Raw genomic sequence first — 164,189 nt, 5'->3', positions numbered from 1 at the left:
TCCTGGTCATCAGACACCTCGCTTATGGTGGCAATATTACCACCTACGTTGGTGTCCGGTTTTATTGAACCACTACAATTCTCGCTGATCACTGTGGTAGACAACACTCCATCATGGCAAATTACTAAAGACCGCTACTTCAAACGGTAAGCAACGGCTTTCAGAAGAGGGGGAAATATGATTTGCTTAATCTTCCGTCTCTTTTGTAAACGTTTTTACACGTCTTTCTGTCCACCACATCCAGATAATCGAAATAAGTGTTACCGCGAAGCACAGCATCCATACGGTGGTGGCGATGCCTGTCAGGTCGACGAGGGCGCCAAACATGATAGGCAGTAGAAAACCTCCCAGGCCGCCTGCAAGGCCGACAATGCCGGACACCAAACCAAGGTTTTCCTGGTAGTCATTGGCAAGATACTTAAAGACGGAGGCTTTACCAATTCCCCACGCAATGCCCACTACAAATAGCGCGGTAGTGAAAAGCCACACGGGAATGCCAAACCCAAACTCCACGCGAGCCCCATTGGCAGCGCCTTGAACGCTATAGTAGGTCTCTGGATAGGACATGATAAAGAGCGCAATTAAACTCGCCCATAAGCATGTCCAGGTTACAGTGTGGGCGCCGAAACGATCCGATAACCAACCGCCGAATGCGCGAATAATGCCGGAAGGCAACACGAAAATAGTGGCAATCACGGCAGCTAATTGAATGCCAAAGCCATATTCATTCATGTAGTAACGGGTAAGCCATAGTGAGACGCCGACATAGCCGCCGAACACTACCGAGTAGTATTGACAATACTTCCAGACTTTTGGGTCGTTGATAACGTTGAGCTGCTCACGCAAGGAGCTACGTTGTGTATTGCGATGGCTCGGGTCAGTAAACGAGAAGAACCAAAAGAAAGCGGCAGTTGCGAGCATGATAATCGCATACAGATTGGGTACCGCTTGCCAGCCAAGCATAACGATAACGGTAGGGGCTATGTATTTGGTAACCGCGGCACCCGCATTGCCCGCTCCAAATACCCCCATTGCCAAGCCTTGGCGATCTTTTTCAAACCACTTTGCCGTATAAGTGATACCAACCGAAAAAGCCCCCCCGGATAGGCCAATAAAAGCGCCTAGTATTAATAACTGCCAATAAGCGGTGGCGAACTGCACCAGCCAGATAGCGGGCACAATAACCAAAAGCACAATAAAGAAAACCGGACGCCCGCCGTAACGGTCTGTCATTGAGCCCAAGGGCAAGCGGGCGAGAGCACCGGTAAGAATGGGAATGGCCGTTAAAATGCCAAACTGCGTTCCGTTAAGTGCTAACTCCTCGGCAATAGGAACGCCAATTTCACCAAACATGGTCCAGACCATAAAGCACATGGTGAACGCAAAGGTGTTGGCAATGAGTACCGCATTCTGCTTAAAACGATGGGTAGCCATGGCGCCCCCTGAGTTTTCGCGTCAATAGGATAGATAGCATTGATATCCAGGTCCTCAATTTAATTGGCATCAAATCACTATGGATTACGCACATAGGCATTTTTGCGCAGGTAGAACCACCAGTTGATCAGTAGGCAAACCAGGTAAAAAACGGCAAAACCATACATGGCTACTTCAGGCGAGCCTGCACGAATTTGATCCCCCAGCACAACGGGAGCAATAAACGAGCCGTAACCAGCAATAGCCGCTGTCCAACCCAGTACCGGACCTTTTTTCTGCCGTCAAAAATAAAGCCAATACTGCGAAATGTAGAGCCGTTGCCGATGCCGCTGGCGGTGAAAAGCACCATAAACAGCAGCATGAATAACCAGAAGTATTGGTTAGGATCGGTGGCGTTGTACGCCAGCATCATGACGTAACCTGCCCCGGCTGATGCAAAGACCATTACCACCGTGATGATTTGTGTGACCAGTGAGCCACCGAATTTATCGGCTACCCAGCCACCGATAGGGCGTACCAGCGCACCTATAAAAGGGCCTATCCATGACCACGTAAGCGCGCTGGGCGCATCCGGGTTGGCGATTCGATTAATGCTTCCATCGGCAGCTATTTCGGCCATATTGCCGAATATAATCGTGATTGAAAGGGGAAGAGCCGCTGAAAAGCCAATAAATGAGCCAAAGGTGACGATGTAAAGTAGCGTCATTGCCCACGTGTGTTTATCACGGAAAATCGTAAACTGTTTTTGGATGTTAGGTTTGATTTGTTCGCCAGGTATAAGGCGCAGCATGATCAGAGTGACAATGACGGTGCAGGGTAGAGCCAGCCACATATTTAGCCAAGACAGCGCCACAAGGCCAAGGAATGTCGCAATAATACCGACACCATAAAGCCCCAGTATCTTGCCAAATGCCTGTAGCGGAGTGCCTGGGTCGGGGCTAATAGGGCGCAAGTTGTTCATACCAAACCAGCCAGCAAAGGCCAAAGGGATGAGAAAGAGCACCCAGATAAACGCCGCATTCTGTATCCAGGTAAGGGTGCCCGCCTCAATGCGGCCAATCAAGGTTCCGCTTGTGTTTTGAAGCTCCATGGGGCCGCCCGCAAGAACACCAAAAAGGCCGACAGTCATCACCAGAGGAACAAGGATTTGCATGGTGGTGACACCAAAATTGCCAAGCCCTGCGTTCATTCCCAGTGCGTAGCCTTGCTGTTTTTTGGGATAGAAGCTGGAAATATTACTCATGGAACAGGCAAAGTTTCCTCCGCCAATACCTGATAACAGGGCCAGTGCCTGAAAAATCCAGAAAGGCGTGTTTGGATTCATAAGCGCGAACCCAGTGCCTGCTGCGGGTATGATCAGCAATGCTGTGGTGAGAAAAACCGTATTACGTCCCCCCGCTAAACTAAGCATAAATGCCGCAGGGATACGTAATGTTGCGCCCGCCAGCCCCGCAGTAGCGGTAAGGGTAAAGAGCTGGTCAGTAGTGAAAGGAAAGCCCAGGTTTTGCATCTGGGTGGCGATCATGCCCCACATCATCCATACCGCAAAGCCTACCAGAAGGCTCGGAATAGAAATCCATAAATTGCGGTTTGCAATGTGCTTTCCTTCGTTTTCCCAGAAGCCGGAGTCTTCGACATCCCAGCGTTCAATGTCAGCATTTTTTCTGGCCATCATGTACCCCCTTGTAGAAAAGTGCCGCATAGCACTGCTTATACGAAAGATACGCGCTAGCAAGCAGAGGGGGAATGAGGCAGGTCAATGGATGGGAACTCTCAAGTACCTCTTACGAGGTATGTATGCTGAGTATCTAATATATTGTTTTTAAAAGTTTTAATGATGCGTTTGGTGGTGTAATAAATGGCAATAAGTGGAAGTTGGATTTTAAGGGGTATCCACTCATGGCAGGCTTTCAGCTACTTATTGAGGCCTTCTTGTACGGCCCAAACAGCCGCTTCAACGCGCGAGCGCAGGCTCAGCTTTTTGAGCAGGTGCTTAACATGTACCTTGACGGTGCCTTCGGTAATATCAAGCTTGCGAGCAATGAGCTTGTTCGACATGCCTGCGGCTAATTCGGCAAGAATCTCTTTTTCGCGCTGAGTAAGCGCATTAATAGACGGTTTCGCAGGGAGTGAACGCTGGTTGCGCAATGCTTGGGCAAGTAGCGCTGTTAAATTTTCGCTAATGGCCATGCGGCCTTTGGCCGCCTGGCGCAGTTGATGAATCATATCCTCTGGCTCCATGTCCTTTAACAAGTAGCCATCGGCCCCACCACGTAGCGCATCGACCACGTCGTCTTCCTGATCTGACACGGTATACATAATGACGCGGCCTGCATAACCTTCTTCGCGCAAATGTTTAAGTGTTTCCAGGCCATCCATTTCGGGCATATTGAGATCCAGCAGTACCATGTCTGGGTCAAGCGTAATGGCTTGATGGATGCCTTCACGGGGGCTTCCTGTTTCAAATACCAATGCCAGATCATCTTCCATTTCCAGTAATTGACGTACGCCTCGTCGTAGCAATGGATGATCATCAATTACGATAAGTGTGGCGGGCTCGTCGTAAATTTCGCTAGCCATATTCAAGTACTTCCTTCCTTGATAAGACGTTCGGTCAACGGGGTAAAGCACAGATAAACGCCTGTGCCTCCTTCCGGTCGATTATTGAAATGAAGGTCGGCATTAATGTTATTGGCTCGATCACGCATGATCACTAGCCCGTAGTGCATGGGGGGGGACTGATCATCCTGTAGGCCTATACCGTCATCTTCAATCGCCAAGTGCAGTGTTGCCTGATCAAATACCAGGCTAACGTGTGCCCAGTGAGCTTTGGCATGCTTATGTGTATTGGCGAGTGCTTCACGCGTGATTTGCAGCAGGTGTATTTCTTCACTTGCGCTAAGTAAGTGGGGCGGCAGACGGTAGGTTAGCTCGACCGGGAACCCAAGCCGCTGGCTAAACTCTTTGATGGTTTGCTGTAGCGCGGGCTGAAGGCCTGGCTTATCCAAACTAAGCCGGAACGTGCTTAATAGCTCACGGAGCTGGCGATAGGCACTATTCAGCCCTTCACGTAAATCGCTGGTCACGCCACGTTGTTGCTCGGCGGAAAATTGCTTCGCCTGCATGCGTTCCAGGCGGGTTACCTGCATCTTTAAATAAGACAGCGACTGCGCGAGTGAATCGTGAAGCTCACGGGCAATAATCGTGCGCTCGTTGACAAGAGAAAGTTGTTGCTCTTCTTCAATACGCTTCTGCAAAAAGATAGCTGTGGCCAGGTTGTCGGTAAGCGTATTGAGTAGCTGCTGCTTCGATGCGTTGATGGGCGCAGAGTAGCCCACGGTAAGCGAGCCAAGAATCTCCTCGCCAACCGCAACGGGCAGCACGATCGCTTCGGCATTGCGAGCAACTGCATTACCCCGTTGCGGCTCCAGGCAGGCAAGGCAGTTTAAGTCTCGACAATAGAGAGGCCGCTCGGATGAGTGGGTTGCCAAAATTGCCATATCAGTATCGTCATGCTCGCTGCGCAGCGAAAGCACGATAGGGCCGATATCCAGTAAGTCTTCAAGCTCGCGTAAGATAGGTGCCGTGCTGACGCAAAGGTCATTGCCGCCCCCATAAAGCGTACGGCTTCCATTGTGAATGATCTGGAGGGCGCGATTGTGGCGTTTAAGCTCTGCCTGCTTGTGAGATACACGCGCTTCCAACGCCTGGTAACGCGTATCCAGCCTTGCTGCCATCTGATCAAAAGCGCGCCCAAGCTGGCCTAGCTCATCGTGGCTGGAAAAATTAGAGTGATACTGGAAGTTGCCATGGCCCGCTTCGCGGCTCAGAACTCTAAGCTGGCGAAGCGGCGTCACCAGATTATGCCGAATATCGTAGAGCGCAATGAAAAGCAGCACACCAATCAAAAGGAAAAAAAGCAGCTGCAGAGAACCCAGTAAATGCATCTTGGATTTAGTGCTGCTTTCAAGTGTCGAGACATACTGGTCAATATGATGAATAAGATTATTCAGCGCTACTCTGGCTTGTGCTATATCGTTGCTACTACCGTGAATAGCATCATCAAGCAGGGGGATTAAGGTGTTATGCCACAGCGCTTTTAGCCCAGCAAGCTGCTCTTGAAGCACCTCATCATGGGTGTAGTGATACCCAACGGCGAGTACTGGGCCTTCCAGTTTCCCGGTAAGCTGATCAGTCAGTCGGTTAACGTTTTGTTGAGACCCGTTTTGCGTTTGGGTCAATGGGCCTAAGGCTTCAGAAAGCTGCGCGCTGTTCAAGCGTAATGAGCCCGCGACATTAATCGCCGCTGCATCGCCTTGGCTATTTTGGGCAATCATCATGGTGAAGCCGATGCTGAGAACGGTCATCCCCGTGATGGCCAGGAGGTAAGCAGTAATACGAGCTACAAGAGAGTGGCGTAAGAGATTCATGCGACTCCCATGGATTTAAAAAAGGAGAGGTCTTAAAAGGATAAGTAAAAGCTGCTGAAGCCGACGGCATGGCTAACGATAAATGACTATATTACTTATCGAAAGATATGAGAAGCAGATACACCGTATCTTGGTGAATCATGTAATCTTCTTTGTCTCTCGTCAATATAATGGTTGGTTAAGAGGCCTATCACGTAAAACCTAAACAAATGTGAGGCCGTGTGATTTTTTAGATTCGAGTATTTCTGATGAGCGTTATTTTTAGTGCTCACAAGCGACGTCTTCGCACATTGAAAATGCGCTAGAACTACCATGGTGTTCAACGGCGTTTAGTAAGCCCAAACAACCGCGAGCAAAACACCCCATCCAAGAATACCGGCTGACATAATAGTATAAGTAGCTGATATAGTGGCAACATCCAGCTCGTTACGAGTGCAGAGCGCTTGCAAGCCGTGATAAATCAGACTGCATGAAACGCCTAGAGCCGCCAATCCGACGATCACATTGAAAAATAACGAGGGCACCCATAGCGCAAGGGCTGATATCCATAAGGGAAGAGGAGCGAGTGTGGCAAGTAAATAGGCATTTTTATAGCTAATTGAAAGCTGCTCGACACCATTGACGACTGCGTGAATAACCCAGCCCATTATAAAAAAAGTCAGTAGCTCGGCCAAAAAAAGAATTGTCGTAATAAATCGCCACTCCCTTTCAGCAAAACCGGTCATAAAGGTATCGCCATAATGCGTTCCTGCATAATAGAGCATTAAAGGGGGCAATAACGACATGGGAAGAACCACACACTACGCTAACGTCGGAATGGAAGGCGAGTTCGATTTAAGCGCTTGCCAACCAGCGCGATGACTAAAGGGCATTTTGAAAAATGTAAGTACATTCATCTCAACTACCTCTTGGTGTCTTAGAATTAAACGGCTATATATCATATAATGATATTTTATTTTTAGAGGACGTCTTCGGTATTGTCAAGCGGGGGAAAGTCGTCACGAGCACGTTAAGGAGCATCCATGGCAGAAAAAACAGCAGTGCAAAAAGGTGAGCTTGATAAGGAAGATTTCGAGCGTCTATCTCAGTTTCGCTATCAGTTACGCTGTTTTTTACGTCGCAGCGAAGATATCTGTCGCAAGCATGGGCTCACCGCGTTGCAATACCAGCTGTTGCTGCACTTACGCGGTTTTGCTGAGCGTGATTGGGCAACGGTAGGTGAGCTTGCCGAGCGGCTGCAAGCCAAGCATCACGGCACTGTGGCATTGGTCGATCGCTGTGAGCAGCTATCACTCGTTGAGCGCCGTCAAGGACGTGAAGACCGCCGCCAAATAGAAGTGCACTTGTTGGAGGAGGGAATCGAACGCGTCACCCGAATTGCTGAAGCGCATCAGCCAGAACTCTACCAACTTCACGCCGGTATGTTATTCCCGCCTGGTGAGTAATGCGCGCTAATGGCGTCACTTTTTATGGGTAACGTCATCAGCTTAGCCATGAAAGCGGAGTCCGATGCATCGCAACGCCCAGTATATAGATAAATACCAGCACCGCCGCCGCGGCGGTACCGGCCCGAATGGCTGGTGTTTTACCGCGTTTAATCGCCATTGTACCGAGTAGTATATAAACAATCAGCGCGGTGATTTTGGCGCTGATCCATGGCGGAAGTGGCCAGAAGCTCAGCATGATGGCTAATAGCACGCCGAAGGTTAGAAGCGCCGTATCGATGATATGGGGGTGTATCTTGACCCAGCGCGCCTTAAGAATCGGTCGCTCAGTGACTGACCAATAAGCACGTACTATAAAGAAGGCGAGGCTCGCATAGGCGGCCGCCATATGAAGATGCTTAACCGCAAAATAGTGCTCAATCATACGTTTATCTCTGGATTAAAATAGCTTCTTGTGAACAAAAAACACCTCTTTTCGCTGAGGGGTTATACGGAGTTTCATCGCTATCTTGTCTGATTTACTGCCATGAATGAAACGTCGTCGCCTGTGGTCTTTAGCCGCGTATCCCTTAAGAGGTAGGGTGGGGTTATATGGAGGTAACCTGGCAGATATTGCCGTTTTAATCGCTCAGAATCGATTTCCAAGACGTCTGTTTAGGCATTGCTTTCTTTTTGGCGCCAGGGAGATCGACCATGAGTCATTTCATTGACCGGCTAAATTTTTTCCGCAAAACGCGCGAGCCTTTTGCCAATGACCACGGCGAAGTTCGCCAGGAAGACCGCCAGTGGGAAGACAGTTACCGCCGCCGATGGCAACACGACAAGGTCGTCCGCTCTACCCACGGAGTTAACTGTACCGGCTCGTGTAGCTGGAAAATTTACGTCAAAAACGGCCTGGTGACATGGGAAACTCAGCAGACCGATTACCCGCGTACACGCCCCGACCTGCCTAATCATGAGCCTCGCGGCTGCCCTCGAGGGGCGAGCTACTCGTGGTACCTTTACAGTGCTAACCGTCTCAAGTATCCCCTTGTCCGTAAACCGCTGTTGGCGCTTTGGCGTGCAGCGTTAAGTGAAAAAGGCGACCCGGTAGAGGCCTGGGCCTCGATTGTTGAAGATCCGGCCAAAACCAAAGAGTACAAACGCGCCCGCGGCATGGGTGGCTTTGTTCGTGGCAACTGGGATGAGCTTAATGAGTTAATCGCGGCTTCCAACGTTTATACCGCCAAACAGTACGGGCCTGACCGCATCATTGGCTTTTCACCTATCCCTGCCATGTCGATGGTCAGTTACGCCGCCGGTAGCCGCTACCTGTCGTTAATCGGCGGCGTATGCATGAGCTTTTACGACTGGTACTGCGATTTGCCACCCGCCTCGCCGATGACGTGGGGCGAACAAACCGATGTTCCCGAATCTGCCGACTGGTACAACTCAGGCTATATCATTGCCTGGGGGTCGAATGTGCCTCAGACCCGCACGCCAGACGCCCACTTCTTCACCGAGGTTCGCTATAAGGGCACCAAAACCGTTTCCATTACCCCCGATTACGCCGAGGTTTCCAAACTCACAGATGAGTGGCTCTCTGCCAAACAGGGCACCGACGCAGCGCTCGCCATGGCCATGGGCCACGTCATTCTCAAAGAGTTTCACCTTGAAAATCCCAGCGCCTACTTTACCGATTACGTGCGCCGGTATACCGATATGCCCTGCCTGGTCGAGCTGGAGCCACGCGATGATGGCTCTCTTGTGCCCGGGCGCCAACTGCGCGCCAGTGATATTGCTGATCACTTGGGGCAGGACAATAATCCTGAGTGGAAAACACTGGTTTGGGATGACGCACGTGATCAGCTGGTAGTCCCGCAGGGCTCTATTGGTTTCCGATGGGGGGAAGAAGAAGCTCACCAGGGTAAATGGAACCTGGAGCCTTTGGATGCCGACGGCGTTGAGATTTCACCTCTCCTGAGCCTTGCCGAGCGCCATGACGACGTCGCGCGCGTGGCTTTTCCCTATTTCGGCGGTATCGAGCATAAGCACTTTGCGCATGTAGAAGGCGAAAGTGGCGACCGCTTGTTCCACAGCCTGCCCGCTAAACGGCTGCAAAAAGCCGATGGCAGCAGCGTGCTGGTGGTGACGGTCTTTGACCTGATGTGTGCCAACTACGGTATTGACCGTGGGTTTGGTCAAGCGGGTGAGGACGATGGCGCTACCGACTATGCCCAGATAAAACCTTACACCCCCGCTTGGCAGGAAAAAATTACCGGCGTCTCGGCAGAGCAGTGTACTCGTATCGCGCGGGAATTTGCCGATAATGCCCACAAGACACGTGGGCGCTCCATGATTATCGTGGGTGCCGGTATGAACCACTGGTACCACATGGACATGAACTATCGCGGCTTGATCAATATGCTGATCATGTGCGGGTGTATTGGCCAGAGCGGCGGCGGCTGGGCACACTATGTCGGCCAGGAAAAATTGCGCCCCCAAACGGGCTGGCTGCCCTTGGCATTTGGGCTTGATTGGACGCGCCCACCGCGTCATATGAACTCTACGTCATTCTTCTATAACCACTCTTCGCAGTGGCGCTATGAGAAGCTTGAGATCAAAGAGATTCTTTCACCACTGGCTGACCCTCGCCGTCACACCGGCAGCCTGATCGACTACAACGTACGCGCCGAGCGTATGGGCTGGCTGCCGTCTGCCCCTCAGCTAACCACGAATCCGCTGCATTTGGCGGGCAAGGCCAAAGACGCCGGCATGGCCACCAAGGATTATGTCGTTCAGCAATTAAAAGCCGGTGAGCTTTCCTTTGCTGCCGAAGACCCGGATAACCCCCAACTTCCCGCGTAACATGTTTATCTGGCGTTCTAACCTGCTGGGTAGCTCCGGTAAAGGGCATGAATACATGCTCAAGTACCTGCTGGGGACTCGGCATGGCATTCAGGGTAAAGACCTGGGCGATTTTGGCGGGCAGAAGCCAGAAGAGGTTAAATGGCACGACGAGGCGCCTGAAGGCAAGCTTGATCTATTAGTCACGCTCGATTTTCGTATGTCGACGACTTGCCTCTATTCGGACATCGTGCTACCCACGGCGACCTGGTATGAAAAGAACGACCTTAATACCTCTGACATGCACCCGTTTATCCATCCGCTAACGGCTGCCACTGATCCTGCCTGGGAGTCGCGCAGCGATTGGGATATTTATAAAGGCATCGCCAAGGCATTCTCCAAAGCGTGTGTGGGCCACTTGGGTGAAGAGACGGATTTAGTCACGCTACCCATGCAGCACGACTCCCCGGGCGAGCTCGCGCAGATAGATGTAAAGGATTGGAAGAAGGGAGAGTGCGCGCCCATCCCCGGCAAAACCATGCCTGCATTGATAGAAGTACAGCGCGATTACCCCGCCACGTACGAGCGTTTTACCTCACTTGGCCCGGCGCTTGAAAAGCTCGGTAATGGTGGCAAAGGCATCAGTTGGAACACGGATAGCGAAATAGAACTGATCGGCAAACTGAATCACGTTAAGCATGAAGGCCCGGCAAAAGGGCGCCCGAACATCGAAAGCGCTATTGACGCGGCTGAAACCGTACTGACGCTGGCGCCAGAAACCAATGGTCAGGTAGCGCTCAAGGCGTGGGAGGCGCTCTCCAAAATTACCGGACGCGATCACTCGCATCTGGCACGACCTAAAGAGGATGAAAAAATCCGCTTTAGCGATATCGTGGCGCAACCGCGCAAGATCATTTCCAGCCCCACGTGGTCGGGCCTGGAGGATGAACACGTCTCCTATACCGCCGGGTATACCAACGTTCATGAGCTGATTCCGTGGCGCACGGTCAGTGGCCGTCAGCAGTTCTATCAGGATCATGCCTGGATGCGTGACTTTGGCGAAAGCCTGTTGGTGTATCGCCCACCGATCAATACCCGCGCCGCGGAAAATTTCAAGCTGCCCGAGGATAACGGTTTCAAAAGCAAGGCGCTGAATTTCCTGACACCGCACCAAAAGTGGGGGATTCACTCCACCTACTCCGACAACCTGCTGATGTTGACGCTGAACCGCGGTGGCCCCGTGGTGTGGCTTTCCGAAGGTGACGCCGCCGATATCGATATTCAGGACAACGACTGGATAGAGGTTTATAACGCCAATGGCTCGATTGCTGCCCGCGCCGTGGTCAGCCAGCGCGTTAAGGATGGCATGGTGATGATGTACCACGCCCAGGAGCGTCAGGTGAACGTACCCGGTTCGGAAATTACCGGCACGCGTGGTGGTATTCATAACTCTGTGACGCGTGTTTGCCCTAAACCCACTCATATGATCGGCGGCTACGCCCAGCTCGCTTACAGCTTCAACTACTACGGCACCGTAGGCTCGAACCGCGATGAGTTCGTGCTGGTACGCAAGATGAAGCATATCGAATGGCTGGATGGTGAAGGCCAGGATGACGTTCAGGAGGCCGTGAAATGAAAATTCGCTCTCAGGTAGGCATGGTCCTCAACCTTGATAAGTGCATTGGTTGTCACACCTGCTCAGTAACGTGCAAAAACGTCTGGACTAGCCGCGAAGGTGTCGAGTATGCCTGGTTCAACAACGTTGAGACCAAGCCGGGTATCGGCTATCCCAAGGAGTGGGAAAACCAGGCCAAGTGGAAGGGCGGTTGGATGCGCAGCCGTGATGGCAAGATAGAGCCACGCATTGGCGGTAAATGGCGTGTATTGGCCAATATCTTCGCCAACCCCGACTTACCCGCTATTGATGACTACTACGAACCCTACACCTTCGATTACCAGCATCTGCACACTGCCAAGCCCGGCCAGCACCAGCCGGTAGCCCGCCCGCGTTCACTGATCTCTGGCGAGCGTATGAAGAAAATTGAATGGGGCCCTAACTGGGAGGAAATTCTAGGCACCGAGTTTGCCAAGCGCCGCAAGGACATCAACTTCGAACAGGTGCAGGCAGATATCTATGGCCAGTTCGAAAACACCTTCATGATGTATCTGCCGCGCTTGTGTGAGCACTGCCTTAATCCTACCTGCGTGGCAAGCTGCCCCAGTGGCGCCATTTATAAACGTGAAGAAGACGGCATCGTACTGATTGACCAGGATAAATGCCGCGGCTGGCGGATGTGTATTTCCGGTTGCCCCTACAAGAAGATCTACTACAACTGGAAAAGCGGCAAATCCGAGAAGTGCATTTTCTGTTACCCGCGTATTGAGTCGGGCCAGCCAACTATCTGCTCAGAAACCTGCGTGGGGCGCATTCGCTATTTGGGTGTTCTGCTTTATGACGCTGACCGCATTGAGGAAGTCGCAAGTTCCGCCGACGAGCAGGACTTGTACCACCGCCAGCGCGACATTTTCCTGGACCCTCATGACCCCGAGGTTATTGCCCAAGCCAAGAAAGACGGTATTCCCGACAACGTCATTCAGGCCGCTCAGGCATCGCCCGTCTACAAACTGGCCATTGATTGGGAGCTGGCGCTTCCGCTGCACCCTGAATACCGCACGTTGCCCATGGTCTGGTACGTACCGCCGCTGTCGCCCATTCAGTCTGCGGCCGAAGCGGGTAAGGTCGAGTTCGATGGCGTGATGCCAAAAATTGAGTCGCTGCGCATCCCGGTGAAGTACTTGGCCAATATGCTGACCGCCGGGGAAGAAGCCCCCGTTGTGCTCGCGCTTAAGCGTTTAATGGCGATGCGCCTTTATATGCGCGGTAAGCATGTTGAAGGAGAAGCGGATATCAGCGTGCTGGAAGATGTGGGTCTAAGCGTTGCTCAGGTGGAGGATATGTACCGCTATCTGGCAATCGCCAACTATGAAGATCGGTTCGTGATTCCAACCAGCCACCGCGAGATGGCGCGCGACGCCTTCCCAGAACGGGGTGGGTGCGGATTCACCTTTGGTGACGGGTGCAACGGCGAGAGCACAGCGAACCTGTTCAACGGTCGGCCTGTTGAAAGCACGATGGTGAAGCCGGTCAATGTTTTTGATCCGCAGGCGCAATCCGAGGAGGCGCGTCATGAGTAATCTGGCAGAACCGCTCTTGACCCCAGAGCAACAGACCATGCGAAGCCTGCGCGTATTGTCGCGGTTGCTTGACTACCCAACAGCTGAATTGCAGCAGGCCGTAGGGGAGCTTGTCGAGATCGTGGCCGCGGAGAATCGCTGGCCCGCTTCGTTACGCCAACGTTTGATGAGTTGGTGTCAGCAAATTGCCGATAGCGAGCTTTTAAGCCTTCAAGCCGAGTATGTCGCGCTTTTCGAACAGGGCCGGGCTACATCGATGCTGCTGTTTGAACACGTACACGGAGAATCACGAGAGCGTGGCCAGGCCATGGTGGATCTCATGGATGAGTACCGAAAGGCGGGTTTTGAGCTAGACGCCCGGGAGCTGCCTGACTATTTACCGCTGTTCTTGGAGTATCTCTCCACGCGAAGCGATGTGGAAATGGCCCGCTGGATTGGCAATATTCGCCATATTCTGGCGCTACTTGCCGCTCGCCTGGAAGAGCGTGATAGCGACTATGCCCTGGTGACCCATGCGCTGCTGGCGCTCATCGGCGCCGAAGCAGACATAAACGCGCATCGCCCCGTTGTGAAGGCGGAAAAGCCTGACAATACCCCCGAAGCGCTGGATGCCGTATGGGAAGAGGAAGCTGTACGTTTTTCTGCGGCATCCGACGAGGACTGTGCGTTGCAATCTGCCGAAGGGCGTCGCTTGGCTGAACGCAAGCAGGGTGTTCAACACGATGCCGTTCGCATTCTCTCTCCCGGAGCCCAGCCTCCGGCAATGGGTCGTTAACAGGAGAATCTCAATGTCCGCTATTACGACTTACCTCGAGTATTTTATCTACGGCTACTATCCCTATCTCGCCGGTACCGTATTTCTGTTTGGGAGCCTGGTGCGTTTTGACTACGGGCAGTACACCTGGAAGACCGGCTCCAGCCAGATGCTGTCGACCAAAAACATGCGCCTGGCCAGCAATCTCTTCCATATCGGCATCATTACCATCTTTTTTGGCCACTTGGTTGGTCTGCTTACCCCACACTGGATGTATGAGCACTTTCTTCTCCCTAGCACTAAGCAACTGCTTGCCGTGGTGATTGGTGGTATTGCCGGTGTGTTGTGTGTGATCGGCGGGGCGATGCTGCTTTATCGGCGGATGTTCAATCCACGTGTGCGCGCCTCATCGAGTAAAATGGATACGCTGATTCTGGCTATTTTGCTTATTCAGGCATGCCTTGGACTGACGACCATTTTCTTCACGCTGGGCCATATGGATGGCGAAATGATGCTGACATTGGCAAGCTGGGCACAGGCCATTGTGTTCTTTAACGGCGGCGCAGCGAACTATCTGCAAGATGTTTCCTGGATATTCAAGCTGCATATCTTTTTGGGGCTAACCATTATCCTGTTGTTCCCTTTCACTCGGCTAGTGCATGTATGGAGCGCGCCTTTCGGTTATCTGACCCGGCGCTATCAATTAGTGCGTAAACGCGGCTAAGCGCTAATTTATCAGGAGAGTTGTTATGCAAATGATTGATATCGAAGCGCTGCCAAGTGAAGCCACGCTACCATTGATACAGGTGGGCAGCCGCGCTATTGAAGAAAGCGACATTGCCCATGAAATGCAGTATCACCCGTCAGACAGTGCGGGGAGTGCCCAGCTTAAGGCTGCGCGGGCGTTGGTTGTCCGTGAGCTGCTGTGTCAGCAGGCCCAAGCGCAAGGGTTATTGGCTGATAATGAAACAGCCGATGACAAGGTGATTGCACAGCTTCTAGAGCAGGCGCTGAACGTGCCGGAACCCAGCACCGAGGATTGCCAACGCTTTTATGCGCACCACCCCGAGCGTTTTAGTGAGCCCACACGCTTAAAGGTGCGTCATATTTTGCTGGCTGCGGCGCCTGAAGATGCTGTGGCTCGGGATGCACACTATCAGCAAGGCGTAACACTGCTGGAAACATTGAAGGACGATCCTGCGCGCTTTACGGAGTTTGCCCAGCGCCACTCAGCGTGTCCTTCCAACACCCAAGGTGGGGAACTCGGCTGGTTGGCCCAAGGGCAAACGGTTGCTGAACTTGACCGAGTGCTACACCACTTACCCAACGGCCTTCATGAGCGGCCCATTGCCTCCCGCTATGGTTGGCACTTGGTGGTGGTTGATGCCCGCGAGGAAGGGCAGTTGCTGCCTTACGAAGCCGTTACCGAACGTGTTCGCCATCACCTGGAGGAACAGGCAACGCGGCGCGCATTGCGCCACTACCTGTTGTCATTAGAGGCGGAGATAGGCGTCCAGGGAGTCGCGCTTGACGACGACGCGGGCGGTAGTCTGATGCAATAGGACCGCTCTACGTGGTTATCGGCTTGCCCGGACTTTATGGAACCATTTCTTTCTTCTAAGGTTGAAGTGATATAGGAAAAAGGAGAACGGCCATGGAACATGTCGATAAGTGTCAGAAATGTGGTAAGGAATATATCGCCGACGCAAACGATACGGAAAATGCCCTCCCAACGTGTGGCACTTGTGGTGCAGAAATATACAGCGGGGGGGCGAACTCAGAGTTTAGCGTGACAGGTGATAATGATGATGAGCATCCGATTGAAAGGGGATTGCGAAAAGTCACCGATGAAATTACCGGAGATAAAAAGAAAGTTTGATTGAACCGCTTGTGGCTGAAAACTCTCATAGACTCCGCCACCCTTGGCCTAGACGTCGTTACGGCTAGCCAAGGGTCGCAGAACTAAATATCACGCTACATCGTTATGTTGCTCTGCTAATGCCCTGCGTAGCTTGGCGTTTTCAGTAGCCAATATCTTGTTTTCGGCGATAAGCCCATATTTTTCAGATTCAAGGCTGTCGACACGGTTAATAAGCTGGTTGATAACCAAACGCCGGTAAATAGCTGAAAACGCAATTTTGGTACCCTGATGAACAGCGATCATCACTTTCTCCTCCATGAGTTATGTATCAACCCGAATACGGGTGATGAAAGACTATAGGCCTTTTTTCATCTAATGTTACATACTATTTTTAAATCAAAAGAACGTTTCTTATTGTTAATTTGTATTAGAGTGCATGGCGTCCTCAATAAGTATGATAAATAAGATTATAGTTATAACTACTTATGGCTAAGTTTCTACTACTTAACCCGAAGTGGATTAGCAGGTGGCCTCATTGTTTGGCTAGTTGGCTAACTAACAGAGTTACTGCAGGTTAATAAATAAGTGCGTTTTTACTATCAATTATACTATGTTACTTACAGGCCATTTTTAGTGTGGCAATCTCAACCCACTGGACAAGGATGTTCAGCAAGGAGTAGTGAGTCAGGAAGACTCCCTAAGGATGGGCAGGCAGGAAGCTTGCGGAGTGTACAAGGATGCAACGTTAAAGCCCGGCCTCTGGTCGGGCTTCTTGCTTTAAGCGTAAAAGTAAATAACGTATATCTAGATTATATCGTCGGTTACGCTGGGTTCGCCTTGCCCAAGTGTAAAATAGTTGGCATCGAAATCACTAAATTCTTCTCAGGTGCGAGGCATACATTTCGTTATGGTGGGTAATCCATGAGAATTAAAAAAATGAACATGACCGTTTAGCAACCAAACTAGCCTACTCTACAGGTTGTTGTTTAATAATAATTAACAAGAAGCCCTGCCAAGTTGACCTTTGCTGATACCCGTATCTATACCTATAGGCCTAGTGAACATTTATATGAAAGTGACGAGCTAAGGCGTAGCTTTGCCATGGAGGCTTAAATGAGTAAGCAGCTGGTAGGTGATTTTCTGGTTCAACGTTTGGGTGAGTGGGGTGTTAAACGTATTTTCGGGTATTCGGGGGATGGCAGCAACGGCATCATGGGGGCATTACAACGAGCGGGTGACCAGTTCGAGTTCGTGCAAGCCCGTCATGAGGAGATGGCGGCATTCATGGCGTGTGCTCATGCCAAGTTTACGGGGGAAGTGGGTGTGTGTACCGCGACTTCCGGGCCTGGTGCCATTCATCTGCTTAATGGCTTGTACGATGCCAAAAAAGATCATCAGCCAGTCGTCGCCATTGTTGGCCAGCAAGCACGTGCGGCCTTGGGCGGTGAATATCAGCAAGAAGTCGACCTGGTGTCGCTTTTCAAAGACGTCGCCCATGAATTCGTGCATATGGCGACCAGCCCAGCTCAGATACGCCACCTTATTGACCGCGCTATCCGTATAGCCCTCGCCGAGCGGACCGTGACGGTTATCATCGTTCCCAATGACCTTCAGTCCCAGCCTGCGGTTGAAACACCTGCGCATGCTCACGGTACTGTGCATTCGGGCGTGGGCTACTCAAGCCCCATTACCGTGCCTCATGACAATGATTTGCGCCAAGCCGCCCAAGTGTTAAATGAAGGAAAGAGAGTGGCGATGCTAGTGGGTGCTGGGGCTCTGAATGCGACCGATGAGATTATTCAGGTGGCTGACAGGCTAGGCGCTGGTGTCGCTAAGGCGCTACTGGGGCGTGCAGTGCTTCCTGACGACTTGCCTTTCGTTACCGGATCTATCGGGTTACTGGGTACTAACCCAAGCTGGGAGTTAATGGCCAACTGCGACACGCTATTGATGATTGGCTCAAGCTTCCCCTATTCGGAATTCTTACCGGAGGAGGGGCAGGCCCGGGGTGTACAAATCGATATTGATGGGCGCCAGGTGAGTATGCGTTACCCAATGGAGGTGAACCTTGTGGGTGATAGCGCGACTACCTTACAAGCGCTGTTGCCCTATTTAGAGCAGAAAACAGATCGTGGTTGGCGTCAAGATATTGAGAAAAGTGTTGCCCAATGGTGGGAAGTGCTTGAAGAGCGTGCCATGGCGGAGGCTGACCCGGTTAATCCGCAGCGTGTTTTTTGGGAGCTGTCGCCGCGCCTGCCTGATAACTGCATTCTGACCAGCGATTCCGGTTCCGCTGCTAACTGGTACGCACGTGATCTCAAATTACGCCGTGGCATGATGGCATCGGTTTCTGGTGGACTTGCCACGATGGGAAATGGCGTTCCCTATGCGATAGCCGCCAAGTTCGCTTATCCCGAACGGGTGGCCATTGCATTGGTTGGAGACGGGGCCATGCAGATGAACGGTAATTCGGAGTTAATTACCATTGCCAAGTATTGGCAGCAGTGGGCGGACCCACGCTTGATCGTTATGGTGCTTAATAACCAGGACCTTAATCAAGTCACGTGGGAAATGCGGGTAATAGAAGGCGACCCGAAGTATGAAGCCTCGCAGGATCTCCCTGACTTTCCCTATGCCGAATATGCCGAGCTTATTGGGCTCAAGGGCATTAAGGTCAGCGATCCTGAGATGCTTGCCACTGCCTGGGAGCAGGCCTTAAGTGCTGACCGCCCTGTTGTGCTGGAAGTTATAACTGACCCTGATGTTCCGCCGATCCCACCGCATATAAAGCCCGAGCAGGCGAAAGCCTATATGTCAGCGCTTTTGCATGGCGGTCCGGACGCGCTGGGTACGGTTAAAGCCTCGTTTCGGCAGTTCGCCCGGCAGATAACCCCCAAGCTTCGCAAGCACTGACACCCCAAGCCGCGTAAAAGGAGAGACCCATGTCGTTAAAAGCCTTGGCTATCAACTGTACGCTTAAAGCGTCACCCGCAGCGTCTTCTTGTGATCGACTTATATCCGAAACCTTGGCAGCGCTTGAGCGCCATGGCGTCACTGGCGAGAAAATCCGTGCTGTGGATTTTAATATTAAGCCCGGTGTGACATCGGATGAAGGTGAGGGTGATGATTGGCCGCAAATACGAAAGCAGATTCTGGATGCCGATATCTTCATCCTGGGTAGCCCTATCTGGTTAGGCCATCACTCCAGTATCTGTCAACGTGTATTAGAGCGACTGGATGCGTTTCTTGGCGAAACCGATGAGCAGGGACGAATGGTCTCGTATGGTCGGGTCGCTGGTGTCGTGGTGGTAGGTAATGAAGATGGCGCTCATCATATTGTTGCCGAGCTGTTTCAGGGGCTAAACGACGTTGGTTTTACCCTTCCTGCCAACGCATGCACCTATTGGGTAGGTGAAGCCATGCAGGGAGTCGACCTCAAGGATTTTGAGAAGACACCAGAAGCGACTCAGAGCGCTACGGCAGGCCTGGCGCTTAATTGTGTTCACTTGGCCACGTTATTAAAGCAGAACCCGTATCCACCACAAGAGAGCTAGGCGCTGAATGTGCTATAGGTGCACATACGCAGTTAATTCACTTTCGGCTAAGCTGTAAAGGTATGTCGCACACAACACAAGGAGTAAGTTTAAATGGCATTTCCGAAACGATGTGCCCAATGTGGCAGCGAAGACTACCGTTTCCCTGAAAACACAGACGAAGATGACAATATCTACTGCAGTGCCTGCAATGCCGTCGTGGGAAATAAAAAAGAGCTGGCGAAAGAGGAGTTGGATAATGAAGGCGAGGGCGACCACCAGGTTGAGACGCTGCTTAGATCGTTAACGGGTAAAAAATAGCGGCCTCCTTCTGCTTGCTACATTATTATCGTCCACCAGCCTGTCAGCTGTCAGGCTGGTGGATGTTCAGCCGTCGTACTGTTATCGATACTACTAAGTCGTTGCATATTTTTTGTTAAGTTCATTAACGGCTTCATCTGCTTCAGGCTTGGTCGCACAACGTTTGCGCACCAAATCGCCATCTCTTTCTTCCTCCTCACGCAAGTCTACGACCCACCACTCAGGCTGGGCATCAATTTCAGCGCCTTCCTGAACCGCTCGATACACCATAAACGTCGTCATCATCCGCTCCCTGGTTTGAAATCCTTTTATAACGTAGCTGATGGCGTGCGGCTTGAATATGACGTCAGCCACCTGCCAATCAGTTTTAAAAACCTTCTTAACATGTATTAGGTCACGGGCTGTGAGCTTGGAAATACCGATCAGGCGAGCTAGCTTGAAATGGAGCTGGCGGCTCATGGATTCTGAATAAGAGGGAGAGAAGGGTATGGATAACCACACGCAAGGCCAGACAGGAAACGGGTTGGACGTCATCAATATTTTAACGACTGACCACCAGGAAATGCTGGAGCTACTCGCCCAAGTAGAAAGCAGTAACGACCCCGAGCAGCGTCGAGACTTGATAGACGCCGCTATTGCCGAAGTGATGCGCCATGCCGTTGCTGAGGAAATGTATGTTTACCCTGCTATGGAGAAATATATTCCTAATGGGCGTGATGAAGTTGAGCACGATAAGAGAGAGCATGATGAATTGGTCAAGGTGATGAAGAAGCTAGAGGATGTCGACGCCTCAGCCCCCTCGTTTATGCCGTTGATTAAAGAGATGGAAAAGCAGCTTCGCCATCACATTGATGATGAAGAGTCCGACCAATTTCCCAAACTACGTAATCATATACCCGTTGATGAACTTATCGACTTGGGGAATAAAGTCGACGCTGCCAAAAAGCTAGCGCCGACACGGCCGCACCCTAGCGCACCTCATTCTGAGCTATTTCATAAGAGCGTCGGGCCGGGCGTCGGCATGGTTGATCGGCTACTGGATAAGCTTCAAGGCCGTCATACCGGTTAATAGGCTTTTTAAAACCTGCCGTCTGAAATTTATGGTTCGTTGCCGAAAGCCCCATGGTATGCCGTGGGGCTTTCGTTCGTTGAGTTGTTAACTATTATACGGCATAACGGTACTGCAGAAATTTTCTTTCAGGGAATGCCTATGTCGATGTTTTTCCAGCGTCTTAAAGAAGTGTCTTCGCCTGCTGTTGGCCTTGGTTGTATGAACTTGTCTCATGGTTATGGTCAGCAGATGTCTGAAAAAGACGCCCTGCGAGCATTGCATGAAGCGTTTGAAATGGGGTATCGGCACTTTGACACCGCGACACTGTATGGGGCCACGGCGAATGAGCGCTTGCTGGGCAATGCCTTAAAAGACAAGCGCCAAGCGCTGTTGTTGGCCAGTAAATGCGGTATGGCGATTGATGCTGAGACGGGAAAGCGGGTTATCAATGGTCGACCAGACATACTACGCCAACAGTGTGAGGCAAGCCTGACACGTTTAAAGACTGATCATATCGATATCTATTACCTGCACCGGCTTGATCCCGGCGTACCCGTCGAGGAGAGTGTCGGCGAACTGGGTAAGTTGGTCGATGAAGGCAAGATAGGCGGTGTGGGGCTGTCGGAGGTTTCAGCGAAAACGCTTTCCAAAGCGCATAAGGAGTATCCCATAGCAGCAGTGCAGTCAGAGTATTCCCTCTGGACACGCAACCCCGAAATTGCGCTCATCAAAGCCTGCCAAACACTTGATGTGGCGATGGTTGCATTTAGCCCCTTGGGTCGTGGGTTTTTGGCAGGTGCGATTCAGGTCGATACAGTGTTTGGTGAGGGTGATATGCGGGCTAACATGCCACGTTTTAACGCTGACAATCTGCCTAAAAATCTAGCGGTGCTTTCACGCTTTCAGGCGCTAGCCCAAGCGCTTGACGTGACTACCGCCCAATTGGCACTGGCCTGGGTAAAAGCACAAGGTAGCCATATAGTGCCCATTCCTGGGACTTGCTCAATCGCTCATATGCGTGAAAACCTGGCAGCCGATAGTTGGGTGCTCGATAAAAACTATCTCAGTGACCTCAACTCAATGATGACACCTGATCAGGTAGCCGGTGAACGGTATAGTCCAGCGCAGCAAGCGGACATTGATACGGAAGAGTTTACTCAGTAGACAAGGGATAGGGCGCTATTATTCATGGCAGGTTTTTATCGAATGCCGCTATTGCTTTCAGCCTGCTTTAAGCTAGCATTCAGCAAAAGGTTGGCTATCGCCAGCCTGGTTCAGGAAAGCCGCCATGATCAAAGCTTTAATCATCTGTTTTGCAGTGCTTTTCGTACAACTTGCAGTGCTGCATGTGGTTGATGCCCGGTTATATGCCTCGCAGGATATTCGCCAAACCGCCAGCAGCGCGGTGACTCCGCCGAAAAAAGATGAAGAAATAGAGCGTTAAAAACCACGACTGGCGATGACAATATCGTCAGTCGTGGTTTTTTCTGCAAGATGCTGCTATTCAAATCCGTCAATTCTTTCGTTAGAAAAAAGTTGAGTACTTTACATGAACGAAGCGATAAGGACTTGCGTCTGGAACTTGGTAACGGCATGCTGGTCTATTGTTAGCACTATTATTTGGGGAGCATACGTAGATGGCTTATAACGATCTAAACACGGCACAAACACGATCCAGTGGTGTTGCCAACAGCGTGAGCACCAATAAGGTACTGCGCAATACCTACGCATTATTGGCAATGACGCTGCTTTTCTCAGCAGTGGCCGCTGGCGCATCAGTGGCTATGGGTATCCAACAAATGAACATCTTTGTGTTCTTTATTGGGGCCTACGGCTTGATGTTCTTGGTACATAAAACGGCAAATTCTGCGGCTGGTTTGCTGGCCACCTTCGCTTTTACCGGTTTTATGGGATTCACACTGGGACCCATCATTTCAGCCTATTTAACGCTCCCTAACGGTGGCGCGCTGATTATGAATGCGCTGGCAATGACGGGCCTTACCTTCTTTGGCCTTTCAGCGGTTGCGTTAACGACCAAGAAGGATTTCAGCTTCTTAAGCAACTTCCTGCTGGCTGGCGCTATTGTGCTAGTGCTTGCGATGGTTGCTGGCTTGATCTTCAACATTCCTGCCCTGTCACTGATGGTATCAGCAGGCTTTGTTCTGTTCGCCTCAGCGGCCATCCTGTATCAAACCAGTGAGATCATTCATCGCGCTGGTGAAACGAACTATATTCTGGCAACCGTTACGCTGTATGTTTCTATCTACAATCTGTTTATCAGCCTGCTTTCAATTTTAGGTATCATGAGCAACGACTAACCGATAGCGTTGTCAGCTGGTAACCGGACAGACCCTACTTGTAGGGTCTGTCTTTTTTTGGCTATCCGATTCGAGAGACGATAATGGAGTATGGTTTATTGGTGATGGGTGCGCCGTATACCAGCCCCGCACCACACTCTGCTTTAAGGTTTGCTCGTACGCTGTTGGCACAGGGGCACCACTTGTCAGGCGTATTCTTTTATCATGAAGGGGTGCACAACGCGTCTTCACTCATGGCCCCGCCCCAGGATGAACTTAACCTGCACGATGCCTGGGTCGAATTACACCGCGCGCATAACGTTCCCCTGGACGTATGCATAGCGGCGGCACTAAGGCGTGGCTTGGCAAGTGAAGCGGAAGCGCTGCGTCATGGTAAAGCATCGTTTAATATAGATGCGCCCTTTGAGTTAACCGGGCTAGGGCAGTTGTTAACCTTACAGCAGCGCTGTGATCGTTTTATTACGTTTGCCTAACAGGAGAGCTAATGGCTGAGTCAAACAGCTTGCTGGTTATCATTCGTCATGCTCCTTACGGCTCCAACCTGCTGCGAGAAGGGCTGGATACAGCGCTGGTAGCGGCCGCATTTGGACAGCCTGTAGACCTGCTGTTCCTTGGGCAGGGCGCTATGGCGTTATTAAAAGAGCAGGGCAGCGGGGCGCCAGGGCAGAAAGCCAGCCTCCCCACCATCGATATGCTGGAGATGTACGATGTCGAGCAGCTTTGGACCACCGAAGAGACCTTGGCCACTCTAGGAGTGCCCGCATCCACGTTGCGAGACGATGTACAGTTTTTGAAAGCTAAAACAATGCCTGGATTTCTTCAGCAGTACGCGCAAATACTTAATTTTTAGTGGGATGCTCAGTATGTTGCATATTTTAACCAAGGCGCTAAATAGCGATGCTGCGCAACAGATGCAGCAAGCCGTTGGTGAAGAGGATATCGTAGTACTGACGGAAGAAGGTGTACAAGCGGCGCTGAAAACGCACTGGGAAGGTTGGCAGGCGTATCAGTCACGCATCTTTCTGTTAGCAGAAGATGTCGCGGCGTGGGGCCTAAATGCTGCCGTTACAGCGAATGGCTTACCTATGGTTGATATGAACGGATTCGTTACGTTAACTGAGCACCACCCTCAAATCGTTACGTGGTATTAATATGTCGGATTCAAAAATATACCGTTATCTTGATTCAGATAAAGAAATTGGATTAGACTCTGAGGGATACTTGGTAGAGCAGTCGAAATGGTCAAAAGCTGTAGCTGAAATGCTGGCCAGTGATGAAGGGCTCGTATTAACTGAAGCACATTGGGAATTAATTGGTGTAATGCGTGATTTTTATAACCGCTATGAAATGGCGCCGGCTATGCGTCCCTTGGTAAAAGCCACGAAGAATGCGCTGGGAGAAGAGAAGGGCAAGTCGATGTATTTAATGTCGCTTTTCCCCGGCAGCCCTGCGAAACGTATAGCGCGGCTTGCCGGGTTGCCTAAACCCACCAACTGTCTGTAGAAGCGGTAAGTTGAAGATAGGCTGGATGTTAAGCCAAATCGCCTCGGGTACAAACGGACAGAACAACCGCATCATCAGCACTGGTAGACACCAGTGCATGCCCCATATCACTATCAAAATAGATGCTGTCGCCTTCAACAAGCAGTAGCGGAGCATAAAACTCGCTGTACAGCATGATATCGCCATGAAGCACCATCAAAAACTCTTCACCATCATGACGCACCCATTGGTGGTATTCGTCAAAGTTGCGTGCGCGCACAATGGTTTTAAAGGGAATCATGCGCTTTTGAGCCAGCTGGTGCCCCAGTAACTCATGCTCGTAAGTAGGCGTTGGATGTAGCTGCCCTTTGTCTTTACGCGTTAAGTCGCGTCGCCCCATGGTATAGCGTTCACGTTTGGGCGGCGTAAAGAGCTGGGGTAGATCGATATTAAGCCCAGTGGTGAGTTTTTGAACGACGCTAAACGTAGGCGAGACTTGATCATTTTCAATCTTTGAAAGGGTAGAGCGCGCTAGCCCGGTACGCTGGCTGACATCTTCCAGCGTCCATTGGTTAGCCAAGCGAATCTGCTTGAGCCGCGCACCCAAGAGAAGCGGTTCTACAAACGGTTTGCTGCCGGAGGCAATACGCAGTGCGGCATGTTCTTCAGAAGTGGCGGTCATAATGGTCACATAAGAGACAGCAATAGGGACCATAGTAACATAGCGTTAGCGTCTGCCAGGGTATTCGCGAGTACAGAATATTTAACCTTCTTCTGAAAATGGTAGCCCCAGCAAGGCTCTAATATGCGCCTCCACACCTCTTCCTAATGATTTAGGGTCGTAGCCACCTTCCAGTACAGAGACAACGCGGTTATCCGCATAAAGTGCCGCGATCTCCATTGCTAGGTGCGTTATCCAATAATAGTCTTCATCATCCAGGCAGATATCGGCCATCGTATCGTCGCGATGAGCATCAAACCCTGCCGATATCATCACCAGGTCCGGTTTAAACGCATGAAGGGCGGGTAGCCACTGATGCTCAATGAGGCGTCGAAATTCAGCGCTGTCAGTGCCTGATTCTAGCGGCGTATTAACAACGTTGTGCCACTCACTACGCAGATAACGCCACGGGTAAAACGGGTACTGAAAGCTTGTACAGATCAGGACATCTGATCTGCCCTTAAAAATATCGATAGTTCCATTACACTGGTGGACATCAAAATCGAGGATAGCGATACGCTTGGCACCATATACGTCACGCGCATGGGCGGCACCTACGGCGATATTGTTATAAAAGCAAAAGCCCATCGCCTCGCTTGCTTCGGCATGATGGCCGGGAGGCCTAACGGCACAAAAAACATTATCAGCGTGACCCTTAAACACCTGATCGACTGCTTTTATAGTGGCCCCGGCAGCAACCCGGGCAGCTTTTAAGCTATCCGGATTCATGAGTGTTTCGCTGTCCAGCGCGACAATGTCTTCAGTAGGCACACATTTCTCTAAAGCATTAAGGTGCCGGGGCGGGTGTACTTTTGCCAACGCCTCAAAACTGGCTTCTTTGGCATCAGACTGCATGGTCTGCTGTAATAAACCGGCAAGTGAAAGGCGAGCACGAATTGCTTCCAGACGCTGTGGACTTTCAGGATGTTCTGGTCCCATATGATGCAATGAGCAGTCTGGATGGGTAAGGTAAGAGGTGATCATTCAAGCGCTCCATTGTATTGAGGCCACCTTAATCGCCTCTGGGGCTTGCGCGACAGTGTCAATAAGTCGTACACCGTCGTTATTTACTTCAGGGGAGGCTCAATTTTGAGTACGCGCTTTTTGCATCATTTTTTTGAACCTCGCACGCTAGCCGTGTTTGGCGCCTCTGAAAAACCGGCCTCGCTGGGTGGGTTAGTGCTGAATAACCTGCAAGAGGGGGGCTTTAAAGGCACCCTGTGGGCGGTCAATCCAAAAGGTTATGACCAGGTATTCGGCGTGCCCTGTTTCAGCAGTGTAGCGGACTTGCCCGAAGCGCCGGACCTGGCGGTTGTTTGCTCGCCGATTAAAGGCGTTCCCAAATTAATTAAACGCTTGGGCGAGTCTGGAGTGAAAGCCGCGTTGGTGCTTTCCGGAGGCGCCTACCTGGACCGCGATAGCGACAATACCGGCTCTATTCGTGAGCGGATGTTAAAAGCCGCCATCGCCTCAGGTATTCGAGTGTTGGGCCCAGAGTGCATGGGTGTCATCGTCCCAAGCAAGCGTTTGAATGCCTCTTACGCCAGCCAGCCTGTCAAAGCGGGCCGTGTTGCGTACCTGGGCCAATCGGGCATGCTTGCCAACGCCATGATTGATTGGGCCGCTGGACGCGATGTGGGGTTCTCTCACTTGATTACGGTGGGGGATAGTGTCGATGTTTTGCTGCCGGATTTAATCGACTACGTGAACCAGTTTTCACCCGCTCAGGCCATCTTATTACACCTGGAAAGGGTGAATGACGCACAACATTTTATGACCTCTGTACGCGATGCTTCGCGTAACCGCTTGGTACTTGCCATTAAAAGCGGCCGTACGCCGCAATCCGATATTTCGGGGATGGCACCTACGCCGGGTATTGCTAATCGTGATGTTGTTTTCGATGCGGCGTTTGCACGCGCTGGGGTGGTAAGGGTCGACGATTCTGATGAGCTATTGGATGCTCTGGAAACGCTCTCGCGCATGAAGCCACTACGCGGTGATCGGTTAGCCATTGTTTCTAATGGCTTGGGTCCAGCCATGCTGGCGATTGATAAGCTGGTTAGCGCAGGTGGTAAGCTTGCCGTGTTTAGCGAGGAAACCCAAGCGGCGCTACATAAAAGCCAAGTCGATATAAGTAAGCCCGGCGAAAACCCGGTTGACTTGGGTGGCAACGCAACCCCCGCGCGTTTTGTTGAGGCGCTGGAAATTGTGGCCGCCGATGCCAATGTCGATGCGGTGCTGGTGGTCCATGCCCCAACACGGTTGGCACCTTCAGCGATGACGGCTCAAGCACTAATTGATAATCGCAAAAAATTTCGGCGTAACTTGCTGACCAGTTGGATGGGCCTGAAGGAAGCCCTGAATGCACGCCATCTCTGCAACATCGCGGGTATACCGACCTACATTTCCCCGGAAAAAGCCGTTAAGGCCTTCATGCACATGGTAATTTACCAGCGTGTTCAAGCCTTGCTGCATGAAATTCCACCTAGCCTGCCATTTTCAACCAGCCCGGAAATACGTGCCCAGTGTCGGTCGCTGATCACCCAGGCAAAAGAGCAGGGGAGAAAGACACTCAGCCATTCAGAAACAGCCCAGGTACTTAAAGCGTATGGTATTCCTACGGCGCCAAGTGTGTATATGAGCAACCCTGAAGAGGCCGAGTCCGCAGCCCAAAAAATCCAAGGGCCGATGGCTCTGAAAGTGGTTCATGAAGGTAATTGTCGGCCTTACCGATACCGTAAACACCCCCATAAAATGTCTGCCGGGCTGCTACAAGACCTGGAAACGCCTGCTGAAGTGGCGCAAGGGATACATCAGTTGGGTGATAAAGTACGTGAGAAGTTTCCCCAGTACACTATTCGCGAGTTCTGCTTACAGCCTATGCAGCGGGGTAAGCACTCCATGCAGATTTGTGCCGGAATTACCCGCGACCCGGTTTTCGGCCCGCTGATTGTGTTTGGTATTGGCGGCTATAAAGTCAATATTTTGGCAGACCGCCAGGTCGCTCTGCCGCCGTTGAACATGAGCCTGGCGGCCGACGTCGTCGGCAGGACGCACGCAGCCTCTTTAATTCGTGAGCACTCCGCTGAACCTGAGCGCGACATTCAGCGGCTATGTCAGCTGTTAGTCAAGCTTTCGCAAATGGCATCTGATTTGGGGGATCTGCGAGGGTTGGAGATCAACCCGTTACTGCTTAATCGTGATGGCATGCTGGCGGTGGATTTTGCGATGGATTTAGGCACGCCTGCGCGCTTTGCCATCATGCCATACCCGGAAGAGTTGCGAGAGTGGGTAACACTGAAAAACGGCTGGCAGGTAGAGGTACGCCCCATCAGGGCCGAAGATGCGCCTTTAATCACCGCCTTTCACCGTCAGCTATCGGAAGAGAGTATTCGTTTCCGATACTTCCACAATAAGTCCAACCTTACTCAACGTGATTTATCGGTTTTGTCACATATTAATTATGATCGACAAATGGCATTTATCGCCGAGCACCAGCACGCAGATGGGCGTAAAGAGATGTTAGGCGTTGTGCGTGTGTGGAACGACCCTGACAATATACGCACCGAGTTTTCGGTGATCATCCGCGATGATTTACAAGGGCTTGGGATTGGCAGCCTGCTGATGAAGAAGATGGTCAATTACTGCACGCATATCGGTACGCTCGAAATGATAGGCAAAATCATGGTCGATAACCACCCAATGCGGGCGTTAATGAAACACTTGGGGTTCACGTGCCGCTATAACATGGAAGAACAGGTGATTGATGCTGTCCTGCGCTTAAATGAGCCCGAAAGCGAGTGGCAGCGCCTTCGCCTGGAAAGTCTGCCCGATTAACTCGGCCAAGTGCACCACCTCTACATCACCACTACAGCAGGCCTGCCTAATTAACGTATCACCGAAACAGACCTGCGCTGAACAATAATGAGCGATCTTTATAGGGGTTATGGGGCCAAGCGGAACTGGCTCCACTCTCCACCATCGCGACGCTCGAAACGTATACGGTCATGTAGTCGGCTGGGCTGGCCCTGCCAAAATTCAATCATGTCAGGTTGCAGGCGGTAGCCGCCCCAATGGATGGGCCGCGGGATTTCTTGCCCCTCATAGGCCTGTTCAAAGCGCTTCTGACGCTCCTCAATCCAGTTACGATCAGGAATGACAACGCTTTGCGTTGCAATCCAGGCGCCTAACTGGCTACCGCGAGGGCGGCTGGCAAAGTACTCATCCGATTCATCCGGCGCAACCTGTTCGACGGAACCTTCAATACGCACTTGGCGAGCAAGTGATGGCCACCAAAACGTCATTGCCGCAAACGGCACATTGCTCAGCTCACTACCTTTATGGCTATGATAATTGGTGTAAAACACCATACCTTGCTCATCAAATCCTTTCAGCAATACAACGCGTGCATGCGGCCGCCCTTGGCTATCCACTGTTGCCAGCGTCATGGCATTGGCGTCTTTGGCCTCCTTCTCCATGGCCAGGCTAAACCACTCATCAAACAGCACGAAAGGCCCTTGAGTGACATGGGTTTCATCAAGCCTGCCACCTTCGTAATCACGCCGAATGTCGGCTATGTTGCGAGTCATTAGCGGAACTCCCTAAGTTTTAATAATACCCTGAATTTTAATAACGTTCGTCACTCTTTAGATAACGCCCAAAACGTTCACTTACCTGTTTGGCGCTGTTGTTGGCTACGAAAACGTGCGTACCCCATGCAACCTACAAAAAGCGCCAGCGATACGAGCGCTTCCACAATGCCATGCACCGTTTGCCCGGGTACAGCGGCTAGCATGACACCTTGTGTAACGTAGAGAAGGCTGACAAAGGCGAGCCAGGCATGGCCACGTGCACGCTGGCCAAGAATGGAAGGTAAAAAAAGCACCAGCGGTAAAATAAAGGCCACTATAGGCCGCCAATCAAACGTATCGCTTTGCAATGTAAAGCCACGATAAATAACCAGCAGCAAGAGCAGCGTAAAACTGATCAATACACACTGCCGAGCACGCAGTGTTAACGTATTTATGCCGTGGCGCTGCTCCAGGCTAGTTAGCCACTGCTTCATGATGTCCCCTGGCGCATGGCATTAAGCGCTACTGCTAGTTTAGCCAGTCGTTTGCCTTGTGCCACGCATAGTGCTCGTTCATGTTCATCTACCGAACGGTCGCTACGCGGGCCTGCCAAATGGCTGGCACCGTAAGGCGTGCCTCCGCCTTGGGTGCTTAACAGGGCCGTTTCACTATAGGGAATACCTGCATAGACCATTCCGTGGTGCAACAAAGGCACTAACATGGTCAGCAGCGTACTTTCCTGGCCGCCGTGTAGACTGGAGGTCGATGTAAATGCACAAGCTGGTTTATCGACCAAAGCACCGTTCATCCATAAGCTGCTTGTGCTATCCAGGAAATACTTTAAGGGAGCGGCCATATTGCCAAAGCGCGTGGGGCTACCCAAGGCAAGCGCGCTGCAGTTACGCAGATCATCAAGTTCAACATACACCGCTCCCTCCTCAGGGATTTCCGGCGCGACGGCCTCGCAAGTTGTTGAAACTGGAGGCACCGTGCGTAAACGCGCTTCAATACCCGCAATGCTTTCAATACCTGCAGCCAATTGACGGGCCATGTCGGCCGTCGCCCCTGAGCGAGAGTAATAAAGAACCAATACGTAAGGGGTGGTGTTACTCATAAATTTTCCTTGGTCCTGGAAGAACGCCGATAAAAGCCCTGCCTGATGCCTTATGGTATCAGAGCTATGTACTTGGCAGGAGATGGCTTTAAAAGATGGTAGCTGGTTTCGGGTAATCTGACGTAAACCCAGACGTCGCTTCCATCGGCTAACCGTTTATTAACGCGCTCGTACCGAACGCCCAAGCGTTCATAGCGATCAAGCCGCCTTAACGCTTCCGGCGTCACGGTTAATTTTAGGCCTTCGACGTGGCTACCTGGCTGGGGAGCGACGTCCAGATCGTGACGCTGATACCCTGGAAGGACCGCCGGTTCTGGACTGCCTAAACTGCCAGCGACTAACCAGCGAATCAGTGGATAACGTAGCGTTCCATACACAAACAACTGATGTGTGCGTTGCTCTACCGTTTGCACCTCATCAGGCGGGGAATAGAGCCAGGGACTTAACAGGGTTAGCCATAGCCATGTGGCCGTTGACAGCAGTAATAAACCTGCCAGAGCGACTGTTTTTTTAACCCAGCCCATCCGTTGCCCTTTTAAAAACGTGAGTGGGATAGCCTGGCGTGCCGTTCTACCTTAAGCAAGTGTTGAGTAATCTGCTTAAGCAATACGATATGGTTTGCTAGGATAGGGATAGACCTTATCGGAGGAGCCTGCAATGAACCAGCCACTTCGTGATGATATGGATTTCCGAGCCTCTGTGGGTGATGTAACGCCGTTGGCACGTAGTAATCAGGCCGACGCAGGTAATCACCGGAGGAAGCCTTCTGCTGCACAGCTTGCACGCAGAGAAAGCGCTCAAGAAGAGCTTAGTGAACGTAATTTTCTATCCGATGACTTTGTTGATTTACTGCCCCCTTTTGATCCTATCGAATACCGTCGAGAAGGCATTCAGCAGGGCGTTGTCGATAAATTAAGGCATGGAGGATATAGCGTACAGGCACAACTTCATTTATTGCGTCGGCCGTTGGCTGAATGTCGCCGCATGCTGTTCCCGTATATTCAGGAAGCCTATGCGCATGATCTGCGTTCGGTCATGATTGTGCATGGAAGAGGGCGCGAACTGGACAGCCCAGCCAACGTGCTGCGCTCTTACCTAGCCAAGTGGCTTGGCCAGTTTGAAGAGGTCCAGGCGTATGTCTCTGCCCAGCCTTCCGAAGGCGGGCTTGGCGCTACGTGGGTGATGCTGCGCAAAAGCCAGCGGGCGAAAGCCAATAACCGTGAGCGCCAGCAAAAAAGGCGCGGTTAATCAGGATTTAGTTATCTCTCTTCTATTTTCTTACTTCCTTCACCTATCATCTCATTAAGTGCCCAAAAGGGCACTTAATGCTTCTTTGCAGACCTTAAGGTCCACATAATAGCACTTTGAAAATTGCTTGCGTTAATGTGCTATTATAAGGACACAAAGAGATTTTTACGCTTTTAAGTGCTTATTAGAGGACTTTATGAGCATTAACGACATGTCGCCTGCAGCTCTTGCGGAAGAGCTGGGGCAGCGCTTGAAGCAGGCACGCCTTAACCAGGATATGACGCAATTGGAAGTGGCCAAGCGTGCGGGGCTGTCCAGAAAGGTGGTGCTGAATGCGGAAAAAGGCAAAGTTCAGCTGGAGGCGCTCGTCGCTATTATGATAGCCCTGAATGTGACCTCACAGCTGGATTATTTCTTGCCACCCCCGATGATTTCGCCCTTACAGCTCTCCAAGCTCCAGGGGAGGCAACGCCAGCGTGCTTCGGGGCAGAGTACTTCTGGACAGAGTACTTCAGGGCAGAGTAGCGCGGATGAAGAGGGGACGTTTGAATGGTAATGGAAGCTGTCGATGTTCACTGCATGGAGCACTACGTAGGCGCTGTTAGTTTCGATACGCGTACCGGACAAGGCGCGTTTGAGTACAATACGTCGTTTGTGAAAAAGGGGATTGAACTTTCTCCTCTGAAGATGCCATTAGCCAACAGAATATATGCGTTCCCTGAACTTGATTTTAAAACCTTTAAAGGGCTGCCTGGATTAATTGCCGACTCGTTACCCGATGATTTTGGCAACGCGGTATTAAACGCCTGGATTGCCAGCAAAGGGGGACAGGCCAGCGATATTACGCCGCTTCAGCGACTTCAATATACCGGCAAGCGGGGCATGGGCGCCCTTGAGTATACGCCCGCTACGCGGCTAAAAAGCCTGAATGCCTCAAGCCAAGTAGAAATAGCCTCACTGGTAGGCATTGCTCAGGAAATTCTGGATAACCGTGCGAATTTTTCCGTTGAACTTGCGAAAGAGGGCCAGGACGATCGCGAAGCGATGATGGCACTGCTTTCGGTGGGAATGAGTGCTGGCGGCGCTCGGCCCAAAGCCGTGCTGGCATTTAACCAGGATTTCTCCGAGGTGCGTTCAGGCCAGGCGGATGTGCCTAAAGGGTTTACGCACTACTTAATGAAATTTGATGGCGTAAGTGAGCATAACCAAAACCGTGAGGTTTTTGGTGACCCGCTGGGTTATGGTGCCATGGAGTATGTGTATTATCGGCTGGCAAAATCCTGCGGTATCGAGATGATGCCTAGCCAATTGCTGCAAGAAGGTAAACGCCGACACTTTATAACCCAGCGCTTTGACCGTATCGAGAATCAAAAGCGGCATGTGCAGACGCTAAATGGCATCGCCCACGTGGATTACAACAAACCTGGTTCTTTCTCTTACGCAGAGCTATTTGGCATCGCAAGGCAGCTGCGCCTTTCTGCCGAAGAGGCCGACCAGCTTTTTAGACGTATGGTGTTTAACATCGTGGCGCGAAACCATGATGATCATGCCAAAAATTTTGCTTTTATCCTGAAAAAAGAGCGATGGGCACTCGCGCCAGCTTATGACCTTGCGTATAGCTATAAACCGGGAAGTCGGTGGATTAACAATCACTGGATGAGCTTAAACGGTAAGCGCGATCACTTTACGCGAGACGATTTTTACTCACTTGAAAAGCTTAGCCCACGTTTTACCCGGTCAAAAATCAACGCCATGATCGACGAAACCGTTGAGCACGTTGCACAGTGGAATGTATTAGCGAACGAGCATGGAGTGCCCGCTTCGCTGATAGATGAAGTAGCTTCCCATCTTCGTCTGAAGCTGTAGGCGACGCCGCGTTTAAACGTTTTAAAAGCCCCTTTCAGAATAAAAACCGGCCAGGGTATTCCTCCCTGGCCGGTTCTTTTCAGCGGCTTACTGGCTGGTTGCCAAGCGGCGTTCAAAGAGCGCGTGGCGCTCTTCTACATCGGGCTGATAACGAACGCTAAATGAATTGAGTAGGCGTAGCGCATCGTCAGGGTGCTGATCATCGCGCAGCGCCATGGCATTAAAGCCACAGCGGCGCATGTAGTCGAGCTGATCAACCAGCACATCACCGACGGCGCGTACTTCACCAGCGTACCCAAAGCGTTCGCGCAGCAGGCGAGCGGTTGAGTAGCCACGGCCATCGGTAAAGCTTGGGAAGTCGATCGCCACGGCAGGCAGCGGATTCAGTTCAGCTGCCAGCTCAGCGTTAAGCTCGGTGTCACTCAACAGTAACGGAGCAAGCTCTGCATCCTGCTTGTTCGCCTGCCATAACGTTAACGGCACAAATGCCGGACGCTGTTCAGGAAGATGGGTGTCGTCGTAAGAAACACACCAAGCGTTTTCAGCGGCCAGTTCTCCGTTAAGCAGAAGGTGATCAACGTGCACCGGGTTCAGCGTTTCTTCAGTCGGGGTATCCACGTTATTTGGCATACACACGCTCTTTAAAAGGTTTCAGGCCAATCCGGCGATAGGTGTCCAGGAAATGCTCATCTTCATGACGCTCGGCAACATAAACCTGCAACACCTTATCAACCACGTCCGGAACGTCCTGGCGGAAGAAAGAGGGGCCCAGGATTTTGCCGAGTGATGCATCGTCGGTGGCATTGCCACCAATCGATATTTGGTAAAACTCTTCACCTTTCTTGTCGACACCGAGGATGCCGATATGGCCCACATGATGGTGACCACATGCGTTCATGCAGCCCGAAATATTAAGATCCAGCGGCCCCAGGTCATACAGGAAATCCAGATCTTCGAAACGTTCCTGCAGCGCCTGGGCAATAGGAATAGAAACGGCATTGGCCAAACTGCAATAGTCACCGCCAGGGCAGCAGATAATGTCGTTCAGCGTACCCACGGTAGGGTTGGCCATGCCCAGCGCTTCAAGCTCGTTCCACAGCGCTTCGATTTCATCGACAGGAACATCGGAAAGCACCAGATTCTGCTCGTGGGTCACGCGCATTTCGCTAAAGCTATAGCGATCAGCTAAATCTGCCACGGTATCCATCTGATCGGCAGTGACATCGCCTGGGGCGTGTTCACGACGCTTGAGCGACAGTGTCACCGCCTTATAGCCAGGCACTTTGTGATCGGTAACGTTATTGGTCACAAAGCGTGCGAAGCTGCGGTTTTCACTGCGCAAGCGTTCAAAATCAACCACAGCACTTTCGGCTACCGGGCGACGTTCCGGCTCAGGGAAGTGGCCTTTAGCGGCATCAACCGCTGCCTGATTAAGCGTCTGCGGGCCATCTTTTAAATGTGCCCACTCTTCTTCAACGCGGCGGCGATACTCTTCAATGCCTAGCGCTTTGACCAGAATCTTGATACGTGCCTTGAACTTGTTGTCCCGACGACCAAACTGGTTATAAACGCGTACGCAGGCTTCAAGGTAGGTCAGCAGATGCTGCCAGGGTAGGTCTTCACGCACTACCTCAGCAATCATCGGCGTACGACCGAGACCACCACCAGCGAGCACCTTGATGCGCAGTTCGCCTTTTTCATTGCGCCACAGGCGTAGGCCGATATCGTGAACCTGGATAGCCGCACGATCCTTGGCCGCTCCGGTTACCGCAATCTTGAACTTGCGCGGCAGATAGGCAAATTCAGGGTGTAGCGTCGACCACTGGCGGATTAGCTCGCACCAAGGGCGCGGATCTTCCACTTCGTCGTTAGCAATACCGGCGAACTGGTCACTGGTCGTGTTGCGGATACAGTTACCGCTGGTTTGGATGGCGTGCATTTGCACTTTAGCAAGCTCGGCCAGGATATCCGGCACATCTTCCTGCGCAGGCCAGTTCAACTGAAGATTCTGCCGGGTCGTAAAGTGCCCATAACCCCGGTCATAACGACGGGTAATATCGGCAAGCGAGCGTAACTGGTAGCTTGCGAGCATGCCGTAGGGAATGGCGATCCGGAGCATCGGTGCATGCCGCTGGATATACAGGCCATTTTGCAGCCGCAGCGGACGAAACTCTTCTTCTCCCAAGCGTCCTGCCAGGTAGCGATCCATCTGGTCACGAAACTGGACGACACGCTCATCAACCAGCGTCTGGTCATGAATATCATAACGGTACATGTGGCACGATCCTGCTAAAAGCGAAATGGTCACGTCAAAGCGGACATTAATGTAGTGTTACCTTAACGCGTGTTTCATATTCTACAAAAGAATATATAATTATCTTTTTATCGTTAAACGCTATTTAAAACATTGGGAGCTAGCCAGCGCTTACGCTGCCAAATCCATAAAAAACCCGCCGAGTTGGCAAGTCGATAAACTATCTGTACCAGCCAAACCCCAAGCAGGCCTTGTTGTAAACCAATCCCAACCCACCAGGCAAGGGGCAGAAACAAAAGCCACTGCATGCTTAAGGTCAGCAGCATCACCGTACGCTGTGCGCCAGCGCCCATCAATGCCTGAGCCAGCACCAGCGCCGCCGCATCCAGCACAATCATTGCACCGGTAATTTGTAAGGGCAGCGTGCCCAGGGCGATAAGCTCGGGGCTGGAAAAGAAAATGCTGAGTACCTGCATCGGGAATACGAGCATTGGCAGTGCCAAGAGGGTGAGCAGCACACCGGCAACGCCCAGCGCATCCAGCCCCCACCGATGGGCCGCCCTTTGGTCATCCTGGCCTAATGCTTCGCCTACCAGGCTCATGGCAGCAACACCCACACCCACGCCCGGCAGGATTAGCAATAATGACAAGTTAACCAACACATGCCCAACCGCAACGCTTGCGGTCCCCATACGACTTAACAACCAAAAAAGCACCACATAGCCCGCCGCAAAACATATCTGCTGTAGGGAATGAGGCAGAGCAAGTGCTAGCGTTGTGCGCAGCGTATCGAACGTCGGTAGGCTGAACAAAAATCCATTCTGGTCGCGCTGTCTTACAGTGACCCAAAGCCAGATAAAAAATCCTAAAAACATCGAGAGAGTTGTGCCTACGCCTGCGCCGCTTGCCCCCATACGAGGTAGCCCAAACAGGCCATAGATCAGCCCGCTACTGGCCGCTACGTTAAACAGCTGAACAACCATAATGATGCGCAGATAAAGGTGTGTCTGTTGGCGGCCATTCCAATAACCACGAAAACATAGTGTTAACGCAATGGCTGTTAGGGCGATAACCCGCCAGCGAAAGTAATCAACCGCCACGTGATGCACCTCAGGCACCTGCGTTATCAAATACAGCAGGGCAGGCGCTTGCCACCAGGCCAGCAGCGATAGCGGCAGCCCAACTACCAGGCCAACCGCAACGCCTGCTTGTAAAGGCTGAGCCGAATACTCACAGCCCGCTCCAAGGCGCTGGGACGTTTGCGATTGAACGCTTGAAGAGAGACCAAACACCAGGGCGGTGAGCATAAACATGGCGTAACCACCCACACCCACACCCGCCAGCGCGACCTGGCCTAAATGCCCCACCAGTGCGGCATCAATGATGTTGAGCATGCTCTGAGAAAGCATGCCCAACATGATCGGTAGCGCCAAGCGAACGACCTTGCCGTGACGCCGAGTTGCTAACGCCATATCAACTGGGGTCGTAAGAGAGTACCGGCGATAGCCAGCGCTCCATTTCCTCAAACGGCATCTGTTTACGCTCAGCGATTGCTTCTACCTGGTCACGAGTGATTTTGCCCGTCGAGAAATACTTTGACTGCGGATGAGCAAAATACCAACCCGCAACGGCAGCGGCTGGCCACATGGCGTAGCTTTCGGTTAGCGCAAGGCCAGTATTTTCTGTGGCGTTAAGCAGCTTGAACAAGGTGCCTTTCTCGGTGTGGTCCGGGCAGGCAGGATAGCCGGGGGCGGGGCGAATACCCTGGTATTTTTCTGCTATCAGCGCGTCGTTATCCAGAGTTTCTTCTGGCACGTAACCCCAGAACTCTTTACGTACCCGCTCGTGAATGCGCTCTGCAAAGGCCTCTGCCAAACGGTCGGTAAGTGCTTGAACCAAAATCGCATTGTAGTCATCGCCTGCCGCTTCATACGCTTTGGTAAGTTCGTCAACGCCATGGCCGGCGGTGACCGCAAACCCGCCGATCCAGTCGGCTTTACCGCTCTCTTTAGGCGCAATAAAGTCCGCCAGGCTGTAGCAGATACCGTCACGACCCTTAGTGGTTTGCTGGCGAATATGGTGAAGGCGCTCGATGACCTCACTGCGCGATTCATCGGCATACACTTCAACGACGTCATCATCCACACTGTTGGCCGGCCACAGGCCGATGACGCCCCGAGCCTGAACGCGCTTTTCATCGACAAGCTTGCGCAACATGACTTGCGCATCGGCAAACAGGTTGCGCGCCGCTTCGCCCACGACCTCATCGTTAAGGATTTTTGGGTACTTACCCGCTAACTGCCAGCTCATGAAGAAGGGCGTCCAATCGATACGCTCGATCAGCTCTTCAAGGTCATAGTTATCGAACGTTTTGAGGCCCAGGAACTTGGGTTCAACCGGCGTCTGGGTGCTCCAGTCGGTGCGGAAACGACGTTTGCGCGCCTGCGTATAATCCAGGTCCGCCGCTTTAGGGCGCCGCTTGGCGTTACGTTCGCGCACCTTGACATATTCTTCACGAATTTCCGCGACATACGCCGTTTTTAGATTGGGGGCGAGTAATCGGCCGGCGACACCTACCGCGCGAGAAGCATCGGTCACATAAATGACCGGTTGCTCGTACTGTGGCTCAATTTTAACGGCCGTATGCGCTTTGGAGGTCGTCGCGCCACCAATCAGCAGCGGCAGGTTCATGCCTCGGCGCTGCATTTCCTTGGCTACATGTACCATTTCATCAAGCGACGGAGTAATCAGCCCCGAGAGGCCAATAATATCGGCGTTGTGGTCAATCGCGGCTTGAAGAATTTTCTCGGCAGGCACCATTACGCCAAGATCAATAACTTCGTAGTTATTACACTGCAGCACCACGCCGACAATATTTTTGCCGATATCGTGAACGTCGCCTTTAACCGTGGCCATGACAATTTTGCCCTTGGCCTGGGTACCTTCGCTTTTTTCCGCCTCGATATAGGGGATCAGATAGGCAACCGCCTGCTTCATGACCCGCGCGGACTTCACTACCTGGGGCAGAAACATTTTACCGGCGCCAAACAAGTCGCCGACTACGTTCATGCCATCCATCAGTGGCCCTTCAATGACCTCGATAGGGCGCTCGGCCTGAACGCGAGCTTCTTCGGTGTCGTCTTCGATATAGGCCGTGATGCCTTTCACCAGCGCGTGTTCGATGCGCTTATTAACGGGCCAATCACGCCACTCAAGGTCCTCTTTCTTGGCCGGGCCGCTACCGTCACCCTTGTACTTGTCTGCCAGCTCCAGCAAGCGCTCGGTGCCGTCGCTGCGCTTATTCAGCACAACGTCTTCCACGGCATCGCGAAGCTCGGCGGGTAAGTCGTCGTATAGCGCAAGTTGCCCGGCGTTAACGATCCCCATGCTCAAACCCGCACGGATAGCGTGATACAGGAACACCGAGTGGATCGCTTCACGTACCGGGTTATTGCCCCGGAACGAGAAGGAGACGTTGGAAACGCCGCCTGAAATCATCGCATGGGGCAGGTTTTCGCGAATCCACTGAGACGCCTCGATAAAGTCGACGGCGTAGTTGTTGTGCTCTTCGATGCCCGTGGCAATGGCGAAGATGTTGGGGTCGAAAATGATATCTTCGGCCGGAAAGCCGATGTCATCGACCAGTAGGCGGTAGGCACGCTCACAGATTTCCGTCTTGCGTGCGAACGTATCGGCCTGACCATCCTCGTCGAAGGCCATGACCACGATCGCCGCGCCAAAGCGACGACATTTGGTGGCCTGCTCACGAAACGCCGCTTCGCCTTCTTTTAAAGAGATCGAGTTAACAATGGCCTTGCCCTGAACGCATTTTAGGCCTGCTTCGATAATGTCCCATTTGGACGAGTCGATCATGATCGGCACGCGGGCAATATCCGGCTCGCCAGCAATCAGATTCAGAAAGCGTACCATGGCTTCCTGCGACTCCAGCATGCCCTCATCCATATTGATATCGATGATTTGCGCGCCGTTCTCGACTTGCTCAAGCGCTACTTCCAGGGCAGTGGTGAAATCTTCTTCAACGATAAGCCGTTTGAAACGCGCCGAACCCGTTACGTTAGTACGCTCACCCACGTTGACGAATAACGAGTCTGCATCAATGTTGAAAGGCTCAAGTCCGGACAAACGGCAAGCGGAGCTACGCTCAGGAATCTGACGCGGTGCCATGGGACGCACCGCATCTGCAATTGCACGAATATGTTCAGGCGTTGAGCCACAGCAGCCACCAATGATATTAACCAGCCCGCTCTCGGCAAACTCGCTAACAATCGCCGCCATCTCCTCCGGCGTTTGGTCATACTCACCAAATTCGTTAGGCAAGCCAGCGTTAGGGTGTGCAGAGACAAACGTATCGGCTTTGGTGGATAGCTCTTCAAGGTAAGGACGTAGCTCTTCAGCCCCTAGCGCACAGTTAAGGCCTACTGACAGCGGCTGGGCATGGCGAACCGAGTTCCAAAACGCCTCAGTGGTTTGCCCGGAAAGCGTCCGGCCCGAGGCATCGGTGATCGTGCCTGAAATCATGACCGGCAGACGCTTGCCAAGGTCTTCAAACAGCACTTCAAGTGCATAGATCGCGGCTTTGGCGTTAAGCGTATCGAAAATGGTTTCGATCATGATCAGGTCAGCGCCGCCCTCGATCAGCGCCTGAGCAGCTTCATAATAGTTTTCACGCAGCTCATCGAAGGTCACGTTACGCTTGGACGGGTCGTTCACATCCGGCGATAACGAAGCAGTGCGTGAAGTGGGTCCCAATACGCCTGCAACGAAACGCGGCACGCCGGTTTCAGCCGCGACCGCATCGCACACTTCCCGAGCCAGGCGCGCAGACTCACGGTTAAGCTCGACAACAATGTCTTCCATGCCGTAGTCGGCTTGAGAAAGGCGCGTACTGTTAAAGGTATTGGTTTCAATAATGTCCGCACCCGCTTCCAGGTAGCCCCGGTGAATACGCGACACTACGTCGGGGCAGGTGAGCGCCAGCAAGTCATTATTGCCTTTTAAATCTGACGGCCAATCGCTGAAGCGTTCGCTACGAAAGTCTTCCTCGCTCAGCTGGGCATTTTGCAGCATGGTCCCCATACCGCCATCCAGAATTAGAATGCGTTGGGTAAGGCGTTGGGTAAGCGAGGCGTTCAAATCACTAGCGGCCATAACAGGGAATCTTCTCCAGCGTCTTGATCGAAAATATTTTATTAAAATACGTTTTCGAAAAGGGGTATGAGCGGCGTTTTACAACATATCAATAAACAAACGGACATTATGATACCAAAGGCCGCCAAGCAGGGCAGCTATACAATGCAGCTGTTAAAAAATCATTAGCCCGTTAGCCATTTAAATAGCCTACTAAAACAGTCGGGATTGTGTCGACGCGCTGTTTTGCTTACCATAGCAATAAAATGACATGTGAAGTGGTATTGCCACTGTTCACGGGAGGGAAAATAGCCTCATGACCACGACTACCGAAGCACCAGGTATCGACATTACCGATAGCGCCCAAGAGTACCTTGCGGAATTGCTTGAAAAGCAAAACGTTGAAGGTATCGCTGTGCGTATTTTCATTACCCAACCGGGCACGCCGTATGCAGAGACATGCCTTGCATACTGCCGTCCGGGCGAAGAAGAACCCGCTGACGTTACGCTTGAACTTGAAAAGATCAACGTATTTCTTGATAAAAACAGCTTGGCGTTTTTAGAAGAAGCCGTGGTCGATTTCAATGCTGATCGTATGGGGGGGCAGCTGACCATCAAGGCACCCAACGCCAAGATGCCCAAGGTAAATGCTGACAGCCCGCTTGAGGACCGTATTAATTACGTGCTGTATAGCGAGATTAACCCTGGCTTGGCAGCGCATGGCGGTGAGATCAAGCTGATTGAGTTAACCGAGCAAAAAATGGCTATTCTGGCGTTTGGCGGCGGTTGCCAAGGGTGTGCAGCGGTAGATTTAACGCTTAAAGACGGCGTCGAAAAAACGCTGATGGAGCGCATTCCTGAACTTGCCGGTATTCGTGATGTGACAGACCATACCGATAACACCAACGCTTATTACCGCTAGGTAAAGCCGTGTTTTGATTCGAGCCCAGCCTTATGGCTGGGTTTTTGCGTTTTATCCAAACGTATACGGGACACGTGTTGTACAAGGATAAGGAGTCTTTAAGATTCGTTACGCGGAATGCTTTATTCGTTGGCGTACCTTGGGCAACATGCGCGATATGGCCGGAATGCGCAGGCACATCAGCAGTGCGCCTGCCATCGCGTATAAAAACCACTCCTGCATGTCGGCGCGTACTATCCACAAGAAATGCAGCAACACCAGCACCAAAATAACGTAGCTAAACTTATGGAGCGTTTTCCAGCGCTTGCCCAGTTTACGCATGGCCCAACGGTTAGACGTAGCGCCTAACGTTACCAAACCCAGCAGGGCAAGCATGCCCACAATAATATACGGCCGTTTAACGATCTCACTGCCTAGCTGAGTCCAATTAAGTCCCAGAATAAATAACGCGTAACAAACGAAATGCAAAAATGCATAGGCCAGCGTCCACAGGCCCAACTGGCGACGAATAACGCTAAAACCTTTCCAGCGTGTCAGCCGGGTCAGAGGCGTAAGACTTAAGGTAAGCAACAATAGCCATAGTGCGCCTTGGCCAATATTTAACAGCAAATAGCGCCCAGGCTCTGGGCCCGCCAGGTTGTTAGCTACTTGCAAACTCCACCAGCCCAAGGGCGCCAAGGCGAAAATGAAAACGCCTATACGCCATAGCGTCATAAAATAAGCCGGCATCAGTAGTGAACCCGAAGATCCATGCCTGCATATAAGTCAGCGACTTCATCGGCATAACCATTAAACATACGCGTGTCGATGATATTGGTATTGAAGAGGCTGTTCGGTAAACGGCGTTCGGTGGCCTGGCTCCAACGAGGATGATCGACTTCAGGGTTCACGTTGGCGTAAAAGCCATATTCATTGGCGGCGATTTGCTGCCAGGAATTGAGCGGCTCTTCTTCAACCAGTGAAATGCGCACAATCGATTTAATGCTTTTAAAGCCATACTTCCATGGCACCACTAGGCGAAGCGGTGCGCCGTTTTGATTAGGTAGCTCTCGTCCATACATGCCCATCGCTAGAAAGCTTAGCGGATGCATTGCCTCATCAAGGCGTAGCCCTTCTACATAGGGCCAGTCGATTAGGGCAAAAGCGGAGCCTTGCCCAGGCATTTGCTCAGGATCTACTAGCGTTTCAAAGCGCACGTAATTGGCTTTTGATGTTGGCTCTGCACGTTGAATAACCTCGGCAAGCGAAATGCCTAGCCAAGGAATAACCATCGACCAGGCTTCAACACAGCGTAGCCGGTAAATGCGTTCTTCAAACTGGGAAGGGTTGACGAGATCTTCAAGGGCGAAGCGCCCACCCTTATTGACCTCGCCATCAATCACTACGCTCCAAGGCTTAGTCACCAGCGAGCCCGCTTTGCGTGAGGGGTCGCTTTTACCGGTACCAAATTCAAAAAAATTGTTGTAGCTGCTGGCATCCGCATAAGGGGTCATTTTGTCCTGGCTCGGGTCAGTAGGCACAACTGCCCGCCACTCGGCCGTATCGCGTTTGGCCTTAAACCATTCAGGCGCATCGCCTTCGGGAACATCGTTGTAGTCAGGCATTTGCTCACTGGCTGAGGCGTGGCCTGCTAATGCCAGCCCTGCTCCGAGGCCCGCGAGTCCGCCCATAAAACGTCGGCGTGATAAGTAAATCGACTCAGGGGTGATCTCTGATTCATGTAAGTCGCCAGGTTTGGCAATTTTAATCAGCATGGTGATGCTCCTGCCGGTCAACAACCATCGGCTGGTTAAATGATGTCGGCAGACTAGCCGGTGTCGACGTCATTCAATCATTCTCGTTCAACTGCCTTTCTCTGACGTTTATCGAAGCAGGTAGTTCAGAAAGTTGCTGCTGTAACGCCGTCATTTGTTGACCCATTGTGGTTTGCCATTCGCGCTCACGTTTCATCTGCTCTCGCTGCTGTTTGTTGTTTTCCTGAGCATCTTCCAATTGCTGAGTGAGCGATGCAATGCGCTCTTCCTGGGTGGCGATGTGCTGCTCCTGTTCTTTTGCCTGCTGGGCATGTTGGTTTGCCTGAGTCTGCTGTTTTAGTAGATCGCCGCGATTTTGCTTTAGCTCCTCCGTTAACGCCTCGATGCGTTGCTGCTTCTGCTGGAGCCGCTTTTGCGAGGCTTTTTCTTCCTGAGCACGCTCCTGGCGAGCCTCATCCAGCATCGCCATCAATCTTCCCTCGGCATTTTCATTGCGCTGCTCTTCTTGGGCCAGGCGTTTTTCCCATGCGCTCTGCTGCTCTTTTAACGCAGCGGTATGTTGCTGGCCAAGGGCCTCATTATGCTGGTGTAAGGCTTCATTCGCTTTTTTTAACTGCTGGTTTTCCTCATGCGCCTCAGTGGCAGCCTGCTGCCAATACTGCTCTTTGGCCTGGCTTGCGGCCAGCTCACGGTTAAGCGCTTCAAGACGCTGCTCGGTATGGCGGAAGTGTTCCGCTAGGGCGCTTTCTCGCTGTTCGGCGTTCGCGGCTAACTGTTCGGCATTCTCAGCCAGCTGTTGGGCTTCTTCGACTTGTCGATTCGCCTCTTCGCGGTAGTGCAGCAGCGCCTGATTGGCGACTTCTTGCGCTTCACGCCATAGCTCACTGGCGACATTAACAACTACCTCAGGGACACCTTTAGGTGGAGGAACGTCGCGATTCTGTTCGCGCTCGGTGCGCCAATAGCGGAAGTGCTCGCTAATCGTCGTAAAGCTGCCGGTACCCAACACCTCGCGGATTCGTTGCACGCTGGGTGTATCGCCACGGGCAAGAAGCGTATCGATTGCGTGCTGTACGTCACTGTACTGAATGCCACTGCGCGCCATGCTGTCTCTTCCTGATATTGCCTATTGAATCGTTCTATTTTCCGCGTAATGGCTTATAAATACAATAATTACGTTATATGTATTACGTAATTTTATTTATTATTAAGCATATAAATTCAAGATTACTCTTATAATCTTGAATTTATATACGCTTGGCATCATACTTATCCCTTAGCAAACAGCGGCATAGCGATGCAGGCTAAAACAGAGCCAGGTAGCGTTATCGAGATAGGTTTCAGTATGTTTATGATCAAATGGACGTAATTGCCGGACAGAAGGGCGGCATGCAGGCGTCAAGCGCTGTAGTGGAGCTGCCGTTTCAGTCATCGCGCATTAATGCGCATACAGACGCTCAGGCCGTTGCTGCATGGCTTGCCGAGTATCAGGACAGCCCGCAAACCTGGAAAAGCTACCGGCGTGAAACCGAGCGGTTGTTGCTTTGGCTTGACCACCAGCACTTAACGCTGGAAGCGATGAACCGGGAAACGCTGCGCCAATTTGAAGCATTCCTGGCAGACCCGCAGCCCGCCCAGCACTGGGTTGGGCCTTCAAAACCTCGTTACCACCCGGAGTGGAGGCCATTTCGTGGGGCGTTATCACCCGCCAGCCGCCGACAAAGTTTGATTATTTTGCAGGGGCTGTTTAGCTGGCTGGTAGAAGCAGGGTGGGTCAGCCATAATCCGTTTCGGTTGATGCGCGATAAATCTCGCCGCCTAAACAATCAGACACCTCGCATTGAGCGCTATCTGGAACGTGAGCTATGGGAGTGGTTTTGGTGCTGGCTTAATCAGCCAATGAGTGACGGGAAGGGAAGTCGTGCCGAGTATGAACAGGCCCGACGCCGGTTTATTTTCGGCTTTGCCTACTTATTGGCACCGCGTATTAGCGAAATGGCGGGCACCCGCATGGGTGATTTTTCCCAATCAGAAGGGCGCTGGTGGTGGTCCGTGGTGGGCAAAGGCAGCAAGCTTGCTCGCGTCCCAGTGCCTGATGATATGCAGGCATGTTTGACTGGTTGGCGACAAGCGCTTGGGCTTGATGGATTGCCCATGCAGTTTGACGAGACGCCTGCTATCCGAGCGCTGGATGGAAAGCGGGGTATTGGTGACAATCAGCTTTACCGGCTGATCCGTGAAACCTTTGCAGAAGCGGCCGACGTGCTTGAAGCTGAAGAGGGGGCGCCCGCCTATGTGGCTGCGCTGCGCAAGGCAACACCGCACTGGCTGCGACACACCTCGATCACCCACCAGGCTCAAGCGGGCATTAGCTTGCGTCACTTGGCAGAAAGCGCCCGCCATGCGCGGTTGGACACCACATCGCGCTACCTGCACACCGAAGATAATGAGTGGCACAGTGAACAGCAACGTCACCGGCTTACGCCATAAGGCACGTCAGGCTGAAAAGCTATCCACGCAAGCCACCTTGAACCCGTATAATGGTCTGACGCTTTTAAATCGAATATGAAAAGGAACGAGTATGAGCACTTCCGGCGCCGAGCAGGCCCAGCAAGAGCTAATCGAAGAGTTTGAAATGTTTGATAACTGGATGGACCGATATCAATACATTATCGATATGGGCAAGCAGCTTCCTGATTTTCCAGAGGCGTGCAAAACTGCGGAGTATAAAATTCAGGGCTGCCAATCCAATGTATGGATGCGCCATGAACAGCAGGGCGACACGCTGGTTTTTAGCGCTACCTCTGATGCGGCAATTGTTTCTGGGCTGATTGCAGTGCTGCTACGCATCTATAGCGAGCGCACAGCGGCTGAAATTCGCACTACCGAACCGCACTTTTTAGCGGATCTTGGGCTGGATAAACATCTTTCCCCCACGCGCAGCAATGGCCTCCACGCCATGCTTGAGCGTATTTACCAAGTGGCGCAGCAAGCCTAATGGCATTAACGTTGATGTTGATGACAGCATGAAGGAGAGGGCGGCGACTCGTCGTCCTCTTTACAAAGTTGCTCACTACGCCCACCGGGAACAGGGTCCATGCCACCAGAGTTGCCAGGATGGCATTTTAGGATTCGCTTGATAGCCATCCAGCCACCTTTGGCAGGGCCATGCACCTGAAGGGCTTCAATGGTGTAGGAGGAGCAACTTGGCCAAAATCGGCAGCGTGGCCCGAGCAGGGGGCTAATAAGGTATTGATAGGCACGCACCGTGCCAACCATTACTAAAACCGCCAGCTTGCGTAAAGCACGTAATATGTAATGCACCCAGCGCATGACTAACGGTTACCGTAAAGCTCATCCGGGTGAATAAGCGGTTCACTATTAATGGTGGCATCGGCGCTGGTTAGCGAAAGATAAAAGCAGCTTCGGCGACCGGTATGGCAAGCAGGACCTGCCTGGTCTACCTGTAGCAGCAATGTATCGCCATCACAATCCAGAGCCGCCGACTTAAGATGCTGCTGTTGTCCGGATGACTCGCCTTTACGCCAGAGCTTGTTGCGTGAACGCGAATAGTAGCAAACGCGATGCGTGCTCAGCGTTTCCTCTAGTGCTTCACGCGTCATCCAGGCCATCATTAACACTTCTTTGGTGTCATACTGTTGAGCGATAGCAGGCAATAAACCTTCCGCGTTAAATCTAACAGCATCCAATAACGTCGTGGTGGCGGGTAATGTATCTTGTGGCGTTGCCGCCTCAAGTGCCTTGAATAACGTATCAGCCGGTAGTTGATCAAAACGAGACATATCTATTATTCACTCTTGGCTCGACAGTTTTGACAAAGGCCTTGCAGCTCAATCGTCTGTCGTTCAACACTAAAGCCTTGCCGGCTGGCAAAGGCTGACAGCTGATCGCTAACTTCATCCAAATGCAATTCTTCGACGTAACCACATTGACGGCAAATCAGCAGTTGGAACCCATGAATATGTTCAGGACAGGCGCATGCCACATAGGCGTTTAGCGACTCGATACGATGCACCAATCCTTGGTCAATCAAGAATTCCAGCGCTCGATAAACCGTAGGAGGGCGGGCAGCCGCATGCTCGGTTGAAAGTTTATCCAACAGGTCATAGGCTTTTAAACCACCGCCATTGTGAGCAATCAATTCAAGCACGCGGCGTCGAATGGGGGTAAATCGAACGCCGCGGCTGTGACACTGTGATTCCGCTTGTTGAAGTAGCGTATTCGCTTCAGTCATTGGTGCACTCAGTAAACGTCATCAGCTTAGTCTACGCGCTTGCGATAGTTGTGTCAGGGCTTTCTGTTAGCTCACTCTTGCGAGCAAAGTGGTGCTGAGCAAACGCTACACGCTCGGCAACTGGCACCCCTTCTGGTTGACGCTCGATGAGATCAAGCCGGCGACGCAAACCCTCTCCGTTGGTCATTTGAATAGCAAGGCCCGGGCGTGCATTCAGCTCAAGCAGCATGGGCCCATGTTGCCTGTCCAACACCATATCGGTTCCCAAATAGCCTAATCCGGTCATTTCATAGCAACCCGCCGCCAGATTTAGCAGGGTGTCCCACTGGGGGACCGCCAGGCTTGCCAGGTCATGCCCGGTATCCGGGTGGTTGAAGCAAGGGCGGTCAAACTGCACGCCGCGAAGCGCTTCTCCGGTGGCAATATTCAATCCAACACCGACCGCTCCCTGGTGCAGGTTGGCTTTGCCATCGGAAGCCGCCGTTGATAAGCGCATCATCGCCATGACGGGGTAGCCCTTGAAAACGATGACCCGAATATCCGGCACACCTTCGTAGGTATATGCCATCAGGCTTTCTTCAAAATTAATCAGCGTTTCAATGACAGCTACATCCGGAGAGCCGCCCAGGGAGTAAAGCCCTGAAAGAATATTAGAGACATGACGCTCTACAGCCTCAAGCGTTAAATGCGCTCCGCTGGGTTTAACAAACTGATTATCAACTACCTTTTCGATAACCAGAATACCCTTGCCGCCACTGCCTTTGGCAGGTTTGATAACAAAACCATCATGACCTGTCAGCATATCGCCAATATGCTGAACGCCAAACTGCGTGGTTACCGTACCAATAAGCTCTGGTGTGGTAATGCCATACTCTTGCGCCAAAAGTTTAGTCTTGAGCTTGTCATCCACCAACGGGTAAAGGCGCCGTGAATTATACCGGCCAATATAGCGAATATTGCGCCGGTTCATGCCGATAATGCCTTTGTCGCGCAGGCGGCTAGGCCATGTCCAGTTGTTGAGCCAACTCATGACGGCTTCTCGTCATCAGTAATCGGCTTGAAGCGGCGTAACTCAAGCAAACGATAGCCGGTGTAGTTACCCAAAATCAGAATGAGCGCCATCAAAATCAGCTGAACACCCAGGAAGTTGAAGGTGATGTGACGCACCCAAGGGTTGTTCATGGCAAGGTATGCGAGCACGGCTGTCAACAAGCTGCCGCCCCCCTGAATAATGACCTGTTTTGGGCCTTCTTCTTCCCAGAGGATCGACATCCGCTCAATCGTCCAGGCCAGGATAATCATGGGGAAGAAGGTGACAGTGAGCCCCGCGCTTAGACCCATACGGTAAGCCAATACGGTAAAGATCGAGATAATCGCGATGACCGTTATGATGACCGCCGATACTCTCGCCACCAACAATAAGTTCAAATAAGACAGATAGTTACGAATAACCAAGCCAACAGCCACGATCAGCAGGAAGCCAATCAAACCCGTCAGCAGGGTGGTTTGTATAAAGGCGAGGGCGATCAGAACAGGCATAAAGGTGCCTGATGTTTTCACCCCGACCAATACACGCAAAAACACAACGACCAAAGCGCCAATGGGAATCAGCAGAATCGTTTGGAAAAGAGCTTGTTCTTCAAGTGGTAAGCTATGGATTGAGAAATTCAGCAGAGTATCATCAGAAAAGTGGTTGCGCACAGCAGCAGACGCTGGCTGATGGTGCGTTAGCATAGAGAAGCTAACCCGCGAGTTTGTACCGCCTTGAACTTCAAGCACCGCCCGACCACTTGTTTCCCAGAGCAGCAGGTTCTCGGGCTGGCCTTCCTCGCCCGTTGCGGGGTCGAATATATTCCAGCTTTCTGCAGGCTCATCAAATACCTGAATCCAACTGCTTAATAGTTGACGCCGGCGCCCATCTTCCAGTAGTAGTCCGCTGACTTCTCGTGCTTGTACACCCGCTTGATTTAGCAAGCGCACGATGAGAGCTGACGGCGTTTCCTGGGTAAGCAGTAAGCGGGCATTTTCGCCCTGACGCTCGCCATTTACATCAAGAATTAGCTCACGCGCAAAGGTCGCATTATTTGCACTTCTGGCCCACGCTCTATCAATTAGCTGGGTAGCTGCTGAATCATAAGGACTTTCCCAGGGCGTGCTCGACACCAGCCCTGGCGGTGCTTGTACCGGCGGGCGGGAACCAGGTGATACCAGCATTTGCACCGAATAATAGAGCTGCTGGCTGCCAGCAGCATTCCGAATGGTCCATTCGGCTTGGCGCCCGAAATCATCCGTCTGGTAGGCTAAACCATAGCCAGAAGAAGCGGTATTTTCGGTCAGTACACGAAAGCCTGCCTGCTGGGTGGGCAGCGCTAAGTCCACTTTTACGGGGCCATTCTGGGCATTGAAATTGATAACGGCCTCAATTTCCCATACCTGACGCTGCTCGCCTGGTACCCAAGGAATTTCAAAATGAAGATGTCTATGCACACTGGTGGCAATACCTGCCACAAGAAGTAGACCTACAATGATATAAAACGGAAGGCGTGACATTAAAATTCCTTTCAGCGAAAAGCGGCAGGGGAGCTTTTACTCTTCGATATCGTCTTGGTCGACCGCTTCATCTTCAGCGGCTTGTTCAGCAGGGTCACCGCCGGGGAATTCTGGACGCTCATGTAAGTAGGTTTGCGCCACATCAACAATAGCAATATCCATTAAGAAACGGCGGCCTAGCAATACGGGAAAATCGAGGTGGGTACGATCATTCAGCGTAAATTCGACGTTTTCACGAATAGGACCGAGCGTCATTAATAGAGAGACAACGGGGCGAGACTCTTCACCAGACGCTTGAACAATGCGTACACGCCGTTGAACAGGTGCCTCGATCCACTCGTTACGCAATGACTCCACGACACTATCATCCTCAGTCAGTGCCAGCTTGAAGCGCACCCAATCTTCGCCATCGCGCTCAAAGCGCGTAATGTCGGAGGCCGATAATGATGACGTCTCTGCACCGGAGTCCACGCGTGCTTTTAAATAGGTACCTACACTCGGCAGGCCAACCCATTCGCTACGTCCCAGCATGGTTTTCATATCTAGCGTGGTGTCCACTTCACACTCTTCGCGGATAATGATGGGCTCGTCACCCCGAGCTTCAAGCTCCTTTATATCACCGCGTAAAAGGCGTAGCAGGCTACCCACTTCACGAACATCAGCGGTAAGCACCTGCTGCTGGCTGAGTTGTTGCGCCTGATGCTGAGCATTGGCACTGCATTGTTGCCCTAATGCATCCTGTAGCTCGAGCATTCGAGTATTGAATGATACCTCGTTCAATAACGGTGGCTCATTAGAATCTGGTTGCTGAAGGGCGCAGCCAGAAAATAGAAGTGATAAACCAGCCATCAGCCACAAAACACCTGGGCGCATAACGAGAGACATCCTTGAAAATTAAAAAGGAATAATAAGGAGAAGCTAGACCGGTTGTCCAACGCCGTATTAACTTTTTAGAAGCTACCTAATCTACCATTTAACATAATATATGTTATGCGAACATCTAAATTGTTAATTTCCACATAAAACACTTAAGGTGGCATATATCCGTCTAACATTTTGATTTTTGGACCCCAATGGCTTTAACGTGCACATTCTTACATAACCAGATGCCGATTGCTTCCTCCTGGACCGGTTCCGACCGCGAAGATGACATTTATGCTGCTGACAAGCCCAGATTATCGTTTCAGCTTTTTAACGTGGTCCCCCCCCGATAATGCCGAGCGTTAATGTCGGTTTCATCTGTCATCTCCTGTTGAGCCGCCATCTCTTCGGGCGTAAACCGCGCTCTATGCCGCGCAGCAAACCGCTCAAGATCAGCATGGGTGCACATCTGCCCAGTAAAAATATTGATGTACTGAGCCACTCGGGCGATCCGCGTATCTTGGGTCTCCTGGGTATGCATCGAGATATAGCCGATCTGAATCAAATACACCGTGCGTGCACGGGTATCAGCTTCCAGTACGTCATAGCCATAGCGAATAAACATGTCTTGCAGCGCTTGTAGCCGCACGCTATCGGCTTGGCTAACGCGCTCAGCAACCGCTTGATCTTGCAGGCTCCAGCTTCTAACGGCGTACTCAAATTCAGAATCAAATACCGCTGGGTCAAACCAACAGTCAAAGATATTGAGCGTGGCTTCCACGATGGAAGACGCATATTTCTCCGATTGCTCAATTAAGGCCTGGGTATTTTGTCGCTCCCACCGCTCCAGTAGTGCAGCAAGCACTTCTTCACGGTCTTTAAATAGCCAGTAAAAACTGGTGCGTGATGTTTTTAACTTCTTTGCTAACGGTACGATTTTGACGGCACTGACTCCCGAGGCTGTCAGTAGCTCGTAAGCAGCATCAATCCAAGCAGTTTGGTTAATCGTGGCGCGTCCGTTTTTCACGTATTGCTCTCTTTGCCATGGCGATGTAATCGATCATACAGCAAGCTTGTTACCCTTATGTACACCAATGTCATATATATTGACAACTATGAACAGAGAAGACTAGCTTGTGATAATCATCAAAACAACAAGAGAAGACGACCGTGAAAAATGACCCTTTGCTACAGCCGCTACAACTAAAACATTTAACGCTGAAAAATCGGGTAATGCTGACTTCTCACGAACCCGCCTACCCCGAAGATGGCATGCCTAAAGAGCTATACCGGGCCTATCATGTTGAACGTGCCAAGGCAGGTATTGCCCTGACCATGACTGCTGGGTCAGCAGCGGTTTCCCGAGACAGCCCGCCGGTGTTTAACAATATTTTGGCTTATAAAGATGAGGTGGTGCCGTGGATGCGTGACCTCACCGAGGCGTGCCACGAACACGGTACGGCGGTAATGATTCAGCTAACACACTTGGGTCGCCGCACCCGGTGGGACAAAGGGGATTGGCTACCGGCGGTATCAGCCTCCAATCATCGAGAAGCATCTCACCGTGCTTATCCAAAAAAAGCCGAGCTTTGGGATATTGAGCGATTAGTCAAGGATTACACCGACGCCGCCGAACGCATGTACGCAGCAGGCCTGGACGGCATGGAGATTCAGGCGTACGGCCACCTGATGGATCAGTTCTGGTCGCCGTTAACCAACGAGCTTGATGCGCCTTATGGCGGCAGCCTGGATAACCGGCTACGGTTTACCTTTGAAGTGCTCCAAAGCATCCGTGAGCGTGTTGGTGAGAGGTTCTTACTTGGTGTGCGTTATACCGGTGACGAGTGCTTACCCGGGGGCTTCGATGCCCGTGATGGCATGACCATTTCGCACCGTTTGAAAGACAGCGGCTTGGTAGATTTTCTTAATGTCGTTAAAGGGCATATTGATACCGATCCGGGTCTGACGGACGTGATTCCTATCCAAGGCATGCCCAGCGCGCCACATCTGGATTTTGCGGGCGATATTAGGCGTGAAGTCGACTTCCCCACTTTCCATGGGGCTAAAATTCAGGATGTTGCGACGGCTCGTCATGCGATTGCCACCGGCAAGGTCGATATGATCGGCATGACTCGTGCTCATATGGCCGACCCACACCTAATGAAAAAAGTCATCGAAGGCCGTGAAGAAGAGATCCGTCCCTGCGTGGGCGCTAATTACTGTCTGGACCGCATTTACCAGGGCGGCGCGGCATACTGTATTCACAATGCCGCGACTGGACGTGAAACCACCATGCCCCATACCATCCCTCCCGCCGATACCAAACGTAAGGTGGTGGTCGTTGGCACAGGCCCCGGCGGGCTGGAAGCCGCCCGTGTGGCTGCCGAACGCGGTCACGAAGTCGTCGTATTTGAAGCAGCAGATACCCCCGGCGGGCAAATTCGTTTAACGGCACAGAGCGAGCGTCGTCGAGAAATGATGGGCATCATCGATTGGCGCTTTGAGCGCTGTCAGGCCATGGGTGTCACGTTTCACTTCAATGTCTTTGCCGAACAGGATGAAGTACTCGCCGAATCGCCGGATGTGGTCATTGTGGCAACGGGCGGGCAGCCTAACGAGGAGGCGCTTCAAGAGGGCAACGAGCTGGCCGTCACCGGTTGGGGTTTACTCTCAGGCCATGTGGCGCCAGGCAGCAACGTGCTGGTGTATGATGATGCAGGCGACCATACCGCCTTGCAAGCGGCTGAGATTATTGCCAAAGCAGGCGGTAAGGTCGAATACATGACAGCCGACCGTGCCTTGGCGCCGGAGGTCATGGCCATGAACCTGGTGCCTTACATGCGTACGTTACAAATGCTGGATACCACGTTCACCCCCACCTTCCGCCTGACTGGTATTAAGCGCGATGGCAGTGAACTCGTTGCCTTGGTCAGCAGCGATTACACAAACGTTGCTAAAGAGCGGCGCGTAGACCAAGTCGTCATCAATTTCGGCACCTTGCCTATGGCCGATCTATATGAAGAGCTGAAGCCGCTGTCGAGCAACCAAGGGGCCGTCAACTATGACAACCTCATTGTAGGCACACCGCAGCCTATCGCTACCGAAGGCAAGTTCCAGCTGTTCAGGATTGGGGATGCCATTTCGCACCGCAATACCCATGCCGCGATTTATGATGCCCTGCGCATCGTTAAAGACTTATAAGCTCCTGGCGCTTAAGTGAGCCGGTTTTCGACCCGGCTCACTATTTTTAGTTTAGTGCTTTTCTTGGTCGTCTAATCTCGCAGGCACTAAAAAGCAGCCTGCGTTAGCAAGGCTGCTTTAAAAGCGGTAAATAACTAAGGTTTACTCATCGGCCGGCGCATAGGATCCATCTTCGCGGTGCACCTCATTGCCACTCAGTGCCGGTGTAAAGACACAGGCCACGGTCATGCCTTTTTCTTTGCCGCGCAGGAGGTGCTCGTCATGCTTATCCAGTAGATAAATATCGCCCGCTTTGATTGGCCAGATTTTGCCATCCGCCAGGGTTTCGACTTCACCTTCGCCTTCATAGCAAAAAACGGCTTCGTAATGATGCTTATACTGAATGTGAGTCTCTGTGCCCGGGAAGATGCGTGTGATGTGGAAAGAGAAACCCGCATTATCCTCGGCAAGCACCAAACGGGTACTGTCCCAGTTACCATTTTCAGCAGTTACCAGTCGGCTTGTTTTACGCGCTTCTTCAAGACTACGGACGATCATAATATGCTCCATGCCTGAACGGCTGGCGATACCAGCCGTTGAGTTTATCGTTAAGGTTCGTTAACTACCCAAAGTAACGTCAGGTTATTCGTTGATAACTGTGTTGACAGCCGCTTCCAGAATATCCAGCGCTTCAAGCAGGTCTTCGTCGCTAATCGTTAATGGGCAGAGGCATTTAACGACTTCGCCGCCTTGGCCGCTTGTCTCAATAATCAAGCCGTTTGCAAACGCTTCGCTGGTAATCTTGTCGGCGATGTCACCCGAAACAACGTCGATACCACGCATCAGGCCGCGGCCGCGCTCGGTAGCCGGCATACCATTTTCAGTCAACAGCGCCGCTAGCTTCTGGAAACGCTCTTCAACAATACGGGCTTTGCTTTGTACGTCGCGCTCAAACGTATCGTTTGCCCAGTATTTTTTAAGCGCGGCAGTCGCCGTTACCATGGCTAGGTTAAAGCCACGGAAGGTGCCGTTATATTGGCCAGGTTTCCACACGTCCAGCTCTGGACGAATCAATACATGAGCAAAGGGCAAGCCAAAGCCAGACAGTGACTTCGAGTTAGTGACGATATCCGGCTTGATGCCGGCATGCTCAAAACTGAAAAACTTGCCGGTACGGCCACAGCCTGCCTGGATATCGTCCACGATGAGTAAAATATCGTGTTCACGGCAAATACTTTCAAGCCGTTTTAACCAGTCCAAGCCTGCTACGTTGATACCGCCCTCGCCTTGCACGGTTTCAACAATAACCCCTGCGGGAATATCCAAGCCGCCTGACTGGTCGCCCAGTAATTTTTCAAAGTAATCAAGCGTATCGGCATGCTCTCCCATATAGCCATCATAGGGTAAAAAGCTTGCCCCTTGCGTCGGAATGCCGCCGGTTGCTTCGCGGAATTTACGGTTGCCGGTGGTGGCCAACGCCCCCATAGTCACACCGTGGAAACCGTTAGTGAACGTCACAATATTGTGGCGACCTTTGGCTACGCGCGCCAAACGAATAGCCGCTTCAACTGCATTCGTCCCGGTCGGGCCAGGTAGATGAACTTTATAATCCAGCCCACGCGGTTTAAAGATGAGTTCTTCGAGTGTTTCGAGATATTCCCGTTTAGCTGCCGTCCACATATCCAGACCGTGGACAATACCGTCGCTAGACAGGTAGTCAATCATGGCTTGCTTGAGATGCGGGTTGTTATGACCGTAGTTAAGCGTTCCGGCACCCGCCAAAAAGTCGATATATTCGCGACCGTTTTCGTCGGTTAAACGAGCATTTTGCGCTTTGGTAAACACAACGGGAAATGAACGTGAATAGGTACGAACATTAGATTCCATACGTTCAAGCGATTGGGTCTTCATTGGCGACCTCCTTGTGTCATCGTTAAGCCGAGAGATGTCGAGAACATCGTGGCAATACGGATAGAAAAAGAAAAATCAGATGTGATCAGTTTGGAATGGGCCGATGCGAACCAGGTTCTCTGGGTCATGCTCCCCACCAAGCTGTTCGGTAGAGAAATATTCACGGCTATTTAACGGCGCATGCCAGCGAGTGGCTAAACGTCGAAACAGTCCCCAGGAAGCCAGGTTGTCAGGTGTAATAGTGGTTTCCAGGTGGTGAACATCGGCGAGTTCAGGGCGAGAAAGGATGGCTTCAACAAGGCGGCGGGCAAGCCCTGTACCGCGTGCTTTTTCACCTACGGCTACTTGCCATAAGAAATAGGTATCGGGGGCGTTGTCTTTTACATAGCCAGACACAAATCCGACTATTTCGCCCTCTTCGTTGGTGGCAACAGCGCAGGTATCACGAAATTGGGTGGCTAACAGCAAGTAAGCGTAAGCAGAGTTAACGTCCAGTGGAGGACACGCTTTTACCAGCTCGTATATTCCCCAACCGTCCTCTGCATTTGGCTTTCGGATATAGAGAGGCGCTTCTGAAAACCCAACGACCGCGTCGGCAACGGTGGGTCGTGCGAGCTCAGATGAAGGGGTAAAAGGTTGCATTGGCGTATTCATGGTTATGCTTCGCTGTAGCGAATTTGAGCATCATTATAACAGCTGATTATTAGCAATTCAAAAGCCATATTATCCACCACCCTGTTTTCCATAATTTACGGTTATATTAGGCTTGGTATTTTTAATACTGACATCGCCACTGGCGAAATGAAAATATGAGTTTAGTCCAACTTTTAAAAAACGGTGATATTAAAAAAGCGAGCCACTGGCTCGCTTGATGTACTGCACATTAGGAAGCTGCTGGCAGTTTATTGCCGAGTAACAGTCCGCATGGTGACAAACTCTTCAGCACCGGTTGGATGAATACCAACGGTGAGATCAAAATCCTGTTTGGTAAGACCAGCTCTAACGGCGATGGCAATGCCTTGAATAATTTCTCCGGCCTCTTCGCCTACCATGTGCGCTCCGACTACAATATCCGTTGCGTCATCAACAATAAGCTTCATCAACGTGCGCTCCTGGCTTCCCGACAAGGTGTGCTTCATCGCCCGGAACTCCGTGGAGTAAACCCGAATGTTGGTAAACTTTTGGCGGGCGCCCTCCTCGCTTAAGCCAACCGTGCCAATATTGGGCTGACAAAAAACGGCGGTAGGCACCGTGGTGTAATCAAGCCGTGTCGGCGTGGTGTCTTTGAAATGATAATCCACCAACTGCATGGCTTCAGCCAGCGCCACTGGGGTGAGCTCTGGACCAACCGTTAGATCTCCAAGCGCTAACACAGACGGGACCAGCGTTTCATAATGTGCGTCAACCGGAATTTTGCCGTTGCCATCCAACTGAATACCCAGCTCTTCAAGGCCCAGGCCCTGAATATTGGCTTTACGCCCTGTTGCTGCCAGTACAACGTCTACCTCTAACGTCTCGCCGGTCGTTAGATGAACGTTGTAACCGGATTCAATGGCTTCAATACGCTCTATATTGGCGTTGAAATGCAGATTGACACCTTTTTTATCCATTTCCTTACGAGTGAATTCACGCACTTCATGATCAAAGGGTTTCAAAAATAGATCGCCACGATAAATCAAATGCGTTTCGCTGCCCAGGCCATTAAAAATACTCGCAAACTCAACGGCGATGTACCCGCCGCCCAGGACCATAAAACGCTTGGGAAATTCGTCCAGGTCAAACACCTGGTTAGAGTCCAGCGCATGCTCATTACCCGGGAAATCAGGCACCCATGGCCAGCCACCTGTGGCCAATAGTATTTTTTTTGCGCTCACGTGAGTAACGCCGTTTTCATCTTCTAACGCCACCGTATGCGCATCGACCAGTCGACCGCGAGCGCTAAGCAGGGTGACGTCAGCCCCCTCCAGCATGCGTTGGTAAATATTGTTTAAACGCTTAATTTCACTTGTTTTATTGTCTCGCAATGTGGCCCAGTCAAAGGTGGCCGGCTCGGATAGCTGCCAGCCAAAACCTGCAGCGTCATCAAAACTGTCATGAAAATGTGCGGCATAGGCATAAAGTTTCTTGGGTACGCAGCCTACGTTGACACAAGTCCCCCCGAGATAGCGGTCTTCCACAATAGCGACGTTGGCACCCGTTGCTGCAGCCATGCGTGCAGCGCGAACGCCCCCTGAACCTGCGCCAATCACTAATAAGTCATATTGATACTCAGAATCGGCTACCATTATTTGCTCCTAAAAATTGGCATGCGCGTTAAGAAACCGACGGCACATGCTTATTGACCTTAGTCGCGATGAAGGTTAAAACCTTCATCGCTTGCTTGATTTCGCCTTAACCTGACGATGTAACGATACGGAGACTCAATGTCTGACCCTATTGCGACGCTCCTCGAAAATAATCGTGCCTGGGCTGAACGCATGTGCGAAGAGGATCCCGAGTATTTTAAGCGCCTGTCTAATCAGCAAAATCCTGATTATTTATGGATAGGCTGTTCTGATAGCCGGGTTCCCGCTAATCAGATTATTTCATTGCCACCAGGCGAAGTGTTTGTTCACCGCAATGTCGCCAACCTTTTACATCACACCGACATGAATGCGCTCTCTGTTGTGCAGTATGCGGTCGATGTCCTTAACGTGAGCCACATCATGATTGTGGGGCACTACGGCTGTGGCGGTATTAGAGCGGCAGTGACGGGGGGTGAGTGCGGTGTCGTTGATTACTGGCTGCACTCCGTCCGTGAGCAATATAACCACCACCGCCACTCGCTTGATCACCTTCCGTTGGATGAGCAAATTGACCGTATGTGTGAGCTTAATGTTAAAGCACAGGTTAAAAGCTTATGTCGCACTAAAATTTTGCAGCGCGCCTGGCAAAGCGGCCAGAATATTTCAGTACATGGCTGGGTCTACGGCTTAAGCGATGGTCGTGTTAAAGACCTTAAATGCACCGTCACTGGGCTGGATCAGGTAGAAACGCTTTACCGCATTGATCGAGTGCAGCCAACCGATTAAGCCCCAGGCGACGATTGCCCGAAGCAATAGTCGCCTTTGCCTGCTAATACCGCGTTACCTACCCGCCAATGGGGCATGTTACCCCTGTCCCTTTTAAGCCACAGTATCCGTTAGGGTTTTTGTCCAGATATTGCTGATGGTACGCTTCTGCAAAATAGAAAGTATCCAGCGGCTTTATCTCGGTGGTAACAGTACCTTTATCTGCCGCCTCTAACGCCTTTTGGTACGCTTTGGCACTCTGCTCAGCCGCCTGCTGCTGTTCATCGGTGGTTGTATAGATAACAGAACGATACTGCGAGCCTATGTCATTTCCCTGCCGATTGCCTTGGGTCGGGTCGTGTTGCTCCCAAAATATCTGGAGCAAGGCGTCAATATCGGTTTTGTTGGGGTCATACACCACGCGAACCACTTCAGCGTGCCCGGTCCGCCCCGAGCAGACTGCATCATAATCGGGATCAGGCGTTTGGCCACCCGCATAGCCTGCGGCAGTCACGTATACGCCTGGTTGCTGCCAAAAGAGCCGCTCGACACCCCAAAAGCACCCCATTCCCAGAACGATTTCCTGATAACCCTCAGGATACTGCGCTTGCAGGGAGTGTCCGCTAATAGTATGAACATAGTTCTCGGTTAATCGTGTCATATCACTCTCTATTCGTTTCGTGCTGAATCACCGGGTTGCCTCGGCGAGTAAAAGTATAAATCAAATCAATCGCCTGATTAGTACCCGATACAGCTTGCACGTATAAGTTACGCCATAGCGTATAGCGAACGGTTAGCTCTGCAATGGGCGAGAAAATTCCCACACCATAGCTAATTCTAATATCTTCGGTCAGCTGACCGCTAAGGGCAACCTGACTTTCATCCCCGGCGCCGGTTGTATCCAGCGCCAGGTCATCAATGCCAAATGATTGCCCAATAGAGCCGACAGCACCACCTACACGGCCTAGCGACATTCCGATCAACGCGGTTGTCAGTGCGCTGTCCATCCCACCACTTGAATCCTGGCTACGCCCGCGCAGTAAGTAGGAAAGCGCTTGCGTTTCCCCCATGGAAGGCTCAGAGAAAATCCTGACGTTAGGCTCTGCGGCACTTCCGGTAACGCGGACCCCAGCAATAACGTTATCTTCTGTTCTATCAGGATTACGTATTGCTTCAAAGTCCAGTGAGGGAAGCGATGGTGGACCACTAAACAGGAGTTGGCCACGGCGAATCAGCAAGTCCTGCCCAAAGGCCTGGAAACGCCCGTCAACCAAGTTTACATCCCCAAAAAGCTGAAGTCCACCGCTATCCTGGCGAACTTGAAGTGTCCCGCCCAAATCGGATTCCAGACCATAAGCGGAAATATGCATATCGCGACCTAGCGTCAGGTCAATCAATACATCAAGCATCATGCCCGTTTGGCCTAGCTCCTCCGAATTGCTAATCCCCCCATTTGCCGCGGCCCTGAGCGCGGCCTCTTCTGCCATGCGGTCGTCACGCTCAGTAATGATGACCTCATCAGGGCTTGGCTCAATAGCGGACGAGGATCTGGCACCAATAACAAGCCGGGACCACGGTAAATCAACATTACCGCGCACCTGTAAATGCTCGGGTGTAACACGTACCCGAATATCCGGGGCGACTTCTATACGACCAAATTGGGGCAGCACCAGAAGGACGGGCTCCTGAACTGCTTCAAGATCGACACCGATACGCCAATCATCTAGCGCTGGCCAATAGCTGTCGCCGGTAATGTTAAGCCGACCTTTTTCGGCTTCCACAAACCCATTGATATTCCCCTGCTCTCCATCAAATAAAAGCGTAAGTTCGCCATCACGGACGTCAACAGGGATACCTGGCCCATGAACATGCAGGTTGCGCAACGCTAACGCACCCTGTAAATCTGGCTGGCTTGTGGTTCCGCCAATGAGCACCCGCCCATCAAACTCGCCTTCAAGACGGTCTAAGCCGATGGCCATGGGTAGATAAGGTTCAAGCAACAGTTTATTCGCGCGTAGATCGCCATCTAGCGTGCCCCGCCCCATCGGATCATCGAGGGTAAGATCCAGGGTTAGCTCTCCCGCCTCAGAAAACGAGAGTACGATGTTGGCGTCCGCTTGTGCTTGATTCGCTTGCACCTGAACATTGAGGTCAATAGCAGGAAGCTGAACCGGCTGTCCATAATCGTTAACAGCGGTAATGGCGAGATTGCTTAGTAGCTCTACATCAGCCTGCCAGCGCGCTCCGCCTTGACGCCAGTCAACAACCATATCGGCCGTTGTATCACCCTCAAACGTCCACTCTTCGGGCAGGAAAGGCTCGAGCATTTCCATAGGTACTTCGCGTACGCTTACCACCGCACGGCCCTGGTTAGCCGAGGCGTTAATTGGCTCTTCAGAGCACACCAGCCCGCCTTCCTCACGGCGCAAACAAAACGCGGAGAGACGCGCTTGACCATTGGCGAGGTTGTAGCTTAGGTCCAAGGGTTCCTCCAGGCGAATAGTGCCCGCCTCGGAATCAATTTCCAGGGGTGTCAAACGGCCCTGGTAGACGTGGCGCTGTTGATCAAAGCGGCCATTCAACGCCACTACCGCACGGCTTAATGGACTCTCTGGTTGACCTTGCACAGTCGCTTCAAGCTGGTGCTGAGAAAGTCGACCGGTTAGGTTCAGGTCAACGGCCTCAAGATCCTGCCCGCCTGCAAAAATTTCTTTCAAGCCTAGCTGAACATCAAGTCTTGGATCCTCAAGCCCCCGCACATTAGCGTTAAGTGAGAGTTGCTGCACAAGGCTGTCGGTGAAGCGCAGATCACTGCCTGACAAGTCGGCAACAAGAGTAGGTTGCTCAAAACTACCTCCGGCCTGCAGGTTACCCGTCAATGTACCGCCCAACTCAGGCGAGAGCGTATTGAGTTCACGCAGGTCAATATCAGCCTTCAAGGACATTGCCCGCTCGCTTAGCTGGCCTGACGCATGAAGCCGGTTGTTGCCCTGAGCGAACTGAAGTTGATGAATATCGATTTCCAGATGGCTGTTAGCATCCAGCGCCGCCTGCAAGGTCAAGGGATAATCGCGAAGCTTGCCTTCAATATCGATGTTTGCCACGTTAACCGACCATACATCGTCTAGCTGGCGCACGTTGAGATCAATATCGCCGGTTAAGCTACCTTCCATTTGGTCAACAAAATTGCCGGGATTAAATTGATCCAACCAGACCTGTGCATCGACCGTTAGCGGCGCTAACCAGTGGATATGCCCTTCGCTGCGCAGCCTGCTTTCTTCTACCTGAAGAACCAGCGGCTCCCAACGGAAATGATTAGCATCGCCATCGCCTGTCAGTGTAACGCTGGCGCGAGGCAACTCAGGGCCATGCGCCTCAAGACTAACCTCCGCATGGTAAGCCTCCATGCTGCCTTCCACCGTCAGGTCGACCGCCTCAGCCACATACGGTTGAGTAGCGTGCACGCCGTCGGCCGCAGGTTCGTCTACCAAGGGCCATTGCAGTCGTTCACTTTGCACACGCGCCTGGAAGGATAAATCGGGTGTTGACCAATCGACATGCCCCTCGCTGCGCAGCGTGTTTTCCCCCAGTTGCAGAACTAAAGGCTGCCACTGGTAATGGCCAACGTCTCCATCACCAGTAAGCGTTACCTGAGTCGGTGGTAACTGAGGGCCCTGTGCGCGTAGGCTAACCTCGGTGCGGTAAGCCTCAAGACTGCCCTCTACCGTAAGGTCAACGGCTTCAATCACATAAGGCTCAAGAGCACTCTCGCCCTCTGGCGGCGTTTCCTCTACCAAAGGCCATTGCAACCGGTCGCTTTGTAGCCGCGCATGGAAAGGTACGTCGGGTGCTAATGCATCTACGCTTACTGCAAGGGATGCGGTTACCACCTCTGAGGCACTAAGCTCAGCCTGTAGATTGTTTAGCGGACCGGACAGCGTAAGAGCCAGTTTTTCCCCCCTTAATTCTGGATAAAGTTCGGGTAAAAACAGCTCGGCATTTAACTGCGCTTCCAGCGGATAACTACCGGTTAAGCCCACATTGCCTACAAGAGTGGCTTCAACATCCTTGGTCACCACATCAAAAGATGTGATATCTACCTTACTTTCCTTCGTGCTACCCGCTAACTGTAAGCGCTCGACAGTGTATTCAAAGGCACCTGTCAGTTGAACATCGGTTACTGTCAGGTCGCTTACGCTTATATCGACAGGTAAAGCGATCTCGGGCAGCTCAATACGCTCTCCGTCAGCCAAGCGTTGCTCGAGCGACGGGGCAGGTAAGGCATCCTCTTGAGGCTGAGGCGTGGCCACGGCAATGGCGCCGTCAATGCCCTCAGCCGCTAGCGAGGTTTGAGCACCCTGCGTAAGCTGAACACCCGCTGAGGGCGGTAAATAAATGGTCAACTGATCAAGATGTGTTGGCGCTAAATCAACGTTGCTCCACGCGGCACTAGCAGATGATTCAAATGATGCCCATTGGATACGCGTACCATCCGCAAGCTGCACATTGCTATTATTGACAACCACCGAGCGCAGCTCGATAGGAAATGGCAGATGTAGCCGGAAAGGCTCGCCCGACGCTTGTGTCTCTTCAGGCGTGTCATCTGCACTCAAGCGCACATTTAATCCATCAGCGTGCAATGTATCCAGGCAGAGTCGTCCAGAGAGGAGGCAACCATCGGCCCAGGCAATCTCAAGGTCAGCAATGCCGATCGTTAGGTTGCCTAGATCAAGATGAAAGCCTTTTAACGTAAATTGTTCCAGTAATGCGCCGTCTTGTTGCTCGTAAGAAAAGTATCCTCGCTTCTCCCCTTGTGAGAATAAAAAATCCGTCCCCCAAGGCGATAATGCCGTACCCAGTAGCAGTGCGACTAACCCAAATAACCAAAGTGGCAGAACAATAGCCAGCCGTATAAGGCTCCAGATCAATAACCACGCCCGGTGTCGGGATGAGTATGGTTGGCGCGTCGTAGAAGTAGAAGATTCAACCTGGGACAAAGCGTACTCCTAGAATTCCGGGCCGATGGAGAAATGCACACGATATGCATCGTCGTTATCGAAGGGGTGCGCTACATCAAAGCGAATTGGCCCTACCGGCGATACCCAGCGGACACCCACCCCGGCGCCGGTTTTTAAATCGTGTGGACCCCAGTTATCGAACGCATCACCGGTATCCACGAACGTCGCCGCCCACCAGTCGCCCCTAACACGACGCTGATATTCAAGCGTCGAGGTAATCATTTGACGCCCGCCCTGCAAGCGTCCCTCGTCGTTTCGTGGCGACAGGCTCTCATAGGAGTATCCGCGCACGCTGCGATCGCCCCCTGCGAAAAAACGCAGCGAGGGTGGAATTTTGGAAAAATCATCTGTTTCGATAGCGCCAATGCTTAGCCGTGCTAAAAAGCGATTATCGTTGTTAATAGTGCGGATAAATTCGGTATCACCGGTTAAACGCAAAAACTGGGCGTCTGATCCCCACACTGTGTCGGAATACTCAATCGAGAGCTGCTGACGGTCGCCCCAAAGAGGGAACCGCTGTGGCCGTGTCCGCGTTCGGGACCACTGGATGCCTGGATAAAAGAGCCAGACTTTGTCTGCCTCTCCCCCTTGAGTAAAGTCTTCATACGTTGTTCGAAAATACACCGACTGGATCCAGTCGTTGTCAAATTGCCAACGACGAGCCAGCTCAACAGAGCCTTGCATCGACCGGGTATCGCTATTATCAATATTGCGAACCCCGTACTGCAATCGATAGCTATCGCGGAGCGGGTCTTCAAGGGGAACGTTGTACACACCGGTAAAACGCTGTTCCGGCGCAGAAAGATAAAGGTCATGATTCAGGCTGTGACCTAAACTATTAATCCATGGCTGGTGCCAGCTAAAGCGTAAACGGGGGCCTACATCTGTCGCATAACCGATACCCACCTCAAACTGGTGACGGTTCGCAGGATCAACGTTCACATCAATGGGCAAACGAATATCGTCATTTTTATTGATAGTCAGTACGCTCGCCAGTGCCGCACTGCTAATCCGCGGGCGCTTCGGCTGGGAAGCTGTGGCTGACTCCCACCAAGGCGAGGCACCGCCCTCAGGAGGCGCAATCACCAGCTCTTGGGCCGTTGTCAAACGAGGGCGAATCGAAACGGATCGAAACCAACCGGTTTCAACCAAGCGCTGCGTATAAGTAGCAAGCGACTCCGCGAGATAGGGATCGTTATTCTCATACGTCTGCATATTATGCAGGCGATCAAGAACAATGTGGCTCCCTGTGATATTGGTTTCACCAAACCGAAAGCGTGGGCCGCTATCAAAATCCATATAGAGGCGCGCACTTCGTAAATAAGGGCGCACTTCCATACGCCGTTTGGTAAAAGCCCAATCAAAGTAGCCACGTTCGATAGCTAACCCCGAAAACTGCGAACGCAATTGATCCCAGGGCGGCTGAACTAACGGGTCGCCTACTTTTAAGGGAAAGCTATCCAGGGCGTCTTTAAACGTAGGATCATCTTTGGCATCGCCATCAACATTAATCGCAAGCTCCTGAATTTCGACTCGAGGACCAGAATCAATATTGAGTACAACGGCAGGGTCAATTTGAATCTCAACGGTGGGCTCATAATAACCATAGACACGCATTGCCACTTTTGTACGGCTACGTATCTCACCCTCTAAACGAGTTTGGGTATATTGTTTTTTATCAATGCCCTCTAAATAGGCGCTGATATTATCTTCAACGTCGCCGTCAACCCCGTTAATAGTAGCCGTTAACGCCAAAACTGATGGAACATAGGCAAAACTCAGAGGGAGCGCAATCAAACAAGCCATCCGAGTAGCTGAAAGCCAACGCCACTGTCTTCCCATACAATAAACTCCCTAACAAACTCTTTTGTTGGCGGTTATAGCCTGTTCCACTACTATCTAAGCATTTCTATTTGGGCGCTAAAAGCGAGTTGGGCCTGGCGAATTTGCCGTATATCACTTTCAAGGGTAGATAAACGCTGAGTCCACTGCTCTTCAAATGCCGCAATTTCATCACTTGGAGAGGATGAGTCTAACTGTAGCGTATTTAGCTGAGTGTCCAATTGATTAAAGCGCTCGCTCAAAGCAGCGATTTGCTCTTCCAACTGCCCTGTTACTGTTTGGTTTAACTGATTGACCTGCTCTTCCAGTGACGTGAGCTGCTGAGTGGTGGTTTGCTCCACATGATTAACCTCTTCAACAAGGTTTTGCCGACCGGATATGCCCGCCTGTTCCAGTGCATCCAGGGAGGTGCTAAACGCTGCCAAGCGGCGATCACGTAAGGCAGCCTGCTCTTGGTACTGGGAAAGGCGCTGATTAAACGACGTTATCATCTCATTGGATGGGCGCTCTTCGTCATCTGTCAGCGCACCATAAAGCTCTTCACGCGTATTGATTAAAGCAACAGACAGCTGCTCCTGCTCTTGGAACAGCGTTGTCATCTGAGCCTGCACAAGCGCAATTGTATCCTGCACATCAGTATCACCTGAGTCCAACCGAGCATGAACGTTAGAGACCTCGCCACTGACACGGTGGAGTTCGGTTAATAAACGCTCGCGCTCAAACCACAGCACGACAGCGGCGCCTGCGAGTAGCACACAGAACAAGAGCATTCCAAGCCATAAGGGCCATACGAGAGGCCCTTTTCGGTGGCGCAAATGCTGGGCCGTTAAGCTTTGGCCTACATCGGGAACAATACGTTGGGAAGGCGTCGGATTAGGCATGGCATTTTCTCAAAAAGACGTAGGGTCGGCACGACGACCAATACCACGGTACTTTAAGCCGCAGTTGGCAACAAATGTAGGGTCGTAAATATTTCGACCATCTAACACCAGCTTAGCGCTGAGTAGCCCTGCAAGTCGATGCCAGTCCGGGTTCCAGTATGACTTCCACTCCGTAACCAGCATTAGCACATCGGCACCTTCACACGCCTGATATGGGTCTTGATCAAATGTTTGAAGGTCATCGCGCTGCCCAACAAGCTGATGTAATGCGCTAGTAGCGGCGGGGTCATGAAGCTTTACCTTTACACCTTGTGCCCACAAAGCGTCTAAAAGCGTCAATACCGGCGCATGGTCGATACGTGCTGTGCCAGGTTTGAACGCGGCCCCCCAAATAGCGATCGTTTTACCCGCTAACTCGCCTTCAAAATGGGCCCAAAGTTTACGGAACAGCGTCTCTTTTTTCTGCTCATTAATATCCATGACCTGTTCAAGCAACGCGGAGTAACGGCCACTTTTTGACTGAACATCTGCCAGGCGCATTAAGTCCCGCGAAAAGTTGGGGCCACCAAAACCACAGCCGGGATACAAATACTCAAAACCGATACGTGTGTCGGCCCCCATACCTTGGCGAACATGCTCAACATCCACGCCTAGTGTATCGGCTAAACCGGCAATTTCATTCATATAGCTAATTCGTGTGGCCAGCATGCCATTGATGGCAAGCTTGGTAAGCTCTGCCGCCCTGCGCGGCATGGGCTGGAAAACTTCTTGTCGGCGATTGAACGCGCGTAAAAGCTCGCGTGCAACGTGCTCTCCGTGGGCATCATCACACCCAAGCAGCCAACGCGTGGGGCGAGTAAACGACGCCCAGGCACGCCCTTCTTCAAGCGTATCAGGCAAGGCCACGCTGCTATGTTGGCCTCTCATTAAATCATCCAAGCGCTCCGTTTCGCCGACCGGAAACGTAGAGTTATTAATTAACACGGCACCTTGCTGCAGACATAGTTCCGACTGTTGAAGCAGTGTGCTGGCGTCGTTACGCTGGCTTGGCGAAAGTGCAAGCCAGACAACATCAGCCGAAGACGCCTGTGATACATCATTAATCAGTACTAACGTGCCATCGGCCAGTCCCTGCTCGATATGCGGCATTAGCTCCGGCTCACTGCGCAGCCAATCCACCTGCGAAAGAACCGTCCAGGGCGCACTCTGATGAGGTAACCACTCTACTTGATGACCTACCCAGGCTAATGCGGACGCTGCTGTCACCGCACTTAGTTCACTGCCGTAAAGAAATACTCGCATTTACCGAACTCCTTGTACGGCGGAAAAGCGAGAAAATATAGCCATAAGATTCATACAATGGTCCTTTTCATGCGTTCTGACCTGGGAGTGGTTAGAATGTCCATAATACTGAATGATTGAGTGGATGCCACTCGCACTTGATGCTAATAACCAGGCTGGATAGGAAAACACTATCCATTGCTGACTGACGATGGGAGTCAACACATGCAAGCGACACCTCAGGATAGCACTGCTGATCGCTACCAAGGCAACGTCGATGCAGCGGAAGTTGCTAAATTTGAAGCACTTGCTAGCCGCTGGTGGGACCCAAAGAGTGAATTCAAGCCGCTACATGAGATAAACCCCCTGCGTCTGAATTTTATTGACGCACGCGCCGGTTTAGCCGGAAAACAGGTGCTGGATGTGGGCTGCGGAGGCGGTATCCTGAGTGAGTCCATGGCACATCGTGGTGCCAAGGTAACGGGCATTGATCTTGGCGAAGCGCCGCTTGGCGTTGCCAGGCTGCATGCAGAAGAGAGCGGCGTGTCCGTTGACTACCAAAATATTAGTGTTGAAGCGTTGGCTGCTCAAACCCCGGGACATTTTGATGTCGTTACCTGCATGGAAATGCTGGAGCACGTACCTGACCCCGCCTCAGTGATTCGGGCCTGCTGTGCGCTGGTACGCCCTGGCGGCTATGTGTTTTTTTCAACGCTCAACCGTACGCCAAAATCCTACGCATTTGCGATATTAGGCGCCGAATATGTCCTTAGGCTACTGCCCCGCGGCACCCACGACTATGCCAAATTTATTCGTCCGTCTGAAATGGCGGCATGGTCCCGCCAAGTGGGCCTGGAAGTACGTGAGCAAACAGGGCTGACCTACAACCCTCTTACTCGTCGCTACCGCTTAGTGGCTGACGATGTCTCTGTAAACTACATGATGTATTGCCGCAAAGTGAGTCAATAGATGCCAACGACGCCACCGCTTGCCATTCTGTTTGATCTTGACGGAACCCTGGTGGATACCGCGCCCGATCTTGCTCAAGCAACAAATGCCCTACGCGCCCACCACGGGCTGGCGCCCCTGGCCTACGAGCAGATACGTCGTCAGGTTTCCAATGGGGGGAGCGCGCTAGTCACCCTGGCGTTGGATCTTGATCACAAAGCCCCAGGCCATGATACCGCCCGCCAGTTTCTGCTCGATGCCTATGAACAAGCCGTAGCGGTGCATAGCCAAGTATTTATCCCGCTTAACCAATGGCTTATTGAATGGCACGGAAGTCAACGGCCCTGGGGGATTGTCACCAATAAGCCGCGCCGCTATACCGAGCCTTTACTCGCCGCATTAGCGCTGGAGCCCGGTGCGTTACTGTGTGCCGATGACCTGAGTGTCAAGAAGCCCGACCCGGAACCTTTGTGGGAAGCGGCCCGTCGTTTAGGCGTCGCGCCGGAACAGTGCTGGTATGTCGGCGACCACGTACGTGATATGCAAGCAGCGAAAGCCGCTGGCATGACAGCCGTTGCGGTAGGGTATGGCTATATCAGTGAAGAGGATGATTATCAGCAGTGGCCCGCCGACCTGTGGTTTGAAGAGTGCTCAATGCTGGTTGATGCATTAAACGCTTTTAATAATGCGGAGTAGTTAGCAGCTATCACTACAGCTGGCGTAATAACCACCGTTAGGGCCTTGCTTTAAGGCTTCTTTTTAAAGGCTCTTTTTTAAAGGCGCTGCATTCAAGCCCTAACGGTAGAATTAAGAATCAAACACGCGGCGGTTGCGCATCAAACTTTTGGCCGCTAACACCGGTACTATCGGGGCCCATTAGCCATAAATAGGTCGGCATAATGTCATTGGGCGTTCGAAGTGTGGCAGGGTCTTCACCAGGGTAGGCGCTTCGGCGCATTTGAGTGCGGGTAGCTCCCGGGTTAAGGGTATTCACCCGGATATTGGCTTGATGCTCAAGCTCGTCGGCCAGCACTTCAACAAACCCTTCGGTGGCAAATTTGGAAACCGAGTAGGCCCCCCAATACGCGCGTCCTTTTCGTCCCACACTGGATGAGGTGAAAATAATTGAGGCGTCGTCTGATTGTTTAAGCAACGGTAATAACGCTTGAGTCATCCATACTGGGCCATTGATATTCACCTGCATGACCTGCTCCCATAGTTCAGCATCGTACTGCTCGAAGGGAGTAATCCGGCCAAGCAATCCAGCATTATGCAAAAGCCCATCCAAACGACCAAACTCTTTATCGAGCGTTTTGGCCATATCATCGAAGTCACTAAGCGTTGCGCCTTCAAAATTAAGCGGAAAAATAGCGGGCTGTGGCCCACCTAACGCCTCAATTTCGTCGTAGATCCGCTCCAGCTTTTCGATAGTACGGCCTAGCAAGATAACGGTCGCACCGTGTTGCGCATACTGCAACGCTGCCGCACGACCAATCCCATCGCCGGCTCCAGTGACCAATACGACACGGTTTTCAAGCAATTGCGGCGATGCTTGATAGTCGATTTTGCAACTCATGATACTTCCTGCAAACAAACATTTAACGTGATATTACCCAGCCGACTGGCGAAGAAAATCATTGGCAAGCCCAGCCGCACTACTTTGCGGATAGTCGTCACGCACTTGCTCTAGCAGCTCACGGCTGCGCTCTGCATCGCCTTGACGTGCTTTAACCAAACCAAGTTTATAAAGGGCATCGGGCACTTTACTGCTGCTATCAAAGTCGGTAATAACCCGGCTAAAGGCCGCATCGGCATTATCAAGCTGGCCTTCAGCGGCATACAATTCACCTAACCAGTAATAGCCATTAGAGGTCAAGCTGGTATCAGGATGAGCAGTGACGAATTCATCAAACGCTTGAATTGCCTCTTCAAATTGGCGTGCCTGAACATGGGCAAAGGCAGCCTGATAGTCCGCCTGGGCATCATCACTCACGTTACGTGCTGAGGGTGCACTGATAACTTCTTGAGCGGCCTCAGGTTCAACCTGTGGCGTAGACTGCTCTATGGGCGTAGATCCACTGCTCATTAGGCGGTCTTCGATGTCCAGATACTGCTGCTGCGATTGGCGACGCAATTGTTCAAGCTGATGGCGCAACTCTTCAATTTGGCCACGCAACTGTTGGATTTCCTGCGTGTGCGCTTCCACCTGGTTGAACAGCACAAGGTTGCCACCGGATGCTTCCTGACGCTGAGTCTGCTGATAAAATCCGCTGGAATTACCGGAAGAAAGATCCTGGACCAGCGGCTGCTGGGCAATAGCTGCAAGGGGCAATACGGACAGCGGGAGCACTAAGGCTCCCGCACCGCACAGCCTCTCAAAACAGCGTTTGAGACTGTGATTCATGACGACTCCGTAGACAAAGTCGGCGTGCCGTTTACACGCCGTCAATATCAGTAATTAAATACAACGCGACGGTTTTGGGCATAAGCATTTTCGTTATGACCATTTACTGCCGGACGCTCTTCGCCATAGCTTACAACAGTCATTTGTGAAGGAGAAACGCCTTGGATATTCATGAAACGCTGAACAGCGCGTGCGCGACGCTCGCCCAGTGCCATGTTGTACTCCCGGGTACCACGCTCATCGGTATGTCCCTGTAACACAACCTGGGCACTCGGATTAGCGCGCAGGTAGCGTACATGAGCCATTACCGCAGATTCATACTCGCTCTTGATAGCATCGCGGTCATAATCGAAGTAAATCGTGCGTACCTCAGGAATGCGAGAGTCAGCTTGTTGACCAGCGCCTGTACCTGAGCCGGTAGTAGAGCCATATTGACCACCGGTACCCGCACCAGAAGTGCCAGCGCCCGTGCTGCTGCCATTCTGGCTTCCGTAAGAATCCCCATCCTGGGTTCCGCCGGTGCTGGAGCAACCAGCAATCGCTACGATAGATAACGCTACGGCCAATGAGCGAGCCAACGGCTTAAGTTGCATAATCAGACTCCTTGCCTGAAAAAATAACACGATAGATCATTAGTTTAAAAACGGTGACCATGCGGGGTCACGTACTTCGCCTTGAGCAGCAGGAAGCCGGAATGACGATCGCCCGTCGGCAGAAACGGCACTTAGCACCCCATTGTTACCCTCTTGGTTAGCGAAGATTACCATGGTCCCGTTCGGCGCAACACTAGGAGATTCATCTCTTATCGAATCGCTTATTACGACCAGCCGCCCTCCATCCAAATCCTGGCGTGCGACCTGGTATCCTCGGCTGGAACGGTGGATTAAAAAGATCTGATCGCCGTCCGGAGAGTAGCGCGCGCGGGCATTATAATTGCCGGTAAATGTCACGCGGTTTGTCTCGCCGCTACCTAACGAAAGCTGGTAAATCTGAGGGCCGCCGCTACGATCAGAGGTGAACAGCAGGCTACGACCATCCGGTGACCAAGCGGGCTCAGTGTCAATGCTATTGCTGTTGGTAACGCGTTCTACCGAGCGGTTAGCGATATCCATGATATAGATTTCAGGCTGCCCATCCTTGGATAACGACATAGCGATACGGCGACCATCGGGGGACCACGTAGGTGCACCATTGATACCGTCAAAGGATGTTGCCATGACACGCTGACCGGTGGCGATATCCTGGATATAAATCGCTGGGCGCTCCGTTTCAAAGGAAACATAAGCAAGCTTGCGTCCGTCCGGCGACCAAGTGGGCGACATAATCGGTTGATCAGACGTTAATACCTGCTGGCTATTGCGACCATCAGCATCGGCTATATAGAGACCGAACTGCATATTATCGCCAACCCCTTGGGCCGTTACGTAAGCAATGCTGGTTGAGAAAGCACCGCGTATATCAGTAATCGCCTCAAATATCTGGTCGCTGATGTAGTGTGCCGCACCACGCAGATCATCGGCATTCGCTATGACGGTTTCGCCAATCATCCGGCGCTGGCCACTGACATCCATCAGGTCAAACTGTAGCTGATAGCCGTTGTCCGTTTGCTCGGCACGCCCAACGACCAGATAACGCACGTCCAATAACCGCCAGGTCCCAAACTCAACATCATCCGCTTGGTTTGGTTGGTCAAACATGGCACTACGCTCTAGCGGTGAAAATAGACCACTACGCTCAAGATCATCCTGAATGATTTGAGCAACATCTTCCGACATGCCCTGATTGCCTGCGAAAGGCACCACCCCAATGGGTAATGCCTGGTCGCTGCCCCGTGTAATTTCGATGGTCAAGTTTGCATTCGCAGCTGCGAAACCACTTACTAGCAGTAGTACGCAAAATAACCACACTTTCCTTAGTTTTTGCATCAGCGAACATCCCCCGGGGTAAATCGCAGATTAAATTGACGTAAGTTCCGCTGCTGTTCCGCAGGTAAATCTCTTAATTCACCAAACGGTGCAGCATGTTCAACGGCTTGCATGGCAGACCGATCAAATGCACTGTCGCCACTAGATGTAGCAATTGACGTTGCAAGCAGCTCGCCCGAAGGGCCTAAACGTATTTGTAGCGTAGCACTCAATGAGTCGCTTGCTCCAGGTGGGATCAACCACGCCTGTTCAACCGCGCGACGCACAATATTGATAAAGCTATTGGCGGCCTGCTGCGCTTGCTGTGCATTGGCTGCTGCTTCCGCCTCACCTTCTAACTGGCGCTGCATGGCGGCTTCCGCTGCGGCAGCAGCTTGGCGTTCAGCTTCTTCACGAGCACGCTGCTCTTCAGCTTCACGTTGACGCTCTGCTTCGGCTTCTGCCTGAGCTTCTGCTTCGGCTGCTGCCTGAGCTTCTGCTTCGGCCGCTGCCTGGGCTTCTGCTTCAGCTGCTGCCTGAGCTTCTGCTTCGGCTTCTGCTTCGGCTTCTGCCTGAGCTTCTGCTTCAGCCGCTGCCTGAGCTTCTGCTTCGGCTGCTGCCTGAGCTTCTGCTTCGGCTGCTGCCTGAGCTTCTGCTTCGGCCGCTGCCTGGGCTTCTGCTTCCGCCGCAGCTTGGGCTTCTGCCTCACGGGCTTGAGCTTGCGCCGCCTGTTCTTGCGCTAGTCGTTCGGCTTCCTCAGCGCGGCGTTGCGCTTCGGCTTCTGCTGCGGCTTGGGCTTCTTCCAAAGCTTGTTCCTGCGCTTCAGCTTCAGCGGCAGCCTGCTGCTCGGCCTCTTGGTTATCCGGCTCTGGCTCAGCTACCTCAGGCTCACTCACTTCCGGCTCAGGAACAGGTTCAGTTGAGCTGTTCATTGCCGCCTGCTGTTCAGTTACCTGCTGGGCCTGATCTGTGAACGTCTCGGTACTCACAAACGTGGCCTGAACAATGGATGAAGAGTCAGGTTCCGGGGTTGAACTGGGCCAATTAATAAGGCTAAAAACAATAATAGCCAAATGCACAGCGACCGCGAGGATGATTGGCAATGTGTAGCCAACGTCTTGCGGGTCATGCGGCGCAGCAACGGTTACTTGCGGCTTGCCCTTACTCATCTTGCGGCGGCTCTGAAAGCAGTCCTACGTTTTCAACGCCCGAGCGCTGGAGCGTGCTCATGAGTAGAACAATTTGTCCATACTGTACGCCTCGGTCGCCACGCACCATGACGGGCGTGCCCGGGCGACGTTGCAATATGGCCGAAACGCGTTCTGATATTTGCTCAAGCGAAACGGCGGTTGAATCCTCACCCAGCGTAATAAAATATCCGCCTTCACGATCCACCGAAATAATGATCGGGTCACTGTCCTGAGTATCGATCGGTTCGGATGACACCTGAGGCAAATCCACCTGAACGCCTTGCGTTAGCATCGGAGCGGTAATCATAAAAATGACCAGCAGTACCAACATAACGTCGATAAAGGGGACAACGTTAATCTCCCCCATCGGCTTACTTTTGCCGCTGCGATTGAACGGACCTTGCATGGCTAACTCCCTTAACTGGCGCTAGGCTTGCCATCACGGCCTTGCAAATTACGATGCAAGATAGCGTGAAACTCTTCGGCAAAGTCTTCATATTTACCGAGTAAGCGAGACGCACTGTTAGATAAGCGGTTATAGAAGATAACAGCGGGAATAGCCGCGAAAAGCCCCATAGCGGTCGCAATGAGTGCCTCGGCGATCCAGGGTGCTACGGTTGCCAGTGTCGCTTGTTGGGTCATTGAAAGGGACTGGAAAGAGCCCATGATGCCCCAGACGGTACCAAACAAGCCGATATAGGGGCTGGCAGAGGCAACCGTTGCCAAAAACACCAGGTGTTGAGTCAGACGGTCTTCTTCGCGTGACCAGGCAACGCGCATGCTGCGCTGCACACCTTCAAGCACGGTGTCGGCATTGTGAGTTTTTGGCATTAGTCGGTTGAATTCACGAAACCCAGACTGAAAGATATGTTCGGCGCCATGGCGCGGGTCATCAGCTGGTATTTCTCGGTAAAGTTCGTTTAAGTCGACACCTGACCAAAACGACTCTTCGAATTGGTCGTATTCCCGCTTGGCGCGGCGCAGCGCAATACTGCGCTGAAAAATCACCACCCAAGAGAGGACTGACCCCACCACCAGGAGTAGCATTACCAGCTGTACAACCGTGCTGGCATTCATAATCAGGTGCGGGATGGACATGGTGTTATCGTTCACAGGTGCCCTCATCAATCAATGATTGCCGGTCAAGCCCGACAAGTAGTGGTCTCTAAATTACGAAACCGCAGTGTTAAGAAATCGACTGTTAAGAAATCGAATATTAAGAAATCGCTAACGTTTGTAGCTGGGACTGAAAAAAAGCGGGCCAGGCTTTGGGCCGCATCCGTTCAGCGCTCAAGCACGCTATCTCGACTGTCGCGCTGCATAGGAGTTCCTCACCGCGCATTACAAACTGCTCAAACGTTACTCGGCATCGCCCTATATCAATGACGCGTGCGGTTATCTCAAGCGCTTCGTCCAGGCGAGCCGGTTTCGCATAGTGACAAGCTAAGCGATATACCACTAGCTGCGTGCCTTCGTCTAGTAACGTTTGCTGGTTGAGTCCTTGCTCGCGCAGCCACTCACTGCGCGCTCGCTCCATAAACTTCAAGTAGTTAACGTAGTAGACAATGCCGCCAGCGTCAGTATCTTCCATATAAACACGTAGAGGCATTGAAAACGAAGTACTCATGGGCGACGCTCCCCTTCCATATCAACCGAGTGCTCGTTGGGAACGCGGTTAAAGTGCCGCCATGCCTGACGCGTAACGGTACGTCCGCGCGGCGTGCGCATCATCAACCCTTGTTGAATAAGATACGGCTCAATGACATCTTCTATCGTTGTGCGCTCCTCTCCAATGGCGGCCGAGAGAGAGTCGACGCCTACCGGGCCGCCTTCGAACTTATCGATCATCGCGAGCAGCAGCCGCCGGTCCATGTGGTCCAGACCATAGTGATCCACATTGAGCATATTAAGCGCCGCATCCGCCAATGCCACGTCTACGGTGCCATCCCCTTTAATTTCTGCGTAGTCACGCACTCGGCGCAGCAAGCGATTGGCAATACGTGGCGTCCCTCGGGAGCGCCGGGCAACCTCAACCGCGCCTTCATGGTTGGTTTTTACACCCAACAGGCGAGCTGAACGGGTCACAATTTCAGTGAGTTCTTCGAGATTATAAAACTCAAGCCGCTGAACGATCCCGAACCGATCACGTAGCGGTGCTGTTAAAAGACCTGCGCGGGTCGTCGCCCCCACCAGCGTAAAACGCGGCAAGTCCAGCTTGATGGATCGTGCAGCGGGTCCTTCACCAATCATGATATCCAGCTGAAAGTCTTCCATGGCGGGATAAAGGACTTCTTCAACGGCGGGCGATAACCGATGGATCTCATCGATAAACAAGACATCGCCTGGCTCAAGGTTGGTCAGCATGGCAGCCAAGTCGCCTGCACGCTCCAATACGGGACCAGACGTTGACTTAAGCCCTACGCCCATTTCCGTTGCAATGATGTTGGCCAGGGTGGTTTTACCTAGCCCTGGTGGGCCAAATACAAGGGTATGGTCAAGGCTCTCTTCGCGTAATCGGGCTGCGCCAATAAATATCTCAAGCTGCTCGCGAACCCGTGGCTGGCCGATGTAATCATCCAGCCGCTTGGGGCGAATGGCATAATCAATCCGCCCTTCTCCCTGTTCTGGTTCAGCCGCTATCAACCGATCATGTTCTAACATAGATGCTCTTTTTGAATATCTGGCGATCTGCTTGCACTGGGTGACGGCAAAACGGCGACCGCAATCAACCGCTCATTCGCCGTGTTAACGCTGCCTTGATCAAGGCCTCTGCCGATTGTTGTGGGTCAAGGTCTGAGAGCATTTTACTGGCTTCGGCTAGCTTGTAGCCCAGACTAACGAGCCCGGACTCGGCATCGGCCAGGTTATTACGGCTCGGTTGCCCATTGGCGCCTTCCAGGGCAAGCGGCGCGTCAGCACCTTGCTCCCATTCAGGAAAACGGTCACGCATTTCGATAATAAGTCGTTCGGCGGTTTTCTTGCCAACACCAGGCAGCTTGGTTAACGCCTTACTGTCATCATCACGAACACAGCGCATGAAGGCGTCTTCATCCATTCCTGACAAGATCGCCAACGCTAGCTTGGGACCTACACCGTTGACTTTAATCAGCGCCCGAAAAAGAGCGCGTTCGTGCTGTCGCGCAAACCCGTACAGCAGGTGGGCATCATCACGAATGGTTAAATGTGTATACAGAGATGTGCTTTCGCCTAATGCAGGAAGCGAGACAAGCGTATTCATTGAAGTCTCAAGCTCATAACCCACGCCATGAACGTCAATAACGATCCAGGGCGGTTGTTTTTCCAGCAAATAGCCACTTAGACGTCCAATCATAAATACGCTCGCGATAGTAAAAACAGACGGTTACTATAATGCTACTCTGTACAAGTGACCAGTGGTCGTTAAAGTCGCCAGCGCCCTGTAGAGGCGCGCCGCCCGCGCCCACGAGGCGTACTGGAAACTGCATTGTTGGTATAAGCGTGGGTTAATGCGATGGCCAAGGCGTCTGCCGCGTCCGCTTGAGGTGTGGCAGACAGCGTTAAAAGCGCGGTCACCATGTGCTGAACCTGTTCTTTATCTGCGCCTCCCTGCCCGGTTACTGCTTCCTTGATACGCCGTGCGGCATATTCGGCGACGCTTAGCCCGTGGTTTGCCATACATACCAACGCAGCACCACGCGCTTGCCCCAGCTTTAGCGCTGAATCGACGTTTTTAGCCATAAAAACGCGCTCTATCGCAGTATCTGTGGGTTTGTACAAACCCACTACTTCGCTTAGTCCTGCGTATATTTGCGCCAAACGCTGCTCCAGCGGCCCTTCTGAGGTGCGAATGCAGCCGCTAGCAACATAGCCGGGTTTAACACCGACAAGATCAATAACACCATAGCCAGTAATTCGAGACCCAGGGTCGATGCCTAATATACGCACGGGTAACGCAGCGCCTGCTTTATCCATTAACGTTTATCCGCTCAAGGTTACAAATTCCACACCACAAAAAGCACTGATACAAAAACACCGACGCCGGGGCGTCGGTGTTTTTAGCCATTGTGCAACTCATAGCCGTTACATCAAATAGCGCCAGGCTTACTCGCTGGCTGCTTCAGGCTTGGCTTTTTGACGCAAGCGGATATTAAGGTCTTTCAACTGGTCTGGGCTAACCTCACCAGGTGCATCCGTCATTAAGCAAGCGGCGCTTTGCGTTTTCGGGAAGGCAATAACTTCACGAATGGTGTTGGCACCGACCATTAACATCACCAAGCGGTCCAGGCCGAAGGCCAAACCACCATGAGGCGGTGCACCGTACTGAAGTGCGTCCAGCAGGAAGCCAAACTTCTCTTGGGCTTCTTCCTCGCCAATACCCAGAATCTCAAACACCGTGCTTTGCATGTCTTGATTATGGATACGGATAGAGCCGCCACCCAGCTCGGTACCGTTGAGCACCATATCATAGGCGCGTGAAAGCGCTTTTGCCGGGTCAGCCTTGAGCTCCTCCGGCGAGCAGGACGGCGCGGTGAACGGGTGGTGCAACGGGCTTAAGCGACCATTGTCATCCGCCTCGAACATCGGGAAGTCGACCACCCACAGCGGTGCCCACGCTTGGGTGTACAGATCAAGATCAGCACCCAGCTTAACGCGCAGCGCGCCAATGGCTTCGTTAACGATGCGCGTTTTGTCAGCACCGAAGAAGATGATATCGCCATCTTCTGCGCCAAGACGATCAAGCAGCTCTTCAACGATGTTTTCCATGAACTTGACGATAGGCGACTGAAGCCCTTCAAGTCCTTTGGCACGCTCATTGACCTTGATCCAGGCCAACCCTTTCGCGCCATAGATACCCACGAACTTGGTATATTCGTCGATTTCCTTACGCGAGAGCTTGGCACCGCCCGGTACTTTAAGCGCGGCTACTCGGCCATCATCGGCACTGGCGGGGCCAGAGAAAACCTTGAAATCGACCTGTTTCATCAGGTCGTCAACGTCGGTCAGTTCAAGCGGAATACGCAGATCCGGCTTGTCTGAACCAAAACGGTCCATAGCTTCTTGCCAGGTCATGCGCGGAAATTCTGACAGTTCAACGCTCAGCACTTCCTGGAAGAGCTGACGAATCATGTCTTCAGTGATGCTCATGATATCGTTTTCTTCGACAAACGACGCTTCGATATCAATCTGAGTAAACTCAGGCTGACGGTCGGCGCGCAGGTCTTCGTCACGGAAGCACTTGGCAATTTGATAGTAACGATCAAAGCCCGCCACCATCAGCAGCTGTTTAAAGAGCTGTGGCGACTGAGGCAGTGCAAAGAAGTTACCCGCATGCGTACGGCTAGGTACCAGGTAATCTCGGGCACCTTCGGGCGTCGCGCGCGTTAGGATCGGCGTTTCGATATCCAGAAAGCCCTGATTCTCCAGGAACGCACGGACGTTATGCGAAATGCGCGAGCGCAGACGCAGTTTTTCGATCATGTCAGGGCGACGCAGATCAATATAGCGGTGCTTCAGGCGAACTTCTTCACCCACCTTACCATGCTCATCAAGCTGGAACGGCGGTGTGGCCGCGGTGTTCAACACTTCAACGTCTTTGGCTAGCACCTCAATCATGCCGGTGGGCATATTGGGGTTTTGGGTACCTTCTGGGCGCAGCCTAACGCGGCCGGTAATACGCAGAACATACTCACCGCGCGCACGATCGGCATTGGCAAATGCATCAGCAGTATCCGGATCTACCACAAACTGAGCGATGCCATCACGGTCACGCATATCGAGGAAAATTACCCCGCCGTGGTCGCGACGACGGTGTACCCATCCGCAAACGGTGACCGTTTGATCTACCAATGTCTCGTTTAGCTGGCCGCAATAATGGCTGCGCATGTCAAATCCTGTTCTGTTTCGTGGCAAATAAGGTGTCTTGGGCCAACCAGGCCCCGACCGCTACAGTCAAACTGCAGAGTCTTTTGACGTGGAAGTAGTATCGCTTTTAGCACTGGTGTTAGCCGTTGTGCTTTTTGCATCAGCGACCAAGTTCTTTTTACTTCCCGTTTTAAAATCGGTTTCATACCAACCACCGCCCGCCAGGCGGAACCCTGCCGCGGATACAAGCCGCGCCAAGTCATTACGATTGCACGCAGGGCACTCTTTTAACGGATCTGCGCTGATTTTCTGTAATTTTTCCATGCGATGGCCGCAGGCCTTGCACTCATATTCATAGATAGGCATGTTGATAATTCCTGAAAGCTCAACGACGACAGAATATTGTCGAATATAAACGCAGTCAGCTGCGAATATGTAGCCTGTCGATATAAAATCCAAGGCTGCGGTTGATAAAGCGTCAATATTATACCCTTTTGTGCCCCCTGCCGAGCAAGGTTAACAAGCCCTGGCAGCAACTGGAGAGAATAAAATGCCTCATGCGGTCATGTTGGATGCGAAAAGTCTTGGGCCTCAAATAGATTTAAGCGCTATTCGCGGTGCGGTTACTCAACTGGATGTCTTCGATCAAAGTACAACGCAACAAGCTAAAGAGCGCTTGGCAAATGCTGACATCGCATTAGTAAACAAGGTGGTACTGGATGCGGAAACGTTAAAACAGCTGCCTTCGCTTCGCCTGATTTGTGTCATGGCTACTGGTCTAAATAATATCGACCTTGAGGCAGCAAAAGCACTTAATATCAGCGTTAAGAATGTCGCGGCATACGGCACGGCAAGCGTGTCGCAGCACACATTAATGCTGATACTTAACCTGGCAAACCGGCTACCTCTATACCAACAGGAAGTCGCCAAAGGTGTTTGGCAGCAAAGCGACTTTTTCTGCCTCCAGGACCACGTAACGCTACAGTTAGCGGGCAAGCGGCTGGTGATGGTGGGCCAGGGCGAACTGGGAACGGAAGTGGCGCGCTTGGCGGAGGCCTTTGGCCTTCAGGTGACCTTTACGGCACGCCCCGGTCATGAAGCTAACGACGCACGCCCTTCTCTCGATGACGTGCTGCCTGAAGCCGATATTATCAGCCTACACTGCCCGCTTAATGCTGATACGCAGCACCTTATTAACCAAGAGCGCTTGGCCAAGGCTAAACCGTCCCTTCTGCTCGTAAATTGCGCTCGCGGTGGCATTATTGATGAAGTAGCGGCGCTTGAGGCATTACGCCAAGGGCGTATCGGCGGGTTAGCCGTAGACGTGCTTCCTGTAGAGCCACCGAGGGAGGGGCATCCACTATTGGCAGCGCTGGATGAACCACTCAATCTGATTGTCACCCCGCACAATGCATGGGTAACGCCAGAAGCGCGCCAGAATATTATCGCCCTAACGGCGGATAATATTGCTCATTGGAAGCACACCAGGTAAGCCTAAAATAAATATTAGCCTAATGCGTCGTGAAAGCATCAGGAGCGTGGCATTGGGCTAATGCCTCATATTCAACATGGGTTACCTGCGCATTAGCAGGGCCTTGCCAAAGCCACTCCACCAGCATATTTACATGATGGCACTCGCCACACATAAGCACCTCAACCCGACCATCCGCCAGATTTTTGGCATGACCGGTTACTCCCGCCGGTAACGCCTGCTTTTGAACGGCGCGGCGATACCCTACGCCCTGCACTTTTCCGGTGACCAAGGCTTTTATGCAACACGCTGACACTATTCGTCTCCTGCTATCCTGGGCGTAAACGCCTCTGTTTCCAAGACTTCCTGCCTAACCTGAACGGCACTGTTTCGCGGAATAAGCTTTCTGCCTCGACGCAGTAAAAGCGAGCGTGTAAAGGCGGCACCAAACAATAAAATAAGTGACGAGTAATACACCCAGAGCAATACCATCACCACCGACCCGGCAGCGCCGTATGTCGATGCCGTTGCGGTATAGGTGAGATAAATCGCAATTACGGTGCGGCCGATAGTAAACAGTACGGCCGTGACAACAGCCCCGGTTAGGACATCCTGCCAACGTAGCACTACATCGGGCAACACTTTGAAAATAGCAGCAAATAGCAAGGTAACGACGCCAAGTGACACAAGAGAGTCCAATAGTGTCGTGGTATAGCCCGCGAGCGGGACAAGATCACCTGCCATTTGCAGGATGCTTCGCAAAGCAATACTTAATACCAACGAAATTAATAGAATAAAACCAATGAGAAAGACAACCATTAACGATAAAAAGCGCGTTTTTATAAATACAAACAAGCTGTTACTGGCCGGCTTGGCGATCACTCCCCATATGGTGTTCAGTGAAAGCTGCATTTGCGCAAAGACGGTTGTTGCACCGACTAACAGAGCACAAACGCCTAACACAGAAGGCAATACACCAGACTCTTCGAACCGAGAGTGGATAACGGCCTCTTCAATCGCGGAGGCCACATCGGTACCCAGTGAGTCCTGCAACTGGGCCACGATTTGCCCCTGAGCAGCGTTTTCACCAAAGACAATACCGATAACCGCAACGGCAATAATGACAGTAGGGGCTAATGAAAAAAGCGTATAAAACGCTAATGAGCCCGCGAAGCTAAACGCATGACGCTCTAACCATAGCTTCGTTGCATCCTGAACCACCTTCCACCAAAAAGTGAGGGTGTCTTTAGTCATATTCAGTCCCTTGCGTCATTGATGGATACCTTTATGTGCAATAGCTTAGCAGCATACCCAATACGGGTGCAGTACGTAGCCTTCGCCAGATTGCACCGCTGAACCGCTCTCTTCATAATGACGCTGTTATTTGACCAAATGTTAAAGGAAGCACCATGGCCCTTGATGCAACATGCTCTACGCCTGATTACACCTTTGATTGTTTGGTATTTATTGGGCGTTTTCAGCCTCCTCACTTAGGCCACTTGGCCGTTATCCGTGAAGCGCTTAATCAGGCACGTCAGGTCATTGTACTGGTAGGCTCTGCATGGCAGGCGCGCTCGCTGAGAAACCCATGGCGCTTTGATGAACGCCAGGCAATGATTCGTTCCGGGTTTGATGACGCTGATAACCAGCGGTTAGAAATCACGCCGCTGCTGGATGCTCTGTATAACGATGATGTTTGGGTAAGAGATGTACAGCGAAAGGTACGAGACTTGGCCGCACCGGCTAATATTCGTTTACCACGCATTGGTTTGATTGGTGCAAGCCGTGGCCAGTCAAGCTACTACTTGTCTCTGTTTCCGCAGTGGGAATCCGTCAGCGTTCCGCTGATTGAAGGCATTTCAGCCAGCCAGATTCGTGAACGACTATTTCGATCGCCAAGCGCTTCAGACGATTATTTGAGCACGGGGGCTTATCATGACCTGCCGCCCGGCGTGGTCAGTCGCGTTAGCGAATTTTGTCGCGAAAGCGCCTATCAACAATTACTGGAAGAGCAACGACTACTGGACCAGTACCATCAAGCCTGGTCACATGCTCCCTACCCACCTATTTTTGTTACCGTGAATGCGGTGGTTGTGCAATCCGGGCATGTACTTCTGGTGCGCCGTAATTCAGCACCCGGTAAAGGGTTGTTTGCGCTGCCTGGCGGATTCATTAACCCTCATGAGCGACTGCTGGATGCGTGCTTGCGGGAGCTCAGGGAACGGCTGCGCTTGAAAGTACCAGAACCCGTTCTAAAAGGATCATTACGTGGGCAGCGCCTTTTTGATGAGCCGCACCGAAGCTGGCGAGGACGCACGCTAGCGGAAGCTTTCTACTTTGCACTACGCCCAGACCAACAGCTGCCACGTTTAAAACCCGTTAAAGGCGGTGATCATGCACGGTGGGTGGCACTGGCTGATTTAGAGCCAGACAGCCTATTCGAAGATCATTTTTTTATTATTCAAAACTTTCTTGGCCTGCCTGCTGACTTCAGCACGTCAACTTAACCCATTACGCTTGTAAAAAATCACGTGGCAGCTTCATCATTTGACGCCAAAGCTTCTCAACGCCTGGTTTGTGTACCAACGAGCAGCGATAAAGGCGAATTTCGAGCGGTATGTCCCAACTTTCATCACCGGCTCTGACCAAGCGCCCACTTTTGAGCTCTTCACGAATACAAAAATCAGGGATCCATGCCGCTCCAATACCTTGAAGCACCATGCCTTTTAATCCTTCTGCCATGGCGGTTTCATAAACCGTACGTAATTTCATACGCAAAGGGTCATTCTTTAACAACATTCGCACACTACGCCCTAAAAAAGCGCCCTGGGTATAAGCCAGGTAGGGAATTGAGGCCTCTTGCTGCAGCGAAAAACAGGGCTTCCCCGTCTCGTCGGGTAGCGAGACGGGCAGCATATTGACCTTGCCTATCGAGAAGGACGGGAAAACCTCGGCATCCAACTGCATAGTGGCAAAGGGGTCATAATAGGCCAGCATGAGATCGCAATTACCTTCACGCAGCACGTGGATCGCTTCGCCTACATTCATGGCGACCAAACGCGTTGGCAGCTCCCCAAGGCCTTTCTGAAGGCGTGAAATCCAAGGGGGGAAAAAGCTTAATGCCAATGAGTGGGCGGCCACAATATCAAGTGCTTCATTGGCAATCGACAAGCCACGCAAATGACTTAATGACTCGTTAAGCTGTTCAACGAGGTTTCGCGCCGTCACCAGAAACAACTGCCCTTCTGATGTAAGCCCTACGGGGGTTGTTGAGCGGTCAACAAGGGTTACGCCAATGGCTTGTTCCAGTGCTCGAATGCGGCGGCTAAAAGCAGGTTGAGTAACATGACGCTGGCGGGCAGACGCTGAAAAGCTGCGTGTATTCGCAAGTGCGACAAAATCTTCTAGCCATTTTGTTTCAAGATTCACCCAACACTCCTTTGCCGATTATTGCTATTGGACAGGCGACATTAAATACGCCGCCCGTGATACTACTTTTTTCCATAATGGACGCTGTTGAATTTCATCAATTGTGATACGCCGACAATCATTAAAGTCTTTCACCAACATGGTGTGCACTTCGGCGGCAAATATGGTGTCAGGAATATACGCTGTAATTTCAAAATTTAAGCGAAATGAACGGTTATCCAAGTTTACCGTACCTACGGTGGCGGCATCATTATCAATCAGAATTACTTTTTGGTGTAGAAAGCCGGGTTGATAACGGTATATTTTAACGCCTGCTTTTAACATATCAGCCAAAAAAGCAAAGGCCGAGAGAAATACCAGCAGGTGGTCTGGCCGCTCGGGAATCATCACTCGTACGTCAATTCCCCGCATAGCAGCCAAGCGTAGCGCATCCTGAACGCCTTGGTCGGGTACAAAATAGGGGCTGGTGACCCATAGTCGATGCGTTGCACTATGAATCAATTGCTGAATCAACAGGCTGGCGGTGTCCTGTTTGTCCGCGGGGCCTGAAGGGACAATAACAACATTCTGATCAATATTAGGGTGGCTTTCCGCCTGCCAATTCAAGCTGGTGACCTCCCCCGTTGCCCAGTGCCAATCTTCCCAAAAAGCTTCTTGTAGCCCCAATACGCTGGGCCCTTCCAGTACCAGGTGCGTATCTCGCCAAGGCCCATGGCGTGGGTCCTGGCCCAGATATTCAACCCCCACATTAAAGCCCCCTAACCAACCCCGCTTACCATCGATAACAGCTACCTTGCGATGGTTACGAAAATTGAGCTGAAAGCGATGTTTAAAGCCTCTTGAGGAGCGAAACGGGCTGACTTCTACGCCTTCTGCGGCCAGTTCCCGAAGATAGCCCTCATTGAGTTTGCGACTACCAATTTCATCGTAAAGAAAATACACCCGCACCCCGCGGCGTACGGCACCCAGCAAGTGCTGTTGAAGACGGCGGCCCAGCGCATCATCTCGCACTATAAAAAACTGCAGCAGTAAATAGTGCTCTGCTTCATCAATACCGTTAAACAAGCTATTGAACGTGGCGTCACCATCAATAAGCAACTCAGCGCTATTGCCCCGAGTGAGAGGCATCATGGCCAACTGCTCTACTGCTTGTGTATCAGAATTAGAAAACGGAACTAAATAAGGTAAGGAGCTTTCCTGGTAGCGAGCAAGCACACGCCTTAACACGCTATCGCGCTCCCCACGGGCCATTACGTATCCATAAAAGCGCGGCCGACCAAAGAACCAATAGGCCGGTAAGGCGATATAAGGAAAGGTAAGAAGAGAGATAATCCACGCGACGGCACCTTGTGATGTCCGGCTAGACATTAGCGCCATGATCGCCGACATCACCCCTAACAGGTGTATCAGCATAATGCTTGTCCCTAGCAGCCAAGAGACCATACCTACATCTCCATTAAACGTATGGATATTTCAAACAGGGTATCGCTATGGTTCTCAATGCACAGAAGCCCCGTATGAACGGGGCTTCTGTAATTTAATCACTCCACAGCACAGACCGCCTTATGCCGTTTGAGCAATAATCTCCTTCCATTTGGCCGGTCCGGTTTGATGAACCGAAGTGCCTTGGCTATCAACCGCTACGGTGACCGGCATATCTTCTACTTCAAACTCATAGATGGCTTCCATCCCCAGGTCCTCAAAACCGACGACCCGGGATTTTTTAATTGCCTGAGCGACCAGGTAAGCCGAGCCACCCACCGCCATCAAGTAGACAGCCTCGTTATCGCGGATTGCATCTATGGCTACTTGACCACGTTCCGCTTTACCGACCATACCCAAAAGCCCGGTTTCTTCGAGCATGGTGCGCGTGAATTTATCCATCCGTGTCGCCGTTGTGGGCCCTGCTGGCCCCACCACTTCGTCACGTACCGGATCAACTGGGCCAACGTAATAGATAAACCGGCCTTTCATATCAACAGGCAGTGGCTCGCCTTTCGCCAGCATATCCACCATGCGCTTATGAGCAGCATCTCGACCGGTCAGTAGTTTGCCATTCAGTAACAGCGTATCACCGGGCTGCCAGGTTTTAACTTCTTCGGGTGTTACGGTATCCAGATTAACGCGCTTCACGTTATCACCCATTTCACGGGTAATTTCTGGCCAGTCTTCCAGCTTCGGCGGGTCAAGCGCTGCAGGGCCTGAGCCATCCAGCGTGAAATGCGCATGGCGAGTTGCCGCACAGTTAGGAATGATCGCAACCGGCTTATTCGCTGCGTGGGTCGGGTAATCTTTTACTTTAATATCCAGCACCGTGGTAAGGCCACCGAGACCCTGAGCGCCAATACCACTTTTATTGACCTTATCAAAAAGCTCTAACCGTAGTTCTTCAGCGCGGTTGCTCGGGCCACGTGCTTGCAGGTCCTGAATATCAATAGGGTCAAGCAGTGCCTCTTTTGCGATCTGCATCGCTTTTTCAGCCGTACCGCCAATCCCAATACCCAACATGCCCGGCGGGCACCACCCTGCCCCCATTTTGGGAAGCTGCTCCATGACCCAATCGACAACGCTGTCAGAGGGGTTGAGCATCGCGAACTTGGATTTCGCTTCACTACCGCCGCCTTTTGCCGCAACGTGAATGTCGACCTTATCACCAGGCACCAGCTTGTGGTGGATAATAGCAGGCGTATTATCCTTGGTGTTTTGGCGCTTCCCGTCCGGGTCTGCCAGTACGGATGCACGCAGCACGTTATCGGGCAGCTGGTAAGCGCGGCGAACACCTTCGTTGACCATGTCGTCCAGGCTCATATCCGCGTCCCAGGTAACGTTCATGCCTACATGAACGAAGACGGTAACAATACCCGTGTCCTGGCATATAGGCCGATGGCCAGTGGCGCACATTCTTGAGTTAATCAAAATCTGCGCGATAGCATCCTTTGCAGCCGGGTTTTGTTCCCGTTTATATGCTGCATCCATGGCATCAATAAAATCTTTAGGATGATAGTAAGAGATATACTGCAGAGCATCGGCAACGCTTTGTATCACGTCGTCCTGGCGAATCACGGTCATGGAGTAACAGCTCCTTGGTTTTCGTCTTGTCTACGGCTACTTTAACGAAGGTGGAAATAGCCGTTTAAGCGTGCAAGCAGTATACCGTATTGATCCCCAAGCGGCAGCTTCTACGATTTCTTAACTACCATTGAATGAGTTTGATAGTGATGTTTTGACAATCCAAACAAGATAACGGTATAAATTTTTTTATTATGCGCTCGGCTGCCCGGCGGATTTCGGGGCCTTCTGGCATATCTCTATCCTAGCGCCAGCTGTTTTTCTTTCATTTGATGCAGTTGATCGCGCAGGCGCGCTGCTTCTTCAAACTCCAGATTCTGCGCTGCCTCAAACATTGCGTCTTCCAGCTTGCTGATAGCGGCTAACAAATCATGCGCCCCCATGCTGGCGATATCGTAATCACCGGCACCTTCTGCCACCTTACGCTCGGACCCACGCTTGCGGCTGCTCTTTTTGCCGGGGGTTTGCGCAGCTTCCAGAATATCTGCCACGGAGCGCGTCACGGTGGTTGGCGTAATACCATGCTTTTCATTGTGCGCTTGCTGTTTGGCTCGACGACGCTCTGTCTCATCAATCGCTTTGCGCATGGAGTCGGTGATGCGATCACCGTACAAAATGGCTTTACCGTGGGCGTTACGTGCCGCGCGTCCAATGGTCTGAATTAGCGAGCGCTCTGCACGCAGGAAGCCTTCCTTGTCAGCATCTAGAATCGCCACCAACGAAACTTCTGGAATATCCAACCCCTCGCGCAGCAGGTTAATACCTACCAACACATCAAACTTGCCCAGGCGCAGATCACGAATAATTTCTACCCGCTCGACTGTATCGATATCGGAGTGCAAATAGCGAACACGTACCCCATGCTCATCAAAGTATTCTGTTAAATCTTCAGCCATACGCTTGGTAAGCGTTGTCACCAGTACGCGCTCACCGACAGCAGTACGCAAGCCGATCTCGGAAAGCAGATCGTCCACCTGGGTGCTGGCCGGGCGAACTTCAATTTCAGGATCCAGCAGCCCCGTAGGACGCACAACCTGTTCAACGACTTGACCGGCATGCTCGGCCTCGTATTTACCCGGGGTTGCCGAAACAAAAATAGCTTGAGGAACAATGGATTCCCACTCCTCGAATTTCATGGGACGGTTATCCAACGCCGAAGGCAAGCGGAAACCATACTCTACCAACGTCTCTTTACGTGAACGGTCACCCTTATACATACCGCCCACCTGAGGCACGCTGACGTGAGACTCATCAATAAACAGCAGCGCGTCGTCAGGCAGGTAGTCAAAAAACGTGGGCGGCGGCTCGCCAGGCGCACGCCCGGATAAGTAGCGTGAGTAGTTCTCGATACCGTTGCAGTAACCCAGCTCCAGCATCATCTCGATATCGTAAAGCGTACGCTGTTCAAGGCGCTGCGCTTCTACCAAGCGTTCATGCTTGCGCATCCATTCAAGGCGCTCTTTTAACTCATTTTTTATTGAGTCAATCGCGCCTAAAATGGTTTCACGCGGCGTCACATAGTGGGACTTGGGGTAAATTGTCATACGCGGGACCTGGCCCCGTATGTCCCCGGTTAGCGGATCAAAAATTCGAATAGAGTCAATTTCGTTATCAAACAGCTCAACCCTCACCGCATCTTCATCAGAATCAGCAGGAAAAATATCAATAACATCCCCGCGCACGCGGTACGTACCTCGGCGGAAGTCCATGTCATTACGGGTGTATTGAAGCTCCGCCAAACGACGCAAAAAGGCACGCTGATCAATCAACTCGCCGCGGGTAAAGTGCAGACGCATTTTTAAATACTGGTCGGGGTCACCCAACCCGTAAATAGCAGAAACGGAAACAACGATGAGCGCATCACGACGTTCAAGCAACGCCTTGGTTGCCGAGAGACGCATCTGTTCAATATGGTCATTGATAGAGGCATCTTTTTCGATAAACGTATCCGATGATGGTACGTAGGCTTCGGGCTGATAGTAGTCATAATACGAAACAAAGTACTCGACAGCATTATCCGGAAAGAAGGACTTAAACTCTCCATAAAGCTGAGCCGCGAGGGTTTTGTTAGGTGCCATCACAATGGTCGGGCGCTGAAGCTGCTCAACCACATTCGCCATGGTGAATGTTTTGCCCGACCCGGTTACACCCAGCAGCGTTTGATGGGCAAGTCCTGACTCCAGGCCACTTACCAAGTCTTTTATCGCATTTGGCTGGTCACCGGCAGGCTTAAATTTCGACTGTAACCGAAACTCTTTGCTCATCATTGCTCCTGAATGAAAAGTTAAATAACGTGCGTAGTGATATCGACAGTTGCCTGCGTCATCAGGCGCTGGATGGGGCAGCGATGGCTGATCTCTTCCAGGCGTGCCCGCTGTTCCGGGTCGCTGATCCCATGCAGTGTTAACGCTACATTCAATTTATAAGTTCCATGCGCCTCCTCACTGTCGTCCCGCTGCACCGTGACAGTAATCGCGGTAAGCGGCCACTTCTTGCGCTTGGCATACATCTGCACCGTAATGGCCTTACACGTTCCCAGAGAAATATCGAAATAGTCGTGAGGGTCGGGCGCACTGCCTTCGCCTCCAACCAGAGTGGGAACATCGGCATACAGGGCCTCCAGGCTATCGACCTCAATACGCTGGCGAAATACATGGTTACGCTGGCTGATTACCGTAATAGGCGGATGCATCAGGATACTTTCACTCCCAGTTTGAGCTTCTCTACAGCGTTGATCAGTGCCTCACGTTTAACACGGCCATCCACATCTGCGCCGTGGCGACCTACCTCTGCACTATCAACCCCCTCCAACATCATCAACGCCGTGGTAATCTTGTTAACTTGATCCGCGTTTTTTACGCCTTGAAACGTTAACGATTGCTGTGTCATTACGCTACCCTCCTCACTTAACCTTATGCAAAACTGATACAACAGAAAGATTCTAGCACGCTATTCCACCTTGCAATTAGTATCATTAGCCCACAGGTTGAGAAGCGCGGCGTCCTAATCCTACTTTCAGCGATCAGCTACTCATCAGGAGTCTATATGGCAACGGTTATCCCCTCTACTGCGATCACCGACAATGTGCGCCTTCATCACTTGGCAGCGCTGGATGTAACAGGGGCAGATGCTGAAAAATTTCTGCAGGGCCAAACAAGCGCTCAGGTAAGTTTAGCGGATGGCGAGTTTGCCCCTCTTACGTGTTTTTGCACGCCCAAAGGAAGAATGCTCGCCAATGGTCAGCTGCTGCGCCTTAACGCTGAACACTTTAGACTTATCCTTAGTGTTTCTCTTGCCGACTCGCTGGCAACCCATTTAAAAAAATTTGCCGCGTTTTATCGGGCTGAATTGATCCATAACACGAACATCACGTTTATTGGCGCCAGCAAAGCAGCAGACACCTTAGCTGAGTCACTGGGATTAACCCTTCCTGAACAGCCATACGCACAAAGCGTTAATGAACAATCAAGCGTTGTACGCGTGGCCGGGGAAATGCCTCGCTGGCTGTTTTGCACGACTGAGACAACGACAGTGGCATCCTCTCAACAGGTGGTGGACGACGAAGCCCAGCAGGCTGCCTGGCAACTTGCCGACATTCGCAGCGGAATTGCCTGGCTCTCAGAGGCTCAGCAGGATCAATTTCTGCCTCAAATGCTGAACTGGGAAGCACTAGGGGGCATTAGCTTTAAAAAGGGCTGCTACACAGGACAGGAAGTGGTAGCCCGAGCACACTTTCGTGGACAAGTTAAAAAACGCTTGGTTCACGCTGAACTGACATCGACAACGCTACCCGAGACAGGCGCCAGCATAAAAACCGAGCTGGATAAAGCCATGGGCGAGGTCGTTGCAAGCGTAAGGCGCGATAATGATAGTGTGGAGCTGTTGGCGGTGATGAATACCAAGGCGACAGAAGAAGCGATACCGCTTTACTGGGAGGGCAACGCAATCACCCTACTGCCGCTACCCTACGCTATTGAACGGCTTGACCCTGAACAGCTGGCGGCCACGTTAAAGGGCCAGGCTTACAAGGGCTAAGCTCACTCGTTTAAGAATCCTGAAAAGCCTGAAGCTTAAACAACCGGGCGGCATTGGCACTGCTATGTGCCGCCACCTCTTCTTCTGTTTGGTTGCGCAGCGTGGCCACGACGCGACATACGTGAGCAACACATTGGGGTTCGTTACGCTCACCCTGATGGCCGCTAAGGGGCATATCAGGGCTATCTGTTTCCAGTACAAAGCCATCATTGGGTAATGCCGCTACCGTTCGCCGCAGCCGCTGAGCACGCTCATACGTCACTCCGCCGCCAATCCCGAGTACAAACCCTACGTCTAAAAATTTTTGGGCTTGCTCTATAGAGCCTGAGAAGGCGTGAATCAGCCCCGCTTGGGGAAGCGCTAACTGGCGCAGTCGTTTACTGACCTTGTCATTGGCCTGCACACAGTGAACCACGACAGGGAGCTTGTATTGCTTGGCCAAACGCAGCTGATCATCGAAAAGGCGCCACTGCGACTCCCAGGAATCTGTAAAGCGTGCATCAATACCGCACTCCCCAACCGCTGCCACCTGTGGATTTGAATACAGCGCCTGCTCCAGCGCAAGGATATCCTCATCGCGCTGGTGCTGTTCCATAAAATAGGGGTGGAGGCCTAGGCACACACTAACATCACTGCGCTCGCCAAGCGCCAGCACCTGTTGCCAACGCTTCCGAGTAGTGCCAGGCACAATGAAATGAGAGACACCGGCCGTGTGTGCTGCTGCAAAAACAGCACCGCGGTCCTGATCAAACTCGCTAAAGTCCAGATGACAATGGGCATCGATTAGCACTGCCGGGCCTCCCTGTTGATATACCACGCAAGCCCCTCCCTGGGCTTGCCAACCTTTGCTTATCTTAAAGAGTAGCTAACTTAATGCTCTCGAGTGGGCTGGAAGCGAATATCGGGCCAGCGCTCCTGGGTCATTTGTAAATTAACCCGAGTAGGTGCGATGTAGGTTAAGTAACCGCCTCCATCAATAGCCAAATTCGTGCTGGCTTTACGCTTAAACTCTTCGAGCATTTTGGCATCGTCGCAATATACCCAACGGGCCGTTTGTACGTTCACCCCCTCATACAGACAATCGACCTTGTACTCCTCCTTTAGCCGATGGGCGACCACGTCAAACTGCAAGGTGCCCACCGCCCCGAGGATTAGATCGTTGTTATCCATAGGCATGAAGACCTGAGTAGCGCCCTCTTCGGAAAGCTGCTGCAAGCCCTTCTGAAGCGCTTTCATTTTCAGCGGGTCTTTCAGGCGAACTCGCTTGAAAAGCTCAGGCGCGAAGTGAGGAATACCGGTAAAACGCATATCCTCGCCGACGGTAAAGGTATCCCCGATTTGGATCGTGCCATGGTTATGCAAGCCAATGATGTCACCCGGCCAGGCTTCTTCTACATGGGAGCGATCAGATGCCATAAACGTCAACGCATCGGCAATTTTGACATCCTTGCCAATACGTACATGGCGCATCTTCATGTTCTTCTCATATTTGCCGGAGCAAACACGTAAAAAAGCGATACGGTCACGATGATTAGGATCCATATTGGCTTGGATCTTAAATACAAACCCGGTGAAACGCTCGTCGTGAGCGGTTACTTCACGCAGGTCAGTTTTATGCGGCTGAGGGGCAGGCGCATACTCGACGAAGCCGTCCAGCATCTCGCGTACACCAAAGTTCCCCATCGCAGTACCGAAGTAGACGGGCGTAAGCTCACCTCTCCGATAAGCCTCAAGATCAAACGTGTGCGAAGCGCCCCGCACCAGCTCGACTTCCATACGCAGCTCTTCGGCCTGCTCTTCGCCCAGAACGGCATCAACTTCAGGGCTATCCAAGCCCTCGATGCGCTTGTCTTCCGGAATATGGCTGCCTTGGCCCTGAGTATAAAGGTGGATAACATCATTGTAGAGGTGGTAGACACCCTTGAAATGACGCCCCATACCAACAGGCCATGTCATGGGCGCGCACTGAATATTTAAAACGGTCTCGACTTCGTCCATCACCTCAATAGGGTCACGGATATCACGGTCCATTTTGTTAATAAAGGTCAGGATGGGCGTGGCACGTAAACGACACACCTCCATCAATTTGATGGTCCGATCTTCGACACCCTTGGCGCCATCAATCACCATCAAAGCGGAGTCAACGGCGGTCAGCGTTCGGTAGGTATCTTCCGAGAAGTCTTCGTGCCCTGGCGTATCCAGCAAGTTCACAACACGGCCGCCATAGGGGAACTGCATAACGGAGGTCGTCACCGAGATCCCCCGCTCCTGCTCCATCTTCATCCAGTCAGACGTCGCGTGTCGGTCATTACGCTTACTTTTCACCGAGCCTGCCAGCTGAATAGCATTCCCAAACAGCAGCATTTTTTCGGTGATGGTTGTTTTACCCGCATCCGGGTGCGAAATGATAGCGAATGTGCGGCGCAGATCCGCTTCCTGGGCTAACTGAGTGTCTTTCATCTTGCCTCTACAGAAATTAGTACTCAGCAACGTAACGCGACTCTGGCTGAGTGATTCAGAATTGGGCGAGATTGTAACGTTATGACCGTTTTAGCGCCATGTTCATTGAAACCTGCGCCTTGAACCCCTTGGGGGAAGACACATGATGGATGCTGGGAATTTTTAAGGGCTACTACTAAGGGCTACTACAAGGTGTCCGCGCAAGCGAGGCCTGCAAAATCACTTTTGAGCTCAATAAAAAAACGCCGAACGGGTCGGCGCTTTAAAATGCTAGCTGATAGTGGTCGCGGGCAACGTTCTAAGCGTAGGTATTAACCTGCGTACCCACACTACCTTCTTGAGCAAGATTGGGTTCAGCGCCCATATCCGCTGACGCCATGATTTCCGTGACCTGTTGAGCCTGAATATCCAATGCGTCTTTGAATATCTGCATTTGGGCCTGTTCAGCAGTTTGCGCTTGATTCATATAAAGCGCTGTACTCACCGTATTGCTTATAGATACATCCATAAAGCCCGCCCTCAGAAGTCAAACGTCAAATCAGCTTAGCAAATAACCGGACAACCTACAAAGCGGCGTGGCGATTTAGAACCGCTCAGCTCGAAAGGGTGACATATCAATTTCTGTCGGCTTGCCTTCGATTATGTCAGCCAATAGCTGACCTGTCGCTGGACCAAGGGTAAACCCTTGGTGCCCGTGCCCAAATGCTAACCATAACCCAGGATGGCGTGGTGCCGGACCAATAATCGGCTTCATATCAGGCAAACAGGGGCGCGCGCCCTTCCAGGCGGCCGCATCATGGCGCTTGCCAAGCGGAAAAATAGTCCTGGCCACTTTTTCCGCCGCTTCCAGCTGATGCTCATCAGCGGGCGACTCTATTCGATCAAGCTCAGCACCGGTCGTCAGACGCACTCCTGCGTTCATGGGCGCCAGCAAATAGCCAACTTCAGCATCCATTAACCAGTAATTCAACTTGGCTGGCGCTTGGGCAGCATAGTGCATGTGATAGCCACGCTTAACAAAGGTAGGAAAATGATAGCCCAGCCCTTTCATCCATTCGCCAGACCATGGTCCCAAGGCAACCACCACGTCATCAGCGTCAAGGGTTTGCGTTTCAGTAACGATCCGCCAGCGCTCGCCTGCTTGCTCAACTTTTTGAATATCCGCCTGAAGAAGTTTGCCCCCGTTGTCCATAAAATCTTGCGCATAGGCGGCCACCAAGGCACCCGGATCGGCCACCGTCCAAGGGTCCAGCCAATGAATAGCGCCAATAATATCCTTACCTAAATTCGGCTCTTTGCTTTCAACGCCCGCACGATCCAGCACGTTAAACTGCACCCCGTAATGCTCACGAGCTTCTTCGGCCTCATTAATACGTTTTGCCAAGCGCGACTGCGTGCGGTAAATCTCTAACCACCCTTCACGGCGCACCAAGTGCTCGGCGCCAGCAGCTTCAATCATCGGGCCGTGCGTCTTTAAGCACAATTGGATAAGAGAAGCCCACTCAGGAATGATTTTTTTATAGCGGCCTGACGAAGAGTTATGCCAATAGCTTAACAGGGGTGAAGCGGCATTCAGCATGCCTGCCGGGCGATAACGAATATCCACGCGCTTGTTAGGCAGCACACTTAAAATGGTTTTCATATCACGAGGGAATGCATAAGGACGCACCGCTTCTCGCTGAATGATGCCCGCATTACCAAACGACGTTTCCCGACCAGGCTGGCGTCTGTCCACCAAGGTGACCTGGTGCCCGCGACGCTGTAAATGCCATGCAATACTGACACCCACCATGCCTGCCCCTAGCACTACCGTTTGTCGCGTCATCTTGTATTCTCCTCAGCGCTAATACCTACGTTTAATACAGGCGAAAACAACGCCAGCAACTGATTGAAAAATATCACTAAACAAAGGACACTTGCACAGCTTAAATAGCTTTTTTCAAGGCTTTTTACAGCAATTAACGCTATAAAAATATCACTAGCAGACAACTCCACTGCTTTAGAGCTTTGCAGGCGGACAAAGCCACAAAAACAGCTTAAGCAGCAATTAAATGCAGGGTGCATGAAGAGCAAGCACAGCCAGGGAAGCAGTAAGGAAGCATGACGAATAAAACAAGCTGTCTTTAAACAGACATTACAACATGCAGGAAGGGATATGAAAGAAAAATGCAGGGATCAAAAACAAAAAAACCACAATTAAGTGGTATCAGATATGAAGAGAAGATATTAAATAAGCAATACGAATGGGGTGGATGATGGGTTTCGAACCCACGACCACCGGAGTCACAATCCGGGGCTCTACCACTGAGCTACATCCACCACAACCTAAAACTGTAGCCGCATATTACTATCGAATGGGGTGGATGATGGGGTTCGAACCCACGACCACCGGAGTCACAATCCGGGGCTCTACCACTGAGCTACACCCACCATTGATAGCACTAACGTACTTAAACTTTCCTAACCGGCAAATGACCATCGAACAGCATTACTAATGGCACGCCCAGCAGGACTTGAACCCGCAACCTACGGCTTAGAAGGCCGTTGCTCTATCCGGTTGAGCTATGGGCGCACATAAAGCATCCCAAAAAACACTGAACGCCAATGAGCACTTGACCACAACCAAACTTGGAAAAGCAAAGTAACGCCTTTCGCGTTAAGTGTGGTCGGGATGGAGGGATTCGAACCCCCGACATCCTGCTCCCAAAGCAGGCGCGCTACCAGACTGCGCTACATCCCGATTTATCACCTTTGACGCTTACCGCGCTGCTCGTCTCAAGCGAGGCATATATTACTATTTTTAAAATTAAAGTCAACACTTAACGCGATTGATTGTGTAGAAGCTTTGCCTGGCCGCTTGGGCATGCGAAAATTACTCCCTATAGTAAATGCTCAAGCAAGCGTGCTTTTGCATCAGCGCTCCAACCTCCATAGGATCTTTGTAAATGACCGCCCAACTTATCGATGGAAAAGCCATCGCTGCTCATGTCCGTCAACGCGTTGCCGAGAAGATAGCCAAACGTCAGCAAGTAGGCGCTCGTGCACCAGGACTAGCCGTTGTTGTGGTCGGTGAAGACCCGGCGTCTCACGTCTATGTTAGTAATAAACATCGAGCCTGCGAACAAGCGGGCATCCTATCGTTTCAGCATGCCCTCCCCGCCGCTACCACGCAGCAAGCGTTGGAAGCATTGGTTGACCAGCTTAATGACGATGCAAGCATAGACGGCATCCTGGTTCAGCTACCGCTTCCAGCTCACCTGGACGCCAACCCCATTCTGGAGCGCATTAAGCCCGACAAAGATGTCGATGGTTTTCACCCCTACAATCTTGGCCGGCTTGCTCAGCGGTTGCCGGCTCTACGCCCCTGCACACCCAAAGGGGTCATGACCATGCTGGCAGAAAGCGGCCTGTCGGTGCGTGGCTTAAACGCCACTATCGTTGGCGCTTCTAACATCGTAGGCCGTCCAATGGCGCTGGAACTGATGCTGGCAGGCGCGACCATCACTGTATGCCATCGCTTTACCCAGGGTTTGCAGGCCCATGTTAACCGTGCCGACCTGGTGGTCGTGGCTGTCGGCAAACCTGGCATTGTTAAAGGAGAGTGGATTAAGGAAGGTGCCATTGTGATTGATGTTGGTATTAACCGTCAGGAAGATGGCTCGCTGGTGGGAGATGTTGATTTTGCAGCCGCGGCCGAGCGGGCCAGCTTTATCACCCCCGTTCCGGGTGGCGTAGGCCCCATGACCGTTGCCACTTTGCTTGAAAATACGCTTGAAGCGGCTGAGCATCACGACGCCAACGCTTAGGCTTACTGTACTATTAATTTTTAGGGTTTGATAAAGGAGCCTATTCGATGAAGCGTATTGGCATTATTGGCGCAATGGCGCAAGAAGTCGGCATTCTGGTCGGGCAGCTCGACAATGCTGAGCGCTATGAGCATGCAGGGTTTGTATTTCATACAGGTATGCGCCATGGGCTAGAGGTAGTGATACTACAGTCCGGCATTGGCAAGGTGAATGCGGCTGTGGGTACCGCCATTCTTCTGGAACGCCACCACCCCGACGCTATCATCAATACGGGTTCAGCGGGCGGATTTGCAAGCGATCTCAACATTGGTGACGTCATCATTTCAGATGAAGTACGCCATCATGATGTCGATGCAGTGGTGTTCGGCTATGAAATAGGTCAGGTGCCCGGCATGCCCGCGGCTTACCTGGCAGATGTTCAGCTACGCGCCATTGCCCGCCAGGCAATCAAAGAGGTTGGCGAGGTTAACGTCCGAGAGGGTCTCATTGCGACAGGTGATGCGTTTATGTCTGACCCTGCACGCGTGGCTGCGACACAGGCCCACTTCCCCTCTATGCTGGCGGTTGAGATGGAGGCTGCAGCGATTGCGCAAACCTGTCACCTATATCAATGCCCATTCGTGGTGATTCGTGCGTTATCCGATATTCCGGGCAACGATGATAACCACCTTTCTTTTGAACAGTTCCTGGACATAGCCGCCGCCCACTCATCGCGCATGGTGGACCACATGCTACAGACACTTGGCCAGCGCTAAGATCGTAGCAATAGCCGGTGTTTACCACTAACGAAAACGGAGCCAAATGGCTCCGTTTTCGTTTCTTACTTCATCAACAGATTTCTTACTTCATCAACAGTTACGCTTTAATGGACCACTCAAGCGACTCTCCCGCCAGCAATGGGACAATCGTTTTGCCCCCCGCGTAAGGATAGGCTTCCGGCAGTTGCCAGGGTTTACGCTCTAACGTGATTTTATCGGCATTAGGCGCCAAGCCATAAAAACGCGGACCATTCAGGCTGGCAAACGCTTCCAGCTTATCGAGCGCGCCCACTTCATCAAAGGCCCTTGCATATAATTCAATCGCCGCCGGTGCCGTGTAAGCGCCAGCGCAGCCACAACTGGATTCCTTATCGCCCTTGGCGTGAGGCGCGCTATCCGTACCTAAAAAGAACTTGGGGCTGCCACTGGAGGCTGCTTTCAGTAATGCCTGGCGGTGCTGTTCGCGCTTTAAGATGGGCAGGCAGTAGTAGTGCGGGCGAATCCCACCCACCAGCATTTTGTTGCGGTTAAACAGCAGGTGATGAACCGTAATAGTGGCCGCAACATTATCCGGCGCGTTTGCCACAAACTCTGCCGCTTGCTGGGTCGTAATATGCTCAAAAACAACCTTTAGCGCGGGATGACGCGCCAGCAGAGGCTTCATTACCGTTTCGATAAATACCGCTTCACGATCAAAAATATCGATATCAGCAGTGGTTACTTCACCATGAACAAGCAGCGGCATTCCCACCTTGGCAAGCATGGCAATGGTGTCATCGCAGTGCGCAAGATCGGTGACACCCGAATCCGAGTTGGTGGTTGCCCCGGCAGGGTAAAGCTTAACCGCTTTAATCACGCCGCTTTGTGCTGCGCGCTCAATTTCCTCAGGCGGCGTCGTATCGGTTAAATAGAGCGTCATAAGTGGCTCGAACGTGCTGCCTTCAGGCAAGGCCGCCAAAATACGCTCACGGTATTCAAGCGCCTGAGCCGTGGTCGTTACCGGAGGCGTTAAGTTAGGCATAATAATCGCACGGCCCATTTGGGCGGCGGTATGGCCTACCACGGCTTTCAGCGCCTCGCCATCACGCAAATGGAGGTGCCAGTCATCGGGGCGGGTCAGGGTAATAGCGTCCACGGCAAGTCCTAAGCTGTTTAAAGAAGAAAAGCCAATACAGTATACGTGATCCACTTGGCGGAGAAATCTGCTTATCAATGTCACACACCGTAACAAGTATCGTATTATAACGGCACTCTTAGAGGTTCAAGGTCCAATTGTTTATGCAAAATGTGCGACGCTATGCGGATATTATTGCCAGCATAGAGGGGCTGGTATGGCTAGGTCTCGCTTGGTCGATTTCTATTTCCGTACATACCGGCAATACCGAGCCGACGCTGGCAGCACTTTTTATCGTGGGTGCGCTGGTGCTATTTAGCTGGGCACACCGACCGATGCGCTATCTACTGTGCCGCTACCATATCCGTAAGCGGCGCACGGATATGTGGATTCATATTCTAGCACTACCCCTTCTGCTCGCGATGTTCTTTCATATCATGGTGGAAGCGACGTTAGGCAGCACCTGGCTGCCACCAAAAATGCTGTTATTCAATCTAATGGCATCCGCTGGCTGGCTGACCTATGTCATGACGCTACTCATTAAGGTTGTCATTCACAGCATCAAAACTTCACGTAAATAGGTAGTAGCCCATGCAAACGGCTTTGCCGCTGCCCCTCTCGACCCCGAACCGCAATCTGGTTCGCCTCACTATTGTTCGGGGAATCACCTGGACAGGGTTTCTGATCGCCATTGTGGTCGGCGTGGAGCTACTGGCCTTTGAATTACCCGTCACCGCGGTCGTCAGTGTCGTTATCGCTATGGGCTTATTGAATATCGCCACCTGGTGGCGATTGGGGCGCCCGCGAGCGGTGGAACATATTGAGTATCTGCTGCATTTATTGGCCGACATTGCGGGCCTGACCCTGGTATTTTATTTTTCGGGAGGCTCCACCAATCCGTTTATTACCTACTATCTGGTGCCTGTGACGATTGCCGCGGCAACGCTACCATGGCGCCATGCCTGGATATGTGCGGTCTGCGCCATGGCAGGCTACAGCTTTCTAATGTTCTTTTACCACCACGTCCCCCAACTGGCACATATTAATAGCGATGAAATGCTCAATCTGCATGTCATGGGCATGTGGCTTAACTTTGGCCTTTCAGCAGGCCTGGTCACGTTTTTTATCTATAAAATGGCCCATGCACTGCGTAATCGAGATAAAGCACTTTCACTTACTCGCGAAGCGGCGCTGCGTAACGAACAGGTGCTGGCTGTAGCCACTCAGGCGGCGGGCACAGCACACGAACTAGGCACCCCGCTCTCGACCATGGCCATACTGTTAAAAGAGATGCAGGATGAGGCCCCCGAAGGGGGAACGTTACAGCAGGATATTCGCTTACTGCGCCAGCAAGTCGACATTTGCAAATCTCGTCTTCAGCATTTGGTCACCAGTGCCGATCGGCGACGTATGGCAGAACCCGAAATACTGGATGCCCAGACCTGGCTAACCGGCGTTGTGCAGCGCTGGTTAGTGTTGCGGCCAGATGTTAGCCACCAATTTGAGATCGTTGAAAGGCGCGGCAAACCCTGGCTTGCGGTTGACACAACGCTGGACCAGGCACTAATGAACCTGCTAAACAATGCCGCTGATGCCAACCCCGAACATGTTTCTATTCGTCTTGATTGGCAGGAAGAGAGTGTTGTCATTGATATTCGTGATCACGGCCCGGGCATTGCCATGTCTATCGCTGACCAGCTCGGTGATACGTTTATTTCTACCAAGAGCAAGGGAATGGGCATTGGCCTGTTTTTGACCCATGCCACGATCAATCGCTTTGGCGGAGGTGTTAGTCTGTATAATCATCCCGAAGGTGGCACGCTGACAGAAGTAACGCTTCCGCGTAGCTCCGCCCCCCTTTAAGCCAAACTAACGGCACAGCCTAATTGAAACGCGTTTTAGTGTGTTTCAAGCACTATCGTTGAGGACATCATGCAAACGACAGATCAGCGCCTGCTAATTATTGATGACGATGAAATGTTCTGTCACGTGCTCAGCCGCGCGTTTACCCGCCGCGGTTATGAGGTAATGACAGCGCATGATGCAGACCAGGCGCTTGCGGTAGCCGTTCAGTTTCAACCCACCATGGCCACGCTCGACCTCAAGCTTGAAAACAGCTCAGGACTAAAGCTGCTCCCTGAGATGTTGGCCGCCGTGCCAAGCTGCCGTATTGTGGTGCTTACCGGTTACTCAAGCATTGCCACGGCCGTGGAGGCCATGAAGCTCGGAGCCGTCAACTACCTGTGCAAACCAGCCGACGCTGACGACATTGTCGCATCCTTTGAACACCAGGAAGGCGACCCCAATATAGAGCTTGCTGATAACCCTCCGTCCATTAATCGAATCACGTGGGAGCATATTCAAAAAGTGCTTCATGAACACGACGGCAATATTTCCGCGACAGCTCGCGCGCTCGGCATGCATCGCCGGACACTCCAGCGTAAACTGCAAAAACGCCCCGTTAAGCGTTAGTCCTGCACCAGCGGCCTACTCCGCAACAAAGCTAGCATTCTCCGCGTTGCGTTTGCCTACCGCATTAGCTCCCAAACCAGCCACCGCAGACGCCGATACCATCGGCGTCATTGCCTTACCCTATTGGCGAAACAAGGACTGCTACGCCACAATAAGCCCCCTTGAGCCATCCATCACTTTGACGTTAGGAGTTTTCGCATGTTTGTGGTTATTTTTGGCAGAATGACCTGCCCTTTCTGCGTCCGTGCCAAGCAACTTGCTGAGCATTTGGAAACAATCGGTAAGATCGAGGGTTACCGCTATGTCGATATGCCCTCTGAAGGCGTTACTAAAGAGGACATCGCTAAAACGGCAGGCAAGCCTATCCATACGGTGCCGCAAGTATTTGTCGACCAAACGCACATAGGCGGTTTTACCGAATTCGACAGGTTTGTACGTGAGAAGCAGTTATTAGCTCCCCAGGAAGATTCGTTACGTTAAATTTGCCGTTTATAGTCGTTGAACACGCTTTTTCTCGCCTGCCTATACTGGGTTTTAAACAAGTACCCTCTTTCTAACATCGCTTGTTTAGGCGGCGAGGATAGCATCGTGCAACGTGATGAATTCGTACAGCAGCTTTGGCTTGACTATATTCACTCGCACCCCGACATCGGCGGTTTGCGTCTTTGGCCTCTCTCCTCTACGGCGGAATACTTAACGCTCGTAACGCTTAACCATGGTCCTTTTTCTGCTTCCGTTTTGAATAACCGGTTGGCGCACATGGGGTATCGTCAGGTTGCTCATTATGCGATGGCTGACAAGGGCCTTCTTATTCGCCTTCTCGCGCCTGATGACCAAGGAAGTTGGCTAGTATTAGCTGAGCTACAGTTGGGGACGCTGTCAAAACTGCCTCGTGAGGCGCTGGCTGCGCTGGTGAATCAATCACACCCACAGGACTGCAAGGGCCACAACTTACTTTGTCGCGGTCGTCCGTGGCCCATGCCCTCCTGGTCGCTATATCAGCAGCTTCTAAAGGCGCACCCTCTTGCTGCCTGGCTGGCGGTTATGGGCCCGCGCCTACACCATGCAGGCTTTGATTGTGCCGAGCTCGGCGATACGCTAACAGCGCTTAATGACCAGCTAGAAAAAACAGGCATGCCCGGTGAAAAAGAGCCGCAAAACGGCGTGTTTGCGCTTTCGACGCTTATTGAGCATCATTTTTATCCTGCCATGCCGCAACGCATCATCTTTAGTGATGGCGATGAGCATCGTCTCTGCCTGGGCGGCCTGGCGCTGACTCAAAAACATATCGATGCGGGCCATGAACGCATCGCCGAAATACTCATTCCGGCCCATGCCCGCTGTGAGATTGTCTAAGCAGCCTGCCAAGGCTGCTTAAAACAAGTAACGTACTTACATTTGCGTTTACGCTTCCACAAACGTCATTTCGGGTACATGGTCAGGCACTATCAGCTTACCCGCCGTTTTTTCGATAATTTCATCGATGCTGACCCCGGGCGCGCGCTCTTTAAGCACAAAGGCGCCGTCTTTAATTTCCAGGTAGGCCAAGTCAGTCAGAACGCGGTTAATACAACCAGCGCCCGTCAGCGGTAAAGTACACTGCTCAAGCAGCTTCGACTCGCCATGCTTGGAGGCGTGGGTCATCGTGCAAATAATATTTTCAGCGCCAGCCACCAGGTCCATGGCGCCCCCCATTCCTTTAATCAACTTGCCTGGCACCATCCATGACGCAATATTGCCATTCTGATCGACTTCAAACGCACCTAAAACGGTGAGATCCACATGCCCACCGCGGATCATGGCAAAAGATTCTGCCGATGAAAAAATAGCAGCACCAGGCCGAGCGGTCACCGTCTCTTTACCAGCATTAATCATGTCAGCATCAAGCTCTTCCTCCGTCGGGAAACGCCCCATGCCCAATAAACCATTTTCTGACTGAAGCATCACATCAATGCCTTCAGGAATGTAGTTGGCAACCAGAGTGGGAATACCAATACCCAAATTTACGTAAAAGCCATCTTCCAATTCACGCGCAACACGCTGCGCCATCTGTTCACGTGTTAAAGCCATGGTGGCAACCTCATTATTGAGCGATTAAAAAAGTTGTTTAGCCGTTAACGGTCAACGATTTAGCCATGCACCGTGCGTTTCTCGATGCGTTTCTCAAACGAACCCTGAATAATCCGATCCACATAAATACCCGGGGTATGGATCTGGCTGGGCTCAAGCTCACCAGGCTCTACAATTTCTTCAACTTCCACCACTGTGATTTTTCCAGCGGTCGCCACCAAGGGATTAAAGTTTTGCGCTGTATGGCGGTACACGACATTGCCATAACGATCCGCTTTCCAGCCTTTTACTATTGCGAAGTCACCGACGATGGCTTCTTCCATGATGTAGTGGCGCCCATTAAATTCACGCACCTCCTTACCCTCACCAATGGGAGTACCGTAGCCTGTCGCGGTATAGAACGCTGGAATACCTGCGCCACCCGCCCGCATTTTTTCAGCCAGCGTGCCTTGAGGAGTAAGCACAACCTCAATGTCATCGTTGAGCATCTGCTGCTCAAAGAGCGCGTTTTCGCCGACATAAGAGGCAAATATTTTGCGGATTTGACGATCTTCAAGCAGAACGCCCAAACCAAAACCATCAACGCCGCAATTATTAGAAGCAACCGTCAGGTTCTTAACACCTCGACGTTTTATTTCTGCTATTAGATTTTCTGGTATTCCGCATAGGCCAAAGCCGCCAGCCAGTACGGTCATTCCGTCTTCGATACCTTCCATCGCTTCGGCATAGGAAGCAACACGCTTATCAAATCCTGCCATTATTATGCCTCGCCTCGTTGTCGGTGGTGCGTACAATGCGCTTATCGGTACTGTCAGTGTTGTCTCTATTACTATACCTGGTTACCCAAGCCCAAAAAGTGATGCCTATCACAGGCTGCCTTAAGCTTAGCCATTAAAGAGCCAGAAGTGTCGCTGGATAGAAAATTACTTTTTGAAGCGCGCAAAGGTAACGACAATAAAATAAGTGCTTTTTTACCATTGTGCTGGGCAGTATGGCATTGATCCATTAGCATTAATCGCATCGTTATACGTTTCATTGAAGGACGGATATGACTATTTTCAAGGGCTTAGTCAGCATTGCGCTGTTCACGCTCACCACGCTTTTTTGGGGCATTCCACTTATTGCGCTCACTTTTCTAAAAGTCGTTATCCCAGTGAAACGCTTTAGAAAATGGATACTTGACGGCTTATGCGCCGTGGCCCTTAACTGGATCGGCGCTAATCTTTGGTGGATGAAGCGCTGGCTGAGGCCAGATGTCACTTTTTCGATTCCTGAATCGTTGAGCCCACACCAATGGTGGCTGGTCATATCCAATCACCGTAGCTGGACCGATATTTTTATTCTTTTCATGGCCTTGCACCGCCGTATCCCTATGCCGCGTTTTTTTCTAAAACGACAATTGATCTGGATCCCGATTGTAGGTCTTGCCTTTTGGGCACTTGAATTTCCGTTTATGCGCCGCTTTAGCCGTGAACAGATCGCCAAGAACCCCACTCTTGCCACGATAGACCGCCAATCCACAGCGTCCATGTGCCACCGGGCGCGGAGCGCGCCCATCGCCATATTTAATTTCATCGAAGGCACACGGTTTACCATAGCGAAGCGCGACGCACAGAAAAGCCCATATCAGCATTTGTTAAGGCCAAAAGCAGGGGGAATTTCGCAGGTACTTAGCCTGCTTGGCGATCAATTGGATGGTATTCTTGATGTAACGATCAGTTACGCTAACCCGTCGCCAACGTTTTGGGGTTTTTTATGCGGTCAGGAAGCGCCTATTACACTACAGGCACGAACATTGCCCATTCCCCAGTGGATGCACGAATCCGACTACCACGAAGAAAAGCAGCATAAGGAACGCTTCCACGCATGGACCAATTCACTCTGGCAGGAAAAAGATGCCTTGTTGGACAGCCAATCCGATCACGCCTAACTGTCTGGCTTGGTGTCTGCTTGCTAATTAGCGTATTAACAGGCTGTGCAGGTTCGTCGCCCTCTTCCTCCCAACGCGATGCCGTACCTACCCATAGTACGAGCCAAATCAGTGGCAACTGGGTGGCCGTTCAACGTGGAGATACGCTAGGAAAACTGGCTAACCGGGCTAACGTACCTCTTGAGCGTCTGGAGCGTTTTAATCCAGGCGTCAATGCGCGTCGTCTTGCGGTTGGCCAGCGCTTGATGATACCTACTCAACAAGAGCGTGCACCCTCCGGCGGCCCTTACCGTTATCAAATCCGGCCTGGCGATACGTACTCCAACATAGCACGACACTTTGGCACGACCAGTGGACGTATTCAGAGCGCCAACCCCGGCGCTTCGCCCACCGCGCTAAGGATAGGCCAAATCATCAGCGTTCCTTTAAGTAGCGGCGGTACGCGTAGCCCAGCGCCTACCCGCAACGCCTCGCCCAGCAATCGGTCATCGCCCTCTAGCAGCACCTCTAGCAACACCCCGGCTGCGGCGCCTACCGCTCCTACTTCATTACCCGCATCCGCGCGCCGCTGGCCTTGGCCACTGGAAGACTACCGCATTGTTAGACGTTTTGGCGCAGACAGCCGAGGAGCATTGCAACCCATGCTGCTTGCGACCCAAGCCGGTGCGCGTGCTCAGGCCGTAGCCCCCGGCGAGGTACGCTTTGCAAACGGTATGCGCCAGCTAGGTGAAGTCGTGATTGTGCACCACGCTGATAATCTGCAAACCGTGTATGCACTGTGTGAACGCACGCTGGTCTCGGTCGGACAGCAAGTCAAAGCAGGTGATGAACTGTGCGAAGTAGGTCAAAGTAATACTACTCAACGTTACGATCTGTTGTTTGATTTACGCCAGGGCGGCAAGCCGATTGATCCCGGCAAGGTACTGCGTTAATACGCTTGCTAAACGAGCAAAGCCCCTTATCAAAAGGGGCTTTGTTTTCTATAACGACTGCTTACGGTTGGCTTAACCGCGATAATAGCGGGGCTTAACAAAGGGCATAGGCGTTACGGTCATCGGTAGTTGTTTGCCGCGCACATCCGCAAACACGTTGCTTGCTGGCGCTTCCCAATCGCGGCTGACATACCCTATAGCGACAGGATACCCAACGCTTGGCCCAAACGTGCCTGACGTTACGACTCCAACTTCGTTACCTGACGCATCCCGCAACACAGCACCTTCTCGAATAGGCGCCCTACCTTCTGCCAGCAACCCTACACGCTTGCGTAAATGATCCCTGGCATCGATTTGATGAAGAATGACATCCGCCCCAGGAAAACCTGCCGAACGCTCCCCCCCATGACGACGGGGCTTACCAATCGCCCAAATCAATCCGGCTTCCACTGGCGTTGTAGTGGCATCCATATCATGCCCATAAAGACATAGCCCGACCTCCAGACGCAACGAATCGCGAGCGCCTAGCCCAATCGCCTCAACTTCCGGCTCCGCCAACAAGCGCTTGGCAAACGCTTCACAGGCATCGGCTGCTACGGAAATTTCAAACCCATCTTCGCCGGTATAGCCACTGCGGCTCACCCATACCTCATGCCCATCAATGGTAAAACGTTGATGCTGCATGAACACCAGTTCACATGCCGCTGGGCAAAGGCGCTGCATAACTGCATGTGCCTGAGGGCCTTGCAGGGCAAGCAAGCCGCGGTCTAACAACTCAATTTTGTGGGTGGCGCCCAAATTTTCCCGCAAATGCGCCAAATCCTGGTCTTTACAAGCAGCATTAACCACCAGATAGAAGTGGTCGCCACCATTAACGACCATTAAGTCATCAATAATTCCACCTTCAGTATTGGTAAACAGACCATAGCGCTGCTCACCTTTTGGGAGCCCCACTAAATCCGCAGGAATCAGTGTTTCCAGCGCCTTGGCGGTATCTTCCCCCGATACAAGAATCTGCCCCATGTGAGAAACGTCAAAGAGGCCACACTGTTGCCGGGTATGCTCATGCTCTTTTTTTACCCCCAGTGGATACTGCACCGGCATATCATATCCAGCAAAGGGCACCATTTTTGCCCCGAGTTCAAGGTGCAGTGCGTGAAGTGGCGTATGCTTTAGATCGGTCATGATAGTTCCTTGGTAAAAACGAACAACGGGGAGCTATTGTCATAGCTCCCCGATGCGATTACTGCTTAAGCGGCCAATATCGCTTACTTGTCATGGTCGAGTTCTTCACCGGCTAACACTTCCTTGCCCGCAAAGTAGTCTTTGGTCAGCTTGAAAACCACCGGGGAAAGCAGCGCCAGCGCAATCAGGTTGGGAATGGCCATCATGGCATTGAAGGTGTCGGCCATGAGCCAGATAAAGCCGAGCTGCGCAATAGCACCCAGTGGAATGGCTAATACGAACAGAACGCGATAGAGCATGATAGAGCGCGTTCCAAACAGGAACTGGAAACATTTTTCGCCATAAAACGACCAGCCTAGAATAGTCGTGAAGGCAAAGATAGCCAGCGCGATAGCCACAATGGGGTTACCGAATCCAGGCAGTGCCTGATCAAAGGAGAGCGCGGTAAGCGATGCGCCTTCTTCACCCGTTTGCCATACCGTAGAGGTCAGGATCACCAGTGCCGTAATAGTACAAACGATAATGGTATCAATGAAGGTGCCCAGCATGGCAATAAGCCCTTGGCGAACCGGGTTTTTAGTTCTGGCCGCGGCATGAGCAATAGGCGCACTACCTAAACCTGCCTCATTGGAGAAAATACCCCGCGCCACACCGAAGCGAATAGCGGCCATCACAGCGGCACCCGCAAAACCACCTGCCGCCGCCATGGGGTTAAAGGCGTAGTAGAAGATCAGACTAAAGGCCTCGCCGATTTGCCCTGCGTTAACAATCAGCACCAGCACACCGGCAATCACATAGGCAATCCCCATGATCGGTACGAGCTTCCCAGCGACTTTCGCAATCCGCTTGATGCCACCTAGAATGACCGCGCCGGCCAATACCATGATGATGACACCGGTAAGCCAATGCGGTACGCCAAAGGTGACGTCCATCGCATCAGCGACCGAGTTAGACTGCACCGTATTACCAATACCAAAGGCTGCGACAGCACCAAAAAACGAGAACAGACCGCCAAGCCAAAGCCACTTTTTACCCAGCCCGTTTTTAATATAAAACATGGGACCACCTACGTGGTGGCCGGTATTATCTGTTTCACGATAGCGTACAGCCAATACCGCTTCGGCAAATTTTGTTGCCATTCCCACCAGCGCTGTAATCCACATCCAAAACACAGCACCTGGGCCACCTAATGCAATTGCGGTGGCCACACCGGCAATATTGCCGGTACCGATGGTGGCTGAAAGCGCCGTCATCAGGGCATTAAAGGGAGAAATTTCGCCGTCTTCATCGGACTTGTCGACGCCAGCCTTAGCGACGGCGTCCTTGTGGGCAGGTTTAGGCTCACGCCCCTGCCAAAGTAGCTTGAACCCCATGCCCAACTTTCTGATGGGCATTAATTTTAAACCAATTTGTAGGTAGATCCCCACACCCAGTAGCAAAATCAACATCAATGGCCCCCATACGACGCCATTGATCGCCCCAAAAAGGCTATTTAACGTTTCCACACGCTTCTCCTTACCCTATTCGTTCAATTTTTATAGATGTTTGGCCGTCAGAAAACGGGCATTCACGATTATTTTGTTTAGCTAATATAGCGATGTCATGGGAACGCCCCATCTTTAATAGCATGATAGAGGCAATTATTAACATGCTCAGGTGAACCACCTGTATGTTTTACACCATTATCCCTGTTCGCTTCTATGCTTAGGCCCTTCTAAATAGTAAATGCCTTCGTACCTCCCCGCCCGATAGGCACGCTGGGTCATAAAATCTCCCTTGCTGAGCATTTTTTAGCTCACAGGAAACTTGTTTCCGATCAGAAACACGTTAACATGCTTAAAAATTCGTTTATTGGCTGGCACACTGGTAGTCGCCAAGACTTCCGACAAGCGCTAGTATTAGCCTGTCCAGTCAATTGTTTCATAAAGGGAATCATCATGAGCAACCTTCCTTCAAATCTGCGTTACGCGAAAAGCCATGAATGGGTACTTGATCATCAAGACGGCACCGTCAGCGTAGGGATTAGTGACCACGCCCAAGAAGCGCTTGGCGATGTGGTATTTGTTGAACTACCCGAAGTAGGTCAAACGCTTACCCAGGGCAAAGAGTTCGGCGTTATTGAATCAGTAAAGGCGGCTTCCGACCTCTACGCCCCGGTAAGCGGGGAAGTTATCGAAATTAATGACGCGCTTGAAGACTCACCCGAAACGGTGAACGACGCACCCTATGAAGGCGGCTGGCTGATGAAGGTACGCCTGACCGACCAGAACCTGGACGGTTTACTGGATGCTGATGCTTATCAGGCCACATTAAGCACTGACGATTAATACCGCAAAGCCTGCCCTTTACGGCAGGCTTTGTATTTTATGCCTCTACCACGCTTCTCTTTCTCGCTCGGAATCTTCCCATGTCATTTGAAACACGCCGCTTGTCCGAACTGGCCGACCACGATGCTTTTATCAAACGTCATAACGGCCCGAATGCCGACGACGTAGATACCATGTTAAACGTGCTCAATATCAAGCGCATGGAAGATCTGATTGAGCAAACCATACCCAGCGACATTCGCCTTGGCCGTGAACTGAACCTGGATGATCCACGTAGTGAGGCTGAAGCGCTTGAGTACTTAGGCCAGCTGGCTCGCCAGAACCGTGTTGCTAAAAGCTATATTGGCCAGGGCTATTACGGCACGCATATGCCAGCGGTTATTCAACGTAATGTGCTCGAAAACCCGGGTTGGTACACCGCTTATACGCCCTATCAGCCAGAAATTTCTCAAGGCCGGTTGGAAGGATTATTAAACTTTCAGCAGGTTATTATGGACCTGACCGGAATGGAGCTTGCCAATGCTTCATTACTGGATGAGGCCACGGCAGCCGCAGAAGCCATGGCGCTATGTAAGCGGAGTAATAAAAAGAGCAAATCCAACGCTTTCTTTATTGCCGACGATATTTTTCCGCAAACCCTTGATGTCGTAAAAAACCGCGCTGATTTTTTTGGTTTTGAAATCATTACAGGGCCTGCCGATACGCTTGCCGACCATGATGTGTTTGGCGCGTTGCTTCAGTACCCTTCCGCCAGCGGCGAAGTACGTGACTTGGCACCTCTGTTAAAGGCGGCCACTGCCCATAATATCATGACCTGTGTAGCCTCTGACTTGCTGAGTCTGGTGCTTCTCAAGGAACCCGGCGCGTTAGGTGCGGATATCGTGATTGGCAATTCGCAGCGTTTTGGGGTGCCGATGGGCTTTGGTGGCCCACATGCGGCGTTCTTTGCCACCTCAGATAAGCTTAAGCGCTCTATTCCCGGGCGTATTATCGGTGTATCCAAAGATAGCCGAGGCAACACCGCCCTGCGGATGGCCATGCAGACGCGCGAGCAGCATATCCGTCGCGAAAAGGCCACCTCCAACATCTGCACGGCGCAGGCTCTTTTAGCCAATATCGCAGGGTTCTACGCGACCTACCATGGTGCTGAAGGGCTGCGTAAAATTGCTGGGCGTGTCCATCGGCTCACCACGTTGCTTGCTCAAGGCTTGCAGCAATCTGGCGTTGCGCTGGTGCATAACAGCTGGTTTGATACGCTGCGCTTAACTCAGGTAGATGCAGGTAAAATTCATGGTCGTGCCATGACGCACGATGTCAATCTCCACTACTTCGCCAATGGCGATGTAGGCATCAGCCTGGATGAAACAACCACCGCACACGATGTTGCCACCCTATTTGATGTGCTGCTGGGCAATGAACACGGGCTTTCTGTCGCAGCGCTGGATGAGCAGGTAATTGCCAGCGCCACCACGGGCATCCCCGCCGCCTGCCAGCGGGAAAGTGGTTTTCTGAGCCACCCCACCTTTAACCGATACCGCAGCGAAACAGAAATGCTGCGTTATCTAAAACGCCTGGAGAATAAGGACTTGTCGCTTGCCCATGCGATGATCCCTTTAGGCTCTTGCACCATGAAACTTAACGCTACCAGCGAAATGATCCCTATTTCCTGGCCTGCGTTTGCAGACTTGCACCCGTTTGCGCCGCGCGACCAGGTCGCTGGCTATCATCAGATGATTGATGAACTGGCCGCGTTTCTGGTAGAAATCACCGGTTACGATCATATTTCCATGCAACCTAACTCGGGCGCGCAGGGTGAGTACGCGGGCCTGCTGGCCATTCGCCGTTACCAGGCTGCGCAAGGCGAAGCACACCGTAATGTGTGCCTGATCCCAAGCTCTGCCCATGGTACCAACCCGGCAACAGCGGCCATGGTGGGCATGGAGGTGGTCGTTGTAGAGTGTGATCAGAACGGCAATATCGATATAAATGACCTAATGGACAAAGCCGCCCAGCATAGCGACAAGCTCTCGGCGATCATGATTACTTACCCGTCGACCCATGGTGTTTTCGAATCTCATGTGCGCAAGGTCTGTGACGTGGTGCATCAGCACGGTGCCCAGGTGTATGTCGATGGCGCCAATATGAATGCTCAAGTGGGGCTCACGCGCCCTGGAGACTTCGGGGGCGACGTATCGCACCTTAACCTACATAAGACCTTCTGCATTCCCCACGGCGGCGGCGGCCCGGGTATGGGGCCTATAGGCGTAAAAGCTCACCTGGCGCCTTATGTCTCCAACCACGTGGTGACACCTATCAATGGCGTTAACCCAGAGAGCGGTGCCGTCTCAGCGGCAGCGTTTGGCAGCGCATCCATCCTGCCTATCTCGTGGGCCTATATTAAAATGATGGGCGCCCGGGGGCTTCGCGAGGCAACACAGTTAGCCATTTTGAACGCTAACTACACCGCCAAGCGCCTGGAGGAGTCCTACTCCATTCTCTATCGGGGAACTAACGGCATGGTTGCCCACGAATGCATTATTGATATTCGCCCATTAAAGGCAGCGTCAGGTATCAGCGAGGAAGATATTGCCAAGCGGTTGATGGACTATGGCTTCCATGCGCCCACCATGTCATTTCCGGTGCCAGGCACACTGATGATAGAGCCGACCGAGTCCGAGTCGCTCTATGAAATTGACCGATTCTGCGATGCCATGATTGCCATCCGCGAAGAGATCAAGCGTGTTGAAAGTGGCGAGTGGGCGCTGGATAACAACCCGTTGGTTAACGCCCCCCACACGCAGGCCGACATTATGGACAGCCAATGGGAGCGGCCTTATGACCGCCAACTGGGCGCTTTTCCCACTGAGGCGGTCACTGCAGCCAAATACTGGCCAACCGTTAATCGGGTGGATAATGTGTTTGGGGATCGTCAGCTTATTTGTTCTTGCCCGGGTATTGATGAATACCGGAAGTAAAACACGCTAGACGCCTAATACGTAAGCCAACGCTTCAGCAAGTGAACGCCTTTGAGCCCTTATTCGGGTACCAGAGGCGTTCTTTCCTGGATGCGTTGCTTACAAAAACCATCCAACAGTTTTTCATAGCGTTTAGGTAGTACGGAGTCACGCCGACGTAGCAGATAGAGCTCTTCATTCACCGCAATGGGTAAGGTTAACGCTTTCACCTGACGTTGCCACGGTGACGTTTCCAATACCAATAAAGAAACCACTGTAAACCCAAGCCCGCGAGCAACCGCATCCAGCACCATACCGACTTCGTTGGTAAACCCCTGGTAGCGAAAATGTGTCATTGAGCGAAACTCACCTGGATAATTCGCTCTCAACAGTGAATACGCGTGGTTAATGCCATCGTAGTAGTTAAGAAAGCCGATGCCCATTAAATCAGACAGCGTACTCCCGGCAAAATCAGCGGGCACCACTAGGCACAGCGGCTCTTTATGCCATAGCGTGCAGGTAAGGTCAGGATGGTTGAGCGCGTCCGTCACGATACCTATATCGTAGCGCCCTTCCAGCAAGTCATTCACAATTTCATGGTTAAACGCAAAGCTATAATTAACGGTTAAATTAGGATGCATTTGCTGCTGACCTAACATAAACGGATACAGCATGAGGCCAACACTTCCAGGCGACGCAATACGGCACTCACCACTGTCCAGGGAGTCATCATCCAAGCCATGACGAAATTGTTCATGCTCAGCAAAGAGTTTTAACGCATAATCGTAAGCACGGCGACCCGATTCCGTTAAGGTAAAACTTCGCCCTTTACGCTCAATTAGCGTTTTATCAAGATAGTTTTCCAATTTACGTACATGCTGACTAACCCCAGGCTGGGTCATTTCCAGGCGATGTGCCGTACGTGTAAAACTACCGGTCTCAACTAACGTAATAAATGTCCGAAAATACTGGGCATTAAACATAATAAAACGCCATTTTCTATAGCCACCGTGTGCGCGTATTTTGCGCATAGAGTAGCACAGTTGGGCTTGTCACTGGTTGCGCTGTACCCACCGCTTTAGCGTGCTAGTATGCAATGAGTTAAAAAAATGACCAGGAATCGACGCACTAATGACATCAATTATCCAGCCTCGTGCCACTATCTCTAGCATTATCTCTCCCGAAGGAAGCCTTGAAGTGCTTTCACAGCATGAGGTTAATCGGCTACAAAGCACCTCACAAAACGGCTTACATGATTTACTGCGCCGCTGTGCACTGGCTGTCTTGAATTGCGGAAGGCCCACCGATGACAGTGTGGCTATTCTTGAAGCGTATAAAGATTTTGATATTGAGGTGTTACAACAGGATAGAGGAATTCGCTTAAAGCTGACCAATGCGCCAGCGGAAGCCTTTGTCGATGGCCAGATGATACGCGGCATTCGTGAGCACCTCTCCTCCATTATTCGCGATATTGTTTACGTATATAACGAGATTCAGAACCACAACCGCTTTGACCTTAATACAGCGGAAGGAACCACCAACGCAGTTTTTCATATTTTGCGTAAAGCCGGCACATTAAAGCCTGGGCGTGACCCAAGCCTGGTAGTTTGCTGGGGCGGCCACTCCATTTCACGTGATGAGTACGAGTACTCAAAAGATGTTGGCTACCATCTTGGGCTGCGTGATCTAGACATTTGTACCGGCTGTGGGCCTGGCGCCATGAAAGGGCCGATGAAAGGTGCAAATGTTGCTCATGCCAAACAGCGGCGTCAGGATAGCCGTTACCTGGGGATTTCCGAGCCAGGCATTATTGCTGCAGAAGCCCCCAATCCCATTGTTAATGAACTCGTCGTCATGCCTGACATTGAAAAGCGTTTGGAAGCGTTTGTACGTCTAGGCCATGGCATTATCGTCTTCCCTGGCGGGGTCGGTACGGCTGAAGAGATTTTGTATCTACTCGGCATACTGCTGCATCCAAATAACAGTGAAACCCCCTTCCCTCTCATTTTCACAGGGCCTGCGGACTCAGCCGCGTATTTCCAAAAAATAGACGAATTTCTGGTCTATACCCTGGGCGAAGAAATTCGTCGCTACTACACTATCATTACCGGTGACCCGGTGGCGGTCGCCCGTAAGATGCGTACCGGGATTGATACCATTAAAGAGTTCCGGCGCAATCAGCAGGATGCCTTTTACTATAATTGGCGTCTCACCATTGCACGAGATTTTCAAGCGACCTTCGAACCTACCCACGAAGCCATGCGTGAGCTCGCTCTGCATCGCCAGCAGCCCAAGCATGAACTTGCCGCCAATCTTCGTCGTGCCTTTTCTGGGATTGTGGCTGGAAATGTTAAGGAACAAGGCATTAAAGCCATTAAAGCCCACGGTCCCTTTGTGCTAACCGCAGAACCTGCTCTGATGCAGCACCTGGATGAGTTACTGACCTCATTTGTTGCCCAAGGGCGCATGAAACTTGATGGCCAGCCCTACACGCCGTGTTATGTTTTAAAATAACCGCAGCCCCAAGGCGCTATTTGCAGCACAATTACCAGTACCTGCAGCCGAGAAATCGGCTGCTTCACTTGCTCCCGGAAGAAAACCTTGCTCATCGCCCTACTGACGCTGTTAGCTGCTGGCATTATTAAAGGTGCTATTGGTTCGGGTGTGCCGGTGTTGGTTGTGCCGGTATTTACCATGCTTTATGACGTTAAGCTCGCGATTGCCGTACTGGTTGTTCCCAACCTGCTTAGCAACCTGCTTCAGGTATGGCAATACCGGCGCCACCTACTGCCCATCCGGTTTCTGGCTGCTTTTTCGATAGCGGGCGCGCTAGGTATTATTCTGGGCACTTGGGGGTTAGTGGTTCTCTCGCCAAAGCTGCTTTCGTTAGGCGTTGCGGGCGCGATTGTCTTGTATCTAATCATCAAACTAACAAGGCGGCGCTTGGTACTTTCCTACGCACTGGCTTCACGATTCGTCATCCCGGCTGGCTTACTGGGCGGTATATTGCAAGGCGCTGCGGGCATGTCCGCTCCCGCTTCAATTACATTTTTGAATGCGATGAAGCTCGAAAGGCCTGTGTTTATTGGCTCAATTTCCGTCTTTTTTGTGGCGATTACCTGCGTGCAAATTCCCGCGCTCTTAAAGGCTGACATACTGACAATGCAGCGTTCGCTTTATAGCGTCATTGCGCTAGGCATCATTTTGACGGCCATGCCGCTGGGTGCCTACCTGGGGAATCGAATGCCACACCGTTGGTTTGATAATTTAATCATGCTGCTGCTTACGGGTATCGCCATTAAAATTATTATTGATACGCTACTCTAAGCTTGATGCCCTAACTTGATGCCCTAAGATTAAGATCCTAAAGCAAAAAACAAGAAACAATCTACACTCTAGTCTGTCTTACCTTTATCAAGGCCGATATTGACCAAGGAAAGGAGCTAGCCATGCAGATGATTAGTCAACTACACGACGGAAAGACAAAAGCCTTTGCAAAACACTGCTTTGAAAGTAGCTCAACTGAAAAGCTCCGTGCAGCAGCCGAAGGTAAGGCTGATTCGGCTGAAATGAAGCACTGGGGAATAACGGAAGGCCAATGGGAAGAAGCTGTCGCGGCAGCCTTGGCCGATCATGAGGCTGGCGAGTAACCTGCTCATTACCTGCTCGTTTACTAGGCTTTCCCTAAAAGCCGCTCACGCCATTTGTCGGCGGCTTTTCTATAGCTAAATTAACAAACATTAAAGCCACCTTTAACGCAGCCATTGTGTGATCACAAGCAAACTAAAACGTTCTAACGGAGTCCTAAAAAATAGCATGAAATAACGACGGCTGATGGAGAAATACCATGTCCATAATGATTGACGATATACTGATGTTGCCAAAAACGGATTTTAATGACGCATTAACTGTCGGCGACGAGCGAGAGCATTTTGGCCTAATTGATAAACGTGATGAATATAAACAGGTGTCGAGAGACGTTCTTATCAAGGTAGTCGCCATTCATGATGACAATTATGAAGTTAAAGTCATTGACATATTAACACCGTAATACTGGAGTGGCACTGGCAGGGCATATTATTAAGCTCGCCAGTGCCCTTTCTGGCTTTTTTCACTTACTCTTCCACCGATACCCTTCGAAGATCTTCAAGACGCACATTTTCCGGCAGCTCAGACGCCTTTGCAGGCAACCATACCGGCGACAAATCGCTATCCTCACGTCCATCCTTATGAGTACAGCCGGGTATGCGATAAACCACCCGGCCATGATGGTCATCCCACGCAAAAATACGGTCCATACGGCTCTCCTTGAAATGGATAACGCTCAGCAGTGTGCCGATGCCAAGAGTGTGCAGTTGAGTAACTAGCAACCCCCGCTCTTTCCTTGGCAAAATCTCTTGGTAGGAAAAGTGACATGTTCGTGTCACCAACCTGTGCAGCCTTCTCACATTTACTTCTTTTTTCGTTCTAATGCGTCCTTGATAGACAAAATCTTTAGCGAGCCACACATAACGCGCTATTGTGGCAAGCAATTTTCCCAAGATAGAAAACAATCGGTTTTGCCGAAAGCATTTGCTAAGCTAACATTAAGAATTAATCTATATTACCAATAATTAAATGCTTTAAAACACACTGGGGGACGAACCAGCATGGCCAAAGGAATCAAGATTTATAATAAACCGGCTGGCGGGTGGGGAGCACTCAAAGCTGTCGCCGAAGCAGTGCGTGAAGAAATGGGGATAAGTACCCATACGCGCGCATTATTGCAAATGAATCAGCCCGATGGCTTTGACTGCCCAGGCTGTGCATGGCCGGACCCCGAACACACATCATCGTTTGAATTTTGCGAAAATGGCGCCAAGGCCGTCACCTGGGAGGCGACATCCAAACGCGTCACGTCAGAATTCTTTGACACACACACCGTTTCAGAGCTTTGGGAATGGTCGGATCACCAGCTGGAAAACCAAGGGCGTTTGACGCAGCCTGTACGTTTTGATGCCCAAACTGATCGTTTCGTTCCAGTAAGCTGGGAAGAAGCATTTAGCCGGGCTGCAGACGCTCTGAATAATCTCGACGATCCTACGCAAGCGGAGTTCTATACCTCAGGACGGGCATCCAACGAAGCTGCCTTTCTTTATCAGCTTTTTGCACGTGAATTCGGCTCGAATAATTTTCCCGACTGTTCCAACATGTGTCATGAGCCTACCAGTGTCGGGCTACCAAAATCGATTGGCATCGGCAAAGGGACAGTGACGCTTAATGATTTTGAGCAGGCTGATGCCGTTTTTTGTATAGGGCATAACCCTGGAACCAACCACCCACGTATGCTCAGAACGCTGGCGGATGTCTCGAAGCGCGGAAAGCCGGTGGTGGTTATTAACCCGTTACGTGAACGAGGCCTGGAGCGGTTTCAGGACCCACAATCGCCCGGTGAAATGCTCACTGATAGCGCAACAGGTATTGATCGTGCTTATTTTCAGGTGAAGGTCGGCGGCGACGTAGCCGTGTTCAAAGGCATTATGAAATCGCTGTTTGATGCTGATACGAAAAACATGAACGCAGGTGGGAGCGGCCTGCTTGATCGCTCTTTTATTGCCGAACACACGGTTGGCTTTGAGGCATTGAAGTCGGATATTGAAAATACAGACTGGGACACCATTATTCGCCGTTCGGGCCTACCGCGTGAACAAATTGAAGCGCTTACAGACATCTATGCATCTGCCGAGAACGTTATCTTCTGCTATGGCATGGGTATCACCCAGCACCGGCATGGGACAGAAGCCATCCAGCAAATGGTCAACCTGCTTCTACTACGTGGAAATATGGGACGCCCCGGTGCTGGAATTTGCCCATTGCGGGGCCACTCCAATGTTCAAGGTGATAGAACAGTCGGCATCACAGAGATTCCAAACGAGGCATTTCTGTCGCGGCTAGATAAGGCATTCGGTATTAAAAGCCCTCGTGCCCATGGTCATAATGCCGTCAACGCACTGGCTGCGATGCGTGATGGACGATCAAAGACATTCATCGGTTTGGGCGGTAACTTTGCCGTCGCCATGAGCGATCCCCAAATCGCCTACGATGCCTTCCGCGGCCTTGATCTCAACATCCAGATTGTCACAAAACTCAACAGAACCTGCCTGCTGACAGCACATGAAACCATCATCCTACCGTGCTTAGGCCGAACCGAGCATGATATCCAGGAAACGGGCCCACAAAGCATCACTGTCGAAGACTCAATGTCGATGGTCCATGCATCAAGGGGCGGCCTAAAGCCCGCATCAGATGAACTGCGCTCAGAGCCCGCCATTATTGCAGGCCTCGCCATGGCAACACTGCCCGAAACGGCCGTCGACTGGAAGGCACTGATTGCCGACTACAACCAAATCCGTGACAAGATTGAGGCTGTTTTTCCGGATTTCTTTGACTTCAATGAGCGTATTCAAAAACCAGGCGGCTTTCGTCTGAGAGTTGGTGCAAGTCAGCGAGAATGGGATACGCCTGACGGCAAAGCGCATTTCCTTGTCATGTCCGGTACAGACGAGGATGACGGACGCGATGATACAGCACTCACGCTGACCACCATACGTAGCCATGATCAATACAATACAACAATATACGGCTTGAATGACCGTTATCGAGGCGTCCACGGCAGGCGTGATGTACTGTTCGCAAACCGTGATGATCTAGCAGACCTGGGGCTCGAAGAAGGTGATGTCGTCGACGTACGGTCAGGAGATCGAATTTTGGCAGGGCTGACACTGGTTGATTATTCGATTTCGCGTGGCTCATTGGCAACGTATTTCCCGGAAGCCAACTGCCTTGTTGGTCTGGATGACAAGGACCACGAAAGCGAGGTCCCTGCTTATAAATCCATTCCCGTCACCATCACAAAAGCAGAGGTTTCACTCTGATCACATGCGCTGTGAGGCGGAACCTCTCAGATGGGACTACTGAATCAAACGGAAATGTGATTTTTTAAGCTCACTACTTCAGGCATAAGCAAGGTGCTGGGCACCCAACGGGGAGACAGAGCATGTCTCCCTGAACTATCCAAACTGAGATACTCAATGATGGACGATCCTGTCGAAAATCTAGACAGACCGGGAAATCGTAATGCCCAGATACGCTATGTCACACTTGCCGGAATAACGGGAATATTAACAGGCACGGTCGGCTCGTTTTTCCACCTTTTGATCGACCGCCTCCAGGTTTGGCCACATCTGTTGGCTGAGCATATTAGCGGTACTGTGCTCATTATCTCGGCTGCACTAATCACGATGTGCATTACGGTTCTTTCCGCCTATTTCGTGAACCGCTATGCCCCTGAGGCGCGTGGTAGTGGCGTGCAAGAAATTGAAGGTGCCATGCTGGGCTTAAGAACCGTCCACTGGCGCCGAGTGCTTCCTATCAAGTTCTTCACGGGTGTGGCGGCCATTGCTTCTGGCATGGTCCTTGGACGTGAAGGCCCCACCATTCATATCGGTGCTTCGTTTTCCGCGGCGATCACCGATTTTTTTAAGGTAAGCGAAACTGAGCGGCGCGGCATGCTTGGCGCTGGTGCAGCGGCTGGCTTGGCTTGCGCCTTCAATGCTCCCCTTGCTGCTATTCTTTTCATCATTGAAGAGACACACCGTCAGTTTCCTTATACGTTCCGGACGTATATGGGCATTATCGTTGCCGCGCTGCTGGCAACCGTGATGACGCAAGTCATCGGGGGTACAGCGCCCGATTTTTCCATGTTGGTTGCAGCCCCTGAAAATTGGCTGCTGCCAGCGTTTGTGGCGCTAGGCTGCCTTCTCGGCGTTCTCGGTGTTGCATTGAATGCAGGCCTTATGCACATGGCGGTACTCGCATCGAGCATCAATGCACGCATCCCCTACCTCTTTCCCGCGCTTGTCGGCTTTGCAGTTGGGTCGCTGCTTATTCTCATGCCGTTATCCGTGACAGGTGGCGAATATGCTCTGACGTTTATTGCTGAGCACAGCCAAGGATTAATGTTTCTTCTGCTATTGGCGATAATGCGCTATTGCGCGATGGTTACCAGTTATTCAGCCGGCACACCAGGCGGTATCTTCGCGCCTATGCTGGCTTTATCAATGTGCGTTGGCTTGGCTTTTGGTGGCACCCTTGATGCCTTAGCGCCATCAGCCGGCATCGTCCCACTGGCATTCGGTATAGCGGCGATGGGCGGTCTGTTCTCGGCCTCAGTGCGCGCTCCCGTGGTCGGCGTAGCCCTGACCCTTGAGCTGACAGCTTCCTATACAATGGTTATGCCTCTGATAGCCACATGTGTCACTGCCAATATGGTGGCTCAATGGATCGGCGGGCGCCCCATTTATGACCAGCTACTCGAAAAAACATTGGCGCAAGCCGAGATTAACCCGGCAGCCAAAGGGCCCGACAAAACGGGTCTGGCATAAGCTTTTAGGCATTAGCACTACTGTCTTTTATACGTAGGCACCAAAATCGTTGGTACGAGGATAAAGTGGATATAACTGTCATCATATTTCTGCTGGTCTATCTGGCATTAGCACTCGGCCATCTTCCTGGTTTTCGTGTTGACCGAACGGGCGCGGCCGTCGTTGGTGCTGTCGCCATGATTGGCTTTCAGAGGATTACCGATGAGGCTGCCTGGAATGCAATCGATTATGAAACGGTCGGCTTATTATTCGGGCTAATGATCGTGTCAGGTGCTTTTTCCGTTTCTGGGTTTTACGCATGGCTCGCCAGTAAAGTGGCCTCGATGGATGTCTCTCCTCCGCGCTTGCTTGCGCTGCTAGTAATAACGGGGGCAGGCCTGTCGGCGGTGCTAACGAATGATGTCGTCGTGGTTGCCATGACACCGTTGTTAGTGTCGATAACCCTCTCTCGTGGACTTAACCCAACGCCATTTTTGTTGGCCTTTTGCTTTGCGACCAATACCGGTTCGGTAGCCACTATTATTGGCAGCCCACAAAATATGATTGCAGCCCAAGCGCTGGGCTTATCGTTTACCGGATTTATGAAAGTTGCACTGGTACCTGCGCTGCTTTCCTTACCACTCGTTTGGGGCGTTGTAGCCCTGCTCTATCGAGGCAACTGGAAGCTTGCGCCGCATAATCCGAGTGTGCCACGTGAGCCACCAGCGCCGATAGCATCAATGGACCGACTAGAAACCCTTAAAGCCGCGATTGTGACTATTGGTGTAATTTCTGCTTTTGTATTTTCAGACTTACCTCGCGAACTTATTGCTCTGTCAGCAGCGGGTATTATTCTGGTGAACCGCCGCTTATCTTCCAAGGAGGTGCTCGGCACGGTTGATGGGAATCTGCTGCTTTTATTGATGGGATTGTTTGTTGTGAATGCAGCCCTCGCACAGACAGGACTACCGCAAAAGATCATCACCGAAATGCAGGCGGCAGGCATCGATTTTTCCGACCCAACAACACTTTTTATTGTCGGCTCAGTCTTAAGTAATGTTATTGGGAATAATCCTGCGGTAATGCTGTTGGCGCCATATTTACAGCATTCAGGGGATGTGGATGCGCTTGGTGCAGCGCTGGCATTGAGTACAGGCTTTTCCAGTAACCTCATCATTTTTGGAAGCCTTGCGGGCATTATTGTGGTGGAGCAGGCGGCAAGTCGCGGCATCACCATTAGCATGCGTGAATTTTGCCGTGCAGGCGTTCCAGTTGCCGCCGCTTGCATAGTGCTAGCACTCGCCTGGATAACACTACTGACCGCGTGATCATGGCTGCTCGTATTTTATAGCGGTCTTCATAATCTCCGATGCAACACCCACGTTGCCAAGCAATTTATACGAGGCATGGGTATCACCACACGCTATTTCCCGAATATTGACGCCCCGGACGATGGTCAATCGATCACTTCGAACAGGCTGACGATCCAGATCACCTGAAACAGGAGCGCAAATACAACGAACCCCGCCTGATAGCGTTCCGATCGCCAGACCAGCGCCAATATGGTTCCGGCAATCAGCACCGCCTGGCGAACCGGGTAATACCAGCCATAGTGGGCTGCATAATAGTCACCGCCCTTGATCAGGGTGTCGATAACATCGACGACCAAGAGCACTAGCAGCAAAACATAAAAGCTCCGGCTGCGCTTTTGGAAGTAATCACCAAACCCCTGATATTCGTCCATGCGATCCGGAAACAGAACCGCCGACAAGGCTGCAAACAGGCTAGCGTAGAATATCAGGAAGAAATAGATTGCGAAGGACCAGTTCGGGCGATGGGCGAGCGCGAATTCAAACCACCAGAAATGAATAATGAACAGTAGAAGGAATAGCACCCAGCCTATATGTAGGAGATAAATTTTCTCCCGCCCCGGATGTTGAACGAAACGCGTGAGGCCGATAATCAGGCGACTAACGCTGAGCCCCAGCACCATTCCTACGATGATGCGGATATGCGTAAAGATTTCTCCGCTGGAAGGAACGTGCGGCAACTCGTTCATGTCACCTCGCGATGCTGCAACTGGATCAACATACGCAGGTTATCAAAACCTGCTTTTTTTGTATTTCTTTCAGAGTCAGACCAATGGATGTTTTCATGCATATATTCCACAAGCCTATTGAGGCTGCAACATCACTTCCCGACGGTATCAGTTCAATTATCCCAGGAGAAGCTCTTTGTTTTAATACAGTGTAATAAAGTTATCTGAATCAAGCCCTTCGCCTAGTGAGATTCCTTTTTCTCTTATGACGCAAGCGGGGTGGAAAACTGACGATATTTTGCCAGAATATTTCCAAGCACAAAAAACGCCGCTCGGCATGACCCGTAAGCGGCGTTTTATCAGTATTCTTGGTCGGAGTGACAGGATTCGAACCTGCGACCTTTGCAATCCCATTCCATTTAATCCATATTTAAGCAGAAACAAAAAGGAACAATAAACAACATCAACATATTGAAAAGTAATAAATTAATCATGAATCATAGTTTTGCCGTTGTTTCCCACTGTACCCCGTTATATTCTATTTTTGCTACCTATTTGCTACCTAGAAAGTAAGAGACCAATCATGACAACCACGGGAAAAATGAAGCTAACCGGCACAGCGCTTGAGCAGCTAACCAAGGAGCCGCCGAGCGATAACGTCTTCGATACTGAATTGGCTGGTTATCATGTGAGGCCGGGCAAACGTGGTTTAACCTTCCGCTTGTTTTATCGCACAAAGACAGGTAAACAACGCATTCTTACGATTGGCCGTTATGGCACATTAACAGCGACCCAGGCGCGCAAAAATGCTACTGAAGCGCTAGCTACCGTAGCTCAAGGTGGCGACCCGCGTGCGGTGCTAGAGGAAGCAAAAGCTGAGGAACAGCGCCAGCAAGAACAAACGCTGCGAGCATACCTAGATGGTCCCTACTCTGCTTACCAGAATCGCAAGAAGGACGGCAAAGGAACTTTGCGCCGAATCCAAAAGGATTTTTCTGACTGGCTAGATAAGCCGATGAGTAGCCTTACTCGTGTGGAAGTTGAACGCTGGCAAGCTCACCAAGAAAATAAAGACAAGCCACTGGCCTTTAGCAGCCTAAAGCGTTCTTTTGACGCCATGCACGCTATGCTGATGCACGCCACAGAGCGCCAAGTAATACCTGCTAACCCACTCGCAGGCGTCAAGCTACAGAAACCAGCGATGAATGACGACGATATGGCCGATCAAGCGTCTCAACGTCGTTATCTAGAAAATGATGAAGCCGAGGCGCTATTTGCTGGCCTGGACGCGTACCAAGAGCAGAAATGCGAGCAGCGTCGCCGAAGTCGCGCCCATGGGAAATCATACCTACCCGACTTGGATGGCTTAGTTTATGTTGATCACGTTAAGCCATGGATTTTGACAATGTATTATACCGGCTTTAGGCCCGGCGACATAACTGGCCTTCGCTGGGAGCACGTCAATCTCACCTTTGGCACGATCCGCAAGGTGATAGAAAAAACGGCGCATCATCACCCTGAGCCAATGACTTTCCCTTTATCCTCAGCGGCCCTTAATATACTAACCATCTGGCACCAGCAACTGGGCGAACCGAAGACAGGCTTGGTGTTTGCTTCTCAGCGCAATGGGCAGCGAATGGATAGAACAGCCATGCAAAAGCCGTGGGCAAGAATACGATCACTTGCCGACCTGTCAAATGACCTAGTTCTATATACACTTCGCCACAACTTCGCGTCCCAACTAGTTATGGCTGGCGCTGACTTGCTGACCGTTTCGAAGTTAATGGCACACAGCGATATCCAGACAACTATCAAGTATTACGCCCATTTACGGCCAGATCATGCACGAGACATTGTTGAACTTTTCGCACAGCAAATGAACATGCAGGATAATCTACTTATAGCAAACCGACATAACGTAGCAAATAAGATTGCTTAGTGGCTTCCTTTAAACCACTACCACTACACCTACCCTTCCAAGCATGGTCATTTTGATTTTCGACCCAAGGAGTTGATCATGAAAATAAGTATCGACATTGACGATGAACTATACGAACAAGCTTTAAAAGCAGCTGAGCCTAGGCTGGATAATACATCAGATATTTTTCATGAAGCTTTGAAAGCCTATGTGCATATCCAAAGTGCTAATCGCCTAGCAAAATTAGGCGGCAAAGCTACAGTAATCCCAGATATATCAAGGCGTCGTGTCGAACCTCCAAGGAAGTGAAATAATCATGAGACTACCTGGCGCCATTAAGGGCAGCTGCTCTTCAAAATCAGCTATCGGCCAAGAGCGGAAATTTAGTAAGTTTTGATATAATGGGTAGTTTGAGCGGTTTGGCTACTCCGCGCCTTCTGTAATATTTAGCTAGGCAAATATCAAATAAGCCAAGAAAAAACTCGTTACCTTTCTCTGTTCACCCTTCGCAAGTCGTCAATACCTACAGATAGCTGTAATCACAGCGTTGGATCCTAGATCAGAACGATAACCAGCTAGTGATTCTATCTGGAGGGTGGCCGTCCAGAGCTTGAAAAGACGCTCAGCGCGGTCACTGTGACTAATATCAGTCCCATACCCAGAATTTGCGGCCCTACCAAGGTTCCGCTTAACACCACGACGCCGAACAGCGTCGCGGTGACCGGTTCGACCATTGCGACAACGGAGGCCACGGCCGGGGCAGTATGTTTCAAACCAATGATATAAAGAACAAAAGACAAACCTGCGCCGAGTACACCGAGTACTGCGAATAGCGGCCAATCCGGCGTGCTCAGGACAGCAACCGTCTGGCCAACATCACTCGGCCAGATAAGAATACTGGCAAGTACCATAAGCGCGATAGAGAGAATAGCCTGCGGGCTACCGTGTGGCGCCGCATACTTGAAGCCGAAAATGAATATTGCGTAGGACAGTCCGGCAAGCAGACCAGCACCTACACCCATCGCCGTAACGCCACTCGCACCGACGTCATAAATCAGTGTAAGCAATACGACACCAAGAATCACTACTGCGATCGCGGCCCACTTCAGCGGCGTGGGACTTTCGAGCCTTAGAGCGAAGGATACGAGATATACGAAGACTGGGGCGCTGTACATCAATGTAGCCGCAACAGCAACGCTACCGTGCGCAATGCTTAAGAAATAGAACGAGAAGTTACCCCCTACGCCGACACCGGCGATGACTGACCAGAACCATAACCGGCGTTTTGTCAGGCCACTACTGTGTGGACGCAGTATTAGCCAGATGAGGACGCACAGTAGTCCGATCGCACCCGGTAGAAGGAAACCACGAACGCGTCCCAACCGTCGGCTATAAGGATTCCGCCGATCCCGCCAGATAACCCCCAGAAAAGCGCCGCCAGCACCACTAAAATTGTACTCGCACCCATCCTGTAACCTCGCTTCTCGTGTTGAACTAACATCGTTGACGGCGGAGAAGGGCGTCATGGGACCCTGCTCCGGGCCGCTGAAAGCAGTGCGTCGGTCACTGCCAGAGTATCAGGTAGGGCCGTCTGTACGCCAGCCAAGCCACTAGGCAGGAAAACCTTCATTTTCAGTTAATCCCCATAAGCCATCCTATCCAGCATCGAATCAGGAGTGCTGGAAATGCGAGCTATGAACAGGCCGATACAAGAGGCCATGTGCTTTAGGCTGGTGCAGTGGGTACTATTACTGGGGTTGCTAAGCGTTACCACAGTAGCCACTGCACAATCTTTTTTTGGCCAGCAGGAGAGCGTTCTTCCTCCAGAGCAAGTCTTCAAGCCAACACTTAGCCATGATGGCGAATCTCTGGAGATTGATTGGCAAATCGAGCCCGACTACTACCTTTACCGCCACCGTTTTTCTGCTGAAGCCGATGGGCGTGAGCTATCGCTGAATATCCCTGACGGGGAAACCATTGAGGACGAGTATTTTGGACGCTCTGAGGTTTATCGTCATTCGTTGAGTATGATCACCCAGCCTGGCAATGCTGAAACAATTACTCTTCGCTGGCAGGGCTGCGCCGATGCGGGCCTTTGCTATCCACCTCAGGAACAGACCTTTGACTTAGCGTCTGCTGGCCAGGACATAGCCAAAACGGATGAACCATCGGATGCCACGAACGAATCCTCATTTGAAGAAAGCCCTACTTCCGACCCAGAAAATACGTTGGCAGAAGACCAGCAACTGGCGGCGCAACTGGCCGGAGGTAATTGGTTCTGGACGTTGGCGGCATTCTTCGGCATGGGGCTGTTACTGACGTTCACGCCTTGTGTATTGCCGATGATACCGATCCTTTCGAGCCTGATCGTGGGGCGACGAGAGGTGGGCGAGAGCCACCGAGCGGCAGGCTTCGTGATGTCTACTGCCTTCGTCCTGCCCATGGCGGCCACCTATGCGTTACTCGGCGTGGCCGCTGCCATGGCAGGCGCCAATCTACAAATGCTATTTCAGAACGTCTGGTTTATAGGCCTGTTCTCGCTACTGTTTATCGTTCTCGCCCTGGCCATGTTTGGCTTGTTCGAATTAGAGCTACCGAGAGCGCTTCGCCAGCGGCTTGATGCAGGCATGGCGCGTCAACGCGGCGGGCGTTTAAAAGGGGTTGCCATCATGGGCGTGCTCTCTGCACTGCTAGTGGGTCCCTGCATGACCGCACCGCTAGCGGGAGCGCTACTGTTCATTGCCGATAGTGGCAACCCCTGGTTGGGCGGCGCAGCCCTGTTATCGCTTGGACTCGGAATGGGCCTACCACTCATCCTGATCGGCACCGTGGGTAGCCAGCTTCTACCTAAGCCGGGTGCCTGGATGATTCGCATCAGAGCGCTTTTCGGCTTTGTATTACTGGGGATGGCGATTTGGTTTGTGGCTCGCGTAATACCTGATGCCATCGTTCTCGGCCTTTGGGGCGCTCTAACACTTAGCTTTGCGATAGCCCTCATGTCGCTTGCTCGGAACGAAGGCCTTAGTGGCATCACGCCTCAAGTCTTGACGGCCAGTGCAGCAAGCATAGCCATATGGAGCGCGCTAATGTTAATCGGCGCTGCCGGCGGTGCCTCTGATCCTTGGCGTCCGCTAGCGATTTTTACATCAACTAATGGAGGCTCAAACACAGCAGATTCGATGTCAAATAATGAGCAACCGCTTACCTTTGATGAGGTTGAAGATCTAGCCACGCTTGATGCCCGTATTGACCAAACCGGGGTTAGCGGCCAGATGACGCTCGTCGAATTTACGGCCGACTGGTGCATCTCTTGTAAGGTGATCGAACAGGAAGTTTTCGCTGACCCCACTGTTCAAGCCGAACTGGAGAATGTGCAACGGTTGAGCATCGACGTAACTAACTACGACGCATCTGACAAGGAGATCATGGAGCACTTCGGCATCGTTGGGCCGCCAACGCTAATGTGGTTCGGCTCTGACGGGCACGAGCGGCGCAGTGCGCGCATTATCGGCGAACTAGATGCTGACACATTTCTGAAGCGCTTCGATCAGGCCAAACAAACCGGCAGCAGTACCACTGGAGGTGGTTCATGAGTCCTCTGGATCGCAGCCTCGTTATCGGCCCGTTAGCTCTGAGCGTAGGGCAGCTTTTGCTGATGCTTTCGATAGTTATCGCACTGATCATCGGAGGCTGGCTAGGCCGCCGTCGAAAGGTCAATGTTGGCGATAGCATCTTCAATGCCATGCTCTTGGGTGTGATCGGGGCGCGACTTGTTTTCATCGTTCAATATGGCGAAAGCTACGATACGTTCTGGTCGTGGTTTGACATACGCGATCGCGGCTTCGAGCCGCTAGCGGGCCTTGTCGTCGCCTTGGTTTATCTTGCTTGGCGGCTATGGCGCCAACCTCGCGAGCGCGGTCCTCTCGGGACAGCCGTAATATCAGGGGCTCTGACCTGGTCGCTGACGGCGGGGGCGCTGACACTCATGGTATCTCAAGGTGCTAGCATTCCTTCGACGGCGTTAACCACGCTTAAGCATGACGAAGTGACTCTTCCCACTATGCTAAGCGAAGCTGATCGCCCCATGGTGGTCAATCTTTGGGCCAGTTGGTGCCCGCCGTGTCGACGCGAAATGCCTGTATTTGAGCAGGCTCAACAAGAGCGAGACGACGTGACGTTCGTGTTCGTCAATCAGGGCGAGAGCCTCAGCACCGTTAGTGCCTTTTTACAGCAAGAGTCACTCACCCTCGATAATGTCTACCTCGACCGGAACAATGCGCTCGGCCATGACGTGGGTGCCATGGCCATGCCCACCACGCTTTATTACAACGCCGATGGCACGCTTATCGACACCCACTTTGGAGAGCTGTCTCGCGCCACGCTCGATCGCAGTCTTGCGCGTTTCAACCTCTAACTCACCTCACTTTGGAGACAACACACATGGCCGCTTTCAACGCCTGTATGACACCACTACGCCTCACACTAACGCTTGGGACTAGCATCGCGCTGGCAACAAGTCTGCCTGCAACTGCCGCTGAGTGGCCCGCCCCTATTCAAGAGCTCGAACAGCAAGGTCTCACGATTCATGGAGAATTCGATGCGCCGGACGGGCTGACTGGATATGCAGGTAGTGCTCGTGGCCAGACGATTGCGGCATACCTTACCTCGGGAGGCGAGCATGCGCTAGTTGGTACACTGATTAATGCCGAGGGTCAGGACGTATCAGCTGAGCGGCTAGAGCAGCTCGTCAACGGCCCAAGAAACGCCGAGTTATGGCAAGAAATGGATAGCCAACACTGGGTGCGCGATGGCGATAAAGAGGCACCCCGTATCGTATATACCTTTAGTGACCCCAACTGTCCTTACTGCCGCCAACTGTGGGAAGACGCCCAACCCTGGGTTGAAAGTGGCGACGTTCAGGTTCGTCATTTGATGGTAGGTATTCTCAAAGCAGACAGCCCTGAAAAGGCAGCCGCGATACTCAATGCGGATAATCCTGGCGAAGCGCTGGCTGAGCATTACCGCAACGATGCCATGCCCGAAAATCAAGGGGATGACCAAAGCGAGCAGTGGGTTAGCGAAAACACCCAGCTAATGCGCGATGGCCAACTCTTCGCAACGCCAGCGACCTTTTATCAGGATGACAACGGTGACGTGCACAGTGTGATGGGTGCTCCCTCGCCCGATAAGCTTCGAGCCATTATGGGGAGTGATTCACCTTAATCTAAACGGGTTCAACCCGAAGTCAATTGAAGCGTCACTCGTAGCCCAACACCATTGCCAGATGCGAACGTCACTCGGCCTCCTGCCCGGGTGACAATCGCCTCGACGATCGAAAGACCCAAGCCACTACCTTTAGGATGATCTCCCCGATGAAAGCGCTCCGTCAGTCGGGAGAGGTGTTCGGCAGCAATGGTTTCACCCTGACTAGTGATATCGATGACTGTCATTCCCTTTGATTCCTGTACGGAAATCTCTATCGGCGCACCGGGTGCGCCGTGACGCATCGCATTTTCGAGCAGGTTGCGTAGAACCGTCACGAGAAGCGGCTCAGATAGGGCGACATGTACTTGGTTAACGCCTTGGGGATAATGACAATGATCACGGCTACCGGTTTCTGTCATCGCAGCCACCAGTGCCCCCCCAAGAGGAGTAGGATCAGGACGACGGGCACGTGTGATGTCCTCACTTTCCATTCGCGCCAATAGCAAAAGCTGACCAAGCGTTTTCGTTAGTCGATCTACCCCAGCTTCAGCTTGCTGCATCGCTTCGTACTGCTGGTGACCGTCAACACGCCTCGCGATTTGCAGATGTGTGCGAACGGCAGTTAACGGTGTACGAAGTTCGTGGGCAGCATCGTCGGTAAAGCGCTGCTCCAATTCAAGCATACGTCGCGTTCGTGCCAGTAGCGTATTGAAACTATCGATCAGCGGGCGAATTTCACCAGGCAATCCATGAAGAGGTAGTGCCGAAAGGTCATTGTGTTCGCGCAGAATAAGTCGTTGTTGTAACTTGGCAAGCGGCGCAAGTCCTCGTGTTACCCCCCACCATAGCGCAACAAGACTGCCCACCAGCGCCAGTAGAAATGGGTAAAGCGCGGCCCGGCGAACCTGCAGCAGCAGTGCTTCTCTCTCTTTCAGACGATCAGCCACCGTAATACGCTTGTCGTTATCAACTAACGTGTAAACTCGCCAGCGCTGCCCGTTGTGCTCGCGATAACGATACCCCTCAGCCTCAACGGCAAGCACGTCGTTCATTTCCGGATGCGTACCCGCCACCACTTGACCACGAAGCGATGATACTCGACAAGCGATACCATCCAGCGAAGGAATCGTTGGCGTTTCATCTTCTGTACCTTTCCAAGACGTTGCTGGCACGCGATCCAACAAACCAGCCACCATTCGCGCCGATTGAGCCAGACGCTGATCCAGAGACTCTTCCAACTGCGCCGACAGGTCGCGCATTGACCATATGGCAGTGATACTCCATAGCAGCACGAGAGTAATTCCAAGTGTAGCAACCAGACGTAAGCGCAGATTCATGAGGTCGCATCACTGTTGTATTTGCCAAGTCGATAACCCAAACCTCGCACGGTTTCGATCACGTTGCGTCCCAGCTTGCGACGCAGTTGGTAGATGTGCACATTAAGCGCATTGCTTTCGATCTCATCATCAATACCGTAAAGGCAGTCCTTCAATTGATCGGCGCTCAGAATTCGCCCGCGAGCTCGAATTAATGCTTCCAGCAGCATTAACTCGCGTCGCAACAGGACGACGGGTTCTCCATCCAACGTGACGCTACGTGTGACGGGGTCTAATGCCAGGCTGCCGTGACGAATGGCGTGATCCACTTGCCCTGCCGTACGGCGTAATAACGATTGGAGCCGGGCTGTTAACTCGTCAAGATCAAACGGCTTGACCAAATAGTCGTCTGCGCCTCCCTGAAGGCCCTCGACGCGGCTCGCTACCGCATCTCGAGCCGTTAGCATCAGCACTGGCGTCGCCACGCTCGCATGACGCCAATGCTTCAATAACGTCAAACCATCTCCATCGGGCAATCGACGGTCGAGAATAACAGCATCGTAGTTAATGGTGGCTAGCGCGCCTTTCGCAGTATCCAAGGTGGTGACGGTATCAACCACAAAGCCGCTCAGTGCCAATCCTGCTTCGACGCCAGCCGCTACCGGGGCATCATCCTCGACCAGTAATACCCGCATACTTACTCCTCAAGGTCATAGAAAATGGTTTCTATCAGCAGTATGCCATTAGGGGATGAAGTTAATATGAGGCAGCCCCATTTTGCAGCCGATAGATCGAAACCATCCAAACCAACAACTAAACAGCATTATGTAATGCCAAAAGCCGCCATTATCCACATCCACGCTTCATTTACAGTTAATGTTCATCATGCCTAATGAGCTTTTGGTCGTATAGTGAGTAACGTTTCTTATGAACTCTTGCTTTGTAAAACCTGCAGTCAGTGGTCGACTGCTTCGCTGCGTATTCATGGTGGCATTGTGGCTTGCTTCATTTTCGGCTTTTGGCGAGACCTCACGGCCGCCAGGACATTATCTATTGCCTGAAACCGGCAATATCGTGGGTGAAGCTTATACCGTTCAAGTAGAGAACGAAGAGGATACCTTGCTCGATATTGCTCACGCGCACGGTGTCGGATATGAGGAAATTCGACGGGCCAATCCTGACACCAGTCTTTGGGTTCCCGGTAAAGGGACGCAGGTTCAAATTCCAGCGCAGCACATACTGCCGGATGTAGAGCGTAAAGGAGTGGTTATCAATATCGCGGAGCTGCGGCTTTACTACTATCCCGAGGTGCAAGATGGAGAAACACCTCGCGTCGAAACCTACCCCATTGGCATCGGCCGCGATGGATTCGATACACCATTGGGGATTACCAAAACCACCATGCGCCTTGAGGACCCCGCTTGGTATCCTCCCGAATCCATTCGCCAGGAAGCTGCTGAACGCGGCGATCCACCGCCTGACGTTGTTCCGCCAGGGCCCGACAACCCCCTCGGTCAGCACGCCATTTTATTGGATATTCCTGGCTATTTAATCCACGGCACTAATCAACCAGATGGCATTGGTATGCGCGCCAGTCGAGGTTGTATCCGTATGCACCCCGACGATATTAAAGCCGTATTTGAGCAAATACCCAACGGTACCCAGGTCAATATTATCGATGAGCCGATCAAGCTTGGCTGGGACATCGACCACTTGCCGCACTTGCAGGCATTTACGTCGCTTAATGAACAAGAAACAAGCATGAGCGACTTGCTGGGTATCGTTGATAATGCTGACGAATTGCCGGAAACAACGCGCTCAAACATTGATTATGAAGTGATGCAGAAAGCGCTTAAAAGGGGTAGTGGACGTATAGAGCCGTTAATTTAGCCCGCTTTTTAGTAAAATCTAGCGGTTGTGATGGGCTCAAATGTGGCCAAGTACTTTCACGAGTGATGCCGTCATGTCCATCTCCAGGTGAATTGCGCCCTATTCCCCAGTCCTCCATGCAAGTCATCGTTTACGGCGCTCTTAAGGGATAAATGGAGCATACAAAGGGAATAAAGTATAGTGGTAAGCAATATTCAGCGCTATAGTCGGGCGGTAACCAGCGCGAAACTCTTTGCAGTTGGTTAGTTAAACCCAGGTTTTAAGCCAGGTCATCGCATATAATCCCAACTTTGCTAAATGCATTAAGCACGAAGGCTTCACAAGGTCCACTCTCATTTTTTGATTTAGGAGGTTTGAAAGGATCGGCAAACTCTGGGCTATGGATGGCCAGTTTTTGAACGACACCTTGGACGAGCCGCACGCTGGAAAGCCTTAGAGGCGTCGCAGTAGCCAGCTCAGCAATAGCTCACTCGGGCACGATGGACACTGCTTAATGAGTACCGTAATCAACTGCGATTAGGTTCTTTATCATTCGTCCTTCAGCGGTAAGGTCAAATACACAATCCATTGATTTGACCTGATTGGCGGCACGAGAGAGACGCGGAGCGGTCGACGATCACTCAGTCCACGCGACATCATAAAAACGCATCACGTCTCGGCGTACTCCCACTTTTCTCAACGCCTCGCAAGTGACCCACCCTCTCCAGTAGCGATTCAGCGAAAAGCTTCTTTAATCTTGTCTCCGCGACTTCGAGTTCGTTGAGTCGCTTGGAACCTGGCTAGCTCATTCCACCCAATTCGCTGCACCATAAGTAATAACTTGCTTCCGAGAAACCATGCCGACGGTATGGCTCATCAATAGGCAGCCCCGCATCTGCTTCACCCAAGAGACCTATGAACTGTTGTGTGCTAACGCGCATGCATGTCCGTTCTCCTTGCTAGTAGGATCGAAATCTAAAGTGTAGCGCAACCCAATCAGAGGGGGAGATGTCACTTTTACTTGATGTTTGTATAAACATGTTTCATTGTTTTCTTGTTATTCCAATATGGTCTAGGCTTGTAACTAAAATGGAGAATGAGGAAGAATATGCGTAATTTCCGACACTCACCAGGCAGGCCGGACGTGGCCGGCTTTTACGATCAAAGAACCTCAAGCGTTCAATATATTATCAGTGACCCTGCGACACGGCGCTGTGCCATCCTTGACCCTGTCTTGGACTTTGATGAGAAGTCAGGGACCACTGCAACCCACCATGCTGATGAGTTACTAGATTACGTCGCACGGGAGGGGCTCATCGTTGACTGGATACTCGATACGCATCCACACGCCGACCATTTTTCGGCAGCACAGTATCTTAAGGAAAAGACAGGGGCACCAACGGCTATAGGAGCTTACGTTACGCAAGTGCAAGCGCTATGGAAGGATATATACAACTGGCCCGACTTTCCGGATGACGGCGGCCAGTGGGACCACCTTTTTGTAGAGGGCGATACTTTCCACGTGGGCGAGATAGAAGGCCGGATTATGTTCTCGCCCGGCCATACCAAGGCGTCGATCACCTACGTCATCGGCGATGCGGCGTTCGTGCACGACACGCTGTTTCAGCCGGATGGCGGTACGGCCCGTGCCGATTTCCCTGGGGGCAATGCTCACAAACTCTGGGATTCCATTCAGGCCATCCTGGCACTGCCGGACGACACTCGGCTCTTTACCGGTCACGACTACATGCCCGGCGATCGCGAGCCAGAGTGGGAAAGCACGGTGAGTGTCCAGCGCGAAACCAATATTCATCTCCAAGACAGCCCGACAGCGGAAAGCTTCATCGCTTTGCGTAACGAACGTGACGCCAAGCTGCCCATGCTGAAACTGATCCTGCACGCTTTGCAAGTCAATATCCGGGGCGGCGACCTGCCAGAGCCAGAGGATAATGGTCGTCGTTACCTGAAGATTCCCCTCGATGCTCTACCGGGGGCCGCCTGGGATGATGAGGCGCGTTCCTAAAGCGACCAAGGAGGTAACCTATGGATATCAAACCACTCGATGATCGCCTTTACGTGGCAGCACAACCTCGCCTCGACGAACTTGAACAGCTTGCCGAACAAGGGTTCCGCACCATTATCTCCAATCGCCCGCGCGGGGAAAGTGATGACCAGCCGGATCCCGATGCCCTCAAGGCTAAGGCCAAATCACTGGGCATGGCCTGGCATGAAGTTCCCGTAAAGCCTGGGGAATACGCAAAGGCGGACATCGATGCCTATTCAGATGTGCTGCATTCTGCAAAGGCCCCCGTGCTCGGCTTCTGCCGAACGGGAAAACGCGTGGCCCATCTGTGGGCATTATCACTCGCCCCGCAGCGTCCGGTATCCGAGCTGATCGCCTCAGCCAAAGCGGCTGGCTATGACTTGGAGCCCTTGCGCGACAGGCTTGAACAACAAGCCCATCAGGCAAAGGGTGATTCTGGGTCGTGAGCGTGCTATGGCCAGCCTGAAGCATTATCTGCCCATCCTCCAGTGGCTGCCCGGCTATGGACGCGATACGTTGGCCAGTGACCTGTTGGCAGCGGTAATCGTGACCGTCATGCTGATCCCGCAGTCGCTGGCATACGCCATGCTGGCGGGCCTTCCCCCCGAGGTGGGGCTTTATTCAAGCATCGCCCCGCTGTTCGTTTATGCGATTTTCGGGACCAGCCGCACCCTTGCCGTAGGGCCAGTGGCAGTAGTCTCACTGATGACAGCGGTGGCCATCGGTCGTATCGCCCCGCAAGGGTCGCCGGAATACCTGGGTGCTGCACTGTTACTGGCACTGATGTCTGGTTTGCTTCTCATCCTCATGGGGGTGGCGCGACTGGGCTTCTTAGCCAATTTCCTCAGTCATCCCGTGACCTCCGGATTCATCACCGCCTCGGGGCTGCTCATCGCGACCGGTCAGGCCCGACACTTGCTGGGGGTGGAAGCCTCGGGTCACAACATGATCGAATTGCTGGGCGACCTGTGGGGAAACGTAGGAAGCCTCCATGGCATTACTCTTGCCATCGGTTTAGGTGTGCTGGTCTTTCTTTATGCTGCCCGGCGTTGGTTAAAGCCAGGGCTCCTGTCGCTAGGCCTGCCGTCACGCTCAGCGGATATGCTGTCCAAGGCAGCACCGATTCTTGCCGTGGCGCTGACCACCCTAGCGAGCTGGGCCTGGCAGCTCGACCAGCACGGCGTAGCCGTCGTGGGCGAAGTACCGGCCAGCCTACCTCCGCTTACCTTACCAGGTGTGGACCTTGGGCTATGGCGTGAACTGTTAGTAGCTGCCTTGCTGATAAGCGTGGTCGGTTTCGTGGAGTCAGTATCGGTAGGTCAGACCTTGGCCGCCAAGCGTCGGCAACGCATCGAGCCAAACCAGGAACTGATCGGTCTTGGCACTTCGAATATCGCGGCTTCCTTCTTTGGCGGCATGCCGGTGACGGGTGGCTTTGCCCGTTCGGTGGTCAATTTCGATGCCGGCGCTCAGACTCCGGCGGCAGGTGCGTTCACGGCCATAGGCATCACACTGGCCGCGTTGCTGCTGACACCGTTGATCGCCTATCTCCCCATCGTCACGCTCGCCGCAACCATTATCGTCGCCGTCCTGTCATTGGTGGATCTCGGCGCGGTGCAAAAAAACTGGGCCTATTCCCGTAGTGATGGCGTAGCCATGTTGGTAACCATCATCGCCACCCTGGGCCATGGGGTGGAAAGCGGCATCCTGGCTGGCGTAGGGCTGTCGCTCGCCTTGCATCTCTACCGTACCAGCCGTCCCCATAGCGCCGTGGTTGGCCGAGTTCCGGGCAGCGAGCATTTCCGAAATGTCCTGCGCCACGACGTTGAGACCGATAAGCGTCTGGTCCTACTCCGCATCGACGAAAGCCTTTATTTCGCCAACGCCCGTTACCTTGAGGATACCGTGATGGCCTTGATTTCCCGTGACTTCGAATTGCAGCATATCGTGCTGGCGTGTCAGGCAGTTAATACCATCGACGCCTCGGCCTTGGAAAGCCTAGAGGAGATCAACGCTCGGTTGAAGGATGCCGACGTGGCGCTGCATCTGGCCGAGGTCAAGGGGCCGGTTATGGACAAGCTTCGTGGCTCCGATTTCATGAAAGCGCTCGGCGGCGAGGTCTTCCTCAGTACCTACGATGCTTGGCGCAGCCTGCATCAAGAGAAAACGTCGTTGGCTCAGGCAACCAACACCCAACGGGTTCAGCAAACTAAGGAGTAAACGAAGTGGATTGGACTTCAAATCTGCAAGGACTGGCCGGCGGTATACTCATCGGCATTTCCGCTACCTGGTTGATGGCCACGCTAGGACGTATCACCGGTATCAGCGGCATCGCCGGCACGCTGGTGACGACGCGTCCAAAGGGCGACAGTGCTTGGCGGGCCGCGTTCCTGGTTGGCCTGGTCACCGGGCCTGTTGTGCTCGTTCTGGTGGGAGGCGGTCTGGGAAACGTGGTGGGACAGCCCAATGAGGTTATTGGTGATCCCGCCGGTGGCGTGATGCTGATGTTGATTGCGGGGCTGTTGGTGGGTGTCGGGACAGGGCTCGGCAGCGGCTGTACCAGTGGTCATGGGGTATGTGGCCTGTCACGTCTATCGCCGCGTTCGATGGCGGCTACCGTCACGTTTTTGCTGAGTGCCATGGCAACCGTCTATATCACCCGACATGTGATAGGAGGTGGGGCATGAGAACCTTAATGGCTTACGCCGCAGGGCTCTTGTTCGGACTCGGCCTCGCCATTTCAGGCATGACCGATCCGGCGCGTGTTCTCGGCTTTCTGGATATCGCCGGCGAATGGGACCCTACCTTGGCCTTCGTACTGGGCGGGGCCGTCATCACTACCTTCATCGGCTACCGGTTGGTATTGCGTCGGAGCAGCCCTTTTTTTGGTGATAAATTCCACCTACCAACCAAGCGTGAACTCGATAGCCGCTTGCTCGGTGGGGCGGCGCTCTTTGGCATTGGCTGGGGGCTTTCGGGCTACTGTCCAGGTCCTGCCATCGCCTCGGTCGTCGGACTGAGCACGCCTCTCGTCGCGATGCTTGTGGCAATGATTGGCGGGTGGTGGTTAGCAAAGCGGTTCTCAGGCAGCCGCTGACCAGCGCTTGAGCTTAAACCATTGTTTGCTACGATTGAAGTACAGGTTTCGAAGTGTAGTTTTAGGTTAACGAAAGATAACTAGTGTCTGAAGAAAGGATGACGTTGGACAAATTAAATTAGGAAAAGGAGGTCACATGCTCCCTTCAACGACTTCACGCGTTGAGCAGAACACTGCCGACAGCATCAATCAGCATATCCGGCGGCGCACCGAAGACAACATCGCGTACTTTGCCCAACATCGCCATGAAATTGAACGCCGTCTACAAGAGCTCGACAATGAGTGGGACATTGAACGCACTCTGGAAGCGAACGCGTCAGCCCTGAGCCTGGCTGGTGTGGCTCTTGGGGGCTTGGTCGATAAGCGTTGGCTCCTGTTGCCTGCGGCGGTTACCGGTTTTCTTCTGCAACACGCATTGCAGGGGTGGTGCCCACCCATCATTATCTTTCGAAAACGTGGTGTACGCACTTCAAAAGAAATCGATCAAGAACGCTATGCGCTTAAAGCATTACGTGGAGACTTTTCCCACCTAGAAAGTACTCCGCCAGCCAGCCCACGTGATCGTATATACGAAGTGCTGGACAGAGTAGAACGTTAAGAACGCATTCGCTTATCTAAGCGAATGCTCATCAGGCCAAGCAAGTCCTACCCTCAGTGGGCAGGGCCGAAATGTACATGCCAAATCAACTCTCTGCTCTCCTTTGTTAAGAGAGCGGAGTTTATTTCTGCGCGCTACACCTCCCCCCAGCGACTTTCAGTCCGCTGAGTAATGTACTTACCCTGCTCAAGGTTTATGTTTACGTGCTAAAACAGCTGTTCCTAGCACAACTAGAAAGTGGAATACTGTGCAATCATGCCAAACAACGTAGCGCTGTTTGGGCAGAGTTGTATGAGTGGTAATATCCACGAACAATTATTCCACAGTGTTTGAGACTGTCTCGAAACGTTGCTTGGTTGCTTGGATTGCTTCGTTTGAAATACCTAGAACACTAAAATTCTGATAGCCAAGTTTGAGAAGATCATCGGCTAACGCAAATTAACCGCCGCCCACGTCGATAAATAGCCGTCGCATTTCGAAATCCTCTGGATCAGCCCCGTTATAAATAAGCTAAGCCTCTTCACAGGTTAAAATATCAACAAAACACCAAATGGATAGCGTCATATTTTATTTATCTCAAAAAAATTGCCTAACTGCGTTGCCTGAATTTCAGGTGACTACCTTTAATCCATCAAGATGGATGGAGGTAACGCATAGCAGAACCATCTGAACCGAAGTTCCCTTATTTTTATATGGAGTGGTTTTTTGGTACTGGTGAGAGATACGGTGTGGTGAGAAAGGCGAATCATTGTTGCCAGCTGCGCCTTCTTGTTTCCGACGAGTGCTACCTATTTGCTACCTGACATCTAACAAAACAAAAACGGCCACTGTAGCAATTAGCTAAGTGACCGTTTTATATGTCTTTTTTGGTCGGAGTGACAGGATTCGAACCTGCGACCTTTGCAACCCCATTGCAACGCGCTACCAAGCTGCGCCACACTCCGATGTCTTGTGCATTTCCCTCAAGACGGTGCGTATACTATCGCTTTATGCGCCAAATGAAAAGTTATTTTTGCGCTTTCTTTTCAAGTATTTGGCATTAGGCATGGTCTGCATCCAGCAACAGGCGATGCATCGCTTCATACACACCGGGCGCAGTCACCAGCAGTTCATTAGGATACAGGTCCGCAGGCACGCCTTCTGGAACGATACCCAAGTGCCCTACGCTTGCCCCAGCTTCACGGGCAACAACCCAGCCAGCAACAAAGTCCCAAGGCGAAACGCTTTCATAATAAGCACCCAAGCGTCCGCAGGCCACATCACATAAGTCCAACGCTGCTGCTCCATTGCGTCGTACATCTCGACAATGCGCCAGTACTCCATTCAAGCGTGCTAGTAGTTTTTGGCGGGCCTCTTTTTGATAAGGAAAGCCTGTACCTACCAGGGTTTCAGCTAGCCTCATCACCTTACTGGCCTGGATCGGTTGCTGATTGCAATAAGCGCCCTGTCCTTCTGCCGCACTGAAGGTTTCATCCAGGAAAGGCGCATAGACCACACCCACCTTGGCTATCCCCTCTTCCATCCACCCAATGGACACCGCAACATGCCGTAACCCTTGCGCAAAATTGACGGTGCCATCAATGGGGTCTACCACCCAAAGTTTAGAAACATCGGCATTTAACGCATGCGCGGGGGATAGTTCTTCACTGAGGAGCCCTTCATCAGGGAAGGAAGTGTTTAATCGTTCTCTTATTAACTGATCGACGGCCACGTCAACATCCGTGACTAACTCATCACCCGCTTTAAGCCGTTGTGAAAATGACTGGTCTGCGCGTGCCTGACGAATGAGCTCTCCTGCCTCATGGGCAATAGAAACGGCTACATCCAGACGCTCTTTCAATGTATGCATTGCTCTGCTTTTCCTTCTACGCATTGCGAGGAGTTTGAGCATAGTCACACAATATGACTTTTTAAGTCACGATGATGCAATAAAAGCAGGAAAATTAACGCAGTGCACCCACCAGAATGTCGACGACTACACGCGTGGCCGCCTCAATCAGCACTACATCAGCGCCTACTCGTTCCCATTCGTAGCCAGGATAGCGCGGCAAATGACCGGCCAATGAGCCGTCAAAGCGCTTTGCTATACCGGGTGGTAGCGGTTTGCCACGCTGAATTTGTCGTTGAATGCCGGGGGGCAGTGATTCAGCAGCGGGTGCATTAAACTGGCGTAGCAAGCGCAGTAGCTCGCGCTCATTGACGCGTGGCAAATCCACATATTGCTTATTGTGGCTTTCACGCATCGAACGTGAGCTTCCTTGCTGATACCGCTGCTCTTGCCCATTATCGCGTGCGCCATGGGCTGGCGCGTGGGCAGGCGGCTGTGCAAACGTGTTGCTGGCAACTATCAATCCTCCCAGACAACTTACCAACACGGCTAGACTCGTTCGCTTCATTTGAAAACCTCTCACTAAACATATTGGCTAACACGGTTAGCTTGTAGTGTAGTGAGGAAATACGCACAGAGTATGGAAATATAAAGATCATACGGGGTCTTTTAACATCCACTCCCTATCGGATACTAAGAGCCTTTGACCACGATTTTTCCTGCTTCAATATTAATAATGCCCCCGCGTGCTGACTGAATTTCGATTCCATCCCCACTTGTGTTACTGCTCGTAAACGCGTCAAGCAGCTCTTGTTTACGGCTATCAGTGCCGCTATCACAGGCTTGAAAGCTGAAATCATCAGAAATAGCTGAGTCTGCTTGAGCTGTTTCGGACAGCGAATAATTTACCAATGCCATACTCCGATAGGAAGCCAGCTCCCCCTCGCAGGCGGTTAAAGACGCTTTATCAAGGTAATTCCCATACTGGGGCACTGCCACTGCCATCAAAACGCCCACGATAGCAATGACGATCATGAGCTCTATCAGAGTAAAGCCATCTTCGTCCCCTTTGATCTTGCCGCTATGCTTATCCAAGCTGCCCCCTGTTTATCGACATCACGCACATTTTTATTGAAATTACTAACTAGTCTTACAGCAGTATCACAGATACAATACTAATCATAATTAATCAATTTATTAGCCGAAAAATAGCGTTTTAATTTATGAGAGCAGGCGAATTATTGTTTGTTAGCAATCTTTCATGAGCAACAATTAATACTCTAATATCAAAAGCTTAAGAGATCATCTTTTTCGAGATTATTGATGGAATTTGAAGGATTAGCCAAGCGTTTAATTAACAGCGAGCTGCTAAGCATCGACCAGGCCGAAAAAGCAGAAACAGCGTCACTCGCCTTGGGAGTATCATTATTACGCTATGTAGCTGAACAAAGACTCGTGGACGCTAGCGCCGCCGCTTCTGCAGCTGCCTGGGAATATGGCTTTCCAGTGATTGATTTAGAGACTCTTCAGCTAGAAGCGCTGCCCACAGCTACCAGCTTTCCTGTCCATCTTTTAACATCCTTAAAAGTCCTGCCTCTGGCTCAACGGGGGCGTCATCTCACGGTCGCCATTTTCTGCCCATCAGTCCTGTCTCAACTTGATGAGCTAACATTCTCTCTAGATGTCGTTAGCATTGAAGGAATTTTGGCCCCGTTCGATCAGCTTGAGACCGTATTAAATAGCTACCTCACCCATCATAAATATGCCTCTTTAGGTTCCATCAAGCATCTGCCTGATTATAAATTGGCCTCTGAAGATGACGATTTTCAGCTTGAGGACATGGCCCAAAGCATAGAAGACGGGCCTGTCGTTGAATTCGTTAATAAAGTACTGCTGGACGCTATTGATCGGGGTGCTTCAGACATTCACTTCGAGCCCTATGAGCAACGCTACCGTATTCGATTCAGGATTGACGGCGTGCTTATTGAAGTTGCTCAGCCACCACTGACAATGCGAAATCAGATAGCAGCACGCTTGAAGATCATGGCTCGCCTTGATATCTCGGAGCGTCGCCTTCCACAAGATGGAGCCATTAAATTCTCGGCAAAACGCCATCAAACGTTAGATTTGCGTATCAATTCATTGCCGACCGTTTACGGCGAGAAGGTCGTATTACGTCTGCTTGATCCTACCTCTCTTCAGCTTGGCATTGACCAATTGGGCTTTTCAGATACCCAGAGGGGGCTCTATGAAAAAGCACTCAAACAGCCCCAGGGAATGATTTTAGTCACAGGCCCTACTGGCAGTGGTAAAACGGTCTCACTCTATACGGGCATCGCACTACTCAATCAAGTAGAGCGGAATATCTGCACGGCAGAAGATCCTGTTGAAATCAAGGTAGCAGGTATTAATCAAGTGAACGTGCTACCCCACATTGGACTGGATTTTGCCAATGCACTGCGCGCCTTTCTCCGTCAGGATCCTGACGTAGTGATGGTAGGTGAAATACGCGATCTTGAAACTGCGGAGATTGCAATAAAAGCAGCACAAACAGGTCATCTTGTACTTTCAACCGTGCATACCAATTCTGCGGCAGATACCCTTACGCGCTTATGCAACATGGGAGTATCGGCATTTAATATTGCAAGCTCGGTGAGTCTGATTATTGCGCAACGCTTAGCTCGAAAATTATGCAGTCATTGCAAACAGCCTACGAACATCCCCATGGACGCCATCTCCAGCGAAGTTACCAATGAAGATATCCTTCAACAAGCAACCTTTTATCGTGCTGAAGGATGCAAAAAATGCACACATGGATATAAAGGCCGGGTGGGCATCTATGAAGTGGTTCCCGTTTCCGAAACGATTCGGCAGCTCATTATGCACAACGCGTCCGCACTTGAGATTAACGAGCAGATCAGAAAGGAAGGACATGCCAGCCTTCGCCAAAGCGGCTTTTATTATGTTATCCAAGGCATTACCAGCCTGGAGGAAATTAATCGTGTCATTAAGGAGTAACGCTTGACTCGATATGCCGTTAAACGTAAAGCCAAGTCACCCCGCTTGTATCGCTGGAAATGGACAGGGACGGTGGGCCAAACACGTTTACTACATGGTGAAATTATCGGCCATAGCAAGGTCGCCGTTACCGCCGAGCTACGCAAACAAAATATTGACGTGCGGCGTGTCGCTAAAAAAAGCGACCTGAGTAGCCAAGGACGTATAAAACCTCGCGATATCATGATTTTTTCACGCCAGCTGGCAACGATGATTCAAGCGGGCATCCCCCTATTACAGGCTTTTCAGGTAGTGGCTGAAAGTCTGAAAAAACCGTCGATGGTGGCGCTTATTCATCAGCTAACCAATGACGTAGCATCAGGGACAAGCTTTTCTGACGCCTTACGATACCACCCTCAATATTTTGATCGTTTGTTTATTAATCTGGTTGATGCAGGCGAACAGTCCGGCACACTTGACAAAATGTTAGAGCAAAACGCGGTTTATAAGGAAAAACTAGAGTCCCTAAAGGGGCGTGTCAAAAAGGCGTTGTGGTATCCGACGACCGTTTTGCTGACCGGCATCGCGATTACACTGCTATTACTTATTAAAGTGGTACCTCAGTTTGAAAGCATGTTTCAAAGCTTTGACGCTGAGCTACCGGCGGTGACACAGCTAACCGTCGACTTATCGATGCTGGCCCAACAACTATGGCTACCTTTACTGGGAACAGCCACAACAGTGATTCTATTGCTGCGATGGCTGACGCGCCGCTCTCCAGCGCTTGTCTACCTGCTTCATCGCCTTTTGCTACGTATTCCTGTTATCGGCAACATCATTGATAAAGCGGCTGTTGCACGATTTTCCCGTACCTTGGCCACGACGTATGCATCCGGCATTCCTCTGGTAGAAGGGCTTGCAACTGCGGCTGGCTCAACGGGCAATAAGGTATATGAACAAGCGGCACTCCAGACACAAAAGGAGGTAGCAACAGGTCAGCAGCTGCATTTTTCAATGCGAATGACCAACCGTTTCCCTGCTTTAGCGATCCAGATGGTAAGCATTGGTGAAGAAGCCGGTGCCCTTGATACCATGCTCCACCGTGTAGCCAGTTACTACGAAGAAGACGTCGATAACCAGGTGGATGCGCTGACGTCTTTAATGGAGCCCCTCATTATCATTGTGCTGGGCATTTTGGTGGGGGGAATCGTCGTTTCTATGTATTTACCTATTTTTAATCTGGGTACCGTCATCTAGGTATTCTGAGGAGCATTATGAGTTCTCTTACGCTGAGCACCGGCCTGGTGGTTTGTTTGCTGGGCCTCTGCTTGGGTAGCTTTGCAAACGTTGTTATCACTCGTCTTCCTGTCATGCTAATGCGTCACTGGCGGCTTGAGGCTCGTGCGGCTCGTGCGGCTCTTGAGCTGCCTATGGAACAAGCACCTCGCTTTAATATTGCGACACCTCGCTCACAATGCCCACGCTGCGAGAGCTCCATCGCCTGGCACGATAATATTCCCTTAATCGGCTGGGTTAAACGACGCGGCCGCTGTGCAAACTGCCACACCCGCATTAGCTTGCAGTATCCCCTTGTAGAATTAAGCAGCGGTGTACTGGCCCTAACAGTTGCACTGCTGCAGGGCATAAACCTCTCCAGCCTGTTTATTTATGCAGCCTGCGTAACCCTTCTCGTACTGGCCGTGATCGATCTTCGCACCTACTTGTTACCGGATGTTCTCACCCTTCCCTTGCTGTGGGCTGGCCTTGTCTATCAACTCTTATTTCAGCCCTACTTATTAACCAATGCCGTCGTTGGTGCGATGGTGGGTTACCTGATCCTTTGGAGTTTTTACTGGCTATTTAAACTAACCACTGGAAAAGAGGGCATGGGGTATGGTGATTTTAAGCTTCTAGCCGCTCTTGGCGCTTGGTTGGGCTGGAGCTTCCTGCCCCTGCTCTTACTGCTCTCAGCCGGAATAGGTGCTGTTGTAGGCGTTGTGGCACAGACACGCTTTCCACACTTACGTGGCGCACCGCTTCCTTTTGGGCCTTTTCTCGCGCTAGCAGGCTGGGCATGCCTCCTGGCAGGACATGACCTTATCGCCCTTTATTTGTCCTTTTTCCCTGGGGTTTAATACAAACCAAGAAGGTATATTGCATCTCATGCCCAAAGCGGCGCCTACATGGGCGTAATGCGCTATAGGTACCGACTTTCTACGTAAAAACACGTAAAATAGCGTTTTAAAGAACGCAATAAAGGGTAGCTATGATTATTGGCTTAACCGGGGGCATTGGTTCGGGTAAATCAACCGTAGCGCGCGCGTTTGAATCGCTAGGGGCCAGCTGGGTAGATGCAGATACCGTTGCCCGCGAAATTGTGGCACCAGGTGAGCCTGCCTTAAGCGCTATTATTGATTATTTTGGTTCAGATATTGTCAAGCAAGATGGAACGCTTGATAGAGCCGCTTTGCGTTCAATTATCTTTGAAGATCCACCCAAGCGTGAATGGCTAGAGTCGCTTACTCATCCGGTTATCAGAGAGCGGTTAGTTGCGCATTTAACCTCTCTATCCCACGATTCACCCTATGTACTTCTCGTTTCACCGTTACTTTTTGAGTCAGGACAAAACATGCTGGTCACCCGAACAATTGTGGTTGACGTGCCCACCGATGTTCAGCTTTCCAGAACACTCGCTCGTGATGACGTAAGCCCTAAACAGGTACGTGCCATTCTTGCAGCGCAAATGTCTCGTGAAGAGCGCTTGGCTAACGCCGACGATGTGATAGATAACAGCGGAGATTATGACTTTATGATGCGTCAGGTTGAGCGTCTGGACAGTATTTATCGCACTCGTTAATTCAATTTTATCTATATATTTCAGGATTATTATGACTCACCCTGCTAATGATACTCCCATGGAAGTTAACTGCCCCCACTGCGGCCAAAAAGTGGCTTGGGCACCAGAGAGCACCTACCGTCCTTTTTGCAGCAAGCGCTGTCAATTAATTGATTTTGGCGCATGGGCTGAAGAGTCTCACCGTATCGCAGGCGAGCCAGCCATGGATGAGGCTGACTTGGATACCCTTCTGGCACAAGCGGATAAAGATGCGCCTCTTTCTTAACGAATGGTTTTCACGGTGAGGTAAATATTGGTCATGCAAGAGCCCGATGTAACCGCTTATCACTTATTGCATGAGCTTGATCATCGATTTGATAATCTGGTTTGCGCTATTGAAGCGGCGCTGGTGCTTTACGAAAGGCAGCGCCCGGCGGCGTGGGTCATGCATCAGCCGTCCGTCGAATTAAACTGGCTGCGAAACGCACTGCTGGATATGTGGCACCAGGAAGGCCAAGACGGTCGTGAAACGCGTAATTACATAGGAGTGATTGCCGCTGGCACTCCCCTTATTGAGGCAGTTGGCACTATTAACCATGCTAAAACAGCAATTAGCGAGTTAATCCATAGGATAAAAGAGCTCTCTCCAAAAGCATTCGGAGAAATCAAGCAACGCCTGCCACAACGCCACCCTCAAGTAGATAATGTATTGCGCCGTACCGGGCTTGCCAAACTCCACCTGAAACAGTGTTGGCGACAAATACCGATTGCTGAAGCGCCGGTTTCGCGTATACGGCTTGCCTGGTACAGCAGCGGGCGCTCTATCAAACGTCTCAGCGTGCAGGAAGCGGAGAAAAAGCTCATGCAACTGGATACCGAAGCGCCGCATATACGTATTCAACTGCGCAAGCTGGCTGGCCTTCCTAGCGACGAAGCGTTGGCACAAGTACAAGCGCAGGCGCCTTTGATGCGGGCGAACCTTTTTTTTACTGAGCCTTTACTCGACGGGCACTCACGGCGGGCGCTCAATATTGCCATGCCGCTGTTTGTGCCCGCTCCTGACCAACGCCTGCCCCATATCAACTTGCCGCCGCTACACCCTCCTACGGAACGCACACGGGCAAGAAGGCGCGATGAAAAGCTTGAGCACGAAGCGTTTTTACCCAGCTTGCGTATTTATCGCTACCGATCCTGATCAAAGGCCTAACCACCAGTGAGATCAGGCGCTTGATGTTGTGGCCAGAGCTCATAAAACAACAGCGTTGAAATGAGTTCGTGCAGCTCCTGGTCCGATTGGTTGTACTCATCCATTAACGCTTTCAAGCGCTCTCTAAACAAGCGCTCTCGTTCTTGTGAGCGTTTTACTGCGTCATCTTCTTCTAACGCTGCCAATGAGCGTACCGGTGGCCCGGTTGGAATATCGAAGTCACTCTTAGGATCTTCCAACTGGCGCAAAGCTTGCGCAAATGCATCATCCAACTCACGAAACTTACGCAGCTTGTCACGTTCATCCGACTGTTTTGGAGTTTTGTGATATTTCATTGATGTTTCATTCATACCTTACTTGAAATGGTCGAAGTACCGCCACAACAGGTATTTCCACAAGAGATACCCAATGCCGCACAGCCAGCCTGGAAGTCTGCCGTGCATCTCGGTGCAGTGGAATTACCACCAAGCGATGACAACAGGTTATCGGCCAATGCCAATAGCCTTACGAGAAAAGGTTCAACATATCATTCACTAAAAACGTATAGGACGTAAACGACAAAGCCTATATGCCGACTAACTCACATCCCCGGAAACGCTATTAAAGGCATAGCTATCCAATAGCGTTTTAAAGGCAAGACGAGCAGCCACAGAATCGTACACAAAAAAAATCAAACAATAGTCAACACGATACGATGGGGCAAGCTATATGCACAAGCGACCCATGTATGTCAGACAGCAACTCGATATTCCCGGACAGCGCCCGCCTTTCAATAGTGATATCAAATCAGGTCAAGCCTGTTTTTAATAAACCATAAAAGAGCGTAGTGTACAAACAGAATACTCTCCACAACAGAGTACTCTCCACCCTTTGCTCTTACCAGCACAGAGCAGCAGCGTGACCGGTCTACTGCCGAGCTGATAGAAGCAGTTGAATATGCCACTGAGCTAGACAAGGAACGGCTACAGGCTACTTAGCATATCCATACAAAACCGTATTGCCAGAAAGGCGACGCGATGGGCTCAACGGATAGCCAGTATTGGGCGTATACCTGGAAATAGCAATGGCACTCACCGTATGCTGCATCAAATAGCCCATGAAGGCACTTACAGCCTCGCCAACCGTCTAGCCTAGCTCGCCAAGCGCCATACATGCTATAGGGCGACGCTATCCTTCCTGCAAGCTATGTCACAGCAACGACACGGCCATATCAGCGACACGATTACCAAACACGCTAAATAATTTCAAGCTGGCAAAGAGTGCAGCACTAACTTTTGTGGCGCTAAGCTAACGGGAGATATTTTTTTAATATTGAATAGCTATCGGGCCCATTGTGAGCCGCGCACCGGAAATCTGCCTCTTGTTAAAGCAAAACCGGCATTTCTTAAGAGAAGTGCCGGTAGTTGCTAATTAATCTTCCATGCTTTCCAGCCAGGACTCAACAGTTTCGTCACCGTATTCATCCTTCCAGCTACGCAAACCTTTATGGTTACCACCACGGGTTTCGATAATTTCGCCCGTATTGGGGTTTTTATACGTTTTTAGGCGACGCTTACGGCGACTAGCATTATTGCTGCCAGAAGCTTTGGTGCCACGTTGATCGTTTGTCGGATCCAGCAGGGCGATAACATCTGCAGGACGCTTACCAAATTCATTCATTAGCGCTTCAAGCTTAGCCTTGAATTCCAACTCGCTTTTTAAACGCTGGTCTCCTTCAAGACGCTGCAAGTCTTCTTGCAACTGCTTAAGTTGCTGCTCTTTTTGGATATATTCGTTTAGAAGTGACATGGGGAGTCCTTATACTTCAGATTTATCTTCTGGATATTGAATTGACACTCATCATATCCATTAGTTCAGAATGCGCGCTCATTATTACTTTAAAAGCACTAATTGACAATAGTCTAGTGTACTTTCATTCAATTACTAAGAGGTTTTTTAAGCGAATAGCGTACATTTAAAAGTTTTTAAGCAGGTTGGTAAATCTAATTTAATACAACTAACTGGCTTAGAAAACAGCTTGTTAATAAGCAAAAAAGCGCCGCCCATAGGGCGACGCTTCTTAGAACCAGCGACTAAATAGCTTAGTCTTGGCCCATCTGCTGCTTGATCAGGTCACCGATGGTGGTCGGGCCACCAGCTTCGGGTTCCTGGTCACGCAGTTTCTTCAGGTTCTGACGAGTATCGTCCTGCTCTTTCGCTTTGATCGACAGATTAATCTGACGGCTCTTGCGATCGACATTGATGATACGCGCTTCAACGCTGTCGCCTTCATTCAGCACATTGCGCGCGTCTTCAACACGGTCAGCACTGATTTCAGAGGCTTTGAGGATGGCAATAACATCGGTTGCCAGCTCAACGTGTGCTTCTTTTGCGTCTACTTCAACAATACGGCCAGTCACCATGCTGCCCTTATCGTTAACAGACAGGTATTCAGCAACAGGATCGGAATCCATTTGCTTGATACCTAAAGAGATGCGCTCACGCTCAGGATCGATAGACAGAATAACGGCTTCGGCTTCATCACCTTTCTTGAAGTTACGAACCGCTTCTTCGCCAGTTTCTGTCCAGGAAATGTCGGACAGGTGAACCAGACCATCGATACCACCTTCAAGGCCGATGAAGATACCGAAGTCAGTGATTGACTTAATGGTACCTGAAACACGGTCGCCCTTGTTGTATTCAGCGTTGAACGTTTCCCACGGGTTAGCAGTACACTGCTTGATACCCAGAGAAATACGACGACGCTCTTCGTCGATATCCAACACCATGACGTCAACATCGTCGCCCACTTGGACAACTTTAGACGGATGGATGTTTTTGTTGGTCCAGTCCATTTCAGAAACGTGAACCAGACCTTCAACGCCCTCTTCCAGCTCAGCAAAGCAGCCGTAATCGGTCAGGTTAGTGACCACAGCGTGTACTTTGGTGCCTTCCGGGTAACGCTGCTTAATGTTGACCCACGGATCTTCGCCCAATTGCTTCAGACCCAGTGAAACGCGGTTGCGCTCACGGTCAAACTTAAGCACTTTAACGTTGATTTCGTCGCCAACAGCAACGATTTCAGACGGGTGCTTAATACGCTTCCACGCCATATCGGTAATGTGCAGCAGGCCGTCAACACCACCCAGATCTACGAACGCGCCGTAGTCTGTCAGGTTCTTAACGATACCTTTGATCTGCTGGCCTTCTTGCAGCGTTGCCAGCAGCGCTTCGCGCTCGGCACTGTTTTCAGCTTCAAGTACAGCACGACGAGAAACAACAACGTTATTACGCTTCGGATCAAGCTTGATGACTTTAAAGTCCAGCTCTTTATTTTCCAAATGCGCAGTATCGCGAACCGGACGTACGTCGACCAAAGAACCCGGCAGGAAGGCACGGATAGAGTCGACATCGACAGTGAAGCCGCCTTTGACTTTACCGTTGATCACGCCTTTGATGATTTCGTCTTTCTCGAAGGCGGCTTCCAGAATCTTCCAAGCTTCTGCGCGCTTGGCTTTTTCACGGGACAGACGCGTTTCACCGAAGCCATCTTCTACGGCTTCTAGTGCAACGTGAACGTCGTCACCGATAGCGATGTTTAACTCGCCATTTTCATCGCGGAATTGTGCCGCCGGGATCTGGCCTTCAGATTTCAGACCAGCATTGACGGTAACCCAGTCGCCATCGATGTCGACAACTTGAGCCGCGACGATAGCGCCTGGCTCCATGTTAATGTCGTTAAGGGACTGTTCAAACAGTTCAGCAAAGCTTTCGCTCATGGTTTTCCTACGTGATCAACGTTGTTGAGGCATAAATGCCTTCTCCGTACCACCAGCGAGTACGGGCCTAATGTCACTCTGCCTTTGGAGGTGTTAACGCTGGTTAGACCTGACCGGGCTCTCTGATATGAACGATCATATGAACTGCCGCCCTGCCATGTCATGACACCTTTCCAAAAACGCCGCAAGGGAGAATCAGGTGCCGGATGCTAACCCTTTTTGGGCAAGCAATTCCGCCAACCGTTCAACCACTTCCGGTATGCTCAGACGCGTGGTATCAAGCGTAATGGCATCATCTGCCGGCTTGAGAGGTGCCACGCTGCGCTGCGTGTCGCGTGCATCGCGTGCCTGAATCTCCTTCAAAAGACTCGAAAGACTAGCATTCATACCCGCTTCCTGCAACTGAAGATGGCGGCGACGCGCTCGCTCCTCAGCACTAGCAGTTAGAAATATCTTTAGCGGCGCGTCTACAAATACGACGGTGCCCATATCACGGCCATCTGCAACAAGGCCTGGCGCCTTCTGAAAATCTCTTTGCCGCTGAAGCAGAGCCGCGCGCACAGCGGGAAGCGCTGCCACCTGGGATGCCAACTCGCCAGTGTGCTCAGTCCGGATTGCCTGGCTTACCTCATCACCTTCAAGCAGTGTGCGGGGCTTACCATTTTCAATGGGAAATGCCACATCCAGCGATTCGGCTAATGCAGCAACAGCCGCTTCGTCATCAAGCGCAATACCATGCTTAACCGCCGCGGTGGCGGTTAGCCTGTATAACGCTCCGCTGTCGAGCAAATGCCAGCCTAAACGCTCGGCAACCAAACTGCTGATGGTTCCCTTGCCTGCCCCACCTGGCCCGTCAATGGTCAGAACAGGGATAGGCTTAGTCATTCTCGCCCTCCACGTTAACCCCCATGCCGATTTTATTGGCAAGCTCAACGAAGGTGGGGAACGACGTAGCGACATTGGCGCAGTCATCAATAATAATGTCATCACTTGCGCGTAGTGCGGCAATGGCAAAGGCCATAGCGATACGATGGTCACCTAAACTATTAACGCGCCCACCACCGTAGCTTGCAACCTCGGCATTGGCGTTACCGATAATATCGATTCCGTCGTCAACCACGGTATGTTCAACGCCCAAAATCGCCAGCCCATCAGCCATGGCCTGAATACGGTCAGACTCTTTGACACGCAGCTCTTCTGCACCACGAAGACGCGTGGTGCCAGCAGCATTTGCCGCCGCAATAAACAGCGCAGGGAACTCGTCAATCGCCAAGGGCACTTGATCAACCGGGATATCAATACCTTTCAAGGGTGCATAGCGGATACGAATATCAGCAACCGGCTCGCCACCCACTTCCGCTTCGTTAAGAAGTTCAAGGTTGGCGCCCATTAACGTAAGAATATTAATAACACCAACGCGAGTCGGGTTTATACCGACATGCTCCAGAGTGATGTCAGCACCCGGCGTTATTGCAGCCGCCACCATAAAGAACGTTGCCGATGAAATATCAGAAGGAACGTCAATGGGGCCAGCGCTCAAGGCACCGCCACCTTGCAACCAACAGGTGTCCCCTTCGCGTGACACAGAATAACCAAAACCATTAAGCATACGCTCGGTATGGTCACGCGTTGGTGCCGGCTCACGCACCCGCGTCTCACCTTCAGCATAAAGCCCAGCCAACAGCAGGCATGATTTCACTTGAGCACTTGCCATAGGCATGTCGTAGAAAATACCTTTGAGCGCCGCGCCACCTTTAATTTTAAGCGGCGGCCGACCACCTTCAGCCGTCTCAATGGAGGCACCCATCAACCGCAACGGGTCCGCCACGCGTCCCATGGGGCGTTTGGTTAGCGACTCATCGCCGGTAAGCTCGCTATCAAATGCCTGCCCGGCTAAAAGCCCCGAGAACAGGCGCATCGCCGTTCCTGAGTTGCCCACATAGAGTGGTCCGGCCGGAGCCTTAAGCCCCTTCATTCCCACGCCATGGATAGTGACACACCCCTGGTGAGGCCCCTCAATCGCAACGCCCATCTCACGAAACGCTTGCAGCGTCGCCAGGCTATCTTCACCTTCAAGAAACCCTTTGACCTCGGTGACGCCTTGAGCCAGCGCTCCTAGCATAATAGAGCGGTGTGACATCGATTTGTCACCCGGTACGCGCAAATGGCCTTTCGCTTGGCCGCCGGGCCGAACTCGGTAGGTTACCTTGCCTTGTGGTTGCATATTGTATTCCGCTTGGTAGCTGGTTTTATTCAATAACGTATCAAAGTAATGGCGTGCGTGGCTGGCACGATCAAAGGTCGCAATCAGGGCATCGCTATCGCCTCGCTCAATCGCGTGACGTAACTGGGCCAGGCCTTCTTCAAAATCATCTAAAGATGCCAGAACCGCCTCACGGTTAGCCGTAAAAATATCCCGCCACATGACCGGGTCGCTGCCTGCTATACGCGTAAAGTCGCGAAAACCACCGGCGGCATAACGGAAAATCTCAAGCCGCTCATCCTGACGGGCTAGCGTATCCACCAGAGAAAAAGCCAGTAAGTGGGGTAAATGACTAGTGCGTGCAAGGACCTGATCATGGCGCTCAACGTCCATCTCCAACACATTCGCGCCGCAGACCTGCCACAACGCACGCACGCGCGCCAACGCATCACAATCAACCTCTGGTTCAGGCGTCAAAATAACGTTGTGATCAGCAAAAAGGCGCGGATTAGCCGCCGCCACACCGCTCTTTTCCGACCCTGCAATAGGATGCCCCAACACCATATTGGCTGGCACCGCACCAAACACACGCTCGGCGCAGTCACGAATAGTGGCTTTGGTACTGCCCACATCGGTTAGCACCACATTGGCCGCCGCTTGCGAAAGCACGCCTGCCAACGATGCCATCACCGGCTCCATGGCAAGCACGGGCACCGCGAGGACGATCATGGTCGCGTCTGCCACCTGGTCAGCGAGAGTGACGCCCCCCGTATCGATTAACCCCATCTCGACACCGCGAGCGATTTCATCTTCGCTTGGGTCGCAAGCCACAATCACGCCATTAAACCCTGAGACGCGCAGCGCTGCTGCGAGTGACCCTCCAATCAAGCCGAGACCAACGATCAATAGCCGCTGTTCATTACAGGAAGGTGCTTCAACGACCGATGATGCCATAGCGGTCACAGCACGCCCTGCGGATAGGAACCTAAAACGCGAAGTTCCGAGGCGCGTAACCTTACCTCTTCCAACACGGCAGCAACGCGCGGTTCGTCAGCGTGGCCCTTAAAATCGATAAAGAAGACATAGTTCCATACGCCCGTACGTGATGGGCGCGTCTCGATGCGCGTTAAATCAATATGATGCCGATGGAAAGGCTCAAGCAGGTCGTGCAGTGCGCCAGGTTGGTTACGCATGGCCACGACAATGGAGGTTTTATCATCCCCTGCCATTGGCACACGCTCACTACCAATAATCAAAAACCGGGTCGAGTTATCCGGGCGGTCTTCAATTTTGTCAGCTACGCGCTCAAGCCCATACAGTTTGGCCGCCATATCGCCTGCAATGGCCGCACTGTGCCATTCAGTTTTGACCAGCTTGGCAGCCTCTGCATTCGAGGAAACAGGAACCCGTTCGGCGTGTGGGTAATGTGCATCCAGCCACTTTCGGCATTGGCCAAACGACTGGGGATGCGAATAAATGCGGGAGATTTTATCGCGACGCGTCGTATCACTAATCAGCAGGTGATGGTGAATGCGTAGCACCACCTCGCCACAAATATGGATAGACGAATCCATAAACGTATCGAGGGTATGATTTACAACGCCTTCTGTTGAATTTTCAACAGGCACTACGCCATAGTTAACGGCACCCGCTTCTACTTCACGAAACACTTCATCGATAGCTGCCATGGGTAGGCTAATGGCGCTTTCGCCAAAGTGCTTTAGTGCCGCCTGCTGAGTAAACGTCCCTTCAGGACCCAGATAAGCGACTTTGATCGGCTGCTCAAGCGCCAAACAAGCCGACATGATTTCTCGAAACAGCCGCGCCATTTCTTCAGAATCCAGCGGCCCCTTGTTAAGCGACATAATCCGTCGCAGCACTTGCGCTTCACGCTCAGGACGATAAAACACCGCATCCTTATCGTGAGCCAGCTTTACATGCGCCACTTTTTGAGCACAGTCAGCGCGCTCACTGATCAGGCGTAGTATATCGCCATCAAGTTGATCGATACGTTGGCGCAGGTCGTCCAGATTGATCGACGAGTCGGACATGATTATTAGCCTCTTCGCTGTTCAAAATCAGCCATAAAAGCAACCAGCGCATCAACGGCTTCTTCGGGTACTGCGTTATACAAGCTGGCACGCATACCGCCCACGCTACGGTGCCCCTTTAGATTCAGTAGCCCCGCTTGGTCGGCCTCTTGCAAGAACGCTTTATCGAGGGCTGAATCAGCCAGCACAAACGGCACGTTCATACGCGATCGATTAGCCACTGCAATGGGGTTGCTATAGAAATCGCTGGCATCAATCGCGCCATAAAGCTTTTCTGCTTTACGCTGATTAATGGCATCCATAGCCACCAGGCCACCGACATCATCACGTAACCACTGGAATACAAGCCCTGCCAGGTACCACGCATAGGTTGGCGGCGTATTCACCATTGACCCAGCGTCTGCGAGCATTTGGTAATCAAACAGCGACGGAGTATTGGGGACCGCCCGGCCGAGCAAATCATCACGCACTACGGCAAGGGTTAGACCTGCCGGCCCAATATTTTTTTGGGCCCCAGCAAAGATAACGCCAAAGTCTGCAACATTAATGGGCTTGGACAAAATATTGGAGGACATATCGCAGACCAACGGCACATGCTGGCCATCTTCGCGTACAACCTGCGGCGTATAGTCAAATTCAAGCCCGCCAATCGTCTCATTGGAGGTATAGTGCAGATAGGCCGCATCCGCACTTAGCGTCAACGCATCCTGGGAAGGTACATTCACATACCCACCCGCCTCACTGTTTCCAGCCAAGTGGCACGCATAGCCAAGTCGCTTGACTTCGCTAATCGCTTTTTTGCCCCAAATGCCCGTTTGGATAAAGTTGGCACTACCGCCCTGGCCCAGCAGGTTCATCGGCAGCATGGCAAACTGCATGCTGGCGCCCCCCTGCAGGAACAGCACCTTATAGTTGTCGGGCACACTTAGCAGCTGACGGAAATCGGCTTCCGCCTGCTCAGCAATGGCTATAAATTCATCACTGCGATGGCTCATCTCCATAACGGATAAGCCACGCCCTTGGTAATCTACCAGCTCGTTGCGGGCTCTTTCGAGCACCGCAACAGGCAGGGCCGCTGGCCCTGCACAAAAGTTATAGTGACGTGTCATCAGTCGCCGTATCCTGTGCGCTGTCGCCCGCGTTGTCTGGCTCACCCTCTTCATCCAGTGCTTCAAGTTCACTGTCACCAGGCTCATCAACACGAACTGTTTTAACCAGTTTTTCTTCTTTACCCAGACGAATCAGCATAACGCCCTGGGTGTTGCGTGAGGTGGTAGACACCTCTTCCACACGCGTACGTACCATCGTCCCGCGGTCTGTAATCAGCATCATCTCATCGCTGTCATAAACCTGCATGGCCGCCACAAGGGCACCGTTACGCTCGCTGGTCTGCATGGCGATAACCCCTTGGCCACCACGCCCGCGCAGCGGAAACTCTTCCAGGCGTGTGCGCTTGCCATAACCATTTTCGCTGGCCGTTAGAATGTAGATCTGGCCTTCTGCCTGGGTGCTTTCAGCAACGGTTTCTTCTGCCTCATCAACATCCGTATCAGCCTCAGCATCAATCTGCTGGCTCTTGGGAATGATCAGACTGATAACCTCAGCACCCTCTGCCAAGCGCATGCCACGCACACCTCGAGCGGTACGGCCCATTGCGCGAACATTACCCTCTTCAAAACGGATCGCTTTACCGTTAGAAGAGAGCATCATGGCGTGGTCAGCGCCTGACGTAATAGCAGCACCCACCAGGCGGTCGCCCTCTTCAAGGTCAATGGCAATCAGGCCAACGCTGCGCGGACGCGAGAACTGCTCCAGGCTGGTGCGTTTCACCGTACCATTGGCGGTCGCGAAGAAAATATAGTGCTCGGGGTCGTAGTCACGCACCGGCAAGATGGCGTTAACCGACTCACCCTCTTCAAGCGGCAGCATATTGACCAGCGGTTTACCGCGCGAACCACGGCTCGCTGAAGGCATCTCGTAAACTTTCAGCCAGTACACTTTACCGCGGTTGGAGAACAGCAGAACGGTGTCATGGGTCGACGCAACGAGCAGATGCTCAATCACATCCTCATCTTTCATCGATGTTGCCGACTTACCGCGCCCACCACGCCGCTGCGCCTGGTAATCCGAAAGCGGCTGAGTTTTGGCATAGCCGGAACGCGACACGGTCACCACCATGTCTTCTTCGGCGATCAAATCTTCGATTGAGAGATCCAGATGGCTTGCCTGAATCTCTGTACGCCGGTCATTACCATACTGGTCGCGCACGGCATGCAGCTCTTCACGAATCACTTCCATTAGCCGGTCGGCCGAGGCAAGAATTTCGGTGAGTTCTGCAATTTTCTCAAGAATAGAGAGGTACTCATTGAGCAGCTTCTCAGTCTCAAGACCGGTCAGACGATGTAGGCGCAGCTCAAGGATAGCTTGCGCTTGAGCAGGCGATAGGCGGTATTCGGTCGCGGAAGGATTAAGGCCAAAGCTTTCATCCAGCTCTTCGGGCTTGCACGAGGTAGCACCTGCACGCTCAAGCATGCCGGTAACCTGCCCCGGTTGCCATGTTTTCGCCAGCAGCTTCTCTTTCGCCTCGGCTGCGCTGGGCGAGGCTTTGATCATCTCGATGATGTCGTCAATGTTCGAGATAGCCACCGCCAGACCTTCAAGAAGGTGGCCACGCTCACGGGCTTTTTTAAGCTCAAACAGCGTCCGGCGCGTCACTACCTCACGGCGGTGACGAATAAATGCCTCTAACATCTCTTTTAGGTTCAACGTGCGGGGCTGGCCATTTTCCAACGCCACCATGTTGATACCAAACACGTTTTGAAGCTGAGTCTGAGCAAAGAGATTATTAACGACGACTTCACCCGATTCGCCACGCTTAATCTCAATAACCACGCGCAAGCCGTCCTTGTCCGACTCGTCGCGCAGTTCGGCAATGCCTTCGATCTTTTTCTCTTTAACCAGCTCGGCGATTTTTTCAATCAAGCGCGCCTTGTTCACCTGATAAGGCAGCTCGGTAATGATGATGTGGTCACGGCCGGTTTTATCATGGTGCTCAATTGTATGGCTAGCGCGCACATGGATGCGGCCACGCCCGGTGCGATACGCATCTAAAATGCCAGCGCGGCCGTTGATAATCCCCGCCGTGGGGAAATCAGGGCCAGGAATGTACGCCATCAAGTCATCCACCGACAGCGTGTAGTCATCAATCAGCGCTAAACAGCCGTCAATCACTTCGCGCATATTATGCGGCGGAATATTGGTTGCCATGCCCACGGCAATGCCCGACGAGCCGTTAATCAGCAGGTTGGGAACTTTAGTAGGCAAAACGGCAGGGATGCGTTCGGTGCCGTCGTAGTTATCAACCCAATCGACGGTATCTTTCTCAAGATCGGCAAGAAGCTCGTGCGACAGACGCGACATGCGCACTTCGGTATAACGCATGGCAGCAGCGTTATCACCGTCGATAGAACCGAAGTTACCCTGGCCATCGACCAGAACGTGGCGCATTGAGAAGTGCTGCGCCATGCGTACGATAGTGTCGTAAACCGCACTATCACCATGCGGGTGATATTTACCGATGACATCGCCGACAACACGCGCCGATTTCTTGTACGGTTTATTCCAGTCATTCCCCAGTTCGTGCATGGCGAAGAGCACACGCCTATGAACAGGTTTCAAACCGTCACGCACATCGGGTAGCGCGCGGCCGATAATGACACTCATCGCATAGTCGAGATACGACTGTTTGAGCTCGTCTTCAATATTGACGGGCAAGATTTCTCTGGCGATGTCACCCATGAAAGTCAGATCCTTTGCACTGCATTGGCACTGCGAGAGTTGAAAGCGCTAAAAGTACCGCCTTTAAAAAAGACGATGCGCAGATACTGCTACATCATACCACTGCATCCGCACCAAGGGCAGCCAGGACACTCCCCTTGATTATTAAGGCGTAAACTGCTCTTTGGTAAGTAGTAATGCATTCAGCCGCTCGGCAAGCTCATTTTCAATCACCGAGGCTTTATTCGCCCGCATATCGAGAAGCACAAACGTAAGATCGGCCTGTGCAACTAATACGCCATCGCTGCGATAGATGCGGTGATGACACAGCGCACGGCGTTCTCCTACCTCGACGATACCCGTCAGAACAGTCAGGTCATCGCCCTGAACGGCGGCGGCGCGGTAGTCAATATTCAGGTTCACCACCACAAACGCCTGCCCCGCCTGATGAAGCTCGCTAATCATCGCTGGGTGCTCATCAAAAAACGCCCAGCGCCCCTCCTCCATAAACTCAAGATAGCGTGCATTATTGACATGCCCGTAGCCGTCCAAGTGGTAGCCACGTACACGCAGCTGAACGCGAGAAGGTAATACCGACATAACAACTCCTTTTAATAAACACAAGCGCAAGCCAACAGGCTTATTAGCCACCACCTCAATCAAACACAAGTTTAAAACACATACAACTTATACCTAAGCGGCAAGGTGCTGGCAGGAACGCCCCGCTTTCGACATAATGTGCCACCTTTTGGATAGGACTGGTGACATGTGGTTTAAGCACCTGCATTTATATCGCCTACATGGCGCCCCTGAGCTCGACAGTTCAACGCTTGCCGACGCATTGCAAGCACATGCGGCCAAACCGCTCGGCAATGCGGATGCTCGCCGACTAGGCTGGACAGCACCAGCAGGCCGCCTTGGCGGCGGTCAACTGCTACACGAAATTCAGGGCCACCGGCTGTTATCCGTACTGCGTCAAGAACGCCTGCTACCTGCCTCTGTTGTCAAAGAGGAAGTCGACGAGCAGGTCGCTGATATAGAAGCGCGCGAAGGTCGCAAGGTGACGCGCAAAGAGAAAACCGCGCTTAAAGAGCAGGTGACGGAAGCGCTTCTGCCTCGTGCCTTTGTACGCAGCCAAAAAATTGACCTTTGGTGGGACACACGACGCCACTTGATCGGCATCAATGCCAGCTCTCGTACCCGTGCTGAAGACTTGCTAGACCTGTTACGAGAAACCTTAGGCAGCCTCAAGGCAACGCCCTTGTCATCCCAAACACTGCCTATTCGTGCGATGACAACATGGCTTGGCGACCCTGCAAGCCGCCCGGCAGATTTGCAGCTGGGTGACCAGGTGGAACTTAAAGCCAAAGGCGACGATGGCGTTCTCCGCGCTCGTCAGGTTGACCTGGATAGCGATGAGATACAGCAGCTACTTGAAAGCGGACGCCAGGCAAGCAAGCTCGCCATGAGCCTTGAAGGCCGATTAAGCTTCGTTCTGCATGATGACCTGGCTCTGAAATCGTTGCGTTTTGGTGATGCCTTGATTGAAGAGGCCGACCATGCTGACGACGGCGATGACGCTCTGGCCCGGCTTGAAACCGACTTTATTTTGATGGCCCAAGCGTTATCCAATGACGTTGTTCGTCTGATAGAGTGGCTGGGTGGTGAA

152 protein-coding genes, 5 tRNA genes and 3 pseudogenes (1 of these 160 cut by a window edge) are annotated in these 164,189 nt (G+C 51.8%); 69 read left to right on the top strand and 91 right to left on the bottom strand.

Annotated elements, in window-relative coordinates; genetic code table 11:
• Positions 1-186: 186 nt before the first annotated feature.
• The 5 genes from INT20_RS03070 to INT20_RS03050 all read right to left on the bottom strand — a co-directional run bounded on the left by INT20_RS03070 (position 187) and on the right by INT20_RS03050 (position 6,649).
• Complete coding sequence (locus INT20_RS03070) at positions 187-1,434, bottom strand: MFS transporter (protein ID WP_193056422.1); 1,248 nt, start codon at positions 1,432-1,434, stop codon at positions 187-189.
• Positions 1,435-1,603: 169 nt separating this feature from the next.
• Positions 1,604-3,109 (bottom strand): MFS transporter, encoded by a 1,506-nt coding sequence (locus INT20_RS03065; RefSeq protein WP_264299221.1) that lies wholly within the window; start codon positions 3,107-3,109, stop codon positions 1,604-1,606.
• Between the two features lie 239 nt (positions 3,110-3,348).
• Complete coding sequence (gene narL, locus INT20_RS03060) at positions 3,349-4,014, bottom strand: two-component system response regulator NarL (RefSeq protein ID WP_172116672.1); 666 nt, start codon at positions 4,012-4,014, stop codon at positions 3,349-3,351.
• A gap of 2 nt (positions 4,015-4,016) precedes the next feature.
• Positions 4,017-5,864 carry a histidine kinase gene (locus INT20_RS03055; protein WP_193056421.1) on the bottom strand — a complete coding sequence of 616 codons (1,848 nt, stop codon included), beginning with the start codon at positions 5,862-5,864 and terminating at the stop codon, positions 4,017-4,019.
• Between the two features lie 329 nt (positions 5,865-6,193).
• Complete coding sequence (locus tag INT20_RS03050) at positions 6,194-6,649, bottom strand: YIP1 family protein (RefSeq protein WP_226912002.1); 456 nt, start codon at positions 6,647-6,649, stop codon at positions 6,194-6,196.
• Positions 6,650-6,886: 237 nt separating this feature from the next.
• Between INT20_RS03050 and INT20_RS03045 the strand changes: the two genes are divergently transcribed.
• The gene (locus tag INT20_RS03045; protein ID WP_193056420.1) at positions 6,887-7,309 is read left to right on the top strand and encodes a MarR family winged helix-turn-helix transcriptional regulator; all 423 of its coding nucleotides are present in this window, start codon (positions 6,887-6,889) and stop codon (positions 7,307-7,309) included.
• Positions 7,310-7,346: 37 nt separating this feature from the next.
• Here the strand turns inward: INT20_RS03045 and INT20_RS03040 are convergent, their stop codons facing one another.
• Positions 7,347-7,733: a SirB2 family protein gene (locus tag INT20_RS03040; RefSeq protein ID WP_193056419.1), complete on the bottom strand. Its 387-nt coding sequence runs from the start codon at positions 7,731-7,733 to the stop codon at positions 7,347-7,349.
• A 269-nt stretch (positions 7,734-8,002) separates the two neighbouring features.
• Here INT20_RS03040 and INT20_RS03035 point away from each other — a divergent pair.
• The 6 genes and pseudogenes from INT20_RS03035 to INT20_RS03010 all read left to right on the top strand — a co-directional run bounded on the left by INT20_RS03035 (position 8,003) and on the right by INT20_RS03010 (position 15,963).
• Positions 8,003-11,771, top strand: a pseudogene (locus INT20_RS03035) (nitrate reductase subunit alpha).
• On the top strand, positions 11,768-13,330 hold the full coding sequence (gene narH, locus INT20_RS03030; protein ID WP_193056418.1) for a nitrate reductase subunit beta: 1,563 nt from the start codon (positions 11,768-11,770) through the stop codon (positions 13,328-13,330). Before INT20_RS03035 ends, narH begins: the two are co-directional and overlap by 4 nt.
• The gene (gene narJ / locus INT20_RS03025) at positions 13,323-14,105 is read left to right on the top strand and encodes a nitrate reductase molybdenum cofactor assembly chaperone (RefSeq protein WP_193056417.1); all 783 of its coding nucleotides are present in this window, start codon (positions 13,323-13,325) and stop codon (positions 14,103-14,105) included. The genes narH and narJ overlap by 8 nt, the downstream gene beginning before the upstream one ends.
• 13 nt (positions 14,106-14,118) lie before the next feature.
• Positions 14,119-14,808: a respiratory nitrate reductase subunit gamma gene (narI, locus tag INT20_RS03020; protein ID WP_087105405.1), complete on the top strand. Its 690-nt coding sequence runs from the start codon at positions 14,119-14,121 to the stop codon at positions 14,806-14,808.
• Positions 14,809-14,833: 25 nt separating this feature from the next.
• Positions 14,834-15,646, top strand: coding sequence for a peptidylprolyl isomerase (locus tag INT20_RS03015; RefSeq protein WP_193056416.1), 813 nt, complete (start codon positions 14,834-14,836; stop codon positions 15,644-15,646).
• A 92-nt stretch (positions 15,647-15,738) separates the two neighbouring features.
• Positions 15,739-15,963: a hypothetical protein gene (locus tag INT20_RS03010; RefSeq protein ID WP_172116663.1), complete on the top strand. Its 225-nt coding sequence runs from the start codon at positions 15,739-15,741 to the stop codon at positions 15,961-15,963.
• Between the two features lie 90 nt (positions 15,964-16,053).
• On the opposite strand, the gene INT20_RS03005 is transcribed toward INT20_RS03010, so the two are convergent.
• Positions 16,054-16,248 (bottom strand): hypothetical protein, encoded by a 195-nt coding sequence (locus tag INT20_RS03005; protein WP_172116662.1) that lies wholly within the window; start codon positions 16,246-16,248, stop codon positions 16,054-16,056.
• Between the two features lie 810 nt (positions 16,249-17,058).
• Between INT20_RS03005 and INT20_RS03000 the strand changes: the two genes are divergently transcribed.
• From INT20_RS03000 to INT20_RS02990, 3 genes are all read left to right on the top strand, one after another.
• Positions 17,059-18,858 (top strand): thiamine pyrophosphate-requiring protein, encoded by a 1,800-nt coding sequence (locus INT20_RS03000; protein ID WP_193056415.1) that lies wholly within the window; start codon positions 17,059-17,061, stop codon positions 18,856-18,858.
• Positions 18,859-18,887: 29 nt separating this feature from the next.
• Positions 18,888-19,499 (top strand): flavodoxin family protein, encoded by a 612-nt coding sequence (locus INT20_RS02995; protein ID WP_193056414.1) that lies wholly within the window; start codon positions 18,888-18,890, stop codon positions 19,497-19,499.
• 93 nt (positions 19,500-19,592) lie between these two features.
• Entirely contained in the window at positions 19,593-19,799 is a 207-nt protein-coding gene (locus INT20_RS02990) for a hypothetical protein (RefSeq protein WP_193056413.1), read from the top strand.
• Between the two features lie 93 nt (positions 19,800-19,892).
• On the opposite strand, the gene INT20_RS18030 is transcribed toward INT20_RS02990, so the two are convergent.
• Positions 19,893-20,258: a hypothetical protein gene (locus tag INT20_RS18030; RefSeq protein ID WP_226912001.1), complete on the bottom strand. Its 366-nt coding sequence runs from the start codon at positions 20,256-20,258 to the stop codon at positions 19,893-19,895.
• A gap of 28 nt (positions 20,259-20,286) precedes the next feature.
• On the opposite strand from INT20_RS18030, the gene INT20_RS02980 reads away from it, so the two are divergent.
• The 8 genes from INT20_RS02980 to INT20_RS02945 all read left to right on the top strand — a co-directional run bounded on the left by INT20_RS02980 (position 20,287) and on the right by INT20_RS02945 (position 24,671).
• Positions 20,287-20,868, top strand: a complete 582-nt coding sequence (locus INT20_RS02980; protein WP_193056412.1) for a hemerythrin domain-containing protein — start codon at positions 20,287-20,289, stop codon at positions 20,866-20,868.
• A 141-nt stretch (positions 20,869-21,009) separates the two neighbouring features.
• Positions 21,010-22,014, top strand: coding sequence for an aldo/keto reductase (locus tag INT20_RS02975; RefSeq protein WP_193056411.1), 1,005 nt, complete (start codon positions 21,010-21,012; stop codon positions 22,012-22,014).
• A 124-nt stretch (positions 22,015-22,138) separates the two neighbouring features.
• Positions 22,139-22,294 carry a hypothetical protein gene (locus tag INT20_RS02970; protein WP_172116656.1) on the top strand — a complete coding sequence of 52 codons (156 nt, stop codon included), beginning with the start codon at positions 22,139-22,141 and terminating at the stop codon, positions 22,292-22,294.
• 193 nt (positions 22,295-22,487) lie between these two features.
• The gene (locus INT20_RS02965; protein WP_172116655.1) at positions 22,488-23,168 is read left to right on the top strand and encodes a Bax inhibitor-1/YccA family protein; all 681 of its coding nucleotides are present in this window, start codon (positions 22,488-22,490) and stop codon (positions 23,166-23,168) included.
• Positions 23,169-23,251: 83 nt separating this feature from the next.
• Positions 23,252-23,641 (top strand): sulfurtransferase complex subunit TusD, encoded by a 390-nt coding sequence (tusD, locus tag INT20_RS02960; RefSeq protein ID WP_172116654.1) that lies wholly within the window; start codon positions 23,252-23,254, stop codon positions 23,639-23,641.
• Between the two features lie 11 nt (positions 23,642-23,652).
• Complete coding sequence (gene tusC, locus INT20_RS02955; RefSeq protein ID WP_172116653.1) at positions 23,653-24,018, top strand: sulfurtransferase complex subunit TusC; 366 nt, start codon at positions 23,653-23,655, stop codon at positions 24,016-24,018.
• 13 nt (positions 24,019-24,031) lie between these two features.
• Positions 24,032-24,319 carry a sulfurtransferase complex subunit TusB gene (gene tusB, locus INT20_RS02950; protein WP_193053576.1) on the top strand — a complete coding sequence of 96 codons (288 nt, stop codon included), beginning with the start codon at positions 24,032-24,034 and terminating at the stop codon, positions 24,317-24,319.
• Position 24,320: 1 nt separating this feature from the next.
• Positions 24,321-24,671, top strand: a complete 351-nt coding sequence (locus tag INT20_RS02945; RefSeq protein ID WP_193053575.1) for a TusE/DsrC/DsvC family sulfur relay protein — start codon at positions 24,321-24,323, stop codon at positions 24,669-24,671.
• A gap of 28 nt (positions 24,672-24,699) precedes the next feature.
• Here the strand turns inward: INT20_RS02945 and INT20_RS02940 are convergent, their stop codons facing one another.
• On the bottom strand, positions 24,700-25,332 hold the full coding sequence (locus INT20_RS02940) for a helix-turn-helix domain-containing protein (RefSeq protein WP_172116650.1): 633 nt from the start codon (positions 25,330-25,332) through the stop codon (positions 24,700-24,702).
• Positions 25,333-25,413: 81 nt separating this feature from the next.
• Positions 25,414-26,355: a histone deacetylase family protein gene (locus INT20_RS02935; RefSeq protein WP_193053574.1), complete on the bottom strand. Its 942-nt coding sequence runs from the start codon at positions 26,353-26,355 to the stop codon at positions 25,414-25,416.
• Between the two features lie 105 nt (positions 26,356-26,460).
• Between INT20_RS02935 and INT20_RS02930 the strand changes: the two genes are divergently transcribed.
• Positions 26,461-29,208 carry a bifunctional acetate--CoA ligase family protein/GNAT family N-acetyltransferase gene (locus INT20_RS02930; protein WP_193053573.1) on the top strand — a complete coding sequence of 916 codons (2,748 nt, stop codon included), beginning with the start codon at positions 26,461-26,463 and terminating at the stop codon, positions 29,206-29,208.
• Positions 29,209-29,315: 107 nt separating this feature from the next.
• Here INT20_RS02930 and pdxH read toward each other — a convergent pair whose 3' ends face one another.
• From pdxH to INT20_RS02910, 4 genes are all read right to left on the bottom strand, one after another.
• Positions 29,316-29,960, bottom strand: a complete 645-nt coding sequence (gene pdxH / locus INT20_RS02925) for a pyridoxamine 5'-phosphate oxidase (RefSeq protein ID WP_193053572.1) — start codon at positions 29,958-29,960, stop codon at positions 29,316-29,318.
• A gap of 77 nt (positions 29,961-30,037) precedes the next feature.
• The gene (locus INT20_RS02920) at positions 30,038-30,436 is read right to left on the bottom strand and encodes a DUF2069 domain-containing protein (RefSeq protein ID WP_172116646.1); all 399 of its coding nucleotides are present in this window, start codon (positions 30,434-30,436) and stop codon (positions 30,038-30,040) included.
• Positions 30,433-31,056, bottom strand: coding sequence for an NAD(P)H:quinone oxidoreductase (gene wrbA / locus INT20_RS02915; protein WP_193053571.1), 624 nt, complete (start codon positions 31,054-31,056; stop codon positions 30,433-30,435). Before wrbA ends, INT20_RS02920 begins: the two co-directional genes overlap by 4 nt.
• 50 nt (positions 31,057-31,106) lie before the next feature.
• Positions 31,107-31,580, bottom strand: coding sequence for a gamma-glutamylcyclotransferase family protein (locus INT20_RS02910; RefSeq protein ID WP_193053570.1), 474 nt, complete (start codon positions 31,578-31,580; stop codon positions 31,107-31,109).
• A gap of 133 nt (positions 31,581-31,713) precedes the next feature.
• Between INT20_RS02910 and smrA the strand changes: the two genes are divergently transcribed.
• From smrA to INT20_RS02895, 3 genes are all read left to right on the top strand, one after another.
• Positions 31,714-32,304: a DNA endonuclease SmrA gene (smrA, locus tag INT20_RS02905; RefSeq protein WP_193053569.1), complete on the top strand. Its 591-nt coding sequence runs from the start codon at positions 31,714-31,716 to the stop codon at positions 32,302-32,304.
• Positions 32,305-32,500: 196 nt separating this feature from the next.
• Positions 32,501-32,860: a helix-turn-helix domain-containing protein gene (locus tag INT20_RS02900; RefSeq protein ID WP_193053568.1), complete on the top strand. Its 360-nt coding sequence runs from the start codon at positions 32,501-32,503 to the stop codon at positions 32,858-32,860.
• Positions 32,854-34,170 (top strand): type II toxin-antitoxin system HipA family toxin, encoded by a 1,317-nt coding sequence (locus INT20_RS02895; RefSeq protein ID WP_193053567.1) that lies wholly within the window; start codon positions 32,854-32,856, stop codon positions 34,168-34,170. The genes INT20_RS02900 and INT20_RS02895 overlap by 7 nt, the downstream gene beginning before the upstream one ends.
• Before the next feature lie 87 nt (positions 34,171-34,257).
• Here the strand turns inward: INT20_RS02895 and INT20_RS02890 are convergent, their stop codons facing one another.
• The 4 genes from INT20_RS02890 to metH form a co-directional block, all read right to left on the bottom strand.
• Positions 34,258-34,800, bottom strand: coding sequence for a DUF934 domain-containing protein (locus tag INT20_RS02890; protein WP_193053566.1), 543 nt, complete (start codon positions 34,798-34,800; stop codon positions 34,258-34,260).
• A complete protein-coding gene (locus INT20_RS02885) occupies positions 34,790-36,445 on the bottom strand; it encodes a nitrite/sulfite reductase (protein ID WP_193053565.1) in 1,656 nt (551 codons plus the stop codon). Before INT20_RS02885 ends, INT20_RS02890 begins: the two co-directional genes overlap by 11 nt.
• A gap of 113 nt (positions 36,446-36,558) precedes the next feature.
• Positions 36,559-37,896 (bottom strand): MATE family efflux transporter, encoded by a 1,338-nt coding sequence (locus tag INT20_RS02880; RefSeq protein WP_193053564.1) that lies wholly within the window; start codon positions 37,894-37,896, stop codon positions 36,559-36,561.
• 1 nt (position 37,897) lies between these two features.
• Positions 37,898-41,593, bottom strand: a complete 3,696-nt coding sequence (gene metH, locus INT20_RS02875; RefSeq protein ID WP_193056410.1) for a methionine synthase — start codon at positions 41,591-41,593, stop codon at positions 37,898-37,900.
• A gap of 295 nt (positions 41,594-41,888) precedes the next feature.
• On the opposite strand from metH, the gene nfuA reads away from it, so the two are divergent.
• Complete coding sequence (gene nfuA, locus INT20_RS02870; protein WP_172116638.1) at positions 41,889-42,494, top strand: Fe-S biogenesis protein NfuA; 606 nt, start codon at positions 41,889-41,891, stop codon at positions 42,492-42,494.
• A gap of 108 nt (positions 42,495-42,602) precedes the next feature.
• Here nfuA and msrQ read toward each other — a convergent pair whose 3' ends face one another.
• The 3 genes from msrQ to INT20_RS02855 all read right to left on the bottom strand — a co-directional run bounded on the left by msrQ (position 42,603) and on the right by INT20_RS02855 (position 45,353).
• Positions 42,603-43,223 (bottom strand): protein-methionine-sulfoxide reductase heme-binding subunit MsrQ, encoded by a 621-nt coding sequence (gene msrQ / locus INT20_RS02865; protein ID WP_193056409.1) that lies wholly within the window; start codon positions 43,221-43,223, stop codon positions 42,603-42,605.
• Complete coding sequence (gene msrP, locus INT20_RS02860; RefSeq protein ID WP_193056408.1) at positions 43,223-44,248, bottom strand: protein-methionine-sulfoxide reductase catalytic subunit MsrP; 1,026 nt, start codon at positions 44,246-44,248, stop codon at positions 43,223-43,225. The genes msrQ and msrP overlap by 1 nt, the downstream gene beginning before the upstream one ends.
• 73 nt (positions 44,249-44,321) lie before the next feature.
• A complete protein-coding gene (locus INT20_RS02855; protein WP_193056407.1) occupies positions 44,322-45,353 on the bottom strand; it encodes a DNA-binding protein in 1,032 nt (343 codons plus the stop codon).
• A gap of 284 nt (positions 45,354-45,637) precedes the next feature.
• Here INT20_RS02855 and INT20_RS02850 point away from each other — a divergent pair, with 284 nt between their 5' ends.
• Both INT20_RS02850 and INT20_RS02845 read left to right on the top strand, forming a co-directional pair.
• A complete protein-coding gene (locus INT20_RS02850) occupies positions 45,638-46,738 on the top strand; it encodes a tyrosine-type recombinase/integrase (protein WP_226912028.1) in 1,101 nt (366 codons plus the stop codon).
• 91 nt (positions 46,739-46,829) lie between these two features.
• On the top strand, positions 46,830-47,246 hold the full coding sequence (locus tag INT20_RS02845) for a SufE family protein (protein ID WP_193053557.1): 417 nt from the start codon (positions 46,830-46,832) through the stop codon (positions 47,244-47,246).
• Between the two features lie 5 nt (positions 47,247-47,251).
• On the opposite strand, the gene yidD is transcribed toward INT20_RS02845, so the two are convergent.
• The 7 genes from yidD to INT20_RS02810 form a co-directional block, all read right to left on the bottom strand.
• Entirely contained in the window at positions 47,252-47,581 is a 330-nt protein-coding gene (yidD, locus tag INT20_RS02840; RefSeq protein ID WP_193056405.1) for a membrane protein insertion efficiency factor YidD, read from the bottom strand.
• Positions 47,582-47,583: 2 nt separating this feature from the next.
• Positions 47,584-48,051, bottom strand: coding sequence for a phosphoribosyl-AMP cyclohydrolase (gene hisI, locus INT20_RS02835; protein WP_193056404.1), 468 nt, complete (start codon positions 48,049-48,051; stop codon positions 47,584-47,586).
• A 5-nt stretch (positions 48,052-48,056) separates the two neighbouring features.
• Positions 48,057-48,503: a Fur family transcriptional regulator gene (locus INT20_RS02830; RefSeq protein WP_172116630.1), complete on the bottom strand. Its 447-nt coding sequence runs from the start codon at positions 48,501-48,503 to the stop codon at positions 48,057-48,059.
• Positions 48,504-48,534: 31 nt separating this feature from the next.
• Positions 48,535-49,533: an alpha-L-glutamate ligase-like protein gene (locus INT20_RS02825; protein ID WP_193056403.1), complete on the bottom strand. Its 999-nt coding sequence runs from the start codon at positions 49,531-49,533 to the stop codon at positions 48,535-48,537.
• A complete protein-coding gene (locus tag INT20_RS02820) occupies positions 49,530-51,053 on the bottom strand; it encodes an inactive transglutaminase family protein (RefSeq protein WP_172116628.1) in 1,524 nt (507 codons plus the stop codon). Before INT20_RS02820 ends, INT20_RS02825 begins: the two co-directional genes overlap by 4 nt.
• A 36-nt stretch (positions 51,054-51,089) precedes the next feature.
• A complete protein-coding gene (locus INT20_RS02815) occupies positions 51,090-51,926 on the bottom strand; it encodes an ATP-dependent zinc protease family protein (RefSeq protein ID WP_192526973.1) in 837 nt (278 codons plus the stop codon).
• Positions 51,927-52,236: 310 nt separating this feature from the next.
• On the bottom strand, positions 52,237-52,941 hold the full coding sequence (locus INT20_RS02810; protein ID WP_193056402.1) for a TetR/AcrR family transcriptional regulator: 705 nt from the start codon (positions 52,939-52,941) through the stop codon (positions 52,237-52,239).
• Between the two features lie 143 nt (positions 52,942-53,084).
• Here INT20_RS02810 and INT20_RS02805 point away from each other — a divergent pair, with 143 nt between their 5' ends.
• The gene (locus INT20_RS02805; RefSeq protein WP_193056401.1) at positions 53,085-55,115 is read left to right on the top strand and encodes an oxidoreductase; all 2,031 of its coding nucleotides are present in this window, start codon (positions 53,085-53,087) and stop codon (positions 55,113-55,115) included.
• A 141-nt stretch (positions 55,116-55,256) separates the two neighbouring features.
• Here INT20_RS02805 and INT20_RS02800 read toward each other — a convergent pair whose 3' ends face one another.
• From INT20_RS02800 to gorA, 4 genes are all read right to left on the bottom strand, one after another.
• Positions 55,257-55,652, bottom strand: coding sequence for an ectoine synthase (locus tag INT20_RS02800; RefSeq protein WP_172116624.1), 396 nt, complete (start codon positions 55,650-55,652; stop codon positions 55,257-55,259).
• Positions 55,653-55,736: 84 nt separating this feature from the next.
• Positions 55,737-57,005 carry a diaminobutyrate--2-oxoglutarate transaminase gene (gene ectB, locus INT20_RS02795; RefSeq protein ID WP_193053550.1) on the bottom strand — a complete coding sequence of 423 codons (1,269 nt, stop codon included), beginning with the start codon at positions 57,003-57,005 and terminating at the stop codon, positions 55,737-55,739.
• Positions 57,006-57,080: 75 nt separating this feature from the next.
• Positions 57,081-57,659 carry a diaminobutyrate acetyltransferase gene (gene ectA / locus INT20_RS02790; RefSeq protein WP_172116622.1) on the bottom strand — a complete coding sequence of 193 codons (579 nt, stop codon included), beginning with the start codon at positions 57,657-57,659 and terminating at the stop codon, positions 57,081-57,083.
• Positions 57,660-57,907: 248 nt separating this feature from the next.
• The gene (gene gorA, locus INT20_RS02785) at positions 57,908-59,290 is read right to left on the bottom strand and encodes a glutathione-disulfide reductase (RefSeq protein ID WP_193056400.1); all 1,383 of its coding nucleotides are present in this window, start codon (positions 59,288-59,290) and stop codon (positions 57,908-57,910) included.
• A 138-nt stretch (positions 59,291-59,428) separates the two neighbouring features.
• Between gorA and can the strand changes: the two genes are divergently transcribed.
• Complete coding sequence (gene can, locus INT20_RS02780) at positions 59,429-60,076, top strand: carbonate dehydratase (protein WP_087105449.1); 648 nt, start codon at positions 59,429-59,431, stop codon at positions 60,074-60,076.
• A gap of 58 nt (positions 60,077-60,134) precedes the next feature.
• Here the strand turns inward: can and msrA are convergent, their stop codons facing one another.
• From msrA to INT20_RS02755, 5 genes are read right to left on the bottom strand one after another with little or no spacing between them, the layout of a single operon-like run.
• Entirely contained in the window at positions 60,135-60,716 is a 582-nt protein-coding gene (msrA, locus tag INT20_RS02775) for a peptide-methionine (S)-S-oxide reductase MsrA (protein WP_172116620.1), read from the bottom strand.
• A gap of 1 nt (position 60,717) precedes the next feature.
• Positions 60,718-65,052, bottom strand: a complete 4,335-nt coding sequence (tamB, locus tag INT20_RS02770) for an autotransporter assembly complex protein TamB (RefSeq protein ID WP_226912000.1) — start codon at positions 65,050-65,052, stop codon at positions 60,718-60,720.
• A 9-nt stretch (positions 65,053-65,061) separates the two neighbouring features.
• Positions 65,062-66,915, bottom strand: coding sequence for an autotransporter assembly complex protein TamA (gene tamA, locus INT20_RS02765; RefSeq protein WP_193056399.1), 1,854 nt, complete (start codon positions 66,913-66,915; stop codon positions 65,062-65,064).
• A gap of 53 nt (positions 66,916-66,968) precedes the next feature.
• Positions 66,969-67,796, bottom strand: coding sequence for a coiled-coil domain-containing protein (locus INT20_RS02760; RefSeq protein WP_193056398.1), 828 nt, complete (start codon positions 67,794-67,796; stop codon positions 66,969-66,971).
• A 9-nt stretch (positions 67,797-67,805) separates the two neighbouring features.
• Positions 67,806-69,098 (bottom strand): nucleotide sugar dehydrogenase, encoded by a 1,293-nt coding sequence (locus tag INT20_RS02755; protein WP_193056397.1) that lies wholly within the window; start codon positions 69,096-69,098, stop codon positions 67,806-67,808.
• A gap of 204 nt (positions 69,099-69,302) precedes the next feature.
• Here INT20_RS02755 and ubiG point away from each other — a divergent pair, with 204 nt between their 5' ends.
• On the top strand, positions 69,303-70,046 hold the full coding sequence (gene ubiG / locus INT20_RS02750) for a bifunctional 2-polyprenyl-6-hydroxyphenol methylase/3-demethylubiquinol 3-O-methyltransferase UbiG (RefSeq protein ID WP_172116616.1): 744 nt from the start codon (positions 69,303-69,305) through the stop codon (positions 70,044-70,046).
• Complete coding sequence (locus INT20_RS02745) at positions 70,047-70,721, top strand: HAD-IA family hydrolase (RefSeq protein ID WP_193056396.1); 675 nt, start codon at positions 70,047-70,049, stop codon at positions 70,719-70,721. It abuts the gene before it with no gap.
• Positions 70,722-70,839: 118 nt separating this feature from the next.
• Here the strand turns inward: INT20_RS02745 and INT20_RS02740 are convergent, their stop codons facing one another.
• The 13 genes from INT20_RS02740 to INT20_RS02680 all read right to left on the bottom strand — a co-directional run bounded on the left by INT20_RS02740 (position 70,840) and on the right by INT20_RS02680 (position 81,730).
• Positions 70,840-71,601, bottom strand: a complete 762-nt coding sequence (locus INT20_RS02740) for a YciK family oxidoreductase (protein ID WP_193056395.1) — start codon at positions 71,599-71,601, stop codon at positions 70,840-70,842.
• Between the two features lie 33 nt (positions 71,602-71,634).
• On the bottom strand, positions 71,635-72,429 hold the full coding sequence (gene ybgF, locus INT20_RS02735) for a tol-pal system protein YbgF (protein ID WP_172116613.1): 795 nt from the start codon (positions 72,427-72,429) through the stop codon (positions 71,635-71,637).
• A 47-nt stretch (positions 72,430-72,476) separates the two neighbouring features.
• A complete protein-coding gene (pal, locus tag INT20_RS02730) occupies positions 72,477-73,022 on the bottom strand; it encodes a peptidoglycan-associated lipoprotein Pal (RefSeq protein ID WP_172116612.1) in 546 nt (181 codons plus the stop codon).
• 39 nt (positions 73,023-73,061) lie between these two features.
• Entirely contained in the window at positions 73,062-74,354 is a 1,293-nt protein-coding gene (gene tolB / locus INT20_RS02725) for a Tol-Pal system beta propeller repeat protein TolB (protein ID WP_193056394.1), read from the bottom strand.
• Positions 74,354-75,502 (bottom strand): cell envelope integrity protein TolA, encoded by a 1,149-nt coding sequence (gene tolA, locus INT20_RS02720; RefSeq protein ID WP_193056393.1) that lies wholly within the window; start codon positions 75,500-75,502, stop codon positions 74,354-74,356. Before tolA ends, tolB begins: the two co-directional genes overlap by 1 nt.
• Entirely contained in the window at positions 75,495-75,929 is a 435-nt protein-coding gene (gene tolR, locus INT20_RS02715) for a protein TolR (RefSeq protein ID WP_193053541.1), read from the bottom strand. The genes tolA and tolR overlap by 8 nt, the downstream gene beginning before the upstream one ends.
• An 11-nt stretch (positions 75,930-75,940) precedes the next feature.
• Entirely contained in the window at positions 75,941-76,621 is a 681-nt protein-coding gene (gene tolQ, locus INT20_RS02710) for a protein TolQ (RefSeq protein WP_216657971.1), read from the bottom strand.
• 118 nt (positions 76,622-76,739) lie between these two features.
• On the bottom strand, positions 76,740-77,150 hold the full coding sequence (gene ybgC / locus INT20_RS02705) for a tol-pal system-associated acyl-CoA thioesterase (protein ID WP_172116607.1): 411 nt from the start codon (positions 77,148-77,150) through the stop codon (positions 76,740-76,742).
• On the bottom strand, positions 77,147-78,184 hold the full coding sequence (gene ruvB, locus INT20_RS02700) for a Holliday junction branch migration DNA helicase RuvB (protein ID WP_172116606.1): 1,038 nt from the start codon (positions 78,182-78,184) through the stop codon (positions 77,147-77,149). The genes ybgC and ruvB overlap by 4 nt, the downstream gene beginning before the upstream one ends.
• A gap of 64 nt (positions 78,185-78,248) precedes the next feature.
• Complete coding sequence (gene ruvA, locus INT20_RS02695) at positions 78,249-78,854, bottom strand: Holliday junction branch migration protein RuvA (RefSeq protein ID WP_193056392.1); 606 nt, start codon at positions 78,852-78,854, stop codon at positions 78,249-78,251.
• A gap of 68 nt (positions 78,855-78,922) precedes the next feature.
• The gene (gene ruvC / locus INT20_RS02690; protein WP_193056391.1) at positions 78,923-79,474 is read right to left on the bottom strand and encodes a crossover junction endodeoxyribonuclease RuvC; all 552 of its coding nucleotides are present in this window, start codon (positions 79,472-79,474) and stop codon (positions 78,923-78,925) included.
• A 129-nt stretch (positions 79,475-79,603) separates the two neighbouring features.
• Complete coding sequence (aspS, locus tag INT20_RS02685; RefSeq protein ID WP_193056390.1) at positions 79,604-81,385, bottom strand: aspartate--tRNA ligase; 1,782 nt, start codon at positions 81,383-81,385, stop codon at positions 79,604-79,606.
• Positions 81,386-81,451: 66 nt separating this feature from the next.
• Positions 81,452-81,730: an FmdB family zinc ribbon protein gene (locus tag INT20_RS02680; RefSeq protein ID WP_193056389.1), complete on the bottom strand. Its 279-nt coding sequence runs from the start codon at positions 81,728-81,730 to the stop codon at positions 81,452-81,454.
• A gap of 184 nt (positions 81,731-81,914) precedes the next feature.
• On the opposite strand from INT20_RS02680, the gene INT20_RS02675 reads away from it, so the two are divergent.
• The gene (locus INT20_RS02675; protein ID WP_193053537.1) at positions 81,915-82,856 is read left to right on the top strand and encodes a D-2-hydroxyacid dehydrogenase; all 942 of its coding nucleotides are present in this window, start codon (positions 81,915-81,917) and stop codon (positions 82,854-82,856) included.
• A 19-nt stretch (positions 82,857-82,875) separates the two neighbouring features.
• Here INT20_RS02675 and INT20_RS02670 read toward each other — a convergent pair whose 3' ends face one another.
• Together INT20_RS02670 and INT20_RS02665 are read right to left on the bottom strand one after the other, a co-directional pair.
• Complete coding sequence (locus INT20_RS02670; RefSeq protein WP_193056388.1) at positions 82,876-83,151, bottom strand: acylphosphatase; 276 nt, start codon at positions 83,149-83,151, stop codon at positions 82,876-82,878.
• Positions 83,151-84,089: a YihY/virulence factor BrkB family protein gene (locus INT20_RS02665; protein WP_172116599.1), complete on the bottom strand. Its 939-nt coding sequence runs from the start codon at positions 84,087-84,089 to the stop codon at positions 83,151-83,153. Before INT20_RS02665 ends, INT20_RS02670 begins: the two co-directional genes overlap by 1 nt.
• A 155-nt stretch (positions 84,090-84,244) precedes the next feature.
• Between INT20_RS02665 and INT20_RS02660 the strand changes: the two genes are divergently transcribed.
• Positions 84,245-85,342 carry a bifunctional nicotinamide-nucleotide adenylyltransferase/Nudix hydroxylase gene (locus INT20_RS02660; RefSeq protein ID WP_193056387.1) on the top strand — a complete coding sequence of 366 codons (1,098 nt, stop codon included), beginning with the start codon at positions 84,245-84,247 and terminating at the stop codon, positions 85,340-85,342.
• Positions 85,343-85,346: 4 nt separating this feature from the next.
• On the opposite strand, the gene INT20_RS02655 is transcribed toward INT20_RS02660, so the two are convergent.
• The 6 genes from INT20_RS02655 to INT20_RS02630 all read right to left on the bottom strand — a co-directional run bounded on the left by INT20_RS02655 (position 85,347) and on the right by INT20_RS02630 (position 92,222).
• Positions 85,347-86,264, bottom strand: coding sequence for a LysR substrate-binding domain-containing protein (locus INT20_RS02655; protein ID WP_087105473.1), 918 nt, complete (start codon positions 86,262-86,264; stop codon positions 85,347-85,349).
• Positions 86,265-86,288: 24 nt separating this feature from the next.
• A complete protein-coding gene (gene cls / locus INT20_RS02650) occupies positions 86,289-87,707 on the bottom strand; it encodes a cardiolipin synthase (protein WP_193053534.1) in 1,419 nt (472 codons plus the stop codon).
• Between the two features lie 120 nt (positions 87,708-87,827).
• A complete protein-coding gene (locus INT20_RS02645; RefSeq protein ID WP_172116596.1) occupies positions 87,828-89,333 on the bottom strand; it encodes a fumarate hydratase in 1,506 nt (501 codons plus the stop codon).
• A gap of 239 nt (positions 89,334-89,572) precedes the next feature.
• Positions 89,573-91,597, bottom strand: a complete 2,025-nt coding sequence (gene uvrB, locus INT20_RS02640; RefSeq protein WP_193053533.1) for an excinuclease ABC subunit UvrB — start codon at positions 91,595-91,597, stop codon at positions 89,573-89,575.
• 20 nt (positions 91,598-91,617) lie between these two features.
• A complete protein-coding gene (locus INT20_RS02635) occupies positions 91,618-92,025 on the bottom strand; it encodes an OsmC family protein (RefSeq protein WP_192526950.1) in 408 nt (135 codons plus the stop codon).
• The gene (locus INT20_RS02630) at positions 92,025-92,222 is read right to left on the bottom strand and encodes a hypothetical protein (RefSeq protein WP_193053532.1); all 198 of its coding nucleotides are present in this window, start codon (positions 92,220-92,222) and stop codon (positions 92,025-92,027) included. Before INT20_RS02630 ends, INT20_RS02635 begins: the two co-directional genes overlap by 1 nt.
• A 156-nt stretch (positions 92,223-92,378) precedes the next feature.
• Between INT20_RS02630 and ygfZ the strand changes: the two genes are divergently transcribed.
• Entirely contained in the window at positions 92,379-93,368 is a 990-nt protein-coding gene (gene ygfZ, locus INT20_RS02625; RefSeq protein WP_193053531.1) for a CAF17-like 4Fe-4S cluster assembly/insertion protein YgfZ, read from the top strand.
• 10 nt (positions 93,369-93,378) lie between these two features.
• On the opposite strand, the gene INT20_RS02620 is transcribed toward ygfZ, so the two are convergent.
• The 8 genes from INT20_RS02620 to INT20_RS02585 all read right to left on the bottom strand — a co-directional run bounded on the left by INT20_RS02620 (position 93,379) and on the right by INT20_RS02585 (position 98,568).
• A complete protein-coding gene (locus tag INT20_RS02620; protein WP_193053588.1) occupies positions 93,379-94,158 on the bottom strand; it encodes a TatD family hydrolase in 780 nt (259 codons plus the stop codon).
• 80 nt (positions 94,159-94,238) lie between these two features.
• Entirely contained in the window at positions 94,239-95,828 is a 1,590-nt protein-coding gene (locus INT20_RS02615) for a peptide chain release factor 3 (protein ID WP_193053530.1), read from the bottom strand.
• A gap of 298 nt (positions 95,829-96,126) precedes the next feature.
• Positions 96,127-96,336, bottom strand: coding sequence for a putative motility protein (locus INT20_RS02610; RefSeq protein ID WP_193053529.1), 210 nt, complete (start codon positions 96,334-96,336; stop codon positions 96,127-96,129).
• Positions 96,337-96,411: 75 nt separating this feature from the next.
• A complete protein-coding gene (locus INT20_RS02605; protein ID WP_193053528.1) occupies positions 96,412-97,653 on the bottom strand; it encodes an NAD(P)/FAD-dependent oxidoreductase in 1,242 nt (413 codons plus the stop codon).
• A 419-nt stretch (positions 97,654-98,072) separates the two neighbouring features.
• A tRNA-His gene (locus INT20_RS02600) sits at positions 98,073-98,147 on the bottom strand.
• A 36-nt stretch (positions 98,148-98,183) separates the two neighbouring features.
• Positions 98,184-98,258: transfer RNA gene (locus tag INT20_RS02595), tRNA-His, on the bottom strand.
• A 65-nt stretch (positions 98,259-98,323) separates the two neighbouring features.
• Positions 98,324-98,400 (bottom strand) — tRNA-Arg (locus tag INT20_RS02590).
• A 91-nt stretch (positions 98,401-98,491) separates the two neighbouring features.
• A tRNA-Pro gene (locus INT20_RS02585) sits at positions 98,492-98,568 on the bottom strand.
• A 205-nt stretch (positions 98,569-98,773) separates the two neighbouring features.
• Between INT20_RS02585 and folD the strand changes: the two genes are divergently transcribed.
• Entirely contained in the window at positions 98,774-99,634 is an 861-nt protein-coding gene (folD, locus tag INT20_RS02580) for a bifunctional methylenetetrahydrofolate dehydrogenase/methenyltetrahydrofolate cyclohydrolase FolD (RefSeq protein ID WP_193053527.1), read from the top strand.
• Positions 99,635-99,681: 47 nt separating this feature from the next.
• Positions 99,682-100,389 carry a 5'-methylthioadenosine/S-adenosylhomocysteine nucleosidase gene (gene mtnN, locus INT20_RS02575; RefSeq protein WP_172116588.1) on the top strand — a complete coding sequence of 236 codons (708 nt, stop codon included), beginning with the start codon at positions 99,682-99,684 and terminating at the stop codon, positions 100,387-100,389.
• Between the two features lie 100 nt (positions 100,390-100,489).
• Here mtnN and pyrC read toward each other — a convergent pair whose 3' ends face one another.
• Positions 100,490-101,527 carry a dihydroorotase gene (gene pyrC / locus INT20_RS02570; RefSeq protein ID WP_172116587.1) on the bottom strand — a complete coding sequence of 346 codons (1,038 nt, stop codon included), beginning with the start codon at positions 101,525-101,527 and terminating at the stop codon, positions 100,490-100,492.
• Positions 101,528-101,670: 143 nt separating this feature from the next.
• On the opposite strand from pyrC, the gene INT20_RS02565 reads away from it, so the two are divergent.
• From INT20_RS02565 to INT20_RS02545, 5 genes are all read left to right on the top strand, one after another.
• On the top strand, positions 101,671-102,087 hold the full coding sequence (locus INT20_RS02565; protein WP_172116585.1) for a hypothetical protein: 417 nt from the start codon (positions 101,671-101,673) through the stop codon (positions 102,085-102,087).
• Positions 102,088-102,097: 10 nt separating this feature from the next.
• Positions 102,098-103,369 carry an ATP-binding protein gene (locus INT20_RS02560; RefSeq protein ID WP_172116583.1) on the top strand — a complete coding sequence of 424 codons (1,272 nt, stop codon included), beginning with the start codon at positions 102,098-102,100 and terminating at the stop codon, positions 103,367-103,369.
• 69 nt (positions 103,370-103,438) lie between these two features.
• The gene (locus INT20_RS02555; protein ID WP_172116582.1) at positions 103,439-103,978 is read left to right on the top strand and encodes a response regulator transcription factor; all 540 of its coding nucleotides are present in this window, start codon (positions 103,439-103,441) and stop codon (positions 103,976-103,978) included.
• Between the two features lie 198 nt (positions 103,979-104,176).
• Positions 104,177-104,458 (top strand): GrxA family glutaredoxin, encoded by a 282-nt coding sequence (locus tag INT20_RS02550; protein ID WP_193053526.1) that lies wholly within the window; start codon positions 104,177-104,179, stop codon positions 104,456-104,458.
• Between the two features lie 108 nt (positions 104,459-104,566).
• A complete protein-coding gene (locus tag INT20_RS02545) occupies positions 104,567-105,334 on the top strand; it encodes a VOC family protein (RefSeq protein WP_193053525.1) in 768 nt (255 codons plus the stop codon).
• 48 nt (positions 105,335-105,382) lie between these two features.
• Here the strand turns inward: INT20_RS02545 and INT20_RS02540 are convergent, their stop codons facing one another.
• Together INT20_RS02540 and INT20_RS02535 are read right to left on the bottom strand one after the other, a co-directional pair.
• Entirely contained in the window at positions 105,383-106,048 is a 666-nt protein-coding gene (locus tag INT20_RS02540) for a CoA transferase subunit B (protein WP_193053524.1), read from the bottom strand.
• A 59-nt stretch (positions 106,049-106,107) separates the two neighbouring features.
• On the bottom strand, positions 106,108-106,806 hold the full coding sequence (locus INT20_RS02535; RefSeq protein WP_193053523.1) for a CoA transferase subunit A: 699 nt from the start codon (positions 106,804-106,806) through the stop codon (positions 106,108-106,110).
• Between the two features lie 290 nt (positions 106,807-107,096).
• On the opposite strand from INT20_RS02535, the gene INT20_RS02530 reads away from it, so the two are divergent.
• Together INT20_RS02530 and INT20_RS02525 are read left to right on the top strand one after the other, a co-directional pair.
• The gene (locus INT20_RS02530) at positions 107,097-107,978 is read left to right on the top strand and encodes an acyltransferase (protein WP_193053522.1); all 882 of its coding nucleotides are present in this window, start codon (positions 107,097-107,099) and stop codon (positions 107,976-107,978) included.
• A gap of 122 nt (positions 107,979-108,100) precedes the next feature.
• On the top strand, positions 108,101-108,910 hold the full coding sequence (locus INT20_RS02525; protein WP_193053587.1) for a LysM peptidoglycan-binding domain-containing protein: 810 nt from the start codon (positions 108,101-108,103) through the stop codon (positions 108,908-108,910).
• Positions 108,911-108,982: 72 nt separating this feature from the next.
• On the opposite strand, the gene gcvT is transcribed toward INT20_RS02525, so the two are convergent.
• Together gcvT and INT20_RS02515 are read right to left on the bottom strand one after the other, a co-directional pair.
• Positions 108,983-110,095: a glycine cleavage system aminomethyltransferase GcvT gene (gcvT, locus tag INT20_RS02520; protein ID WP_193056386.1), complete on the bottom strand. Its 1,113-nt coding sequence runs from the start codon at positions 110,093-110,095 to the stop codon at positions 108,983-108,985.
• A gap of 83 nt (positions 110,096-110,178) precedes the next feature.
• Positions 110,179-111,600 carry an alanine/glycine:cation symporter family protein gene (locus tag INT20_RS02515; protein ID WP_193053520.1) on the bottom strand — a complete coding sequence of 474 codons (1,422 nt, stop codon included), beginning with the start codon at positions 111,598-111,600 and terminating at the stop codon, positions 110,179-110,181.
• Between the two features lie 432 nt (positions 111,601-112,032).
• Here INT20_RS02515 and gcvH point away from each other — a divergent pair, with 432 nt between their 5' ends.
• Together gcvH and gcvP are read left to right on the top strand one after the other, a co-directional pair.
• Positions 112,033-112,422 carry a glycine cleavage system protein GcvH gene (gene gcvH / locus INT20_RS02510; protein WP_172116571.1) on the top strand — a complete coding sequence of 130 codons (390 nt, stop codon included), beginning with the start codon at positions 112,033-112,035 and terminating at the stop codon, positions 112,420-112,422.
• A gap of 80 nt (positions 112,423-112,502) precedes the next feature.
• Complete coding sequence (gene gcvP / locus INT20_RS02505) at positions 112,503-115,397, top strand: aminomethyl-transferring glycine dehydrogenase (RefSeq protein ID WP_193053519.1); 2,895 nt, start codon at positions 112,503-112,505, stop codon at positions 115,395-115,397.
• Positions 115,398-115,456: 59 nt separating this feature from the next.
• On the opposite strand, the gene INT20_RS02500 is transcribed toward gcvP, so the two are convergent.
• On the bottom strand, positions 115,457-116,359 hold the full coding sequence (locus INT20_RS02500; RefSeq protein WP_193053518.1) for a LysR family transcriptional regulator: 903 nt from the start codon (positions 116,357-116,359) through the stop codon (positions 115,457-115,459).
• Positions 116,360-116,507: 148 nt separating this feature from the next.
• On the opposite strand from INT20_RS02500, the gene ppnN reads away from it, so the two are divergent.
• The 4 genes from ppnN to INT20_RS02480 all read left to right on the top strand — a co-directional run bounded on the left by ppnN (position 116,508) and on the right by INT20_RS02480 (position 119,427).
• Positions 116,508-117,890 (top strand): nucleotide 5'-monophosphate nucleosidase PpnN, encoded by a 1,383-nt coding sequence (gene ppnN / locus INT20_RS02495; RefSeq protein ID WP_216657936.1) that lies wholly within the window; start codon positions 116,508-116,510, stop codon positions 117,888-117,890.
• Positions 117,891-117,977: 87 nt separating this feature from the next.
• Positions 117,978-118,703: a sulfite exporter TauE/SafE family protein gene (locus tag INT20_RS02490; RefSeq protein ID WP_193053517.1), complete on the top strand. Its 726-nt coding sequence runs from the start codon at positions 117,978-117,980 to the stop codon at positions 118,701-118,703.
• Positions 118,704-118,825: 122 nt separating this feature from the next.
• A complete protein-coding gene (locus INT20_RS02485; RefSeq protein WP_193053516.1) occupies positions 118,826-119,026 on the top strand; it encodes a hypothetical protein in 201 nt (66 codons plus the stop codon).
• 197 nt (positions 119,027-119,223) lie between these two features.
• Positions 119,224-119,427, top strand: coding sequence for a hypothetical protein (locus INT20_RS02480; RefSeq protein ID WP_193053515.1), 204 nt, complete (start codon positions 119,224-119,226; stop codon positions 119,425-119,427).
• A gap of 64 nt (positions 119,428-119,491) precedes the next feature.
• Here INT20_RS02480 and INT20_RS02475 read toward each other — a convergent pair whose 3' ends face one another.
• The gene (locus INT20_RS02475) at positions 119,492-119,746 is read right to left on the bottom strand and encodes a hypothetical protein (RefSeq protein WP_226911997.1); all 255 of its coding nucleotides are present in this window, start codon (positions 119,744-119,746) and stop codon (positions 119,492-119,494) included.
• 279 nt (positions 119,747-120,025) lie between these two features.
• Here INT20_RS02475 and INT20_RS02470 point away from each other — a divergent pair, with 279 nt between their 5' ends.
• From INT20_RS02470 to INT20_RS02460, 3 genes are all read left to right on the top strand, one after another.
• Positions 120,026-122,290: an FdhF/YdeP family oxidoreductase gene (locus INT20_RS02470; protein ID WP_193053514.1), complete on the top strand. Its 2,265-nt coding sequence runs from the start codon at positions 120,026-120,028 to the stop codon at positions 122,288-122,290.
• 156 nt (positions 122,291-122,446) lie between these two features.
• Positions 122,447-123,799: a H(+)/Cl(-) exchange transporter ClcA gene (gene clcA, locus INT20_RS02465; protein ID WP_226911996.1), complete on the top strand. Its 1,353-nt coding sequence runs from the start codon at positions 122,447-122,449 to the stop codon at positions 123,797-123,799.
• A 65-nt stretch (positions 123,800-123,864) separates the two neighbouring features.
• A complete protein-coding gene (locus INT20_RS02460; RefSeq protein ID WP_172116562.1) occupies positions 123,865-125,106 on the top strand; it encodes an ArsB/NhaD family transporter in 1,242 nt (413 codons plus the stop codon).
• A gap of 128 nt (positions 125,107-125,234) precedes the next feature.
• Here INT20_RS02460 and INT20_RS02455 read toward each other — a convergent pair whose 3' ends face one another.
• Complete coding sequence (locus INT20_RS02455; RefSeq protein ID WP_193053513.1) at positions 125,235-125,837, bottom strand: hypothetical protein; 603 nt, start codon at positions 125,835-125,837, stop codon at positions 125,235-125,237.
• A gap of 562 nt (positions 125,838-126,399) precedes the next feature.
• Between INT20_RS02455 and INT20_RS02450 the strand changes: the two genes are divergently transcribed.
• Both INT20_RS02450 and INT20_RS02445 read left to right on the top strand, forming a co-directional pair.
• On the top strand, positions 126,400-127,755 hold the full coding sequence (locus INT20_RS02450; protein ID WP_193053512.1) for a site-specific integrase: 1,356 nt from the start codon (positions 126,400-126,402) through the stop codon (positions 127,753-127,755).
• A 78-nt stretch (positions 127,756-127,833) separates the two neighbouring features.
• Positions 127,834-128,043, top strand: coding sequence for a type II toxin-antitoxin system VapB family antitoxin (locus INT20_RS02445; RefSeq protein ID WP_193053511.1), 210 nt, complete (start codon positions 127,834-127,836; stop codon positions 128,041-128,043).
• Positions 128,044-128,318: 275 nt separating this feature from the next.
• Here the strand turns inward: INT20_RS02445 and INT20_RS02440 are convergent.
• Positions 128,319-129,202: pseudogene (locus INT20_RS02440) on the bottom strand (DMT family transporter).
• A gap of 226 nt (positions 129,203-129,428) precedes the next feature.
• Between INT20_RS02440 and dsbD the strand changes: the two are divergent.
• Genes dsbD through dsbG form a run of 3 tightly spaced genes read left to right on the top strand, consistent with a single transcriptional unit; the run spans position 129,429 to position 132,957 of the window.
• Positions 129,429-131,327, top strand: coding sequence for a protein-disulfide reductase DsbD (gene dsbD / locus INT20_RS02435; RefSeq protein WP_193053584.1), 1,899 nt, complete (start codon positions 129,429-129,431; stop codon positions 131,325-131,327).
• A complete protein-coding gene (locus INT20_RS02430; protein WP_193053509.1) occupies positions 131,324-132,148 on the top strand; it encodes a TlpA disulfide reductase family protein in 825 nt (274 codons plus the stop codon). The genes dsbD and INT20_RS02430 overlap by 4 nt, the downstream gene beginning before the upstream one ends.
• A gap of 26 nt (positions 132,149-132,174) precedes the next feature.
• Positions 132,175-132,957 carry a thiol:disulfide interchange protein DsbG gene (gene dsbG, locus INT20_RS02425; RefSeq protein ID WP_226911995.1) on the top strand — a complete coding sequence of 261 codons (783 nt, stop codon included), beginning with the start codon at positions 132,175-132,177 and terminating at the stop codon, positions 132,955-132,957.
• 11 nt (positions 132,958-132,968) lie between these two features.
• Here the strand turns inward: dsbG and INT20_RS02420 are convergent, their stop codons facing one another.
• Positions 132,969-134,276 (bottom strand): ATP-binding protein, encoded by a 1,308-nt coding sequence (locus INT20_RS02420; RefSeq protein ID WP_193053508.1) that lies wholly within the window; start codon positions 134,274-134,276, stop codon positions 132,969-132,971.
• Positions 134,273-134,950, bottom strand: coding sequence for a response regulator (locus tag INT20_RS02415; protein WP_087108432.1), 678 nt, complete (start codon positions 134,948-134,950; stop codon positions 134,273-134,275). Before INT20_RS02415 ends, INT20_RS02420 begins: the two co-directional genes overlap by 4 nt.
• Before the next feature lie 289 nt (positions 134,951-135,239).
• Here INT20_RS02415 and INT20_RS02410 point away from each other — a divergent pair, with 289 nt between their 5' ends.
• Positions 135,240-136,145 (top strand): L,D-transpeptidase family protein, encoded by a 906-nt coding sequence (locus INT20_RS02410; protein WP_226912021.1) that lies wholly within the window; start codon positions 135,240-135,242, stop codon positions 136,143-136,145.
• A gap of 701 nt (positions 136,146-136,846) precedes the next feature.
• On the opposite strand, the pseudogene INT20_RS18025 reads toward INT20_RS02410, so the two are convergent.
• Positions 136,847-137,065, bottom strand: a pseudogene (locus INT20_RS18025) (transposase); the annotation flags it as partial.
• A gap of 167 nt (positions 137,066-137,232) precedes the next feature.
• Here INT20_RS18025 and INT20_RS02405 point away from each other — a divergent pair.
• The 6 genes from INT20_RS02405 to INT20_RS02380 all read left to right on the top strand — a co-directional run bounded on the left by INT20_RS02405 (position 137,233) and on the right by INT20_RS02380 (position 141,863).
• Entirely contained in the window at positions 137,233-138,147 is a 915-nt protein-coding gene (locus tag INT20_RS02405) for an MBL fold metallo-hydrolase (RefSeq protein ID WP_193056385.1), read from the top strand.
• A 20-nt stretch (positions 138,148-138,167) separates the two neighbouring features.
• On the top strand, positions 138,168-138,614 hold the full coding sequence (locus INT20_RS02400; RefSeq protein ID WP_193053505.1) for a TIGR01244 family sulfur transferase: 447 nt from the start codon (positions 138,168-138,170) through the stop codon (positions 138,612-138,614).
• A gap of 7 nt (positions 138,615-138,621) precedes the next feature.
• Positions 138,622-140,388, top strand: a complete 1,767-nt coding sequence (locus INT20_RS02395) for a SulP family inorganic anion transporter (RefSeq protein WP_193053504.1) — start codon at positions 138,622-138,624, stop codon at positions 140,386-140,388.
• Positions 140,389-140,393: 5 nt separating this feature from the next.
• On the top strand, positions 140,394-140,855 hold the full coding sequence (locus tag INT20_RS02390) for a YeeE/YedE family protein (RefSeq protein ID WP_039857566.1): 462 nt from the start codon (positions 140,394-140,396) through the stop codon (positions 140,853-140,855).
• Positions 140,852-141,265 carry a DUF6691 family protein gene (locus tag INT20_RS02385; protein WP_039857564.1) on the top strand — a complete coding sequence of 138 codons (414 nt, stop codon included), beginning with the start codon at positions 140,852-140,854 and terminating at the stop codon, positions 141,263-141,265. Before INT20_RS02390 ends, INT20_RS02385 begins: the two co-directional genes overlap by 4 nt.
• A gap of 136 nt (positions 141,266-141,401) precedes the next feature.
• The gene (locus INT20_RS02380) at positions 141,402-141,863 is read left to right on the top strand and encodes a YgaP family membrane protein (RefSeq protein ID WP_193053503.1); all 462 of its coding nucleotides are present in this window, start codon (positions 141,402-141,404) and stop codon (positions 141,861-141,863) included.
• 867 nt (positions 141,864-142,730) lie between these two features.
• Here INT20_RS02380 and INT20_RS02375 read toward each other — a convergent pair.
• The 4 genes from INT20_RS02375 to INT20_RS18290 all read right to left on the bottom strand — a co-directional run bounded on the left by INT20_RS02375 (position 142,731) and on the right by INT20_RS18290 (position 144,786).
• A tRNA-Pro gene (locus INT20_RS02375) sits at positions 142,731-142,807 on the bottom strand.
• A 95-nt stretch (positions 142,808-142,902) separates the two neighbouring features.
• Positions 142,903-143,712 (bottom strand): inositol monophosphatase family protein, encoded by an 810-nt coding sequence (locus INT20_RS02370; RefSeq protein WP_193053502.1) that lies wholly within the window; start codon positions 143,710-143,712, stop codon positions 142,903-142,905.
• A gap of 94 nt (positions 143,713-143,806) precedes the next feature.
• Positions 143,807-144,259 (bottom strand): anti-virulence regulator CigR family protein, encoded by a 453-nt coding sequence (locus tag INT20_RS02365; RefSeq protein ID WP_193053501.1) that lies wholly within the window; start codon positions 144,257-144,259, stop codon positions 143,807-143,809.
• 125 nt (positions 144,260-144,384) lie between these two features.
• Positions 144,385-144,786 carry a pilin gene (locus tag INT20_RS18290; protein ID WP_287076489.1) on the bottom strand — a complete coding sequence of 134 codons (402 nt, stop codon included), beginning with the start codon at positions 144,784-144,786 and terminating at the stop codon, positions 144,385-144,387.
• Between the two features lie 228 nt (positions 144,787-145,014).
• On the opposite strand from INT20_RS18290, the gene pilB reads away from it, so the two are divergent.
• The 6 genes from pilB (at position 145,015) to INT20_RS02330 (ending at position 150,719) form a co-directional block, all read left to right on the top strand.
• Positions 145,015-146,709: a type IV-A pilus assembly ATPase PilB gene (gene pilB, locus INT20_RS02355; RefSeq protein ID WP_193053500.1), complete on the top strand. Its 1,695-nt coding sequence runs from the start codon at positions 145,015-145,017 to the stop codon at positions 146,707-146,709.
• Between the two features lie 3 nt (positions 146,710-146,712).
• Positions 146,713-147,945 carry a type II secretion system F family protein gene (locus INT20_RS02350; protein ID WP_193053499.1) on the top strand — a complete coding sequence of 411 codons (1,233 nt, stop codon included), beginning with the start codon at positions 146,713-146,715 and terminating at the stop codon, positions 147,943-147,945.
• Between the two features lie 17 nt (positions 147,946-147,962).
• The gene (locus INT20_RS02345) at positions 147,963-148,823 is read left to right on the top strand and encodes a prepilin peptidase (RefSeq protein ID WP_193053498.1); all 861 of its coding nucleotides are present in this window, start codon (positions 147,963-147,965) and stop codon (positions 148,821-148,823) included.
• A 131-nt stretch (positions 148,824-148,954) separates the two neighbouring features.
• Complete coding sequence (gene coaE, locus INT20_RS02340; RefSeq protein WP_193053497.1) at positions 148,955-149,545, top strand: dephospho-CoA kinase; 591 nt, start codon at positions 148,955-148,957, stop codon at positions 149,543-149,545.
• Positions 149,546-149,576: 31 nt separating this feature from the next.
• Positions 149,577-149,810 (top strand): DNA gyrase inhibitor YacG, encoded by a 234-nt coding sequence (gene yacG / locus INT20_RS02335; protein ID WP_172116555.1) that lies wholly within the window; start codon positions 149,577-149,579, stop codon positions 149,808-149,810.
• Positions 149,811-149,843: 33 nt separating this feature from the next.
• Positions 149,844-150,719, top strand: a complete 876-nt coding sequence (locus INT20_RS02330) for a DNA replication terminus site-binding protein (protein WP_193053496.1) — start codon at positions 149,844-149,846, stop codon at positions 150,717-150,719.
• Between the two features lie 8 nt (positions 150,720-150,727).
• Here INT20_RS02330 and INT20_RS02325 read toward each other — a convergent pair whose 3' ends face one another.
• The 9 genes from INT20_RS02325 to INT20_RS02285 form a co-directional block, all read right to left on the bottom strand.
• Entirely contained in the window at positions 150,728-151,066 is a 339-nt protein-coding gene (locus INT20_RS02325; protein WP_193053495.1) for a hypothetical protein, read from the bottom strand.
• A 1,075-nt stretch (positions 151,067-152,141) separates the two neighbouring features.
• Positions 152,142-152,519: a histone-like nucleoid-structuring protein, MvaT/MvaU family gene (locus INT20_RS02320; protein WP_172116552.1), complete on the bottom strand. Its 378-nt coding sequence runs from the start codon at positions 152,517-152,519 to the stop codon at positions 152,142-152,144.
• A gap of 293 nt (positions 152,520-152,812) precedes the next feature.
• A complete protein-coding gene (gene rpsA / locus INT20_RS02315) occupies positions 152,813-154,489 on the bottom strand; it encodes a 30S ribosomal protein S1 (protein WP_172116551.1) in 1,677 nt (558 codons plus the stop codon).
• Between the two features lie 195 nt (positions 154,490-154,684).
• Positions 154,685-155,374 carry a (d)CMP kinase gene (cmk, locus tag INT20_RS02310; RefSeq protein ID WP_193053494.1) on the bottom strand — a complete coding sequence of 230 codons (690 nt, stop codon included), beginning with the start codon at positions 155,372-155,374 and terminating at the stop codon, positions 154,685-154,687.
• Positions 155,367-157,646: a bifunctional prephenate dehydrogenase/3-phosphoshikimate 1-carboxyvinyltransferase gene (locus INT20_RS02305; protein WP_193053493.1), complete on the bottom strand. Its 2,280-nt coding sequence runs from the start codon at positions 157,644-157,646 to the stop codon at positions 155,367-155,369. The genes cmk and INT20_RS02305 overlap by 8 nt, the downstream gene beginning before the upstream one ends.
• 5 nt (positions 157,647-157,651) lie before the next feature.
• Entirely contained in the window at positions 157,652-158,743 is a 1,092-nt protein-coding gene (gene pheA, locus INT20_RS02300; protein WP_172116548.1) for a prephenate dehydratase, read from the bottom strand.
• A gap of 5 nt (positions 158,744-158,748) precedes the next feature.
• A complete protein-coding gene (serC, locus tag INT20_RS02295) occupies positions 158,749-159,852 on the bottom strand; it encodes a 3-phosphoserine/phosphohydroxythreonine transaminase (protein WP_193053492.1) in 1,104 nt (367 codons plus the stop codon).
• Positions 159,836-162,541, bottom strand: a complete 2,706-nt coding sequence (gene gyrA, locus INT20_RS02290) for a DNA gyrase subunit A (RefSeq protein WP_172116546.1) — start codon at positions 162,539-162,541, stop codon at positions 159,836-159,838. The genes serC and gyrA overlap by 17 nt, the downstream gene beginning before the upstream one ends.
• 144 nt (positions 162,542-162,685) lie before the next feature.
• A complete protein-coding gene (locus INT20_RS02285; RefSeq protein WP_193056384.1) occupies positions 162,686-163,120 on the bottom strand; it encodes an acyl-CoA thioesterase in 435 nt (144 codons plus the stop codon).
• Positions 163,121-163,286: 166 nt separating this feature from the next.
• On the opposite strand from INT20_RS02285, the gene INT20_RS02280 reads away from it, so the two are divergent.
• Positions 163,287-164,189: the 5' portion of a recombination-associated protein RdgC gene (locus INT20_RS02280; RefSeq protein ID WP_193056383.1), read on the top strand. It continues 36 nt past the right edge of the window; the window shows 903 of its 939 coding nt (coding positions 1-903); its start codon is at positions 163,287-163,289; its stop codon lies beyond the right edge, outside the window.

This window comes from Halomonas citrativorans (genome assembly GCF_014898005.1).
In the GTDB taxonomy this organism is placed as follows: domain Bacteria; phylum Pseudomonadota; class Gammaproteobacteria; order Pseudomonadales; family Halomonadaceae; genus Vreelandella; species Vreelandella citrativorans.
Note: the sequence above shows the minus strand (reverse complement) of the source record. Positions and strands in the feature narration are given on the sequence as shown.

Bases quoted from the DNA above. Each gene is read 5' to 3' on its own strand.
- INT20_RS03070 (WP_193056422.1), bottom strand. From the start codon at position 1,434: ATGGCTACCCATCGTTTTAAGCAGAATGCGGTACTCATTGCCAACACC.
- INT20_RS03065 (WP_264299221.1), bottom strand. From the start codon at position 3,109: ATGATGGCCAGAAAAAATGCTGACATTGAACGCTGGGATGTCGAAGAC.
- narL (WP_172116672.1), bottom strand. From the start codon at position 4,014: ATGGCTAGCGAAATTTACGACGAGCCCGCCACACTTATCGTAATTGAT.
- INT20_RS03055 (WP_193056421.1), bottom strand. From the start codon at position 5,864: ATGAATCTCTTACGCCACTCTCTTGTAGCTCGTATTACTGCTTACCTC.
- INT20_RS03050 (WP_226912002.1), bottom strand. From the start codon at position 6,649: ATGTCGTTATTGCCCCCTTTAATGCTCTATTATGCAGGAACGCATTAT.
- INT20_RS03045 (WP_193056420.1), top strand. From the start codon at position 6,887: ATGGCAGAAAAAACAGCAGTGCAAAAAGGTGAGCTTGATAAGGAAGAT.
- INT20_RS03040 (WP_193056419.1), bottom strand. From the start codon at position 7,733: ATGATTGAGCACTATTTTGCGGTTAAGCATCTTCATATGGCGGCCGCC.
- narH (WP_193056418.1), top strand. From the start codon at position 11,768: ATGAAAATTCGCTCTCAGGTAGGCATGGTCCTCAACCTTGATAAGTGC.
- narJ (WP_193056417.1), top strand. From the start codon at position 13,323: ATGAGTAATCTGGCAGAACCGCTCTTGACCCCAGAGCAACAGACCATG.
- narI (WP_087105405.1), top strand. From the start codon at position 14,119: ATGTCCGCTATTACGACTTACCTCGAGTATTTTATCTACGGCTACTAT.
- INT20_RS03015 (WP_193056416.1), top strand. From the start codon at position 14,834: ATGCAAATGATTGATATCGAAGCGCTGCCAAGTGAAGCCACGCTACCA.
- INT20_RS03010 (WP_172116663.1), top strand. From the start codon at position 15,739: ATGGAACATGTCGATAAGTGTCAGAAATGTGGTAAGGAATATATCGCC.
- INT20_RS03005 (WP_172116662.1), bottom strand. From the start codon at position 16,248: ATGATCGCTGTTCATCAGGGTACCAAAATTGCGTTTTCAGCTATTTAC.
- INT20_RS03000 (WP_193056415.1), top strand. From the start codon at position 17,059: ATGAGTAAGCAGCTGGTAGGTGATTTTCTGGTTCAACGTTTGGGTGAG.
- INT20_RS02995 (WP_193056414.1), top strand. From the start codon at position 18,888: ATGTCGTTAAAAGCCTTGGCTATCAACTGTACGCTTAAAGCGTCACCC.
- INT20_RS02990 (WP_193056413.1), top strand. From the start codon at position 19,593: ATGGCATTTCCGAAACGATGTGCCCAATGTGGCAGCGAAGACTACCGT.
- INT20_RS18030 (WP_226912001.1), bottom strand. From the start codon at position 20,258: ATGAGCCGCCAGCTCCATTTCAAGCTAGCTCGCCTGATCGGTATTTCC.
- INT20_RS02980 (WP_193056412.1), top strand. From the start codon at position 20,287: ATGGATAACCACACGCAAGGCCAGACAGGAAACGGGTTGGACGTCATC.
- INT20_RS02975 (WP_193056411.1), top strand. From the start codon at position 21,010: ATGTCGATGTTTTTCCAGCGTCTTAAAGAAGTGTCTTCGCCTGCTGTT.
- INT20_RS02970 (WP_172116656.1), top strand. From the start codon at position 22,139: ATGATCAAAGCTTTAATCATCTGTTTTGCAGTGCTTTTCGTACAACTT.
- INT20_RS02965 (WP_172116655.1), top strand. From the start codon at position 22,488: ATGGCTTATAACGATCTAAACACGGCACAAACACGATCCAGTGGTGTT.
- tusD (WP_172116654.1), top strand. From the start codon at position 23,252: ATGGAGTATGGTTTATTGGTGATGGGTGCGCCGTATACCAGCCCCGCA.
- tusC (WP_172116653.1), top strand. From the start codon at position 23,653: ATGGCTGAGTCAAACAGCTTGCTGGTTATCATTCGTCATGCTCCTTAC.
- tusB (WP_193053576.1), top strand. From the start codon at position 24,032: ATGTTGCATATTTTAACCAAGGCGCTAAATAGCGATGCTGCGCAACAG.
- INT20_RS02945 (WP_193053575.1), top strand. From the start codon at position 24,321: ATGTCGGATTCAAAAATATACCGTTATCTTGATTCAGATAAAGAAATT.
- INT20_RS02940 (WP_172116650.1), bottom strand. From the start codon at position 25,332: ATGACCGCCACTTCTGAAGAACATGCCGCACTGCGTATTGCCTCCGGC.
- INT20_RS02935 (WP_193053574.1), bottom strand. From the start codon at position 26,355: ATGATCACCTCTTACCTTACCCATCCAGACTGCTCATTGCATCATATG.
- pdxH (WP_193053572.1), bottom strand. From the start codon at position 29,960: ATGACTCGCAACATAGCCGACATTCGGCGTGATTACGAAGGTGGCAGG.
- INT20_RS02920 (WP_172116646.1), bottom strand. From the start codon at position 30,436: ATGAAGCAGTGGCTAACTAGCCTGGAGCAGCGCCACGGCATAAATACG.
- wrbA (WP_193053571.1), bottom strand. From the start codon at position 31,056: ATGAGTAACACCACCCCTTACGTATTGGTTCTTTATTACTCTCGCTCA.
- INT20_RS02910 (WP_193053570.1), bottom strand. From the start codon at position 31,580: ATGGGCTGGGTTAAAAAAACAGTCGCTCTGGCAGGTTTATTACTGCTG.
- smrA (WP_193053569.1), top strand. From the start codon at position 31,714: ATGAACCAGCCACTTCGTGATGATATGGATTTCCGAGCCTCTGTGGGT.
- INT20_RS02900 (WP_193053568.1), top strand. From the start codon at position 32,501: ATGAGCATTAACGACATGTCGCCTGCAGCTCTTGCGGAAGAGCTGGGG.
- INT20_RS02895 (WP_193053567.1), top strand. From the start codon at position 32,854: ATGGTAATGGAAGCTGTCGATGTTCACTGCATGGAGCACTACGTAGGC.
- INT20_RS02890 (WP_193053566.1), bottom strand. From the start codon at position 34,800: ATGCCAAATAACGTGGATACCCCGACTGAAGAAACGCTGAACCCGGTG.
- INT20_RS02885 (WP_193053565.1), bottom strand. From the start codon at position 36,445: ATGTACCGTTATGATATTCATGACCAGACGCTGGTTGATGAGCGTGTC.
- INT20_RS02880 (WP_193053564.1), bottom strand. From the start codon at position 37,896: ATGGCGTTAGCAACTCGGCGTCACGGCAAGGTCGTTCGCTTGGCGCTA.
- metH (WP_193056410.1), bottom strand. From the start codon at position 41,593: ATGGCCGCTAGTGATTTGAACGCCTCGCTTACCCAACGCCTTACCCAA.
- nfuA (WP_172116638.1), top strand. From the start codon at position 41,889: ATGACCACGACTACCGAAGCACCAGGTATCGACATTACCGATAGCGCC.
- msrQ (WP_193056409.1), bottom strand. From the start codon at position 43,223: ATGCCGGCTTATTTTATGACGCTATGGCGTATAGGCGTTTTCATTTTC.
- msrP (WP_193056408.1), bottom strand. From the start codon at position 44,248: ATGCTGATTAAAATTGCCAAACCTGGCGACTTACATGAATCAGAGATC.
- INT20_RS02855 (WP_193056407.1), bottom strand. From the start codon at position 45,353: ATGGCGCGCAGTGGCATTCAGTACAGTGACGTACAGCACGCAATCGAT.
- INT20_RS02850 (WP_226912028.1), top strand. From the start codon at position 45,638: ATGCAGGCGTCAAGCGCTGTAGTGGAGCTGCCGTTTCAGTCATCGCGC.
- INT20_RS02845 (WP_193053557.1), top strand. From the start codon at position 46,830: ATGAGCACTTCCGGCGCCGAGCAGGCCCAGCAAGAGCTAATCGAAGAG.
- yidD (WP_193056405.1), bottom strand. From the start codon at position 47,581: ATGCGCTGGGTGCATTACATATTACGTGCTTTACGCAAGCTGGCGGTT.
- hisI (WP_193056404.1), bottom strand. From the start codon at position 48,051: ATGTCTCGTTTTGATCAACTACCGGCTGATACGTTATTCAAGGCACTT.
- INT20_RS02830 (WP_172116630.1), bottom strand. From the start codon at position 48,503: ATGACTGAAGCGAATACGCTACTTCAACAAGCGGAATCACAGTGTCAC.
- INT20_RS02825 (WP_193056403.1), bottom strand. From the start codon at position 49,533: ATGAGTTGGCTCAACAACTGGACATGGCCTAGCCGCCTGCGCGACAAA.
- INT20_RS02820 (WP_172116628.1), bottom strand. From the start codon at position 51,053: ATGTCACGCCTTCCGTTTTATATCATTGTAGGTCTACTTCTTGTGGCA.
- INT20_RS02815 (WP_192526973.1), bottom strand. From the start codon at position 51,926: ATGCGCCCAGGTGTTTTGTGGCTGATGGCTGGTTTATCACTTCTATTT.
- INT20_RS02800 (WP_172116624.1), bottom strand. From the start codon at position 55,652: ATGATCGTCCGTAGTCTTGAAGAAGCGCGTAAAACAAGCCGACTGGTA.
- ectB (WP_193053550.1), bottom strand. From the start codon at position 57,005: ATGAAGACCCAATCGCTTGAACGTATGGAATCTAATGTTCGTACCTAT.
- ectA (WP_172116622.1), bottom strand. From the start codon at position 57,659: ATGAATACGCCAATGCAACCTTTTACCCCTTCATCTGAGCTCGCACGA.
- gorA (WP_193056400.1), bottom strand. From the start codon at position 59,290: ATGGTAGCCGATTCTGAGTATCAATATGACTTATTAGTGATTGGCGCA.
- can (WP_087105449.1), top strand. From the start codon at position 59,429: ATGTCTGACCCTATTGCGACGCTCCTCGAAAATAATCGTGCCTGGGCT.
- msrA (WP_172116620.1), bottom strand. From the start codon at position 60,716: ATGACACGATTAACCGAGAACTATGTTCATACTATTAGCGGACACTCC.
- tamA (WP_193056399.1), bottom strand. From the start codon at position 66,915: ATGGGAAGACAGTGGCGTTGGCTTTCAGCTACTCGGATGGCTTGTTTG.
- INT20_RS02760 (WP_193056398.1), bottom strand. From the start codon at position 67,796: ATGCCTAATCCGACGCCTTCCCAACGTATTGTTCCCGATGTAGGCCAA.
- INT20_RS02755 (WP_193056397.1), bottom strand. From the start codon at position 69,098: ATGCGAGTATTTCTTTACGGCAGTGAACTAAGTGCGGTGACAGCAGCG.
- ubiG (WP_172116616.1), top strand. From the start codon at position 69,303: ATGCAAGCGACACCTCAGGATAGCACTGCTGATCGCTACCAAGGCAAC.
- INT20_RS02745 (WP_193056396.1), top strand. From the start codon at position 70,047: ATGCCAACGACGCCACCGCTTGCCATTCTGTTTGATCTTGACGGAACC.
- INT20_RS02740 (WP_193056395.1), bottom strand. From the start codon at position 71,601: ATGAGTTGCAAAATCGACTATCAAGCATCGCCGCAATTGCTTGAAAAC.
- ybgF (WP_172116613.1), bottom strand. From the start codon at position 72,429: ATGAATCACAGTCTCAAACGCTGTTTTGAGAGGCTGTGCGGTGCGGGA.
- pal (WP_172116612.1), bottom strand. From the start codon at position 73,022: ATGCAACTTAAGCCGTTGGCTCGCTCATTGGCCGTAGCGTTATCTATC.
- tolB (WP_193056394.1), bottom strand. From the start codon at position 74,354: ATGCAAAAACTAAGGAAAGTGTGGTTATTTTGCGTACTACTGCTAGTA.
- tolA (WP_193056393.1), bottom strand. From the start codon at position 75,502: ATGAGTAAGGGCAAGCCGCAAGTAACCGTTGCTGCGCCGCATGACCCG.
- tolR (WP_193053541.1), bottom strand. From the start codon at position 75,929: ATGCAAGGTCCGTTCAATCGCAGCGGCAAAAGTAAGCCGATGGGGGAG.
- tolQ (WP_216657971.1), bottom strand. From the start codon at position 76,621: ATGTCCATCCCGCACCTGATTATGAATGCCAGCACGGTTGTACAGCTG.
- ybgC (WP_172116607.1), bottom strand. From the start codon at position 77,150: ATGAGTACTTCGTTTTCAATGCCTCTACGTGTTTATATGGAAGATACT.
- ruvB (WP_172116606.1), bottom strand. From the start codon at position 78,184: ATGTTAGAACATGATCGGTTGATAGCGGCTGAACCAGAACAGGGAGAA.
- ruvA (WP_193056392.1), bottom strand. From the start codon at position 78,854: ATGATTGGACGTCTAAGTGGCTATTTGCTGGAAAAACAACCGCCCTGG.
- ruvC (WP_193056391.1), bottom strand. From the start codon at position 79,474: ATGGATAAAGCAGGCGCTGCGTTACCCGTGCGTATATTAGGCATCGAC.
- aspS (WP_193056390.1), bottom strand. From the start codon at position 81,385: ATGCGCAGCCATTATTGCGGCCAGCTAAACGAGACATTGGTAGATCAA.
- INT20_RS02680 (WP_193056389.1), bottom strand. From the start codon at position 81,730: ATGCCTATCTATGAATATGAGTGCAAGGCCTGCGGCCATCGCATGGAA.
- INT20_RS02675 (WP_193053537.1), top strand. From the start codon at position 81,915: ATGCCTCATGCGGTCATGTTGGATGCGAAAAGTCTTGGGCCTCAAATA.
- INT20_RS02665 (WP_172116599.1), bottom strand. From the start codon at position 84,089: ATGACTAAAGACACCCTCACTTTTTGGTGGAAGGTGGTTCAGGATGCA.
- INT20_RS02660 (WP_193056387.1), top strand. From the start codon at position 84,245: ATGGCCCTTGATGCAACATGCTCTACGCCTGATTACACCTTTGATTGT.
- cls (WP_193053534.1), bottom strand. From the start codon at position 87,707: ATGGTCTCTTGGCTGCTAGGGACAAGCATTATGCTGATACACCTGTTA.
- INT20_RS02645 (WP_172116596.1), bottom strand. From the start codon at position 89,333: ATGACCGTGATTCGCCAGGACGACGTGATACAAAGCGTTGCCGATGCT.
- uvrB (WP_193053533.1), bottom strand. From the start codon at position 91,597: ATGAGCAAAGAGTTTCGGTTACAGTCGAAATTTAAGCCTGCCGGTGAC.
- INT20_RS02635 (WP_192526950.1), bottom strand. From the start codon at position 92,025: ATGCATCCGCCTATTACGGTAATCAGCCAGCGTAACCATGTATTTCGC.
- INT20_RS02630 (WP_193053532.1), bottom strand. From the start codon at position 92,222: ATGACACAGCAATCGTTAACGTTTCAAGGCGTAAAAAACGCGGATCAA.
- ygfZ (WP_193053531.1), top strand. From the start codon at position 92,379: ATGGCAACGGTTATCCCCTCTACTGCGATCACCGACAATGTGCGCCTT.
- INT20_RS02615 (WP_193053530.1), bottom strand. From the start codon at position 95,828: ATGAAAGACACTCAGTTAGCCCAGGAAGCGGATCTGCGCCGCACATTC.
- INT20_RS02610 (WP_193053529.1), bottom strand. From the start codon at position 96,336: ATGGATGTATCTATAAGCAATACGGTGAGTACAGCGCTTTATATGAAT.
- INT20_RS02605 (WP_193053528.1), bottom strand. From the start codon at position 97,653: ATGACGCGACAAACGGTAGTGCTAGGGGCAGGCATGGTGGGTGTCAGT.
- folD (WP_193053527.1), top strand. From the start codon at position 98,774: ATGACCGCCCAACTTATCGATGGAAAAGCCATCGCTGCTCATGTCCGT.
- mtnN (WP_172116588.1), top strand. From the start codon at position 99,682: ATGAAGCGTATTGGCATTATTGGCGCAATGGCGCAAGAAGTCGGCATT.
- INT20_RS02565 (WP_172116585.1), top strand. From the start codon at position 101,671: ATGCAAAATGTGCGACGCTATGCGGATATTATTGCCAGCATAGAGGGG.
- INT20_RS02560 (WP_172116583.1), top strand. From the start codon at position 102,098: ATGCAAACGGCTTTGCCGCTGCCCCTCTCGACCCCGAACCGCAATCTG.
- INT20_RS02555 (WP_172116582.1), top strand. From the start codon at position 103,439: ATGCAAACGACAGATCAGCGCCTGCTAATTATTGATGACGATGAAATG.
- INT20_RS02550 (WP_193053526.1), top strand. From the start codon at position 104,177: ATGTTTGTGGTTATTTTTGGCAGAATGACCTGCCCTTTCTGCGTCCGT.
- INT20_RS02540 (WP_193053524.1), bottom strand. From the start codon at position 106,048: ATGGCTTTAACACGTGAACAGATGGCGCAGCGTGTTGCGCGTGAATTG.
- INT20_RS02535 (WP_193053523.1), bottom strand. From the start codon at position 106,806: ATGGCAGGATTTGATAAGCGTGTTGCTTCCTATGCCGAAGCGATGGAA.
- INT20_RS02530 (WP_193053522.1), top strand. From the start codon at position 107,097: ATGACTATTTTCAAGGGCTTAGTCAGCATTGCGCTGTTCACGCTCACC.
- gcvT (WP_193056386.1), bottom strand. From the start codon at position 110,095: ATGACCGATCTAAAGCATACGCCACTTCACGCACTGCACCTTGAACTC.
- gcvH (WP_172116571.1), top strand. From the start codon at position 112,033: ATGAGCAACCTTCCTTCAAATCTGCGTTACGCGAAAAGCCATGAATGG.
- gcvP (WP_193053519.1), top strand. From the start codon at position 112,503: ATGTCATTTGAAACACGCCGCTTGTCCGAACTGGCCGACCACGATGCT.
- INT20_RS02500 (WP_193053518.1), bottom strand. From the start codon at position 116,359: ATGTTTAATGCCCAGTATTTTCGGACATTTATTACGTTAGTTGAGACC.
- ppnN (WP_216657936.1), top strand. From the start codon at position 116,508: ATGACATCAATTATCCAGCCTCGTGCCACTATCTCTAGCATTATCTCT.
- INT20_RS02485 (WP_193053516.1), top strand. From the start codon at position 118,826: ATGCAGATGATTAGTCAACTACACGACGGAAAGACAAAAGCCTTTGCA.
- INT20_RS02480 (WP_193053515.1), top strand. From the start codon at position 119,224: ATGTCCATAATGATTGACGATATACTGATGTTGCCAAAAACGGATTTT.
- INT20_RS02470 (WP_193053514.1), top strand. From the start codon at position 120,026: ATGGCCAAAGGAATCAAGATTTATAATAAACCGGCTGGCGGGTGGGGA.
- clcA (WP_226911996.1), top strand. From the start codon at position 122,447: ATGATGGACGATCCTGTCGAAAATCTAGACAGACCGGGAAATCGTAAT.
- INT20_RS02455 (WP_193053513.1), bottom strand. From the start codon at position 125,837: ATGAACGAGTTGCCGCACGTTCCTTCCAGCGGAGAAATCTTTACGCAT.
- INT20_RS02450 (WP_193053512.1), top strand. From the start codon at position 126,400: ATGACAACCACGGGAAAAATGAAGCTAACCGGCACAGCGCTTGAGCAG.
- INT20_RS02445 (WP_193053511.1), top strand. From the start codon at position 127,834: ATGAAAATAAGTATCGACATTGACGATGAACTATACGAACAAGCTTTA.
- dsbD (WP_193053584.1), top strand. From the start codon at position 129,429: ATGAACAGGCCGATACAAGAGGCCATGTGCTTTAGGCTGGTGCAGTGG.
- INT20_RS02430 (WP_193053509.1), top strand. From the start codon at position 131,324: ATGAGTCCTCTGGATCGCAGCCTCGTTATCGGCCCGTTAGCTCTGAGC.
- dsbG (WP_226911995.1), top strand. From the start codon at position 132,175: ATGGCCGCTTTCAACGCCTGTATGACACCACTACGCCTCACACTAACG.
- INT20_RS02420 (WP_193053508.1), bottom strand. From the start codon at position 134,276: ATGAATCTGCGCTTACGTCTGGTTGCTACACTTGGAATTACTCTCGTG.
- INT20_RS02415 (WP_087108432.1), bottom strand. From the start codon at position 134,950: ATGCGGGTATTACTGGTCGAGGATGATGCCCCGGTAGCGGCTGGCGTC.
- INT20_RS02410 (WP_226912021.1), top strand. From the start codon at position 135,240: ATGGTGGCATTGTGGCTTGCTTCATTTTCGGCTTTTGGCGAGACCTCA.
- INT20_RS02405 (WP_193056385.1), top strand. From the start codon at position 137,233: ATGCGTAATTTCCGACACTCACCAGGCAGGCCGGACGTGGCCGGCTTT.
- INT20_RS02400 (WP_193053505.1), top strand. From the start codon at position 138,168: ATGGATATCAAACCACTCGATGATCGCCTTTACGTGGCAGCACAACCT.
- INT20_RS02395 (WP_193053504.1), top strand. From the start codon at position 138,622: ATGGCCAGCCTGAAGCATTATCTGCCCATCCTCCAGTGGCTGCCCGGC.
- INT20_RS02385 (WP_039857564.1), top strand. From the start codon at position 140,852: ATGAGAACCTTAATGGCTTACGCCGCAGGGCTCTTGTTCGGACTCGGC.
- INT20_RS02380 (WP_193053503.1), top strand. From the start codon at position 141,402: ATGCTCCCTTCAACGACTTCACGCGTTGAGCAGAACACTGCCGACAGC.
- INT20_RS02370 (WP_193053502.1), bottom strand. From the start codon at position 143,712: ATGCATACATTGAAAGAGCGTCTGGATGTAGCCGTTTCTATTGCCCAT.
- INT20_RS02365 (WP_193053501.1), bottom strand. From the start codon at position 144,259: ATGAAGCGAACGAGTCTAGCCGTGTTGGTAAGTTGTCTGGGAGGATTG.
- pilB (WP_193053500.1), top strand. From the start codon at position 145,015: ATGGAATTTGAAGGATTAGCCAAGCGTTTAATTAACAGCGAGCTGCTA.
- INT20_RS02345 (WP_193053498.1), top strand. From the start codon at position 147,963: ATGAGTTCTCTTACGCTGAGCACCGGCCTGGTGGTTTGTTTGCTGGGC.
- coaE (WP_193053497.1), top strand. From the start codon at position 148,955: ATGATTATTGGCTTAACCGGGGGCATTGGTTCGGGTAAATCAACCGTA.
- yacG (WP_172116555.1), top strand. From the start codon at position 149,577: ATGACTCACCCTGCTAATGATACTCCCATGGAAGTTAACTGCCCCCAC.
- INT20_RS02330 (WP_193053496.1), top strand. From the start codon at position 149,844: ATGCAAGAGCCCGATGTAACCGCTTATCACTTATTGCATGAGCTTGAT.
- INT20_RS02325 (WP_193053495.1), bottom strand. From the start codon at position 151,066: ATGAAATATCACAAAACTCCAAAACAGTCGGATGAACGTGACAAGCTG.
- INT20_RS02320 (WP_172116552.1), bottom strand. From the start codon at position 152,519: ATGTCACTTCTAAACGAATATATCCAAAAAGAGCAGCAACTTAAGCAG.
- rpsA (WP_172116551.1), bottom strand. From the start codon at position 154,489: ATGAGCGAAAGCTTTGCTGAACTGTTTGAACAGTCCCTTAACGACATT.
- cmk (WP_193053494.1), bottom strand. From the start codon at position 155,374: ATGACTAAGCCTATCCCTGTTCTGACCATTGACGGGCCAGGTGGGGCA.
- INT20_RS02305 (WP_193053493.1), bottom strand. From the start codon at position 157,646: ATGGCATCATCGGTCGTTGAAGCACCTTCCTGTAATGAACAGCGGCTA.
- pheA (WP_172116548.1), bottom strand. From the start codon at position 158,743: ATGTCCGACTCGTCGATCAATCTGGACGACCTGCGCCAACGTATCGAT.
- serC (WP_193053492.1), bottom strand. From the start codon at position 159,852: ATGACACGTCACTATAACTTTTGTGCAGGGCCAGCGGCCCTGCCTGTT.
- gyrA (WP_172116546.1), bottom strand. From the start codon at position 162,541: ATGGGTGACATCGCCAGAGAAATCTTGCCCGTCAATATTGAAGACGAG.
- INT20_RS02285 (WP_193056384.1), bottom strand. From the start codon at position 163,120: ATGTCGGTATTACCTTCTCGCGTTCAGCTGCGTGTACGTGGCTACCAC.